At 71.3% G+C, this 225,337-nt stretch carries 215 protein-coding genes and 4 pseudogenes (2 of these 219 only partly in view); 106 read left to right on the forward strand and 113 right to left on the reverse strand.

Annotated features, from left to right (window positions below; genetic code table 11):
• The 3 genes in view from AB1046_RS02505 to AB1046_RS02515 are tightly spaced (each overlapping or abutting the next) and all read left to right on the forward strand, a layout consistent with a single transcriptional unit that may run on beyond the window.
• On the forward strand, positions 1-859 hold the 3' portion of the coding sequence (locus tag AB1046_RS02505) for an SIS domain-containing protein (protein ID WP_369372215.1). The gene continues 29 nt to the left of window position 1, outside the view; only the last 859 of its 888 coding nucleotides appear in the window; its start codon lies beyond the left edge, outside the window; the stop codon is at positions 857-859.
• Positions 856-1,914: a carbohydrate kinase family protein gene (locus AB1046_RS02510; protein ID WP_369372216.1), complete on the forward strand. Its 1,059-nt coding sequence runs from the start codon at positions 856-858 to the stop codon at positions 1,912-1,914. Before AB1046_RS02505 ends, AB1046_RS02510 begins: the two co-directional genes overlap by 4 nt.
• Positions 1,911-2,831: a 1-phosphofructokinase family hexose kinase gene (locus tag AB1046_RS02515; protein WP_369372217.1), complete on the forward strand. Its 921-nt coding sequence runs from the start codon at positions 1,911-1,913 to the stop codon at positions 2,829-2,831. Before AB1046_RS02510 ends, AB1046_RS02515 begins: the two co-directional genes overlap by 4 nt.
• On the opposite strand, the gene AB1046_RS02520 is transcribed toward AB1046_RS02515, so the two are convergent.
• Complete coding sequence (locus AB1046_RS02520; protein ID WP_369372218.1) at positions 2,828-3,634, reverse strand: DeoR/GlpR family DNA-binding transcription regulator; 807 nt, start codon at positions 3,632-3,634, stop codon at positions 2,828-2,830. The two genes, AB1046_RS02515 and AB1046_RS02520, sit on opposite strands and share 4 nt — an antisense overlap.
• 138 nt (positions 3,635-3,772) lie before the next feature.
• Between AB1046_RS02520 and AB1046_RS02525 the strand changes: the two genes are divergently transcribed.
• Complete coding sequence (locus tag AB1046_RS02525; RefSeq protein ID WP_369372219.1) at positions 3,773-4,624, forward strand: class II fructose-bisphosphate aldolase; 852 nt, start codon at positions 3,773-3,775, stop codon at positions 4,622-4,624.
• Positions 4,625-4,628: 4 nt separating this feature from the next.
• On the opposite strand, the gene AB1046_RS02530 is transcribed toward AB1046_RS02525, so the two are convergent.
• Positions 4,629-4,838, reverse strand: coding sequence for an EF-hand domain-containing protein (locus AB1046_RS02530; RefSeq protein WP_369372220.1), 210 nt, complete (start codon positions 4,836-4,838; stop codon positions 4,629-4,631).
• Between the two features lie 144 nt (positions 4,839-4,982).
• On the opposite strand from AB1046_RS02530, the gene AB1046_RS02535 reads away from it, so the two are divergent.
• Positions 4,983-5,576: a hypothetical protein gene (locus tag AB1046_RS02535; RefSeq protein WP_369372222.1), complete on the forward strand. Its 594-nt coding sequence runs from the start codon at positions 4,983-4,985 to the stop codon at positions 5,574-5,576.
• Positions 5,577-5,607: 31 nt separating this feature from the next.
• On the opposite strand, the gene AB1046_RS02540 is transcribed toward AB1046_RS02535, so the two are convergent.
• Together AB1046_RS02540 and AB1046_RS02545 are read right to left on the reverse strand one after the other, a co-directional pair.
• Entirely contained in the window at positions 5,608-6,255 is a 648-nt protein-coding gene (locus AB1046_RS02540) for a LysE family translocator (RefSeq protein ID WP_369372223.1), read from the reverse strand.
• A 35-nt stretch (positions 6,256-6,290) separates the two neighbouring features.
• Positions 6,291-6,683: a nuclear transport factor 2 family protein gene (locus AB1046_RS02545; RefSeq protein ID WP_369372225.1), complete on the reverse strand. Its 393-nt coding sequence runs from the start codon at positions 6,681-6,683 to the stop codon at positions 6,291-6,293.
• 109 nt (positions 6,684-6,792) lie between these two features.
• Between AB1046_RS02545 and AB1046_RS02550 the strand changes: the two genes are divergently transcribed.
• Positions 6,793-7,203 carry a winged helix-turn-helix transcriptional regulator gene (locus AB1046_RS02550; RefSeq protein WP_369372226.1) on the forward strand — a complete coding sequence of 137 codons (411 nt, stop codon included), beginning with the start codon at positions 6,793-6,795 and terminating at the stop codon, positions 7,201-7,203.
• 26 nt (positions 7,204-7,229) lie between these two features.
• Here the strand turns inward: AB1046_RS02550 and AB1046_RS02555 are convergent, their stop codons facing one another.
• Genes AB1046_RS02555 through AB1046_RS02570 form a run of 4 tightly spaced genes read right to left on the reverse strand, consistent with a single transcriptional unit; the run spans position 7,230 to position 13,772 of the window.
• Positions 7,230-8,894: a thiamine pyrophosphate-binding protein gene (locus AB1046_RS02555; RefSeq protein ID WP_369372228.1), complete on the reverse strand. Its 1,665-nt coding sequence runs from the start codon at positions 8,892-8,894 to the stop codon at positions 7,230-7,232.
• A gap of 39 nt (positions 8,895-8,933) precedes the next feature.
• A complete protein-coding gene (locus AB1046_RS02560) occupies positions 8,934-10,397 on the reverse strand; it encodes an NAD-dependent succinate-semialdehyde dehydrogenase (protein WP_369372230.1) in 1,464 nt (487 codons plus the stop codon).
• On the reverse strand, positions 10,394-12,346 hold the full coding sequence (locus AB1046_RS02565; protein ID WP_369372232.1) for an FAD-binding monooxygenase: 1,953 nt from the start codon (positions 12,344-12,346) through the stop codon (positions 10,394-10,396). Before AB1046_RS02565 ends, AB1046_RS02560 begins: the two co-directional genes overlap by 4 nt.
• 46 nt (positions 12,347-12,392) lie before the next feature.
• A complete protein-coding gene (locus tag AB1046_RS02570; protein WP_369372233.1) occupies positions 12,393-13,772 on the reverse strand; it encodes an MFS transporter in 1,380 nt (459 codons plus the stop codon).
• A 160-nt stretch (positions 13,773-13,932) separates the two neighbouring features.
• Here AB1046_RS02570 and AB1046_RS02575 point away from each other — a divergent pair, with 160 nt between their 5' ends.
• The 6 genes and pseudogenes from AB1046_RS02575 (at position 13,933) to AB1046_RS02600 (ending at position 20,505) form a co-directional block, all read left to right on the forward strand.
• On the forward strand, positions 13,933-15,444 hold the full coding sequence (locus tag AB1046_RS02575) for a fumarylacetoacetate hydrolase family protein (protein WP_369372234.1): 1,512 nt from the start codon (positions 13,933-13,935) through the stop codon (positions 15,442-15,444).
• Positions 15,444-16,220: a GntR family transcriptional regulator gene (locus AB1046_RS02580; RefSeq protein WP_369372235.1), complete on the forward strand. Its 777-nt coding sequence runs from the start codon at positions 15,444-15,446 to the stop codon at positions 16,218-16,220. The genes AB1046_RS02575 and AB1046_RS02580 overlap by 1 nt, the downstream gene beginning before the upstream one ends.
• A 47-nt stretch (positions 16,221-16,267) precedes the next feature.
• A pseudogene (gene hpaE, locus AB1046_RS02585) lies at positions 16,268-17,741 on the forward strand (5-carboxymethyl-2-hydroxymuconate semialdehyde dehydrogenase).
• A 3-nt stretch (positions 17,742-17,744) separates the two neighbouring features.
• Positions 17,745-18,890 carry a 3,4-dihydroxyphenylacetate 2,3-dioxygenase gene (hpaD, locus tag AB1046_RS02590; RefSeq protein WP_369372236.1) on the forward strand — a complete coding sequence of 382 codons (1,146 nt, stop codon included), beginning with the start codon at positions 17,745-17,747 and terminating at the stop codon, positions 18,888-18,890.
• Positions 18,891-18,925: 35 nt separating this feature from the next.
• On the forward strand, positions 18,926-19,711 hold the full coding sequence (hpaH, locus tag AB1046_RS02595; protein WP_369372237.1) for a 2-oxo-hept-4-ene-1,7-dioate hydratase: 786 nt from the start codon (positions 18,926-18,928) through the stop codon (positions 19,709-19,711).
• Positions 19,696-20,505: an aldolase/citrate lyase family protein gene (locus AB1046_RS02600; protein ID WP_369372238.1), complete on the forward strand. Its 810-nt coding sequence runs from the start codon at positions 19,696-19,698 to the stop codon at positions 20,503-20,505. Before hpaH ends, AB1046_RS02600 begins: the two co-directional genes overlap by 16 nt.
• A 10-nt stretch (positions 20,506-20,515) precedes the next feature.
• On the opposite strand, the gene AB1046_RS02605 is transcribed toward AB1046_RS02600, so the two are convergent.
• From AB1046_RS02605 to AB1046_RS02615, 3 genes are all read right to left on the reverse strand, one after another.
• Positions 20,516-21,061, reverse strand: coding sequence for a ferritin (locus AB1046_RS02605; RefSeq protein ID WP_369372239.1), 546 nt, complete (start codon positions 21,059-21,061; stop codon positions 20,516-20,518).
• A gap of 28 nt (positions 21,062-21,089) precedes the next feature.
• Complete coding sequence (locus tag AB1046_RS02610) at positions 21,090-22,262, reverse strand: MarP family serine protease (RefSeq protein ID WP_369372240.1); 1,173 nt, start codon at positions 22,260-22,262, stop codon at positions 21,090-21,092.
• A 178-nt stretch (positions 22,263-22,440) separates the two neighbouring features.
• Positions 22,441-23,136, reverse strand: a complete 696-nt coding sequence (locus tag AB1046_RS02615; RefSeq protein WP_369372241.1) for a GPP34 family phosphoprotein — start codon at positions 23,134-23,136, stop codon at positions 22,441-22,443.
• 173 nt (positions 23,137-23,309) lie between these two features.
• Between AB1046_RS02615 and AB1046_RS02620 the strand changes: the two genes are divergently transcribed.
• The 4 genes from AB1046_RS02620 (at position 23,310) to AB1046_RS02635 (ending at position 28,513) form a co-directional block, all read left to right on the forward strand.
• On the forward strand, positions 23,310-24,224 hold the full coding sequence (locus AB1046_RS02620; RefSeq protein ID WP_369372243.1) for a phosphatidylinositol-specific phospholipase C/glycerophosphodiester phosphodiesterase family protein: 915 nt from the start codon (positions 23,310-23,312) through the stop codon (positions 24,222-24,224).
• A 67-nt stretch (positions 24,225-24,291) separates the two neighbouring features.
• Positions 24,292-25,881, forward strand: a complete 1,590-nt coding sequence (locus AB1046_RS02625; RefSeq protein ID WP_369372244.1) for a beta-xylosidase — start codon at positions 24,292-24,294, stop codon at positions 25,879-25,881.
• Positions 25,878-27,068: an ROK family protein gene (locus AB1046_RS02630; protein WP_369372245.1), complete on the forward strand. Its 1,191-nt coding sequence runs from the start codon at positions 25,878-25,880 to the stop codon at positions 27,066-27,068. Before AB1046_RS02625 ends, AB1046_RS02630 begins: the two co-directional genes overlap by 4 nt.
• A 179-nt stretch (positions 27,069-27,247) precedes the next feature.
• Positions 27,248-28,513, forward strand: a complete 1,266-nt coding sequence (locus AB1046_RS02635) for a glycoside hydrolase family 71/99-like protein (protein ID WP_369372246.1) — start codon at positions 27,248-27,250, stop codon at positions 28,511-28,513.
• A gap of 109 nt (positions 28,514-28,622) precedes the next feature.
• Here AB1046_RS02635 and AB1046_RS02640 read toward each other — a convergent pair whose 3' ends face one another.
• Positions 28,623-29,309, reverse strand: coding sequence for an alpha/beta fold hydrolase (locus AB1046_RS02640; protein WP_369372247.1), 687 nt, complete (start codon positions 29,307-29,309; stop codon positions 28,623-28,625).
• A 165-nt stretch (positions 29,310-29,474) separates the two neighbouring features.
• On the opposite strand from AB1046_RS02640, the gene AB1046_RS02645 reads away from it, so the two are divergent.
• Positions 29,475-30,047, forward strand: a complete 573-nt coding sequence (locus tag AB1046_RS02645; protein WP_369372248.1) for a dihydrofolate reductase family protein — start codon at positions 29,475-29,477, stop codon at positions 30,045-30,047.
• 22 nt (positions 30,048-30,069) lie between these two features.
• A complete protein-coding gene (locus AB1046_RS02650; RefSeq protein WP_369372249.1) occupies positions 30,070-31,026 on the forward strand; it encodes a helix-turn-helix transcriptional regulator in 957 nt (318 codons plus the stop codon).
• Between the two features lie 22 nt (positions 31,027-31,048).
• Here AB1046_RS02650 and AB1046_RS02655 read toward each other — a convergent pair whose 3' ends face one another.
• Positions 31,049-31,834, reverse strand: coding sequence for a CHAD domain-containing protein (locus tag AB1046_RS02655; protein ID WP_369372250.1), 786 nt, complete (start codon positions 31,832-31,834; stop codon positions 31,049-31,051).
• A gap of 140 nt (positions 31,835-31,974) precedes the next feature.
• Here AB1046_RS02655 and AB1046_RS02660 point away from each other — a divergent pair, with 140 nt between their 5' ends.
• Both AB1046_RS02660 and AB1046_RS02665 read left to right on the forward strand, forming a co-directional pair.
• On the forward strand, positions 31,975-32,637 hold the full coding sequence (locus tag AB1046_RS02660) for a GntR family transcriptional regulator (protein WP_369372251.1): 663 nt from the start codon (positions 31,975-31,977) through the stop codon (positions 32,635-32,637).
• Positions 32,638-32,639: 2 nt separating this feature from the next.
• Positions 32,640-33,668, forward strand: a complete 1,029-nt coding sequence (locus AB1046_RS02665; protein WP_369372252.1) for a 1-aminocyclopropane-1-carboxylate deaminase — start codon at positions 32,640-32,642, stop codon at positions 33,666-33,668.
• Between the two features lie 4 nt (positions 33,669-33,672).
• On the opposite strand, the gene fdxA is transcribed toward AB1046_RS02665, so the two are convergent.
• The 6 genes from fdxA to AB1046_RS02695 form a co-directional block, all read right to left on the reverse strand.
• Positions 33,673-33,990: a ferredoxin gene (gene fdxA, locus AB1046_RS02670; protein ID WP_369372253.1), complete on the reverse strand. Its 318-nt coding sequence runs from the start codon at positions 33,988-33,990 to the stop codon at positions 33,673-33,675.
• A 40-nt stretch (positions 33,991-34,030) separates the two neighbouring features.
• The gene (locus AB1046_RS02675) at positions 34,031-34,825 is read right to left on the reverse strand and encodes an SDR family NAD(P)-dependent oxidoreductase (protein ID WP_369372254.1); all 795 of its coding nucleotides are present in this window, start codon (positions 34,823-34,825) and stop codon (positions 34,031-34,033) included.
• Between the two features lie 87 nt (positions 34,826-34,912).
• Complete coding sequence (locus AB1046_RS02680) at positions 34,913-36,904, reverse strand: zf-HC2 domain-containing protein (protein WP_369372255.1); 1,992 nt, start codon at positions 36,902-36,904, stop codon at positions 34,913-34,915.
• 178 nt (positions 36,905-37,082) lie between these two features.
• Positions 37,083-37,601 (reverse strand): DinB family protein, encoded by a 519-nt coding sequence (locus AB1046_RS02685; RefSeq protein ID WP_369372256.1) that lies wholly within the window; start codon positions 37,599-37,601, stop codon positions 37,083-37,085.
• Between the two features lie 63 nt (positions 37,602-37,664).
• Positions 37,665-38,333, reverse strand: a complete 669-nt coding sequence (locus tag AB1046_RS02690; RefSeq protein ID WP_369372257.1) for a response regulator — start codon at positions 38,331-38,333, stop codon at positions 37,665-37,667.
• Complete coding sequence (locus tag AB1046_RS02695; protein ID WP_369372258.1) at positions 38,330-39,547, reverse strand: sensor histidine kinase; 1,218 nt, start codon at positions 39,545-39,547, stop codon at positions 38,330-38,332. The genes AB1046_RS02690 and AB1046_RS02695 overlap by 4 nt, the downstream gene beginning before the upstream one ends.
• A 195-nt stretch (positions 39,548-39,742) precedes the next feature.
• On the opposite strand from AB1046_RS02695, the gene AB1046_RS02700 reads away from it, so the two are divergent.
• The 3 genes from AB1046_RS02700 (at position 39,743) to AB1046_RS02710 (ending at position 43,301) form a co-directional block, all read left to right on the forward strand.
• Positions 39,743-40,438: an ABC transporter ATP-binding protein gene (locus AB1046_RS02700; RefSeq protein WP_369372259.1), complete on the forward strand. Its 696-nt coding sequence runs from the start codon at positions 39,743-39,745 to the stop codon at positions 40,436-40,438.
• The gene (locus AB1046_RS02705; protein WP_369372260.1) at positions 40,435-41,718 is read left to right on the forward strand and encodes an ABC transporter permease; all 1,284 of its coding nucleotides are present in this window, start codon (positions 40,435-40,437) and stop codon (positions 41,716-41,718) included. The genes AB1046_RS02700 and AB1046_RS02705 overlap by 4 nt, the downstream gene beginning before the upstream one ends.
• 89 nt (positions 41,719-41,807) lie before the next feature.
• A complete protein-coding gene (locus AB1046_RS02710) occupies positions 41,808-43,301 on the forward strand; it encodes a BadF/BadG/BcrA/BcrD ATPase family protein (protein ID WP_369372261.1) in 1,494 nt (497 codons plus the stop codon).
• 59 nt (positions 43,302-43,360) lie between these two features.
• Here AB1046_RS02710 and AB1046_RS02715 read toward each other — a convergent pair whose 3' ends face one another.
• The gene (locus tag AB1046_RS02715) at positions 43,361-43,630 is read right to left on the reverse strand and encodes a LysR family transcriptional regulator (protein WP_369372262.1); all 270 of its coding nucleotides are present in this window, start codon (positions 43,628-43,630) and stop codon (positions 43,361-43,363) included.
• A 273-nt stretch (positions 43,631-43,903) separates the two neighbouring features.
• On the opposite strand from AB1046_RS02715, the gene AB1046_RS02720 reads away from it, so the two are divergent.
• Entirely contained in the window at positions 43,904-45,124 is a 1,221-nt protein-coding gene (locus AB1046_RS02720) for a hypothetical protein (RefSeq protein ID WP_369372263.1), read from the forward strand.
• Positions 45,124-45,708 (forward strand): hypothetical protein, encoded by a 585-nt coding sequence (locus tag AB1046_RS02725; protein ID WP_369372264.1) that lies wholly within the window; start codon positions 45,124-45,126, stop codon positions 45,706-45,708. Before AB1046_RS02720 ends, AB1046_RS02725 begins: the two co-directional genes overlap by 1 nt.
• A gap of 23 nt (positions 45,709-45,731) precedes the next feature.
• Here AB1046_RS02725 and AB1046_RS02730 read toward each other — a convergent pair whose 3' ends face one another.
• Complete coding sequence (locus AB1046_RS02730; protein WP_369372265.1) at positions 45,732-46,367, reverse strand: TetR/AcrR family transcriptional regulator; 636 nt, start codon at positions 46,365-46,367, stop codon at positions 45,732-45,734.
• A gap of 153 nt (positions 46,368-46,520) precedes the next feature.
• Between AB1046_RS02730 and AB1046_RS02735 the strand changes: the two genes are divergently transcribed.
• Positions 46,521-47,759: a cytochrome P450 gene (locus tag AB1046_RS02735; RefSeq protein ID WP_369372266.1), complete on the forward strand. Its 1,239-nt coding sequence runs from the start codon at positions 46,521-46,523 to the stop codon at positions 47,757-47,759.
• Between the two features lie 104 nt (positions 47,760-47,863).
• Positions 47,864-48,892 (forward strand): DUF4037 domain-containing protein, encoded by a 1,029-nt coding sequence (locus tag AB1046_RS02740; RefSeq protein ID WP_369372267.1) that lies wholly within the window; start codon positions 47,864-47,866, stop codon positions 48,890-48,892.
• A gap of 30 nt (positions 48,893-48,922) precedes the next feature.
• Here the strand turns inward: AB1046_RS02740 and vanX are convergent, their stop codons facing one another.
• From vanX to AB1046_RS02765, 5 genes are all read right to left on the reverse strand, one after another.
• Entirely contained in the window at positions 48,923-49,531 is a 609-nt protein-coding gene (gene vanX, locus AB1046_RS02745) for a D-Ala-D-Ala dipeptidase VanX (RefSeq protein WP_369372268.1), read from the reverse strand.
• Entirely contained in the window at positions 49,521-50,567 is a 1,047-nt protein-coding gene (vanA, locus tag AB1046_RS02750) for a D-alanine--(R)-lactate ligase (RefSeq protein ID WP_369372269.1), read from the reverse strand. The genes vanX and vanA overlap by 11 nt, the downstream gene beginning before the upstream one ends.
• A 4-nt stretch (positions 50,568-50,571) precedes the next feature.
• A complete protein-coding gene (locus tag AB1046_RS02755; RefSeq protein ID WP_369372270.1) occupies positions 50,572-51,525 on the reverse strand; it encodes a D-isomer specific 2-hydroxyacid dehydrogenase family protein in 954 nt (317 codons plus the stop codon).
• 178 nt (positions 51,526-51,703) lie between these two features.
• Positions 51,704-52,381 carry a M15 family metallopeptidase gene (locus tag AB1046_RS02760; RefSeq protein ID WP_369372271.1) on the reverse strand — a complete coding sequence of 226 codons (678 nt, stop codon included), beginning with the start codon at positions 52,379-52,381 and terminating at the stop codon, positions 51,704-51,706.
• 77 nt (positions 52,382-52,458) lie between these two features.
• On the reverse strand, positions 52,459-53,160 hold the full coding sequence (locus AB1046_RS02765; protein WP_369372272.1) for an SDR family oxidoreductase: 702 nt from the start codon (positions 53,158-53,160) through the stop codon (positions 52,459-52,461).
• Positions 53,161-53,288: 128 nt separating this feature from the next.
• Between AB1046_RS02765 and AB1046_RS02770 the strand changes: the two genes are divergently transcribed.
• Positions 53,289-53,759 carry a winged helix-turn-helix transcriptional regulator gene (locus AB1046_RS02770; RefSeq protein ID WP_369372273.1) on the forward strand — a complete coding sequence of 157 codons (471 nt, stop codon included), beginning with the start codon at positions 53,289-53,291 and terminating at the stop codon, positions 53,757-53,759.
• Between the two features lie 146 nt (positions 53,760-53,905).
• Here the strand turns inward: AB1046_RS02770 and AB1046_RS02775 are convergent, their stop codons facing one another.
• From AB1046_RS02775 to AB1046_RS02810, 8 genes are all read right to left on the reverse strand, one after another.
• Positions 53,906-54,451: a hypothetical protein gene (locus tag AB1046_RS02775; RefSeq protein WP_369372274.1), complete on the reverse strand. Its 546-nt coding sequence runs from the start codon at positions 54,449-54,451 to the stop codon at positions 53,906-53,908.
• Between the two features lie 241 nt (positions 54,452-54,692).
• Entirely contained in the window at positions 54,693-57,047 is a 2,355-nt protein-coding gene (locus AB1046_RS02780; protein WP_369372275.1) for a PQQ-dependent sugar dehydrogenase, read from the reverse strand.
• Between the two features lie 79 nt (positions 57,048-57,126).
• Complete coding sequence (locus AB1046_RS02785; RefSeq protein ID WP_369372276.1) at positions 57,127-58,152, reverse strand: ThuA domain-containing protein; 1,026 nt, start codon at positions 58,150-58,152, stop codon at positions 57,127-57,129.
• Between the two features lie 61 nt (positions 58,153-58,213).
• Positions 58,214-58,954 carry an ABC transporter ATP-binding protein gene (locus AB1046_RS02790; RefSeq protein WP_369372277.1) on the reverse strand — a complete coding sequence of 247 codons (741 nt, stop codon included), beginning with the start codon at positions 58,952-58,954 and terminating at the stop codon, positions 58,214-58,216.
• Positions 58,944-59,687 (reverse strand): ABC transporter ATP-binding protein, encoded by a 744-nt coding sequence (locus tag AB1046_RS02795; RefSeq protein ID WP_369372278.1) that lies wholly within the window; start codon positions 59,685-59,687, stop codon positions 58,944-58,946. The genes AB1046_RS02790 and AB1046_RS02795 overlap by 11 nt, the downstream gene beginning before the upstream one ends.
• Entirely contained in the window at positions 59,684-60,742 is a 1,059-nt protein-coding gene (locus tag AB1046_RS02800) for a branched-chain amino acid ABC transporter permease (RefSeq protein ID WP_369372279.1), read from the reverse strand. The genes AB1046_RS02795 and AB1046_RS02800 overlap by 4 nt, the downstream gene beginning before the upstream one ends.
• Positions 60,726-61,610, reverse strand: a complete 885-nt coding sequence (locus AB1046_RS02805) for a branched-chain amino acid ABC transporter permease (protein WP_369372280.1) — start codon at positions 61,608-61,610, stop codon at positions 60,726-60,728. The genes AB1046_RS02800 and AB1046_RS02805 overlap by 17 nt, the downstream gene beginning before the upstream one ends.
• Positions 61,611-61,614: 4 nt before the next feature.
• The gene (locus tag AB1046_RS02810) at positions 61,615-62,844 is read right to left on the reverse strand and encodes an amino acid ABC transporter substrate-binding protein (RefSeq protein WP_369372281.1); all 1,230 of its coding nucleotides are present in this window, start codon (positions 62,842-62,844) and stop codon (positions 61,615-61,617) included.
• A 108-nt stretch (positions 62,845-62,952) separates the two neighbouring features.
• On the opposite strand from AB1046_RS02810, the gene AB1046_RS02815 reads away from it, so the two are divergent.
• Positions 62,953-63,987 (forward strand): LacI family DNA-binding transcriptional regulator, encoded by a 1,035-nt coding sequence (locus AB1046_RS02815; RefSeq protein WP_369372282.1) that lies wholly within the window; start codon positions 62,953-62,955, stop codon positions 63,985-63,987.
• A gap of 238 nt (positions 63,988-64,225) precedes the next feature.
• Positions 64,226-65,497: an ATP-grasp domain-containing protein gene (locus AB1046_RS02820; RefSeq protein WP_369372283.1), complete on the forward strand. Its 1,272-nt coding sequence runs from the start codon at positions 64,226-64,228 to the stop codon at positions 65,495-65,497.
• A 131-nt stretch (positions 65,498-65,628) separates the two neighbouring features.
• Here AB1046_RS02820 and rpmF read toward each other — a convergent pair whose 3' ends face one another.
• From rpmF to rpmB, 6 genes are read right to left on the reverse strand one after another with little or no spacing between them, the layout of a single operon-like run.
• Positions 65,629-65,796: a 50S ribosomal protein L32 gene (gene rpmF / locus AB1046_RS02825; protein WP_369372284.1), complete on the reverse strand. Its 168-nt coding sequence runs from the start codon at positions 65,794-65,796 to the stop codon at positions 65,629-65,631.
• A gap of 56 nt (positions 65,797-65,852) precedes the next feature.
• Positions 65,853-66,020, reverse strand: a complete 168-nt coding sequence (gene rpmG / locus AB1046_RS02830) for a 50S ribosomal protein L33 (protein ID WP_369372285.1) — start codon at positions 66,018-66,020, stop codon at positions 65,853-65,855.
• The gene (locus AB1046_RS02835) at positions 66,020-66,322 is read right to left on the reverse strand and encodes a type B 50S ribosomal protein L31 (RefSeq protein ID WP_369372286.1); all 303 of its coding nucleotides are present in this window, start codon (positions 66,320-66,322) and stop codon (positions 66,020-66,022) included. Before AB1046_RS02835 ends, rpmG begins: the two co-directional genes overlap by 1 nt.
• Before the next feature lie 17 nt (positions 66,323-66,339).
• Positions 66,340-66,462, reverse strand: coding sequence for a type B 50S ribosomal protein L36 (ykgO, locus tag AB1046_RS02840; RefSeq protein WP_369372287.1), 123 nt, complete (start codon positions 66,460-66,462; stop codon positions 66,340-66,342).
• Between the two features lie 52 nt (positions 66,463-66,514).
• Positions 66,515-66,820, reverse strand: a complete 306-nt coding sequence (gene rpsN / locus AB1046_RS02845) for a 30S ribosomal protein S14 (RefSeq protein ID WP_369372288.1) — start codon at positions 66,818-66,820, stop codon at positions 66,515-66,517.
• Positions 66,820-67,056 carry a 50S ribosomal protein L28 gene (gene rpmB / locus AB1046_RS02850; protein WP_369372289.1) on the reverse strand — a complete coding sequence of 79 codons (237 nt, stop codon included), beginning with the start codon at positions 67,054-67,056 and terminating at the stop codon, positions 66,820-66,822. Before rpmB ends, rpsN begins: the two co-directional genes overlap by 1 nt.
• 125 nt (positions 67,057-67,181) lie before the next feature.
• Here rpmB and AB1046_RS02855 point away from each other — a divergent pair, with 125 nt between their 5' ends.
• Positions 67,182-68,351: a GTP-binding protein gene (locus AB1046_RS02855; RefSeq protein ID WP_369372290.1), complete on the forward strand. Its 1,170-nt coding sequence runs from the start codon at positions 67,182-67,184 to the stop codon at positions 68,349-68,351.
• Positions 68,352-68,364: 13 nt separating this feature from the next.
• On the opposite strand, the gene AB1046_RS02860 is transcribed toward AB1046_RS02855, so the two are convergent.
• Together AB1046_RS02860 and AB1046_RS02865 are read right to left on the reverse strand one after the other, a co-directional pair.
• Positions 68,365-68,880, reverse strand: a complete 516-nt coding sequence (locus AB1046_RS02860; protein WP_369372291.1) for a GNAT family N-acetyltransferase — start codon at positions 68,878-68,880, stop codon at positions 68,365-68,367.
• A 257-nt stretch (positions 68,881-69,137) separates the two neighbouring features.
• Complete coding sequence (locus tag AB1046_RS02865; protein WP_369372292.1) at positions 69,138-69,842, reverse strand: hypothetical protein; 705 nt, start codon at positions 69,840-69,842, stop codon at positions 69,138-69,140.
• 453 nt (positions 69,843-70,295) lie between these two features.
• Between AB1046_RS02865 and AB1046_RS02870 the strand changes: the two genes are divergently transcribed.
• Entirely contained in the window at positions 70,296-71,018 is a 723-nt protein-coding gene (locus tag AB1046_RS02870) for an ASCH domain-containing protein (RefSeq protein ID WP_369372293.1), read from the forward strand.
• A 110-nt stretch (positions 71,019-71,128) separates the two neighbouring features.
• Here the strand turns inward: AB1046_RS02870 and AB1046_RS02875 are convergent, their stop codons facing one another.
• Positions 71,129-71,734 (reverse strand): TetR family transcriptional regulator, encoded by a 606-nt coding sequence (locus AB1046_RS02875; RefSeq protein ID WP_369372294.1) that lies wholly within the window; start codon positions 71,732-71,734, stop codon positions 71,129-71,131.
• Positions 71,735-71,850: 116 nt separating this feature from the next.
• On the opposite strand from AB1046_RS02875, the gene AB1046_RS02880 reads away from it, so the two are divergent.
• Complete coding sequence (locus AB1046_RS02880) at positions 71,851-72,486, forward strand: NUDIX domain-containing protein (protein ID WP_369372295.1); 636 nt, start codon at positions 71,851-71,853, stop codon at positions 72,484-72,486.
• On the opposite strand, the gene AB1046_RS02885 is transcribed toward AB1046_RS02880, so the two are convergent.
• Together AB1046_RS02885 and AB1046_RS02890 are read right to left on the reverse strand one after the other, a co-directional pair.
• On the reverse strand, positions 72,465-75,248 hold the full coding sequence (locus tag AB1046_RS02885; RefSeq protein ID WP_369372296.1) for a tetratricopeptide repeat protein: 2,784 nt from the start codon (positions 75,246-75,248) through the stop codon (positions 72,465-72,467). The two genes, AB1046_RS02880 and AB1046_RS02885, sit on opposite strands and share 22 nt — an antisense overlap.
• Positions 75,249-75,477: 229 nt before the next feature.
• Positions 75,478-76,386, reverse strand: coding sequence for a ketopantoate reductase family protein (locus AB1046_RS02890; RefSeq protein WP_369372297.1), 909 nt, complete (start codon positions 76,384-76,386; stop codon positions 75,478-75,480).
• A gap of 330 nt (positions 76,387-76,716) precedes the next feature.
• On the opposite strand from AB1046_RS02890, the gene AB1046_RS02895 reads away from it, so the two are divergent.
• Both AB1046_RS02895 and AB1046_RS02900 read left to right on the forward strand, forming a co-directional pair.
• Positions 76,717-77,259 carry a hypothetical protein gene (locus AB1046_RS02895; protein WP_369372298.1) on the forward strand — a complete coding sequence of 181 codons (543 nt, stop codon included), beginning with the start codon at positions 76,717-76,719 and terminating at the stop codon, positions 77,257-77,259.
• A 53-nt stretch (positions 77,260-77,312) separates the two neighbouring features.
• Positions 77,313-77,810, forward strand: a complete 498-nt coding sequence (locus AB1046_RS02900; protein WP_369372299.1) for an N-acetyltransferase family protein — start codon at positions 77,313-77,315, stop codon at positions 77,808-77,810.
• A 33-nt stretch (positions 77,811-77,843) separates the two neighbouring features.
• Here the strand turns inward: AB1046_RS02900 and AB1046_RS02905 are convergent, their stop codons facing one another.
• Both AB1046_RS02905 and AB1046_RS02910 read right to left on the reverse strand, forming a co-directional pair.
• Complete coding sequence (locus AB1046_RS02905) at positions 77,844-78,113, reverse strand: hypothetical protein (protein ID WP_369372300.1); 270 nt, start codon at positions 78,111-78,113, stop codon at positions 77,844-77,846.
• Positions 78,114-78,311: 198 nt separating this feature from the next.
• Complete coding sequence (locus AB1046_RS02910) at positions 78,312-79,133, reverse strand: alpha/beta hydrolase (RefSeq protein WP_369372301.1); 822 nt, start codon at positions 79,131-79,133, stop codon at positions 78,312-78,314.
• Between the two features lie 172 nt (positions 79,134-79,305).
• On the opposite strand from AB1046_RS02910, the gene AB1046_RS02915 reads away from it, so the two are divergent.
• The 4 genes from AB1046_RS02915 (at position 79,306) to AB1046_RS02930 (ending at position 83,688) form a co-directional block, all read left to right on the forward strand.
• Entirely contained in the window at positions 79,306-79,644 is a 339-nt protein-coding gene (locus AB1046_RS02915; RefSeq protein ID WP_369372302.1) for a nucleotide pyrophosphohydrolase, read from the forward strand.
• Between the two features lie 69 nt (positions 79,645-79,713).
• Positions 79,714-81,531 (forward strand): DNA/RNA helicase domain-containing protein, encoded by a 1,818-nt coding sequence (locus AB1046_RS02920; protein WP_369372303.1) that lies wholly within the window; start codon positions 79,714-79,716, stop codon positions 81,529-81,531.
• A gap of 98 nt (positions 81,532-81,629) precedes the next feature.
• Positions 81,630-82,280: a DedA family protein gene (locus tag AB1046_RS02925; RefSeq protein WP_369372304.1), complete on the forward strand. Its 651-nt coding sequence runs from the start codon at positions 81,630-81,632 to the stop codon at positions 82,278-82,280.
• A gap of 22 nt (positions 82,281-82,302) precedes the next feature.
• On the forward strand, positions 82,303-83,688 hold the full coding sequence (locus AB1046_RS02930; RefSeq protein WP_369372305.1) for a serine hydrolase domain-containing protein: 1,386 nt from the start codon (positions 82,303-82,305) through the stop codon (positions 83,686-83,688).
• A 217-nt stretch (positions 83,689-83,905) separates the two neighbouring features.
• Here the strand turns inward: AB1046_RS02930 and AB1046_RS02935 are convergent, their stop codons facing one another.
• The 4 genes and pseudogenes from AB1046_RS02935 to AB1046_RS02950 all read right to left on the reverse strand — a co-directional run bounded on the left by AB1046_RS02935 (position 83,906) and on the right by AB1046_RS02950 (position 89,155).
• Positions 83,906-86,536: an ABC transporter permease gene (locus AB1046_RS02935; protein WP_369372306.1), complete on the reverse strand. Its 2,631-nt coding sequence runs from the start codon at positions 86,534-86,536 to the stop codon at positions 83,906-83,908.
• Positions 86,536-87,369: an ABC transporter ATP-binding protein gene (locus tag AB1046_RS02940; RefSeq protein WP_369372307.1), complete on the reverse strand. Its 834-nt coding sequence runs from the start codon at positions 87,367-87,369 to the stop codon at positions 86,536-86,538. The genes AB1046_RS02935 and AB1046_RS02940 overlap by 1 nt, the downstream gene beginning before the upstream one ends.
• 182 nt (positions 87,370-87,551) lie before the next feature.
• Positions 87,552-88,443, reverse strand: a pseudogene (locus AB1046_RS02945) (neutral zinc metallopeptidase).
• Positions 88,444-88,498: 55 nt separating this feature from the next.
• The gene (locus AB1046_RS02950; RefSeq protein WP_369372308.1) at positions 88,499-89,155 is read right to left on the reverse strand and encodes a hypothetical protein; all 657 of its coding nucleotides are present in this window, start codon (positions 89,153-89,155) and stop codon (positions 88,499-88,501) included.
• A gap of 165 nt (positions 89,156-89,320) precedes the next feature.
• On the opposite strand from AB1046_RS02950, the gene AB1046_RS02955 reads away from it, so the two are divergent.
• The gene (locus AB1046_RS02955; protein WP_369372309.1) at positions 89,321-90,919 is read left to right on the forward strand and encodes an ABC-F family ATP-binding cassette domain-containing protein; all 1,599 of its coding nucleotides are present in this window, start codon (positions 89,321-89,323) and stop codon (positions 90,917-90,919) included.
• A 170-nt stretch (positions 90,920-91,089) separates the two neighbouring features.
• Here the strand turns inward: AB1046_RS02955 and AB1046_RS02960 are convergent, their stop codons facing one another.
• Genes AB1046_RS02960 through AB1046_RS02970 form a run of 3 tightly spaced genes read right to left on the reverse strand, consistent with a single transcriptional unit; the run spans position 91,090 to position 92,671 of the window.
• The gene (locus tag AB1046_RS02960; RefSeq protein WP_369372310.1) at positions 91,090-92,016 is read right to left on the reverse strand and encodes an SURF1 family protein; all 927 of its coding nucleotides are present in this window, start codon (positions 92,014-92,016) and stop codon (positions 91,090-91,092) included.
• A complete protein-coding gene (locus AB1046_RS02965) occupies positions 92,013-92,264 on the reverse strand; it encodes a hypothetical protein (RefSeq protein ID WP_369372311.1) in 252 nt (83 codons plus the stop codon). The genes AB1046_RS02960 and AB1046_RS02965 overlap by 4 nt, the downstream gene beginning before the upstream one ends.
• An 11-nt stretch (positions 92,265-92,275) precedes the next feature.
• Positions 92,276-92,671 carry a DUF3099 domain-containing protein gene (locus AB1046_RS02970; RefSeq protein ID WP_369372312.1) on the reverse strand — a complete coding sequence of 132 codons (396 nt, stop codon included), beginning with the start codon at positions 92,669-92,671 and terminating at the stop codon, positions 92,276-92,278.
• A 262-nt stretch (positions 92,672-92,933) separates the two neighbouring features.
• Here AB1046_RS02970 and fabG (AB1046_RS02975) point away from each other — a divergent pair, with 262 nt between their 5' ends.
• From fabG (AB1046_RS02975) to AB1046_RS02985, 3 genes are all read left to right on the forward strand, one after another.
• Entirely contained in the window at positions 92,934-93,680 is a 747-nt protein-coding gene (fabG, locus tag AB1046_RS02975; RefSeq protein WP_369372313.1) for a 3-oxoacyl-ACP reductase FabG, read from the forward strand.
• A 160-nt stretch (positions 93,681-93,840) separates the two neighbouring features.
• Positions 93,841-94,611, forward strand: a complete 771-nt coding sequence (gene fabI, locus AB1046_RS02980; RefSeq protein WP_369372314.1) for an enoyl-ACP reductase FabI — start codon at positions 93,841-93,843, stop codon at positions 94,609-94,611.
• Positions 94,612-94,642: 31 nt separating this feature from the next.
• On the forward strand, positions 94,643-95,185 hold the full coding sequence (locus tag AB1046_RS02985; RefSeq protein ID WP_369372315.1) for a histidine phosphatase family protein: 543 nt from the start codon (positions 94,643-94,645) through the stop codon (positions 95,183-95,185).
• Positions 95,186-95,210: 25 nt separating this feature from the next.
• Here AB1046_RS02985 and serB read toward each other — a convergent pair whose 3' ends face one another.
• Positions 95,211-95,831, reverse strand: a complete 621-nt coding sequence (serB, locus tag AB1046_RS02990; protein ID WP_369372316.1) for a phosphoserine phosphatase SerB — start codon at positions 95,829-95,831, stop codon at positions 95,211-95,213.
• 106 nt (positions 95,832-95,937) lie between these two features.
• On the reverse strand, positions 95,938-97,179 hold the full coding sequence (gene glgC / locus AB1046_RS02995) for a glucose-1-phosphate adenylyltransferase (protein ID WP_369372317.1): 1,242 nt from the start codon (positions 97,177-97,179) through the stop codon (positions 95,938-95,940).
• A 151-nt stretch (positions 97,180-97,330) separates the two neighbouring features.
• On the opposite strand from glgC, the gene glgA reads away from it, so the two are divergent.
• The gene (glgA, locus tag AB1046_RS03000; RefSeq protein WP_369375554.1) at positions 97,331-98,536 is read left to right on the forward strand and encodes a glycogen synthase; all 1,206 of its coding nucleotides are present in this window, start codon (positions 97,331-97,333) and stop codon (positions 98,534-98,536) included.
• Here the strand turns inward: glgA and AB1046_RS03005 are convergent.
• The gene (locus AB1046_RS03005) at positions 98,533-99,048 is read right to left on the reverse strand and encodes a hypothetical protein (protein WP_369372318.1); all 516 of its coding nucleotides are present in this window, start codon (positions 99,046-99,048) and stop codon (positions 98,533-98,535) included. The genes glgA and AB1046_RS03005 overlap by 4 nt on opposite strands.
• A 30-nt stretch (positions 99,049-99,078) precedes the next feature.
• Positions 99,079-99,840 carry a hypothetical protein gene (locus tag AB1046_RS03010; protein WP_369372319.1) on the reverse strand — a complete coding sequence of 254 codons (762 nt, stop codon included), beginning with the start codon at positions 99,838-99,840 and terminating at the stop codon, positions 99,079-99,081.
• Positions 99,841-99,883: 43 nt separating this feature from the next.
• Between AB1046_RS03010 and AB1046_RS03015 the strand changes: the two genes are divergently transcribed.
• The 6 genes from AB1046_RS03015 to AB1046_RS03040 all read left to right on the forward strand — a co-directional run bounded on the left by AB1046_RS03015 (position 99,884) and on the right by AB1046_RS03040 (position 107,231).
• Complete coding sequence (locus AB1046_RS03015) at positions 99,884-100,669, forward strand: ABC transporter ATP-binding protein (RefSeq protein ID WP_369372320.1); 786 nt, start codon at positions 99,884-99,886, stop codon at positions 100,667-100,669.
• 192 nt (positions 100,670-100,861) lie between these two features.
• Positions 100,862-101,290 (forward strand): NfeD family protein, encoded by a 429-nt coding sequence (locus tag AB1046_RS03020; RefSeq protein ID WP_369372321.1) that lies wholly within the window; start codon positions 100,862-100,864, stop codon positions 101,288-101,290.
• Positions 101,291-101,374: 84 nt separating this feature from the next.
• Positions 101,375-102,547, forward strand: a complete 1,173-nt coding sequence (locus AB1046_RS03025; RefSeq protein WP_369372322.1) for an SPFH domain-containing protein — start codon at positions 101,375-101,377, stop codon at positions 102,545-102,547.
• A gap of 166 nt (positions 102,548-102,713) precedes the next feature.
• Complete coding sequence (locus AB1046_RS03030; RefSeq protein WP_369372323.1) at positions 102,714-103,370, forward strand: TetR/AcrR family transcriptional regulator; 657 nt, start codon at positions 102,714-102,716, stop codon at positions 103,368-103,370.
• Between the two features lie 67 nt (positions 103,371-103,437).
• Positions 103,438-105,195, forward strand: coding sequence for an ABC transporter ATP-binding protein (locus tag AB1046_RS03035; RefSeq protein ID WP_369372324.1), 1,758 nt, complete (start codon positions 103,438-103,440; stop codon positions 105,193-105,195).
• Positions 105,196-105,320: 125 nt separating this feature from the next.
• A complete protein-coding gene (locus AB1046_RS03040; RefSeq protein ID WP_369375556.1) occupies positions 105,321-107,231 on the forward strand; it encodes an ABC transporter ATP-binding protein in 1,911 nt (636 codons plus the stop codon).
• 145 nt (positions 107,232-107,376) lie between these two features.
• On the opposite strand, the gene AB1046_RS03045 is transcribed toward AB1046_RS03040, so the two are convergent.
• On the reverse strand, positions 107,377-108,150 hold the full coding sequence (locus tag AB1046_RS03045) for an SDR family oxidoreductase (RefSeq protein WP_369372325.1): 774 nt from the start codon (positions 108,148-108,150) through the stop codon (positions 107,377-107,379).
• Positions 108,151-108,251: 101 nt separating this feature from the next.
• Here AB1046_RS03045 and AB1046_RS03050 point away from each other — a divergent pair, with 101 nt between their 5' ends.
• Positions 108,252-109,085 carry a helix-turn-helix transcriptional regulator gene (locus tag AB1046_RS03050; protein WP_369372326.1) on the forward strand — a complete coding sequence of 278 codons (834 nt, stop codon included), beginning with the start codon at positions 108,252-108,254 and terminating at the stop codon, positions 109,083-109,085.
• 22 nt (positions 109,086-109,107) lie between these two features.
• Positions 109,108-109,512 carry a YchJ family protein gene (locus AB1046_RS03055; protein ID WP_369372327.1) on the forward strand — a complete coding sequence of 135 codons (405 nt, stop codon included), beginning with the start codon at positions 109,108-109,110 and terminating at the stop codon, positions 109,510-109,512.
• Positions 109,513-109,530: 18 nt separating this feature from the next.
• Here the strand turns inward: AB1046_RS03055 and AB1046_RS03060 are convergent, their stop codons facing one another.
• Both AB1046_RS03060 and AB1046_RS03065 read right to left on the reverse strand, forming a co-directional pair.
• On the reverse strand, positions 109,531-110,142 hold the full coding sequence (locus AB1046_RS03060) for a DNA-binding response regulator (RefSeq protein ID WP_369372328.1): 612 nt from the start codon (positions 110,140-110,142) through the stop codon (positions 109,531-109,533).
• The gene (locus tag AB1046_RS03065; protein ID WP_369372329.1) at positions 110,139-111,344 is read right to left on the reverse strand and encodes a sensor histidine kinase; all 1,206 of its coding nucleotides are present in this window, start codon (positions 111,342-111,344) and stop codon (positions 110,139-110,141) included. Before AB1046_RS03065 ends, AB1046_RS03060 begins: the two co-directional genes overlap by 4 nt.
• Positions 111,345-111,528: 184 nt before the next feature.
• Here AB1046_RS03065 and AB1046_RS03070 point away from each other — a divergent pair, with 184 nt between their 5' ends.
• Complete coding sequence (locus AB1046_RS03070; RefSeq protein ID WP_369372330.1) at positions 111,529-112,419, forward strand: hypothetical protein; 891 nt, start codon at positions 111,529-111,531, stop codon at positions 112,417-112,419.
• A 138-nt stretch (positions 112,420-112,557) separates the two neighbouring features.
• On the forward strand, positions 112,558-115,428 hold the full coding sequence (locus AB1046_RS03075) for a hypothetical protein (RefSeq protein WP_369372331.1): 2,871 nt from the start codon (positions 112,558-112,560) through the stop codon (positions 115,426-115,428).
• Positions 115,429-115,468: 40 nt separating this feature from the next.
• Here AB1046_RS03075 and AB1046_RS03080 read toward each other — a convergent pair whose 3' ends face one another.
• Positions 115,469-116,188 (reverse strand): sigma-70 family RNA polymerase sigma factor, encoded by a 720-nt coding sequence (locus AB1046_RS03080; RefSeq protein ID WP_369372332.1) that lies wholly within the window; start codon positions 116,186-116,188, stop codon positions 115,469-115,471.
• Between the two features lie 179 nt (positions 116,189-116,367).
• On the opposite strand from AB1046_RS03080, the gene AB1046_RS03085 reads away from it, so the two are divergent.
• Together AB1046_RS03085 and AB1046_RS03090 are read left to right on the forward strand one after the other, a co-directional pair.
• On the forward strand, positions 116,368-117,195 hold the full coding sequence (locus AB1046_RS03085) for a TrmH family RNA methyltransferase (protein WP_369372333.1): 828 nt from the start codon (positions 116,368-116,370) through the stop codon (positions 117,193-117,195).
• A 71-nt stretch (positions 117,196-117,266) separates the two neighbouring features.
• The gene (locus tag AB1046_RS03090; protein ID WP_369372334.1) at positions 117,267-117,794 is read left to right on the forward strand and encodes an NUDIX domain-containing protein; all 528 of its coding nucleotides are present in this window, start codon (positions 117,267-117,269) and stop codon (positions 117,792-117,794) included.
• Positions 117,795-117,887: 93 nt separating this feature from the next.
• Here the strand turns inward: AB1046_RS03090 and AB1046_RS03095 are convergent, their stop codons facing one another.
• The 6 genes from AB1046_RS03095 to AB1046_RS03120 form a co-directional block, all read right to left on the reverse strand.
• Positions 117,888-118,826, reverse strand: a complete 939-nt coding sequence (locus tag AB1046_RS03095; RefSeq protein ID WP_369372335.1) for a phosphotransferase — start codon at positions 118,824-118,826, stop codon at positions 117,888-117,890.
• Positions 118,827-118,856: 30 nt separating this feature from the next.
• Complete coding sequence (gene fxlM, locus AB1046_RS03100) at positions 118,857-120,059, reverse strand: methyltransferase, FxLD system (protein ID WP_369372336.1); 1,203 nt, start codon at positions 120,057-120,059, stop codon at positions 118,857-118,859.
• Positions 120,056-121,231: a lanthionine synthetase LanC family protein gene (locus AB1046_RS03105; protein ID WP_369372337.1), complete on the reverse strand. Its 1,176-nt coding sequence runs from the start codon at positions 121,229-121,231 to the stop codon at positions 120,056-120,058. The genes fxlM and AB1046_RS03105 overlap by 4 nt, the downstream gene beginning before the upstream one ends.
• On the reverse strand, positions 121,228-124,176 hold the full coding sequence (locus tag AB1046_RS03110; protein WP_369372338.1) for a lantibiotic dehydratase: 2,949 nt from the start codon (positions 124,174-124,176) through the stop codon (positions 121,228-121,230). The genes AB1046_RS03105 and AB1046_RS03110 overlap by 4 nt, the downstream gene beginning before the upstream one ends.
• Positions 124,177-124,267: 91 nt before the next feature.
• On the reverse strand, positions 124,268-124,423 hold the full coding sequence (gene fxlA, locus AB1046_RS03115) for an FxLD family lanthipeptide (RefSeq protein WP_369372339.1): 156 nt from the start codon (positions 124,421-124,423) through the stop codon (positions 124,268-124,270).
• An 80-nt stretch (positions 124,424-124,503) separates the two neighbouring features.
• Positions 124,504-125,316, reverse strand: coding sequence for an HAD family hydrolase (locus AB1046_RS03120; RefSeq protein WP_369372340.1), 813 nt, complete (start codon positions 125,314-125,316; stop codon positions 124,504-124,506).
• Between the two features lie 205 nt (positions 125,317-125,521).
• Here AB1046_RS03120 and AB1046_RS03125 point away from each other — a divergent pair, with 205 nt between their 5' ends.
• Together AB1046_RS03125 and AB1046_RS03130 are read left to right on the forward strand one after the other, a co-directional pair.
• Positions 125,522-126,949: a hypothetical protein gene (locus AB1046_RS03125; RefSeq protein ID WP_369372341.1), complete on the forward strand. Its 1,428-nt coding sequence runs from the start codon at positions 125,522-125,524 to the stop codon at positions 126,947-126,949.
• Positions 126,946-127,326: a hypothetical protein gene (locus AB1046_RS03130; RefSeq protein WP_369372342.1), complete on the forward strand. Its 381-nt coding sequence runs from the start codon at positions 126,946-126,948 to the stop codon at positions 127,324-127,326. The genes AB1046_RS03125 and AB1046_RS03130 overlap by 4 nt, the downstream gene beginning before the upstream one ends.
• Positions 127,327-127,343: 17 nt before the next feature.
• Here the strand turns inward: AB1046_RS03130 and AB1046_RS03135 are convergent, their stop codons facing one another.
• A complete protein-coding gene (locus tag AB1046_RS03135) occupies positions 127,344-128,162 on the reverse strand; it encodes an MHYT domain-containing protein (protein ID WP_369372343.1) in 819 nt (272 codons plus the stop codon).
• Between the two features lie 261 nt (positions 128,163-128,423).
• Between AB1046_RS03135 and AB1046_RS03140 the strand changes: the two genes are divergently transcribed.
• On the forward strand, positions 128,424-129,401 hold the full coding sequence (locus AB1046_RS03140; RefSeq protein ID WP_369372344.1) for a siderophore-interacting protein: 978 nt from the start codon (positions 128,424-128,426) through the stop codon (positions 129,399-129,401).
• A gap of 72 nt (positions 129,402-129,473) precedes the next feature.
• Here the strand turns inward: AB1046_RS03140 and AB1046_RS03145 are convergent, their stop codons facing one another.
• A complete protein-coding gene (locus AB1046_RS03145; protein WP_369372345.1) occupies positions 129,474-130,010 on the reverse strand; it encodes a YbhB/YbcL family Raf kinase inhibitor-like protein in 537 nt (178 codons plus the stop codon).
• Positions 130,011-130,059: 49 nt separating this feature from the next.
• Positions 130,060-130,689, reverse strand: coding sequence for a QsdR family transcriptional regulator (locus AB1046_RS03150; RefSeq protein ID WP_369372346.1), 630 nt, complete (start codon positions 130,687-130,689; stop codon positions 130,060-130,062).
• Between the two features lie 136 nt (positions 130,690-130,825).
• On the opposite strand from AB1046_RS03150, the pseudogene AB1046_RS03155 reads away from it, so the two are divergent.
• The 11 genes and pseudogenes from AB1046_RS03155 to AB1046_RS03205 form a co-directional block, all read left to right on the forward strand.
• Positions 130,826-131,626 (forward strand): annotated as a pseudogene (locus AB1046_RS03155) (SDR family oxidoreductase); the annotation flags it as partial.
• A 26-nt stretch (positions 131,627-131,652) separates the two neighbouring features.
• On the forward strand, positions 131,653-132,303 hold the full coding sequence (locus AB1046_RS03160) for a TetR/AcrR family transcriptional regulator (protein ID WP_369372347.1): 651 nt from the start codon (positions 131,653-131,655) through the stop codon (positions 132,301-132,303).
• A complete protein-coding gene (locus AB1046_RS03165; protein WP_369372348.1) occupies positions 132,300-133,355 on the forward strand; it encodes an NADPH:quinone oxidoreductase family protein in 1,056 nt (351 codons plus the stop codon). The genes AB1046_RS03160 and AB1046_RS03165 overlap by 4 nt, the downstream gene beginning before the upstream one ends.
• The gene (locus AB1046_RS03170) at positions 133,352-134,131 is read left to right on the forward strand and encodes a glucose 1-dehydrogenase (RefSeq protein ID WP_369372349.1); all 780 of its coding nucleotides are present in this window, start codon (positions 133,352-133,354) and stop codon (positions 134,129-134,131) included. The genes AB1046_RS03165 and AB1046_RS03170 overlap by 4 nt, the downstream gene beginning before the upstream one ends.
• A complete protein-coding gene (locus AB1046_RS03175) occupies positions 134,128-135,258 on the forward strand; it encodes a phosphotransferase family protein (RefSeq protein ID WP_369372350.1) in 1,131 nt (376 codons plus the stop codon). The genes AB1046_RS03170 and AB1046_RS03175 overlap by 4 nt, the downstream gene beginning before the upstream one ends.
• Entirely contained in the window at positions 135,258-136,574 is a 1,317-nt protein-coding gene (locus AB1046_RS03180) for an acyl-CoA dehydrogenase family protein (protein WP_369372351.1), read from the forward strand. Before AB1046_RS03175 ends, AB1046_RS03180 begins: the two co-directional genes overlap by 1 nt.
• Positions 136,571-137,767 carry an acyl-CoA dehydrogenase family protein gene (locus AB1046_RS03185; protein ID WP_369372352.1) on the forward strand — a complete coding sequence of 399 codons (1,197 nt, stop codon included), beginning with the start codon at positions 136,571-136,573 and terminating at the stop codon, positions 137,765-137,767. Before AB1046_RS03180 ends, AB1046_RS03185 begins: the two co-directional genes overlap by 4 nt.
• 62 nt (positions 137,768-137,829) lie before the next feature.
• Positions 137,830-138,579: a 3-oxoacyl-ACP reductase FabG gene (gene fabG, locus AB1046_RS03190; protein WP_369372353.1), complete on the forward strand. Its 750-nt coding sequence runs from the start codon at positions 137,830-137,832 to the stop codon at positions 138,577-138,579.
• Between the two features lie 250 nt (positions 138,580-138,829).
• Positions 138,830-139,792 carry a hypothetical protein gene (locus AB1046_RS03195; protein ID WP_369372354.1) on the forward strand — a complete coding sequence of 321 codons (963 nt, stop codon included), beginning with the start codon at positions 138,830-138,832 and terminating at the stop codon, positions 139,790-139,792.
• Entirely contained in the window at positions 139,789-141,462 is a 1,674-nt protein-coding gene (locus AB1046_RS03200) for a DNA polymerase Y family protein (RefSeq protein ID WP_369372355.1), read from the forward strand. Before AB1046_RS03195 ends, AB1046_RS03200 begins: the two co-directional genes overlap by 4 nt.
• Before the next feature lie 117 nt (positions 141,463-141,579).
• A complete protein-coding gene (locus tag AB1046_RS03205; protein ID WP_369372356.1) occupies positions 141,580-145,155 on the forward strand; it encodes an error-prone DNA polymerase in 3,576 nt (1,191 codons plus the stop codon).
• 9 nt (positions 145,156-145,164) lie between these two features.
• Here AB1046_RS03205 and AB1046_RS03210 read toward each other — a convergent pair whose 3' ends face one another.
• On the reverse strand, positions 145,165-147,411 hold the full coding sequence (locus AB1046_RS03210) for a protein kinase (RefSeq protein WP_369372357.1): 2,247 nt from the start codon (positions 147,409-147,411) through the stop codon (positions 145,165-145,167).
• 141 nt (positions 147,412-147,552) lie between these two features.
• Here AB1046_RS03210 and AB1046_RS03215 point away from each other — a divergent pair, with 141 nt between their 5' ends.
• Positions 147,553-147,756 carry a hypothetical protein gene (locus tag AB1046_RS03215; RefSeq protein WP_369372358.1) on the forward strand — a complete coding sequence of 68 codons (204 nt, stop codon included), beginning with the start codon at positions 147,553-147,555 and terminating at the stop codon, positions 147,754-147,756.
• Here AB1046_RS03215 and AB1046_RS03220 read toward each other — a convergent pair.
• Complete coding sequence (locus tag AB1046_RS03220; protein WP_369372359.1) at positions 147,743-148,264, reverse strand: hypothetical protein; 522 nt, start codon at positions 148,262-148,264, stop codon at positions 147,743-147,745. The genes AB1046_RS03215 and AB1046_RS03220 overlap by 14 nt on opposite strands.
• Before the next feature lie 219 nt (positions 148,265-148,483).
• Between AB1046_RS03220 and AB1046_RS03225 the strand changes: the two genes are divergently transcribed.
• Together AB1046_RS03225 and AB1046_RS03230 are read left to right on the forward strand one after the other, a co-directional pair.
• Positions 148,484-149,572 carry a C2 family cysteine protease gene (locus tag AB1046_RS03225; RefSeq protein ID WP_369372360.1) on the forward strand — a complete coding sequence of 363 codons (1,089 nt, stop codon included), beginning with the start codon at positions 148,484-148,486 and terminating at the stop codon, positions 149,570-149,572.
• A gap of 10 nt (positions 149,573-149,582) precedes the next feature.
• Entirely contained in the window at positions 149,583-149,849 is a 267-nt protein-coding gene (locus tag AB1046_RS03230) for a hypothetical protein (RefSeq protein WP_369372361.1), read from the forward strand.
• A gap of 4 nt (positions 149,850-149,853) precedes the next feature.
• On the opposite strand, the gene AB1046_RS03235 is transcribed toward AB1046_RS03230, so the two are convergent.
• Positions 149,854-150,318: an HtaA domain-containing protein gene (locus AB1046_RS03235; protein WP_369372362.1), complete on the reverse strand. Its 465-nt coding sequence runs from the start codon at positions 150,316-150,318 to the stop codon at positions 149,854-149,856.
• Positions 150,319-150,444: 126 nt separating this feature from the next.
• On the opposite strand from AB1046_RS03235, the gene AB1046_RS03240 reads away from it, so the two are divergent.
• Complete coding sequence (locus AB1046_RS03240; protein ID WP_369372363.1) at positions 150,445-151,557, forward strand: glycerophosphodiester phosphodiesterase family protein; 1,113 nt, start codon at positions 150,445-150,447, stop codon at positions 151,555-151,557.
• A 24-nt stretch (positions 151,558-151,581) separates the two neighbouring features.
• On the opposite strand, the gene AB1046_RS03245 is transcribed toward AB1046_RS03240, so the two are convergent.
• From AB1046_RS03245 to AB1046_RS03260, 4 genes are all read right to left on the reverse strand, one after another.
• Entirely contained in the window at positions 151,582-151,992 is a 411-nt protein-coding gene (locus AB1046_RS03245) for an ArsR/SmtB family transcription factor (RefSeq protein ID WP_369372364.1), read from the reverse strand.
• Positions 151,993-152,649, reverse strand: a complete 657-nt coding sequence (locus AB1046_RS03250; protein ID WP_369372365.1) for an SRPBCC family protein — start codon at positions 152,647-152,649, stop codon at positions 151,993-151,995.
• Positions 152,650-152,853: 204 nt separating this feature from the next.
• Positions 152,854-153,249, reverse strand: coding sequence for a hypothetical protein (locus tag AB1046_RS03255; protein WP_369372366.1), 396 nt, complete (start codon positions 153,247-153,249; stop codon positions 152,854-152,856).
• A gap of 81 nt (positions 153,250-153,330) precedes the next feature.
• Complete coding sequence (locus AB1046_RS03260; RefSeq protein WP_369372367.1) at positions 153,331-154,512, reverse strand: PLP-dependent aspartate aminotransferase family protein; 1,182 nt, start codon at positions 154,510-154,512, stop codon at positions 153,331-153,333.
• Between the two features lie 59 nt (positions 154,513-154,571).
• Here AB1046_RS03260 and AB1046_RS03265 point away from each other — a divergent pair, with 59 nt between their 5' ends.
• Complete coding sequence (locus AB1046_RS03265) at positions 154,572-155,042, forward strand: Lrp/AsnC family transcriptional regulator (RefSeq protein WP_369372368.1); 471 nt, start codon at positions 154,572-154,574, stop codon at positions 155,040-155,042.
• 115 nt (positions 155,043-155,157) lie between these two features.
• On the opposite strand, the gene AB1046_RS03270 is transcribed toward AB1046_RS03265, so the two are convergent.
• From AB1046_RS03270 to AB1046_RS03280, 3 genes are all read right to left on the reverse strand, one after another.
• The gene (locus tag AB1046_RS03270; RefSeq protein ID WP_369372369.1) at positions 155,158-156,258 is read right to left on the reverse strand and encodes a serine protein kinase RIO; all 1,101 of its coding nucleotides are present in this window, start codon (positions 156,256-156,258) and stop codon (positions 155,158-155,160) included.
• A gap of 273 nt (positions 156,259-156,531) precedes the next feature.
• The gene (locus AB1046_RS03275) at positions 156,532-158,826 is read right to left on the reverse strand and encodes a serine/threonine protein kinase (protein ID WP_369372370.1); all 2,295 of its coding nucleotides are present in this window, start codon (positions 158,824-158,826) and stop codon (positions 156,532-156,534) included.
• 102 nt (positions 158,827-158,928) lie between these two features.
• Positions 158,929-160,176, reverse strand: coding sequence for a hypothetical protein (locus tag AB1046_RS03280; RefSeq protein WP_369372371.1), 1,248 nt, complete (start codon positions 160,174-160,176; stop codon positions 158,929-158,931).
• 168 nt (positions 160,177-160,344) lie between these two features.
• On the opposite strand from AB1046_RS03280, the gene AB1046_RS03285 reads away from it, so the two are divergent.
• Positions 160,345-162,138: a hypothetical protein gene (locus AB1046_RS03285; RefSeq protein WP_369372372.1), complete on the forward strand. Its 1,794-nt coding sequence runs from the start codon at positions 160,345-160,347 to the stop codon at positions 162,136-162,138.
• A 70-nt stretch (positions 162,139-162,208) separates the two neighbouring features.
• On the opposite strand, the gene AB1046_RS03290 is transcribed toward AB1046_RS03285, so the two are convergent.
• Both AB1046_RS03290 and AB1046_RS03295 read right to left on the reverse strand, forming a co-directional pair.
• Entirely contained in the window at positions 162,209-163,027 is an 819-nt protein-coding gene (locus tag AB1046_RS03290; protein WP_369372373.1) for a metal-dependent hydrolase, read from the reverse strand.
• Between the two features lie 141 nt (positions 163,028-163,168).
• A complete protein-coding gene (locus AB1046_RS03295; RefSeq protein ID WP_369372374.1) occupies positions 163,169-163,654 on the reverse strand; it encodes an N-acetyltransferase family protein in 486 nt (161 codons plus the stop codon).
• 118 nt (positions 163,655-163,772) lie between these two features.
• Between AB1046_RS03295 and AB1046_RS03300 the strand changes: the two genes are divergently transcribed.
• The 4 genes from AB1046_RS03300 (at position 163,773) to AB1046_RS03315 (ending at position 167,374) form a co-directional block, all read left to right on the forward strand.
• Entirely contained in the window at positions 163,773-164,834 is a 1,062-nt protein-coding gene (locus AB1046_RS03300; RefSeq protein ID WP_369372375.1) for an LLM class flavin-dependent oxidoreductase, read from the forward strand.
• A gap of 99 nt (positions 164,835-164,933) precedes the next feature.
• Complete coding sequence (locus AB1046_RS03305) at positions 164,934-165,842, forward strand: SDR family oxidoreductase (RefSeq protein ID WP_369372376.1); 909 nt, start codon at positions 164,934-164,936, stop codon at positions 165,840-165,842.
• 27 nt (positions 165,843-165,869) lie between these two features.
• Positions 165,870-166,784: an oxidoreductase gene (locus AB1046_RS03310; protein WP_369372377.1), complete on the forward strand. Its 915-nt coding sequence runs from the start codon at positions 165,870-165,872 to the stop codon at positions 166,782-166,784.
• Entirely contained in the window at positions 166,781-167,374 is a 594-nt protein-coding gene (locus AB1046_RS03315; protein WP_369372378.1) for a TetR family transcriptional regulator, read from the forward strand. Before AB1046_RS03310 ends, AB1046_RS03315 begins: the two co-directional genes overlap by 4 nt.
• A gap of 74 nt (positions 167,375-167,448) precedes the next feature.
• Here AB1046_RS03315 and AB1046_RS03320 read toward each other — a convergent pair whose 3' ends face one another.
• The 6 genes from AB1046_RS03320 to AB1046_RS03345 all read right to left on the reverse strand — a co-directional run bounded on the left by AB1046_RS03320 (position 167,449) and on the right by AB1046_RS03345 (position 172,371).
• Positions 167,449-167,919, reverse strand: a complete 471-nt coding sequence (locus AB1046_RS03320; protein WP_369372379.1) for an HNH endonuclease — start codon at positions 167,917-167,919, stop codon at positions 167,449-167,451.
• Between the two features lie 492 nt (positions 167,920-168,411).
• Positions 168,412-169,689: an arginine deiminase gene (locus AB1046_RS03325; protein WP_369372380.1), complete on the reverse strand. Its 1,278-nt coding sequence runs from the start codon at positions 169,687-169,689 to the stop codon at positions 168,412-168,414.
• 46 nt (positions 169,690-169,735) lie between these two features.
• Positions 169,736-170,455 carry a DUF1684 domain-containing protein gene (locus tag AB1046_RS03330; protein ID WP_369372381.1) on the reverse strand — a complete coding sequence of 240 codons (720 nt, stop codon included), beginning with the start codon at positions 170,453-170,455 and terminating at the stop codon, positions 169,736-169,738.
• 17 nt (positions 170,456-170,472) lie between these two features.
• A complete protein-coding gene (locus AB1046_RS03335; RefSeq protein ID WP_369372382.1) occupies positions 170,473-171,363 on the reverse strand; it encodes an intradiol ring-cleavage dioxygenase in 891 nt (296 codons plus the stop codon).
• Between the two features lie 84 nt (positions 171,364-171,447).
• On the reverse strand, positions 171,448-171,900 hold the full coding sequence (locus tag AB1046_RS03340) for a nitroreductase/quinone reductase family protein (RefSeq protein ID WP_369372383.1): 453 nt from the start codon (positions 171,898-171,900) through the stop codon (positions 171,448-171,450).
• A gap of 15 nt (positions 171,901-171,915) precedes the next feature.
• Positions 171,916-172,371, reverse strand: a complete 456-nt coding sequence (locus AB1046_RS03345) for a nitroreductase family deazaflavin-dependent oxidoreductase (RefSeq protein ID WP_369372384.1) — start codon at positions 172,369-172,371, stop codon at positions 171,916-171,918.
• Between the two features lie 79 nt (positions 172,372-172,450).
• Here AB1046_RS03345 and AB1046_RS03350 point away from each other — a divergent pair, with 79 nt between their 5' ends.
• Together AB1046_RS03350 and AB1046_RS03355 are read left to right on the forward strand one after the other, a co-directional pair.
• Entirely contained in the window at positions 172,451-172,912 is a 462-nt protein-coding gene (locus tag AB1046_RS03350) for a MarR family winged helix-turn-helix transcriptional regulator (protein WP_369372385.1), read from the forward strand.
• 108 nt (positions 172,913-173,020) lie between these two features.
• Positions 173,021-173,416, forward strand: coding sequence for a VOC family protein (locus AB1046_RS03355; protein WP_369372386.1), 396 nt, complete (start codon positions 173,021-173,023; stop codon positions 173,414-173,416).
• Positions 173,417-173,477: 61 nt separating this feature from the next.
• Here the strand turns inward: AB1046_RS03355 and AB1046_RS03360 are convergent, their stop codons facing one another.
• Positions 173,478-174,404, reverse strand: a complete 927-nt coding sequence (locus AB1046_RS03360) for a M23 family metallopeptidase (protein ID WP_369372387.1) — start codon at positions 174,402-174,404, stop codon at positions 173,478-173,480.
• A gap of 197 nt (positions 174,405-174,601) precedes the next feature.
• Here AB1046_RS03360 and AB1046_RS03365 point away from each other — a divergent pair, with 197 nt between their 5' ends.
• Positions 174,602-175,249, forward strand: coding sequence for a transcriptional regulator (locus tag AB1046_RS03365; protein WP_369372388.1), 648 nt, complete (start codon positions 174,602-174,604; stop codon positions 175,247-175,249).
• A gap of 36 nt (positions 175,250-175,285) precedes the next feature.
• Positions 175,286-175,501, forward strand: a pseudogene (locus AB1046_RS03370) (histidine phosphatase family protein); the annotation flags it as partial.
• Positions 175,502-175,520: 19 nt separating this feature from the next.
• Here AB1046_RS03370 and AB1046_RS03375 read toward each other — a convergent pair.
• Complete coding sequence (locus AB1046_RS03375) at positions 175,521-176,219, reverse strand: TetR/AcrR family transcriptional regulator (RefSeq protein ID WP_369372389.1); 699 nt, start codon at positions 176,217-176,219, stop codon at positions 175,521-175,523.
• Between the two features lie 103 nt (positions 176,220-176,322).
• Here AB1046_RS03375 and AB1046_RS03380 point away from each other — a divergent pair, with 103 nt between their 5' ends.
• On the forward strand, positions 176,323-177,543 hold the full coding sequence (locus AB1046_RS03380; RefSeq protein ID WP_369372390.1) for an FAD-dependent monooxygenase: 1,221 nt from the start codon (positions 176,323-176,325) through the stop codon (positions 177,541-177,543).
• Positions 177,544-177,591: 48 nt separating this feature from the next.
• Here AB1046_RS03380 and AB1046_RS03385 read toward each other — a convergent pair whose 3' ends face one another.
• Positions 177,592-178,422, reverse strand: coding sequence for an ABC transporter permease (locus AB1046_RS03385; protein ID WP_369372391.1), 831 nt, complete (start codon positions 178,420-178,422; stop codon positions 177,592-177,594).
• Complete coding sequence (locus AB1046_RS03390) at positions 178,419-179,471, reverse strand: ATP-binding cassette domain-containing protein (RefSeq protein ID WP_369372392.1); 1,053 nt, start codon at positions 179,469-179,471, stop codon at positions 178,419-178,421. Before AB1046_RS03390 ends, AB1046_RS03385 begins: the two co-directional genes overlap by 4 nt.
• 101 nt (positions 179,472-179,572) lie before the next feature.
• Between AB1046_RS03390 and AB1046_RS03395 the strand changes: the two genes are divergently transcribed.
• On the forward strand, positions 179,573-180,568 hold the full coding sequence (locus AB1046_RS03395; RefSeq protein WP_369372393.1) for a helix-turn-helix transcriptional regulator: 996 nt from the start codon (positions 179,573-179,575) through the stop codon (positions 180,566-180,568).
• 74 nt (positions 180,569-180,642) lie between these two features.
• Positions 180,643-181,209, forward strand: a complete 567-nt coding sequence (locus AB1046_RS03400) for a hypothetical protein (protein WP_369372394.1) — start codon at positions 180,643-180,645, stop codon at positions 181,207-181,209.
• A gap of 28 nt (positions 181,210-181,237) precedes the next feature.
• On the opposite strand, the gene AB1046_RS03405 is transcribed toward AB1046_RS03400, so the two are convergent.
• Complete coding sequence (locus tag AB1046_RS03405; protein WP_369372395.1) at positions 181,238-181,933, reverse strand: response regulator; 696 nt, start codon at positions 181,931-181,933, stop codon at positions 181,238-181,240.
• Positions 181,930-183,639 (reverse strand): ATP-binding protein, encoded by a 1,710-nt coding sequence (locus AB1046_RS03410; protein WP_369372396.1) that lies wholly within the window; start codon positions 183,637-183,639, stop codon positions 181,930-181,932. The genes AB1046_RS03405 and AB1046_RS03410 overlap by 4 nt, the downstream gene beginning before the upstream one ends.
• Positions 183,640-183,770: 131 nt before the next feature.
• Here AB1046_RS03410 and AB1046_RS03415 point away from each other — a divergent pair, with 131 nt between their 5' ends.
• The 4 genes from AB1046_RS03415 (at position 183,771) to AB1046_RS03430 (ending at position 187,717) form a co-directional block, all read left to right on the forward strand.
• On the forward strand, positions 183,771-185,198 hold the full coding sequence (locus AB1046_RS03415) for a cation:dicarboxylase symporter family transporter (protein WP_369372397.1): 1,428 nt from the start codon (positions 183,771-183,773) through the stop codon (positions 185,196-185,198).
• A 143-nt stretch (positions 185,199-185,341) separates the two neighbouring features.
• Positions 185,342-186,085 (forward strand): SDR family oxidoreductase, encoded by a 744-nt coding sequence (locus AB1046_RS03420; RefSeq protein WP_369372398.1) that lies wholly within the window; start codon positions 185,342-185,344, stop codon positions 186,083-186,085.
• Positions 186,086-186,152: 67 nt separating this feature from the next.
• Positions 186,153-187,040, forward strand: coding sequence for an SDR family oxidoreductase (locus tag AB1046_RS03425; RefSeq protein ID WP_369372399.1), 888 nt, complete (start codon positions 186,153-186,155; stop codon positions 187,038-187,040).
• Between the two features lie 53 nt (positions 187,041-187,093).
• Positions 187,094-187,717, forward strand: coding sequence for a TetR-like C-terminal domain-containing protein (locus tag AB1046_RS03430; RefSeq protein ID WP_369372400.1), 624 nt, complete (start codon positions 187,094-187,096; stop codon positions 187,715-187,717).
• Positions 187,718-187,733: 16 nt separating this feature from the next.
• Here AB1046_RS03430 and AB1046_RS03435 read toward each other — a convergent pair whose 3' ends face one another.
• From AB1046_RS03435 to AB1046_RS03450, 4 genes are all read right to left on the reverse strand, one after another.
• Positions 187,734-189,062, reverse strand: a complete 1,329-nt coding sequence (locus tag AB1046_RS03435) for an enolase C-terminal domain-like protein (protein ID WP_369372401.1) — start codon at positions 189,060-189,062, stop codon at positions 187,734-187,736.
• Positions 189,059-190,642 (reverse strand): aldehyde dehydrogenase (NADP(+)), encoded by a 1,584-nt coding sequence (locus AB1046_RS03440; protein ID WP_369372402.1) that lies wholly within the window; start codon positions 190,640-190,642, stop codon positions 189,059-189,061. Before AB1046_RS03440 ends, AB1046_RS03435 begins: the two co-directional genes overlap by 4 nt.
• A 54-nt stretch (positions 190,643-190,696) precedes the next feature.
• Positions 190,697-191,617 (reverse strand): 5-dehydro-4-deoxyglucarate dehydratase, encoded by a 921-nt coding sequence (gene kdgD / locus AB1046_RS03445; protein ID WP_369372403.1) that lies wholly within the window; start codon positions 191,615-191,617, stop codon positions 190,697-190,699.
• A gap of 122 nt (positions 191,618-191,739) precedes the next feature.
• Positions 191,740-192,624 (reverse strand): LysR family transcriptional regulator, encoded by an 885-nt coding sequence (locus AB1046_RS03450; protein ID WP_369372404.1) that lies wholly within the window; start codon positions 192,622-192,624, stop codon positions 191,740-191,742.
• 156 nt (positions 192,625-192,780) lie between these two features.
• On the opposite strand from AB1046_RS03450, the gene AB1046_RS03455 reads away from it, so the two are divergent.
• The 4 genes from AB1046_RS03455 to AB1046_RS03470 are packed head-to-tail and all read left to right on the forward strand — an operon-like array spanning position 192,781 to position 196,245.
• Positions 192,781-193,800 (forward strand): Bug family tripartite tricarboxylate transporter substrate binding protein, encoded by a 1,020-nt coding sequence (locus AB1046_RS03455; RefSeq protein ID WP_369372405.1) that lies wholly within the window; start codon positions 192,781-192,783, stop codon positions 193,798-193,800.
• A 6-nt stretch (positions 193,801-193,806) separates the two neighbouring features.
• Positions 193,807-194,298 carry a tripartite tricarboxylate transporter TctB family protein gene (locus tag AB1046_RS03460; RefSeq protein ID WP_369372406.1) on the forward strand — a complete coding sequence of 164 codons (492 nt, stop codon included), beginning with the start codon at positions 193,807-193,809 and terminating at the stop codon, positions 194,296-194,298.
• A 31-nt stretch (positions 194,299-194,329) separates the two neighbouring features.
• Entirely contained in the window at positions 194,330-195,853 is a 1,524-nt protein-coding gene (locus AB1046_RS03465) for a tripartite tricarboxylate transporter permease (protein WP_369372407.1), read from the forward strand.
• A complete protein-coding gene (locus AB1046_RS03470; RefSeq protein ID WP_369372408.1) occupies positions 195,850-196,245 on the forward strand; it encodes a universal stress protein in 396 nt (131 codons plus the stop codon). The genes AB1046_RS03465 and AB1046_RS03470 overlap by 4 nt, the downstream gene beginning before the upstream one ends.
• 185 nt (positions 196,246-196,430) lie before the next feature.
• Here the strand turns inward: AB1046_RS03470 and AB1046_RS03475 are convergent, their stop codons facing one another.
• A complete protein-coding gene (locus AB1046_RS03475) occupies positions 196,431-197,147 on the reverse strand; it encodes a FadR/GntR family transcriptional regulator (protein ID WP_369372409.1) in 717 nt (238 codons plus the stop codon).
• A gap of 55 nt (positions 197,148-197,202) precedes the next feature.
• The gene (locus AB1046_RS03480; RefSeq protein ID WP_369372410.1) at positions 197,203-198,333 is read right to left on the reverse strand and encodes a mandelate racemase/muconate lactonizing enzyme family protein; all 1,131 of its coding nucleotides are present in this window, start codon (positions 198,331-198,333) and stop codon (positions 197,203-197,205) included.
• 124 nt (positions 198,334-198,457) lie between these two features.
• Between AB1046_RS03480 and AB1046_RS03485 the strand changes: the two genes are divergently transcribed.
• Genes AB1046_RS03485 through AB1046_RS03495 form a run of 3 tightly spaced genes read left to right on the forward strand, consistent with a single transcriptional unit; the run spans position 198,458 to position 200,759 of the window.
• Complete coding sequence (locus tag AB1046_RS03485) at positions 198,458-199,405, forward strand: NAD-dependent epimerase/dehydratase family protein (protein ID WP_369372411.1); 948 nt, start codon at positions 198,458-198,460, stop codon at positions 199,403-199,405.
• Between the two features lie 20 nt (positions 199,406-199,425).
• The gene (locus AB1046_RS03490) at positions 199,426-199,830 is read left to right on the forward strand and encodes an ArsR/SmtB family transcription factor (protein ID WP_369372412.1); all 405 of its coding nucleotides are present in this window, start codon (positions 199,426-199,428) and stop codon (positions 199,828-199,830) included.
• Positions 199,827-200,759, forward strand: a complete 933-nt coding sequence (locus AB1046_RS03495; protein ID WP_369372413.1) for a cation diffusion facilitator family transporter — start codon at positions 199,827-199,829, stop codon at positions 200,757-200,759. The genes AB1046_RS03490 and AB1046_RS03495 overlap by 4 nt, the downstream gene beginning before the upstream one ends.
• Positions 200,760-200,766: 7 nt before the next feature.
• On the opposite strand, the gene AB1046_RS03500 is transcribed toward AB1046_RS03495, so the two are convergent.
• Positions 200,767-201,417: a TetR/AcrR family transcriptional regulator gene (locus AB1046_RS03500; RefSeq protein WP_369372414.1), complete on the reverse strand. Its 651-nt coding sequence runs from the start codon at positions 201,415-201,417 to the stop codon at positions 200,767-200,769.
• An 85-nt stretch (positions 201,418-201,502) separates the two neighbouring features.
• Between AB1046_RS03500 and AB1046_RS03505 the strand changes: the two genes are divergently transcribed.
• On the forward strand, positions 201,503-201,934 hold the full coding sequence (locus AB1046_RS03505) for a nitroreductase/quinone reductase family protein (RefSeq protein ID WP_369372415.1): 432 nt from the start codon (positions 201,503-201,505) through the stop codon (positions 201,932-201,934).
• Positions 201,935-201,948: 14 nt separating this feature from the next.
• Here AB1046_RS03505 and AB1046_RS03510 read toward each other — a convergent pair whose 3' ends face one another.
• Together AB1046_RS03510 and AB1046_RS03515 are read right to left on the reverse strand one after the other, a co-directional pair.
• Positions 201,949-203,061 carry an epoxide hydrolase family protein gene (locus AB1046_RS03510; protein ID WP_369372416.1) on the reverse strand — a complete coding sequence of 371 codons (1,113 nt, stop codon included), beginning with the start codon at positions 203,059-203,061 and terminating at the stop codon, positions 201,949-201,951.
• A gap of 65 nt (positions 203,062-203,126) precedes the next feature.
• A complete protein-coding gene (locus tag AB1046_RS03515) occupies positions 203,127-205,064 on the reverse strand; it encodes an HNH endonuclease (RefSeq protein ID WP_369372417.1) in 1,938 nt (645 codons plus the stop codon).
• A gap of 293 nt (positions 205,065-205,357) precedes the next feature.
• Between AB1046_RS03515 and AB1046_RS03520 the strand changes: the two genes are divergently transcribed.
• From AB1046_RS03520 to AB1046_RS03530, 3 genes are all read left to right on the forward strand, one after another.
• Positions 205,358-206,038, forward strand: coding sequence for a GntR family transcriptional regulator (locus tag AB1046_RS03520; protein ID WP_369372418.1), 681 nt, complete (start codon positions 205,358-205,360; stop codon positions 206,036-206,038).
• A 137-nt stretch (positions 206,039-206,175) separates the two neighbouring features.
• Entirely contained in the window at positions 206,176-207,093 is a 918-nt protein-coding gene (locus tag AB1046_RS03525) for a dihydrodipicolinate synthase family protein (protein WP_369372419.1), read from the forward strand.
• 19 nt (positions 207,094-207,112) lie between these two features.
• On the forward strand, positions 207,113-208,114 hold the full coding sequence (locus tag AB1046_RS03530) for a proline racemase family protein (RefSeq protein WP_369372420.1): 1,002 nt from the start codon (positions 207,113-207,115) through the stop codon (positions 208,112-208,114).
• Positions 208,115-208,128: 14 nt separating this feature from the next.
• Here the strand turns inward: AB1046_RS03530 and AB1046_RS03535 are convergent, their stop codons facing one another.
• Positions 208,129-208,863, reverse strand: a complete 735-nt coding sequence (locus tag AB1046_RS03535) for a TetR/AcrR family transcriptional regulator (RefSeq protein WP_369372421.1) — start codon at positions 208,861-208,863, stop codon at positions 208,129-208,131.
• A gap of 78 nt (positions 208,864-208,941) precedes the next feature.
• Here AB1046_RS03535 and AB1046_RS03540 point away from each other — a divergent pair, with 78 nt between their 5' ends.
• Positions 208,942-210,159, forward strand: coding sequence for an FAD-dependent oxidoreductase (locus AB1046_RS03540; protein ID WP_369372422.1), 1,218 nt, complete (start codon positions 208,942-208,944; stop codon positions 210,157-210,159).
• Between the two features lie 19 nt (positions 210,160-210,178).
• Here AB1046_RS03540 and AB1046_RS03545 read toward each other — a convergent pair whose 3' ends face one another.
• From AB1046_RS03545 to AB1046_RS03570, 6 genes are all read right to left on the reverse strand, one after another.
• On the reverse strand, positions 210,179-211,339 hold the full coding sequence (locus AB1046_RS03545) for an epoxide hydrolase family protein (protein ID WP_369372423.1): 1,161 nt from the start codon (positions 211,337-211,339) through the stop codon (positions 210,179-210,181).
• Positions 211,340-211,468: 129 nt separating this feature from the next.
• Positions 211,469-211,960, reverse strand: coding sequence for a beta-class carbonic anhydrase (locus AB1046_RS03550; RefSeq protein WP_369372424.1), 492 nt, complete (start codon positions 211,958-211,960; stop codon positions 211,469-211,471).
• A gap of 113 nt (positions 211,961-212,073) precedes the next feature.
• A complete protein-coding gene (locus tag AB1046_RS03555; protein ID WP_369372425.1) occupies positions 212,074-212,883 on the reverse strand; it encodes a S1C family serine protease in 810 nt (269 codons plus the stop codon).
• Positions 212,884-213,221: 338 nt separating this feature from the next.
• Complete coding sequence (locus AB1046_RS03560) at positions 213,222-214,250, reverse strand: VWA domain-containing protein (protein WP_369372426.1); 1,029 nt, start codon at positions 214,248-214,250, stop codon at positions 213,222-213,224.
• Complete coding sequence (locus AB1046_RS03565) at positions 214,247-215,164, reverse strand: DUF58 domain-containing protein (RefSeq protein WP_369372427.1); 918 nt, start codon at positions 215,162-215,164, stop codon at positions 214,247-214,249. Before AB1046_RS03565 ends, AB1046_RS03560 begins: the two co-directional genes overlap by 4 nt.
• The gene (locus AB1046_RS03570) at positions 215,161-216,207 is read right to left on the reverse strand and encodes an AAA family ATPase (protein ID WP_369372428.1); all 1,047 of its coding nucleotides are present in this window, start codon (positions 216,205-216,207) and stop codon (positions 215,161-215,163) included. The genes AB1046_RS03565 and AB1046_RS03570 overlap by 4 nt, the downstream gene beginning before the upstream one ends.
• 114 nt (positions 216,208-216,321) lie before the next feature.
• Between AB1046_RS03570 and AB1046_RS03575 the strand changes: the two genes are divergently transcribed.
• Both AB1046_RS03575 and AB1046_RS03580 read left to right on the forward strand, forming a co-directional pair.
• Positions 216,322-217,038: a response regulator transcription factor gene (locus AB1046_RS03575; protein WP_369372429.1), complete on the forward strand. Its 717-nt coding sequence runs from the start codon at positions 216,322-216,324 to the stop codon at positions 217,036-217,038.
• Positions 217,035-218,318 carry a sensor histidine kinase gene (locus AB1046_RS03580; protein WP_369372430.1) on the forward strand — a complete coding sequence of 428 codons (1,284 nt, stop codon included), beginning with the start codon at positions 217,035-217,037 and terminating at the stop codon, positions 218,316-218,318. Before AB1046_RS03575 ends, AB1046_RS03580 begins: the two co-directional genes overlap by 4 nt.
• Positions 218,319-218,399: 81 nt before the next feature.
• On the opposite strand, the gene AB1046_RS03585 is transcribed toward AB1046_RS03580, so the two are convergent.
• Positions 218,400-218,849, reverse strand: a complete 450-nt coding sequence (locus AB1046_RS03585; RefSeq protein WP_369372431.1) for a MarR family winged helix-turn-helix transcriptional regulator — start codon at positions 218,847-218,849, stop codon at positions 218,400-218,402.
• Between the two features lie 139 nt (positions 218,850-218,988).
• Here AB1046_RS03585 and AB1046_RS03590 point away from each other — a divergent pair, with 139 nt between their 5' ends.
• A complete protein-coding gene (locus tag AB1046_RS03590) occupies positions 218,989-222,210 on the forward strand; it encodes an efflux RND transporter permease subunit (RefSeq protein ID WP_369372432.1) in 3,222 nt (1,073 codons plus the stop codon).
• Positions 222,211-222,285: 75 nt separating this feature from the next.
• Here the strand turns inward: AB1046_RS03590 and AB1046_RS03595 are convergent, their stop codons facing one another.
• Positions 222,286-225,337, reverse strand: the 3' portion of a protein-coding gene (locus tag AB1046_RS03595; RefSeq protein WP_369372433.1) for an Ig-like domain-containing protein. The gene runs 3,017 nt beyond the window's last position; only the last 3,052 of its 6,069 coding nucleotides appear in the window; its start codon lies beyond the right edge, outside the window — the gene reads right to left on this strand; the stop codon is at positions 222,286-222,288.

A 225,337-nucleotide genomic window follows, 5' to 3' on the forward strand; every position in this document is an offset into this window, starting at 1 on the left:
GATCCGCAGCCAGCCCGAGGTCTGGGCGCGCGCCGTCGCCGCGGCGGCCGAGGGCGCACCGGTGCTCGGCCGCCCGGGGGAGCGCGTCCTGCTGCTCGGCTGCGGCACCAGCGCCTTTGTCGCCGAGTCGATCGCCGTGCTCCGGGAGCGCGCCGGGCAGGGCGAGACCGACGCCACCTACGCGTCGGAGTGGACGCCCGGCCGCACCTACGACCGGGTGGTCGTGATCAGCCGCTCGGGGACCACGAGCGAGGTGCTCGAGGCGCTCGACCGGGTGCCCGCGGGCACGGTGAAGGCGGCCGTCGTCGGCGTAGCCGACTCGCCGGTGGCCGCGGCGGCTGACGAGACGCTCGTGCTGGACTTCGCCGACGAGATGTCGGTGGTCCAGACGCGGTTCCCCACCTCGGTGCTGGTGCTGGCGCGCACCGGGTTCGGCGAGGACCTCCAGCCGGTCCTGGACCGGGTGGCCGACGTGCTCGCCGCGCCGCTGCCCGTCGACCCGGCAAAGTTCGACCACTTCGTCTTCCTCGGCCGGTCCTGGACCTACGGCCTCGCGCAGGAGGCAGCGCTCAAGATCCGCGAGGCGGCGCAGGCATGGTCGGAGTCGTACCCGGCGCTCGACTACCGGCACGGCCCCGTCGCGGTGGCGGGGGAGTCGAGCCTGGTGATCCTCTTCGGCGACGCCGACCCGGCGCTCACCGCCGACGTCGTGCGCACGGGGGCGACAGCTGTGCACGAGGACCTCGACCCGCTCATCCAGCTGGTGCAGGCGCAGCGGCTCGCTGTCGAGCTCGCGGCGTCGCGCGGGCTGGACGCGGACGCGCCGCGGCACCTGACCCGCTCGGTAGTGCTCGGATGAGCCCAGGCGGCTCCGCGCCGCGCGTACCACGGCCCGTGGTGGTGGTCGGCGACGCGAACGTCGACCTCGTCCTGCGCGGCGACGTTGTGCCCCGCTTCGGCCAGGTCGAGCAGCTCGCCGACTCGGGCGACCTGGTGCTGGGCGGCTCGGCGAGCATCGCGGCGTCGGGCATCGCCCGCCTGGGCGTGCCGACGTCGCTCGTGGCGCGGGTGGGTGCGGACACGTTCGGCACCTTCACGCTGGAGGCCCTGCGCCGGCACGGCGTCGACGTCGAGTCCGTCGAGGTGGCGGACGCCGAGCCGACCGGGCTGTCCGTGATCCTCTCCACCCCCGCCGACCGGGCGATCCTCACCGTGCCCGGGACCATCCCCACCCTCACGGGCGAACGCGTCACCGAGGTGCTCGACGCACGGGCCGATCGCCCCGGACTCCTGCACGTCGCCTCGTACTTTCTCCAGCCCGGCTTGGCCCGGGCCCTACCCGGGGTGCTCGCGCGCGCCCGGGAGCAGGGCTGGACCACGAGCCTGGACACGAACTGGGACCCGGACGAGAAGTGGGCGGGGCTCGACGAGGTGCTGCCGCACCTGGACCTGCTCCTGCCCAACCGCAACGAGCTGCGCGCCATCGCGGGCGCGCTGGGCGAGGAGGTGGGTCCGGGCGACGGCGTCGACGACGGCGCTGCGGGCCACGGCCGAGACAGCGGTGTCGGCACGGGCCGCGCGGGCGACAGCCGCGCTGACGACGTCGCGCTCGCGATCCGGCTCGCCCGGCGCGGGCCGCGCGTGGTCGTCAAGGACGGGGCCGACGGCGGCTGGTCGGTGGGCGCCGCCGGCGTCGTCGTCCGTGCGCCGGGCATTGCGGTCGAGGTGGTCGACACGACGGGTGCGGGGGACAGCTTCGACGCCGGCTACCTGGCGGCTCTCGCGTACGGCTTCGACGACGAGCAGACGCGCGTGCGCTGGGCGACGACGGCTGGCTCTCTTTCCACGCTCGGCTCCGGCGGCACCGGACGGCAGGCGACGCTCGACGAGCTGGAGCGGGTGCTCGCGCGGTGATCTCGGCGATCGCGCTCAGCCCGTCGCTCGACGTCACGTACGTGGTCGACGAGCTGGCGGGGATCCAGCGCCCGCGCTCCGTGCACCGCGTGGGCGGCGGCAAAGCGCTGAACGCGGCGCGCGCGGCCGCGGCGCTCGGCGCCCGGGTCTCGGCTGTGGCCGTGCTCGGCGCCGGCGTCGGGCAGGACGTCGCCGACGGGGCCCGGGCCGACGGCGTCGACGTGCACGTGGTGCCCGGGTCGGAGCCGACCCGGGCTTGCGTCTCGATCTTCTCCCGCGCCACGGGGCAGCTCACGGAGATCTACGAGCGCGCCGTCCCGGTCTCCGCGGAGACGGCGGCGGCCGCGCTGGACGTCGCCGTTGAGCTCGCTTCGGCCCGGCCCGGGTGGTGGCTAGTCTCGGGCGGCGTGCCGACGTCGGCCCCTGCCGGCCTGCTCGCCGACGCGGTGCACCGCCTGCACGACGCCGGGGTGCGGGTCGCGATCGACAGCCACGGCGAGGCGCTGCGCAGCGCCGTGGACGCGCGTCCGGACCTGGTGAAGATCAACCGGGCCGAGGCCCTGGAACTGGTCGGCGGTGGAGCCGCAGAGCCGTCCGTGCCGGAACTGCTGGCCGCCGTGCACGGTCGCACCGGGGGGCTGGTCGTCATCACCGACGGCCCAGATGGCGCCTGGGCGACCGACGGCGACCGGGTGCTGCGGGCCCACCTGCCCGGGCACACGGGCGGCTTCCCGGTCGGCAGCGGCGACTCGTTCCTCGGCGGCCTGCTCGTCGCGCTAGACCGCGGCGACGACCTCCCCGCGGCACTGGCGCTGGCGACGGCCACCGGGACCGCCAACGCCCAGCTCCCGGGCGCGGCAATCCTGGACCCAACCCTGGCCCGCACCCTGACAAGTACCGTCCGAGTCACCCACTAGTCCGGGACTATCTGGACGTCCACGCCTGCTGCCGCTATCGCCACCAGGGCCTCCGGGTCGGCCGTCGAGTCCGTCACCAGGACGTCGATCTCCGCTAGGTCGGCCATCTTCGCGAGGGTCACCCGGCCCACCTTCGAGCCGTCCGCCACGACCACCACCTGCTCCGCGTGCGCGAGCATCGCGTGGTTGGTGCGGGCCTCGGTCTCGTCGTGGGTCGTCGCGCCGCCCCGGACGCTGATGCCGTCCGTGCCCAGGAACGCGGTGCCGACGTTGACGGCGTTGAACGTGTTCTCCGCCAGCGCCCCGACGGCCTCCAGCGAGCTGGATCGGACGACCCCACCGGTCATGATCACCTTGAGGTTGCTCCGGGAGGCGAGCTCGGTCGCCGTCGTGAGCGCGTTCGTGACGATCGCGAGGTCGGGCCGGCTGGCCAGCTCCCGGGCGACCGCGGCGGTGGTGCTGCCGCCGCTGATGGCCACGGAGTAGCGGCCGGCGGGCAGCAGACCGGCCGCGTGCTCGGCGATGCGGACCTTCGCGTCCCGGAACCGGTTGTCCCGCAGCAGCACGGGGACCTCGGTCGTGGGATCGAGCGCGCGGACGCCCCCGTGCGTGCGCACGAGCAGCCCCTGGTCCGCCATGGCGGCGAGGTCGCGGCGCATCGTGGCCGAGGACACGCCGAGCTCCCGGACGAGCTCGGTGAGCCGGGCCGCGCCGTGCTCGTTGACGTAGGTCAGGGTCCGCATCAAACGCTCGGTGCGCTTGTGGGAGATGGCGCGTGGTTCCGGGCTGGTGGTGGCCGTCATGCCGGATCCCCTCCCGAACCGCTCACTCAGACTGATTGATTCTCGCCAATTTTGATCGCATTCTTGCACGTCTCGCGCGGCCCCACGGATGATCGAGGCCATGGTCAGCTTCGGATTCATCGTCGCCGGGAGCGTGCTGTGACCCTTGCCGCGACGGGCGATCTTGTCGCCGACGCCGTGCGGGCACGTAGCGCCGTCCTCGCCTTCAACGTGATCACGCTCGAGCACGCCGAGGGCATCGCCGGAGGGCTGGAGGCGGCCGGTGTCCCCGGCATCCTGCAGGTGAGCGAGAACGCGGTGCGCTTCCACGGCGGGCGGATGGCGCCCCTGCTCGCCGCGTGCCGCGAGGTCGCCGCGGCGTCGGACATCCCGATCGCCGTGCACCTCGACCACGTGCAGGACCTCGCGCTCGCCCGTGCGGTTGTCGCCGACGCGGAGCGGCTCGGCATCTCGTCCCTCATGGTCGACGCCGCCCACCTGGACTACCCGGAGAACGTCGCGACGACGGCCGACCTCGTGGGGGCCGGGCACGACGCGTCCCTGTGGGTGGAGGCCGAGCTGGGCGCCATCGGCGGCAAGGACGGCGCGCACGCGCCGGGCGTGCGCACCGACCCGGACGAGGCGGCGTCGTTCGTGGCGCGGACCGGCGTCGACGGCCTCGCGGTAGCCGTGGGCAGCTCGCACGCGATGACAACGGCGACGGCGGAGCTCGACCTCGACCTGATCGCGCGCCTGGCGGCCCGCCTGCCGGTGCCGCTCGTGCTGCACGGGTCCTCGGGGGTGCCGCTCGGGACGCTCCGGGCCGCTGTCGCCGGCGGAGTTCGCAAGATCAACGTCGGTACCGCGCTCAACGTCGGGTACACGGCTCAGGTGCGGCAGTACCTGGCGGACGACGCGAGCGTGACCGACCCCCGCAAGTACCTGACCCCGGCCCGTACTGCGGTGCGCGAAGTCGTGGACCGCCTCAGTACCGAAGTCCTCCGGGGCTAGCCGGTCAGGCGTTCCAGGCTTCCGTGAACTCCGACAGGTTGATCTTGCCGTCCTCGTCGTGGTCCGCCTTGCCGAAGATCTGCTCGAGGTCCAGGTCGGTGGTCTCCTCGCCGCGGGTGGCCATGGCCTGGCGGAACTCGTCGGCGGTGATGTGGCCGTCGCTGTCGCCGTCGAACTCCGCGAAGGTCTGGCTGAGCTCTTCGTTGGCGGTCATGGGTCGTATCCTCCGTGGTGTTCGAACAGGTCGGCGTCTGGAACAAGTCGAAGAGTATGCAACCACATATCCGGCCTGTCGGGTGTGTCCTGTTAGTCCGTCCGCTACGGTCGCGAGCCAAACGTCGACTCGGAGGGCCAGACCATGAGGTTGTACGCGGCAGCACCGGCACGGTGCGTTCGGCAGGTACTCGGCGACCTGCTGCTGCTCGGCTGGATCGCGGGGTGGGCCTGGGCCGGGCGCGAGCTCTACGAGGCGACCCTGGAGCTGGGGCGGCCGGGCCGCGCGACGGCGTCGGCGGCCGATCAGATGGCGGGGCAGTTCCACGACGTCGAGAGCCGGATCGGCAGCATCCCGGGCGTCGGGGACGACCTGGCCGCACCCTTCAGCGGAGCGGCGGCCGCCGCCGAGAACCTGGCCGCCGCGGGCCGGTCGCAGGCCGAGACGGTCGCCGACATCGCGCTGCTGGCCGGCATCGCGGTGTTCCTGGTCCCGGTGCTGCTGGTGGCCGTGCTGTACGTGCCGCTGCGGGCCCGGTTCGTGCGCCGGGCGGGCGCCGCCCGCCGGTTCGCCGACGCCGATCCGGCGCTGCTGGCGCTGCGGGCCCTGACGAACCAGCCGCTGCGCGCCCTGACGAAGGTCTCCGACGACCCGGTCGGCGCGTGGCGGGACGGCGACCCAGCCGTCGTGCGCCGGCTGGCAGACCTGGAGCTACGGGATCTCGGCCTGCGGCGGTGACGACGGGCCGCGGCGGGGGAGCGGCGGCGGGTCAGCGTGTCGGGGGCTGCTCACCCCACAGCAGCAGGGACCCGCCCAGGCCGATCATCAGCCCGCCGCCGGTCGCTGACATCGCAGACAAACGCCGAGGGGATCGTCCGAACCAGTCGCGGGCCGCGCTCGAAGCGATCACCCATGCTGAGTCGGAGACGAGGCCGACGCACACGACGACTAGACCGAGCTGCAGGAGCTGCAGGGGAACGGACCCGGCCTGCGGGTCGACGAACTGCGGAAGCACCGCGACGAAGAAGGCCACCGTCTTCGGATTGGTGACCCCGACGACGAACCCTTCTCCGAGCAGCCGCCGGCCGGACCGGGCCGGAGAAGGGTCCGCCGCGTCGGGACCGCCGTCGGCGCGGTGCCGTATCGCCTGGACGCCGAGGTACACCAGGTAGAGCGCACCGACGATCTTCACCGCGGTGAAGATCACCACCGACTGCGCGATCACGGCGCCCACGCCCAGAGCCACCGCTATCGCGAGCGGGGTGGAGCCGGCGGCTATCCCCAGGATGCTCAGGAAACCCCCGGTACGACCGAGCGATATCGAGCGCCCGATCGTGAACATCACGCTGGGTCCGGGCACAGCAACCATGAGCAGCGCCACCGCCGCGAAGGCGAGGAGATTCTCGGTGGATACCATCGCGCGAGCCTACGGCGGGGGTGTCGCCGCTGAGACTACGCGGCGCCCCAGAAGTGGTCCTCGGCGGCCTGGTCCTCGCTGACGAGCCAGATCTCGGCGATCTGGTCGCCCTCGACCCGGAAGACGTCAACACCGTGCTGGTCGAGGTCCGGGTGCTCGGGCCGTGCGGCTGTGAAGTGCACGGTCGTGGCGACCAGCGCCCCGGCGTCGGCCACGGACTCCGTCTTCAGGACAAACGTGCCCCCGCTGAGCTCCATGAACCGCCCCAGGTGGGCGAGGATCGCCTCGGGGCCGACATGGTCACCCGAGAGCTGGTTGGCGCCGGGCTGGTGCCACACCGCGTTCTCGCTCAGGACCGCCGCCAAGGCGCCCATGTCACCCGTCGCCATCGCGGCGCCGTATCGCGCGACCACATCGCTTGCAGACATCATTGCTCCGATCCCTCGTGGATAACCTCAGTCCCAGAGTGCGGATGGAAGGGCGGTTACTTCAACGTGACCAGGTTCAACGTGACGAGGTTCAAATGACGAGGTTCAAATGACGGGGGAAGAGCCGATGGCGCGGGAATGGACCGTCTTCTCGCCGAGCTGCCCGTCGCGGGAGTCGCTAGCGCGCATCGCGAACAAGTGGACGGCGATGATCGTCGTCCTGCTGCACGGCGAGCCGATGCGGTTCTCGGCGCTGCACGAACAGGTCGGCGGGATCACCAAGAAGGTGCTGATCGACACGCTGCGGGCGCTGGAGCGGGACGGCATGGTCGAGCACGTCCGCGAGGCGGACGCGCCCGCGCGCTATCGGCTCACGGCCCTCGGCCGGACGCTCCACGAGCCGCTGCTGGCGCTGCAGGTGTGGGCCGAGGCCCACGTCGAGGAGGTGCAGGAGGCCCAGTCGAGGTACGACTCGGCGCTCGACGAGCAGGTGCTCGCGCGCGCCGAGCCGCGCCTCTGACAGCGGATCCGGGGTACAGCTCCGGGCTAGCGGATGCCGTTGACCCGCTGGATCTCCTCCTGGTACGGGGCGACGACCGCCCCTGAGATGCGGCAGTCGAGCATCAGGAATCGGCGGTCGGCCACGGGCTCGTCGGCCCACTGCGCCAAGCGGTCCAGGTCGGCCAGCGAGCGCACCACTATGCCCTCCGCGCCGAAGGCTGCCGCGAGCGCGGCAAAGTCCGCCTCCGGGATCCGCATCGGCCCCTCGGTGAGGCCCTGCAGCCCGTACAGGTGCATCTCGGCGCCGTAGGCGGCGTCGTTCCAGACGACGGCGATGCCCCGGCCTGCGGCGGTGCGCACGGCGGTCTCGAGGTCGGCCAGCGCCATGAGCGCGCCACCGTCGCCGGTGGTGAGCACCACGACGTCGTCCGGGCGTGCTGCGGCGGCGCCCGCGACGCTCGGGAGGCCGAGCCCGATGGACTGGTAGGCGGTGCCGACCATCATCATCCGGTCGGGGGAGGCAACGGGCCAGTACATGTTGGCCCAGCCGATGAAGTGCCCGCCGTCGGAGACGACCACCCGCTCGGCGGGCAGCAGCTCGGCCAGCCGGTGCGCGACACTGCGCGGGTCGAGCCGCCCGTCGGGCGCGATCCCGTCCGCGGGGCCGGTCTCGTAGGCGCGGCTCGCGGCGACGTCCACCGACTCGCGCCAGCCGGACGGCTTCGCGTTCAGGCCGTGCAGCTCGGCCAGGAGGGTGCGGGTCACGAGCGCGGCGTCGCCCCGCACAAAACCGCCGACGTGCCGGTGCGTCGCTGCGGGCGCGGTGTCCACCTGGACCACCCGCGTCCCCGGTGCGAACAGCTCGCCGAACCGCATGGTGAACTGGTTGAGCGAGGCGCCCAGCACGACGGCGACGTCGGCCTGGCGCACCAGCTCCATCGCCTCCTGCGCGCCGAAACCGCCGGCGACGCCGAGGTCGTACCGGCCGTCGGGAAAGACGCCGCGCCCGAGCGCCGTGGTCACGGTCAGCGCCCCCGTCGCCGCGGCGAGCTCCCCGAGTGCTTTGCCCGCGCCGGCGAGCCAGGCGCCGCGACCCGCGAGCAGCAGCGGCCGTTCGGCGTCGGCGAGGTGCTTTGCGAGGTCGGTGATGGCTGCCGCGTCGAACGGACCCGCCGGGGCCAGCGGCCCGGGCAGGTTGGGCTGCGGGGCGTCGGGGATCGGCCCGGCCTCCATGGCGGCGACGTCGTAGGGGATCGCAAGCACCACGGGCACCCGGTAGGTCAGCGAGTGCTCGATGGCGATGATGCTTGTGGCCGCGGCGTCCGCGTGGCCCACCGTATAGGTGCGGGCACCGACGGCGGCCGCGAGCGCGATCTGGTCGACACCCCACGGGCGTGGGCCCGACGTCGGCTCGTCGCCGGCGAGCAGCACGAGCGGCACGCGGGCCTGCGCGGCCTCGGCGAGCGCGGTGAGCGCGTTGGTGAAGCCCGCCCCATAGGTGGCGGTGGCTGCGGCGATGCGGCCCGACGCGCGGAAGTGGGCGTCGGCTGCGACGACTCCGCCGGCCTCGTGCCGGACGGCGGTGAAGCGCGCCGTCGTCGAGCGTTCGAGGGCGTCGAGGAACCAGGCGTTGCCGTTGCCCATGACACCGAAGACATGGTCGACGTGCTGGGCGACGGTACGGGCGACGTGAGCGGAAACGGTGGGCACGGGGGCCTCCAGGGAAGAACGGTGACGGATGAGTGGTGGTCAGGCCGGGGTGAGCGTGTACTTGGTCTGGAGGTACTCGTGGATGCCCTCGGCGCCGCCCTCGCGGCCGAGGCCGGACATCTTCCAGCCGCCGAACGGCGCGGCGGCATTGGAGACGACGCCGACGTTGAGCCCCATCATCCCGGTCTCCAGGCGGTCGATCATGCGCTGCCCCCGGGCGAGGCTCTCGGTGTAGACGTAGCTGACGAGCCCGTACTCGGTGTTGTTGGCCAGGGCGACCGCCTCCTCCTCGGTGTCGAAGGTGGTGATCGCGAGCACCGGGCCGAAGATCTCCTCGGTCAGGATGTTGCTGCCGGGCGCGACGCCGGTCAGGACGGTCGGCTCGAAGAAGGTTCCCGGCCCGTCGATGCGGGAGCCGCCGGTGGCCAGCTCGGCGCCCCGGGCGACCGCGTCCTTGACCAGCGCCTCGGCCTTGGCGACGGCCTTGTCGTCCACCAGCGGGCCGATGGTCACGTCCGGCTCGGTGCCGCGTCCGATGACGAAGCCGTTCACCGCCGCGGTGACTCGACGGGCGAACTCGTCGGCGACGGAGCTGTGCACGATGAACCGGTTAGCGGCCGTGCAGGCCTGCCCGATGTTGCGGAACTTCGCGGCGAGGGCGCCCGTGACGGCCTGGTCCAGGTCGGCGTCCTCGAAGACCACGAACGGAGCGTTGCCACCCAGCTCCATCGAGGTGCGCAGCACGCCGTGCGCCGCCTGCTCCAGCAGCTTCTGCCCCACCGGCGTCGACCCGGTGAAGGACAGCTTCCGCAGCCGCGGGTCGGCGATGATCGGCCCGGACACGGGGCCCGAGCTGGAGGTGGTGAGCACGTTGACCACGCCGTCGGGCAGGCCGGCCTCTTGGAGCAGCTTGGCGAGGTACATGGTGGTCAGCGGGGTCTGCGCCGCGGGCTTGACGACCACCGTGCAGCCCGCCGCCAGGGCGGGGGCGATCTTGCGGGTGGCCATGGCGAGGGGGAAGTTCCACGGGGTGATGAGGTAGCAGGGGCCCACCGGGTGCTGCGAGACGATCATGCGCCCGGTGCCCTCGGGGTTCAGCCCGTAGCGGCCGGTGATCCGTACGGCCTCCTCGGAGAACCAGCGCAGGAACTCGCCCCCGTAGGTCACCTCGCCGCGCGCCTCGGCGAGCGGTTTGCCCATCTCCAGCGTCATGAGCAGGGCGAAGTCCTCCCGGCGTTCCTGCAGGAGGTCGAACGCGCGGCGGAGGATCTCGCCGCGGGCCCGGGCGGGGGTCGCCGCCCAGGACGCGGCCGCGGCGACCGCGGCGTCGAGCGCGGCCGCACCGTCGCTGACGGTGGCGTCGGCGATGGTCTTGATGGTCGTGCCGGTGGCCGGGTCCTCGACGGTGAGCGTCGCTCCCGTCGCGGCTGGACGCCACTGGCCGCCGATGAGGAGTCCGTCGGGGACTGAGGCGAGCAGGGTGGCCTCGCGGGTGTCGGTCATGCGTCCTCCTTGGTGAGGATGGAGTCCTTGGTGAGACTGGAGCCCTTGGCGGGCGTGGTGTCCTGCGGGAGCAGCGCGCCGGCGAAGAACTTCGCGAGCTCGTCCGTCGCGCTCAGTGGCAGCACGGCGGCCACGTACTGGTCGGGGCGGACGACGACGACGGCGCCCCCGCGGTCGATCCCGCGTAGCTCGAAGATGTCGCTGGTGGGGTCGGTGGCGTACACCTTCTCGTGGTCCACCAGCGCGAAGGGCCCGACCCGGGGCTTGAAGACGTCGGGCACGTCGGCGTACTCCACGGCGAAGTGGTCCTGCTGGTAGACGACCTTGACGTCCAGCACGGAGTCCGGGTCGGTCCCGGCCGGGGTGTGCCGCAGCAGCGGGGAGTCGGCGGCGGTGCCCAGCCACTCGGCCCAGTCCCGCAGCGCCGAGGACTCGTGTGGCGCGGGGGCGTCGGCGAAGGCGTACACACGCCACCGCCCGTCGGCGCGGGCGTGGTGGCCCAGGTGGGCGGGATTGCCCTCGGCCACGCGCTCCACCGGAGCCGACTTGAACCGCTTGCCGACCGGGAAGCCCGGGGCGAGACCCTGGTCGGCGTGGTCGCTCACGATCATCGACGGCTGGTACTGCGTCATGAACCCGGCCGGGAACTCCGCCGTCTTGACGTAGAAATCTTCGAGGTAGGTCGCGTCGGGCAGGTCCTCGGGCGCGGTGGCCATCAGGCGCGACCACTCCCGGTCGAAGTCGATCAGGTTCTGGGCGACGACCTGCCGCTCGGCCGAATAGGTGGCCAGCAGGGACTCGGGAGCCCGGCCGGTCAGCACGTGCGCCAGCTTCCACGCGATGTTCCAGCCGTCCTGCATCGACACGTTCATTCCCTGCCCGGCCTTCGCGCTGTGGGTGTGGCACGCGTCGCCGGTCAGGAACACCCGAGGTGCGCGGGTGCCGGTGAGCTCGTCGGGGACGTCGTCGAACCCGTCGGTGACCCGGTGGCCCACCTCGTACACGCTGTGCCAGGGCACGTCCTTCACGTCCAGCGTGTAGGGGTGGATGATCCGGTTGGCCCGTGCGGCGATCTCCGTCAGCGGGGTCGCGCGGACGCTGCCGTCGTCGTCCGGCGGCACCTCGCCGAGGTCGACGTACCAGCGGGCCAGGTACCCGCCCTCGCGGGGGATGAGCAGGATGGAGCCGCCGTCGTGCGACTGGATGGCGCACTTGGTGCGCACGTCCGGGAAGTCGGTCACGGCGAGCACGTCCATCACGCCCCAGGCGTGGTTGGCCTTGTCGCCCACGGGCTTGCGGCCGATTGCCTCCCGTACGGCGCTGTGCGCCCCGTCGCAGCCGACGACGTAGCGGGCGCGCACCGTGCGGTTGGTGCCCTCGTGCGGCCCGGCCGTGTGCCGCAGCGTGACGGTGACGGGTTCGGCCGGGTCGTCGGCCACCTCAAGCCCGACGACCTCCAGGCCGTAGTCCGGGGTCACGCGGGCGGGTCCCTTGGCCGCCACCTCGGCGAAGTAGTCCAGCACCCGCGCCTGGTTGACGATCAGGTGCGGGAACTCGCTGACCTCGCCCGGGTCGTCCGGCGGTACGGCTGCCCGCACGATGTTCTCCGGGTGCTCAGGGTCGGGCTTCCAGAACGCCATCTCCGTGATCCAGTAGGCCTCGGCAGTGATCCGCTCCGCGAAGCCGAACGCCTGGAAGGTCTCGACGCTGCGTGCCTGGATGCCGTCGGCCTGGCCCATCTCGAGGCGTCCCGCCCTCCGCTCGACTATGTGCGTGCGGATACCGGGGAACTGCGCGAGCTGCGCGGCGGCGATCATGCCCGCCGGGCCGCTGCCGACGATGAGCACATCGACCTCGTCCGGCAGCTCGGCGGGCCGGGTGAGTCCGTAACCCTCGGCCGGCTGCAGGTGCGGGTCGCCCGACACGTAGCCGTGGTGGTGGAACTGCATTGTTCGTCCGTTCTGCTCGTGGTCCGGTTGCCCGGGGGGCGGCCCCTCAGGCCCTGGACAGACCGTAGATCGGGCTGACGGCCTGCTCCTCCTCGTGGTCCGGGCCCAGCGGGATGCCGGTGCGGTCCCGCAGCAGCAGTGTCGCTGCCAGCCCGATCACCGTCATGCCGGCGAGGTAGAAGGTCACGGATGTCGTCGCACCCGTGGCCTGCACCAGCGCCGTGGCGATGGTGGGCGCGAACGCGCCACCGAGGATCGACCCGGTCGCGTGGGAGGCCGCGGCGCCGGAGAACCGGATCGACGCCGGGTACAGCTCGGCGTTGAGCGCCGACTGCGGTCCGTAGCTGAGCCCCAGACCGATCGAGAGGATGGACAGGCCGAGGAGCAGCGAGCCAAACGTCCCCAGGTTGACCAGCGGGAACAGCGCGAGCACGCCGACGAGCTGCGCCACGAAGCCGACCGCGAGGGTGGTGCGGCGGCCGAGGTGGTCAGACAGGGCGGCCGCGGACCAGGTGGATACGAGCCAGACGACGGCGGAGATCGTCACGGCCCACAGGACCGGTCCGCGATCGAGCCCGACAGGACCCGCCGGATCGGACGCATAACGCTGGATGTATCCGCCGGCGGTCATGTAGCCGACAGCATTGTTGCCGGCGAAGATGAAGGCGGCGACGAAGACGAGCGGCGTGTGCTTCTTGAAGAGCCGCAGGAGCGGCTGGTGGGTGGTCTCCTTGCGATCGGCGATCTCGACGAACACCGGGCTCTCCTCGACGCTGCGGCGCACCCAGAACCCGACACCGATGAGCACGATGCTCAGTAGGAACGGGACCCGCCAGCCCCACGTGAGGAAGGCGTCGCCGGGCGCGACGGCGCTCATGATCGCCATCATCGCGGACGAGAGCAGCAGGCCGAGCGGGACTCCTACCTGGGGCGAGGCACCGAAGAGGCCGCGACGGTGCGCGGGGGCGTGCTCGGTGGACATCAGGACGGCCCCTCCCCACTCGCCGCCTGCCGAGATGCCCTGGAGGATCCGCAGCAGCACCAGCAGGACCGGTGCCGTGACGCCGATCTGCCCGTACGTCGGCAGCAGTCCGATGAGCGCCGTCGCCGTGCCCATGAGCAGCAGGGTGAAGACGAGCACCACGCGCCGTCCGTACCTGTCGCCGAGGTGCCCGGCGATGATCGCGCCAAGCGGGCGGAAGAGGAAGCTGACGCCCACCGAGCCGAAGGCCAGGAGGGTGGCGAGACCTGAGCCCGCAGGCTCGAAGAACAGCTGGCCGAATACCAGGCCGGCCGCTGCGGCATAGAGGAAGAAGTCGTACCACTCGACCGTCGTGCCGACCACGGTCGCGAGGACGACTCTGCGCTGTTCGCGGGGCGATGAGGCGCGGACCGGGGTCGGTCCGTCCTGGGTCGGACGTGACATCGCATGACTCCCTTGTCTGTATCCGGCCTGCTGCCATAGACAGGCCGTCGTGCTGGGCTCGGCCTGCGTGGCGTTGCCCTGTTGCCCAAGACCATATACGATCTGTGATACGAAATGCCAGAGGTCGTGAAGGACCAGCCGAACAAGGGCAAGGGAGCTCATGGGTATCGAACCGCAGGCGGTGCCGCTGGCGGTACGGCCGGGAAAGGTCGTCGCGGTCCACATCGCGTACGTCTCGCGCGCCGACCAGCGCGGACGGCGCCCCGCAGCGCCGTCGTACTTCCTGAAGCCGACCAGCTCGCTCGCTGCCACGGGCAGCGTGGTCGAGCGGCCGGCCGGCACGGAGCTGCTCGCCTTCGAGGGGGAGGTCGCGCTGGTCATCGGCGAACCTGCCCGGCACGTGCCGGTCGCGGAGGCCTGGGGTCACGTCGCCGCCGTCACCGCCGCGAACGACCTCGGCGTCTATGACCTGCGCTGGGCCGACAAGGGCTCCAACGTGCGCTCCAAGGGCCGCGACGGCTACACGCCGATCGGCCCCGCGCTCGTCGATGCCCGTGCGGTCGACCCGGCGGGGCTGCGGGTGCGCACCTGGGTCAACGGCGCGCTCGTGCAGGAGGACACCACCGGCACCGACGAGCTGCTGTTCCCGTTCGCGCAGATCGTGGCCGACCTGTCCCAGCACCTCACGCTGGAGACGGGCGACGTCATCCTCACGGGCACCCCCGCCGGGTCGAGCGTCGTGGTGCCGGGCGACGTGATCGAGGTCGAGGTGGACGCCCCAGCGGCGCCCGGCGCGCCGACGTCGGGCCGCCTGGTGACCACCGTGGTGCAGGGCGACGTGCCGTTCTCCGACGTCGGCGCGGGACCGAAGATCGACGACACCCAGCGGGCCGAGGCGTGGGGCAGCCGCGAGGCCGCGGGGCTCCCGCCGGAGGTCGCGTCCGACGTCGCGCCGGAGCCGTTCGTGCTCACCGACGAGCTCGCCGACAAGCTGCGGCGCGCACCGGTCGCCGGGCTCTCCGCGCAGCTCCGCAAGCGCGGTCTGGACAACGTGATCATCGAGGGCGTGCGGCCCAACACACCGGGCGCGACGCTCGTGGGCCGGGCGCGCACGCTGCGCTTCGTGCCGAACCGCGAGGACCTGTTCGTCAGCCACGGCGGCGGCTACAACGCGCAGAAGCGCACGTTCGACGCCGTCGGTGCGGGCGAGGTCATCGTCATCGAGGCGCGCGGCGAGAAGGGCTCGGCGACCCTCGGCGACGTCCTCGCGCTGCGCGCGACGGCCCGCGGGGCGGCCGGCGTCGTCACCGACGGCGGTGTGCGCGACTTCGACGCCGTGGCGGCCACGGGACTGGCCGTCTTCTCGGGCGGCCCCCACCCCGCGGTGCTCGGGCGCCGGCACGTGCCGTGGGACACCGACGTGGCCGTCGCCTGTGGGGGAGCGACCGTGCTGCCGGGGGACGTCATCGTCGGTGACGCAGACGGCGTCGTCGTCGTGCCGCCGCACTTGGCGCAGGAGGTGGCTGACGCGACCCTCGCCCAGGAGGAGCAGGACGCCTGGGTGGCGCAGCAGGTGGCCAACGGCCATCCGCTCGACGGCCTGTTCCCGCCGAACGCCGAGTGGCGGGCGCGCTATGAGGCGTGGCAGTCCCAGGTACAGGGGGAGTCGTGATGACGGCACCGGACGAATCGACGTCGGCGGTCGAGACCGCGTTCGCCGGCGCGCTCAGCAAGTCCCAGCTGGCCTACACGCACCTGCGCGACCGCATCGCGCTCCACGACCTCGGCCCGGGCTACCGCCTCGTGCTGCAGAGCATCGCCGACGAGCTCTCGATGAGCGTCGTGCCGGTGCGCGAGGCGATCCGGCGGCTGGAGGCCGAGGGCCTGGTGACCTATGAGCGCAACGTCGGGGCGCGGGTCGCGATGATCGACGAGCACGGGTACGTGGACGCCATGCAGGCCCTGGGCGTCGTCGAGGGGGCTGCGACCGGCCTCTCGGCGCAGGGCATCTCACCCGTGGACCTAGCACGCGCGGCGGAGGTGAACGAGCGCATGCGCGCCCTGCTCGATCACTTCGACCCGCACATGTTCACGGCGCTGAACCGGCAGTTCCACTCGGTGCTGTTCGAGTCGTGCCCCAACCCCTTGCTGCTCGACATGGTCCACCGCGGCTGGGCCCAGCTGTCCGGGCTGCGGGACTCCACGTTCGCCTTTGTGCCCGGCCGGGCACATGACTCCGTGGCGGAGCACGTCTACCTCCTCGACCTGATCGCCGGCGGCGCCGAACCGATCGAGATCGAGATCGCCGCGCGCGACCACCGCTGGGCGACCATGCAGGCCTTCCTGGACGCCCGCGCCGGCCGTGCCGGTGCTGACGCTGCCAGTGCTGACGCTGCCGTCGCCGCCGCAGCCAGGCCCCACCAGACACAACACCGGGAGACACCGTGACCGACCAGCCGACCGACCAGCCGACGACCCGCCACGTACCCGCCGATCTGCCCGGCCGCATCCAGCACTACATCGGCGGCAAGTTCGTCGACTCGGTCGACGGCGACACGTTCGACGTGCTCGATCCGGTCACGAACGAGGTCTACGTGCAGGCGGCTGCCGGAAAGGCGGCCGACGTCGAGCGCGCCGTCGCCGCGGCGCGCGACGCGTTCCTGAACGGTCCGTGGCCCAGGCTGGTGCCGCGCGAGCGCTCGCGGATCCTGCACCGGATCGCGGACATCGTCGAGTCGCGCGACGCCCGGCTCGCCGAGCTGGAGAGCTTCGACTCCGGCCTGCCGATCACGCAGGCGCTGGGCCAGGCACGCCGGGCGGCCGAGAACTTCCGGTTCTTCGCCGACCTGGTCGTGGCCCAGTCGGACGACACCTTCAAGGTGCCCGGCCGCCAGATCAACTACGTCAACCGCAAGCCGATCGGCGTTGCAGGCCTCATCACGCCGTGGAACACGCCGTTCATGCTCGAGTCCTGGAAGCTGGGCCCGGCGCTGGCCACCGGCAACACAGTGGTGCTCAAGCCCGCCGAGTTCACGCCGCTCTCGGCGTCGCTGTGGGCCGGCATCTTCGAGGAGGCCGGGCTGCCCGAGGGCGTGTTCAACCTGGTCAACGGCCTCGGCGAGGACGCGGGGGACGCGCTGGTCAAGCACCCGGACGTGCCGCTGATCTCGTTCACGGGGGAGAGCAGCACCGGGCAGCTCATCTTCGCCAACGCCGCCCCGCACCTCAAGGGCCTGTCGATGGAGCTGGGTGGCAAGTCCCCGGCCATCGTCTTCGCCGACGCCGACCTGGACGCAGCGATCGACGCCACGATCTTCGGCGTCTTCTCGCTCAACGGGGAGCGCTGCACCGCGGGCAGCCGCATCCTGGTGGAGCGCGCGGTCTACGACGAGTTCGTCGAGCGGTACGCCGCGCAGGCGAAGCGGGTAGTAGTCGGCGACCCGCAGGACCCGAGGACCGAGGTGGGCGCGCTCGTGCACCCCGAGCACTACGCGAAGGTCATGAGCTACATCAATATCGGCAAGTCCGAGGGCCGGCTCGTCAGCCGGCGGCGGGCGTCCGGAAGGCTTCGCGGAGGGCAACTACGTGGCGCCGACCGTCTTCGCGGACGTGCCGTCGTCGGCCCGGATCTTCCAGGAGGAGATCTTCGGCCCGGTCGTGGCGATCACGCCGTTCGACACCGACCAGGAGGCCCTCGACCTGGCCAACGGGGTCAAGTACGGGCTGGCCGCGTACGTCTGGACCAACGACCTGAAGCGCGCGCACAACTTCGCCCACGACATCGAGGCGGGGATGGTCTGGCTCAACTCGAACAACGTGCGCGACCTGCGCACGCCGTTCGGCGGGGTCAAGGCCTCCGGCCTCGGGCACGAGGGCGGCTACCGCTCGATCGACTTCTACACAGACCAGCAGGCCGTGCACATCACGCTCGGCAAGGTGCACAACCCGACGTTCGGCAAGGGAGCCTGAACCATGACCGACCAGATCCCCACGGCCCAGATCCCCACGGCCCAGATCCCCACGCCCCAGGCGCCGCCGCCGGACATCCTGCGCTGCGCGTACATGGAGCTGGTGGTCACCGACCTGGCGGCCTCCCGGAACTTCTACGTCGATGTCCTCGGCCTGGTGGTCACCGAGGAGGACGAGGACACCGTCTACCTGCGCAGCCTCGAGGAGTTCATCCACCACAACCTCGTGCTCCGCAAGGGTCCGACGGCGGCCGTCGCCGCGTTCTCCTACCGGGTGCGCAGCCCGGAGGAGCTCGACCGGGCCGTCGCGTTCTACTCGGAGCTCGGCTGCCGGGTGGAACGCCGCGCGGAGGGCTTCACCAAGGGGATCGGCGACTCGGTCCGGGTGACCGACCCGCTCGGCTTCCCCTACGAGTTCTTCTACGACGTCGAGCACGTCGAGCGGCTCGCGTGGCGCTACGACCTGCACACCCCCGGCGCCCTCGTGCGCCTGGACCACTTCAACCAGGTCACCCCGGACGTGCCGCGCGCCGTGAAGTTCATGGAGGACCTCGGCTTCCGGGTCACCGAGGACATCCAGGACGCCGAGGGCACCACCTACGCCGCGTGGATGCGCCGCAAGCCCACCGTGCACGACACGGCGATGACCGGCGGCGACGGCCCGCGGATGCACCACGTCGCTTTCGCCACGCACGAGAAGCACAACATCATCGCGATCTGCGACAAGCTCGGCGCGCTGCGCCTGAGCGACCGCATCGAGCGCGGCCCGGGCCGGCACGGCGTCTCGAACGCGTTCTACCTGTACCTGCGCGACCCGGACGGGCACCGCGTGGAGATCTACACGCAGGACTACTACACGGGCGACCCCGACAACCCCGTGGTGACCTGGGACGTGCACGACAACCAGCGCCGCGACTGGTGGGGCAACCCCGTGGTGCCGTCCTGGTACACGGAGGCGTCGCTCGTCCTGGACCTGGACGGCAACCCGCAGCCCGTCGTCGCCCGCACGGACACCTCGGAGATGGCGGTGACCATCGGCGCGGACGGCTTCTCCTACACCCGCCCGGAGGACTCCAAACAAGCCCAGGACGACGCCGAGGTGCTGCCGTCGTGGAAGCAGGGCGAGTACAAGCTGGGACACCAGCTGTGACCGATTCCCTGCCGCCTAGAACGGAAGGAGCGCGCATGCTCGACGACGCGACGATCACCGGCATCGCCGACGAGCTGGCCCGCGCCGAGGCCGAGCGCACCACGGTGCCGCTCCTGACCGCGCGCTATCCCGGCATGACCATCGACGACTCCTACGCCGTGCAGAACACGTGGCGCCGGCGCGGCATCGAGGCGGGCCGCCGCCCCGTGGGCCGCAAGATAGGGCTCACCTCGAAGGTCATGCAGGCAGCCACGGGCATCACCGAGCCGGACTACGGCGCGATCTTCGCCGACATGGTCTTCGAGAACGGCTCGGTCATCGAGCACCAGCGGTTCTCGAACGTCCGGATCGAGGTGGAGCTCGCCTTTGTGCTGCGCGAGGGCCTGAAGGGCCCGGACACCACGGTGTTCGACGTGCTGCGCGCCACCGAGTACGTGGTGCCGGCCCTGGAGATCCTGTCGTCGCGCATCGAGATGGCGGGCCGCACCATCGTCGACACGGTCAGCGACAACGCGGCGATGGGCGGCATGGTCTACGGCGGCAACCCCGTCCAGGTGGGGGAGACGGACCTGCGCTGGGTCTCGGCGCTGCTGTACCGCAACGAGACCATCGAGGAGTCCGGCGTCGCGGCCGCCGTCCTGAACCACCCCGCCAACGGCGTCGCCTGGCTGGCCAACAAGCTCGCCCAGCACGGCGACGCGCTGCAACCGGGGGAGATCGTCCTGGCCGGCTCCTTCACCCGGCCCATGTGGGTGGAGCCCGGCGACACAGTGCTCGCCGACTACCGAGAGCTGGGGACCGTCTCGTGCCGATTCGTCTGAACCTTCCGCCCACCTTCTCCGGCCGCATCGCCGGGTCCGACCGCCCGCAGATCGGCATGTGGGTCAGCTCCGGCAGCCCGCTGGTGGCCGAGATCTGCGCGGGTGCGGGCCTGGACTGGCTGCTGATCGACGGCGAGCACTCGCCGATCGGCCTGGAGACGACGGCGGCCCTGCTGCAGGCGGTGGCGCCGTACCCGGTCACCCCGGTGGTGCGGGCGGCGTCGGGCGACACCGTGCTGCTCAAGCAGCTGCTCGACCTGGGCGCGCAGAACGTGCTGGTGCCGATGGTCGACACGGCGGAGCAGGCCCGCGCCGTCGTGCAGGCCGTGCGCTATCCGCCGCGCGGCGTGCGCGGCGTGGGCAGCGCGCTGGCCCGCGGTGCCCGCTGGAACCGGGTGGCCGACTACATGCAGGACGCCGACCGGTACGTGTCGCTGTTCGTGCAGGTCGAGTCAACTACCGGCGTCGCGAACGCCGCCGCCATCGCGGCGGTCGACGGGGTCGACGGCGTGTTCGTGGGACCGTCCGACCTGGCGGCCTCCATGGGTGTGCTCGGGCAGCAGACGCACCCGGACGTGGTCGCCGCGGTGCGCACGACGTTCGAGGCCGTGCGCGCCGCGGGCAAACCTGTCGGCGTCAACGCGTTCGACCCCGCCGTGGCCCAGTCCTACCTGGACGCCGGGGCGTCCTTCGTGCTGGTCGGAGCCGACGTCGCGCTGCTGGCCCGCGGCTCGGAGGCGCTCGCCGACACCTGGATCCCGGCGGACGACGAACGGGCGGGGGAGCCGGAGTAGGAGGAGCCGCTCAGAGCGCCCCGCCGGCCGCCTTCGGTGCCGCGGCGGACTGGCCGGCGTCGCCGATCGTCTCGCGGGCGACGTAGTTCTCCAGGTCGAACAGGTTGTCGCCGGCGCGCGTCGCGACGGTGACCAGCGTGGTCGCGGCGGCGACCTCCTCGACCTGCTCCTCGAGGAACCACATCAGGAACTGCTCGCCCAGCGCGTCGCCCTCCTCGCGGGCCGCGCGGAAGATCGCCTCGATCTGCCGGGTGACCTGCTGCTCCTGGTCCAGCGCGAGCTGGAGCGGCTCCAGCACGTTTGCGAAGTCGTTCCGCACCTCGGGTGTGCCGGGGATCTTCACGGGCAGCGACCGGTCGAGGTGGTACTGGACGATCATCATGCCGTGGTTGCGCTCCTCGAGCGCCTGGCGGTAGAAGTGCGCGGCGAGCTGGGGCAGGTCATGGCTGTCGAACCAGACTGCGATCGCCACGTACTGCAGGTGCGCGGCCAGCTCGTGGCCCACCTGCTCGCCCAGCAGCTTGAGGTACTGCGAGTTCTCAGAGGTAGTCGTCATGTCCCTCACGCTACCCGGTGACGATGGGTCAGGAGGCGCACTGTCCCGTCGTCACAGCGGTGTCCAGATCGGGCGCCTGGGCTGCGACCGGGAGCAGCTCTGCGCTCGTCATGGCGTAGCCGATGTCAAGGTCGGACTCGTCCCGCGCGAAGATGACGCCGGCCACGTCCCCGTCCGTCGTCAGGAGCGGCCCACCCGAGTTGCCGGGCCGCACCACGGCGGCCAGCGAGTAGATCTCGCGTCCCTCGGTGCTTGTGCCGTACGAGTCCGGCACCTGGACGGTGCCGACGCTGAGCACGCCGGCGCTGCCCGAGGTGAACGGCCCCCCGTAGGGGTAACCCTGGACGACGGCCTCGTCGCCGACCGCCAGGGTCGGGGCGATGTCGATCGGGTCCGCGGCGAGGTTGTCGACGGCGATGACCGCGAGGTCGTCGATGGGGTCGTAGTACACGACGCGCCCCTCCCGGACCGCCCCGCCGGGGAGCTCGACGACCGGCCGGTCCACACCGGCCACGACGTGCGCGTTGGTGACGAGCCGGTCGTCGGCGACAACAAAGCCCGACCCCGTCGAGCTCGTCCCGCACGCGTACGCGATGCCCGAGATCCGGGCCACCGACTGCGCGGACTCCTCCAGCTGGGGGTTGTCCAGGTCGACGGCGGGCACCACCGGCGCCTGCGTCGGCACGACCAGCATGTTCAGCCGCGGCAGGCCGTCGTCGAGCACAAAGGCACGCATCTCGGCGAGGGGACGGCCGACGGCGGGCGGGGTGAGCTCGTCGATGGTGCGCAGGACGGCGGACGACGAGACCGCCGAGGCGACGCCGGGCGCGCCGGTCGCGCTGACCGCGTTGCCGACGAACGAGAGCGCCAGGGCCACGACGATCACGTTCGCGGCGCCGCCGAGGAGGCGTTCGAGGGGACGCAGCGCCGTGCGGTCGACGCCGCTGCGCAGGCTGCGGCCCAGCCCGGCGCCGACGGAAGCCCCGAACAGCGGCAGCAGGATGGCCACGGCCAGGGACACCGGTCCGCGCCACTGGGTGGTGGGCAGCAGGTCGTTGACCACCGGGACCGCCCAGAAGGCCGCGGCGCCGCCGACGACGAGGCCGATCAGACCACCGAGCGTGGCCAGGAGGCCCCGGCTCAGGCCGGCCGCGAGGGCGATGATCAGCACCACGAGGAGCACGAGGTCGACAAGGCTCACGGGGCCTCCTTCGAGAGGTGGCATCAGGGGCGGCACTCCGGGCGACGCCAAGGGCCGACCGCTGGGCGGACGAGATGACCGTACGGGCTGAACCCCCGTGCGGTGCGCTGCAACCCGCGTCCATCACGTGATCCGCTGATTTGCGGCCAGAAGTTCACAGCGGCTTTCCCTGTTTTTTTCAGCCGCCCTGGACGGACGAGATAGCGATGGCCGCGCTGGCGGTGGTGACCGCCAGCATGGTCCGGGTCACCGCCTCCGAGGCGGCCGCGGCACCCCAGTCGCCCTTCTCCAGCTCCTTGCCGCGGGTGTAGACGGCGCCCGACCACGGGATGTCCTTGTCCAGCACCGGCAGGCTCCCGCTCGCCGACAGCAGCGCCGCGAGCACCCCGGAGCGCGGGGTCGGCTCGGCGCCGTCGGCCAGCACGGGGCGCACCGCGTCCAGCAGCTCCGCGCGGCGGGACGTACCGCCGTCGACCAGGGCGGTCGTCTTGATGAAACCGAGGGCCTTGTGCTCCTCGCGGTGGATGTGGCCTCGTTCGGCGAGCCGGTCGAGCAGCACGCCGCGCAGCTGCGGGCCGACCTCGGCGATGAGCGACTGCGCACCCTGCCGCTTCGTGGTGAGCGGCTCCCACACGTCGTGCAGCAGTGGGTCGGCCGGCGGGTTGCTGGTCACCGCGGTCACCCGCGGGCCGGTCAGCGTCGGACGTTCGTCGACCGTGACGTGCTCCTCGACCACCAGCTCGGTCAGGACCGCGCCCGCCAGCGTGTAGAAGAGCGTGCCCTCGCCAGCGATGGTGCCGGACCGGGGGTCGAACAGCAGCAGGAGCAGGTCCTCGGCGATCAGTGGTGCGGCGGGGATGGTCGATACGGTCAACGTCTCATCCGTTCGTCGGGGTCGGTCGGAGGCGGGCGCCGTGAGTGTCGTCGGGCGCCAGGGTATCCGCCGGGTTCCGTTCGCCGTCGGGTACAGGTCGTCGCGAGTTCACCCTGCGGTCAGCACCCGACGCTTGCATAGGCTGACCAGCCCGTCTGCCCGAGGAGAAGACCATGCGCGGAAGAACCATCATCGGTGCGGCCCTGGCGGCCGCCACCCTGTTCGCGGGGCTGGCCGCGCCGTCGTCGGCTGCACCAGCGCCCGCACCAGTGCCCGGCGCGGCGACCGCCGCACGGGCCTCCTCGCCCGGCGTCACCCTCGGTGAACCGCACGACGCGGCCCACGCCCACAACGACGACTACGAGCACGAGCGTCCGCTCTACGACGCGCTGGCGCACGGCTTCACCAGCGTCGAGGCCGACGTGTGGCTGGTCGACGGCGAGCTGCTCGTCGCGCACGATCTCGCGGACGTGGACCCGGACCGCACCCTGGAGAGCCTGTACCTGGACCCGCTGCAGGACCTGGTGCGCGGACGGGGCCGGGGCGTGTATCCCGGCTGGGACGGCAGCCTCCAGCTCCTGATCGACATCAAGTCCGACGGCGAGTCCACCTACGCCGCTATCCACGAGGAGCTCGCCGAGCACAAGCGCATCCTGGAGCGTTCGGTGCGCGGCCACGTGCGGCCCGGCCCGGTGACCGCGGTGATCAGCGGCAACCGGCCGCTGGAGACCATGCGGGCGCAGAAGGTGCGGTACGCGTTCTACGACGGGCGGTCGGCCGACCTGGGCTCGGGACTTCCGGCGAGCCTCGTGCCGCTGGTCAGCGACAACTGGACCAACCTCTTCACCTGGCGGGGCGAGGGACCGATGCCCGCCGCCGAGCGCCAGCGCCTGCACACGTTCGTGGACCAGGCGCACGACGCCGGGTACCGGGTCCGGTTCTGGGCCACACCCGACCAGCCGGGCGCGGCTCGCGAGGCCGTGTGGACCGAGCTGGCCGACGCCGGGGTGGACCACATCAACACCGACGACCTGGCGGGCCTGGACGAGTTCCTGACCGAGCGCGAGGACGATAGTCCATCGGTTTGATTTACACTTCCGGGACGCGCTGAGCGCACGATGCCTCACCGAGGAGGCGCGGACGACCGGAGGACGAGTGGCTGAGCCGATCAACCTGCAGGCGACCGCGACCGCGCAGGGCCGACCGCTTGACCACTTCTGGAGCACCGTGGTCGGCGCGGGGCGCGCGAACGAGGGCCTCCGCGCCGACTGGCAGCGCCATCTCGCCACCGTGCGCGAGGAGTGCGGGTTCGAGTACGTCCGCTTCCACGGCCTGCTGCACGACGACATGTTTGTCTACACCGAACGCGACGACGGCACGCCGGTCCTGAACTTCCAGTACGTCGACACGCTGTTCGACGCCCTGCTGGAGGCCGGGGTGCGCCCGTTCGTCGAGCTCGGCTTCAGCCCGCGGCCGCTGGCCCGCGAGACGGAGACCGTGTTCTGGTGGGGCGCGCACGGCGCCCCGCCGACGGACCTCGACCGGTGGTCCTGGCTCGTGCGCTCGCTGGTGGAGCACTGGGTGGAGCGGTACGGCCCGGCCGAGGTCCGCCAGTGGTACTTCGAGGTCTGGAACGAGGCCAACCTGCGGGGCTTCTTCCGCGGCACCCGCAGCGAGTACTTCGCGCTCTACGCCGCCTCCGCGCGTGCCGTGAAGGCGGTGGACCCCGCCCTGCGCGTGGGCGGGCCCGCCACGTCCAACTTTGTGCCGGACGCTCGCTTCGACGGCGATACCGAGGACTTCCAGGTGCACGAGGCGACGCTCGGCGCCGACCTCGACGCCCTCGACTGGAAGCCCGTGTGGCTCGATGCGTTCCTCGAGTACTGCGTGCGGGAGGAGCTGCCCGTCGACTTCGTCTCGACCCACCCGTACCCGACCGACTGGGCGCTCGACGAGCACGGCCAGGGGCAGCGGCTCACGCGTGAGGTCGACGCGACCCCGAAGGACCTCGCGCTGCTGCGTCGTCTGATCGACGCGAGCGCGTTCCCCGACGCGGAGATCCATCTGACGGAGTGGAACTCGTCGTCCTCGCCGCGCGACTTCACGCACGACACCGTCCCGGCCGCCGTCTACGTGGTCCGCTCGGTCCTGCACTCGATCGGCACCGTCGACTCGCTGGCCTACTGGACCTTCACCGACGTGTTCGAGGAGGGCGGTGCGGGCGAGGAGATGTTCCATGGTGGGTTCGGCATGCTGACGCTCCAGGGGGTGCCCAAGCCGACGTTCCACGCCTACCGCATGCTCAACGCGTTGGGTGGGACGCTGCTCGCGACCGGCGACGACGGCGTCGTGACGCGCGACGACGCGACCGGCCGCATCTCCGCGCTGATCTACCACTATCCGCACCAGGTGACACGCTCCGTGCCCGCGTCGTTCGACGACCGCACCGTCGCCGACACGACCGAGGCGGCCGGGTCGGTGCGCGACACCGAGATCACCATCGACGGGCTGACGCCGGGCGCGGTGGTCGAGCTGGAGACGCTCGACCCGTCGAACGCCAACCCCGTCGCCGCATGGCGCGCGATGGGTGCGCCGTCGTCGCCGACGCGCGAGCAGACGGCGGCGCTCGCCGCCGCCGCGCGTGCGACGCGCCGCGAGTCGCTGGTGGTGGCCGCGGACGGCGTGCTGCGCATCGAGCGGTCGCTCGCGCCCTGGTCCCTGATGCTCGTCCGTCAGGTCGCATGAGCACGCCGGCGACCGCCCGGCGGGGCACCAACCTCCCGCGCATGGGCGACTTCAACGAGTCGGTCATCCTCGACGCGGTCCGGCGTGCGCGTGACGGGCTGAGCCGTGTTGAGCTCGCCGGCGCGACGGGCCTGTCGGCGCAGACCGTATCGAACATCTGCCGCCGCCTGCTCGACGCCGGGCTCCTGGCCGAGACGGGCAAGAAGGGCGGGCGTGCGGGGAAGCCACGTACGGTCCTGCAGGTCGTGCCGGGCGGCCGGTTCGCACTCGGCGTCCACCTGGACCCGGCGGTCATCACGTACGTCGTCCTCGACCTCGCGGGCCAGGTTGTGCACAGCGTGCACCGGCCGACGCCCGCCGTCGTCGACCAGGAGTCGACGATCGCCGACATGAGCGACACCATCGAGGCCGTCATCACGGAGTCGGGCGCTGAGCGGGACCGGATCCTCGGCCTGGGCATCGCCGTCCCCGGGCCGGTGGACTTCGCTACCGGGTCCGTGGTCGACCCGCCGCAGCTGGCGGGCTGGGGCCGGGTGCCGTTGCGCGACCGGCTCGTCGCGGCCACCGGGCTGCCCGTGCTCATGGACAAGGACGTCATCGCCGCCGCGGTGGCCGAGCGCTGGGCGGGCGCCGCAACGCACTCGGGCAACTTCCTGTTCTTCTACCTGGGTACGGGGTCCGGGATGGGTGTCGTCGCGGACGACGTCGTGCTGCGTGGTGCCTCCGGGAACGCCGGGGAGGTGGGCGGCCTCGATGCCAACTGCACAACGCGCGCGCTCGTCGACGAGGCCGTGTCGGCGGGCGTCCTTGACGCCGCCCCGGTGCCGGGTCCGCAGGCCGTGGCCGAGCAGCTCGGCAGGCTGGTGGATCTCGCGACGGCGGGGGAGCGGGGCGCCCAGGTGATCATCGACGGGTGGGCGCGCCGGGTGGGTACGGGGGTCGCAGCCGCGGCGACGCTGCTCGACTCGGAGCTCGTGGTGTTCGGCGGACCTATCTGGCCCATGCTGTCGGAGCGCTTCCTGGCAGTGGTCGAGCCGATCATCGCCAGCTCGCCGTTCGTCGAGAAGATGCACGAGACCCGCGTGGTGAACACGCAGCTCGGGGAGGACGTCGGCGCCGTCGGCGCGGCGTGCCTCGTGCTCGACCAGACCCTCTCCCCGCAGCCGCACTCGCTCCTGATCGGCTGAGCGGGCGGCCGTCGGGCACATTCGCCAACCGCGAGCCGACATCGGTCGTCGCCGCCCGTTGACGCCGTACATCGAATTGATTTAGGTTCTCATTTCACCCGTATCACCCTCGACACCCGCTCGGCCGTACCCGGGGCAGACGACGACGTCTGCCCCCTCCTCGACGAACGGAACACCTCATGGCCATCTCCCGACGCTCTTTCCTCAGCCTGTCCGCGGCGGCCGCCGCAGCGGCGGCCGTGCCCTCGGCCGCATCCGCCCTGCCCGTGGCCCCGGACGCATTCGGAACGGCCGCCGTCACCGCGAGCCCGCCCGGCGACGTCGTCGGAAAGATCACCGCCGGCTACCAGGGCTGGTTCGCCTGCCGGGGCGACGGCGCCCCGATCAACGCCTGGTGGCACTGGGCCCGCCAGGCGGACCAGCCGCCGTCGATCACGAACAACACGATCAAGTCGTGGCCCGACACCCGCGAGTACGCGCGGACGTTCGGGACGAACTTTCCCGCGCTCGGTGACGGGCGCCTTGCGCACCTCTTCTCGTCGTACGACCAGCAGAGCGTCGACGTCCACTTCCGCTGGATGCAGGAGAACGGGATCCTCACGGCGGCGCTGCAGCGGTTCAACCCGTTCGGCGGTGAGGGCCCGACGCGCGACATCATGGCCGACCGGGTGCGCTCTGCGGCGGAGCGGACCGGCCGGAAGTACTACATCATGTACGACGTGAGCGACTGGCTCTCGATGCGGACGCAGATCACGCAGGACTGGGCGTCGAAGATGTCGGCCCACACCAGCTCGCCCGCGTACGCACGGCAGAACGGTATGCCCGTGGTGGGGATCTGGGGCTTCGGGTTCAACGACCCGCAGCGTCCGTTCACCCCGCAGGAGTGCCAGGAGGTCATCAACTGGTTCAAGGGCCAGGGCGTCTACCTCATGGGTGGTGTGCCCACGTGGTGGCGCACCCTGGGTGAGGACTCCCGGCAGGGCTTCGCGGACGTCTACCGCTCGTTCCACATGATCTCGCCGTGGCTCGTCGGCCGGATCAGCAACGTGGGCGGCGCCGACAACTTCTACAACGTCGCGACCGTTCCCGACCTGGCGGAGTGCAACCGCCTGGGGATCGACTACCAGCCCTGTGTGCTGCCGGGCGACCTGCAGGAGCGGCACCGCGCGCACGGCGACTTCATGTGGCGGCAGTTCTACAACCACGCGCGGGCGGGCGTGGCGAGCGCCTACATCTCGATGTTCGACGAGTACAACGAGGGCAACCAGATCGCCAAGACCGCCGCGACGTCGCGCGACGTGCCGGCGGGCTCGGGCATCTGGGCGCTCGACGAGGACGGGACGGCCTGCTCGTCGGACTACTACCTGCGCCTCACGAACGACGGCGGTCGCCTGCTGCGGGGAGAGATCCCGCTCACCTCGGTGCGGCCTACGTCCCCGGTCTAGGTAGCCGCGGGCAGTCGAGATCTGGTGGTCGCGTCGAGATCTGGTCGCGCACCACCAGATCTCGACGCAACCACCAGATCTCGACGCACGCGGACCGTCGTGTGTGCCGTCACTCCGGCCGAGCCGCGTTCGCCAGGAGGCGCGCGAGCTCGGCGGGCTGCGTGAACATGGGCCAGTGCCCCGATTCGATATCGACGAGGTCGACGTGCTTGGCCTGGGCGAGCTCGGGCACGTCGCCGGCGTCGATCCACTCCCGGGCCTGGGCGGGTGTGAACTCGGGGCACACGACCACCACGGGGACCTCGAACCGGCGCTCGTCGGTCAGCCGCACCGTGCCGCGGGCGACCCCCTCGGGCACCGGGATCGCCGCGGCCGCGATGGCGGCCCTGGTCGGCTCGTCCAGGTCGGCCGAGTCCGGCCCCACGAACGGCGCCCAGCCGGGGAACTGCATCACGCCGTCCGCCATCTCGAACAGGTCGGCGTAGAGCTTGCCGTCGCCCCAGGGAAAACCACCGATGAGGGCGACCCCGGCCACCTGCTCGGGGCGCGCGTCGGCGGCGATCCAGGCCAGCGCGCAGGCGGCGGAGTGGCCCACGACCAGGGGCTTTCCGGACGCCGCGTCCACGGCGGCCAGCACCGCGGCGATCTGGTCGTCCAGCGTGGCCGACGTCGAGCCGTCGCCCTGGCCCGGGAGCGTGATCGGCACGGGGTGATGGCCAAGAGCCTCGAGCTCCGGTACGACGTCGTCCCAGGCCGAAGCATCGAGCCAGAGGCCGCCGATGAGCAGGATGTCCATGGTTCTCTTCTCCTGTGGTGAGTGCGGTGCGAAGCCGATACCCCCACGCTAGGACCAGTTCCGGACGTTCCGCTTCCGGATCAGAATCAGGAGCTTCGATGAGTTTTTCGGGCGCCCCTCGTCCGTACTGACAGCAGCCTGACAACCACAACAAGGAGAACCCGCATGCGCACCATCGTCGCCACGCACTTCGTCTCGCTCGACGGCAAGGTCGACCCGACCGGCGGCGACCCCGCGCTGCACGACACCGCGTGGACCTATCTGACGGTCGACGCCCTGCCGGAGATGTACGAGCTCAAGAGCCGGGAGCAGGAGGAGGCCGGCGCGCTCCTCCTCGGCCGCGCCAGCTACCAGATGTTCGCGCCCGTCTGGCCGAAGATGGACGAGTTCGTTCGGTACAACACCCTGCCCAAGTACGTCGTCTCCACCACGCTCACCGAGGCCGACCTCGCCGACAACTGGGGCGAGACCACCATCCTGCGCTCCCTGGACGACGTCGCGAAGCTCAAGGAGACCGACGGCGCCGAGATCCAGGTGCACGGCAGCGTGTCGCTGACCCGGGCGCTCGCCGACGCCGGACTCGTCGACGCCTACCACCTGCTCGTCTTCCCGGTCCTCCTGGGCCAGGGCAAGCCGCTGTTCAGTGACGCCGACAAGGCCGCCCAGAAGCTCCGGCTGACCGAGCACGCGGCGTACAAGAACGGCGTTCAGAAGCAGGTCTTCGAGGTCGTGCGCTGACCCGGGGCCATAACCTTCAGGTGTGCCGTCCGAGACCAGTCCAACCGCCCGCGCGCTGCGCACCCTGGAGATCCTGCAGACGCGCCCCGGCACGACGGCGGACGAGCTCGCGCGACGCCTCGGCGTCACGGAGCGCGCCGCCCGGCGGTACGTCGAGATCCTGCGCGAGGCCGGGATCCCCGTCTCCTCGACCCGCGGCCCGCACGGCGGCTACCGCCTGGGGCGCGGCACCCGGCTCCCACCGGTGACCTTCACGCAGACCGAGGCGCTGGGCCTGGTCATGGCGGTGCTCGACGGGCACCCGGCCGCCGAACGCGACGACCTCGTCAGCACCGCCCTCGGGAAGGTCATCCGGGCGCTCCCGGAAGACGTCGGCCGGCAGGCCGCCCAGTTGCGCGAGCACGCGTCCGCCGCCCCCGATCGGCACGCCGCCCGCCCCGACACGACGGTCACGAGCGAGCTCGTCGCGGCAGTCGCCGCCCGACGGCGCGTGCTGGTCACCTACCGCGGCGAGTCCGGCAGCGAGTGGACGGCCGAGGTGGACCCATGGGCCGTCGTCGTGCGCTACGGGCGCTGGTACCTGCTGTGCCACTCGCACCGGGCTTCAGCCGTGCGCACCTACCGCGTCGACCGGGTCCTCACGGTCGAGCACACCGACATCGGATTCGAACCGCCCGCCGACCTCGACCCCGTCGCAGCCCTCGAGGAGCACCTGGGCACGGGCTGGCAGTTCACCACGCGGGTCGTCTTCGACGCCGCGCTCGCCGACGTCGCCCCCTGGATCGGGGCCCAGATGGGACGACTCGAAGCGTCGGGCGAGGGGTGCGTGCTGGTGGGTACCACCCGGAACCCGGCGATGTACGCGGGGGAGTGGCTGGCGAGCGTGCCGTTCCCGTTCCGCGTCGAGGAGGGCCCCGAGCTGCGGGCGGCGGTGGTGGCGCTCGCGAAGCGGTTCGCGGCGGCGGTGACCGAGCCCTGACGCGCGAGCCCTGACGCGTGCCTCAGCGCGCGTTGGCTTCGAGTACGGCGAGTGCAGTCGGCAGATCAGACAGGGCGGTCAGTGCGCGCTCCTGGCAGAGGTCGATAACGGCGTCGTACGCCTCCGAACCGTTCGCGTGCTCGCGGACGTGGTCGGCCAGGAGGAGGGCGTCGCGGTGGTCGCCGAGCACGGACTGGATCGAGTGGCCGGCGGAGCCGAGGTCCTTGGTCCGGCGGCCGAGGAGCTCGACGGGCGGGCGGGTGATCGCGTCGCAGGTGTGCCGCAGCCGACGCGCCGCTTTTCGCAGCTCGTGGGCGGCCTCGGGATCGTCGAGCCGGCGGGCGGCGTCGAGCGTGCGGTCGGCCTGACGGCGCACCACCCGGCGGGCCGCCTTCTTCGCCGGACGGGATGCCCGTTCGGTGAGCGGGGGAGCTGCGGCCCACTCGGCCAGCAGTCGGTCCAGGTCACGGCTCCGGTCCGACCGGGTCCAGCGGGCGGCGTCGGCGTGGGCCTGGGCATGCGTAGCCCGCAGCGGGTCGAGCAGGGCGGCGCGGGACGCGGCGTCGAGGCCGATCGCCTCGGCCGCTTCCGCGGCCTGCTCCGCACGCACCTCCAGGTCGCGCGCCCGCCCCAGCACGTCGCCCCACTCCTTGAGTCGGGACCGGAGCTCCGCGGCCGGTTCCTTGTCGACGTACTTGCGGAACGCGGCGAGGACGTTGCGCAGGCGCCGCACCGAGGTGCGCAGGCCGTGCACGGCGTCGGGCTCGTCGGCCAGCGCTGCCGGGACGCCGTCCTGGATCTGGCGCACCAGGTCTCCGACCGCGAGGGTCAGCAGCTGGCCCGCGGTCTCGGGACGGGGCGTGGCGGTGGCGATCAGATCAGGCTATCGCGCACGAGGAGCGGCGCCGAGGCTTGCCCGGTGCGACCAATTGGTATGTAATATATTGCATGCCCATCCCCGAGAGTATGCCGGCGATCGATCGTCGTCTCCTGCGCGACGACGTCTACGGCCGCCTGCGTGACGCCATCGTCGACGGCAGTCTCGCGCCGGGGGAGCAGCTGCGCGACGGCGACCTCGCAGCCTGGCTAGGTGTCAGCCGTACGCCCGTCCGCGAGGCGCTGCTCCGCCTGGCCGAGGCCGGCCTGGTCGTGGCCCGGCCGGGCAGCTCGACGACGGTGAGCTCCCTGGACCTGCGCGACGTGCGCGGCGCGCGCGACGTGGTCGCGGCGATGCACCAGGTGGCCGTGCGGGAGGCGGTGCGGAGCCTCACCGAGGACGACCTCGAAGCCATGCGCGAGGCCGGCCGTCAGTTCCGTTCGGCGATCGAGCGGGGCGACGTCGAGGCGGCGTTGCGCGCCGACGACGCGCTGCACGGTGTGCCCGTGACCGTGGCGGCGAACCGGGCGCTCGCCGCGGTGCTCGACCAGTTCACCCCGGTGCTGCGCCGCGCCGAACGCCTGCGGTTCTCCTCCTTGGGCGGGCGCGCGTCGTTCACCCGGCACGACGACCTGATCCGGCTGTGCGCCGCCGGGGACGCGGACCAGGCGTCCGCGGTTGCCTTCGACACCTGGTACACCCTGCCCACCGACCAGCCCACCGACGAGGAGTAACGATGGCTCTGTCCGACTTCCCCCGCCACCAGCTGACGTTCGGGCCCAGCCCGGTCCACCCGCTGCCGCGGCTGAGCGCGCACCTCGGGCGCGCGTCGGTCTGGGCCAAGCGGGAGGACTGCAGCTCGGGCCTCGCCTACGGCGGCAACAAGACCCGCAAGCTGGAGTACATCGTCCCGGACGCCCTGGCGCAGGGCGCGGACACGCTCGTGTCGATCGGCGGGTACCAGTCCAACCACACGCGTCAGGTCGCCGCGGTGGCCGCGTCACTGGGTCTCAAGGCGGTGCTGGTGCAGGAGAACTGGGTCGACTGGCCCGACCCCCTCGCCGACCGCGTCGGCAACATCATGCTGAGCCGGATCATGGGTGCGGAGGTCCGGCTCGACCCGGCCGGCTTCGGGATCGGGTTCAAGGACTCCTGGTCCCGGGCGATCGACGACGTGAAAGAGCGCGGCGGAACGCCCTACCCGATCCCGGCGGGGGCCTCCGACCACCGGCTCGGCGGCCTCGGGTTCGCGCGCTGGGCATACGAGGTCCAGGAGCAGGAGCGCGAGCTGGGCGTCTTCTTCGACACCATCGTGGTCTGTGCCGTCACGGGCTCGACCCACGCGGGCATGATCGCCGGGTTCGCCGCGCTCGAAGAGGCCGGTGGTCGACGGCGCCGGGTGATCGGGATCGACGCCAGCGCGAAGCTGGCGGACACCCGCGACCAGGTCGCCCGGATCGCACGCGCCACGGCGGAGCTCATCGGCGTCGAACGGCCGCTGCGCGACGACGAGATCACCGTGCTACCCGGCTGGGCCGGGGACCGGTACGGGATCCCGGTCGAGTCCACCCTCGACGCGATCCGGCTCACCGGCGAGCTAGAGGGCGTCATCATCGACCCCGTCTACGAGGGCAAGTCGATGGCCGGGCTGATCAACCTCGTCACAAGCGGCGACATCCCCGCGGGCTCCACCGTCCTGTACGCCCACCTGGGCGGTCAGCCGGCCCTGAACGCCTACAGCGGCCTGTTCACGCACACCCGCTAGGAGGTTAGGCCTGGGGCGGGAGGGCGGCGATCATCGGGTCGTCCTTGTTGATGACGCCGATCTTCGCGGCGCCGCCCGGTGAGCCCAGGTCGTCGAAGAACTCCACGTTCGCACGGTAGTAGTCCTTCCACTCCTCCGGGACGTCGTCCTCGTAGTAGATGGCCTCCACCGGGCACACCGGCTCGCACGCACCACAGTCCACACACTCGTCCGGGTGGATGTAGAGGGAGCGGCTGCCCTCGTAGATGCAGTCCACGGGACACTCCTCGATGCATCCCCGGTCCTTGACGTCGACGCACGGCTCGGCGATCACATAGGTCATGGCTGGAGGCTACGACCTCAAGTCATGTTGAGATCAAGCCTCAGGGGACTATCGAGTCCACGTAGCCGCCGTCGACGCGCACGGCCGCTCCCGTTGTCGCCGAGGCGAGCGGCGAGCTGAGGTACGCGACCAGGTTCGCGATCTCCTCCGGCTCGATCAGCCGCTGGATCAGCGACTGCGGGCGGTGCAGCTTCATGAACTCGCGCTGTGCCTCGTCCCAGGGCAGCGCCGGGTCGACGAGCTCGTAGACGAACTTCTCGACACCGCCGGTGTGGGTCGGACCGGCGATGACGGAGTTGACCGTCACGCCGGTGCCCGCGGCCTCCTTCGCAAAACCGCGTGATACCCCGAGCAGCGCGGTCTTCGAGACGCCGTAGTGAATCATCTCGGCGGGGATCACGATGGCGGAGTCGCTCGCGATGTTGAGCACGCGGCCCCAGCCGCGCGCCGTCATACCCGGCAGGGTGGAGCGGATGAGGCGGACGGCGGTCAGTACGTTGACCTCGAAGTACCGCCGCCATTCGTCGTCGTCGATCTCGAGCGGCGGCACGGCGCCGAAGATGCCCAGGTTGTTGACCAGGATGTCGACGTCGCCGGTGGCGCCGAGCACCTCTTCGGTGCCCGCGGCGTTGGTGACGTCGCCGGCCGCTGCGACCAGCTCGCGGTCGGCGGACTCCGTGCGGAGCTCGTCGATCGTCGTCGCGACCCCTTCGGCGCGCCGCCCGTTGACGGCCACCCGGGCGCCCGCGTCGGCGAGCGTCGCGGCGATCGCTCGGCCGATGCCCTGGGTCGATCCGGTCACCAGCGCGGTCTTGCCGGTCAGGTCGATGCGCATAACGTCCCCCATTGCTGTCTCAGGTGTGGCTGTCTCGCACTCGCGAAAAGTGCACCGGCTCCACCGTAGGCGACGGTGCTGCCTGCCCTATTTCTCCTCGGTGCGGGTCCAACGCTCCCAGAGCCACAGGATGAAGACGATCAGTAGAAAAGCGGGAATCCCCGCGATGCCGAGCCTGGCGAGCCAGCTCGTCAGCTCGGCGCCGATGCCTGGCCTTGCGCCGTCGGCGGTCGCGGGCCCGTCGCTGCCGGCACTCTCGTCCCCACCTGAGCTGTCTCCGTTCCCGCTGGTTCCTTCCCCGTTCGGGCTGTCCCCGTCGGTGCCGTCGCCGGTGCTCTCGCCGTCTCCGCTGGTGTTGTCTCCGCTGGTGCCGGACTGGTTGTCTCCCTGGCCGGCGTCTGCGGGGTCGGTTCCAGATTGTGTGTCTGATCCGGTGCTCTCCTCGGAGGTGCTGTCCGGGAGATCGAGCCAGTCGAGCCAGGGCGCCACCGTATCGCCGAAGGCGGTGCCGGAGCCCGGCACGTCGGCGGTGCCCGAGTCCTCGCCGGTGCCGCCGTCTGCGCTCGCGCCGCCCGCGTTCTCGCTATCTCCGCTCGTGCCGGACTGGCTGTCTCCCTGACCGCCGTCTGCGGAGTCGGTTCCGGACGGTGTGTCTGATCCGGTGCCCTCCTCGGAGGTGCTGCCCGGGAGATCGAGCCAGTCGAGCCAGGGCGCCACCGCATCGCCGAAGTCGGAGCCCGGGTCGTCGGCCGTGCCGGACTCATCGCCGGTGCCGTCGTTGTTCCCGCCCTCGCCGGGTGTGCCGTCGCCTGGATCCCCGGCCCCGCTGCTCGCTCCGCCGTCGGCACCGCCGCCGTCCGTGTCGCCGCTTCCCGCGTCACCGGTCCCCGCGCCGCCAGTGCCGCCCGCACCTTCGCCGCCGTCCGCACTGCCGCCCTCACCTGCACCGCCGTCCGCACTGCCGCCCTCACCTGCACCGCCGTCGTCGCCCGCATCGGCACCGCCTCCACCAGCGCCGCCTCCGGCGGCGTCACCGCCCGCGCCAGCATCGTCCGCACCACCGCCTTCCGCGCCACCGCCCGCACCGGCACCGCCACCACCCGCACCACCACCACCCGCACCACCGCCACCACCGGCGCCTTCACCCGCACCCGGGTTCGCGCCGGACTCGGCGGCAGGGGGTTCGGCGGCCTGGTTCGCGACCAGCGCCGCTGCGCCGCCCCCGAGGGCGAGCGCGGCGACGACGCCCGCCGCGATGGCGGCCTCCTTCTTCCCGAAGGGCGGTTTCGGCGCACCCGCCGCGCCTGCACCCGCCGCGCCTGCGCCGGCCCCGGCGGCACCGGCCGCGATCCCAGCACCCAGTGCCCCCGTGGCGATGGCTCCGGCGATGAAGGTCTGGCCGTAATCGCGCAGCATCCACGACACCTCCCGCACGTCGAGGAACGCGCGAGTGCATTCGGCGCAGCCGTCCATGTGCGCCTCCACCTTGGCTCGGCGGCGGGGGAGGAGCCGGTCTTTGAGGTAGTCGTGCATGGCGGCGCGGGTGGTGCGGCATTCGGGTTCGTTGACTTCGCGGGCGTGGGCGGCGGCGAAGGCGCCGGCGAGGCGTTCTTCGGCGCGGCGTAGGCGCATGGTGACGGCGTGGGGGCGGACGCCGAGGTTGGTGGCGATGTCGGTGACGGCGCGGTCGTGGACGTGGCGGTCCAGGAGGATTTCGCGGTCTTCGGGGCCGAGGTCGGATAGTGCGGTGCGGAGCATGGCGACGTCGGCTTGGCGTTCGGCGTCGAGTTCTGCTCCGGCGACGGGGGGTGTGAGTCCGGCGAGGGTGTCGTCTTCGACGGGGTGGGCTCGGCCGGCTTCGCGGGTCATGCTGATGGCTTCGTTGAGGGCTGCGCGGCGCCAGTAGGGTGCGGGGTCGTCGATGGTGGTGCCGGTGGCGACCAGGCGGACCATTTTTTCCAGGGCGCGGCTGGTGGCTTCTTCGGCGTCGATGCCGGGTACGCGGGCTGCGACGGAGCGCATGACGTTGGCGCGGTGCACGACCCAGTCGTCGATCCGCAGGTCACCAGTCGCAGTCATGCCGGTTTGCCCCCTCCCGGTCGGCGATAATTCCACCGTGGTCCGAGGGCCGCGCGACGAAGCGCAGGATGTGCGCTGACGCACGATTGGTCGGCTATCGGCTATCGGCTATCGGCTATCGGCCGCCGCAGCGATCCCCGGCGGCAGCGCCGGGGCCGCGGTACTCAGCGGGCGTCGGTCAAGCTGACCGGCGTCGCAGCGCGAGGCCCCGGACGTACGCGGCCTGGCCGGCGTGCTGCATGTCGTCGTTGACGACGCTGATCAGCCGCACACCGAGTGTGACCGGCGGGTTCCACGACTCGTCGACGATGCCAGCGAGGTCGTCGTCGGACAGGCGGGCCAGGTACCGCACCGTCTGGTCGTGCACGGCGTCGTGGTACCCCGTGAGCAGGTCGGCGGACGCCACGCGGACGGCGGCGACGTCGTCTGCGTCATGCCCGTAGCCCGTGTCCTCCGCCGGGAAGGGCAGGCCGAACCTGCGGTCCCAGCCGTCGTCGGACCAGACCTGGCTGGTGCCCGCGGCGTCGGCGATGTGGTCGTCCTGGACCCGGGTCAGGTGCCAGAGGAGCCACGCGATCGAGTTCGCGCCGTCGTCGACCCGGAATTCGAGCTCGTCCACGGTCAACCCCGTGACCGAGCCGTGCACCGCCTTCTGGATCCGGCCGAACGCGTCCACCAGCAGATCCGTAGCACGCATGAGTCGTCCCTTCGAGGCTCGACGTCCCGTCTGGTTGCCACGATGCCACAAGCGGGAGACGGGCTAACGCTCCCGGGGCTGGACCAGGCCGTTCTCGTACGCCGCGATGACAAGCTGCGCCCGATCGTGGGCGTTCAGCTTGGTCATGATGCGGTTGACGTGGGTCTTGGCCGTGTGCGGCGAGATGGCCAGCAGCTCGGCGATGTCGCCGTTGGACCGGCCCGTGCCCACGAGCGCGAGCACCTCGGACTCCCGTTCGGTCAGGTCGTCCAGCTCGCGCGGCGGCTCGCTGGTGTACAGCCGGGACGAGTGCACGTACCGGTCGATCAGGGCGCGGGTCGCGGTGGGGGACAGGAGCGCGTCGCCCCGGTGGACCGCTCGGATCGCGGCGGCGATCTCCTCGCGCTCCGCTCCCTTGCCGATGAACCCGCTCGCGCCCGCGCGCAGGGCATTGACGATGTACTCGTCCTCCTCGAAGGTCGTCAGCACCAGGACCCGCACGGCGGACAGGTCCGCGTCCGCGCAGATCTCGTGGGTCGCGGCGATGCCGTCCATGCCGGGCATCCGGATGTCCATCAGGACGAGGTCGGGACGGCGTTCGCGCGCCAGCGCTACGGCCTGGTGCCCGTCGGCCGCCTCCCCGGCGATGGTGAGGTCGCCGCTGTGCGTGATGAGGTCGGAGATCGCCGAACGGATGAGCGCCTGGTCGTCCGCGATGAGGACCGAGATCATGAACGTTCTCCAGCAAAGGTCGGGCCGGGTGCGGGCGGGTCGACGTCGGGCTGCCGCGGGTCGGTCGGCAGGTCGACGGCGAGCTCCCAGGCGCTCAGCCCGGTCCGCCCGTGGCTGAGCGTGCCCCGCACCGACTCGACGCGCTCACGCGCCCCGACGAGGCCGTGCCCGGCTCCAGCCCCGGCGCCGTCCGCCGTCGGGCCGGGATGGGCGGGAGGCACGGGATTGCTCACCGTGATGTGCAGGCTGCCCGGCAGGTACTCGACGACGACGTGCGCACGGTGCTCGGTGCCGTGCTTGTGGGCGTTCGTGAGGGCCTCCTGGATGACACGCACCGCGACGACGTCGACGGCCGCGGGCAGCTCGCGGGCGTCGCCGATCCGGCGCACCGTCACGTCCAGGCCGTGCCCGCGGAACTCCCGCAGGATGTCGTCGAGCTGGGCCAGGCGGACCGGCCCGGTGCCCGACGAGCCCGGGTCACGCAGCGTGGCCAGCAGGTCCCCGATCTGCGCGAGCACGGTCCTGGAGGCGCCGCGGATGACGGCCAGCGAGTGCTCGGCGTCGTCCGGCCGGTCGCGCAGCGCGGAGGTCGCGACCCCGGCATGCAGGTTGATGACGGCGATCTGGTGCGCGACGGCGTCGTGCAGGTCGCGGGCGATCCCGAGCCGGTCCTCCGCGACCCGCTGGTGGGCGAGGGCCTCCCGGGTCGCCTCCGCGCGCTCGGCGCGTTCGGTGATGGCCAGGAACTGCTCACGCTGCACCCGGACCAGGTCGCCCAGCGCACCGAAGAGCAGGATGAGGAGCAGGAACTGGATGGCGCCGCGGCCGACGGCGACCAGCCCCGCGGCGCTCAGGAGGGTGGCGGCCGCCAGGACCACCCATACGGCCAGCCGGCGGGTCAGCAGGCGGCTCGCGGTGAACACGGCGATCGCGGCCGCCAGCACGATCCCGGGGTTGAACAGCCCGAGCGGAACGCTCAGCCAGACCACGCCGACCAGCGCCGCGAGCGTCGGGACCGGTAGCCGGCGGCGCAGCAGGAGCAGGGCGGCTGCGACAACCGCGATGGCGACGACGTCGCCTCGCCAATCTGGGGCCGTGTCCTCGGTGATCGGGACCGGGGCGGCGCTCACCACGAAGAACGACGCGATGACGTGGCCGACCCACGCGGGAGCCCGGCGCAGAGGGCCGAACCGCATCTCTTCGCGCTGTGGCATGAATTCCCCCTGTCCGTCGTTGGCGCTGCGCCAAGCATCTCGCACGCGCTACCCCCGCGCGTCCGGCACCGGCGGTATCCCGATGTACTACCAGCGCGGTACCCAAGAGTCATCGCTGGGACGACTCGCTCGGGCACCAAGTGGAAGAGGGTTGATCACGTCAACATCTTCGGCAACACGAGAGAGGCGGCCGACGTGGCTTCCCCATTGCTCTCCGTCAGCAACCTGCACAAGACCTACGGGTCCGGCTCGAGCGCCTTCGAGGCGCTCAAGGGCCTGGACCTGGACATCGCCGAGGGCGAGTCCATCGCGATCATCGGCAAGAGCGGCTCGGGCAAGTCGACCCTGATGCACCTGCTCGCCCTGCTCGACCGGCCGACGTCGGGGACCATCACCCTGGACGGGACCGACACGTCGCGCCTCTCGGCCAAGCAGCTCAACCACACGCGCAACAGCGCCTTCGGGTTCGTCTTCCAGCAGTTCTTCCTCAACGCGCAGGCCAGCGTCCTGGACAACGTGACGCTCCCGCTGAAGATCGCCGGGGTCTCGCGCCGCGAGCGCCACGCCCGCGGGATGGCGGCCCTCGCCCAGCTCGAGCTCGACGACAAGGCGGGCAACAAGGCCAACGACCTGTCCGGCGGGCAGAAGCAGCGTGTGGTCATCGCGCGGGCGCTGATCAACCAGCCGCGCGTGATCTTCGCCGACGAGCCGACCGGAAACCTGGACACGGCCACGGGGGCGGTCGTGGAGGACATCCTCTTCGACCTCAACCGGCGCCAGGGCATCAACCTGGTCGTCGTCACGCACGACGAGGACCTCGCGTCCCGGTGCGACCGCAGCATCTACATCCGCGACGGCCTGATCGCCGCGCCGGCGGGGGTGGCGGCATGAAGACCCTCGACATCGTCACCACCGCCTTCCGCAATGCCTTCCGGTCCAAGCTGCGCACCAGCCTGACCGTGCTGGCCATCTTCATCGGTGCCTTCACGCTGTCCCTGACCAACGGCCTGGGCACTGGCATCAACCAGTACATCGACGACACGGTCGCCACTGTCGGCGTCGACGACGTCATGACCGTGACCAAGACGAGCGAGACCGCGCCCACCGACGGCGGCCCCGCCGAGTACGACCCCAACCAGATCGAGGCCGACGGCCCGCCCGGGACGACGGCGACGGCCCTGACCGATGACGACATCGACACGATCGCGGGCATCGACGGCGTCGAGAGCATCGAGCCGGTCAAGAACATCACCACCGACTACGTCCAGTACGACGACGGGGACCGCTACCAGCTCACGATCTCCCAGTTCGTCCCCGGGATGCAGTCCGAGCTCGCCGCCGGCCAGCAGGTCGACCTCGACGCCGCTGACCCCGAGCTTGTGCTGCCCGAGAGCTATCTCGAACCGCTGGAGCTCGGCTCCGCAGCCGACGCCGTGGGGCAGACGGTAGTGCTGGCCGTCACCGACGCCACCGGAACACAGGTGACTACCGACGCGACCATCGTCGGTGTCGCCGAGCCCGGCGTGATCGGCATGGGCGGCGCGATCCCGAACGACACCCTCACCGAGACGCTCTACGACCTGCAGACCACGGGGGCACCCGAGGCGGAGTCCACGCGCTACGCGCAGGCGTCGGTGACGTTCGACGCCACAGCAGGCGAGGAGGCGACCCAGGCCCTGAGCGACCGGCTGGAGGACGCCGGCTTCACCGCCAGCACGCTGGAGGACCAGCTCGGTACCCTCACCGCGGTCATCGACGGCATCGTGCTGGTCCTGAACGGTTTCGCGGTGATCGCGCTGATCGCGGCCGGCATCGGGATAGTCAACACGCTCTTCATGGCAGTCCAGGAACGTACGCGTGAGGTCGGGCTCATGAAGGCGATGGGGCTGTCCAGCGGCCGCGTCTTCTCCCTGTTCAGCATCGAGGCGGTGGTCATCGGCCTGGTGGGCAGCGCCCTGGGCGTGCTTGGTGCGATCGGCGTCGGGCAGCTGGTCAGCGGGTTCGCCGGGGATCTTCTGGCGGACCTCCCGGGACTGACGCTCATCGCCTTCGACCCGGTCACGATCGCCACGGTAGTGCTGGGTGTCATGGCCATCGCCTTCCTCGCCGGCACGCTGCCCGCGCTACGTGCGGCCCGCCAAGACCCGATCTCGTCGCTCCGTTACGAGTGAAGCGAGGCGGATCACTCGTGCCCGGCCCGCGGGGAGCAAATATCACCCGTCGCGTCGCGGGTCCGGACCTCCCGGGGGACTATGTCCCGGTGGCGATAGCGACAGTTCAGCAGCGTGGGGCAAAGGCCCCGGAAGCGGACGCCGGGATAGCCGGGGTGGACATCGGTGGCACGGGTTCGCGCCTGCGGGTCACCATCGGGCTGGGCGGCAGGTCGTACGAGGTCGAGGGGCCGCCGGCCACCATCGTCGACGGTCGCTCGAACGTGCCCGACGTCGTGCGGGACCTCTGTCGAGGCTTCGCTGCCCAGTTCGGGGGCCGCCCCCGGGTGGCGGCAGCCGCCGTCGGGCTGCGCGGGTTCCGGTCGATGACGCACGCCGGGACGCTTGACGCGAACTGCGTGCACGACATCCTGTCGGAGGAGCTGCGCACCACCTCGACCGCCGTCTCCAGCGACGCCGTCACCGCTCACCTGGGCGCCCTCGGCCCGGGGCCGGGCGCCACGCTCGCCGTGGGTACCGGCGCGGTGGCGGTCGCGTGCGACGACGTCGGCAGGTGGCACCTCGCCGACGGCATGGGCCCGCACGTGGGCGACAACGGCGGCGGCGCCTGGATCGGGCGGCGCGGCCTGGATGCCGCGGCGCGGTCGATGGACGGGCGGCAGATGGGTGCTTCCCCAGGCCTGGTCCGGGCCGCCGAGCAGCACTTCGGCCGGCGGGAGCGGTGGACGGCGGTCGACGAGGTGTCGCTGTTCGCCGGGTTCGCGCCGAGGGTCATCGAGGCCGCGGGCTACGGCGACGTCGCGTGCCGCGAGATCCTCGAGGAGGCGGCCCGATCCCTGGCGGACGGGCTGTGCGCGGTGCTGAGCCACCCCGGCGTGGCGCCGGTGGCGGTCACCACGGGCAAGATCCTGCTGCACGCGCCGATGTTCCGGTCGATGGTGATCCGGCACGTCCTGGAGAAGCGCGACGACGTGCGGGTGCAGCCGAGCGCCGGGCTGCCGCTCGACGGCGCGCTGGCGCTGGCCAGGATGCTGGTCGCGTACCCGCACGTGGTCGAGGAGCACGTCCCCCTGCTGGCGGTGCGGGTCGGGGTGGCACCCCGGCCGGACGATTCCATCACCCTGCCGAGGGTGGTCTTCCCGGTGGTGCGGGCGATGGAGGCCAAGAGCGAGCCCAGGTCGTGGGCCATCGAGGTCCGGGCCGACCAGGAGTGGGGCGCCGAGCAGGTCCCGGAGGAGCGCCAGGCACCGGAGGCCACGGTCGACACGGTGGTGCCGCTGACGGGTGAGCGCCTGGTGGTCGGCCGGGGGTCGCGCAGCCGCGGGGTGGTGCCCGACATCGTCTGCGACGACACGGGCGTCTCGCGCCGGCACTGCGAGTTCGCCTGGGTGGAGGGCGGCTGGAGCGTCATCGACCTCGGGTCCGCCAACGGCACCTTTGTCGCCGCCCGCGGCGACGCCATGCCCACCACGCCCTTGCGCCCGGGGGAGCGCCGCTGGTTGTCCGACGGCGACCGGGTCTACGTGGGCGGTTGGACCTGCCTTACGGCGCGCGAGGTGACCGCTAGCGTGCGGCCGACCTAGGATCTTCCTGTTCCTAGGTCGGAGGCTGGCGTTCAGAAACGATCGACTGACGTGGGCAACTACCGGCTAGTCGCGGGAGCGAGTGCAGCGAGCAAAGCTCCATGAGCCTCGAGACACTGTCGTGCAAGGTCGGCGATCTCCTGACCGCGTTCGGTCGTAACGAACCGACGTTTGACCCGGGTAAAGAGCATGGCGGCCGCTTTGGACTCGATGGCTCCTACGTGCTTGCTCACAGTACTGTCCGCGACCAGCAGTTCCTTCGCGGCTTCGCGCATGGAACCGAGCCGGGCGACGGCGTCGAACGAACGAATCTCCTCGATGGTAGGCAACGCACTTCCCCTGATTCTCGGCGTCGATATTCAGCGACACCATCACTGATCGGGTGTAGACATACGTCAGATCAAGAGAGGGCGAGGTTTGCCGCTTGATACATCCTCGGCTGAGTTTCCACGATTCGTAGGACAAAGTGCAGGTCTGTAGACGGCCGTGACGGAGCCGCATAGCGTGATGTCGGCTCAGCAAGGCATGTTCTGGTCTCCAACGAAGGAGCAATCGTGCGCTTTGCAAGACGATCCCGCGCTATCGCGGGAGTGATCTCTCTCATGACGGTCGCCGCGGCGACTGCATCTACATCGGTGGCTGCGACGGGTTCGGTGGCGGCCACCGTAACGGTCACCGAGGACACGGCGATCTCCGGCTCGGTGACGCGTTCGGGCAAGCCGGTGGCCGGAGCCGACGTGCTCGTAGTCGCGTGGCCCGAGTCGAAGGTGCTCGAGGCGCTGCCTGACGACACCGAAGTACCGATGTACACCGTCGCGAACATCAAGACTGATATCGAAGGCAACTACGCGGTTCCGCTCGACGTATCAGCACTTCCTCCGGACCTAGTAAGCGACGGGGGGCAAGTCGACGTCGACGTCATGGTGGCTGACGCGACCTCCCAGATGCAACGGTCCGTGTCGTTGGCCTCGGCTTCCAGCCTGTCGGGGGGCCGCTGGATCGCGGCGATGGACACCGAAGCAGTCACTTCCGGCGATGACGTCGAGGGCGTGTCTATGACCTTCGACCTCGACACGGGAGCGGTGACGGACAGCACCATGCCGTGGACCGAGCAAGTGGACGATCAGGGTGTCGAGCTTACGGAAGCTGCCGCGGCTGAGGCTCTTCGTTCCGAGGTCACGGCCAGGGTGTCGATCGACACGTGGCTTGCTAACCGGGTGTCGGAAGCATCCGTCGTTCCGCTCGACGAGTGCGTCGCCGTTGGGACAGGGACGTACCAGAGCAACCGCAGGGAGAACTTCGTCATCGCGCGAGGTGTAACGAATGCCAAGGTGACTGTCGACCAGAACTCCAACTCGACGCACACGGTCGGGGTCGCGTATAAGACCAGCACTGTATGGAAGGCTGGCGGCACCCAGACCAAGACCTGGTCGAACTCCGCGCAGCAGAGTGGGATCGCTGGCACGAGAATGTACTACGACCACGTGAGGTATCGCTTCTACGACAACCCGTGCGGTGTGGGCTACACGGACTTCTGGCGACCGAACAACGGCCAGGAGCTGCTCGCTGGCTATGTGGTGGTCGATGCGCTGAACTACAACAACTGCAGGGCGCACGGCAATGGGTACTCGTACACGAAGGAAGAGGGCAAGAACACCACCTACTCGACGGGTATGGACCTGGAGCAGGTCAACGTTTCAGCACAGTCGGGTTGGGGTTCTGCGACCCAGTTACGGTGGAGCTGGACGGGGCAGGCGAAGCTCTGCTGGAGCAGCGCCGACGCTGGCCCTGAAGGGTCGGCACGTGTTATTACGAAGCCGTGATGGGACACGACCGAACTTGGCGGTGGGCAGCGCTGCTCGTGGCGCTGTCCGCCGCCGTGTCAGGATGTGCGGCCTTTGGACCGAGCGCGCAGGTGCGGCCAGGGGCTGAGGACGCGTCGAGAGTCCAGACGGGGGTCGTCGATGTAGCGCCCGGGGAGCACAACTCCATCGGCACGATGACGCTGTGCGTCGAAGGCGGCGAGATGGGGGAGATCACGGCAGTCACGACCCCGCCGGAATCCGGCGTCGAGATCGTGGCCTACGCCGTGGCCAACGAGCCCAGCGACATTGGAGGTTTCCGGGAGACGCTCGAAGACCTGGGCGCGGACACGACGATCCACACGGTCGAGCGGGAGTGTCGCAGGGAGGGAGAAACAGGCATCCACGTTGCCACCCTGCTGATCGAGGTGGTCGCCCAGGACGACAGGTCGGCGCGAGCCGACCACTTGACTGTCCACTGGGAAGCCGAGGGGAACAGCGGTGAGTTCGACGTCCAGTGGGCGATCATGCTCTGCGCCGCCGTCGACCAGGAGGAAACGGACTTCTGCCAGCAGGCTCTAGACGACAGGCGCGCTGCCGAATGACGCCGAATTCAGGTTGGTGCTTGTCAATGCTTCCCGCCGATCTCGTCGATGTCGAGGGGGCGGCCGGGCAGCGGCGTGTGCGCCGTGGCCCGCAGCCCGTCCAGGCCCAGGGCCAGCATCCGGGCGTGCGCGGCGTCGGGCAGCGCGCCGGAGGATGACCGCAGGCCGCTGATCACGAGGGTGATCAGCATGACCATGTCGGCGGTGCTGACGTCCGCGCGGAGCGTCCCCGCCTCCTGCCCGTCGCGGACCAGGTCGTCGAGCGTGGACACGAGCTGCTCGCCGGTGGCGACGCCCTGCGGGTCGTGCCGGATGACCACCGGGTCACCCTGCGACAGGATCGTCAGCCGCAGGGTGAACCACAGCTCCGGCAGGGTCTCCAGGACCTTGAGGAACGACTCCCACCCCTGCCCGCCCTCGGCGCGTGCCTTCTGCGCGTGCGCGACCAGGACGGCGAGGCTGTCGCGCGCGACCTCCTGGATCAGCGCCTCGCGGTCGGGAAAACGCCGGTAGAGGGTCCCGACGCCGACGCCGGCCTGGCGGGCGATCTCCTCCATGGGGGCGTCCGGCCCGCGCTCCGCGAACAGCACCTTGGCCGCCGCGACGATCTGGTCGCGGTTGCGGCGCGCGTCGGCCCGAAGCGTCTGCGGCTCGGCCATCGTTTCACGCACCTCTTTGTCGGGGACTTGCTTGTCGGGACTTGCGCCACTATCTCATTCGCGGAACAAGTGGACGGTTTTCTTCCGCATTTGTTATCGTCCAGGCAAGCGGAAGGAATCCTTCCGGATGTGCCGACCAGGGGAGCCTGACCCGTGACCGCAGAACCGCTCGCCGCACTTCCCACCGCCCGGACCTGCCCGTACGCCCCCCGCGAGGAGCACGTGCGGCTCCAGGAGCAGGATCCCGTCAGCAGGGCCACGCTCCCCTCCGGGAGTGACGCGTGGGTGGTGACCCGGCACGCGGACGTCCGCACTGTGCTCTCGGACCCGCGCTTCAGCTCCGACTCGTCCCGCCCGGGGTACCCCCGGCTCGGCGTCCGGGACGAGGCCGGCGACGAGACCGCCGGCGAGGCCGGCGGAGGGATCGAGCAGGTCTTTCCTCGGCTGATGATCTCCCTGGACGCGCCGGAGCACGGGATCGCCCGCCGCGCCGTCCTCAGCGAGTTCACGCACCGGAGGCTGGCCGGCCTCAAGCCCCGCATCCAGGAGATCGTGGACGAGCACATCGACGCGATGCTGGCCGGCCCGCGACCCGTCGACCTGGTGCAGGCGCTTGCCCTGCCGGTCCCGTCGCTGGTGATCTCCGAGCTGCTCGGGGTGCCGTACGCGGATCACGCCTTCTTCCAGGAGCGGTCCTCGCTGATCCTGAAGCGGGGCGCGCGTCCGGAGGAGACCCAGCAGGCCATGCTGGAGCTCGCTGGATATCTCGACTCCCTGCTGCAGGCCAAGGAGCAGGAGCCCACCGACGACCTGCTGGGCCGCCAGATCCTGCGCCAGCGCGAGGCGACCGGCACCGTCGATCGCGCGGACCTCGTCGGGCTGTCGTTCCTCCTGCTGACCGCCGGGCACGAGACCACGGCGAACATGATCACGCTGGGCACCCTCAAGCTGACCGAGGACCCGGCGGCACACGAGGCGATCCGGCAGGACCCGGACAAGACCCCGCCCGCCGTCGAGGAGATGCTGCGCTACTTCACCATCGCCGAGCAGGTGCTCGCCCGGGCCGCCACCGACGACGTCGAGCTCGGCGGCAAGCTCATCAAGGCGGGCGACGGCGTGCTGACCCTCTCCCACGTCGGCAACCGCGACCCGGAGGTGTTCGAGGACCCGGACGTGTTCGACGTCGAGCGCGGCGCCCGCAACCACCTCGCGTTCGGCTACGGCGCCCACCAGTGCCTCGGCCAGAACCTGGCCCGGCTGGAGCTCCAGGTCGTCTTCGACACGCTGCTGCGCCGTATCCCCGGCATCCGCCCGGCGGTGCCGGTCGAGGAGCTGCCGTTCAAGGAGGACTCGCTCGTCTACGGCATCCACGAGTTCCCGGTCACCTGGTAGGCGGCCTGTTCGACCGGTCCTGCCCGACGGCGAACAGTCCCGGCCGGCGGCCGGCCCCGCGTATTCACCTCGACCACCGTCGGCGCGGCACCTAGGTTGGCGCCATGTCCGGAGCTGAGATCGCGCACGCGTACTGGGACGACGTCGTCCGCCCGATCCTGGACCGCAAGCTGCCCGACCTGCCGCGCGCGGCAGGTCGGCTCGGCACCGGATCGGACGTGCTGGGCCTCGACGACGACACCTCACGCGACCACGACTGGGGGCTGCGACTGACGCTGCTCGTCCCGGCCGACCACGTGGACGAGGTCGACCAGCTCCTCGCCACGGCGCTCCCGGCGTCGTACCAGGGCTGGCCCACGGCGTTCGCCTTCTCGCAAGACCCGACCGTCCGGCACCGCGTCGAGGTCGCGGCGCCCGCCGACTTCGTGCGGTCGCGCACGGGGCTCGACGTCGGCGACACCATGACCGTGACCGACTGGCTCTCGCTGACCGGTCAGGCTGCCCTGGAGGTCACCGCCGGGCCCGTGTTCGAGGACACCTCCGGCGAGATCACCGCGCTGCGCGAACACCTCGCCTGGTATCCGCACGACGTCTGGCTGCACGTGCTGGCGGCCGACTGGACGCGCGTCGGGCAGGAGCTGCCGTTCGTGGGCCGCACCGGGCAGCTCGGCGACGACCTCGGCTCCCGGATGATCGCCGCCCGCCTGGCGACGGCCCTGGTCCGGCTGGGCTTCCTGCTGGAGCGGCGCTGGCCGGCGTACCCCAAGTGGGCCGGCACGCTGTTCGGGCGGCTGCCCGTGGCGCCGTCGGCCGGCCCGCACCTGGCCGCCGCGCTCGCGGCGGCGACCTGGCAGGAGCGCGACGCCGCCCTGCGCGCGGCGTGCGAGGCGCTGCACGACCGGCAGCGGGCCGTCGGGCTGCCCGTCCTGGACGGGCCGGCGTGCGAGGGCTTCTGGGACCGCCCGTTCACGGGCCTGCGCGACGGCGTGACCGGCACGCTGCGCGCGGCGATCACCGACCCGGAGGTGCTGGCGCTGCCGCACCGCGGGGGCGTCGAGCAGTGGGTGGACGACGTCGGCACGCTCACCGACCCGGGTGCGCGAGCCCGGCTCGCGCGGGCGTCCGGCGCCTGACTGCCCAGGCGCCGGACACCGGCGGCTCAGCTATGTGATCGGGAAATCAAAATAGGTGTCCGGGTACGGCTCGTCCTTCAGCGTGTAGTGCCACCACTCACGGTCGTACGAGCTGAAGCCGCTGGCCTCCATGATGTTGCAGAGGTGCTGACGGTTCTCCGCCTCGACCGGTGTGATGCCCTGCGCTCCGTGGTGCGAGACCACGTCCATCAGGTCGTGGTCACCCCCCATGGGGACGTGTTCGTCGGTGCCGAGCTGAAAGAGGCTCAGGTCGACGGTGCTGCCACGGCTGTGGCCCGACTTGACGGCCACATAGCCTTGTCCGAACATCTCGGCTCGCGCAATGTTCGGATAGTGCCGCTGCTTCTTCAGGCCGTCCTCCGGCTGCTCCGCCCAGCGCATAAAGGCATTTACAGCGCGTTGCGGGCGGTAACCGTCCCAGAGCAGCAGGCCGAAACCGAGAGGTGCGGCTTCTTTTTGCGCTTTTTCCAGAGCGGCGCACAAGGCCCTCGTGCCGATAATACGGTTCGCCACATAGCCGTCCACCGGCTTGCCGGTGAAGTTGTCCCAGGTGGCGTACTTGGCGTCCCAGCGTATTCCCGGCACGAACTCGTCTACCGGGACAAAATCATCCTGCATAAACGTCTTCCGCCAGCGCCAGCGACAGCACCCGGTCGAGCACCTCGGTCATCGGCAGCCCAGCGGCCGCCATCATCCTCGGGTAGCGGCTGTACGAGGTCATACCGGGGAAGGTGTTCACCTCGTTGAGCATGACGCTGCCGTCTTCCTTGAGGAACATGTCCACGCGCGCGATCCCGCCGCAGCCCAGGGCGCGATAGATGGCCTTCGCCGTCTCCTGGGCGAGCGTGCGTGCCTCGGCGGAGATGTCGGCGGGGACGACCACGGTGGCGTTGTCGGAGCCGCTCTCGGGCTCCTTCTCCTGGTGGATCCGGAAGAAGCCGTGGGTCAGGCCGATCTGGTCCACCTCGCCCGCGAACAGGTCCGGGTCGTTCCCCAGGATCGCGCAGCCGACCTCGCTGCCGACGATGGCCTGCTCGATCAGCACCTTCGAGTCGTACTGGCGGGCGACCTCGACCGCGCTCTGCAGCTCGTCCGCTCCGCGCACCTTGCTGACGCCGAAGGACGAACCGGAACGGGCCGGCTTCACGAAGATGGGATACGTGAACTGGTCCGGATCGATGGTCTCGTGCGACGCGAAGGTCCAGAAGTCCGGCGTCGCGATGCCCGCGCTTCGCGCGACGGTGAAGGCGAGGGACTTGTCCATGCACAGAGCAGAGCTCTGGATGTCGCAACCGACGTAGGGGATGCCGGAGAGCTCCAGCAGTCCCTGCATCGCGCCGTCCTCACCCTGCTTGCCGTGCAGCACGGGGAGCACGACGTCCAGGCTGATCGTCTCGTACTTGCCCTCGTCCAGGACGAGCAGCCCGTGGACGCTCCGGTCCGGGGACAGGACGGCCGGACGGAGCTCGCCGTTCTCCCAGTCTGCCGTAGGGCCGTCGACGAGCGACCACGCACCGTCCTTCGTGATCCCGATCCAGAACGGCTCGTACTTCTCTGTGTCAAGGCTCTTCGCGACTTCCTGCGCAGACTTGACGGAGATGGGATTTTCCTCGGAGCGGCCTCCGAACAGAATTCCGACCTTCAACCTATCCATGCTGCTACTCGCTTTCGAAGTTCAGGCAGTTGACAAGAGAGTTCTCGATGGTGTCGCTCAGTGCGTGGTCCGTGAAAAACGCGGTGTGCGGGCTGATGAGCACGTTCGGCATCTGCTGCAGCTTCAGCAACGACTTGTTCTCGATGGGGTTGTTCCTGCGGTCGGCGTAGAAGATGCCGTCCTCTCCTTCGAGGACGTCCAGCGCTGCGCCGCCCAGACTGTCGCTCTCCAGCGCCAGGATGAGTGCCTCGGTATCGATCAGTGAGCCGCGACCGGTATTGATGATGAACGCGCCGTGCTTCATCTGCTGGATACGCCGGCTGTCCAGGAGGTGGTACGTGTCCGCGTTGAGCGGTGCGTGGAGCGTGACGATGTCGCTCTGCTGCTGCAGCTGATCCAGGGCGACGTACTCGGCAGCGGCAGAGGTGCTGGAGCGACTGTCATGGGCCAGTATCCGGCTGCCGAAACCCTGCAGCCTGTCGATGACTGCCGCGCCGATGCGCCCTGTTCCGACGACCCCGACCGTCAGGTCGCGCAGTTCCTTGCCGCGTACGGCGTTCAGCCTGTAGTCATGGGTGTCTGTGCGGCGGATGGTGGACTTTGCGTGGCGCACCACCATCAGCATCAGCATCAGCGTGTAATCAGCCACGCTGTCGGGCGAATAGGCAACATTCCCGACCTGAATGCCAAGGCTCGCTGCGTACTCCACATCGAGATGGTTGTATCCGATGCTCCGCGTGGAGATGTACCGCACACCGTTCTGGCTGAGCGCAAGCAGGGTGGAATTCGTGATCTGGGTCTTGTGGCCGACGCTGATGCATCGACTTCCGGATGCCAGCTCGGCAGTAGCCTCAGATACCGCTTCCTTGGTGATGTTTGGTATCACGCCGAAGCGAGGCGCCATCTCTTGGAACAAGACGGCCTCATCCTGCTCGCATCCATAGATCGTAATATGCATTAAGCTGTAGTTCTCATTTTCGGGACGGCTGGAGAGACCGGGGACGGTAGCGACCGGGTGCGGCGGGCCGCTGTTCGTGCCGGTTCGCTGTGTGGCATGCGCCCTCGTGGAGGCGGCACGGCGTTGCGCGAACGTATCAGGTTTTCGATATCCGGCGCCACGAGCCGTAGGGATGCGCTCAGCCCGCCGAGGCGTCGGGGCGGAGCTCCGGGCAGGTGCCGCCGGGCTCCGTGAGCAGCTCGAAGTGCCAGATCTCGTTCGCGTACACCTGGCACAGCCCGTAGTCGGTCCCGTGCTCGATGAGCCAGTAGTCGGCCTCGGTCGGTCCGACGTCGACGGCGCTCCCGCCGACGTGTGCCGAGAGCTCGGGTGTGCTGACATGCTGCCGGGCCGCCTCGAGGCCGCCGTACTCCTGGACCGCGGCGTCGAGCAGCACCTGCTGAAAGGCGGGGCTGCGCCAGCCGCTCGTGATCCAGAAGTCGATGCCCTCGGCCGCCGCGTCGTCGGCAGCCTGCCGGACGGCGGCGGCGAGGTCCGGGTCGAGCCCGGTGATCGCCGGGATGTCGTCGTCGAGCATCGCCGCGCCGCCGGGTACGTCGCCCCCGTCCACGCCGGTCGCTGCGGCGGAGCCGGTAGTCCTTGCCGAGGTCGCGCCGGGGTCCAGGACGTCGTCGACGACCTGGACCACCGGGGAGCCGCGGTCCAGCAGAGGGTAGATGCCGAAGGCTGTGACCAGTGCGATGCCGAGGATCGCGAGGCCGGCCACCACGGGTCGTCGGCTCCTCCGACGGCGACCGTTGGGCCAGGCGCTGGGGCCGACGTGGGCGGGGGGACGAGTGAGTTCCTGTCGAGTCATGCCCCCAGCCCACCGGGAGCGACGTTGTCAGACCGTCTCGCTTTTTCCATACGCTCCCGATAGCTGCTGGGCGGGTGCTAGCCCTGCAGCTGCGGGTACAGGGCCGACAGCGGGGCCGAGAGCGCCTGCTTCACGTTGCGGCTCGTCTCGTCGGCGAGCACCTCGTGCTCGCCCGCCTCGAGGCCGTCGTAGATCGCCGCCACGATGTCGCGCGGGTCCTCCTTGGGCACGTCGAGGTCCGCGATGAGGGGTGTGTCCGTGTACCCGAGGTGCGCGCCGAGCAAGTGCGTCTTCTGGTCCAGCAGCTCCACCCGCAGCACGTTGCTGAGCGACCAGAAGGCCGCCTTGGTCGCCGAGTAGGGGCCGGTGCCGAGCCAGCTCAGCGCCGAGTGCACGTTGATGATGCCGCCGCCGTCGTTCCGGGCCAGCACCGGGGCGAAGGCCTGGACCATTCCGAGCTGTGCGAACACATTGGTCTCGAACACCGCGCGGACCGCCTCCAGCGGCGTGCTCAGCGTCGGGAGCCGGGAGTCGTTGATCCCGGCGTTGTTGATCAGCACCGTGGTGTCGGCGGCCTGCTCGGCCGCGGCGGCGACCGACTCGGGGGAGTTGATGTCCAGGGGGAGCGGCACAACCCGCGGGTCCGTCCACTCCCGCGACGTGCGGGCGCTGGCATAGACCTTTGCGGCGCCCCGCAGGAGGGCCTCGGCGACAAACGCGCGGCCCAGGCCGCCGTTCGCGCCGGTGACCAGGACCACGGCGTTCTTGAGGGTAGTCATCGGTAGGAGCTCGCTCTCGTGGGTGCTTCGCGGGGGCCGCGCGCCGTCGGGCAGGCGGCCTGAATTGGAAATGCCAACTTAGCAACCCTGACTACGGAAACACAACCCAGCCCGGCTAGGATGTGCACATGAGCGCAACACCCCGTGAGGTCAACGCCCGCTGCTCTGTCGCCCGGAGCCTGGAGGTGCTGGGGGAGAAGTGGGCGCTCCTGGTCGTCCGCGAAGCGTTCTTCGGCGTCACCCGGTTCGCCGACTTCCGCGCGCGGCTCGGCATCGCCCCCGACGTGCTCACGGCCCGGCTGGAAACCCTGGTCGAGGCCGGGGTGCTGGAGCGCCGGGCGTACCGCGACCAGGGCCAGCGGCAGCGCGACGAGTACGTGCTGACCGAGGCGGGAGCGGAGCTCAAGACCGTCCTCGCGGCGTTCGTCGCCTGGGGGGACGAGCACCGCCCGTCCGGGTTCGGACCGTCGATCGTCTACGTCGAGCAGGCCACGGAACGCCCGGTACGCCTGGCCTTCCTGACGGAAGACGGCCAGGAGCTCGCGCCGGACGCCGTCACGGTGGTACCCGGGCCGGGTGCGGTCGGCATCTCGGCCTGACCGGCCCGGCGGAGTGCGCCCTGACCGGCCCGGCGGAGTGCGCTCAGGCCGGGCCGGGGTGCGACCGGGCCGGGAGACCAGTGAGGTGGTACCGCCGTCGGGCGGAACCACCTCACTGGAGATGAGCGGGCACTACACGGGCAGGGTCAGTACGCCCGGAAGGTCTCGACAGTCCTGGCGGCGTAGTCGTACATCCACCACCGGTCCTGGTCGATCGTGCTGATATCGGCGTCGAGCTCCAGGTCCCGAACGGCCCACGTGCCGGACCCGCCGGCGTAGGCGTAGTCGTACCGGTTGACGTACACCCGCGTCGAGAACGTGGCGTTCTTGTCCGGGTCGCTGCCCGTGCGGATACGACGCACGTCGACACGGGTGTAGAGCGGGGTGCCGTCGTGGCTACCCAGGCTGAACGACACCGCGCCCCCTACCAGCAGCTTGTGGTTGCAGCGCACCTTGCCCTTGACCGTGACGTAGCCCGGCAGGTTCTTGGCGGCGATCGCGTACACGTCGACGCGGCAGCGCGCCTCGACGTAGCGGTCCTGCGTCGGCACGTAGTACGTGTCGCGCACGACAAGGTCGTCCTCCCAGGCAGCGGCGCTCGCGGGTGCCGCGAGGCCGACCGAGAGTGCGGTGCCGAGAGCGAGAGCGCCGGCCAGCAGAGCTGCGGCGCGCCGCCCGGTCCGGGTGGTCATTACCTTGTGGTTCTCTTTCATAGAGACTCCAGATGCTGAGGTGAGCCCGAGTCCGGGCTACACCTTGGAGTCTCCGGCATCCGGGAGTATCCGATGAGCCGAGACGAGCAAAACGCGCGGAGTTCACCCAAACCATCACCCGCCCCGTTGGACCGGGAAAGGTCCGCCACGATCAAGCGCTTGTGCATGCTTCTGGCCGCAAAGCCATGCACAACCGCTTGATCGTGGCGGACCTATCCGCCTACCTCGTCATCAGGCGGTATTGGGCCGCTACCTCCCTTGGGGTCGCCGCCTTGTCCAGGAGCTGGATCGTGTCCATGCTGCAGTTGCAGGGGTTCCGCTCCTGCGTGTCCTGCGGGAAGCTGCCGCCGATCTTGATCCCGCGCGGCGTCGTGTCCGACGAGCCCGAGCCGTCCACCTGCCACGGGTCGCCGGCGACCGTGTAGAAGCCCGGCACCCGCTCACCGTTCCGGTACAGGGCCATGCGACCGGTCGCGTAGTCGAACGTCGCGGCCAGGTGCACCCACTCGTCCTGCGGCAGCAGGGTGCGCCAGTCCTCGTGCGCGGCGAAGGTCTGCGACGCACCGCCGTCGATCCGTCGGCCGAGGGCGACCAGCCGCAGCTCGCCGTCCACCTCGATGATCTCCAGCAGCGCTCGGACGCCGTGCCCGTCGGAGTCGCCGCTGAGCACACCCGCCAGGCCCACGGCGTTGTAGAGGTCGTCCGGGTCGGCGGTGGTGGAGTTCGGGCTCGGGTTCTGGCCGGTCATCTTGACCCAGCCCATCACCGTGATCCCGTCCACGCCGGCCAGCCTGGACAGGGTGGGCACCCCGGCCGCGTTGAACACCCCTGCCTTCCAGTCGTCGTTGCCGGCCTCCAGGGGGTTCACCTGCCCGAGCTGGATGGAGTTGTTGCTGCCCGGGTAGGCGCCGTCGGCGACCCGCATGTCCTCCCCGCCGTTGATCAGGTTCAGGTAGGTGCGCGACGCGCCGCGGTCGATCTCGACGGACCCGTTCTGCTGGAACGGGTGCTCGAAGTCGTAGAAGCTCACCGAGCTGCCCTGCAGCGAGCGGGTGACGTCCTGCGGCACCGGAGCCTTGATCGTGTCTACGACCTTCCAGATCTTCCCGTTCGCCTTGGCGATCAGGTAGAGGTCGCCCGCGCTGTCGCGGCCCATCCGCAGGTCGGCCCGCTCGTCACCGGTGAAGTCGGGCATCCGCTTGCGGGTGCCGTCGGTGTCGTACAGCGCGAGCTCGTACATCTGGGCCTCGGCGCGGCCGCGCCGCATCTGCGACTCCTCGGCGTAGAAGACGCGCCCCTCGACCAGGTCGGTGAACAGGTACTTGCCCTTCAGAGCACGCAGGTCGCGGTCGTCGCCGCGGTAGACGAACCCGCCGCTGATGGCGTAGCCGCTGTCCGCGGTGCAGGACCAGCCGGGCGGCGGGTCGTGGTCGTAGGCGACGACGGGATACGTGAAGCCCAGCTCGGCGTCGTTCTCCGGGAGCGGGTAGAGGTTGCACCGGTCGGTCGAGTCGAAGACGTACTTGCCCTCCCGGACGCCCCAGCCGAAGTTGTCCCCGGCCTGCACGTCGTAGACCGCCTCGATCGCGTGCTCGCCGATGTGGCCCAGGAGCATGCGGGCGTCGTCGTGCCGGCTTTCCTGGTCCCAGCTGAACCGGTGCGGGTCACGCATGCCGATGGCGTAGATCTCGCCCAGCGTGCCCGGCGTGTCCACGAACGGGTTCGACGGCGGAATCCCGTACGTGCCGCCCGGCCCGTTGGTGCCCGCCGGGTCGATGCGCAGGATCTTGCCCGCCGGCGTCGCCCGGTCCTGCGGCACACCCGTGCCGACGCCGATGCCGCCGTCGCCTACCGCGAGGTAGAGCAGGCCGTAGTCCTCGTCGCCCGGCCGCGCCGTCGGGTTGAAGTCGATCTGCTGGATCGCGTGCACCTGGCCGGCGAAGCCCAGGCGCAGCACCTCCCGGCTCGTCCCGGTGAAGACGTCGGCGGACGGGTCGTCCGCCACCCACTCGGTCACCACGGAGTGCAGGAAGGTCGGGTTCTGCGGTGGGTAGGTGGTGGGGTCCGACGGCGGCCCTGCGTTGCCGGGGCGCTCGGAGTGCACCGTGTAGAAGGTGCCGTTGTCCTCGAAGTCCGGGTGGAACGCCGCGAACCCGAACCCGCTGCCCATACCGCGTCCCGAGAAGAACTCGGGGGCGAACCGGGCGGCTACGTCCAGGTAGACCTGTGGTTCGCCGCCGTCCTGAACGAAGTACAGCGGGCCGTTCAGGTCCGGCACGTAGGTGCGGCCCGAACCGTCGGGCAGCTCGCCGAGGGCGTTGATGCGGGCGTGCCGCATCAGCCGGCGGTCGATGGGCGCCGGGATGGGCTCCGTCTTCGGGAACTGGGCGTATTCCTGGAGCACGAGGCCCAGCGTGGACTGGATCTCCTCGGGCGCGGGGTCGGTGATCGGGCCGGTCTCGGCCGTCGCGGCCGGTGTCGCCGTCGCTAGCGTCGCCGTGGTCAGCCCGGCCAGCGCGGTGGCGGTGATCGCCACCGCGGCGACCGCCGACCGCCATCGTCTTCTGGTGCTCATGGTGCCTCCTGGGGATGTCGTCGTCATAGCGGAGTGCATGGCGGAGTGCATGGCTTGCGGAGCGGTTCGCGGGAGTGCGTCACCGGCAGAAGGGCTGCGCCCCGGCCGCGCTGAGGATGCCGCCAACCACGTGCGTCTCGAACGACCCGGCGCCCTCCAGCGTCGAGTCCTCGGTCCAGGCCGCCGGGTCGTGGCCGAGCGAGGTGATCCACGCGCGACCGCCGTCGTAGTACTGGCACCACGAGACCGGGTGGTCTCCCTCGTGCCCGGGATGGCCGTTGAACCCCGGCGCGTCGCCGATGGTGTCGGTGTTCACCTCGGCCAGGAACCGCACGCCCGTGGGGAAGGGCTCGAGGTTGTACCACTCGTCGCGGAAGTCCCACCGGCGCGGCAGGTCGCGTGTCGAGGCGTCGCGGCGGCTGATCGTCACCACCTCGCCGTCCCGGTGCGGGCCGTGGTCGTAGAAGTTGGCGCCGCCGAGCAGCCCCTGGAACCACGGCCAGTGGTACATCGCGCCCAGCGTGTTGTGGATCGCCACGAAGCCGCCGCCCGACCGGACGTACTGCAGCAGGGCGGTCTGGGACGCGTCGTCGAGCATGGTGCGCGAGTTGCTGAGGAACACCACGGCGTCGTACGGCGCGAGCTTGGCCGGGGCGTCGAGCTGGCGCACGTCCTCGGTCCAGTCCACCTCGAACCCGTACTCCTGCCCCCACCGGATCACGGCGTTCTGCGCGACGTGCGCCGAGGTGAGCGGCGGGTTCATCCCGGCGGGCAGCAGCGGCCCGAGGTGGGCGTGCCGGGAGACGCCGGTGGCGGTGAAGACGAGCACGCGCACCCGGCCGTCGTCGGTCCGGGGCAGGTCCCAGTCGTTGTAGCAGTCCGAGTCCGTGCCGCGGCAGACGCCGTAGTCGGCGACCTTGTCCTGGTACGTGTTCTGCGACGATCCGCCCTGGCCGGCTGCGGTGGCTTGGTCAGCGGACGACGGCGCGCCGCGCGTGGCCGGCGCGAGGTGCAGGCCGGCCAAGAGGGCGGCGAGGATCGCGAGGCCGAGCACGACCTGCCCCGCACCACCGATCGACTTTCCGAGCGTGTTCCTGAACGACATGACGGTTCTCCTTTGAACGGTCACCGGAGACAAGCTGTTGGTTGCCCACAACAGAGGGGGTTTACCGGGCCTCCTTTGGGCGGCCGCCCAGGTAGAGCTGGGCCAGGCGGGGATCCGCTAGGAGGTCCGGGGCTGGGCCCGTGATGTGGACGCGGCCCAGGTCTAGTACGCAGCCGATGTCTGCCGACTCCAGCGCTCGCCGCGCGTTCTGCTCCACGAGCAGCACCGCGGTGCCGGCGTCGCGCATGCGCTGCACCTGCTCGAACACGATGGCCGTCGCCTTGGGGTCGAGCCCCATGGAGGGCTCGTCCAGGAGCACCACCTTGGGCCGCACCATCAGCGAGCGGGCGAACTCGACCTGCTTCTGCTGCCCGCCCGACAGCGCGCCGGCCAGCGCCGACCAGCGCTCGCCGACCAGCGGGAACAGGCTGGTGACGAACTCGGTGCGCTCGGCGACCAGCGCCTTGTCGTGCACGGTGTAGGCGCCGAGCAGCACGTTCTCGGCGACCGTCATCTCGGGGAACACGCTGTGCCCCTGCGGCACGTGGGACAGCCCGGCGGCCAGGAGCTGCTGCGGCGTGCGCCCGGTCAGGTCCACGCCGTCGACCACCACCTGCCCGGCGCGCGGCTTGAGCAGACCGCTGGCCACCTTGAGCACCGTCGACTTGCCGGCGCCGTTCGGCCCCACGAGGCAGACCACGCTGGACGGCGCGACCGACACGGACAGCCCGCGCAGCACGAGGGCGGCGCGGCCGTAGCCGGCCTCGATGTCGGTCAGCCGGAGAAGGGGTTCAGACGCCAAGGTAAGCCTCCAGGACCAGAGGGTCGTCCTGCACGACGGCGGGAGTGCCCGCCGCTATCGGCCGGCCCCGGTCGAACACGACCACGTGGTCGCTCAGGCCCATCACGAGCTCCATGTTGTGCTCCACGATGATGAAGGTGCGGCCCTCGGCGTTGAGCTCGCGCACCAGGTCGGCGATGCGGTCCACGAGCGCGGGGTTCACGCCGCCGGCGGGCTCGTCGAGCATGATCGTGTGCGGGTCGCCCATGAGCACCCCCGCGAGCTCCAGCAGCTTCTGCTGGCCGTAGGAGATGTCGCGCGCCTCGGCGTGCTCCAGGTGGTCGATGCCGACGCGGGCCAGCAGCTCGCGGGCGCGGGCGACGTCGGCGGGGTTGCGCATACCCCGCAGGCGCTCAAGCAGGCCGTGGGGCTGCACCGCGACCAGCACGTTGTCCAGCACGGTGAGCCGGGGAAAGATGCGGCAGAGCTGGAAGCTGCGGCCGATCCCGGACCGGGCGATCCGGTGCGGCGCGAGTCCGGTCACGTCGCGGCCGGCGTAGGTCACGGTGCCGGCGTCGGGCTTGATCATGCCGGTGACGCAGTTGAAGAACGTCGTCTTGCCGGAGCCGTTGGGGCCGATGAGGGCGTTGATCTTGCCCTCGTGGAAGGTGACGGAGGCGCCGTCGATGGCGCGGACGCCGCCGAACGACTTGGTCAGGTCCGTCGTCGTGACGGAACCGGTCGGATCGGTCATGGTGTCGCCTCCTCGCGCTGCTTGGCCAGGTCCTCGGCGCTCACCTCGCGGATCGACGCCGCGTGACGGCGCCGGTTCACGAGCGAGGTCAGCGCCGGGATCACGCCGTCGGGCATGAACAGGACGACCAGGCCGAGCAGGATGCCGGTGGCGACCAGGTGGAACTGTGTGTCGCCGTACTGCGACTTGAACACCTCGACCGCGTAGCCGACGACGACGGCGCCCAGCAGCGGGCCGAAGAGGCTACGCACACCGCCGAGCAGCGACATGAGCACCATGTAGGTGCCGACCAGGATCGAGAACTGGAAGATCGGGTCGAGGTAGCCGAACCACAGCGCGTACAGGCCGCCGCCGAGCGCGGTGAAGAACGCGCTCACCACGAGCGCCGTCAGCTTGTAGGCAAAGGTGGGCACGCCGAGCGCCTGGGCCTTGTCCTCGTCCTCCCGGATGGCCTTGAGGCCCGCGCCGAGCCGGGACCGCTCGATCGCCCACCAGGTGAGCAGGGCCAGCGCGAGGAGCGCGGCGTGCAGGTAGAAGAACCGCTCGTGCTGCTCGGGCCGCAGCACCTCGGGGCCGAACGGTCGCGGCACGCGCAGCCCGCCCGAGCCGCCGGTGAACGTGGCCCAGCTCTGGAAGCTGAGCTGCAGGATGAGCACCAGGGCGATGGAGACGATGACGAACGACGCCCCGCGCACCCGCAGCGACGCGATGCCCACGGGGATCGCGATGAGCGCGACGATCAGGCCGCCCGCCACGAGCGCGAGCCACGGGTCGAGCCCGGTGCGGAGGATGAGCAGCGCCGTCGCGTACCCGCCGAGACCCGAGTAGGCGGCGTGGCCCAGCGAGATGTACCCGGTGAACCCGCCCACCAGGTTCCAGGAGGTCGCGAGCACGGCGTAGCTCAGGATCACCACGCCGACGGACAGGATGAACGGGTCGGGGGCCAGCGAGGGGAACAGCAGCACCACCGCGACGAGGGCGAGCAGGGCCGCGATCCGGGTCACGCGCGCCGTCGTCGGGCGCACTGCTGGGGTGGCGCTAGAAGCGTTGGGCAAGGCGACCTCCGAAGAATCCCTGCGGGCGGATCATGAGGGTCACGAACAGGGCGAGATAGAAGACGGTCTGCGCCCAGGTGGTGCCGAGCGGCACCTGCAGCAGGCTCGCGGCCACACCCAGCAGGAGGGCCGCGATCGCGGCCCCGGGAATGCTGCCCAGCCCGCCGACGACGATGATCGCCATCAGCGGACCGATCCAGTGCCAGTGCAGCGACGGATAGATCGTGTAGTCGAGCGCGAGCGCCGTGCCGCCGATCGCGGCGGTGGCCAGGCCCAGCCCGAAGCCGAGCCCGGCCACGCGGTCGGTGTCGATGCCGACCAGGCGTGCCGCCTCGGGGTGCTGGGTGGTGGCGCGCAGCGCCCGGCCGAACGAGGTCTTGCGCAGGATCAGGTACAGCGCCCCCAGCGAGATCGCCGCGAGGGCGAACGCGATCAGCTTGACGACGGCGATGCTGACTCCGCCCAGCTCGATGCTGGCGCTGGAGTAGTCGAGCTGGACCCGGCGCTGAGTGCCGGACCAGACGAACCCGAGCAGGCCCTCGATGGTCAGGGCGACGGCGAACGTCAGCAGCACCGACATCGTCGTGAGGCTGATCGGCCGCAGCCGGGAGACCAGGAACCGCTGCATGCCGTACCCGACCACAAAGAACAGCGGCACGGTGATGACCAGCGACAGCAGCGGGTCCAGGCCGGAGGTCTCGTGGAAGTACCAGGCAAGATAGGCGGCGAGGATCAGGAACGCGGAGTGCGCGATCATGACCACCCGCATCACGCCGAAGTACAGCGTCAGGCCCGCGGCCAGGAGGGCGTAGAGCCCGCCGAGCAAGATCCCCAGCACCAGGCTCTGCGCGAACAGGTCGCCGGTCATGCGATCACCATTCGGGCTTCGGGTGGATGAGCTCGGCTTCCGCGACGTCCTCCGGCAGCACGATCTTGATCTCGCCGTCGACGTACTGCTGGATGAGGTGGGCGCTCTGCGGCCGGCCCTCCGCGTCCCAGCTGAGTGCGCCGACCACCGTCTCCACCTCGTTGCTGTGCAGCCAGTCGATGAGCTGGGTCTGGCACTCCGGCGACGGGTCGGCGCAGCCGACGGCCTCCACCGCTGCCGCGACCACCTGGCCCGTGGTCCAGGCGTTTGCCTCGTCCTCGGCCGGGGGCGTGCCGTGCTCGGCCTCGTAGGCCTCCACGAACTCCTGGTTCGACGGGTAGGGCGCCGTCGGGGTGTAACCGGTGGGGGCGAGGATGCCCTCGGTCTTCTCGCCGATCGCGGCGGGGAACTCGGCGTTTGTCGGCGCCCCGGAGATCGCGGCCATCTCGGGCTGGTAGCCCTGCTGCTGCAGCGCGACGACGAGGTTCACCCCGTCCTGGTACTGCGACCCGACGATGAGCAGGTCCGCTTCTGAGTCCGCGATCTCGGCGGCGATGCCGCTGAAGTCCGTGGTGTTGGGCGGGTAGACCTCGTCGACCACCACCTCGATGCCCTCCGCCGCCAGCGCGTCGCGCAGGCCGTACGCGGTGCCCTGGGCGAACGGGTCGTCCATGGAGGCCACGGCGATCGTCTCGGGCCGCTCGCCGGTGGGCAGGGCGAGGATGTACTCGGCGAGGTGGGCGTAGTGGTCGTCGGCGATGGCCGGCGCGGCGTAGAACAGGTTGGTGAACCCCTGCTCGAACACCTCGGCGGCGGCGCCCGCGGGCTCCACGAACAGGAACCCGTAGTCCTGCGCCACCTGGGCCGCCGGCACCACGAGCCGGGTCGAGAACGGCCCGAAGACGAGGTCGACGCCGTCCTGGTTGATGAGCCGCTCGTAGTCGGAGGCGACGCGGTCCGCGTTGGACTGGTCGTCGACGATGACCAGCTCCACCTGCCGGCCCAGCAGGCCGCCGTTCTCGTTCACGTGCGCGGCCCACGCCTCGTAGCCGCGCTGCACACCCTTGCCCGGCTCGGCGAAGTCACCGGTCAGGGGCAGCGAGACACCGACGACGATCGGGTCGTCCGGGCCGGCTGTCTCGCCGCTCTGATCGGGGCTCGCCAGGCACGCCGACAGGGTCAGCGCAGTGGTCGCGCCAATAACCGCTACCGTCAGTCCTCTGGTTGCTCTCATGACTCCACTCCTTTGTGGCAAGCGCTTCCCGTAACCGCTTACGGCACTCTAGGAACATGGGGCACCTGGTGACAAGGGCCTGGGGATTATCTGTGGGGAGGAGATCTCATGCGGAAGCACACCGCGGGGTTGCGCCTGATCGACGTCGCCGAGCGGGCCGGCGTGTCCATCGCCACCGCGTCGCGCGCACTCTCCGGCGCGACCGGAGTGTCCGAGGCGCTGGCGGAGCGAGTGCGGGCGGTCGCCGCCGACCTCGGCTACGTGGCCAACGTGCACGCGCGGTCGCTCGCCAGCGGCGCCAGCCCGGGGATCGGGCTCGTGGTGCACGAGATCGGCGACCCGTACTTCGCCGAGATCGCCAGCGGCGTGCTGGAGGTCGCCGGCGGAGCCGGGCGCATGGTCCAGATCTGCCACACCGGCCGCGACCCGTACGCCGAGGTGGCGCAGCTACGGGCGCTCGCGGCCGCCGGGGTCGGGATCATCGTCGTGGCCGGGTCCGGTCATCTCGACCGGGGCGTCCAGGCGCAGATGAAGGCGCAGGTGCAGAGCTTCGAGGCCGCGGGCGGACGGGTCGCCGTGATCGGCCGGCACCCTCAGCTTGGCGTCGACGCGGTGGTGCCCGAGAACGTCGAGGGTGGGCAGGCGATCGCCGAGCACCTGCTGGAGCTGGGTCACCGGCGTATCGGCGTGGCGTCGGGCTCGCGCCAGCTCGCGACCATGGCCGACCGGCTCTCCGGTGTGGAGCAGGCGCTGGGCGAGTACGGCCTGGTGCTCGATGACCTGCCGGTGGTCGAGGCGGAGTTCACGCTGGAGGGCGGCAAGGAGGCCGCCCGGCGCATCCTCGACCAGCACCCGGACGTCACGGCGATCCTCGCCCTGAACGACGACATGGCCGTGGGCGTGCTGTCGGTGCTGGGGGAGCGGGGGATTGCTGTGCCGGGCGAGGTGTCCGTCACGGGGTTCGACGACGTCACGGTGGCCGGGCACCTGTCGCCCGCCCTGACGACCGTGCACCTGCCGATGAAGGAGATGGGGCGCCAGGCGCTGGAGCTAGCGCTGCTGCCGCGGGCTACGCGGCCGCGCCGCCGGACGGCGGAGCAGCGACTGATGGTGCGCGCGTCGACTGCCGGGGTGCGGGGCTGACGTTCTGGGCATGATCGGGACGTAGCGCTTCGGGGCGGGACCCGCGGGGAGACACTACGAATTCGAAGTGTGTTACTGGTTGTAGACAACGTCTACGCACAGCAACACACCTCGAATTCGTAGTGTTACCCCGAGTCGTTCAGACCGGGAGCAGCGCCGGCCCGCCCGATCCGTGGCAGGCTGTGCGCCATGTTGAGAACGACTCCCGTTAGCCCTCTCCGCGACGGAGGGTGCTGACGTGGCCGACCTGCTCATGATCGAGAGCTGGCTCCAGTCCACCGGCCTGATGCTTCCGCCCCTGCTGCGCGACGCCGGCCACCGGTACGTCCTGGTCACCCGCGACCCCGACCTGTACCGCCTGCCCGACGGCGCGCCTCACCCCGTCCTGGCGCTCGCCGACGAGGTGATCATCGCGGAGACGAATCACGACGCCGCGCTCGTCGCCGCCGCACGTGAGGTCGCGGCCCGACGTCGGATCGACGGCGTGCTGACCACCTGCGACTACTACCTGCCGGCGGTCGCGCTGGTTGCCGAGCACCTCGGCCTGCCCGGGGCGCCGGCCGAGGCGCTGCGCATCGCGACGCGCAAGCACCTGGTGCGCCAGGCGCTCGTGGCCGGGGGAGTGCCGGACGTGCCGCACGCGGTCGCGTCCACCTGGGAGCAGGCGCGCAAGGAAGCCGCGAGCCTCGGCTACCCGCTGGTGGTCAAGCCCGTGGACATGAACTCCGGGACAGCCGTGCGCAAGGTGGTGGACGAGGCCGGGCTCGCCGTGGCGTTCGCCGAGGCGACCGGTCCCGAGCGCAACACGCGGGACCAGCCGCTGGAGCGGCTCGCGCTCCTGGAACGGGTCGTCGAGGGCCCGGAGTACAGCGTCGAGTCCGTGACCCGCGACGGCGTGACGCGGGTGCTGGGCATCACCGCGAAGACGGTCGTGGAGCCGGACGTCGAGGGCGGTTCAGGATTCGTCGAGTCCGGGCACCTGTTCCCGGCCCCGTTGGCGCCGGACGCGCGCCGCGCGATCGAGGACCACATCGTGGCGGTGCTCGACGCCGTCGGGCTCACGCACGGGATCAGTCACACCGAGGTGCGGCTCACCGCCGTCGGGCCGCGGTTGATCGAGCTGAACCCTCGCCAGGGCGGGGGCTACATCTTCGAGCTGGTGCGGCTCGTGACGGGCTTCAACCCGCTGCAGGTGCTGGTGGACCTGGCGCTCGGCAGCGAGCCGGTGCCCGGCCCCGCGGTCGCGGCGAGTGCAGCGGTCACGTTCCTGCTGCCGCAGGCAGCCGGCGTCGTGCAGGAGGTGCGGGGCGCGCAGCGCCTGGCCGACGACGACCGCGTCCTGGCCCACGAGACGCCGTCGCCCGGCCGCGAGGTGCGGCCGGGCGACAACAACAATCGGATCGGACACGTGCTGGTCGGGGACCCGACGGGTTACCAGGCGAAGGCCTGGGCGGACGAGATCGCGGCCAGCCTGGACGTGGTGATCGACGCCGGAGCGCCCGCCCGCTGACCGGGCAGTTCTTGGTTGTGGGCGTGACCGTTGCGCCTAAACCGGACGCGTGGTCGCAACGATCGCGCCCACAACAACGCCCCGGCGCTTGTGCGCCGGGGCGTCGGTCGTTCCGTGTGGTGGAGGCCGCGTCAGTCCGGGACGAACAGGCCGCGGCGGACGGCGGGGATCAGGCGCGCCGGGATGCGTACCTGGCGGCCGTCCACGGTTACCGCGACGAGGTCGGGTACCAGGGCCTTCCACTGCGAGCGCCGGGATCGTGTGCGCGATCGGGACATCTTTCTCTTGGGGACCGCCATGACGGCCTCCTCTCTGTTGCTGGGCCGCTATCGGCGTCCCGCCAGGAGCGCTGAGGTCAGCGCTCCTCGCGGAACTCCACGTGCTTGCGGGCGACCGGGTCGAACTTGCGCAGGACCATGCGGTCTGGGTCGTTGCGCCGGTTCTTGCGGGTCACGTACGTGAAGCCGGTGCCCGCCGTCGAGCGCAGCTTGATGATTGGTCGCAGATCCACGCGCGAGGCCATCAGCTACCGTCCTTGCTGGAGTTGTTGTTGGTGCGGGTGCCGTAGCGCTGCCGGAACTTCTCGACGCGTCCGGCGGTGTCGACCACGCGGGCCGATCCGGTCCAGAACGGGTGGCTGGCGCTGCTGATGTCGATGTCGACGACGGGGTAGGTGCGGCCGTCGGTCCACTCGATGGTCGACGCCGGGCGGCCGGGGCCGGCGTCCGCGTCGCCCGCGAGCGTGGAGCGGGTCAGGAACGTGTAGCCCGCGCTCACGTCGCGGAACACCACGGGACCGTAGGTGGGGTGCAGGTTCTGCCTCATGTCTGTCTCCTTCTCGCTCAGCCCTGGCGCGCCTTCCAGCGCGGGTTGAGCTTGTTGATCACGAACGTCTTGCCGTGCCGGAGCACTACCTTCGCGCCGGGCTTGTTCTTCAGGGACCGCAGCGATGCGCGAACCTTCATGTGCCGCTCCTTCTTCTCGGGCGTCTTCTCGGGCGTCTGATTGGCGAGCCGGTCACCAGCTGGACTTGGTCACGCCGGGCAGCTCGCCCTGGTGCGCCATCTGGCGCAGCCGGATGCGGGACAGGCCGAACTTGCGCGAGTAGGCGCGGGGCCGGCCGTCGACGACGTCGCGGTTGCGCAGCCGGGTCGGGCTGGCGTCGCGCGGCTGCTTGGCCAGCGCGTCGGCGGCGGCCTGCCGCTCCTCGGGAGGCAGATCCAGCTTCCGGAGGGTGCGCCGCAGCTCCGCGCGTCGCTCGGCGTACCGGGCGACCACCTCGCGGCGTCGGGCATCGGCGGCGATCTTCGACTTCTTTGCCATCAGACTTTCTCCCCTCGGGCGCGGATCCGGGCGACGACGACGTCGATGCCCAAGCGATCGATGGTCTTGATGCCCTTGGCACTCACGCGGAGCGTGACGTTGCGGCCGAGCGACGGGACCCAGTAGCGCTTCTTCTGGATGTTCGGGTCGAACCGGCGCTTGGTTCGCACGTGGGAGTGCGAGACCGAGTGACCGAACCCCGGGACGGTGCCCAGCACCTGGCATCTGGCTGACACAAGACCTCCTGTGTGGCGGCGAGCCCGCCGTCGCGTTTGAGAACGATTCTCATCACGCGCTACAGTGAACCAGAACTGAGAACGGTTATCAATTATTCCGGGGTGCACCCGGGCGAGGAGGCGGCATGTATCAAACCGGCAAGAGTCGCGGAAACATCCCCGTGAGCGTCCTGGCGACCACCGACCCAGTGCTGCGCGACTCCGCGCTGTTCGGCCTGCTCATGGACGGCCCCGGACTGGTCGCGGTGCGGCACGACATCTACGCCGAACACCTCCGGCGCGTCGTGCTGGACGCCACCGGCGTCGTCGAGGACGTGCTCGTCCCGCTGGAGCACGCCTGCCTGTCCTGCGCCGTCCGCGAGGACGCCGTACCCACCATCGCGCGCCTCGCCCGGGACGGCCGCTGGACCCACGTGCTGCTCGCCCTGCCCGTCAGCGCCGAACCCCTGCCCGCCGCCCGCGCCCTCGCAGCCGAGGCCGCGCCCGGGGGAGCGCTCGCGCACACCCGCATCGCGACGTCGCTCGCCGCCGTCGACCTCGACTCGCTCCAGCACGACCTGTTTGGCGACGACACCCTTGTCGAACGCGGCCTGGAGCTCAGCGCCGACGACGAGCGCTCGGTGGGGGAGGCGCTCGCGGCCCAGATCGAGCAGGCGGATCTGGTAGTAACGAGCGGGAAGGCGGAGGCGACGACGTCGGGCCTGCTGGACCGGCTCCGTGGTGCCGGGACGCGGCGGGTGGATGGGCTGCACGCGCTGTCGGCGGCCGACCTCGCCGCCTGGACGCACTCGCCAGCTCGCGCCGAGCACCGGGCTCATCCCCTCGGGGCGGTTGTTTTCACCGGCTCGGGCGGGGTGCTGGACGACCACAGCTGGACGCTCGAGCTACGGTCGTCGCTGCCGTTCCACCCCGAGCGGCTGCTGGACCGCATCGAGACCCTAGGGGCCGGTGGCGTGCGCGCCCGCGGTGTGTTCCACGTGGCCGACCGGCCGGGTCTCGCCTGCCTGTGGGACGGCGCGGGCGGGCAGCTGGCCGTCGGGGACCTGGGTCCGTGGCGGGAGGTGTGTGCCGGGACCGTGCCGCACACCCGCATCGTGGTGGTGGGGGTGTCCGACGCCGGTGCGGCCGGCGCCGTCGAGGCCAAGGGCCGCGGCGTGGGGATCCGTGACGACCGGCAGCGCCTGCGCGAGGCGTTCCACGAGGCGCTCTGCACTCCCGAGGAGGTGGCCCAAGGCGTCGAGTGGCTGTGGCGTGAGGACCACCTCGCGCCCTGGCTGGGCGCCCGCTCGGTCTGACGTACTCGGTGGGTCAGCGGGGGCAGAGGTAGGCCGCTGCCTGCGGCCGGATGCCGTCCGGGCGGGTCCAGCTTGCCGGGCCTGTGGCCACCCGGACCCAGCCGAGGCGTTCGTACAGGCGGATCGCGGGGCCGTCGTCGTCCAGGACGTCGAGAGCGAGCCGGCGTCCGCGCCGGGCGGGGGTGTCCTCGACACGCTCCAGGAGGGCGACGCCCACACCGGTTCCGCGCGCCTTCGGGGTGACGAACAGGCGGCTCACACCGGCGATGCCGGTCACCGGGACTTTTGCGGCGTCGGCTAGCTGTGCGGCGTGCTCGACCTTGCTCCCGACGACGAGCATCACGTGGCCCACGACCTCGCCGTCGGACAGGGCGATCCACGAGTCGAGGAGGCCCGTGGGGGTGAGCCAGGCGATCGGGTCGTCCGGCCAGACCATCGGGTAGCCGTCGGACTCGTGGACCAGCCGCAACGCGTCCGCCACCCGGTCGAGGTGGGCGGGGTGGCGCTGGGCGATCATGAGGTCTGGCACGGGGCTCAAGGTATCCCCAAATTGCCAGGCCGACGGTCGCCGGGTCTCGCGGAATGCCGGCCGATAATGTGCGAGCCCGGCCTGGTTATGTCTATTGCGCCGATAAAGAACGCGCGGCGAGTAAGTCCTGGTGACGCAGTGAGGCCCTTTCCCGATTTCCCGGGAAAGGGCCTCACTATTGCCTGTTCACCACCAGGCTATCCGCTGCAGGGACGCTGGTGGAAAGGCCTCGCCGACCGAGATCGGCCAGGCAGCTATCAGGCTCCGCCCAGGCCGCCGAGCGCGCCGAGGACGGTGCTGAGCAGGCCGGTCACCGTGTCCAGAATGGTGCCGATCAGGTCACCGATCGGAAGGGGGAGCGGCAGCTCGGGAATCGGGAGCTCCGGGATCGGCAGCTCCGGGATCGGCAGGTCAACCGGAAGGTCAACCGGAGGTGCGTCGACCATGAGGCTGGTCACCGGCGCGTCGATCGGGAGACCCGGGACCGGGAGACCCGGAAGCTCGGGCGTCGGGAGCGGCAGGCCCGGGACCTCAGGTGCCGGGAGACCCGGAACCGGGGGAACGGGGACCGGCAGGCCCGGAACCTCAGGTGCCGGGAGACCCGGAACCGGGGGGACAGGGACCGGCAGGCCCGGAACCTCGGGGGCCGGGAGACCCGGGACCTCGGGGACCGGCGGCACCTCAGGCGCCGGAACCTCGGGGACCGGGGGAACCGGAGCCGGCGGGACCTCGGGAGCCGGCGGCACCTCAGGCGCCGGAACCTCGGGGACCGGGGGAACCGGAGCCGGCGGGACCTCGGGTGCCGGGGGCAGCGGTGCCGGCGGCACCTCAGGAGCCGGCGGAACTTCAGGGGCGGGGACCTCGGGAGCCGGGGGCACCTCGGGTGCGGGGGGAACCGGAGCCGGCGGCACCGGGTCGACCGCGCCGATCACGTGGGCCGTGGCGACGTGGCCCCCAGCCAACGGCAGTGCGCTCGCGCCAGTGGTGGCTGCGCAGACCAGGCCAGCCGAAATTGCTACGGCTGCTCCTGTACGGCTAATGGCACGCAATCCTCGGATCATTGGATTCCCCTCGAATAGCTCTGTCGAAACTGTGGTGGAGAGCGCATGTGCGATTCACCACGACGAGCATCATGTGGGGTTTTCACCCTGTCAATCGGAACGTGACGAAGTCCATAGAGACCGGAATTAGACATTCCAGGATGGAATTCATGAGATAGAGCGCCAGGAATGGCCGCAACTCAGACATCACAGCCGTGATATTCAATCCCCGAGCCTGGTGCGGATGTCCGGATTCGATCAAGAAACGGTCGAGGTCTTATCGGCAAGAGGGTCGGTTGCGGGGTCGGCGGCGTGCTCCGCGGGCGTGAAATAAAGATGCCCGAGCCTGTCTCGGGGCTGATTAGGGTTGCTCTCATGCTGAACGATCCCGAGCTGCGGCTCCTCGACGCTGCGCTCGAAACCGTGTCTCGTCTGCCCGCCGACGGCACCTACCTGAACACCGTGGCGTCCGCGGTGATGGACGTCCACGGCGACATCTACACCGGCGCGAACGTCTTCCACTACACGGGCGGGCCGTGCGCCGAGCTCGTGGCCCTCGGGGTGGCGGCCGGCGCGGGTGCGGGGCCGATCGCGACGATCGTCGCGGTGGGGGACGAGAACCGCGGCGTCCTGCCGCCGTGCGGGCGGTGCCGTCAGGTGCTGCTCGACCAGCAGCCCGACTGCTTTGTCGTAGTGCCCGACGGCGGCGACTCGATCACGGTCCGGGCCACCGACCTGCTGCCCTACTCGTACCAGCACCCCGACGCGGACCCGCCGCGCCTGCTGCGGTTCTCCCCGGTGCACTGGGGAGCCGTGACCGACGGCGTCAAGACCGCCACCACCCGCTTCGACGATCCCACGGAGCCGGGACCGGTCACGCTCCTGTTCGAGTTCGACGACCGCTACCGGGCACTGCCCGGCGTGGTCGAGTCCGTGGAGCAGGTGCGGTTCGCCGACATCACCGACGCCCAGGCGGCCCTGGAAGACTGCACGGCCGACGAGCTGCGCACCGGGCTGCGGACGCACTACTACCCCGGGATCGTGGCCGACGACGTGGTGGACTTCGTGCGGTTCCGGGTTGCCGAGGCGGAGCGGTAGGACTGGTGCCCGCGGCCGGACGGCTGAGCGGCCGGGCGGGCTGCCGGGCTGCCGGATGGCCGGGCAGGCGGGTGGTCCGTCCTACGGGCGGCGGGCGGTCAGCCCCGAGGTCAGCCTTGCGGCCGGAGCGTCGCGAAGCCGCGTTCCAGCAGCTCGGCGACGGTGGTGTCGTCGTCGGCGTTCGCCCATGCGGTGAGTGCGACGTCGAAGCAGGCGATGGCCGACTGGACGATGATCTCGGCCCGCAGCTCGACGTCGTCCCCGCCGAGTCGCTCCGCGACCAGCGGAGTGAGCATGCGCGCCCACAGCAGGTGCTTCTCGAGGCCGCGTGCCCGCAGGGAGGCGCTGTCGCCGAGCACGCGCATGGCGAGTCTGCCGCGCTCCGCCCCGACGCCCTGGGTCGAGCGGGACATCAGAGCCTCGAAGGAGGCACGGAGCGAGTCCCAGACGGGCTCGTCCAGCGGCCGGTCCGCGAGCGCGTCGCGCACGCGCTTGCCTCCGTGCGCCGGGTCGCCGATGACGACGTCCTCCTTGGCCGGGAAGTAGCGGTGGAACGTGCGCGCGGACATGCCCGCGGCGGCGGCGATCTGCTCGACGGTCACCTGGTCGAACCCGCGCTCTATGAACAGGTCGAGCGCGATCTCGGTGATCCGCCCGCGCACGGCGTCGCGGCCGATCTCGCGCAGGCTCGGCCCGCTGCTGGTCCCGTTCGACATGTTTGCAGAGTAGAGCCTCGGGCGCGCGGGGTGGTTGCCCGACGGCGGTGGGCCGGGCACTGGGCAGATCGCCGTTCCAGTTGCCCTGGCGGAGATCAAGCGGAGCATTGACCTCTGTGCAAGTAGTCGCCCGTGACGAGTACATCCAGGGGCTGCCGCGTAAGCGGATGGCGGCAGGTGTGCTCCTCCGCGATGCCAGTAACAAGATCGTCCTGGTCGAGCCAACCTATAAGGACACTTGGGAAATACCGGGCGGAGTGATTGAAGCGGATGAATCCCCCTGGTTGGCTGCCGAGCGCGAGCTGCACGAGGAGCTCGGTCTGGTCCGGCGAGATATGCCCGTTCTCGTCGTTGACTACGTTCCTCTCGCGCCAGACGGAATGCCTGAAGGGCTGCTCTGGATCTTTGACGGGGGAGTGCTCAGCGACGCTGAGTGCAAGGAGCTTCGAGGCGCTGACGATGAAGTCAAGTCGGTGAAGCTTCTGTCGATCGACGAGGCCCAAGTGCTGACGAAAGAGTCGTTGGCGTTGAGATTGAGGGTTGCGATCAAGACTGCACTGGAGGCGCAAGCGGCGAACGCGATGCAACCGATCGTCTGCTGCGACAGAGGAGTGCCGAGGTCGCAGGCTTGGCCGCCATCCGGACTGGCGGCCTCTGAGCCCAGAGACCCTGTGGCAGTGCCCTGGGATGTACTGAGTGCCCCGGCTTCCGCTGGTGCGAGCGGCACAGGTCAAAGGTCGGCGAGGAACTGATCGAGGGGCGCTGTCTCCTCCCGGAGCTCGTGTGCCAGGTCGTGCCGGCCAACTCGTGCCTGCACGACCGCGTAACCGTCGAGCGTGGACCGGAAAGCGGTCACAAACTGGACCGACAGCGTCCCCGACTGATACTGGCGTCGATACAGGTCGAGTGCCTCGGCGAATTGCTCCTGGGCAAGTTCGTCGAGCCCGGTCTTGGCGAGCGAGGCCGCGGAGCTGCCGAGGCTCCAAGCGAGGTTCTGCTCGCGCCGGTTCGGACGCGTGCGCGCGAGGCCTCGGTAGATGGCGATCGCCTCGTCGTAGGCTCGGGCGGACTCCTCCATACGGCCGAGGTCTGCGTGTGCGATTCCGAGGTTGGTCAAGGAGCGGGCGAGTCCAGGCTCGAAGCGGACCGGGTTCCGGGCGGAGAGACGAAGCCAAATCCGATGGGCCTCGTCGTGCAGGGCCAAGCCTGCCTCGGCAGTGCCCAGCAGCCCGAATGAGGTCCCGAGATCTCCGAGCGCGAGTGCGAGATCTGGCTCGTAGCGTGTCGGGGTGTGCGTGTCCAGATGCCGCCAGTGCTCCAGCGCCTCGATGTAGTCAGAGTGCGCCTGTTCGGTATCCCCGAGGTCGGCGTGGCAGCGCCCGATGGAGCTGAGCGACCGTGCAAGCGAAGCTCTGTGGCTGTCGTGCTGCTCGGCGAGGCGCCGACGGGCAGCGAGTGCTTCCAGGTGGGTCGTAAGAGCTTCGCGTGGAAGACCAAGGTCTCGATAGGAGATTCCGAGGTTGTGCAGCGACTTTGCCAGGTCAGGGAGGAGGCGTATGGCGTCGATCCGTGCGTGCTGACGCCATGTGCCCGCCGCTTCACGACGAGCCTCGAGCGCGTTCCTGTCGCGGCCGAGCGCGGCGTACGAGTCGCCGAGGTTGTCCAGCGACCGAGCAAGGCTTGACCAGTATTGGCTGGGACGTCGCCTCGCGAGCTTCCTGTACAAGCGTGTGGCTTCTTCTCGTGCTCTCAGGGAAGCCTCGTAGCGGCCAAGGACGAATGTCCAGTTCCCGAGGACGTGCTGTGCGTGAGCAGTCCTGTCTGTGGTTGCGAGAAGCCGATCCCTGTTGACCGTACGAACGAGGAGCTCGGCGACATGGTGTCCGACGTCGTGGAGGGCGCTCGGCGGGTCCGGCCAGGGAAGCTGCTCGTGGACTGCGCTGACCGTGGTCCATCGAACGTCGATGCCGCGGACCAGGTCCAGGGCCAGCTGCGCGACGTCGTCGCCCCGCCGAGGATCGAGCTGATCCTTGTCCGGTCTTTTTCCGGACCGGCGGTCGTGACCGTGCGATCGGCTTTGGTGCGAAGGCTCGTCGTCCTGACTACGCGAAGGATCTGCGACAGCGCGCGTCAGGACGATCATTGCCCGTACAGCCTGGCGTTCGCTCAGTCCGCTCAGCAGGACCGCTCGCCGCTCAGCGCTCACCAAGGTGCGTGTCGTGTCGCTGACGTCAACAGCCGTCAGCATCGACACGACGAGGTGCTCGGCGAGGCGGTCCGGATGGAGGCTCCCGATCCAGCCGGGATCTCCGACGAGAGCCAGGTCGTCGGAGCTGTCCGGGAAGCCGGCGCTCGGCGGGTACTGCTCACGCAACCAGCGCGCGGCCGATCTGGGGTCGAGCTGGGTGCCCGGCGGGCACAGCTGAGAGACGCGGCCAACCAGCGATTCGGCTTCGGGCTGACTCTCTGCACCGAGCAAGGACGCGGCCGCCACAAGAATCCGGAGTGTCTGGCCGTCAGTCGGGATTCCGGCCTCCTGGGCCGACCTCGTCCAGCTCCGTACCTCGTGCCGGAGCAGCTCGTCGAACACCGCGTGGGTCGATACGCCTGCTTGGGCTCGTCGCGGGGCGGTTCTGTGGTCGGGCGCAGGTCCCTCGCCTCGAAGCACCTGGACCAGGGCGATGGACAGCAGGTCGAGCATCCGCGCGCCGGGCACGACGTCGGGCAGGGTCAGCTGCGTCGGGCTCCTGCTGAGGAACGTGGCGAAGTCCTGGACTGCGACGTCGACGATTCTCTGTTGCTCGGCGAGATGCCCGGCGTCGACGTCGTGCGGCACGACCCGGGCAGATAGCTCGATCGGGTCATACCTGCCGACGACGGCTCCGACGTCGGACTCCTGACACAGGTCCGACCACCACAGACCGCCTCGCCGGGCAAGGAGCAGGACGCGTACGGCGCCGGGATCGCTGTTCGCCTGTCGGAGGAGCTCGGCGACGCCGTCACTCCGGTTCTCCGCGTAGTCGACCACGAACAGTACGGGTGCCTCCCGGTGGCCACGACGCAGCACCTGCATGGCTTCCGCCTCGACGCCGGCACGCAGGTTGCGGCACTCCCAGCCGTGCTCCGTGCGCATTGCCGCCTGCAGCTCGTGCGCCAAGCGTGTCTTGCCGACACCGCCGGATCCGGTGATCAGCTGTACCCGCAGAGATCGTTTGCCCGGGTTGTAGCCGTCGATGCACCAGTCGACGAGTTGCTGGAGAACGTCGTCCCTGCCGACGAACCGGACTATCTGCTCGTCACCGTCTCGAACGGGAGAGAGCAACCGGCCCGGCGCGTCTTCATCCCCTGGTGGGCGCACGCCGAGCTGCTGCGAGGCGAGGCGGTCGTGTGCCTCACGCTCGGCTGCCTCCTGGTGCCGGTCATGCAGGGTGAACCAGCGCTCGAGGAGGGCAGCGCCAAGGACGCCTCCGACTACGGCGCCTGCGACCATGGTCTGCCGCACCCAGGTCGGCACGGACTCCGGGAGTATCACGGCCGCAATTCCGACGACGACGGCGAGTGTGGAAGCAGTGCTGTATACCCACAGCCGCCGCCCGCTCCTACCTCTGAACCTCCCTGACCCCGCCTCCGTCACAGTCACGAGAGTACGAGGAAGCGGACAATTCGGAAAGGAATGTCCTCACGAGGACGGTTTGGGTAGGCCACGTGTCAGGCGTTCTGGGCGTTGACCGAACCCTGGTGAGTCACGACGTGTGATCGGCGTCGGAGAGCCCCGCGCGGATCTTCGCGATGACGGTGTCCAGCACCGGGGTGGCGATGCCGTGGGTCGCGGCCCGGCGGCCGACTGCTCCGCCGATGGCGTCGAGCTCGCCTGGCAGGCCGGCTTCGATGTCGGCCTGCAGGGACGAACGCATCGGGGCGGGGAAGCCAGCCAGGATGCCGTGCAGGTCCTCGGCGGTGGTGGGTACGTCCTCGGCGGTGGCGGTCGCCGCGATCTCGGTCAGGAGGCCGGTGGTCAGGGCGGGGTCGCGGGTCAGCGCGTCTCCGATACCGGAGCCCCAGGCGGTGGTCAGCAGCGCGAGCGGGGCGAGGAAGCGCAGCTTCTTCCACAGCACCTCGGCGTCGGTTCCGCCGGTGAGGACCTCGATGGGGGTGTCGCGGAGTGCGGTCACCAGGCTGAGGTGCGCGGCGTCGTCGGGCACGACTGTGCGGAGCAGGGTGCCGCGGTGGCGGATGCGAGCCGGGCCGAAGTCGCCCGCGCCGGTGCGCAGGGTCTCGCCCGCGATGGTGGCGCCGATGACCCGGACGCCGGGGAGCGCGGCCCGGAGGGTGACGAGGTGGTCCAGGCCGTTGAGCAGGGAGATCACCGCGGTGGGGGCGGTGCCGGTGAGGAGCCTGGCGGCGTCGTGCACGCCCTCGGACTTGACCGCCACGATCACGCTGGCGCCGTGGGGCACCGCCGTCGTCGCGGCGAGTGGGGCGTGCCAGGTGCCGAACTCGTCGGTCTGGACGTCTAGGCCGTGATCCGTGATCTGCTGGGCGGTCTTCTCGCGGGCGACGACTACGACGTCGTGTCCTGCCTGCTGGAGCATCGCGGCGACCAGGCCGCCGATGGCGCCGCCTCCGAGGACGACGATGGGGGTTTCAGCCATGGCGTCATGTTAGGCGGCGGCCGAATGCCGAGGTGACAGTGGCGGCGCGGCCGGATGATCAGAGCCGGAGCCTGGTGTCGCATCGCTTGGCCAGAACAACTGGACCAGCATCGCATGGTGATTTCAAGTGACGAAACTGACCTAGACCGGGGATAAACCAGATGGAACCATTGCCGTGGGGTGTTTGGGTCTGGTCGAGGGGGCGCTATGTGTCGAGCGAGCAGTGATCCGAGGGGCGGGTATCGGTGCGCCAAGAAGACCGCCCCGATCAGATTCCTAGGGCACAGGGCGGGGTACGTACGCGCGCAAGACGTTCCTGCTGTCTTGGAGATGATGCAAACCGTTACGGGGAACACGCTGGTAGTGGGGGCCGCGGAGCGGATCGACCTCACTAAGGCGGAGGGCATCGAGCAGCTGCGGCAGTTGGCGGCCAGCGAGGTTGAATCGGCGTGTGTTGATGAGCTGGTTCGACTTGGTCGTAAGGAGGACCGGGCACTCGCCCGGGAGGTCGGTGCGCCGGATGAAAGGCACATCAAGTGCGAGATTGCTGCAATGGTCGGTGAGGTCTGTACCTTGCCCGGGAAGTTCGTTGGTGACCTCGCCACGGCAGTGGGTGACAGGGTCGCCGGGCAGACTGGCTCAGCGATTGCCGGGAAGATGGCCGCCAAGGCGGCGGAGCGTCTCATCACGAATGTTCTGTTGCCGGCATCTGGGCTTAGTCATGTCGAACAGGTCGGGCTTCTTGCTGATGTCGCTGCGGTCGCTCTCTGTCCGTCCCAGCAAGGTCGGGGAACTAAACATCACGGCTCCGTCGAGGAGTGCGCAGCTCGGCTTGCCACAAGGACGCTGAAGGAGGCCGTGGGGGCGGCGTAGTTCCGCGCAAATCATGTCGCCACCATGAGCGGGTGAATGCCATGGTGAGGCCTGTGACTGAGCCACGTGTGCGGCGCGCGATCGTTGACGATGCTGGGGCGATCGCCGTCGTGCACCACGCCGCGTGGGTGAAGACGTACTCCGACTTGCTGCCCGCTGACCACTGGGAGAGCGACACAGTCGCGCACCGTACGGAGCGCTGGCACGACCGATTGTCCGGGGACGCTTCTGGGCGCCCACTTGTCGCCGTCGTCGACGGGCAGGTGGTGGGGTTCGCGAAGTCTGGAGCCACACGCGGGAAGGACGGTATTCCGGCGGTTCGTGGCTACGAGCTGTGGTCGCTGTACGTGCTTCCCGAGCACCACGGGGCGGGTGTTGGTGCGCTGCTGATCGACGCGGCGCTTCCTGCGCAGCGGTCGGCCGAGCTATGGGTAGCTGAGGCCAATCCGCGGGCGCGTCGGTTCTACGAGAAGCACGGGTTCGTCGTGGATGGTGCTCGCTTCACCGACGATCTTGAGATTGTGGAGATCCGGATGGTTCGAGGTCGGTGACGGCGTGAGCGTAGGGCCGACGGGTGTGGTGAGTCAGGTGAGCAGCGTCTCGACGAGCGGGCCTGGGTTGAACGACCGCCACAGATAGAACATCACCGCGCCCACCGCGCAGCCGGCGAGCCAGAACCAGTCCGACGGCGTCGCTCCCTGGGCGTGGTGGTCCTGGCAGCGCTTCATCGGGCCCTTTCGCCCGCGGATGCAACGCGTGCCGTCCTTGTTCTTCGCGCCGCACGGGTAGGTCGCGGCGAAGCCAGCGGCAACCGGACCTACGACCAGGAGCAGGAACAACGCGAGCGGAGACATGGTCAGGATCCTCACCACAACGCCGTTCGCCCGCCAATCACCGACGGTGATTCACTCGTGCATCGAGGACTCCATACCTTCACCTCGCGGTCGCTCCGGACGAAGCTCCCCGTGGGGGCGGCTATTCGAAATGACCTCGCTGGACCTCACTGCGGCGATGGAGCAGTGTCCCGGTCGTAGCGAACCTTGCGGCTGCCATCAGTTCTCGGCGGTGACCCAATCGGTGACCTGGCTGATGACGTGTGCCTGCCAGGCCTGGGACTGCGGGTCGGCATAGGTCGGGTCGTTGTCGACGGCGAAGCCGTGCTGGGCGCCCTCGATCTTCTCCAGCCGCGACCAGTTGTTGAGCACGTCCATCGCGGCGACTGAGGTGTCGATCGGGACCAGCGTGTCGGCGGTGCCGTGCACGATCAACGTCGGTGCGACGATCTCGTCCAGGACGGTGTGGGGCTGGAGCCAGAACACCTCGTTGTAGATGGCGCGTCCGTGCCGAAAGGTGGGGGAGTGCTGGATGTATCCCTGCTCGGTCAACACCCTGGCCTTCTCAGGTGACAGGTGGCCGCCGGCCCAGTAGACGCGCGAGTCGATCGTGCGCTTCTTGTAGTTGAACTGGGGGCACAGGAGCACGAGGCGTTCGACGTCGGCAGGCCGCTTGGCTGCGAAGTAGGCGCAGATTCCGCCGCCGAAGCTCTGACCAACCAGGGATGTACGGGTGACGCCGGTCCGTGTGCGGAGCTCTTCGAGAGCGACCTGGATGTCGTTCAGCACGCCCGCCAGGGTCAGGTCTTCCTGCTTGCCGCCCGACTCTCCGTGCCCCCGGAGGTCGAATCGAAGTGCTGCCACGCCTGCATCTGCGAGGCCGGCGGCCATGCGGTCGAAGAACCCTGCTTCGTGCCGGGTGACGCCACCGCCGTGGACCTGCACGACACCGAGGTCTGTCGGTGTGTCCGGGATAGTCAGGTCACCGACCAGGTCCAAGCCGTCGAGTGAGCGGAACGTGATCGTGGACTCCGACGGCATGCATCCTCCAGGTCGGTGGGCAACCTGGCCATCGTGGCAGACCTGGGTGCTGGCGTCAGCGGAGATCAGGACTGGGCATCAGAATCGGGATGGTGAATCAAGTCGCGACAGGATTGAGCCTGTGGAGCGGTCGCGGCGCGCGAGGTGGAGAAGCCCCGGCACAATCGACCCCATGAACGATGACGCCACGATCGAGTCCGTACGCGACAGGCTCCGCGACTTCGCGGTTGCCCGGGATTGGGGCCAGTTCCACACACCCAAGAACCTCGCGATGGCGCTGGGCGGCGAGGTGGGCGAGCTCCTCGCCGAGATGCAGTGGCTGACGGACGAACAAGTCCACGAGAGGTTGGCCGATGCGGAGACACGCGGTGCGATCGAGGAGGAGTTCGCTGACGTCTTCCTCTACCTGGTCCAGCTCGCCGACGTCTGCGGGGTCGACCTAGTACAGGCGGGCCACGCGAAGATCACGAGGAACGTCGGACGGTTCCCGCCGTCGGACACCGGTTCCTGAAATCCCCGGAGGCAAGCTGCGTGAGTGGCGTTCGCCGCGTCCCCTGACCTAGGCCGATACCCTCGCCGCATGGTTGATGACGGGGCTCAGGAGCTTGTCCTCAGTGGGGTAGTGGGCGAAGGAGACCGGATGTCGCCCGACGCTCCGGTGCACAGCACGACCGGCTTTGAGATCGAGGATCGGCCCTACAACACGAGGACCGGCGCGCACCTTCGGGAGCGGGGCGGCAGATACACGAACTGGCCCGTCGTCTACGTGCTCAGCAGGCGGCGCGAGGTCTATGTGGGCGAGACGGTCAACGTCGCGAAGCGCATGGACCAGCACCGGCGGTTGAAGGGTGACCTGAAGCAGCTGCGGATCGTTCTGGCCGACACGTTCCACAAGTCTGTGTGTCTCGATCTCGAGTCGCGTCTCATCACGTATCTCGCGGGCGACGGGTGCACGGTGCGTAACCGCAACGGTGGGATCACCGATGCCGACTACTACCGACGCAGTGAGTATCAAGAGACGTTCAGTGAGATCTTCGACGCGCTGCGCGAGCGGGGAGTGCTCAAGCGGAGCATTCGTGAGATCGAGAACTCTGACCTGTTCAAGTACTCGCCGTTCAAGGCGCTTACGCCGAACCAGGCAAGTGTTGTCGAGAGCGTCGCGGAAGGGCTCCTGGATGACATCGAGGCAGGCCGCAGCACCACCTCGGTGATCCAGGGCGAGCCTGGCACCGGGAAGACCATCGTCGGGGTGTTTCTACTCAAACTCCTCAAGGATATTGCTGACGCTGAACCGGAGCCGGTCGACGGGGACGCGATGTTCTCGGACCTGTTCACAGAGGGATACCCGGACCTGGTGCGGGGCAAGCGTCTCGGACTCGTGGTGCCGCAGCAGTCGCTGCGCGAGACGATCAAGCGAGTCTTCAGGACGACCGCGGGGCTGAACCCCTCGATGGTGCTCAGCCCGTTCGCAGTTGGCAACGCAACGAAGAAGTTCGACCTGCTCGTCGTGGACGAGGCGCATCGGCTCGGGCAAAGGGCCAGCCAGGCGAATGGCGCTATGAACAAACAATTCGCTGCGATCAACAAGCGGTTGTTCGGTGAGGACGACCTGCGCTATACCCAGCTCGACTGGATCCGCGCCCAGAGCGGGCACCAGGTGCTCATGCTCGACACCGAGCAGAGCGTGATGCCGGCAGACCTTCCGCAAACCAAGCAGAAAGCTGTTGTCGAGGAGGCGCGGCGCGTGAGGCGCCTCTACACACTCACATCGCAGATGCGGGTCCAGGCCGGTGCCGATTACGTGCAGTACGTGCGTGACGTGCTGGCGGACGCCGCGGATGAGCCGGGCGGAGCACCTTTCTTCCCCTACGACCTGCGGATGTTTGATGACTTTAGCGAGATGGTCACGGCGGTCCGCAGGAAGGATCGCGAACATGGGCTGGCGCGGTTGGTCGCGGGGTACGCCTGGCCCTGGCTGAGCAGGGACAAACCGACGGATGATGCGCCCTACGACATCGAGATCGATGGTAAGCGGCTGCGCTGGAACCGAAAGGCCACCGACTGGGTGGATTCATCGACGTCGCTCGATGAGGTCGGATCGATCCACACGATTCAGGGGTACGACCTGAACTATGCGGGCGTAATCATCGGTCCGGACCTGCGCCTTGACGAGCGCGGGCGGATCGCCATGGACCGCACCAACTACTTCGACAGGAAGGGGCAGGCTAACAACCACATGCTGGGGATCGACTACACCGACGACGACCTGCTCCGCTTCGTGCGAAACGTCTATGGGGTGCTGCTTACCCGCGGAATGCTCGGTACTTATGTCTATGTCTGCGATCCGGCGCTGCGGGAGAAGCTGCGACCATATTTTTCGACAGGGCGACAGGGGTGACGCGAGGTAGGCCGGAGCCGTCATGGCCGACGAAGCGCAGCACGAACGGACGGATCACCGCAGCGCGACCACCCAGCATTGCCGACTAGCGTTGAGGCATGACGACACAAAGCTTCGCCACTACCGTCGCCGACTGGGCCGTGGGGCTCATGGAGACGCTCGGCGCACCCGGTGCAGGCGTTGCGATCGCCCTCGAGAACCTCTTCCCGCCCCTGCCGAGCGAGGTGATCCTGCCGCTGGCCGGCTTCACCGCCGCGCAGGGCTCCCTCGTGCTCTGGCAGGTGCTGGTCTGGACGACGGCGGGCTCCGTGGTTGGCGCCGTCCTCCTGTACGGGCTGGGCGCGTGGCTGGGCCGCGACCGCCTGCGCGCCATCGTGGACAAGATGCCGCTCGTGAACCTGGAGGACGTCGACAAGGCCGAGGCATGGTTCACCCGGTATGGCACCTGGGCCGTGCTCATCGGCCGGGTCATCCCGATCGTGCGCAGCCTGATCTCCATCCCCGCCGGCGTGGAACGTATGCCGATCTGGCGGTTCCTCGCGTTCACCACGCTCGGCTCCGGCGTCTGGAACACTCTGCTGGTCGGCGCCGGATACCTGCTGGGGGACCAGTGGCACATCGTCGAGGAATACGTCGGGGTGTTCCAGAACGTAGTGATCGTGGCGGTCGTGCTCCTGCTGGTCTGGTGGCTGGTGCGGATGATCCAGCGACGCAGCGCGGACACCCCGCGGCACGTGCGGAAGCGCTGATCAAGCGGTGCATGATGCTGCTGTGACTGACGACCGCACCGCCCATACCCTCCGCTCGATCGCGCCCTACCTCGCCGACTGGGCCTCGTTCCACGCCGCGTACAACGGCATCCCCGGCCTCCAGCTGGCCGTCGGCCGCCGCGGCGAGGTCCTCGTGGACCTCGCCTGGGGCAAGGCGAACCTGGAGACGGGGGAGGACCTCACCAGCGACCACCTGTTCCGCGTCGCCTCCCACTCCAAGACGTTCACCGGCGTGCTCGTGCTGCAGCTCGTCGAGCGCGGCGAGCTGCGCCTGGACGACGCCGTTGGCGACCTCGTGCCCGAGCTCGACGGCTCGCTCGCCGCCGGCATCACCGTCCGCGAGCTGCTGGGCCACCAGGGCGGGATCATCCGCGACTCCTCCGACGGCGACTTCTGGCAGTACCGCCGCCCCTTCCTCGACCGCGCCGAGGTACTGGAGTGCGTACGCACCGAGGGCATCGTGTTCGAGCCCAATCAGCACCTCAAGTACTCGAACATCGGGTACAGCCTGCTCGGCATCATCATCGAGCAGGTCACGGGCAAGTCGTACGACGACGTGGCGCGCACCGCCGTCGTCGAACCACTGGGGCTGACCCGGACCGGGACCGAGCTCGACCCCGCCCGCGCAGGCGAGTACGCCGCCGGGCATACCGGCCGGATCACGCACGACGACGAGCGCCAGGTCATCCCGCACGTCGACACCCGCGCCATGGCAGCCGCCACCGGCTGGTACTCCACCGCGCTGGAGATGGTCCGCTACGGCAGCGCGCACGTGTTCGGCGACACCACGCTGGTCACCGACGCCAGCAAGCGCATCATGCAGCGCGAGGAGTCCCGCGTGGAGGTGCGCGGCAAGGAGCTCGGCCGGTACGGCGTCGGCATCGAGGTCGGCAAGGTCGGGGACCGCGCAGTCGTCGGGCACTCCGGCGGATACCCTGGGCACATCACCCGCACCTGGATCGACCCGGTGGACGGGATAGTGGTCTCGGCCCTGACCAACTCCGTCGACGGCATCGCCAACCAGATCGCGACCGGCATCTTCCAGCTGATCGACCTGGCGCTCGCAGCCGCGAGCGAGGGTCCGGCGTCACCGGTCCCCGCAGACGCGCCCGTCGGGCGGTTCGCCAACCTGTGGGGCGTGGTCGACGTCGTGGACCTCGGCGGGATCCTGCACGTGATCAACCCGCGCTCGCCGCAGCCGGTCGAGGTCACGCAACGGCTGGTTGTGTCCGGCGGTCGGCTGGTGCAGGAGCCAGTCGCCGGGTTCGGCACGGTCGGCGAGCCCGTCCAGGTCGAGCGGGACGTCGACGGCGCGATCACCTCGCTCCGGATCGGCGGCCTGACCTCATGGCCGATCGAGCAGTACCGGGCCCAGACCGGCAGGTAGGTCTCTGGAAACCCGGACCGGTCAACAGGTCGCGAGGAACCGGACTGCCGGTAGGCCCTGGAGCAACTAGTACCGCCCGGGGTGGGTTACGGAGAGTGAACAATCCGTAACCCACCCCGGGCGGTACGTCCTCCCCGGCGGCGGCAGGCCCCAAACCCGCCGCCGCCGTCAAGCCCCAGCCCCGGCGCCCCGGCGCCAACTCAGCGCCAGGCCACCGTCACTCCACCCCGAGCGCCGCCACCGGCGACGTGCGGGCCGCGGCCCGCGCCGGCACGACCGACGCGAGGAATCCGGCGACGAGGGCGACGCCCAGGACCACCACGATGTCCGTCCACGGGACGGCGTAGTGCACGTCGCCCATGATGGCCAGGGCGGTCGCCGCCCCGGACCAGCCGAACACCAGGCCGAGCACGATGCCGAGCACCGCGCCGACGCCGGCGATCAGGATGCCCTCGACGGCGAGCATGCCGCGCAGCTGCGCCGTGCTCAGGCCGATGGCACGCAGGGTCGCGGACTCGCGGGTCCGCTCGATGACCGACAGAGACAGCGTGTTGGTCACGCCGACCAGGGCGATCACCACGGCGACGGCGAGCAGCCCCACCACGATGCCGAGGATGACGTCCACGACCTGCCGGAACTGCGCGGCCTGGGCGGCCGGACCCATGACGAACGCGTCGCCGTCGACCTGCGCGGCCGCGTCCTGGACGTCCGTGAGCACATCCATGGGTTCGCCACCCGAGATGTGCGCCCAGACGTCGGTGTAGGTCTGGGTCTCGATGTCGGCGTCGGAGAACAGCCGGCCGAGATCCCCGGTCGTGATGGTGCGGTTGAGCGTGCCTCCGGCCGTGATGACGACGGTCAGGTCGGTCGAGCCGGCCGGGCCGGTGGCGGTCAGGCTGTCGCCGTCGCCGACGGACAGCGAGTCGGCCGCCTCCTGGGACAGGAGGATCGAGCCGTCCGTGAGGCGAGCCGCCTCGTCGGGCACGTTCACCACGGCTGCCAGCTCCGCGGGATCGGCCGCCGTGACCCCCATACCCTCGAGGCCACCGAGGTCGACCGTCGCGTTGGTGACGAGCGTGGTGGCGGTGATCCCGGGGGTGTCGGCGACGGCGTCGAGCATGCCGTCGAGGTATTCGGGCGACGTCGAGACGCTCACGTCGTACGGGAACGACTCGTCGAGCATGTTCTCCGCGGATACCCGGGCGCTGGCGGCGCCCGTGGACATCATGGTGACCAGCGTGACGCCGATGAGCAGCGCCGTGGAGGTGGCCGCCGTGCGGCGCGGGTTGCGCAGCGTGTTGGCGACCGCGAGGCGAGACGCCGGACCGGTCCGGGACACGAGGGAGCCCAGGCCCGCCGCGACTCGCGGCAGCCAGAGCACCGCGCTCAGCACGACGCCGAAGAAGGCGAGCGCGCCACCACCGACGGCCGCGATGAGGCCGAACTGCGGGTTGCCGCCCATCCCGAGTGCGACGCCGAGGCCGAGCGCCCCGAAACCGCCCACCAGGCACAGGAGCGAGATCACGAGGCGGGCGCGGCCGGAACGGGCGCGCAGCGTCGGGGCGTCGGACGGCCGCAGCGCGGCCAGCGGCGCGACGCGGGTAGCCGAGCGGGCGGGGGCGAGTGCGGCCAGGACCGTCACACCCGTGCCGACGGCCAGCGGCAGCACGATCGACTGCCAGGTCAGGGCGATGGCCGCCGGGAGCGGCACGCCGAGGTCGAAGCTGGGCGCCACCATCAGCGCCACCTGGGCGAGCACCACACCAGTCAGGATGCCCGCTGCCGAGGCGATCACACCGAGGATCGCGGCCTCCAGCAGCACGCTGCGGTAGAGCTGGCTGGTCCCCGCCCCGATGCAGCGCAGGAGGGCGAGGGTGCGGGTCCGCTGGGCCACGAGCACCTGGAACGTGTTGGTGATGACCATGGCGGCGATCAGCAGCGCGATGGCGGCGAACGTCATGACGAACACGAAGAAGACGAGGTCCTGGCCGCCGGTCTGCGCCGCGGTCTGCTCCGTGGCCACCGCCTCGGTGGTCTGGACAGAGACCTGCGCACCGGCCGCGGTGGCGTCGCCGGCGGCCTCCTGGACAGCGGCGCTCAGGGCTGCCGGGACGGTGTCGCCGGTCGGCGCGGTGTCGAGGGTGATGAGCAGATCGCTGACCGTGTTCGGAAACGGCTCGTCCGCGTTCCAGGCGTCGAGCGTGGCGGTAGTGACCGCGGCGGCGCCGCCGAAGACCGAGTAGGCGCCGTAGGGGTCCGCGGCAAGGCCGGTGACGGTCAGCGTCTCGGTGACCTCCTCCGGCTCGCCGAGCTCTTCAGCCGGGTCCATCGCCTCGCTCTCGGCCCAGCCCTCGGGGTACAGGGTCCGCGTGAGCGTCGCCGTGTCGCCCAGGCCGACCCCGAGCCGCTCGGCGACCTCCGGCGTGAGCGCCACCTCGTCGGAGGCGGTGGGCCAGGCGCCGTCGGTCAGCTCGAGCGGCGAGAGCCGCGGGTCCTCCGGAGCCGGGACGAAGTTCTGGTAGCCGCCCTGGCCGCCGTTGCGCAGCTCGCCCGACCAGCTCACGGCGGGCTGGACGGTCTCGACGCCGTCGACGGCACTGATCGCGTCGATGTCGGCGGTGGAGAACGAGATCTGCGACTGTGCGCCGGTGGACACGACGACGTCGGCGTCCGCGTACTGCGCCGCCACCATGTCGTGGGTGGTGCCCTGGATGACGCCGCCGGCCAGCAGCGTCACGGTGACGAATGCCGTGCTGATCAGGATCGCGACGCCGGCCGCGGTGAGGCGGCCGGTGCTGCGGCGCATCTGCCCCAGGGTGAGGCGTGCGGTGGGGAAGGAGGTGGCCATCAGATACCGGTCCCGGTGGTGCCGGTGGCGGGGCTGGTGGCGATGGCGGGTTCGAGGGTGCGTAGGGCGTCCAGGCCGGCCATCGCGGACTCGGGAGTCGGGTCGGAGATGTCGCCCGCGATCCGCCCGTCCGCGATCAATACCACCCGGTCCGCGTACGCGGCCGCCGACGGGTCATGCGTGACCATGATGATCGTGCGCCCCAGCTCCCGGACCGAACGCCGCAAAAAGCTGAGGACTTCGGCGCCGGAACGCGAATCGAGGTTGCCGGTCGGCTCGTCCGCGAACACCACGTCCGGCTGCGCGATCAACGCCCGAGCGATCGCGACGCGCTGCTGCTGCCCACCCGAGAGCTCCCCGGGACGGTGGGTCAACCGGCCACCCAGCCCGAGGGTCTCCACCAGGGTGTCAAACCACGCCCGGTCCACCGTGCCGCCGGCCAGCTCGACCGGCAACGTGATGTTCTGCTCCGCGGTAAACATCGGCAACAGGTTGAACTGCTGGAACACGAACCCCACCCGGTCGCGACGCAACCGCGTCAGCGCCTTGTCCCCCAGACCGGTGATCTCCGTCTCCCCGAGAAACGCCTGCCCACCCGTGGCCGTGTCCAACCCGGCCAGCAGGTGCATCAGCGTCGACTTACCCGACCCCGACGGCCCCATGATCGCGGTAAACCGACCCTGCTCGAAGTCAACATCCACCCCGTCCAACGCCCGCACCACCGCCTCACCCCCGCCATACGTCTTCGCCAGACCCCGAGCACGAACGGCGCGGGTGGCGGGGCCGGACGCAGGGGCCGGCTGGTCGGCCGGGAAGTACACGGTGGTATCCACGAAAATCTCCTCGATCACGCTGCTGGGTGCGAACGCCGCGTCAGGTATCAACGCTGCAGGTCGAACCTACGGAGCCGAGCCGGCCCAGGGCATCAGGCCTCGGCCTGATCCTGCCTGGGCCGCGTCATACCCCGGTCGTACGCCGCTGGCGTCGAACATGAGGGATCACCAGTAGAGGGACTTCAGAGGGTGGAGGCGTCCAGGGCGTTGCAGTCCGCGATGGTGCCGCCGTTGTAGCCGGTCGTGAACCAGCGCACGCGCTGCTCGCTGGAGCCGTGGGAGAACGCCTCGGGGTTCACGTCGCCGCCGGACCGGCGCTGGATGTTGTCGTCGCCCACGGCCGCTGCGGCCGACAGTGCCTGGTTCAGCTCGTCCTCGGTGATGGGCTCGAGGAACGGCACGCCCGTATCCGGGTCCTCGGTGGTCGCGGCGTTGCCCGCCCACATCCCGGCGAGACAGTCGGCCATGAGCTCGATCCGCACGGAGTCGGACTCGGGGCCCGTGCCCGACCGGTCGGCCTGCTCGAACAGCCCGAGCTGGTTCTCGATGTGGTGCCCGAACTCGTGCGCCGTCACGTACATCTCCGCCAGCGGCCCGCCCTCGGCGCCGAACTGGCTGGAGAGCTGGTCGTAGAAGGCGAGGTCCTCGTACACGGTCGTGTCGGCCGGGCAGTAGAACGGCCCGGTGTCCGACGTCGCCGAGCCGCAGCCGGTGTCGACGCCGCCCGTGAAGCTGACGACCTCGGGCAGCTCGTACTCGACCCCGCCCTGCTCGGGGAGCGTCGCTGCCCAGTACACGTCCAGGGAGTCGACGACACCGCTGAGCCTGGCACTCGGGATCGCTGTTCGCCTGCTCCGCCGTGCACTCGCCGACGAAGCCCTGCTCGCCGCCGGCCCCGGGGTCCGAGGTGGTGCCGCCGAGGATGTCCGCCGGGCTGTTGCCGGTCAGCACCGTGTACAGCAGCGCGATGACGATCACCGCGACGCCACCTCCGCCCGCGACGACGGCGCCGCGGCGTCCGCCACCCTTGCGAACCCGGCCGCCCTCGAACTGTCCGCCCTCGCTGAAAGTCACCTGGTAACGCTACCGCGACGGGGGCGCCGCCACACCCAGCCTGCTGAGGTGAACGTCAGCCGGCCCACGTCTGCCGGTCGCGGGCCGCCAGGTACACGACCTCCAGCTCGCGCTCGGTGAGCACGGTCCTCCGGCGCTTGAGCCACGGCACGAGCTCGCCCGTGGTCAGCACCTCGACACCGTCGCTCGAGCCTTCGACCTGCGGCTGGGCGGTGCGGACGAACACGATCACCGGCTGCACGGTGATGGGCACCCTCGTCGCCCGAACCAGGATCTCCTGGGTGCGGCGTGCCTCGTTCCAGGCGGCGTCGGCGGTGACGGGGTGCGTGGGCCGGAACACGCTGTGAATGACAAAGACGCCGCCCGGCCCGATCACGAGCTGGTCGAGCTCCAGGGCGCCGCCGTCGGACTGGACCGACTGCAGGACGCGCCAGGTGGGGCGCTGAGCCACGAGCGCCCAGAGCTCCCTGGCTGTGGCCCGTGCGCCGGTGATCCGGTGCCGCATCGCGCGGAGCTGCTCGTCGGGACGTCCGCGCAGCCGGCCACGGAGCACCGCGCCGGAATGCTGGCGAAAGTAGGTGCGCCGACGGTCGATCAGGTGCTTCGCCGGTTGGTTGCGGGTGAGGTCATCACCGCGACCAAGGCCGTCGATACGGAGACGAGGCAGTGCGTCGGCGATCTCCACGGGAACGCTGGGTAAGTCAGTGCCCATGGGCGGACGGTACGTCCGTGATGGTGCACGCGCGCGTTCTGGCAGTGAAGCGGGGCGTGAGGCAACGCACCGTAATCCCTGGCCTCGACCCCGTAGACTGGTCCGGCCCCCGCCGCCGTGGGCCGGACGACGAAACACCACCCCTAACTGTGAGGAATGACCTGCGTGATCACTGCCCATGGCGTCGAGCTGCGCGTCGGCGCGCGCGTGCTGCTGAGCGAGGCGACCTTCCGGGTCGCCTCGGGCGACCGGATCGGCCTGGTCGGCCGGAACGGTGCCGGCAAGACCACGCTGACCAAGACGCTGGCGGGGGAGACCCAGCCGACGGGCGGGCAGATCGTGCGCGGCACCGACATCGGCTACCTGCCGCAGGACCCGCGCACTGGTGACCTCGAGGTCCTGGCGATGGACCGCGTGCTGTCCGCGCGGGGCCTGGACAAGGTCATCGCGAAGATGCGCGCGGCCGAGGGCGAGATGGCGTCGGCGGACGTCGCCACCCAAGAGGCCGCGATGGAGCGCTACCCCAAGCTGGAGGCGCGGTTCCTGGCCGCCGGCGGGTACGCCGCCGAGTCCGAGGCGCAGATCATCACCGCGAACCTGGGCCTGGACGACCGGGTGCTGGCGCAGCCGCTCGGCACGCTCTCCGGTGGTCAGCGCCGCCGGATCGAGCTGGCCCGCATCCTGTTCAGCGGCGTCGAGACGCTGCTCCTGGACGAGCCCACGAACCACCTCGACGCGGACTCGATCATGTGGCTGCGCGACTACCTCAAGGCGTACAACGGCGGGTTCATCGTGATCAGCCACGACACCGACCTGCTGCGCGCCACCGTGAACAAGGTGTTCCACCTGGACGCCAACCGGGGTGAGCTCGACCAGTACAACCTGGGCTGGGACAGCTACCTGGAGCAGCGCGACACGGACGAGCGGCGTCGTCGGCGCGAGCGGGCCAACGCCGAGAAGAAGGCGGGCACGCTGCTCGCCCAGGCCGAGAAGATGCGCGCCAAGGCGACCAAGGCCACAGCCGCGCAGAACATGATCAAGCGCGCCGAGAAGATGATGTCCGGCCTGGAGGCCGAGCGCGTCTCCGACCGCGTGGCCAACCTGCGCTTCCCGACGCCGGCGCCCTGCGGGCGCACACCCCTGACCGCGAGCGGCCTGTCCAAGGCGTACGGGTCCCAGGAGGTGTTCGCCGGGGTGGACCTCGCGATCGACCGCGGGTCCCGCGTGGTCATCCTCGGCTTCAACGGAGCCGGCAAGACGACGCTGCTCCGTATCCTCGCGGGCGTCGAGGCGCCCGACACCGGCCAGGTGGAGCCCGGCCACGGGCTCAAGCTCGGCTACTACGCGCAGGAGCACGACACGCTCGACATGAACGTGACGGTCGTGGAGAACCTGCGGCACGCCGCGCCCGACCTCACGGACACGCAGGTGCGCTCGGTGCTCGGCTCGTTCCTGTTCAGCGGGGACGACGCCTACAAGCCGACCAACGTGCTGTCCGGCGGCGAGAAGACGCGCCTGGCGCTGGCGACGATCGTCGTGTCCGGCGCGAACGTGCTGCTGCTCGACGAGCCGACCAACAACCTCGACCCCGCGTCGCGCGCCGAGATCCTCGGCGCCCTGAAGACGTACGAGGGCGCGGTAGTGATGGTGACTCACGACGACGGCGCCGTGGAAGCCCTGGAGCCCGAGCGCGTCCTGCTCCTGCCCGACGGCGACGAGGACCTCTGGAACGACAGCTACCAGGAACTGGTCTCCCTGGCCTGAGCCAGAGGTGCGGAACCGCCGGCTCAGGCGAAATAGATAGAGCCTGACGCCCCCACCGGGCGAGCCCGGCCGGGGGAACCACTACACCTGCGGAGTGTGTTGCGCTGCGTAGACATTGTCTACGCAGCGCAACACACTCCGCAGACGTGTAGTCGCCCCGGCGACCACGGTCAGTGCAGTTGCGCCTCGATCAGCGCGTCTTCCTCGTCCTCGGGGGTCGGACGGCGGTCGCGCGGCTGCCTGCGCGCCCGCACACCAGCGGCGTCGTCCGCGTCGGCCGAGGCGAGCAGGAGGTCGCCCGCCGAGACCGTCTCGCCGCGGAGCGCCCCGCGCTCGCGGCGCCACAGCAGGATGTACCCGCCGATCGCGCCGAGCGCGAAGATGCACCACTGGAACGCGTACGACAGGTGCGACCCCGGGTCGGTGTCGGGCTTCGGCAGGGTGGCGAGCTCGACGTCGGGCGCCGGCTCCTCCGTGCGCAGCGCGCCGTACGCGCCGACGGTGCGGCCCGCGGCCCACGCGGCCCCTTCGGGCCCCGCCGCGAGCACCTGGGCCGTCGAGATGGCCTGGACCTGCCCGGGCGGCGTGCCGCGGTCTGACGCCGGTTCGTCCGCCCGCAGGGACGCCACGACGGTCACGGTGCCCGACGGCGGCGCGGGGACCGCGTCGGGACCCTGCGCGTCGCGCCCGAGCGGGACCGTGCCGCGGTTGATCACGATCACGACGTCCTGACCGTCGACCTGGGTCTCGAAGGGAACCAGCACGTGGTACCCGTTGCGCCCGGCGACGGGCCGGTTGCGCAGCAGCACCGTCGCGTCGGTGACGTAGTGCCCCTCCAGCTCGACCGGCCGCCAGACCTCGGAGGTGGGGAGCACCGCGCCGGGCCCGTCCAGCACCTCGCCCAGCGGCACGGCGGGTGCCGACCAGTTGGCCTCGATGAGGTTGATCTCGGCCTCGCGCGTCTCGTACCGGTTCCACTGCCAACGCCCCGCCACCAGGCACAGCGCGGCGAGCACGAGGGCGGCCACCGCGAGGATCACCCACTGCCGGGTGGTGCGGGGGCCGCGGGACTCGTCGGCAGTGCTGCTCTCGTTCACGACGACCGGTCCAGCTCCGCCACCGCCACCGTCTGCTTCCAGAACGACCGTGACGCCAGGAACTGCTCAAGGTGCTCGCGGTGCTCGTCGCACGCGAGCCACACCTTGCGTCGCTGCGGCGTGTGCAGCTTGGGGTTGTTCCACAGCAGCCCCCACGAGGCCTGAGCACGGCAGCCCTTCGCGCTGCAGATCAGCTCGCCGTCGGGCACGGGATCGGGGGAGGGGCCAAAGGCGCCGAGGAGATCCATCGGTGCTCCCCTCAGTCGTCCACGTGGTCGATGACGCGCCCGGCACCGGGCGCGGTCGGGACACCGGGGGAGTCCGGGCCATCGCCAGCGGCGCCCGGGGCGGGTGCGCCCGGGGCGGGCGCAGCGACGTCGGGCAGCTCCGTGAGCGCCGGGGCGGGCTGGGGCGTGACGGGGGAGGTGTCGTGCGTGACGTGGTCCCGCCCGGAGTTGGCGATGAGCACAGCCGAGTACGGGAGCACCACCGCGGCGGCGACCAGCGCCCACCGGAGCCAGCCGTCCACCACGACGGCGCCGATGATGCAGACCACCCGGATCGACATCTGGATGAGGTAGCTGCGGGTGCGGCGCGCCTGGTCCACCGCCAGCGGCTCGGGGGCCGAGGTGATGGAAGGGACCGGCTCGCTCATGCTTGCAGTCTACGTGCGCCGGGAACCCGCCCGGCACGTCTCGTCGGTGCTGTTCACTGGCCCATGACACGCACCCCGACGCGCCGGAGTCGCTGTAGGAAACCCACAAGGAACCGCAGATCCCTGTGGCACGCCGTGCGCGGCGTGCGCGCGACGCGCGGGGTAGCGTCGCAGCGGGCCTGGATCCACCCCAGGTGCCGGCCGCGGGCCCCAGCCTCGCGCGGCCTCCCGTGCAGCACGATCCAGCATCGAGGAGCAACAGGTGACCACCACGCCTGCCAGTGACAGCTTTGCCGCAGGCCCCTCGGGCCGCGTAGTAGTCGTGACGGGTGCCGCTCGCGGCATCGGCCGCGCCATCGCCGAGCGTTTTGTGGCCGACGGCGACCGTGTCGCCACGATCTACCGCGGTGGCGACCTGCCCAAGGGTGTCGAGGGCTATGTGGCCGACATCACGGACACCGCGGCCGTCGACGCCGCGTTCACCGCCATCGAGGCCGACCTGGGACCCGTCGAGGTGCTGGTCGCCAACGCCGGGGTGACCAAGGACCAGCTCCTCATGCGGATGAGCGACGAGGACTTCGAGTCGGTGGTCAACGTGAACCTCACGGGGACGTTCCGCTGCGTGCGCCGCGCGTCCAAGGGCATGATCCGGGCCCGCAAGGGGCGCATCGTGCTGGTCGGCTCGATCGTCGGCCTGTCCGGCGGCACCGGCCAGGTCAACTACTCGTCGTCCAAGGCGGCTCTGGTGGGCATGGCCCGCTCGATCAGCCGCGAGCTCGGCGCGCGCGGCATCACGGCCAACGTCGTCGCGCCGGGCTATGTCGAGACCGACATGACCGCCGCGCTCCCCGAGAACGTGCGCGAGGGCTATCTGAAGACCATCCCGGCCGCCCGGTTCGCTGCGACCGACGAGATCGCATCGGTGGTCTCGTTCGTCGCGTCCGAAGCCGCGGGCTACGTCACCGGCGCCGTCATCCCCGTCGATGGCGGGCTCGGGATGGGGCACTGACCCCCACGCCGGCGCCGCTACCTGCGGTTTCGCCCGTACATATCCAACATTCTTGCCACCAAACACGGCGCGGAGTTTCGTTCCACGCCGCAATCCGCATTACGCTCGCACCCAGCGCAGGGGTCGCCTCGGCACGCCTGCGCAGAAACGGAAGGACAACATGGGTCTCCTCGAAGGTAAGCAGCTGCTCATCACGGGCGTGCTGACGGACTCGTCGATCGCGTTCCACGCCGCCCGGCTCGCTCAGGAGGAGGGTGCACAGGTTGTGCTCTCGTCCTTCGGGCGACAGATGAAGCTCACCCAGGCCTTTGCCAAGCGCCTGCCCGTCGAGGCTCCGGTGGTCGAGCTGGACGCCACCAGCCAGGAGAACCTCGACGGCCTGGCCGACGCGGTGCGTGCGGCGGGCTTCGACCGGATCGATGGCCTGGTGCACTCGATCGGGTTCGCGCCGCAGTCCGTCATGGGCGGCAACTTCCTCACGGGCACCTGGGAGGACGTCGCCACCGCGCTGCACGTCTCCACGTTCTCGTACAAGTCGATCGCCGTGGCGGCCAAGCCGCTGATGACCGACGGCGGCTCCGTCGTCGGGCTGACGTTCGACGCGCAGTTCGCCTGGCCGGTCTACGACTGGATGGGTGTGGCCAAGGCCGGCCTGGAGTCCGCGAACCGCTACCTGGCGCGCGACCTCGGCCCCGAAGGCATCCGGTGCAACCTCATCTCGGCAGGACCGATCCGGACCACCGCCGCCAAGTCCATCCCGGGCTTCGCGACGATGGAGGACGCCTGGCCTACCCGAGCCCCGCTCGGCTGGGACCAGACCACCGCAGAGCCGGCCGCGCGCGGCGTGGTCGCGCTCCTGTCGGACTGGTTCCCGGCGACCACCGGTGAGATCGTGCACGTCGACGGCGGCGTGCACGCCATGGGTCAATGAGCATGGATCAATAGATGGGCTGGAGGCTTTGATGGGCAGAGCGTCGGGCACGGAGCCCACCACATCGCCGTCTCGGCGTCTGGTGTTGCTCCGGCACGCGAAGGCGGAGCCGCCGTCGGAACTCTCCGACGAGCAGCGGCCGCTCGCGCTGCGTGGCCGGGAACAGGCGGTGAAGGTCGGCGCGGCGCTGGTCGCGGCAGGCCTCGTGCCCGACGCCGTCCTCGTCTCCGGGGCGCTGCGCACGCGCCAGACGTGGGACCTCGCGCGCAAGCATCTCGGCGAACCGGCGGTGTCCTTCACCGACGACCTGCTGGGAGCGATGCCACGTGGTGTCCTCGCTCTGGTGCGCGAGCTGGACCCCGCAACCCGGACCGTCCTCGTGATCGGTCATGAGCCCGCCATGGCGGCCACCGCCGAGCTCCTGGCCGGTCCGGGTTCGGAGGACGGCGCCCTCGCGCAGGTGCGTGTCGGCGTCCCGACGGCGACGTACGCGGTGCTGGAGGCCGACGAGGACTGGTCGGCCTGGGACCGCAAGATGGCCCGCCTGACGGAGGTAACCCGCCCGAACGCCTGACCCTGTTGGTCGGCGGGGCCGGCCGTCAGAGGAGGTCGAGGACGGCGTCCAGGCGGCCTTCTATCGCGTGGGCGGCCTGCGCCCGGACGACGGGCTTGGCGTTGAACGCGACGCCCACGCCGGCCAGCGCGATCATGTCGAGGTCATTGGCGCCGTCGCCCACCGCGACCGTGTGCTCCAGAGGGATGTCTAGCTTCTCGGCCCACTCGCGCAGCGTCGCGGCCTTGGCGGCGCGGTCGATCACGGGTCCGACGGTCCGGCCGGTCAGGACGCCGCCTGTCACCTCGAGCCGGTTGGCGCGCACCAGCTCGATCCCGAGGTCGTGTGCGATCGGACCGGCGACCTCCTCGAACCCGCCCGAGACCAGCCCGAACGCCCAGCCGCGGGCCTGGCACTCGGCCACCAGCTCACGCGCCCCCGGCATCAGCTCGACGGCGGCACGCACCTTTTCCAGAGCCTCGACGGGCACGCCGGCCAGCGTCGCGACCCGCTCCCGCAGGGACGCCGCGAAGTCGAGCTCGCCGCGCATCGCGCGCTCGGTGATTGCCGCGACCTCGTCCTTGGTGCCGGCGTGCTCGGCGATCAGCTCGATCACCTCCTGGCGGAAGAACGTGGAGTCGGCGTCGGACACGATGAGTCGCTTCACGCGCCCCAGTCTGCCGGACCACCGGTCCGGGAGTCTTCGAGTCCTAGGTTTCTTCGCTTTGAGCCGGCTCAAAGCGAAGAAACCTAGGACTCAAAGGGGAGCTGGGTCAGTCGACGACCGTGCCCTTGGGGACCACCGTCAGGCCGCTCTTCGTGACCGTGAAGCCCCGTGCGCGGTCCTCCTCGTGGTCCACGCCGATGCGGGCCCGCTCGTTGACCACCACGTTCTTGTCGACGATCGCCCGGTGCACGTGCGCGTACCGGTGCACCTGGACGTCGTCCATCAGCACCGAGTTCGACACGTTCGACCAGGAGTGCAGGTGCACACCGGGGGACAGCACCGACCCCGCGGCCTGCGCGCCCGAGATGAGCACGCCCGGCGACACGATCGACTCCGCCGCGTGCCCCATGCGCCCCGGCCCGGCGTGCACGAACTTCGCCGGCGGCAGTCCCGTGTACCCCGTGTACAGGGGCCAGTCGTAGTTGTAGAGGTTGAAGATGGGGTGCACGGCGATGAGGTCCGTGTGCGCGTCGTAGTACGAGTCGATGGTCCCGACGTCGCGCCAGTAGCCGCGGTCGCGCTCGGTGGAGCCGGGCACGTCGTTGCGGATGAAGTCGTACACGCCGGCCTCGCCCTGGGCCACGAACGCCGGGATGATGTCGCCGCCCATGTCGTGCCGGGAGTCGGGGTTGGCGGCGTCCTTGGTGACGGCCTCGACCAGCGCATCGGCGTCGAACACGTAGTTGCCCATGGAGGCCAGCACCTCGCCCGGGGAGTCGGGCAGGCCCGTGGGGTTGGTCGGCTTCTCCAGGAACTCGCGGATCTTCGTCGGATCGGCGGGGTCGACGTCGATGACGCCGAACTGGTCGGCCATCCCGATCGGCTGCCGGATCGCGGCGACCGACGCCCGCGCCCCCGACTCGATGTGCGCGTCCACCATCTGCGAGAAGTCCATGCGGTACACGTGGTCGGCGCCGACCACAACAACGATGTCGGGGCGCTCGTCGTCGATGATGTTCAGGCACTGGTAGATCGCGTCGGCGCTGCCGAGGTACCAGTGCTTGCCGACCCGCTGCTGTGCGGGCACGGGGGCCACGAAGTTCCCCAGCAGCGGCGACATGCGCCACGTCTTGGAGATGTGGCGGTCCAGGGAGTGCGACTTGTACTGCGTCAGCACGACGACGTGCAGGTAACGCGAGTTGACGATGTTGGACAGGGCGAAGTCGACCAGTCGGTAGATACCGCCGAAGGGCACTGCGGGCTTGGCGCGGGCGGCGGTGAGCGGCATCAGCCGCTTTCCCTCGCCGCCGGCGAGGACGATCGCAAGGACGCGGGGGGCGGGAGCCATACGGGTGACATTAAGCCCTTTTGCGCCGGTCCGTCAGGTGGCGCGCTGAAATCTCGCGCACGCTAGGTTGAGCCTCGTGTCCGACGCCGCTGCCGCCCCCCGCCCTCCCCTCGACGACCAAGCCGCCCCGCACCCCGCGGACTCATTCCGCGTGGACCTGCTGACCCGCGAGTTCCCGCCGCACATCTATGGCGGCGGGGGCGTGCACGTCACCGAGCTCGCCGCGGTGCTGCGCCCGCACATCGACGTCCGGGTGCGCTGCTTCGACGGCCCGCGGGACGCCGCTGCCGAGGCGGCCGGCGTCACGGGCTACGACACGCCGTCGGCCCTGGCGGACGCGAACACCGCGCTGGCCACCCTGGGCACGGACCTCCTGATGGCGAACGATGTCGCGGGCGCCGACCTGCTGCACTCCCACACCTGGTACGCCAACATGGCCGGCCACCTGGGTGGGCTGCTGCACGGTGTGCCGCACGTCGTCACCGCCCACTCCCTGGAGCCCCTGCGGCCCTGGAAGGCGGAACAGCTCGGCGGCGGCTACGCGCTCTCGTCCTGGGCGGAACGCACCGCCTACCTGGGCGCTGCCGGCGTCATCGCGGTCTCGGCGGGCATGCGAGCCGACATCCTGCGCGTCTACCCGGAGCTCGACCCGGAGCGCGTGCACGTGGTGCACAACGGCATCGACCTGACGGGCTGGCGGCGCCCCGACATCGGCGACCCCGCAGCCGAGGCGACCGCGCGCCGCTACGGCATCGACCCGGACAGGCCTGCCGTCGTGTTCGTCGGCCGGATCACCCGGCAGAAGGGCCTGCCGTACCTGCTGCGGGCAGCCGCCCAGCTGCCGCCGGAGGTGCAGCTCGTGCTGTGCGCCGGGGCGCCCGACACTCCCGAGATCATGGCGGAGGTCCGGAGCCTCACCGAGGGCCTGCGCGAGTCCCGCACCGGCGTCGTCTGGATCGAGGAGATGCTGCCCCGGCCCGACCTGATCGCCGTCCTGGCCGCCTGCACCGTCTTTGTCTGCCCGAGCGTCTACGAGCCGCTCGGCATCGTGAACCTTGAGGCCATGGCCGTGGGCCTGCCGGTGGTCGGCACGGCCACGGGCGGCATCCCCGAGGTGGTCGACGACGGCGTCACTGGCCTCCTGGTCCCGATCGAACAGTCCGACGACGGCACGGGCACCCCGCTGGATCCCGACCGCTTCGTCGCCGACCTCGCCGAGGCGCTCACCCGCGTGGCGACCGACGCCGAGACCGCGACGCACATGGGGGCCGCCGGCCGCCGTCGGGCCGAGGACCACTTCGCCTGGTCGGCGATAGCCGACCGCACCATGGACGTCTACCGCAGGGTGCTCGCCTAGCGAGGCTCGCCCACGGCGGCCAGGAGCGCTTGCCGGTCTGCTCGGGTGCGCAGCCGGTGGTAGGCCAGGTGGGCGTAGGCCGGGTCGGACACCGCCGCCGAGTACTCGGCGCGCTTGCCCGCGTAGGTGGTCCAGGCCCAGCGGACCACGGAGTCCTTGCCGACCAGGCTGTCCAGGCGCTCGCGGTTGCCGTTCCACAGCTCCTCGCCGCTGGTCATCCGGCGGAGCGTCCTGGTCACGACTCGGCGCATGACGGTGGCGCGCGACGGATCGACGAAGACGAACGTGTCGGCGCGCTCGCGGAGCAGGCCCGCGGCGCCCGCGCCGGAGTAGTTGCCGTCGATCACCCAGGTGTCCTGGCCGGCGGCGGCCTCGACGTCGGCCAGGAATTCCTCGCGCGGCGTCCAGTCCCGGCCCCAGTAGAGCCCGTCGAGCTCCGTGTGCGGCACGCCGAGCCGCTCCGCCAGCTCCCGAGCCAGTGTCGTCTTACCGGATCCGGACGTGCCAACCACCCAGACCCGCTGCATAGGAACCAACGCCGGTCAGCTCACCGCGCCGTAGGTGGCCGCGCTCATGGCGTGGCGGGCCGTGCGGTCCACCTCGCGGAGCGCCGTCGAGCGCTGGTCGACCTGCCAGATGTTGACCGCGCCGCCGTCGTCCACCGTGCCCAGCGCGACGATCGCGCGCAGGCGCGCGGCGAGGTCGAGTACGCGGGCGCGCCGGCCTTCCAGGTGCGGCACGGGCCACGACGACGTCGTGGCGGACCGGATCCGCTCGATGGCGTCGGCCGCGTCGTCGCGCCAGCGGGCGACGTCGAGCTGGTCCAGGGCGTCCGTCGCGGTCATCAGGCTCGTGCGCAGCTCGCGCTCGGCGTCGGAGAGCGAGCCGATCGTGCCCAGCACGAGCGTCGTCCACGCGGGGATCTCCAGCACGTGCCACGTCACCATGTGGCCCGGCTCGATGTGGCTGCCGAACGCCCGGACCTTCGGCACCGCGGCCCAGCTCCCGTCGGGGGTCGTGACCACCACGCACTCCCCGGCCTCGGTGGCCTCGAGGTTGGCCACGGCGGGGACGCCCGCCGCGTCGCCGGGCGCGGGCAGCAGCGCGCAGACCTCACGCGGCCCCACCGTCCAGGCGGTGAAGAGGGTGTCGAGGTCGGTTCCGTCGGCAAAGCCGGGTAGCCCCTCCACGGTGTGCGGCTCGTCGTCGCCCACCACGGACTTCACGGCGTCCGAGGTGTCGCCTATGCCCTGCAGCCACAGGGCGAGCAGCACGCTCCGGGGGAGGTCCTGATCGGTGTCCACCGCAGAACTGTAAATGACTCCTCCTCGGGTAGTGTCGGTGCCCATGAGCTCGGTTCTCCAACTCGCGGGCGTCACCGTCCGTCGCGGCACCTCGACCATCCTCGATTCCGTGGACTGGCAGGTGAACGAAGGGGAACGGTGGATCGTGCTCGGCCCGAACGGTGCGGGCAAGACCACTCTCCTCCAGATCGTCGCGGCGCGCCTGCACCCGACGTCGGGCACGGCCAAGGTGCTCGACACGACACTGGGCCGGGTCGACGTGTTCGAGCTGCGCCCGCGCATCGGTATCTCGAGCGCGGCGCTCGCCGAGCGGCTCCCCACGGCGGAGACGGTGCGCGACGTCGTGCTGACCGCCGCCTACGGCGTGACCGGGCGCTGGCGCGAGAGCTACGACGAGCTCGACGAGCAGCGCGCCAAGGACCTGCTGACGGCGTTCGACGTCGACCACCTCGCCGACCGCACCTACGGCACCCTCTCGGAGGGCGAGCGCAAGCGGGTGCAGATCGCCCGCGCGCTCATGACCGACCCCGAGCTCCTGCTGCTCGACGAGCCGGGCGCCGGCCTCGACCTGGGCGGCCGCGAGGAGCTGGTGGCCGCGCTGTCCGAGCTCGCGAGCGACCCCGCCTCGCCCGTGCTGGTGCACGTGACGCACCACGTCGAGGAGATCCCGCCGGGGTTCACCCACCTGCTGCTCATGAAGAAGGCAGGCATCCAGGCCGCCGGGCCGATCGAGGAGGTCCTCACGGCGGACAACCTCTCGGCGGCGTTCGGGCTGCCGCTCATCGTGGCGCACGGCGGCGGGCGCTGGCTGGCCCGAGCGGCGCGCTGATTCTTGAAATAGTCAGCGCCGTCAAGAATTCAGGTTGAAACACCGCTTTTTGCTACCGCAGTGTCAGTGGACCTTGGTAAAGTCCGGGCAAAGGTCCGAGGTGGCGATAGATTCACCGTGAGGACCCGCTGTCGGAGTGGTTCCGATGGCGACCGGCCGCCAGCCGGAGTGGACGCTCGAAGGGAGCAACCCATGGCGTGGTTGTGGTGGGTAGGCGCGGGGCTGATATTCGCGCTGATCGAGCTCTTGTCGTTGGACTTTGTCTTCATCATGTTTGCGGGCGGCGCGCTGGCCGCAGCCGTCGCGAACGGGGTCGGTGCCGAGCTGTGGGTACAGGCGGTCGTCTTTGTGGTGGCCTCGGTGGTGCTGCTCGTGACGCTTCGGCCCACGCTGATCCGCCACCTGCGCAACAGCACGCCGAAGGCGCCCACCAACTCGGAGGCGAACATCGGCCGTACGGCGTCCGTGGTCCAGGAGGTCAACGCGGCGTCGGGGCTGATCAAGCTCAGCGGAGAGGTGTGGAGCGCGCGAGCGGTACCCGGCTCGCCTCTGCTGCCTGCCGGCACTAGCGTTCGTGTGGTCCAGATCGACGGCGCCACTGCGGTCGTCGAGCCGGAGTAGCTGCTCAAGTCCTAAGCGTGGCTAGTCAAGTCAGAAGCGTGACAATCGTCCGTGCGGGCCAAGGCGCCCGCGTAAGGAGACGTCGTGGAGTCATTCGGGCAAGTCCTGCTCTATCTGATCATTGCCCTGGTCGTGATCGTCGGCATCGTCGCGGTGATCCGCGCCGTGCGGATCGTCCCGCAGTCGGTAGCGCTCGTCGTCGAGCGCCTCGGTCGGTACTCGAAGACGCTCGACCCCGGCCTGCACGTGCTGGTGCCGTTCGTCGACCGGGTCCGCGCCGGCGTGGACCTGCGTGAGCAGGTCGTCTCGTTCCCGCCGCAGCCGGTGATCACCAGCGACAACCTGGTGGTCGAGATCGACACCGTCATCTACTTCCAGGTGACGGACGCCAAGTCCGCGGTCTACGAGATCGCGAACTACATCACGGCCATCGAGCAGCTCACGGTGACCACGCTCCGTAACGTCATCGGTGCGATGGACCTGGAGCAGACGCTCACCAGCCGTGACCAGATCAACGGTCAGCTGCGTGGGGTGCTCGACGAGGCGACCGGGCGCTGGGGTATCCGCGTCAACCGGGTCGAGCTCAAGTCGATCGAGCCGCCGCCCTCCATCCAGGGCGCGATGGAGCAGCAGATGCGCGCCGAGCGGGACCGCCGCGCCGCGATCCTCACCGCCGAGGGTGTCAAGCAGTCCGCGATCCTCACGGCCGAGGGTGAGAAGCAGTCGCAGATCCTCCGGGCCGAGGGTGACGCCCAGTCGCAGATCCTGCGGGCCGAGGGTGAGTCGCGCGCGATCGTCCAGGTCTTCGACGCCATCCACCGCGGTGACGCCGACCCGAAGCTGCTGGCCTACCAGTACCTGCAGATGCTTCCCCAGATCGCCAACGGGACGTCCAACACCACCTGGGTCATCCCCACGGAGTTCACGGCGGCGCTCGGCAACATCGCCAAGGGCTTCGGCGGTACGCCCGGCGAACCGGGCATCCCGACGCCTCCCGCGGGCGGCCCGTCCGGCGGACCGCGGCCGACCACGCCGGCGCCGGTCATCGGCCAGCCGGTGCTGCAGGACCCGGGCGAGGCCCTCGCCGAGGCGCAGCGTCAGGCTGAGGCCGCGACCGCCGACGCGACGAGCGCCGGCAGCCGGTCGGGGGAGCCCTTCGACCCGCGCCACGACCGTGGCCAGCAGCCCGGCGGCCCGACGCCGCCCCCGCCGGCACCCTCGGCGCCCCCGGCGCCACCGGCGCCACCGGTCGGCTGAGCACCGGCCGCCTGGCGCGGCAAAGAGCTGTGGCGGGCGAACCGTAGCGAGATAGAACTGGGGCCGGAGTGCGGATCAGCACTCCGGCCCCAGCTCTGTCTCGCGAGGATTCGCTCATGGAATAAGAAGTTGCGGAGTGAGTGCTCACTCATTTACCGTCGCAGGCATGGAGAAGACACGACGCCGGGCAGCCCCCATGGCGCCGGAGGACCGCAAGGCGGCGATCATCGACTCGGTGCTCCCGCTGGTCGCGGAGCGCAGCCTCGACGTCACGAGCCGAGAGCTCGCGCAGGCCGCCGGGGTCGCGGAGGGCACCCTGTTCCGGGCGTTCGGTGACAAGACCGCCCTGGTGGGGGCGGTCGCCGTCGTAGGCCTCGGCCGGGCCGCCAACCCCGAGACCATCCGGGCAGACCTGGCAGCGGTGGACCTGTCGCTTCCCCTGGAGCGCCGGGTCGAGCTGGTCATCGAGCAGGGCCGCGCACGCGCCGTCGAGGTGGTGCGCTGGATGACGATGCTGCGCCGTATGGCGCCGCTCACCGGCTCCGCCGAGGACCAGCACGAGCGCATGCTCCAGTACCGCGACGAGTTCATGGCCCAGCAGGCGAGGCAGCGCGCGGCTACCGTCGAGGGCATCACCGCGGTGCTCGCTCCCGACCTGCACCGCCTCCGCGTGCCCGTCGAGGTCGCGATCTCCCTGATCGAGTCGGCGGTCACGGGCGCCCACGCACGCTTCGACCATCTGCTCCCGGCGGTCCCCGCCAATGTCGTGGCCGACGCCCTGGTGAACGGGCTCGCCGGTCCTGCAGAGCCCTGCAGCACGTAGACCTGACCTTCCGTAGAACCCCCTGACCCCCCCAGAACTGAACCCAGCCCCGAAGGGAACTGTTTTTATGCTTGTCACGCTTGCCCGGAAGTACCTGGGCCCGTACCGCTGGGCGGTGGTCGCGGTGCTCGTCCTGCAGCTCTTGCAGACGCTCGCGGCGTTGTATCTGCCCAGCCTGAACGCGGACATCATCGACGGCGGTGTGGTGGTCGGCGACATCGGCCACATCTGGAGCATCGGCGGCTGGATGCTCGTCGTGTCGCTGGGCCAGGTCGTCGCCTCCGTGGTCGCCGTCTACTTCGGTGCCAAGGTAGCCACGGCCTTCGGCCGGGACCTGCGGCGCGACCTGTTCCACACCGTCCAGACGTACTCCGCGCGCGAGATGGCCCGCTTCGGCGCGCCGACGCTGATCACGCGCGGCACCAACGACGTGCAGCAGGTCCAGATGACCGTGCTCATGACGTTCACCATCATGGTGATGGCCCCGATCATGCTGGTCGGCGGCGTGATCCTGGCGCTGTCCGAGGACGTGTCGATGTCGGCGCTGCTGCTTGTGATCGTTCCGGTGCTGGCCGCCTCGGCGGGCGTCATCGTGTGGCGCATGGTGCCGCACTTCCGGCGCATGCAGAAGCGCATCGACGCCATCAACGGCGTGCTGCGCGAGCAGATCACCGGCCTGCGCGTGGTCCGCGCGTTCGTGCGCGAGCATCGGGAGAGGGAACGCTTCAGCACGGTGAACGAGGAGCTGTTCGACACCTCGCTGCGCGCCGGCCAGCTCATGGCGCTCACGTTCCCGGTGGTCATGCTCATCATGAACCTGGCGTCCGTGGCGGTGTTGTGGTTCGGTGCCCGTGAGATCGAGGCGGGGGGCATGCAGATCGGCTCGCTCACGGCGTTCCTGAGCTACATCATGTACATCCTCATGGCCGTGATGATGTCGACGATGATCTTCATGATGATCCCGCGCGCCGCGGTCGCGGCGGATCGGATCGGGGAGGTCCTGGACACCGAGCCGTCCGTCGTGGACCCGGAGTCGCCGGTCGCCCTTCCGGTCGCGGACGACGACGGCAGCGGCGGCCCGCGCGGCCGCATCACCTTCGAGGACGTCGAGTTCCGCTACCCGGGCGCGGAGGCGCCGGTGCTGCACGACCTGACGTTCGCCGCCGAGCCCGGCCAGATCACCGCGATCATCGGCTCGACAGGGTCCGGCAAGTCGACGCTGCTGAACCTGATACCGCGGCTGTTCGACGCCACCGGCGGCACCGTCCGCGTGGACGGCATCGACGTGCGCGACGTGCTGCAGCGGGACCTCGGCTCGCTCATGGGGCTGGTGCCGCAGAAGGCGTTCCTGTTCACCGGGACCGTCGCGGACAACCTCCGGTACGGCAAGCCCGACGCCACCGAGGAGGAGATGTGGGCGGCGCTCGAGGTGGCGCAGGCCAGGAGCTTCATCGAGGCGCTGCCCGACGGTCTCGACTCCGTGGTGGCGCAGGGCGGTTCGACGTTCTCCGGCGGGCAGCGGCAGCGGCTCGCGATCGCGCGAGCCGTGATCCGCAAGCCCCGCATCTACCTGTTCGACGACAGCTTCTCCGCCCTCGATTACGCCACCGACGCGCGGCTGCGGGCGGCCCTACGGCCACAGACCGCTGACGCGACGGTCATCGTCGTCGCGCAGCGGGTGGCGACCATCCGCGATGCCGAGCAGATCCTGGTGCTCGACCACGGCCGCATCGTCGGCCGCGGCACGCACGCGGAGCTGCTGGCCGACAACCCGACGTACCAGGAGATCGTGACGTCCCAGATGAGCCTGGAGGAGGCAGCGTGAGCGCGGAAGACAAGACCCCGGCCGAGAGCCAGGGCACGACGGCGGCGGCCGCACCAGCTCGCGGGCCCGGTGGTCCCGGCGGGGGCCGCGGGCCGGGTGGCGGCGGCCCGTTCGCCAACATGGGCATGCCCGTGCAGAAGCCGATGGACTTCAAGGGCTCGATGCTCCGGTTCGCCGGCATGCTGCGGCCCGAGCGCCTGAACATCGTGGTGCTCATGCTGTTCGGCATCGGCTCGGTGGCGCTCACCGTGCTCGGGCCCAAGCTGCTCGGCAACGCGACGAACGTGATCTTCGCGGGCTTCGTAGGCGCCGGGCTGCCGTCGGGTATCACCACGGAGCAGGCGATCGAGGGCCTGCGCGCGCAGGGCCAGGACCAGCAGGCCGACCTGCTCTCGGGTGTGCCGGGGGTGGTGCCCGGCCAGGGCATCGACTTCACGCTGCTGATGCAGACCCTCGGCTGGGTGGTGGCCGCCTACCTCGGGGCGTTCCTGTTCGGCTGGCTGCAGGCGCGCATCACCGCCGGCGTCGTGCAGCGGACCATGCGGGACCTGCGCGACCAGGTGGAGGCGAAGCTGCACCGCATACCGCTGTCCTACGTGGACAAGCAGCAGCGCGGCGAGATCCTGTCGCGCGTCACCAACGACATCGACAACGTGGCCCAGACCACCACGCAGACCCTCGCGCAGCTCGTGACCGCGGCCCTGACCGTGGTGGGTGTGCTGGGCATGATGTTCTGGATCTCGCCGGTCCTGGCGCTCGTGGCGCTGGTGACGGTGCCGCTGTCCGTGATCATGACCGCGCAGATCGCCAAGCGCAGCCAGCCGCAGTTCGTGGAGCAGTGGGCGGCCACGGGGCGTCTCAACGCGCAGATCGAGGAGTCGTTCACCGGCCACGCGCTCGTGAAGGTCTACGGGCACCAGGAGACCACCGCCGAGGCGTTCGCAGCAGAGAACAGCGCGCTGTACTCGTCGAGCTTCAAGGCGCAGTTCATCTCGGGCACCATCCAGCCGGCCATGGGGTTCCTCGCGAACCTGAACTACGTGGTCGTCGCAGTGGTCGGTGGCCTGCGGGTCGCTTCGGGCACGCTGTCGCTGGGTGACGTGCAGGCGTTCATCCAGTACTCGCGCCAGTTCACGCAGCCGCTCACGCAGGTCGCCTCGATGATGAACCTGCTGCAGTCTGGCGTCGCCTCCGCCGAGCGGGTGTTCGACCTCCTGGACGCGCCCGAGCAGTCGGCCGACCCCGAGGACTCCGAGAAGGTCGAGCCGGTGCGCGGCCGGGTCGCGTTCGAGGACGTCACGTTCTCCTACACGCCGGAGCAGCCGCTCATCAGCGGGCTGAACCTGGTCGCGGAGCCGGGGCAGACCATCGCCATCGTCGGCCCTACCGGCGCCGGCAAGACGACGCTGGTCAACCTCCTCATGCGGTTCTATGAGGTGGACGGCGGGCGCATCACGCTCGACGGCGTCGACACGCGCGACATGTCGCGCGACGACCTGCGCTCGTCGGTCGGGATGGTCCTGCAGGACACCTGGCTCTTCAAGGGCACCATCGAGGAGAACCTCCGCTACGGCGTGTCCGACGGCGCCAGCGTGGACGAGGAGACCTTCCTCGCCGCCACGCGGGCGACCCACGTGGACCCGTTCGTGCGGACCCTGCCCGACGGCTACGACACGGTGGTCGACGAAGAGGGCTCCAGCGTCAGCGCGGGGGAGAAGCAGCTGCTCACGCTCGCGCGGGCGTTCCTCGCCGACCCGGCGATCCTCGTGCTCGACGAGGCGACCTCGTCGGTGGACACCCGCACCGAGGTGCTGGTGCAGGAGGCCATGAACCGGCTGCGCAAGGACCGGACGTCGTTCGTCATCGCGCACCGGCTCTCCACGATCCGCGACGCCGACGTGATCCTGGTGATGGAGCACGGCGACATCGTGGAGCAGGGCTCGCACGAGGGCCTGCTCGCGGCGAACGGCGCGTACGCCCGCCTGTACGCGAGCCAGTTCGCGGCCCCGGTGGCGGAGGAGCCGGCTGCGACATAGCTGCCGGCGTGCGCCTCAGGGCGACCGTACGAATGCGGGGTGTGTTGCGCTGCGTAGACAAGATCTACGCAGCGCAACACACCCCGCATTCGTAGGTTCTTCCTGTGTTTTCCCTGCCTGGCGTGCTCCGGTCCGAGCCTGCCGACTAGCTCGCGGCGGCCGCCGCCGCGTGCCGGTCGGTCGCGTTCAGGATGCCGACCACCTGGTCGTAGTCGCCCCGCACCTCGGCGTAGCGGAAGAACTTGACCCGTTCGACCTGGATCTCGTGCGCGTCGGGCTCCGACTCCAGCAGCGCCATCACCTCGTCGGCGTACTCGTCGAGCGGCAGCGCGTGCGCGCTCTCGGCCTGCCCGGGCATCAGGTCGGTCTGCACCCCCGGCGGTACCAGCTCGACCACGGACACGCTCGTCCCGGCGAGCTGCAGCCGGATGCTCTCCGACAGCATGTGGATCGCGGCCTTGGTCGCGTTGTACGACGCCGTGACACCCAGCGGCACGTGCGCCAGCCCCGACGACACGGTGAGGATGGTCGCGTCCGGGCGGCTCTGCAGGTGCTCCGTGAACGCGGCGATCAGCCGGATCGGGCCGAGCAGGTTGGTCGTGACGACCGCCTCGGCGTCGGCCAGGAAACCCGGGGTGTTCCAGTTCTCGGCGCGCATGATCCCCGCCATCGGGACCAGCACGTTCACCTCGGGGAAGCGGTTGATCACCTCGGCGGAGGCCTTGACTATCGAGTCGGGATCGCTGGTGTCGATCACTACGGTGCCGAAGCCGTGCTCGGCGGCCAGTGCGTCCAGTGTGGCGGCGCTGCGGCCGCCCACGACCACGGTGTTGCCCTTCGCCTGGAGGCGGGTCGCGAGGGCGAGACCGATGCCGCGCGTCCCGCCCGGGATGAAGATGGTGTTACCGGAGATGTTCATGCCTTCACCGTGCGCCGCCCGGGCCGACGGCGGGAGAGACCCCGCGAACCGGGGACCGGCGATCCCTGGCTCCCGTCCGCGGCCCGGCGCACGATGGAGACATGAACCGTGCAGCCCTCGCCGACTTTCTCCGCCGACGCCGGGAGGCCCTGCGCCCGTCCGACGTCGGGCTGGTGCCGGGACCGCGCCGTCGGGCACCGGGACTGCGCCGCGAGGAGGTGGCCGCCCTGACCGGGATGTCCGTGGACTACTACGCCCGGCTGGAGCAGCAGCGCGGGCCGCAGCCGTCGGAGCAGATGCTCGCCGCGCTCACGCGGACGCTGCGCCTGACCGTCGAGGAACGCGACTACGTGTTCCGGCTCGCCGGGCACGGCGCGCCCCGGCGTATGCCGCTCGAGTCCCACGTGGCGCCGCCCCTGCTGCGTGTGCTGGACCGGCTTGAGGACACCCCGGCCGTGATCCTGACGGGTGCGGGCGAGACGCTCGTGCAGAACCGCCTCGCCGAGGCGATCTTCGGCGCACCGCCGGCCGCCGGTCTGGCCCGCAGCTCCGTGTACCGGTGGTTCACGGACCCGGGCGCCAGGAACGTGTACCCGCCCGACGACCACGAGCGCCAGGGCCGGAGCCAGGTCGCGACCCTGCGGGCCGCGCACGCCGCGGCCGGGCCCGGCTCGTCCGCCGACGAGGTGCTGCACGCCCTGCTGCGGGAGAGCCCCGAGTTCGTCCGGGTCTGGGAGCTGCACGAGGTGTCGCGCCGATATGAGGACCACAAGACGCTGGTGCACCCGGAGCTCGGCCGGATCGACGTGGACTGCCAGGCGCTGTTCACCGAGGACCAGTCGCAGGCGCTCCTGGTGCTCACCCCGGCGCCGAACAGCGAGGCGGAGGAGAAGATCCGCCTGCTGGCGGTCCTGGGCCACGAGACCTTCGCGTAGGCGTAGGTGGGAGGATTCTTCCGTGCTTGACGACGATCGCTGCCCCTGCCTCTCCGGTGACACCTACGGCGCCTGCTGCGGGCGGTTTCACTCCGGCGCCGCGACGGCCCCGACCGCCGAGGCGCTGATGCGCTCGCGGTACTCCGCGTTCACGGTCGGCGACGACGCCTACCTGCTGGCGACCTGGGCGGCGCAGACCCGGCCGGCCACCGCCGGGATCGGCGACGAGCAGTGGCGTCGCCTCGACATCCACCGCACCGAGCGCGGCGGCCCGTTCGACTCCACCGGCGTCGTCGAGTTCACCGCCCACTACCGCCGCCCGGCCACGGGTGTGCGGGGCAGCCTGCACGAGACCAGCCGCTTCGTCCGCGAGGACGGCCGCTGGTACTACGTAGACGGCGACTCCCGCCTGGGCGGCGCCGAGTAGGGCTGACCCCCGAAAGGTTCAGATCCAGCCTTCCTCCCAGGCGCGGTGGGCCGCGGCGTGGCGGGTGGTGACGCCGAGCTTCGCCATCGCGGACGACAGGTAGTTGCGCACCGTCCCCGGCGCGAGGTGCACGGCGCCCGCGATGTCGGAGACCTGGGCACCCGTGCGCGCCGCCCGCAGCACCTCCAGCTCCCGGTCCGTCAGCGGGCAGTCGTTCTCGGTGAGCGCGGAGGCGGCGATCTCCGGATCCACGTACCGGTGCCCGACGGCGACGTCGCGCACGATCTGCGCGAGGCGCGCCGCGGGCGTCGACTTGGGCACGAACCCGCTCACGCCTGCGGCGAGAGCCCGGCGCAGGACGGCGGGCCGGGCATGGCGGGTCACGATGATGACCCGGGGCGGCGTGCCGGCGGCGGCGGCCAGGATCTGCGCGGCCGCGTGCAGCCCGTCGGTGGGTGGCATCTCGAGGTCGAGCACGGCGACGTCGGGCCGGTGCTGCGCGGCGAGCCGCACGGCGTCGGTGGTGGTGGCGGCCTGGGCCACGACCTCCAGGTCGTCCTCCAGGCCGAGCAGGGCGGCAAGGGCGCCGCGCAGCAGCTCCTCGTCGTCGGCCAGCAGCAGGCGGATCATCCGGGCACCGTAGCGGTGACCGCGAACCGGTCGTCGTCGTTGGTCCAGGCCAGGCGCCCGCCGATCGCGTCGAGCCGCTCCGCGAGGGAAACGAGTCCGGTGCCGTCGCCGGTCCCGCCAGGTCCGTCGCCTGCCCCGGTCGACCCGGCACCTCCGCGGGCCGCTTGCGCGCCGTCGTTGCTGATCATGAGGCGGGCGCCGGCGTCGTCGGGCAGCAGGACGATCGTGGCGCGGGTGGCGCGGCTGTGCCGCAGCACGTTGGTGGTGGCCTCGCGCACCACGAGGCCGAGCAGGCTGCGTGGTGCGTCGGGGAGGGACGCCGCGAGGCCGGCGTCGACGTCGGCCTCGACCGCCACACCCGCGGCGGCCAGGACCTTGGACGCGTTGGCGATCTCCGCGTCCAGCGTGGTGCGCCGGTAGCCCTGCACCAGGGCGCGGGTCTCGCGCAGGGCATCCCCGGCGAGCTGCTGCACCTCGCGCATCTGCTCGGCCGCGCGCGCCGGGTCCGCCTCCGCGAGGCGCGCCGCGAGCTCGCTCTTCAGGGCGATGACCTGGAGGTGGTGCCCCTGGATGTCGTGCAGGTCGGCGGCGAACCGGAGGCGCTCGTCCGCCACGGCGAGCTGCCCGGCGACCCGCCGGGCGTCGTCGAGCCGGGCGGCGACCTGCCAGCCGTGGAGCATGCCGAGCATGGCCGGGCCGAACGCCACGACCATCAGCGCGGGCATCCACGCCGCATGCCCCACGTCGGGCTCGCCCGTGGCCAGGGCAGTGACCAGGCCGATCGTCGGCAGCACGACCAGCGCGGCGCCCAGGACCAGCCACGCCCGGCGGGTCGGCAGGAACATGACGAGCACCGCGATCGTGGCGGCTGGCGCGATCGACCAGAGCCCGAAGTTGCCGACGGAGAGCGGCACCGCGGCCGCGACCAGGCCCGCGCCGCAGGCGGTCACGAGCCAGAGCGTCGTCGGCCCCTGGTCCCGCATCCGCCGGCCCAGCAGGACGCTGCACGCCACGATCGTGGCCGCCGTCGACAGGCCGGTCAGCGCGCGCAGCCCGGCGTGGACGTCCGGGTCCAGCACCCAGTCGCCGACCGCGAAGCCCAGCACGCACGCCACCGTCCCCGCGAGACCCCACCAGACGTTGCGGCGGAAGCTCACGAGGCCGCTGCTGCCGTCGTCCGTGACGGCCCGTGCGGTGCTCATGACGTCATCCTGCCAGCGCCGTCGCCGGTCCGGGGCGGTCCGTGCGGCGCTGATGACATCTGTCATACGAGGTAGTGACATGTGCCCGCGCCCGGGTGCGGTCCGGCACTACTGGCCGCGGTCGCCGTCGGACAGCGTGGGAACCAGCGCGGCGAGGAACGCCGCACCGGACGGGGAGATCACGATGACGGACACGACGGAGACGACGGAGACGACGGGTCGGGTCGCGGCGGGGCACGCGCACCTGGCGCAGGGGACCGCCCCCGTGACGCGGGCCCGGAAGGTCGGCAGGTTCCTCGCGCACCTGGCCGAGATGGTCGTGGTCATGGTGCTCGGGATGCTGCTGCTGGCACCCGCGTGGGACTGGGTGGGCGCGGCCCTCGGGATCGAGGCGCTGCTGGGCCGGCCCGACGTCGGCGCGGTGGTGATGGTCCTGGACATGGTGGTCGCGATGACCGTGTGGATGCGGGTGCGGCGGCACGGCTGGTCGGCGATCTGGGAGATGAACGCGGCGATGGCGGCGCCGTTCGCGGTGCTGCTGGTGCTGTTCTGGACCGGCCTGGCCGGCGCGGGTGACCTGATGCTCTGGGGGCACGTGCTGATGGTTCCGGCGATGGCGGGCGCGATGCTGCTGCGTCCGGCCGAGTACACGGAGCATGTCCACGGTTTCGACCTCGCGTGGCTCGGGCGCCGGTGGCCCGTGCTGCTCGCGCTGGTGCTGCTCGCCGGCTCGATCTTCGGCGGCGCGGGCGACCTGCCGGCCTGGCTGATCCTGGCGATGGCCCTGGTGTACCCGGTGGTAGGGGTGCTGCGGAACCAGATCCGCGGGCGGTCGATGGTGCTGCTGCAGGCGGCGGGGCTCGCGGTGTTCGCGGGGATCAGCCTGCTGGTGGGCGCCCTCGCCGGTCAGGACACCGGGGCCTACGTGCTCGCGGCCGGGCTCGTGGGGCACGGGGTCTGGGACGCGTTCCACCACCGGGCGAACGCGGTGGTGTGGCGCTGGTACGCCGAGGCCTGCCTGGTCTACGACGTGCTGCTGGCCGCGGCGGTGGTCGCGACCACTGTCGGGTCCTGAGGCCAGCCCGGAAGCCAGTCCTGAAGTCGGGTCCCTAGGCCGGGCCCGAGGCCACATCTCGTGGAATCTCCGCGGGATGTGGCCGGGCTGCGCGTGGCGGCATGTGTACACCGCCCCTTCGCTCTACTTTGGGGCGCTATGGACAGCGCGCCGCCCGGCACCCCGACCAGCCCGCAGCGACCTGACCCGCAGCCCAGCATTCTTGAGCTGCGGATCCACGGCGTCGCGACCGCGCTGCCGTACAGCGCGCTCGGCCTGCCCCCCGAAGAGGTGACGCAGTCCGACGGCGACAGCCTGGGCAGCTTCTGGATCCCGAAGCCGGAGGCCGAGGCACGGGACAAGGCGCTCCCGCCGGGCGACGTGCACGCCATCCGCCCCGATGTGCGCCGCGAGGCCTACTCCTGGGGCGCGATGGCGCGGCTCGGCGGCCTCCCGTTCGGGGGCTTGCTCGGTGTTGTGGGAACCGTCGGCGTGCGGCTGCTGTGGGCGTCGATGGTCCCGTTCGGCCTGGCCAACGCCGCGTACTGGGCCCGGCGTATCCCGGCCCCCGAGCCGGGCGTCCACGAGGGTGCTGCCGGCGGCACGGCCAGTAGGAGCGCCGCCCGCCCGCCGTCGGGCAGCCTGGTTCCCGAGGCGACCGCCGCCCTGACCCGGGTGTTCGCCCTCGGGCTGACGCTCCTGTTCGTGTCCGCCGTGGCGACGGTGGCGCTGTCCGTGATCGGTACCCGCTGCATCGGCCTGGCGACGGCCGGCCCCGACTCCGTGGTCCCCGTGTGCGCGCGCATCCCCAGCGTCCTGTACGGCCTGGCCAGGATGGATGTCGGCGACCGCCTCGCGCTGCTCTCCCTCGTCCCGGTCCTGCTGGTCGTGGTGCTGGTGGCGGTGGCGCGCAGCGGTCAGGTGCGGTTCGAGTCGAAGTTCTCGGTGATCCGCGCGGGTGGCACGGTGTCGCCGTCGGGCCCACCGCTGCACCGGGCGGGCTTCTGGTCGCAGCGCGAAGGGTCTGGCCTGCTCTGGGCGCACCTGGGCGCCGCCCTCGGTCTGACGGGGCTGTTCCTCACCTGGACCCGGTACGCCGACGTGGGCCTGCCCATGCCGTTCCTGCCTGCGGCCGGCCTGGTGGTGATCCTGGGTGCGGGCGCGTTCGTCGCCCTGCGTACCGATGACGACGGCGTCCAGGTCGTCACCTCCCGCTGGAAGGGCCGCGCCGGACTGGTGGTGTTCGCGGCCGGGCTCCTCGTGTGGCTGCTGGCGTGCTTCGCCGGCCTTGCCGGGCCGCAGCCGGAGCGGATGCCCGCCCTGCCCGGCCTGGACCTCGTGCCCGCGCTGCTCGGTGTCGCCCTGAGTGGCATCGCCGCGACCGGCCTGGCCTGGCGCTCCACGCGCAGCGCCGGGGGTGTCGCCGCCTGGACGGCAGTGCCGGTGATCGCCACGATCTGCGTGGCAGTGGTGCTGGTGGCCGGGCCGAGTGCCCCGGTGCGTTACCTGCTGGTGGCGACGGCGGTGCTCGCGGTCCTGAGCCCGGTCGCGGTGGTGCTGGTGGCGGTCCTGCTGCGCCGTCGCCGCTACGAGGGCTGGAACGGCGCCGGGCCGGGCGTGTTCCTGCTGGTCTCCGCCGCGGCGGCGGCTGTGTACTCGAGCCTGCTCGTGCTCGGTGTGCAGTGGTTCCTGCGCTTCGGGGAGCAGACCGCGCCTAAGGCCCTCGGGCACGGCCTGGTCGCCATCGTCCGCGACGTGCCCGACGCCGAGCTCGTGCGCGTACCGCCCGTCTACACCGAGTTCGGCACCGCGTCCGTGGTGATCGTCCTCGTCTCCCTCGTGCTCATCCTGGTCGCGGTAGTAGGGCCGTACGTCCTCGACACGATCCGCTCCCGGCCGCTGTGGATCCCCGGCGCGCCGCGCACCGTCGGGCCGCCGTACGGCCCGGCGCTACCCGCGTGGCGCGCGGTCGCGGACGCCCCCGACCCCGACGGCGGGCCCAACCCCGTGCTGGAGCGGGTGCTGCGGGCCCGGCAGGTCGCCGCGACGTCGCACCGGGTGGAGCTGGCCGCCGGCGCCCTGGCGGCCGCCGCCTACGTCGCGGCCCTCGTGGCGCACATCCCGCTGATCGCCCAGCAGGCAGACGCCACTCTCGTCCAGGTGCCCTCGTGGCTGTCCGGGCTCGCGGTGCCCGCCCTCGGCACGCTCGCGGCGACCCTCGTGCTCAGCGCTCTTGCGGGTGGTGGCGCCGCGGGCGGCGTCGCGCGCCCGTGGGGCCTGCTGTGGGACCTCCTGTGCTTCATGCCGCGCAGCGCCCACCCGTTCGGCCCGCCGAGCTACGCCGAGCGCGCGGTGCCCGAGGTGCGCTCACGCGTGGACGCGTGGCTCACCGGCGCCGACATCGCCGACGACGCCGAGCGGGAACGTGTGGCCCCCACCCGCCGCGTGGTGCTGTCCGCGCACTCGATGGGCGGGGTGCTGGCCGCGGCGGTGGTGCTGATCCGTGCGGGCAACCCCGTGCCCGAGGCCGTGCTCGGCGCGCCCGGCGCCGCACCCGCCGTCGTGCCTGACACCGCCGACGGCCGCCTCGGCCTGCTCACCTACGGTTTGCAGCTGCGGCCGATCTTCGGCCGGTTCTTCCCGGACCTCCTGGGCCCGACGACGACCGGCACACCACCCAGCACCGGTCCGGCCTGGTCGGCGGACCCCTGGGTGGGCCAGGTGAGTCCCGGACCCGGGGCGGTTCCGGCGACGCCGTTGGCGCCGGAGCGCCCCGAGCCCGGCTCGGGGGAACAGGTCACGCTGATGTCACTGCTGACCTGCGGTGCGAAGCCCGCGTGGGTGAACCTGTGGCGGCGTACCGACTTCCTGGGCTTCCCGGTGGTGAGCTATGGGGAGAACGACGTGGACCGCGGGGCGGAGGAGATGGACCGTTCCGCCTATCTCTTCGCCGTGGCGGCGCATTCGGGGTATCCGGCGTCGTGGGCGTACCACGAGGCGCTGGACGAGGTGGTCGAGCGGCTGAGGTAGCGGCTGACGCCGGCTGGGCCGTCGGGTGCCCAGCCGGCGGTCACGCGGCGAGGGGAGCCGGGCTGACGACGTCGCGCAGCCGGGCCAGTGCCGTCTCGAGAATCTGAACCACGCGCTCCTTGGTGACACCAAGGCGGCGGCTGATCTCGTCGAGGGTGCGGCTGGTGCCGTCCAGGAGGCCGAAGCGCATCTCCAGCACCCGGGCCTCGACCGCGTCGAGGTGCCGCAGGGCCTGCCGGACGGTGCGGCGCAGCAGGGTCTGCTCGGGGGTGGGCCCGTTCTGGCTCGCGCTCTCGGCCTGCTCCGCTGCGGCGACCGCGCGGACGATGGAGCGGCGTACCCAGCGGTGGGCGTAGGCGGCGAACGTGCCGTGCGCGGCGTCGTACGAGTCCGCGGCGCGCACCAGGCCTACGTTGCCCTCCTGGACGAGGTCCATGAACGGCAGGCGGCCGGAATAGGAGCTTGCGATAGCCGGGACGAGGCGGAGGTGGGCGAGGACAAGACGCTCCTTCGCATATTGCCCGTCCTTGACCCGCGCTTCGAGCTGCACGCGGAGACTGGGGGAGACCGCTGTGGCGTTGAGGGTGCGTGCGGCGTCCGCTCCGGCGACTGCGCGCTCCAGGAGGGACTCGAGCTGGGCGTCGTCCAGCGACGGCGTGCGCTCGATCATCGCAGCGTAGGACTGGGGCAACGCCGGGTGCGGGGTGGGTTCCTTGCTGCGTCGCGCGCGGGACGATCGGGGATTTCGGGTAGTTCTCATCGCAACTCTCCTCATGAGCGGGACGAACTTTCCTTGCCCGGAGCATATGGAGTCTTGGCCCTCCAGGGAAGCGGGAGAGATTTCGCTGTGAGAGATAACGGGACGATAACGGCGTACCAACCCGGCCCGGCCCGGCAACCCGAGTTCCAGGGCGCGCCCGGGACGGGGAGAATGACTCGGTGACCACCCTCGACGTCGTCCGAGTGGACGACCCCGCCGACGAGCGCCTCGCCGACTACAACAGCCTCACGGACGTCGTCCTGCGCTCCAAGCACGAGCCGGCCAAGGGCCTGTACATCGCCGAGAGCGCGACGGTGATCCGGCGGGCGCTCGCGGCGGGCCACCGGCCGCGGTCGTTCCTCATGGCCCCCAAGTGGCTCGACTCCATGGCCGACCTGATCACGGGGACCGGCGCGCCCGTCTACGTCGCCGAGGAGCCGCTGCTGAAGGAGATCACGGGCTTCCACCTGCACCGCGGCGCCCTGGCGGCGATGCACCGGCCGCCGCTGCCGGGTGTGCACGAGCTGCTCGCGGGGGCGCGTGGCGGCGCGGGTGCCCGTCGCGTGGCGGTGCTGGAGGACGTCGTCGACCACACGAACGTCGGTGCTGCCTTCCGCAGCGCCGCCGCGCTCGGCGTGGACGCGGTGTTCGTCTCGCCGCGCTGCTCGGACCCGCTCTACCGGCGCTCGGTGCGCGTGTCGATGGGCACGGTGTTCCAGGTGCCGTGGACGCGGATCGAGCCGTGGCCCGACGGCCTGCAGGCCCTGCGGGCGGAGGGCTTCACGGTCGCGGCCTTGGCCCTGTCCGACGACTCGATCACGCTCGACGACCTCGTGGCGAACCCGCCGGAGAAGCTCGCTCTCGTGCTCGGCACGGAGGGCGACGGCCTGAGCGGGCGCGCCATCGAGGCCGCCGACCTGGTGGTGCGCATCCCCATGGCCGGGGACGTCGATTCCCTCAACGTCGCGGCGGCCTCGGCGGTCGCCTTCTGGGCGACCCGCGTCTGAGATGACAGGAGCGCGGCCGGCTGTGCCTGCCGAGCCAGCGCGGTGTCGACCACACGGCTAGGTTCGTCAGCGTGACGATCGCTCTTGAAGAGACTTCGGGCAAGGACATCGGTTCGGCGGAGCACACGCGCTCGATCCCGCAGAAGCGGTCGGCGGCGACGATGGTGTTCACCGATGCTGCGGGGCGGGTGTTGTTGTGCGAGCCGACGTACAAGCAGGTCTGGGAAGCCCCCGGCGGCGCCGTCGAGGGCAATGAGTCTCCCCGCGATGGCGCCGTGCGGGAGGTGCATGAGGAACTGGGCTTGGTGGTCGAGCCGGGTCGCCTGGTGGCGGTGGACTACGTCCCGCCGATCGAGGGTCGTACGGAGAGCCTGATCTTCGTGTACGACGGCGGGCACATGGCCGACGAGCAGGTCGCGGCGATCCATCTGGCCGACGAGGAGCTGCGGTCCTGGGCGTGGTGCACGGTCGATCAGGTGCACGAGCGGATGCGTCCCCTGGTCGCTCGCCGCATCGAGGCGGCGCTCGGCGCCATCCGCGATGGCGGCGTGGTGGAGCTGGAGAACGGCTACTCGGTCAGCACGAAGCTGACCGAGTAGCCGTCTTGGTCAGGCGGCGTGCAGCCGTGCCCGTCTGGTAGCCGTGCGAAGGGTGCTCGGATCCGCCGGAGCGATAGTGGCAGGACGTCCCGGTCATCGCCTCGGCGAGCCCGTCCCAGCGCGACAGAGGCGCTCATGGGCCTCACTCTCGCAGAGTGAGGTGATGGGCTGCCCGACCGCGTGCTGGTACCTGGCGTCGTAGGCCCTGGTCCAGACGCCGGCCGCCCATGACCGTTCGAGCTCGTCGGCGCTGAGCTCCCGGCCGTGCGCGTGGCGATACGCATCGAGGAACCGGTCGGTCTCCTCCACAGTTGCCAGGTCGTCCACGTTGACGGTCGAGTACAGCGCGGCAGCGAAGCCGACGAGGACGGCTTCGCTGTCAGCGGTCATGCTGTCCCAGTCGTGGACGACCAGCAACGTGTCTCCGTTCCAGCGCAGGTTGCCGGCAAGCCAGTCGCAGTGGCCGATCACTGCTTCGGACTCGCCGGCTCGCAGCCGGTCGCGAGCGCGGCGCCCGGCCTCGTCGATCCACGCCGGACCGGCCACCCTGTTGAGGTTGAGGTCAGGGTTTTCCTCCGAACGTGGCCATAGTCCGTCCCCGGTGTGGTTCCACGCCGCCCACGACGGTGGCGGGTCGAGCGTGGACATCTCATCCGGCCGGGGGGCCAGCTCGATCAGCCGCGCGAACGCCTCAGCGAAGGCTCTGGCCGCGTCGCCGCTAGGGAGCGGTGTGCCACCGGGGACGTAGGTTTCCGCGGTCGCGATGTCCTGGCCGAAGGCGGCGGTGGCGAGCGGCTGAGGGCATGGATAGCCCGCCTGGAACAAGCGGTGCTGCACCTCGACGCAGGCCGCGATCCGCGGTGAGTCCGGACGCACCTTGAGCACGACCTCCCTGCCGTCAGCCAGCCGCAGCCCGATGACCGCGGACAGGTTTCCGGACCTGAAGATCTCGTCCACTGGCGGGCTGCCTAGATGTTCCCTGCACCACTGGGCGATGCGGGCAGGATCGACGGCGTCGGCGCGGGACGACATCTGGGCATCCTGCCATGCGTCGGGGCGCTCTTACCGAGTCGTCATGTCGGGCAGATTGAGCACCATCTGGGTGTTCTCCTTGACGATGGCGTGCCCGGCGCCGTCGCGTGCAGGGCCCCTGGTGATCGTCAGGGTCGGGAGCTGGTCGCGACGGGTGCCCCAGGTATCGATGTGGTCGACCAGCCTGCTCGCGAGAGCGGTCGCGTGGTTGCCGTATCCGACGGCGCCGAGGCGTGCGTGCCCGGGCGCGACGTCGGTGCGGTCGAACACCATGTACGCCAGGGAGTCACCGTCGACCAGCGCGGGCGTGCGCACGGGTATGGCGGGTCGTTGGACGCCGGCATCCATGGCGTGCTGGGTGATCTCGATGCGGCAGACCCGATCATCCAGTGCGGTGGTGTGGAGCCACATGCCGTCGAAGGGTTCGGTGGTGGCGACCTGTGTGTCGGACCACACCACGACGGGAGCAATGTCGAAGGCGCCGTCGAGCGTGGCGGGCGCGACCGGCTGGTCCTGGTCGTGGTGGAGGCGGATCTGGTCGTCGAGCAGGCTGGTGGTGCGTTCGCCGTGCTGTCCGATGATGGGGACGAATCCGCACAGCTCGAGGCTGTCGGAGGCGAGGGTGTCGCCGTGGCGGTTCAGGGCGGCCGACTGGGTCTGTCCGCGCCAGCGCAGCGGCAGGACGACGCGGCCGCCGTCCTTGAGCTGGTCCCACCAGGCGGGCGGGATGTCCCATAGGCCGACGGCGGCGATGATGCGGTCGTAGGGGCCGTGCTCGGGGGCGCCGAGCAGGCCGTCGCGTTCGATGACGGTGACGTCGTTGTATCCGGTGCGGTTGAGAGCCTTGCGGGCATACAGCGCCACACCGGGGTCGATGTCGACGGTGGTGACGTGCCCTGCCGGGCCGACGAGCTCGGATAGGAGCGCGGCGTTGTATCCGGTGCCGGCGCCGATCTCCAGGATGTTGTCCCCGGGCTGGGCGTCGAGCTGGGTGAGCATCATCGCGACGACGGACGGCACCGACGCCAGGGACAGCGGCAGGGGGCCGTCAGGGTCGTCCTTGATGGAGATCGCGCGGTTGGAGTACGCGGTCTCCAGGTCGATGCCTGGCACGTGCTCGTGGCGGTGCACAGTGCGCAGGGCGGCCTCGATGCGGGCCGGGAGCGGGCGGGTCCGGGTGATGGAGTCGATGAGCTCGTTGCGTAGGTCGTCGGCTGCCGGTGCGGTGTTCACGGGGTGAGGCTCCTTGGTGTGTCGAGCAGGAGACAGGTCTGCCATCCTGCGGGGTCGGAGATGGTCGTGGCGGGCGTCGTTTCCGTGGCAAGGATGACGCCGTCGTGCCCGGTCAGCAGACCACGAGCGTAGGTCGCGGGCTCGTCGTGGACCGTCCGGTCGAACTGTTCCTCGACGTCCGACAGGAGGGCAGGCAGGTCGCTGTCCGGCAGTGCGTCGGCTGCGGCGTGCCGGGCGACGAGGATGACGCCGGCCCACCCGTGGCAGACAGTGGCGTCGGTGATCTGGTCGGGCTGGGCGTGGTCGCTCAGGCAGCCGGCCAGGATCATCTCCGCGTGCCGTTGCAGGTCCTGTTCGTCGGTGGCGCGGGCGGCGAGCTGGAGGGCTCGGGCGATACCAGGTGTGCCGTAGCACCAGGACGGGCGGGTGCGTCGTGCCGCCGGTGGTGGTCCAGCGGTCCACTGGTCCGGGGTGACGTGTGCTGGCCACGCGTGTCCGGCGCCGTCGGGTATGGGTCGTGCCCACCCGGTGAGTAGCGCGCCCGTGTGCCGCAGGGCTTCGAGCTGCCCGGGTACGACGTGTCCGGCGTGGGCAGCCAGTGCGAGCAACGCGACCGGGCCGGCGACGCCGTGCGCGAGCCCGAAGTTGCCGTGCCCACCCAGCATGGCGAGGTCGGGGACGCCGCGCGGGCTGTCGGTGGTCCACCAGCCCGGAACTTCCGCGTCGCCGGTGGACGTGGGCTCGGTCAGGAGACGGGTGAGGTAGGCGAGCCCGCGGTGCAGCAGATCAGGGCTGCTGCCTGTGTGCAGCAGCAGGGCCGTCAGGCCGGTGAGCCCGCTGATGAGGTCGTACTCCCGCATCCGTGGTGGGACACCATCGTCGAGGCGCCGCTCGGCGGCCGTCAGTCGCTGCTCGACGATGCGGGTCACAGCCTGGTCGAGGCGGTCGGCCTGGGCTCGGTAGGCGGGCCGGTCCGCGGTGTGCAGGACGTAGGCGGCGGCGGGCGCTCCGCGGTAGAGGCCGACCTGGTCAGGGTGCGAGGCGATCGGCTTGCGAGCCATCGCCCGCAGTGTGGCGTCGGCACGGTCCCACCGCCCTGTCCGCCGTGCAACGACGACCTCGCGCAAGAGGGTTCCGGCCAGCCCGTCACCGAGGGCGTGCAGCCCGGTCACTGCTCGGTCGTCCGGGCCAGGAGAGACCGGGCGGCCTGAGCGGCGGCGTGTAGGACGACGGTCTCGGAGTCTCGGTCGGGCCCGATGAACCGGTTGTGGTGCATGTGCAGCAGGGACTTCAGGATCCTGGGCGTGCGGGCATCGTCGACGTACAAGCGGTACGCGCGGAGGGCAGCGGTGCGCGCGTCCTCGGGCAGGGTGGCCGTGGCGGCGCGGGCGGTCTGACGGGTCACGTCGTGCTCGCCAGGACCACCGGCTGACGTCCCAGCCAGGGCCTGCAGTCCTTCGGTATCGCCGAGGAATCCCTGGGCGATGTTGATCATCCCGAGCGCGCAGGTCACGCGCCGGTCCCGGTGCGGCGGGTGGGTCAGGGCGTGGCGGACGGCGTCGCTGTCGGCCGCGAACACGGCCTCGGCGACGTCCACGACCGGCCCGGTCCCGTACCGGCCGGTCTCGGGTCGATACGCGTCGTAGACGAGCCGGGAGGCGAGCCCGGCACCACGCAGTTGCGCGAACCACGAGTCGATCGCGCGCCCGATCGTGGCCCGGTCTCCGGTGCCGGCCACCCGGATGCGTAGGTGGTCGTCCTCCTGGGCGTTGCGGTAGCGGACGAACCACATGGGCCGCCCGTCCAGGGCGGCGATGAGCGCGGGCAGGCGGTGCGCGATGACGTGGTTCAGCACGGCCGGGGTGGTGAAGACCTTCGCCTGCACCCACCGGCCGGTATGCGGGGTGGACGCGTCGGTGTTGCGCAGCACGGGAGCGTCCGTCAGGTCCGGATGCGGTTCGGGTGGTCGGGTCGTCACGAGCGGCAGGACCAGGCTATGGGCGTGCCCGATCCATGCGGTCGCCTCGTCCGAGGCAGCCTCAGTGAGGGTGACCTGTCGTTTGCGGCCGAGCTCAGCGTGCAGGAGGCGCACGTGTGCGGGTTCGGTCAGGTCCAGGCGCAGGGTCCGGTCCGCGTCGGACAGGTCCACCACCTGCGGGCACCGCCAGGTCCGCGCCCACGCGAGCAGTGCGTCGTGCCACGCCGGACCAAACCCGCCGGGAAGGTCGCTGGTCGTCAGGGTCCACCGGGCCGTAGACAGGATGGTGCGCCCGTAGCGGACCCGCGGCAGGTACGGCAGGCAGGAGGCGACGGGGCCCCAGTCGAACTCGGTCCACCAGGTGGAAGCGGACCGCCCGACCATCGCGATGAACCGGGCGATCGGCGGCGCCTGCTTCTCCAGCGCCAGGGCGTTCAGCACGACAGGTTCGACGACGCGGCGGCGCGACAGGGACACCAGCAGCAACCGCGATCCCGTGGACATCACGGCGAGGTCGTCCAGGTCGATGACCTCCGGACCGGGGCCGCGGTGCTCACCGACGCTGATCACGTGCGGCAGGTACTGCGGGATGCGGGCGACGTTCTGCGCGTGCGGATACACCGGCGTGAACGACAGTTGCGCCGACAATGCGCCCTCGGTCAGGGTCGGCAGATCCCGGTAGGACGCGGCGAGGTCGCCGTCTTCCAGTAGCTGCGTGAACCGGCCGGTCAGGACACCGGCCGACCATGAGGGCCGAACAGTGAGCGTGAAGTCGCCGGCGTCGACGGCAGAAGTGTCAGGTGCGTGCACACGCACGGAGATCGCCGCGTGCGGCGCGGGCACCTGGTCGGGCAGGGGCGTGCAGGCAAGGCGTTCGACGTCGTCGTCGGTGAGCAGCACCTCGGTGTCGCCGATCGTCGCGGCCTGCGCCAGCCTGGCGAGGTGCTCGTCTCGATCGAGGATCTTCATGGCGGGCTCCGGCCACGGCGAGGCCGGGAAGCCGTGCGGCAACCCGACCCCGGCGGCCAGGTCGACCGCATCCCGCAGGGGAACGAGGACCCCGGCGCCGTACCTGTCCCAGAACGTCGCCTGGTACGCCGCCCACGTCGGACGCCCCTGGGCGTGCCGGGATAGGCGCATCAGCGCGTGCGCGGCTCGTTCGGCCTCGCGCACGACCTTCTCGGACACCCTGATGGTCGCGTCGACTCGGGTGTTGATGCTCAGGCGGACCTTCCCGGAGTCGGCGACCTGGGTCATCTTCTTGTCCAGGATGCTGCGCAGGTGCCGAGCGTCGTCTGGGCTCGCGGTGTTGTGCTCGTCGATGAGCCGCAGCACCTCGCCCAGGTCAGCGACGATCCCGGCCGTCTCCACGTCCAGGTCGCCGACTACCGGACCGAGGGTACGCAGGAGATGGGAGAGCGGGTCCGTGACGGTCATAGCCGGGTGCAGGGACGTGACCAGCACGCCTGCGGCCAGCGCGTCGGCGAACAGGCGCGCCATGCGGTCCGGTGTGCCGCCCGCCCGGGTCAGCGCGTCTACGACGTCCGGGTAAGCGGCGGGGGTCTTGGTCAGGTCGAGCAGACGGTCCAGCGGCCCGGTGACGGGCACGACCCCTGTCTGCCCGCCGGGGCGCGGCACGATCAGGACGTCACCGTGCCGGGTGGCGGTGTCGACAGCCTGGAGGATCAGGTGTGGCAGGACGTCCGGGCGGGACTCGAGCATTGACCGGACGGTCGCGGTCCAGGTCGTGTCGGCGGATGCGTAGGGGCGGTGGTCCGTACCCACCTCGACGCGGGTGGGGCCGAGGGTCGCAGTGGCGACCCCGGCGAACAGGCCGAACGGGATGGCGCGCCCCGTGGCCCGCAGCGCGTACCGAACCACGGAGTCGGTGACCCGCCGCACCGTCCTCGGCTCGGCCTGCCCGGTCAGGACCGCGTCGATGGTGGCAGCCAGCCTGGGCGCGGCGGCACGCACCTGATCGGCGAACGTATCCATCGTCCACGCCTGCCGGAGCCAGGTCAGGGCGGAGGCCTGGTTGTAGGGGTCGGGCCACCAGTGCCCGAGCGCGCCGTGCGGTGTGGTGGCCAGGCGTAGCACGACCGGTCCGCTGTGTCGCATGAGCCTGTTGGGTCGGGACATCTGCCGGGGCCTTCCTCGTTGCGTGCGGTCTGGTGGTGCTGCGCGGGCAGACCCTGGGCCGGCCCGCGCAGCGATCAGTGGCGTGCCTGGGTCAGTCGCTCGTGCAGGACGACGCGCAGGTCGGATCGCAGCCGTCGCTCGTGTCGCAGGCGGTCGGTACGACGACGGGCGCGTCGACGATCTCGAACGACACGGACCAGTCGTCGAGCTCGGGGATGGGTGCGGTGGTGATCGTGGTAGTGGACAAGGTGGTTCTCCTTCCGGTTAGCGCCCAGGGCCGTCCCAGGCGCCCTGTACCGCCCTGGCGGGCGGTGCAGGTCTGTGGGGTCACCGGGTGTTCACGGCGACGGGCGTTGCGATCAGGGCGCGCAGCACGGGCACCAAGCCCTGTTCGTCGATGGAGCCGGTGACGTGGTCCGCAGCAGCGGTGACGACGTCGGAGGCGTGGCCCATGGCGACGGCGTATGCGGCCCACTCGAAGACGGGCAGATCGTTCAGCCCGTCGCCGACCCCGACGGTGAACCGGCGGTCGACGCCCAGGTCCTGCCGGACGAGCTCGAGCGCAGACGCCTTGGACACGCTGCCGGGGGTGACGTCGAGCCAGTCACCGGCGGCGGGAGTCGCGGTCACGCCGAGGCGGCGCAGGTCGCCGACCAGGTCCAAGATCGCGGGGGCACGCAGGATCATGCGTGGAGTGCGGGAGCGGGCGAGCTGGTCGGCCGTCGTGATGCGCTGGGCGCCGTTGACCTCGTCCGGTCCGAACAGGCGCGTCACCCAATAACCCCAACCGATCTCCTCGACGCCGATCTGCGCGCCGAGGAGACTCTTGCGGACCGTCGTGATCGCCGGGCCGACGGCGAACGTGTGCGACTTCGTGACCTCGTATCCGCCTGGCAGGGCCGGGTCGAGACGGGCGGTGACCGCACCGTTGGAACAGACGATGGTGCCGATGGACAGGCCGAGCGCTTGGGCGATCGGCACCGTGCCGACGAGTGACCGACCGGTGGAAAGCACGACGTGGTGCCCCGCGGCGATGACGTCGCGTACCGCTGCGGCGGTCTCGCCGCACACCTCGTGGCTGCCGTTGGGCACGATCGTGCCGTCGATGTCCAGCGCCACAAGGCGGGTCTCAGTGCTCATGCCGTCTCCCTGGGTCGGAGCTTGCTGACGTCGTTCAGACTGCTGGCTGGCGCCGCCGCCCGACCCCGGGGTTCGTGCATCCTTTGCTTGCAGCAGATGCAATTTCCTGTCGCCGACGGGGCGGAACCGGGGCGTTTCGCGCACGGTTGCGGACCCGCGCCGCTACCGTTGGCACGGGCGCAGACCACGCCGGGAGGGGGCCACGGTGGCACGCAGCGCGAAGGCCGAACGTGAACGGCTCCGCGAGACGTGGTTCGCGGCCGGCACATCGATGGCCGAGGTCGCCGGGCTCATGGGCCAGCACTTCGGGGTGCGTCCCCGGACGGCCTGGCGGTACGCGGCTGGATGGGACCAATGGAAGCTGGTACAGCAGTACCGAACGGTCAACCCGGACGCGCGGATCGACGAGAGCCGCATCTCACGCTGGGAATCGTGGCCGTTCGGCGGCTCCCGCCCGAGCCTGGAGGCCCTGGCCGGGCTCGCCCTCACTCTCGGGCACGGCTGCACCCTGGCCGACCTGGTCGACGACGCCGACCGGCAGCACCTGTCCGCCGCAGAGACAGCGGTGATCACCGCCACCAGCGCACCAGGTAGTGAAGGGATGATGGTTCTCGAGAGCCGGTCGACGACGACCGGCTCGGCACAGAAGGGAGAGGACGAGGTGCACCGCCGGGAGATGCTGCGACTGCTGACCGTGGTCGGTGCCGCGGTCCTCCTACCCGCTGGACCTCAGCCCGTTGCTGCCGGTGCACCGATCGGTGAGTTCTCCCGGTTCAACACCCACCTGTGGCAGGTATATGCGCTCGCGCCCGCCAAGGCCGACGTGCTGCCCCTGGTCCGCCGCCAGCTCGCGGTGCTGTCCGACGGGCTGAACCGTTCCCCCGGTCCAGCCGACCGGCAGCAGTTGTGCGCCCTGGCCGGGGACCTGTTCCAGCTCGCCGGCGAGATCTACTTCGACGCAGACGCCTACACCGACGCCGCGCACTGCTACCACCTAGCAGCCCAGGCCAGCCGCGAAGCAGGCGCCCACGACCAGTGGGCCTGCGCCCTGACCCGGCACGCCTACCTGTCGGTCTACGAGAAGAAGTTCACCGACGCCCTGCCCGTCCTGGAGCTAGCGGCCGCTATCGCCACCCGCGGAGACAGCGAGCTGTCCACGCGTCACTGGGTCTCCGCAGTCCAGGGCGAGGTCCACGCCGGCCTCGGTGACCTGGACGCCTGCCGCCGCGCCCTTGACCACGCCCAGGAAGTCGCCGGACTCACCGGCACGATCCACAACGGCGGCTGGCTGCGGTTCGACGGCTCCCGGCTCCCTGAGGAACGTGGTACCTGCTACGTGACTCTGGGCAGCCCAGACCTGGCCGAGGCTGCACTGACCGAAGCGCTCCAGCACGCTACCTCCACTCGGCGCCGCAGCAGCGTCCTGGCCGACCTCGCCATCGTCGGTGCACAACGCCGCGACCTCGACCAGGTCCTGGTCCACGCCGACGCTGCCCTGGCCAACTCCCAGGGCAGCGGCTCGGCGATGATCGCTCGAAAGCTCCTGACTCTGCGCCCCCACCTCGCACCGCTCATGTCGGATCCTCGCGCCCGCGAGCTCGGCGACCGACTTACCGCTCTGACCGCAGCATGACCACGAAGGGAACCCTCTTGGACCACGAGAACGGCCGCATCTTCCGCGAAGCCTGGATTGCTGGCGTCACCAAGCACTACCCCGGCGAACCCAAGTTCGGCTACATCACGCCCTGGGACGACACCCCGGAGTGGGAACGATCCGCCGCATCGGCCGTCCACGACCAGGTCCGAGCCTTCATCGACACCACCGACGGCGCTGCCGGGCGCCTCACTCGCGAGCAGAAGGGCCGGTTCGTCGCCCTGTGCTGGATCGGCCAGATCTACAACCACTTCCCCGACCCCAAGCCCTCCTACGTCGCCGACTGGAACGACATGCCCGCCTGGCAGCAGGAAACCGACGCGGACATCTTCGAGACGATCGAACGCACGCCGTAGGACCGCCAGCGGCCGGCTCAGCGCAGCGGGGACCGGCGGGCGCTGACGCGCTCGCGCTGGAGCTCGTCCTGCCGGCCCTGCCAGCCCTTGAACTTCTCCTGCGCCTCCATCTCGGCCGCGCTGGGCGCCAGACCGACCACCAGGAGCAGCAGGATCGTGCTGAGGGTGACACCGATGATCAGCGGGCCCAGGAGCGCTCCCACGGACACCCCGACGTCCGGCGTGGCGACGGCTCCGCGTACCACCTCCGCCTGCATGGCCGACATGCCCGTGTAGTGCATGCCGGACACCGCGATGCCCATGATGATCGCGGCGCCCGCGCCGGCGGCGATGTTGTGCACCCTCGCGGAGAGCCAGAGCCCGGCGGTCGCGGCGACGACCCCGACGGCCACCGACAGGACGACGGTGGCGGGCGCGTACGTGATCTCGACGCCCACGTGTACGGCGCGCATGCCGAGGTAGTGCATGGCCGAGATGCCGAGGCCGGTGACGATGCCACCCGCGAGCAGCGCGAAGGGGCCGACCCCGGCGGCGCGGACGATGAAGAGGCCGAGGCCCACGACGGCGATGGCGAGCACGCCGCTGGCGATCGTCAGGCCGACGTCGAACCGGGTCTCGGCGCCACGGACGTGGAAGCCGAGCATGGCGACGAAGTGCATGACCCAGATGCCGGTGCCGCCGATGGAGATCGCGCCGAGAGCCAGCCAACCGGTGCTGGCGCTGCCGCGGGCGACGCGGGCACGGGCGGTACAGGTCAGGCCGACGGCGCACCCGGCGCACGAGAGCAGGAACGAGAGCACGGGCGTGACCCAGCCCAGCGCAAAGTGGTCGATCATGGCGAGGCTTCTCCAGCGAGTGCGGGGGGAGTTCGGGGGGACGAGAACCTTTGGCCATTAAAGCGGGCAAATACGGCAACATGCACGGTTTGCACAGGGCGAATTATGCAAAACCAAGGGTGAACTTTTGACACTCTGGATAACCCTTTTTACGTCCGGTTCCCTCTCCGAGAGGTCCGGCACGGGCGGCGTGGCCGGGGTCACATCCACCGTCCGAGAGGCGCGACTCAGGGCCGACAAAGTTAGGTTAGGCTCACCGACGTGACCACCAAGACCGAGGGGCTCGACGTCAAGCCCTCGCGAATTTTCGATGTCGAGGTAGCGCGCGTTACGCGCCTGTGCCCGTCCTTCGTCCGCTTCACCTTCAAGGGTCCGGACCTGGACAAGTTCGCGGACAACGGCCGCGACCAGCGCATCAAGCTCTTCCTCCCGTCCCCCCGCGGCGGCTGGGACGCCCTGCAACGTGACGACCCCGACTGGTACGCCTCGTGGCGTGCGCTCCCGGACGAGCACCGCAACCCGATGCGCACCTACACGGTCCGCACCGTGCGCCAGAACCTGCGCGAGGTCGACGTCGACGTCGTCATGCACGGTGACACCGGGCCGGCCTCACGCTGGGCGCTGACCGCCGCCGCGGGCGACCCGATGGTGATCATGGGCCCCAATGCCGAGTACGACGGCATACACGGCGGCGTCGAGTTCGCCCCGCCGGCGTCCAGCCACGCGCTGCTGCTGGCCGGCGACGAGACCGCGGTGCCGGCCATCGCCGCGATCTGCGAGTCCCTGCCCGACGACGCCGTGGGCGAGGTCTTCCTCGAGGTACCTCACCCGGAGGACGGCTGGAACCTCGGCGCCCCCGAGGGTGTGCGGGTGCACTGGCTGGCGCGTGACGGGCGCGAGCACGGCGACGCGCTGGTCCCGGCCGTGCAGGCCGCGGCGGACCGGCTGCTCGCGATGGGTGTGCGGCCGTCCACGGACAGTGCGCCCGCCCTCACCGCGGCCGGCGTGGACCTGTCGGGCGAGGCGCACGACGTCGACGTCGATGCCGAGATCCTCTGGGAGGTGCCGGTCGACGAGGCGGGCAACCCCCTGGCGCAGGACACCGTGCTGTACGCGTGGCTCGCGGGCGAGGCCGGCGTCATCAAGACGCTGCGCCGCTACCTCGTGAACGAGTGCCAGGTCGACCGCAAGTCCGTGGCGTTCATGGGCTACTGGCGCAAGGGCCGCGCAGAGAACTGAGCTGGTTGTGGGCGTGATCGTTGCGCCAAGAACGGGCAGAGAGCGGCAACGATCGCGCCCACAACCATCAGCTCATCGGCTGTAGGTCGCCGTCAGCGTGGCGCGGCCCAGCAGGTGGAAGTACACGTTGAACGCCACCTGCGCGTTGGTGTTGTCCGGGCCCAGGCCCAGCTCGCCGGGCGCGACGTCCAGGGCGTGCACCGCGAAGATGTACCGGTGCGGGTGGTCACCGGGCGGCGGGCCGGCACCCTCGAACCCCGGGGTGTGGCCGTCGCTGTGGGTGTGGAACGCGCCCGCGGGCAGGCCCGCGCCGTCGGGTGCGCCCGCGCCGGTGTCGAGCGACGTCACGTCGGGCGGCAGGTCCACGACGGTCCAGTGGTGGTAGCCCATCGGCGTCGGCGCGTCGGGGTCGTAGCAGGTCACCACGAACGACCTGGTGCCCTCGGGGAATCCGCTCCACGCCAGGGCGGGGGAGATGTCCTGGTCGTGCGCGGCGTGCGCGTCCGGCATGCGCTCACCGTCGGTCAGGTCGGTGCTGGTCAGCGTGAAGGTAGCGGGCGCCGGGAGCAGCGTGTACGGGTCGGGCGGGTATGGCCGAGTGAAGTCCATGGTCCACACTCTGCCGAACCGCGGCCCCTGGCACCAGCGTGTGGTCGGGTCAGCCCACTCGGAGGAGGTGGCGGAACGCCGTCTGGGCCCGCGCCGGGCTCGGCTCGTCGCCCGTGATGAGGTCCGCGTACGTCAGCGACTCCGACACGCGCACCAGCAGGTAGGCGAGCTCCTCCGGCGTGATGGTGCCGCCGAACGGTGCGTCGCCCAGGTCGCGGACCACCAGCCACTCGACGGTGGCGACGAAACGCTGCTGGATGGGGCTGTCGGCGGTGGTGAGCAGGCGCAGGGAGCGGGCCGGCTCGCGGCGCAGGAACGTACGGAAGTAGTCGGCCACGATGAGGTCGTGCGCGACCGCGGTCAGCAGGTCTGCGAGCCGTTCGGCGCCGGTGAGGTGCTCGGTCGCGTGCTCGGCCTGCACCAGGGTCGGCACGGCGAGCGACCACAGCACCTCGGACAGCAGCGCGTCCCGGTTGCCGACCCAGCGGAACACCGACGTGCGGTCCACGCCGAGGCGCACGGCCAGGGGGCCCATGTCGATGCGGTAGCCCTCGATGAAGGCCTCGCGCGCGAGGTCGAGCACCCGCTGGGCCTCGGGGCGCGTGGCGAGCCGAGCGGAGAGGCGGCTCGGCGCGGCTTCCAGCCCGACGGTCGCGATGCTCGACGCCGGTGTCGTCATGCGGCCATCCAACCGTCACAGGGCGCCCGATGCAACAATATGCAGAACGATGCATAAAGGGACATCGTGCTCGGCATGACCCTACCCCGGTGGTGCCCGGCGTGCTACGGTGCAGTTCGCAAACCGACCGGCCGGTATGGAGGATTACGTGACCGACGACGTCGTCGCCGACAAGTCCGAAGCAGTCCGTGAAGCAAGGCCCGAGCGCAGGTTCGAGGGCAGAGTCGCCATCGTCACGGGTGCGAGCAGGGGCATCGGCCTCGCGATCGCCCACCGGATAGTGGCCGAGGGCGGGCGGGTGGTGATCACCGGACGCTCCGCGGACTCCCTGCGGGAGGCGGTCGCCGAGCTCGGCGAGGACCACGCCCTGGGCATCGCGGGCAAGGCGGACGACGCCGAGCACCGCGCCGCCGCCGTCGCGCGGACTTTTCAGCACTTCGGGCGCCTGGACCACCTGGTGAACAACGCCGGGATCAACCCCGCCTGGGGCCCGCTCGCCCAGCTCGACACGAGTGTGGCCCGCAAGATCCTCGAGGTGAACGTGATCGCCGCGCTGGAGTGGACGCGGGAGGCGGTAGCGGCGTCGGCCGGGACCGAGACCGGGACGCAGGGCCTGCGGTCGATCCTGAACATGGCGTCGATCGCGGGGACGGCGTCGGGCCCGAACATCGCGTTCTACGGGGTCTCCAAGGCCGCCCTGATCAACCTGACTGTGCAGCTCGCCGACGAGCTCGCCCCGGCCATCCGCGTCAACGCGCTCGCGCCGGCGGTCATCAAGACCCGCCTGGCGCGGGCCCTCTACGAGGGCCGCGAGGAGGCGGTCGCCGCCGCCTACCCGATGCGGCGGCTCGGGGTCCCGGACGACGTCGCCGGGCCCGCGGCCTTCCTCCTGTCCGACGACGCCGCCTGGATCACCGGCCAGACGCTCCTGGTCGACGGCGGGGCGAGCGTGCGGACCGCCCTGTGCGCCAGCCCGTCCAGGACCAGGTGCTGCGCGCGGCCCTCGACCTCTTCGCGACGCAGGGCTACGCGAACACGAGCGTCCAGCAGATCGTCGAGGCCGCGGGCGTCACCAAGGGCGCGATGTACCACTACTTCGCCTCCAAGGACGACCTGCTGTTCGCGATCTACGAGCGCATGCTGTCGCTGCAGAAGGCGCGGCTCGACGAGATCGTCGCTGCGGGCGACAAGCGGGGCGACGACGTCGAGGACGTGCTGCGCGCCGTCTGCGAGGACGTGGTGCACAGCTCCATCGAGCTCATGGCCGAGGGCACCGTGTTCACCCGCAGCCAGCACATGCTCACGCCGGAGCGCCAGCTCGAGGTCAAGCGGCGTCGCCGCGAGTATCACGACGACTTCGAGGCGCTGCTCCGCCGCGGGATCGCGGAGGGGAGGTTCCGCGACGACGTGCCCACCGCGGTGCTCATCGCGAACTTCTTCTCCGACGTCCACTACCTGCCGCAGTGGTACTCGCCCACGGGGCCCGAGACGGCGGCCGAGGTGGCGCAGCAGCTCACGGAGCTGTTCCTGCGCGGGATCCGGGCGGGTTCGGGCGGTCCGGGTTCGGGCGGCTCGGTAGCAGGCGGCTCGACGTCGGGAAGGGGAGACAAGTGAGCCTTCCCACGGTGATGAAGGCGTGGCGCGTGGTCGCCCAGGGGGAGCCCGAGCAGGTGATGGAGCTGCACGACGTGCCGGTGCCCGAGCCCGGGCCCGGCGAGGTGCTGGTCCGCGTACGGGCCGTCGCGGTGAACTTCCCGGACGTCCTGCTGGCCCGCGGCCAGTACCAGGAGCGGCCCGAGCTGCCGTTCGTGCCGGGGGTCGAGCTGTGCGGCGACGTCGTGGCGCTGGGTCCGGGCGTGACCGACGGCGAGCGGGTGCGGGTCGGCGACCGCGTCGTCGGCTCGAAGATCGGGGTGCTGGCGCAGTACGCGACGGTGCAGGTCCAGGCCGTGCACGCGGCGCCGTCGGCCCTTGACGACGCGCAGGCCGCGGCCCTGACCATCGCCTACCAGACCGCGTGGTTCGCGCTGCACCGGCGGGGCGGCCTGCAGGCCGGCCAGACGCTGCTGGTGCACGCCGCCGCGGGCGGCGTGGGCACGGCGGCGTGCCAGCTCGGCAAGGCGGCCGGCGCGCGGGTGGTCGGGGTGGTGGGCAGCGCGGCGAAGGTGGCCGCGGCTCGCGCTGCGGGCGCCGACGAGGTATTCCTGCGCGACGACGACTGGGTGGCCGAGCTGCGCAGGCCCGGCGTCGACGTGGTGTTCGACCCGGTGGGCGGGGACTCGTTCGAGCGCTCGACGCGCTGCATCGGGTTCGAGGGGCGGATCGTGGTGGTCGGGTTCGCGAGCGGGCAGCTGCCGGCCGTCCGCGCCGACCTGGCCATGGTGAAGAACTACGCGGTGCTGGGGCTGCACTGGGGGCTGTACCAGAAGCTCCGGCCCGACCTCGTGGACGCCGCGCACGCCGAGCTGGACAAGCTCGCCGCCTCCGGTGTGCTGCGGCCGGTCCTGGACAGCGTGGTCGGGTTCGACGAGGCGCCCGCCGCGGTGGCGCGGCTCGCCGGGGGCGCGACGACGGGACGGATCGTGGTCCGGGTGGCGGACGACGCAGTGGTTGAGGACGACGCAGTGGTCGAGACAGACGGAACCGACGGAGAGGTAGCGGGATGACGCTGGACGAAGGAACGAGCACGGGACCCACCGCGGCGCAGCTGCACGACCTCACCGGGCGCGTGGCGGTAGTGACCGGCGCGGCCCGCGGCATCGGCGCGGCGTACGTGCGGATCCTGCACGACGCCGGGGCGCAGGTCGTGATCACCGACGTCCTGGACGACGAGGGTCGCGCGCTGGCCGAGGAGCTGGGGGAGCGGGCCCGGTTCGCGCACCTGGACGTGACCGACGAGGACGCGTGGGCGCGGGTGGTCGGCCAGGTGATCGAGGAGCTCGGTGGCGTGGACGTGCTGGTCAACAACGCGGGCATCGCGAACGCCGCCCCGATCGAGCACTTCACGCTCGCCAAGTGGAACGCCGTCATGACGGTCAACGTGACCGGCGTGTTCCTGGGCTGCCGGGCCGTGGTGCCCACGATGAAGGCCGCCGGGCGCGGCTCGATCATCAACATCTCGTCGGTGGAAGGGCTGCGCGGGGGCCGGAGCCTGCACGGGTACACCGCCTCCAAGTTCGCGGTGCGCGGGCTGACCAAGTCGCTCGCCGTCGAGCTGGGCCAGGACGGCATCCGCGTGAACTCGGTACACCCCGGCATGATCCTCACCGAGATGACCACGCGGATCGACCCGGACTCCCTGATCATCCCGCTCGGCCGGCCGGGGGTGCCCGACGACCTCGCCGGGACCATCCTGTTCCTCGCCAGCGAGGCGTCGGCATGGATCACCGGCCAGGAGATCGTCGTCGACGGCGGGATGACGAGCGGGATCGCGCACCGATGAGCGCACAGCCGACCGGGCCGCGCGAGCTGCCCGGCCTCGACGTCGCGGGCCTGGCCACGTGGCTGGCCCGGGAGCACCCGGAGCTGGCCGGGTCCGGCGTCGGCCCGGACCTGACCGCGAGCCTCATCACCGGCGGGCACAGCAACCTCACCTACCGGGTGGACGGCGCCGCGAAGCCGCTGGTGCTGCGGCGCCCGCCGCTGGGGCACGTGCTGTCCACCGCCCACGACATGCGCCGCGAGCACCGCGTCATCACTGCCCTGGCGGGAACGATCCCGGTGCCACCGACGGTAGCGGTGGTGGACGACTCCGAGGCCGCCGAGGTCACGGGCACCGTCTTCTTCGTCATGGAGCACGTGGCGGGCACGGTCCTGGCCCGGCCCGAGCACAACGCGGCCTGGACCAGCGACGGCCTGGGCCGGCTCGCGATCGAGCTGGTCGAGGTCCTCGCCGACCTGCACACCACCGACCCCGCCGCGGTAGGGCTGGCCGACTTCGGCCGACCCGCCGGCTACCTGGCCCGCCAGGTCAAGACCTGGCGGCGCCAGTACGACGCCTCCCGGTCGCGGCCCCAGCCGCTCCTGGACACGCTCCAGGACCGGCTGGCGGTTGCGGTGCCCGACGACGGGGCGCGCACCGGGATCGTGCACGGCGACTACCGCCTCGACAACGTGCTGGTGGCCGGATCGCCCGACGCGCCGCACATCACGGCGGTACTGGACTGGGAGATGGCCACGCTCGGCGACCCGCTCATGGACCTGGGCATGCTCGGCATGTACTGGCACATCCGCGACCTGACCGAGGCCGCGGGCGTCGACGACGTCGCCGGGGCGATAGCGCCCGGCGCCGGCTACCCGGACTTCGCCGAGGTCACCGACGCCTACGCCGCCCGCGCGGGGATCGCCGTGCCGGACCTCTCCTGGTACCGGGCGTTCGCCTGCTACAAGCTCGCAGTCATCCTGGAGGGCATCCACTACCGGTTCACCGGCGGCCAGACCGTCGGCGCCGGGTTCGATCACATCGGGGCCATGGTGGCGCCCCTGGCAGACGAGGGGCTGGCCCGGCTCGCCGGGGCGTCGTCGGGCTCCGCACCGCACGGCCCTGGAACAACCGGAGGGGGAGCCTGATGGACTTCGCACCCGATACGACCACCCAGCGTGTCACCGAGCAGGTCCAGGACTTCCTGGTCAGCGAGGTGCTGCCCGCCGAGCCCGTGCTGGCCGCACAGCTCGCCGCGACCCCCGGCGTCTGGTCCTTCCGGCCGGTGGTGCACGAGCTGCAGGCCAAGGCCCGCGCACAGGGCCTGTGGAACCTGTTCCTGCCGCCGGGCGGCCCGGTGGGCGCTCGCGGCGGCGGGCTGAGCAACCTGCAGTACGCGCCGGTGGCCGAGCTGACCGGGTACAGCCCCAAGCTCGCGCCCGTCGCGCTGAACTGCGCGGCCCCCGACACCGGCAACATGGAGCTGCTCGCGCACTTCGCCACCCCGGAGCAGGCCGAGCGCTGGCTCGACCCGCTGCTGGACGGCGCGCAGCGGTCGGCGTTCTGCATGACCGAGCCTGCCGTCGCGTCGTCGGACGCCACGAACATCGCGACGAGGATCGTGCGCGACGGCGACGAGTACGTGATCACGGGCCGCAAGTGGTTCGCCACCGGCGCGATGAACCCGGACTGCGGGCTGCTGATCGTGATGGGCAAGACCGACCCCACCGCGCCCCGGCACCGCCAGCAGTCCATGGTGCTCGTGCCCCGCGACACCCCGGGCGTGCGGGTCCTGCGCGGCCTGACCGTCCTGGGTTACGACGACCGCGACCACGGCGGCCACGCCGAGATCGTGTTCGACGACGTCCGGGTGCCTGTCACCAACCTGCTGGGCGGCGAGGGCGAGGGCTTCGCCATGGCCCAGGCCCGTCTCGGGCCCGGGCGCATCCACCACTGCATGCGCGCGCTCGGCATGGCCGAGCGCGCCATGGACCTGGTGCGGGAGCGCGCCGGCGAGCGGGTCGCGTTCGGCAGGCCGCTCGCCGACCAGGGTGTGGTGCGCGAGTGGCTCGCCACCTCACGCATCGAGATCGAGTCGCTGCGCCTGCTTGTGCTCAAGACGGCCTGGCTCATGGACACCGTGGGCAACAAGGCGGCGATGACCGAGATCCAGGCCATCAAGATCGCGGTACCCCGCGCCGTCGGGCAGATCCTGGACCGCGCCGTGCAGGTGTTCGGTGCCGCCGGGGTCTCCGGCGATCACCCCCTGGCCGAGCTGCTCGCGGGGATCCGCACGCTGCGCCTGGCCGACGGCCCCGACGAGGTGCACCTGGCCTCGCTCGGCAAGGCCGAGCTCCGCAGCCGGGCGCCGTTCCTGCCGCGCCCTGCTGACCCGCGCCCTGCCGACCAGCCCGCTCTCGTACCCGCCTCGAATCTTGTACCAGCCTCGAAGGAGGACCGATGACGCTCTCCGAGCCGCCGGCCACGGACCTGCTGGACGCCGACTTCTACTCGTTCCAGGACCTGCTCACCCCGGCCGAGCAGAAGAAGGCCCTGGCCGTGCGCGAGTTCATGGAGCGCGAGGTGCGCCCCATCGCTGACGACTACTGGGAGCGCGCCGAGTGCCCGGTGCACCTGTTCAAGCCCTTCGCGCAGCTCGGCACCATCGGGTCGGGCTGGGCCGAGACGCAGGGTGAGGAGACCTCGGCCGTGTTCCGCGGCTGGATCGGCATGGAGACGGCGCGCGTCGACTCGTCCTTCTGCACCTTCATCGGGGTCTCCGGCGGCCTGGCGATGACCTCGATCGGGCTGGGCGGCACGGCCGAGCAGCGCGCGCAGTGGCTGCCGCCCATGGCGGCCGGCGACGTGATCGGCGCGTTCGGGCTCACCGAGCCACTGGCCGGCTCCGACACCGCCAAGGGCCTGCGCACCACCGCCACCCGCACGGGCGACACGTGGGTGCTGAACGGCGCCAAGCGCTGGATCGGTAACGCCACCTTCGCCGACGTCGTCGTCATCTGGGCCAAGGACACGGCCGACGACCAGGTCAAGGGCTTCCTGGTGCGCAAGGGCACACCCGGCTTCACCGCCACCAAGATCGAGCGCAAGCAGTCCCTGCGCATCGTGCAGAACGCCGATATCGTGCTCGACGGCGTGGAGGTGGCCGAGGCCGACCGCCTGCAGCACATCAACAGCTTCCGCGACCTGGCCGCGGTGCTGCGGATCACGCGCGACGGCGTGTCGTGGCAGGCGCTCGGCACCATGATCGGCGCGTACGAGGCCGCCGTGGCCTACACCAAGCAGCGCGAGCAGTTCGGCAACCCGATCGCCAGCTACCAGCTCATCCAGGACAAGCTCGCCACGGCGTACGCCAACGTGACCGCGAGCTTCGCCATGTGCGTGCGCGTGGCCCAGCTCCAGGACCAGGGCATCCAGAAGGACGCCCACGCCGCGATGGCCAAGGCGTTCGTCACGACCCGCATGCGCGAGACCGTCGCACTGTGCCGGGAGGCCTGCGGCGGCAACGGCATCACGCTCGACTACGGCGTGGCCCGCTTCTTCGCCGACGCCGAGGCCGTATACACGTTCGAGGGCACCAAGGACATGAACCAGCTCATCGTGGGTCGCGCGATCACCGGTCACGCGGCGTTCGTCTGACCCGTTCGTCTGATCTGCTTGTCCTGCCCGAAAGTCTCGTTCGCAACGAAGGGAACACCTCAATGACCCGCACCGCCATCGTCACCGGCGCGGCCCGCGGCATCGGCGCCGCCACGGCTCACCGCCTCGCGCAGGACGGCTACGCCGTCGCCGTCCTGGACCTCCTGGAGGACCAGGCCAAGGCCACTGTGGAGGCCATCGTGGCCGACGGCGGCCGCGCGCTCGCCGTAGGCGTCGACGTCGCCGACGAGGAGTCGGTCGCCGCCGCCGTCGCCCGGGTCACCGCCGAGCTGGGCGCGCCCACCGTGCTGGTCAACAACGCCGGCATCCTGCGCGACAACCTGCTGTTCAAGATGTCGGTGGGCGACTGGGACGCCGTGCTGAGCGTGCACCTGCGGGGCGCGTTCCTCATGACCCGGGCCGTGCAGGCGTCCATGGTGGAGGCCAAGTTCGGCCGCATCGTGAACCTCTCCTCGACCTCTGCTCTCGGCAACCGGGGTCAGGCCAACTACTCGGCCGCCAAGGCGGGCATGCAGGGCTTCACCAAGACCCTGGCGATCGAGCTCGGCAAGTTTGGTGTCACCGCGAACGCCGTGGCCCCCGGGGTGATCGAGACCGACATGATCCGGGAGACCGCCGAGCGCATCGGGATGCCGCTGGCCGACTACCTCGGCGTGGCCGCCAAGGACGTCCCCGTGGGCCGGGTGGGTCAGCCCGAGGACATCGCCAACGCCGTGTCGTTCTTCTGCTCGGAGCAGTCCGGGTTCGTGTCGGGGCAGGTGCTGTACGTGGCGGGCGGCCCCAAGGCCTGACCCCCGGTCTAGCCGCCGCCCTCGCGAAGGTCCGCTTCGAGAATGACCTGAGGCACCGAATCCAGCCCGGATCGGTGCCTCAGGTCGTTCCCGAAGCGGACCTTGGCCGCCCCGGCGAGGCACCGCAGTGTTGCAGGCGAATGGTTTGACAGGCGGGCCCCGCCAGAGGTGTACTGGGTCTATCGAACATATGTTCGATGAGGTGCTCGACCATCCGGTCTCCACCGGCAGACACCATCGCTGGAGGGCCATGACCGTTGTAACAGTCTCCCCGGAGACCAGCACCGCCGGCACTGGCACAGCCGACGCCGATGCAGCCGACGCCGCGGACACCCGGCACGCACGGGCGCTCGCCGCCCTGCGGTCCGCCGAGACGCGCACCGGAGTGCGCAAGCAGGCCACGGCCGCACGGGCGGTCCAGACGGTCATCGTGTCGCCGCCCGGTCCCCGGGCGCTGCGGGGCGGGCTCACCGTCGGGCAGTCGGGCGAGGGCTCGCGTGTCCTGCCCGTCCACCCGCACCTCGCGTCCCTCCTGCCCGACGGCGGCCTGCGCACCGGGACCACCGTCGCCGTCCGGGGCTCGACGTCGCTGCTGCTCACCCTGCTCGCCGAGGCGTCCCGCGACGGGGCATGGACCGTGCTGGTCGGGTATCCCGCGGCCGGGATGGCCGCGGCCGCCGACGCCGGGTGCGACCTGGCGCGCACCCTGGTGGTGCCGCTGCCGGCCGGGTCGGGCGTGGACGCGCCCGCCGTGCTCGCCGCGCTGATCGACGGTATGGACGTGGTGGTGGTCGGCCCTGAGGTGGCGCTCCTGGACCACGACCGGCGCCGGCTGACGGCGCGCGCCCGCGAGCGGGCAACCGTGCTGATCTCCGCCCTGCCCGCCCTGTCTGCCAGCACTCAGCGGGGAGCTGGGGACGGTGGCTGGGTCGGTGCGCACGTGGTGCTCGAGGCCGTCGGCGGGGGCTGGGCGGGGATCGATCACGGGACGGGCTGGCTGCGGCGTCGGACCCTGCGGGTGCGGCGCACCGGGCGGGGAGACGCTGCGCGGCCCCTGCACCTGGACGTGGAGGTGCCGGTGTGCCGGGCGGCCGTCGACGGCGCGGTGCTCGTCGGGGCAGAGGGCTCCGCAGTCAGTGCGGCGGCGCCGGACGGCGACACCAGCCTCCGGCGAGGCGCCGAGGGTCGTCCGCGGCTGGGGCTCGTCGGATGACCGGCCGCTCAGCCCGTCCCGGCAGCGCCGTCCCCGCCATCCTTGCCACCGGCGACCCGGTCACCCGCACCGCCTGCCTCTGGGTGCCCGACTGGCCGGTCGTCGCGGCCCTGGTCGTCGCCGGCCTGGGCCCCGAGGTGCCCGCGGCGGTCACGGGCGGCCCCGGCGGGCGGATCGTGGCGGTGTCCGCGCCCGCGCGCAGCGCCGGGGTGCGCCGCGGCATGCGCCGTCGCGAGGCGCAGGGGCGCTGCCCCGACCTGCAGCTCTGGACCGCCGACGACGCCCGCGACGCCCGCGAGTTCGAGCCCGTCGCCGTGGCCGCCGAGACCGTGGTCTCCGGGCTGGAGGTCGCGCGGCCCGGTCTGCTCCTGCTGCCGTCGGGCGGAGCGGCTCGGTACCACGGCTCCGAGCACGACCTGGCCCGCGAGCTGACCGAGCAGGTCGCTGTCCGCACCGGCCACGAGTGCCAGGTCGGGGTCGCCGACGGCTACCTGGCCGCGGTCCTGGCGGCTCGCGAGGACGCCGTCGTACCGCCGGGTGCCTCGCCGGACTACCTCGCGCCCCGCCCCGCGGCCGTGCTTGTGCACGCGCGCCCGGGGGACCGGGCCCTGACCGAGCTGGCCGACCTGTGGCGCCGCCTCGGCATCCGCACGCTGGCCGACCTGTCGGCCCTGCCCGACGCCGCCGTAGCCGCCCGCTTCGGCGACCTCGGCATCTGGGCGCAGCGCCTCGCCCGGGGGCAGGACGTGCGGCCGCCCGCCCGACGTCGGCTCGCCGAGGACCTGACCGTCACCGAGGAGCTGGACCCGCCGGCGCACCGGGTCGACGTCGCGACCTTCGCCGCCCGCCGCCTGGCCGAGCGCCTGCACGACGACCTGGACCGGCGCGGCCTGGCGTGCGGGCGGCTGCGGATCACGGCGCGCGCCGTCGACCCGGTCACGGGCGAGGCCCGCACCCTGGAACGGCTGTGGCGCACCGACGACACGCTCGGCGGGCTGTCGGCCGCCCGGATCACCGACCGGGTGCGCTGGCAGCTCGAGGGCTGGCTGACGGCGTCGTCCCTCGGGAAAGGCGTCGCCCCCGCCCCGATCGCTGGCCTGACCCTCGCCGCCGAGGAGATGGCCCCCGCCGGGGCCCTGCAGCCGCGCCTCTGGGGACCCGGCGCGGGCGAGGACCTGCGTGCCCGCCGCGCCGTCGAGCGGGTGCAGGCCCTGCTCGGCGGCGACGCCGTCCTCACCGTGCGGCTCCAGGGCGGGCGCGATCCCCGCGACCGCGTCCAGCTCGTCCCCTACGGCGAGCAGGTCCCGCCCGAGCGCGACCCCGACCGGCCCTGGCCCGGCGCCCTACCGCCTCCGGCCCCCTCGGTGGTGCTGCCCGAGCCCGCCCCCGCGCACGTGCTCGACGACGACGGGCGCCCCGTCGTCGTCGACGTGCGCCTGGCGGTCAGCGGCGACCCGGCCCGGGTGGTAGTGCCCGACGGCGGCCCGTGGGCCGGGCTCGACGCTGCCGTCGTCGACTGGGCCGGTCCCTGGCCGGTCGCCGAGCGGTGGTGGACGCCCCGGGGCAAGCGCCGTGTGTTCCTCCAGGTGATGACCGATCTCCCGGGTTACATGGGGTTGCTGCTGTCGTCGTCGGCCGGGCAGTGGACGCTGGAGGCCCTCTATGACTAGGCCGTCCCGCGCAGGTCGGCAGTTTGCGCCACAAGCTCGGCACTTTGCACTGAGGTCGGCTCAGCGCTGGACCGACCTCGATGCAGACTGCCGACCCGGTGGGAGAGTGCCGACCTCATGACTGGCTACGCCGAGCTGCATGCCCACTCCGCGTTCAGCTTTCTCGACGGCGCCTCCCACCCCGAGGAGCTCGCCGCAGAGGGCAAGCGGCTCGGGCTGAAGGCGCTCGCGATCACCGACCACGACGGGCTGTACGGGGTGGTGCGGTTCTCGGAGGCCGCGAAGAAGGTCGAGCTGCCCACCGTGTTCGGGGCGGAGCTGCACCTGCCGGTGGCCTCGACCGGCGGGAGCAGGTCGCCCGGCGTGCGCGGGTCAACCGGCCGGCGCGGCTCGGCCGGCGCGAAGGGCGCACCCGTGCTGGACCCGCCCACCGGTACCCCCGACCCGCGCGCCACGCACCTGCTTGTGCTCGCGCGTGGCGAGCACGGCTACCGCAACCTGTCGAGCGCGATCGGCACCGCGCACCTGGAAGCAGGAGTCAAGGGCGCGGCGAAGTACACGCTGGAGTCCCTGGGCGAGGCGAGCGCAGGCGAGTGGCTGGTCCTCACCGGCTGCCGCAAGGGCGCGGTCCGCCAGGCCCTGATGGCCGGGGGGAACCGTACCGACCGGCTCGGCGCCGCCCGGCGCGAGATCGAGCGGCTGGTCGATGCGTTCGGGCGGGACAACGTCGCCGTCGAGATCACCGCTACCGGCGACCCGCGCGACGCCGACCTGCACGCCGCGCTCGCCCTCCTCGCGCAGGAGGCGCACCTGCCGCTGGTCGCCACCACCGCCGCGCACTACGCGCGCCCGCGGGACGCCGACCTGGCCGGGGCGCTGGCCGCCGTCCGGGCCCGCTCATCCCTGGACGACCTGGACGGCTGGCTGCCCGGCGCCCCCACTGCCCACCTGCGCAGCGGTGACGAGATGGCACGCCTGCACCACCTGCACCCGCAGGCCGTGCCGACGGCGGCCGCGCTGGGGGCGGAGTGCGCCTTCGACCTGAAGCTCATCGCACCGAACCTGCCGCCCTACGACGTGCCACCCGGATACAACGAGGCGACCTGGCTGCGCGAGCTCGCCCATCGGGGCGCGACCAAGCACTACGGCCCGCGCGAGAGCAACAAGAAGGCGTGGGCGCAGATCGACCACGAGCTGCGGGTCATCACCGACCTGAACTTCCCCGGGTACTTCCTCGTGGTCTACGACCTGGTGGAGTTCTGCCGACGAGAAGGGATCCTCGCGCAGGGCCGGGGCAGTGCCGCGAACTCGGCAGTCTGCTTCGCCCTGGGCATCACCGCGGTGGACGCCGTGAAGCACAAGCTGCTGTTCGAACGGTTCCTCGCACCGGAGCGCGACGGTCCGCCGGACATCGACATCGACATCGAGTCGGTGCGCCGCGAGGAGGTGATCCAGTACGTCTACGACAAGTTCGGGCGCACGCACGCGGCGCAGGTCGCGAACGTCATCTCCTACCGGCCGCGGTCAGCGGTGCGCGACGCCGCCCGCGCGCTCGGCTACGACATCGGGCAGCAGGACGCGTGGTCCAAGTCGATCGAGCGCTGGGGGTCGCTGAAACCCACGCCGTCGGGCACACCGCTGAACAAGACCGCGGCCAAGGATGCCCGGACCACCGCGCTGTGGGGCCCGCGGGAACCGCGGCCGCACATCGGGCACACCGGCCCTGGGCGCACCCACGACGGTGGCCCCGGGATCTTCGTCGACGTGCTCGCCGAGGAGACGCGCACCCCCGGGGAGCCGCGGCCGGCCCGCGCCGACGACTCCCACGACGTGGTGCCGTTCCGCACACCGCCGTCGGCCGCGGAAGAGGGGGAGATCCCCGACGACGTGCTCGACCTCGCCGACCGGATGCTCCGCCTGCCCCGGCACCTGGGCATCCACTCGGGCGGCATGGTGATGTGCGACCGCCCGGTGATCGAGGTGGTCCCCGTGGAGTGGGCCCGCATGGAGGGCCGCACGGTGCTGCAGTGGGACAAGGAGGACTGCGCGGACGCGGGACTGGTCAAGTTCGACCTGCTCGGCCTGGGCATGCTGACCGCCATCCGGTACGCGTTCGAGTCCATCGAGGAGCACACCGGGAAGCGTTACGAGCTGCACGACCTGTCCGGCAACGACGACAAACTCGTGTACGACCTGCTGTGCGCCGCCGACACGGTAGGTGTGTTCCAGGTGGAGTCGCGCGCCCAGATGTCGACACTGCCGCGCCTGCAGCCGCGAGACTTCTACAGCATCGTCGTGGAGGTAGCGCTCATCCGGCCCGGCCCCATCCAGGGTGGGTCGGTGCACCCCTATATCGAGCGGGCTCGTGGGCGTCAGGAGGTGGACTACCCGCACGAGCTGCTGGAGCCCGTGCTGAAGCGGACCCTGGGCGTGCCGCTGTTCCAGGAGCAGCTCATGCAGATGGCGATCGAGGTCGCCGGGTTCTCGCCCAAGGAGTCCGACCAGCTGCGGCGCGCCATGGGCTCCAAGCGGTCGGTCGAACGCATGGAGGAGATGCGCGAACGGTTCTACGCGGGGATGACGGCCAACAAGGTCGAGCCCGACAAGCAGGACGAGATCTTCGAGAAGCTCAAGGCGTTCGCCGACTTCGGCTTCCCCGAGTCGCACGCCTACTCCTTCGCCCACCTCGTGTACGTGAGCTCATGGCTCAAGGTGCACCACCCCGCCGCGTTCTATGCGGGGCTGCTCGCGGCCCAGCCCATGGGGTTCTACTCGCCCCAGTCGCTGGTCGCCGACGCGCGCCGGCACGGCGTGCGCGTGCTGCGGCCCTCGGTTGCGGCCTCACGAGTGCTGGCAAGCGTGGAGCGGTTGCCTTCGGTGGATATGCCCGACGGCGGTGCGTCCGACGGCGACGACGTCGCCGACAGCGACCCGGGTACCGAGACTGCCCCTTCCGTGGCCCGGCTCGTCCGAGCAGACCCGGCGCTCGCGGTCCGCATGGGCCTGGAGTCCGTGCGCGGCATCGGCAAGGACAAGGCCGAGGAGATCGTCGCCGCGCGGGGCGCCGTCGGACCGGCGGGGTTCGCGTCGCTGCGGGACCTGGTCCAGCGGGTCGAGCTGTCGACGGCGCAGCTCGAGGCGCTCGCGACGGGCGGTGCGCTGGAGTCGCTCGGCGTCGAACGCCGGGAAGGGCTGTGGGCGGCGGGGGCGCTGGGCCAGGAGGGGCCGACGACGCTGCCCGGCGTCAGCGTCGGCGTCGAGGCCCCGATGCTGCCGGGGATGAGCGAGATCGAGCTGTCGCAGGCCGACGCGTGGGCGACCGGCGTCACGCCCGACTCGTACCCGACGCAGCACGTGCGGCCCGGGCTGGCGGCGGCGGGCGTGCTCACCGTGGCGCAGGCGATCGCGACGCAGGCGGGGCGCCGGATCGCCGTCGGCGGGGTGGTGACCCACCGGCAGCGGCCGGGGACGGCCGGAGGAGTGACCTTCCTGTCCCTGGAGGACGAGACGGGACTGCTCAACGTGATCTGCACAGTCGGGCTGTGGCAGCGGTTCCGGAAGGTGGCGCGGTCAGCGCCGGCCATGGTGGTGCGGGGGCGGATCGAGTCGGCCGACAACGCCGTGAACCTCCTGGCGGAGCATCTTGCGCCGCTGACGCTGGGGGTGCCGGGGCGCTCGCGGGACTTCCAGTGAGCTGTCGGGTCAGGCCATGTACAGCAGGCCCGTGCTCGTCGCCCACAGCACTACCGAACCCACGCCGACGAGCACCGTCGCGACCACGTAGAACCAGACCTTCATTGCCTGCCCGAGGACGCGCAGGAGAACCGCCAGCCCGAGAGCGGCGATCGCGAGCGCCGGCGCGACGAGGTACGGCTGACCTCCCGGGGGGTAGTCCTGGGCGATCAGCACGTACGCGGCCCACAGGAGCACCAGCCGGGGAATCCATCGCACGAGTGCGCTGAGCAGCCGCAGCGGCCACGGCTTCCTGCGCGGCACGACCGGAGCGGGTGGCCTCGGCTGCACGCCGGGTTGCCTGCCCGGCTGTACGCTCGGCTGCCTAGCCGCTTGCCTACCTGGCTGTTGGCCCGCCTGCCTGCCCGGCTGTGCGCCCGGCTGCCTGCTCGGCGGCCTGGCCGCGGGCTGCTGCTTCGGGGCGGAGGACGGCAGCACCGGCATCGGGCGGGTGGCGTGCACGGGCGGCTTCGTCCGGGGCTGCTGCGGGGCGGGGCCGAGGTGCTTGACCGGGCTCTTGCGCGGCTCGAACGACTGCGGCGGCGGGACCAAGTTCCGGACGACCTGGGTCGCCGCGGCTGCCGGGCGCACGGAGTCAGGGCTCCGGCCAGAGCTGCTGCTGGAGCCCCCGCTGGAGCGCTCGCTCACCGGGGCAGCCTCAGGGCTGCGGAAGGCGCGCCAGCCGCGGAGCGTGTCCGCGTGGCCGTCAGCGGGAGACGTGACCTGCCAGCGCATCGCCTGCCAGATCCAGTCCTTGATCTCGGCCGGGGTGGCGCCACCGGCGACGTGCACGCCGATCTCCGAGACGTGGTCGGCCACCACCTGCTCCGCGGCGCCGTCGAAACCGTCAGCGTGCACCTCGGCCAGGACGTTCATGAGCGCGCGGTCGTACACGAGCGCGTGCCAGGGTTCCGGGGTGCGGGCGGGCGTGGCCTCGTCCGACCGGTCGAGGCCCGGCTGGAACATCCGGGTGTGGCCCCGGCCGGCCAGCAGGTCCGTCACCGGGAGCGCGGCCACCTCGGCGGCCGTCACGCCGTCGCTGAGTACCTGGGAGGTGAGCAGCAGCGTCGGGTCGGGAGTTGTGCTCGCGAGCCGGGAGCGCAGCACCCCCGCGATGTTCTCCAGCGGCGGGCGGTGGTTCGGCTGGTACCGGGTCATGGCGAGGATCAGCGACTGCACGTGCCGGTCGATGCTCGGCGGCACGGGCAGGGGATCCTCGTCCGGGACGACGTCAGAGGGCTCCTCGTCCACGAGATCGGTGGCCACCAGGTCCCGGCCCAGGAAGTTCAGGTCCAGCGGCAGCGTGCCCGTGCTCGCGTACACGAGCAGCAGCCCCAGGCTGTACACGTCCGAGCGCGGGTGCACCCGGCGCCCGAACAGCTCCGGCGCCATGTACGAGAAGGTTCCGGCGGGCTGCGTGGATGTCGCGGCGTCGAAGACCTTGGCGATGCCCAGGTCGATGAGCACCACGCGGTCGCCGTCGACCATGATGTTCGCCGGCTTGAGGTCGCGGTGCAGGCAGCGCTCCTCCTGCAGCACGAGCAGCGCGTCGACGAGCTGCGCGGCCAGGCCCAGCGCCGCACGGCCGGACAGCGGCCCGTCCTCGCGCACCCGGTCCCGCAGCGTGGTGCCGGGCACGAGCTCCATCGCGAACCAGGGCTGGGTCGCGTCCAGGCCGGCCTCCACGAAGCGCGGGAAGCCCCGCCCGCCCACGCGTTCCAGGAGCTGCGCCTCTTGTGCGAAGCGTTCGCGGGCGTCGTCGTGCAGTCCGGTCAGGACCTTGAGGGCGACTTCCGTGCCGTCGTCGGCCTGCGCCCGGTACACGTGCGCGAAACCGCCGTGGCCGAGCGCCTCGTCCAGGGTGAACCGGCCCAGCCGTTCCCCGCTCGCGGGGATGCGCCGGACCGGGCGCACGGGGAGCGCCGCGGCGAGTGGGGCAGCGGGCGGGGCGACGGGCGGGGCGACGGGCGGGGCGGGCGGCGCGGGCACTGGTTCGGGCTCTGGTTCTGGGGTCGTCTCGGGCGCTGGTTCCGGGGCTGGTTCGGGCTCTGGAACCAGCCCGGAGGAGGCCCCGGGGGAGGCGATGGGCTCCGGGACCGCCGGTGGGGAGGCCGCGGCTGCGGGCTCGGCTGCAGGCTCGGGATCAGGCAACGGGACCGGACCGGGGCCGACGGCCGCTGGCGCGACCTCGCCGACGCCTGGCGCTGGTGACGTCATAACGGGCAACCTACCAGCGCGGGTGTGCCCGTCCGAGGAAAATCCCAGGTCCAGTCCGCAGGGTTGCCCGATCGTGCGCGATGTGTGCGGGCGTTGCGTGCCTCGTGGTGGAAGGATGACCCGCGGTGGAAGGATGAACAGATGCGACGGAACCTAGACGCTGTGATCGCCGATGTAGATGCCCTGGCCGATCAGCTCGAGTCCTACGAGCCCAACTCGGAGGAGTTCGACGTGCCGCTGCCGCCCCGGATGGCGGACAAGTTCGCCGCGTTCAAGCGCGAGGCGGCCGAGCGCAGCCAGGCCAAGCCGGCTGTTCGACGGGCCCCGGGAATCAAGACCCCGTAAGCGCGCTCGCGTCACACTCGTCGGTCTCGACCGGACCTGAGATCCCGACGAGCGGCGGGTAAGCGGTGACCTCGACCTCCCAGCCGGCCGGGTCGGTGGCCGTCACGTACACGTCGCCGCCGTTCTCGGGATAGACCACCTCGGACAGCGGGTCGAAGCCGTGCTCGTCCAGGACCGGGTCGAGCGCGGCCGCCAGGTCGGCGAGGCCGTCGCTGGACTCGTACAGGTCGCCCTCGCCCAGGCTCTCGGCGAGGAAGAGGTGGCACCGGCCGTCGGGCTGCTCGGTGACGGCCGGGAAGTCGCTCTTGGCGGTCCACTCCACCTCCGGGACGGACTGCTGAAGCGCCCCGACGACGTCGTCGTACGCGGCCGTGTAGCCCGTCACCGCCGAGTCGAGCGCGGGCGGAGGTTGGGCCGGCTCGTCGTCCGAACCCGTCGAGCAGGAGGTCAGCACACCGACGGCGAGCAGCGCCGCGCAGATCCGCCGCACCCGGGTTGCCTGGGACATGGACCGCATCTGTCTCCCTGGTCGTCTTGACCGGCTGCTTGACCGGCCGCGGGGCCGGGGCGCGGCCCGGCTCTCAGGTCCGGGACGCTACCAGGGCAGGCACTACGGTGCCCTGATTCATGCGGTGCGCACCACGGGGACTTCTCCCCGTAGTGAGTGTCGGACACCTCGGCTATCGTTCCGCTCACCTGGGCACGGGCACACGAGGGGGAGCGTGGCGTGAGCGACAACATGTACGGCGCGGACGTCGAGGCGCTGCGGTTGCTCGGACGGGCCTTCGACGAGGCCGCGGCCCAGCTCGGTGCGGCGCGCAGCCTCATCGCGTCCGGCGTCGACGCCTCCGACTGGTGGGGGCCGAACGGCGAGATGTTCCGCGGCGAGTGGGCCGATCGGCACGCCCCGGGCCTGAGCGCCGTGGAGACGGAGCTCGCTCGCGTTGGCGACGTCGTGCGCCGCAATGCGGACGATCAGGAGCGGACCAGCGAGAGCCTGGACGGCGCAGGCGGCGGCTTCGGCCTGCCGGGCGGTGGCCCCGGGGGCGGTGCTGGCGGAGGCGACTACTCCGGCGAGGACCGGCCGGGCAACCCCGATCTGGGGGACCATGGCCCCTACAAGCCGGCCACCAACATCCCCATGGACGACAACGCGATCGATCCCGACCAGCTCAACCAGCAGGGGCTCGGTGACTGCTGGCTGCTCGCCGCGATGGGCTCCATCGCCCAGAACGACCCCGAGTTCTTCCGCGAGCACATGGTCGAGAACCCGGACGGTACCTGGACCGTCACCATGTACAAGGACGGCGAGCCGGTCGAGATCACCGTCGAGCCCGAGGTTGCCAGCGGCGGTGTGATGGACCCGAAGGGCAACCCGAGCTGGGCGTCGATCTACGAGAAGGCGGCTGCCGAGTACTGGGGCGGGGAGTACGAGGACCTGGACGGCGGGTACTCGGACGAGGCGTTCGAGGCGATCACGGGCAAGGAGTCGAACAGCTCCGACGAGGGCAGTCTTGAGGACGTCCGGGAGGCGCTCAAGAACGGCCCGGTCGCAGGGGGCACCGAGGACGACGGCTCGTTCCTCTGGTGGGACGGCGAGATGGACGACAATCGGGTCGTGCCCAACCACGCCTACGTCGTCGACGAGGTGCGGGAGAACGCGAACGGTGAGCTGGAGGTCCACGTCATCAACCCGTGGGGTCCGGGCGACCACAACCAGAGCGACGGCTCCAACAAGGTGGGCGACATGTGGCTCACCCAGCAGCAGTGGGAGGAGAACTTCGACACCCTGTACACCACATCGTCCACCAAGTGAGGAGCGCGACATGAACCGCACGACCACGGCCTCGCAGGGGTCACAGCCGCACTTCGCCGACGTCAAGGTGGGCATCATGCGGGTGGGTGTCCGCGGTGCGGAGGCAAAGGTGCAGCTGATGGTCCGCTCGCCGCGCCAGGACGAGGTAGTCGTGGTGCCTCGCGGCGGCTCGCTCGACCTGACCGGCGCCGGGACGCTCCACGTCGATGCGATAGAGGGCAGCCCGGACACGGTCCAGGGCGAGGTGACGTTCACCTTCACCCCGGCGGAGGACTGACCGGTCAGGACAGGTCGATCGTCACCGGCTCGAACGGCGTGCCCGCCGAGTAGCTGCCGCCCCAGAGCTTCGCGCCGTCGTCGGTCAGCTCGACCTGGCGCCAGGTCAGGCGCAGGCCGTCGGCGGACCGCTCGGGGGAGCCGGTGAGGCGGAAGGCGACCGTGCGCACGTCCGACTCGCGGTCCCGGATGGACATGGTCCAGTCGGAGCCGCCGTCGGCCGGGGAGTCGACCTCGATGTCGGCGACCTCGCCGACGAACGAGCCGTAGTGCCCGATGAACACGACCGATCCCGTGAAGGCGAACCGGGACGAGTCCGCGGACGGTTCCGGGCTGCGCTCCGGGTCGAGCGGGAAGTGGAACGCCGCGCCGGTGCCGCCGACGGCGTCGTCCTGCACGATGCGGCCGCCCGGCGCCCCCATCACGTACATCAGCAGGCTTGCCTTGATCTCCCAGTCCAGATGAGCCACCCGAGAACCGTACTCGTCCTCCTGCCCCCGGGGGGCTCGCTCGGTCGCCGCGCGTTCACGGGGGCGTCGCCGGGCGGACGGCGGCGGGCCTTGCCCCGGCAACCGGACGCGTCCAGGCTCGGGCGCATGAGGACCACCCCACGCGCCAACGATGCCCGTACCGCAGCCCTCGCGATGGCCCTCGCAGGGGTGCTCGCCCTGGGCGTCGCGCCGGCGTCCGCCCTGCAGAACCCGGGCACGGCCAGCGCTGCCGACCAGGCCGGCCGCCACCGCACCTTCGACCTCCAGGCGCACCGCGGCGGGGTCGCCCTGACGGTCGAGAACACGCTCCCGGCCTTCGACAACGCCCTCGCGCTCGGGGTCAGCACGCTGGAGCTTGACGTGCAGATCACGCAGGACGGGTACGCCGTCGTGACCCATGACCGCGACCCGAGCCCGGCCAAGTGTGTAGACACGGTTCCCGCGTTCCCGGGCGACCCAGAGTTCCCGTACGTCCCCGGGACCCGGTACATCAAGGACCTCACGCTCGCGCAGGTCCGCACCCTCGACTGCGGCTCGCTGCGCCAGCCGCAGTTCCCGGAACAGGAGCTGCACCCGGGGGAGCGTATGCCGCTGCTGTCTGAGGTGCTGAGCCTGGTCAACCGCCACCGCGCGCACCAGGTCACGCTCAACATCGAGACCAAGGTCGAGGCCGGCGCGCCGGAGCAGACGGCGCCGCGCGAGCAGTTCGTGCAGGTCGTCGCCCGCGAGGTCCGCAAGGCCCGCCTGGTCGACCAGGTCACGATCCAGAGCTTCGACTGGGGCGCGCTGATGCGCATGAGCGAGGTCGAGCCGCGGCTCCCGCTGGTGGCGCTGACCAACGGCCAGCAGTTCCTGCAGGTCGGTGTGGAGGGTGCGTCGCCGTGGCTCGGCGGCCTGGACATCGACGACTTCCCGGGTTCGATCCAGCAGAAGTTCGTCGCGGCCAGCGCCTCCTTCGGGGCCGACGCCGTCTCGCCCGTGCACGGCGACCCGCAGGGCGGCGGCGTGAACGACCCCGGCTACGTACCCTTCACGACGCCGGAGCTCGTCCGCGCGGCGCATCGTGCGGGCCTGACCGTGATCCCGTGGACCGTCGACGACCGCGCCACGATCGAGTCCCTGATGGACATCGGCGTCGACGGCATCATCACCGACCGCCCCGACCTCCTGCGCGAGGTCATGGCGGACCGCCACCTGAAGCTCCCGAAGCGCTACTGACGTACTGCCGATCACAGCTCTGGGTCAGCCTGTGCTCTGGGCGGGGCGGTCGGGGTGGGCGGTTCCGGCGGCAGGGGGTGTTCGACGGCGGTCGCGGCGGCCGCGGGCCAGCTCTGTGGCCAGGGCGTCGAGCGGCTGGGCGAACGTGTCCTCGAAGCGGGCGAGCCAAGCCTGGGCGGCGGCCGTGCCGGCGTCGTCCACGGCGTAGAGCCGGCGCGTGCCCTCGGCGCGCACCTGGACCAGGCCGGCCTCGCGCAGCACCCTGAGGTGCTGCGAGACCGCTGGCTGGGTGATCCGCACGCGTGCCTGCAGGGCGGTGACCAGTGCCCCGGCGGGCTGCTCGCCGGGGATCAGCAGCTCCAGCAGCCGACGCCGGACCGGGTCGCCCAGCGCCTCGAACACCCCGTCCGGGGCCGAGTCGGCCGCCGCAGGCACTCAGGCCTCCGGCTCGGCGGTGGGGGGCACGGTGTAGAAGGCCAGGGTGCGTTCTCCCGCGGCGCGGGACTGGTCGGCGTCCTCCCCGGAGGCGGTCGCGGCGTCGGCCCAGCCGGTGCTCGCGAGGCGCACGAACTCGACGCCGACGGGGGAGAGGGTCCACTCCTCGAACTCCTTCGCGTCGTTGTCGGAGCCGGTGGCCAGGTGCAGGCCCAGGCCCACCAGGGCGAGGTCCCAGCCGACGCCGACGGCGCCCGGCCCGTACTGCGTCCAGAAGTCGGGGTCCACGGGGGCCTCGTGCACCAGCTCGAGCGTGGTGCCGTCGTCGGCGGGGCTGAGGGAGACCGTCACCCAGGAGACCTGGCCGCCGAACTCCCAGGTGATGTCGAAGCTCTTGGGGGCGTCGCACCGCTCGACCTGACCGCCGGCCTGGCCGACGAACTGGTAGCGGCCGCCCACCGAGAGCTCGCCGTCGATCGGGAGGAACCAGCGGGGCAGCCGCTCGGCGGAGGTGAGCGCGTCCCACAGGTCGTCGCGGTCGGACGCATACGTGCGGCGGGCGACGGCGATCTTGGTGGGGACGCCGTCCCGGCTGCCGTCGCGGACCTCGCGGGTCATGAGTCCGGCGGTGGCGACGGGGTCGATGGTGGTCGTCATGATGTCTCCTTCTATAAGCGAACACTTATGTATCTCACGAGGCTCCCACAGGGGCAAGTGCCGGCGCAAGCGCGGGGTGGCTGTTGGTGCAAATAAAAAGTGTGCCAAGCACCGCCAGGCGCGAGTGTCGGTGACGCGGAGTAGGTTCCGAACATGGCCCAGGACGACGCGGTCATGCACCGCGAGGTCACGCCGTCCTGAGCGTCACTCCTCTACCGGCACGACCACGCACAGCTCGAACGTGTCCCGGCCCCGGCGGAGCAGGTAGCGCACCCGCTCCGCCGTCGCCTCCGAGGCGTTCTCGTCCTTGTAGCTCCAGCGCACGTCGACCCACAGCAGCGCGTCGCCCACCTGCTCGACCGCGCGCAGCTCCGGCACGGCCGCGACCAGCCCCTGTTCCCGGTACGCGGTGAGCATGCTGCCGAGAGCGTCGCGCGCGGCCTCGGCGTCGGGCACCACGAGGGACCGCTCCGCCTGGACCACCACCGACGGGTAGCCGAGGCTGTCCGTCACGGCCTCCAGGTCACCCGACCCGAGCGCGACACCGTAGTCGACAAGAAACGCGACCAGATCGTCCTGGTCGTAGGGAGTGCTGGTCATCCCCACACGTTAGGCGGATACGCCGTCGAGTGCGGGCTGTTTGCGGGGTCAGTTCGGCCGGACCCAGCAAATAGCCCGCACTCAACGAAGGGCTTGGGTGAGGGCCCCGTCCAGGTCTGCCCAGAGGTCTTCTACGTCCTCCAGGCCTACCGAGAGGCGGACCAGGTCAGGGGAGATCCCCGCCTCCTTGCGCGAGACCTCGTCCATGATCCGGTGGGTCAGGGACGCGGGGTGCTGGATCAGGCTGTCCACGCTGCCCAGGCTCACGGCCGGGGTGATCAGCCGCACAGAGGAGATCAGGGCAACCGGGTCGGCGGAGGTCTCGAACGCGACCATCGCCCCGCCCAGGCGCGGGTAGTGCACCCGGTCCACCCGGGGATGGTCCGCCAGCCGCCGCGCCAGCTCGGCCGCGGTGGCCGACGCCGCGCGCACCCGCACCGGGAGCGTCGCCAGGCCGCGCAGCAGCTCGTAGCCCGCCATCGGGTGCAGCACCGCACCGGTGACGAACCGGACCTGCCGCAGCGACCGGGCGAGCTCCTCCGAGCAGGCGATGACGCCGCCCATCACATCGCCGTGGCCGCCCAGGAACTTCGTGGCGCTGTGCAGCACCAGTCCCGCCCCGAGCGTCAGCGGACGCTGCAGCACGGGCGTCGCGAACGTGTTGTCCACCAGCAGCGGCACCGGGCCGCAGGCCTCGGCGAGCGCGCGCAGGTCCGTCTCGCCCAGCGTGGGGTTCGCGGGGCTCTCCACGATCACCAGCCCGGTCTTGTCCGTGATGGCTGACGTCGCCTCCTCGGGCGACACCCACGTCACCGAGGTGCCGAGCAGGCCGGAGTCGAGCAGGTGATCAGTGGTGCCGTACAGCGGCCGCACGCCGACGACGTGCGGCTTTCCCGCCGCTACCTGCGCCAGCAGGCACGCCGACAGCGCGGCCATACCGCTGGCGAACGCGACCGCAGCCTCGGCCCCCTCGAGCTCGGCCAGGGCGTCCTCGAACCGGCGCACCGTCGGGTTGGCGACGCGGCCGTACACGGGCGGGCCGCCGTCGTCGTGCCCGGCGGCGAACTCGTCGAGGCGCGCGGCCTCGCCGAGCACGTCGTGCGACGGATAGGTCGTGGAGAGGTCGATCGGCGGGGTGTGCAGCCCGAGCGCGGCCAGGTCGTCCCGGCCGGCGTGGACGGCGCGCGTGGTCCAGGCGTGACTGGAGTGACTGGTCGAGGACGGGCTGGGCGAGGAGTGCGGCGTCAAGGCATCCGTTGTCATGGGGGACTATTGGCACCCGGCACGGTCGGTGCAGTCCGGACGTGCTAGAAATTCGGACCATGGCCCAGAACGTGATCCTCGATTCGGTCGACCGTGCGCTCATTGACGAGCTGCAGAAGGACGGCCGCCTCTCCAACAAGACGCTCGCGCAGCGGGTCGGCGTCGCGCCGTCGACCTGCCTGGCCCGTACCCAGCGGCTGCAGAACGCCGGGGTGATCCGCGGGTATCACGCCGAGATCGACCCCGGCGCGGTCGGACGCGGGCTGCAGGCCATGCTGATGGTGCGGCTCACCACCCACTCCCGCCCGCTGCTGGGGCCGTTCGTCGAGTGGGTGCGCAAGCTCCCGCAGACCCGGGCCGTGCACCACGTGTCGGGCCCGGACGACTTCCTGATCCACGTGGCCTGCATCAACACCGACGAGCTGCAGCGCCTGGTGCTCGACCTCACCGCCCGCGGCGAGGTGGGCCGGGTCCAGACGGACCTGGTCTTCTCCTCCTGGACCTGCGGTCCGGTAACCCCGGCGGCCTGACGGGACAGAGGGAGATCCTCTTCGAGTCCTAGGTTGCTTCGCTCTCGACCGTTTGAGAGCGAAGCAACCTAGGACTCGAAGAGGAGCAGCCGACGACGCCGGAGGATGGCCGCCGTCAGAAGGCCTGGGCCAGCAGGTCCGCGAAGAGGGCGTCCGGGTCGACGTCCAGCCCGCGGGCCGTGAACCAGGCGCACACCGTGCGGCAGTCACGCAGCAGCACCTCGCTCGAGAACGGGTTGGCCGCCAGGTCCACGACCTGCGGCAGGTCGATGATGACCAGCCGCTCGCCGTCGGCCAGGATGTTGTACGGCGACAGGTCGCCGTGCGCCAGACCGAGCCGGGCGAGCACCGACATGCCGTGCGTGAGCTGCTCCCAGTACGACTCCAGCAGGTCGTCCGACGGTCGCTCCCGCGTGAGCCGCGGCGCGGCGACGGCCTGGGTCCGACCCTCCTCGTCGACCTCCTCGGTGCCCACGAACTCCATGAGCACCTCGGTGCCGTCGATCTGCACCGGGTAGGGCACCGGGGCGCCCGCCGACCAGGCGTCACGTAGCGCGACGAACTCGGCGTCGGCCCACTGGGTGGCCGACACGGCGCGGCCCCAGGCGGACTTGCGGTCCTCCATGGCGCGCTGGTCGCGGGTGCGGCGCACCCGGCGGCCCTCGTTGTACTCGGTGCCGCGGTGGAACTGCCCGTGCTCAAGGCTGCGGTACCGCTTGGCGACCAGGAGGCAGCGCTCGGCCTGGCCGGGTTCGGTCTGATCAGGTTCGTCCTGGTCGGGTGCTGGACCGGCGCCCTGGGGGACGGCGCGCTCGATCAGGAAGGCGTCCGCCTCCTTGCCGGTCTTGAGGATGCCGAGCTCGGTGTCGAACGCGGCGTCCCGGGTGACCAGCCAGTCGGGCAGCGGCTCAGGCCCGCGCTGGCCCTTGGCGACCGACCGCCAGGTGGACCAGCGCTGCGCGGGCCCGGGCTGGGTGAGGTCGGGCTGGGTGAGGTCGGGCAGGGTGGGGTCGGCCTGCGGATGGCCGTGCTCGGTATGGCCGACGCCGACGCCGACGCCGATGCCGCCGTGCCGGTCGGTGCCCTCAAGGTCGTCGCGGCCGATCCGGGCGCGTTCGACGGCTCTGCGGTCGGCCGCGCTCGATCGGGACTGCTTGCCGTCCCGGTTCGCGGCGCGGATCAGGACGGACTTCGGTGCTTCGGGATAACGGGGCAAGACGGTGCTCCTAGGTGCGGGAGCACTGCCGGTCAGTCCCGGGTGCTCCTGGTGACAGTGGCGTCTGCTGCCACGAAGGCAGCCGCGCGAACGACGTCGTCCATGACCGCCTCCTTCCTGTCCGCACTCCTCGAGCGCATCCTGCGGGAGCTGATTCTCCCTGAGCTGGCCGGCCATCGAGCGCCGCCTGCTGGGCTGCCTCGCTGACCGTCCGCCGAGCATCCCACGCCCCTACGACGCTCGCTAGCCTTTTTCTCCGCTGGAGTCAGCCGGTCAGTTCCAGGGGAGGGCGTCTTCGATCGACTCCCAGACCGAGTCCCGGATGTCCTCGGTGGTGTCCTGGACACCCTGCTCCAGGTCCTCCTGGAGCTGTTCCTGCTGCTGCTCGATGGACTCGCGCGTGTTCTCGGCGACCTGCTGCACGTAGCCGACCACGCCCTGCACGGCGATCACGATCACCCACAGCACCAGCACCACCCAGAACGGCCAGGTGCGCCCGCCGCCGCTCTTGCGCACCGCCCGCACCAGGTTTACGACGGCGGAGGTCAGGATGCCGAGCAGCGGGATCGACAGCTCCGCCAGGCGGGGCGCCCAGACCGGGTCGAGGCCCAGCAAGGAGACCCCGATGTCGCCGAGCGCGGCGAACAGCGGCAGCTCGGCCGCGCTCGGCATCACGGCGAACCCCGGGATCAGCCGCACCAGCTGGTAGAGCGCGATGGCGAGCAGCACGCGGGGGATCCAGCCGGCGATGACCGCCAGCGCCCCGGGTCCCCGGTCTCGGTCCCGGTCGCGCTCCCGGGCCTCCCGCTCGTCGCGCCGCGACGGGGGCTTCGCCGCCGGAACCGGATCGGCCGGCGGTTGAGGCTGGGGGAAGGCGGGGACGTTCGGCTGCGTAGCACCCGGGGGAGCCGGCCACTGCTCGGAGGGCTGCGCCGGCGCCGGGCGCGTACCCGGCACCGGACCCGGGCGGAAAGCCGGCGCGACCTGCGTGATCTGCGTGCCCTGCTGGCTGCCGGCAGTCGCCGGATACTGGGCAGTTCCGCCAGTCTGGCGGGGTGCGGGGGAGGACGGCGTCCCGGGGAGCGGCAGGCCGTGGCGCCGCCGGTAGGCCACCCAGCCTTCGAACGTGTCCTGGTAGCCCTCGGGCGTGAAGGCGGGGGCCCAGCGCATGGCGGCCCACAGGTAGTCCTTGATCTCGACGGGCGCCCGCCCGCCGGCCCGCTGCGGCCCGACGGCGGCCAGGTACGTGGAGATGACCGCCTCCGCGGCGCCGTCGAACCCGTCGCCGTGCACCTGGTGCAGGCGGCCCATCAGCTGCTGGTCGTAGACCAGGTTGGTGATGGGCTCGCCCGGCTGGACCGGGTTGCTCGCGAGCACGCTGGTGGGTGCGACGACGGCCGGGGCGGCCCCGCTGCCGGTCAGCACGTCCGTGACCAGACCGCGCTCGGTGGAGGTGGCTCCCGCGGCGGCGAGCAGGGTGGGGTCGATGCCCGCGCTGCTCGTGGTGAGCTGAGCCACCGTGCGCGACAGGTTGTGCAGCGGTGGGCGGTTCTCGGGCTGGTGCCGGGTCATGGCCAGGACGAGCGGCAGCAGCTGCGGGTCGACCGGCCCGACGTCGGCAGCGGTCAGGTCACGGCCCGCGAAGTTCAGGTCGTTGGGCAGCTCACCCGTGGCGAGGAAGATCAGCAGGAGGCCCAGGCTGTAGACGTCGGAGCGGGCGTGCGGCTTGCGCACGAACAGCTCGGGCGCCATGTAGGAGATGGTGCCGGCGGCGTGCGTCGAGGTGCTGGTGCCGTGCCCCTTGGCGATGCCGAGGTCGATGAGCACGTACCGGTCGGGCGCGGCGATGATGTTGGCCGGCTTCACGTCCCGGTGCAGGAAGTGCTCCTCCTGGAGCACGGCGAGGGCGTCGAGCACGTCGTCGGCCACGCGCAGGACGTCGCGCAGCGGCATCGGCCCGTCCATGGCCACCCGCTGGGCCAGGGTCGGCCCCGGCACGAGCTCCATGGCGAACCACGGCGTGGGCGCCTGCAGGTCGGCCAGGACGAGCTGCGGGAACCCGCGCCCGGCCAGCCGGTGCAGCAGGCCCGCCTCGCCGACGAACCGGTCCAGCGCGCTGGGCTCGGAGTTGGTCAGCACCTTGAGCGCGACGTCGCCGCCCTGGCCCCTGGCCCGGTAGACGTGCGCGAACCCGCCGTGGCCGAGCGAGTCGACCAGCTGGAACGGCCCGAGGACCTCGCCCGTCGCGGGGATACGCGTCCCGGCCGTGCCCCGGGCGCCCGATTGCCCGGCACCCCCCGGATATTCACGGCTCGGGTACCCGCTGCCCGGGCGACCTGTCCCCGACGCCTGGACGATCCGCGTCGCCGCGGTGGACGGCGGCACGACGCCGGTGGGCGTCGGCGGCGCCACGTGCTGCGTGGTGCCCGGGGGCAGCACCTGCTCCGTGGGCGCTGCCGGCGGCACCAGCTGCGTGGTGGGCGCCGGCGGTACGGGCGCGGTCCGGTCGCCACCCTGGGCCGACCGGCCAGCAGGGCGTGCGGCCGTGTAGCGGGTCTCGTCGGACAAGCAAGGACTCCTCAGCAGGGCACCGGAGCTACCGGTCGGTCCGGAGAAAATCTATCAGCGTCCACCAGGGCCGCTCAGGAATGTCCCCGACCCGTGACCTGCTCAGCCGTTGCCGCCTGGCGCGGCGCTCTCGAGCTGCTCGGTGACGCTCTCCTCGAGGTTCTCGGTGGCGTTCTGCTGTGCGTCCTCGGCGCCCTGCTCGATCTCCTGCTCGATCGAGTTCAGGGCGTCCTCCCTGGCGTCCTCGATCTCCTGGTCCACGGTGTCCTGCACGTCCTGCTGCACGTTCTGCGTGGCCTCCTGCGCGTAGCCGATGATGCCGCCGACGGCGAACACCACGATCCACGCGACGACCGCCAGGGCGTAGGGCCAGATCGCCAGCGAGGTGTTCAGCGACTTGATCGTGTTGAACAGGCCGGCGAGCGCTATGCCGAGCACGGGGATCGTCATGTTCGCGGCCTGGTCGGACCACTCGGGGTTGAGGTTGAGCATGGCCAGCACACCGTCGCCGATCCCGCGGAACAGCGGGAACTGGGAGACGTCGGGCATGACGTCGAACCCGGGGATCAGCCGCACGAGCTGATAGACGCTCAGCGCGAGCAGGATCCGCGGGATCCACGCCAGGACGGCGCCCGCCGCCGAGCCGCCCCCGTTCGAGTCGTCGCGGTCCCGGTCGTGGCGCGACGACGGCGTCGTCGGCTGGGACCCCTGCGCGGGGTAGCCCCGGTCAAAGGGGCTGGGCTGACCCTGCTGCTGGCCGGCCTGGCCGTAACCCTGTTCGCCGTAGCCGGGCTGCCCGTAGCCCGGCTGTCCGTAACCTGGCTGAGCCGGCTGCCCGTAACCCTGCTGCCCGGGCTGGCCATAACCCGGCTGTCCGTAGCCCGGCTGAGCCGGCTGGCCGTACCCCTGCTGCCCATAGCCCGCCTGGACCGGTTGCCCGTAACCGGGCTGTCCGGGCTGGCCGTAACCGGCTGGTTGCCCGTAGCCCGGCTGGCCCTGCCCGTAGCCGGGCTCGCCCGGGAAGGCGGCGGGGGCCTGCACCTGCGTCGGCTGCTCGGTCTCGAACGGGCGGAACGGCCGCGCGGGCGGCGGTGTCGCGGCCCGGTAGTCGCGCTGCGCCTGGGCCGCACCCGACGGCGGCATCACCTGGGTCGACTCGTCGACGCCGGAGCCTGCCTGGTTGCCCTGAGCCCACTGGTCGGCGGCCTGGCCCGCCCGGATCGCATCCATCCGCTGCGTCGCGGCATACGATGACTGGGCACCGGGCTGAGCGCCCGGGCGAGTGGGCCGTCGCTGGATCTGCGTAGGGTCGGCCGCCGGGGGAATACGGCGGGTGGGCTCGTCGGACACGCGGAAGACTCCTCGGTTGTGGACCCGGTTTCGACACCTGTTTGCGCGAGAACCTACCAGGTGGGGTGATTGCCCCGTTGGGGTGGCCAGGCGGCCGAACATGTCCGACCCTTGCATCGGGGGCGAACCGACGCAACGCCGCTTACCCAGGAACTTCGGAGGAAACGCATGAGCTCTGGCACCGTGCCCCGCTGGCCCCGGATCGACGCGATAGTCCGGGAAGACGGCTCAGGTGAGGTGACGATCGACGGGGAGTTCCACCCCATCACCACGGGCAGCCTGGAAGAGGCACGCGTGGAGGTGTTGCGCCGGGTGACGGAGAACGCGGCGAAGGTCGGCCTGCCCGTCCGAGCCTCGGCGACCGGTCCCGAAGGGCTCTGGAACCTGATCGTGCACCCGGACGGCACGGTGGTCCCGGAGGAGGACGAGCTCGCACCGCCGTCGTCCTCGACACCGCAGGCCCCGCCGTCGTCTCCGACGCCGGTCGTGGCCCCCGGTCCGGAGCCCGTGCCGCCGACGGCGACCGGGCCGGTGTTCGAGGCCGCGCCGCCCGCGGACTTCTCTCCGGGCGCCCCCGCGGGCGGGGACCAGCTCGGCTCCTCCGGGATCGATCCCGAGGACACCGTGCGTCGTGCCCCGCGGGACCTGGACGCACCCGACGTCGCGGCCCCGAGCACGGGCTCGGTCGACCGGGTGGCGGCTCCGGCCGACGTCGACCCGGGACCCGGGGCGAGCGTGCCCTACGCGCCGGAGGGCCCAGGCCAGGGCGTGGACCAGGCCGGGCGTCCCGGTGTGGCCGACTGGGTGCGCGAGAACGCCGCGGACGGCGCGCCGGGCGGCGTGGCCGGGAGCGTGGCCGGCGGTATGCCCGCCCGCGCGGCGAACCCCATGGCCAACCCCATGGCCAACCCCATGGCCAACCCCGTGTCGGGACCCATCAGCGCGGTACCGACCGCGGGGAGCGGCGGATACGACAGCGTGTCCGCGCCGCCGTCGGACCCCGCATACGGGGGCGAGGGCGACGACGCCCCGCGCTCGCGCCGCGAGGCGCGGGCTTCCTTCCTCACGCACCAGCAGGACGAGGACCCCGCGACGCGCGGCTTCCGCGGGGCGCTGACGCGGATGGGCATCCGGGTCGGGCCGAACGAGGCGGAGCGCGCCGAGCGCGCCGACGAGCGCGCGGTCAGCCAGCACTGGCCCGGGCCGAGGACCATCTCCGTGGTGAACGGCAAGGGCGGGGCGGGCAAGACGCCGTCGACCGTGCTGCTCGCGGCGGTCTTCGCGCAGTTCGGCGGCGCGGGCGTGGTGACCTGGGACAACAACCAGACGCGCGGCACCCTGGGCTGGCGCACCGAGCAGGGGCCGCACGAGTCCACGTTGCTGGACCTGCTGCCGCAGACGGACCGGCTGCTCGGTCCGTCGGCGCAGGCCGCCGACCTCGCGCGGTACGTGCACCACCAGACGCGCGACCGGTTCGACGTGCTGCGGTCCAAGCCGATAGCGATGGCGAACGAGCAGCGGATCGAGCCGCAGGACGTGGACGCCATCCACTCCGTGCTCTCCAAGTACTACCGGATGATCCTCATCGACTCCGGCAACGACGAGTCCGACCCCATGTGGCAGCGGATGATCGACCTGACCGACCAGCTCGTGGTCGCCACCACCACGCGCGACGACCACGCGGAGGCCGGCGCCCTGCTGCTGGAGGCCCTTGCCACTCGGGACGGCCGGTCGGCCTACCTGGCGCAGCAGGCCGTGGTGGTGGTGAGCCAGGCCGACCAGAAGGAGCCCGCGAGCGAGCTGGAGAAGGTCGCAGACGGGTACCGGTCGCTGGCCCGCGAGGTGGTCACCATCCCGTTCGACCCGGCGATGGTGGACGGTCACCTGCGGTACGGCGCGCTGCGTCCGGACACGCGGCGGGCCTGGCTCGCGGGCGGCGCGGCGGTGGCCGGCGGGCTGTGACCGGCCCGGCTCGCACCGGTCCGGCTCAGACCCGCCCGGCTCAGACCCGCCCGGCTCAGACCCGCCCGGCTCAGAACGGGAGGGCCGCGACGATCTGGTACCAGATGGCCATGGTGTCGTAACCCATCTGGTCCAGCAGGGCCCACACGATGCCGGTCACCGCGTACAGCGACACGGGGATGAGGAAGATCCACTCGCGGACCGATCCGGCGTCGCCCAGGATCGGGAGCGAGAGGTTGCCGCCGGCGCGCCACATCCAGTCGAGCTCGAGCCCGCGCTTGTTGCGCATCCAGTAGGGGGAGCGGAACTTCAGCGGCCAGAGCAGCGGCACGCCGTTGGTGGTGATCAGGTCGCCCACGATGTGCACGGTGCAGCCGAGCGCCACGCTGAACGGCATCCAGTACCACTCCTCGGGCGCGAAGATCGCGATGAGCACCGCCAGCGTGACGGACATGGTCCACGGCAGGAGCTTGGTGTCGCGCGTGATCTTGAGCGCCTTGAGCGCGAACGCGACCAGGAGCACGCACATGATGCCCGGGCCGATCAGGATCGCCCCGAACAGCGCGTCACCGGTATCGATGCTCAGGAGGCTCAGCGCCCAGGCGATGGCCGTGAACACGGCGATGCCGAGGATCGAGTGCGTGCCCTTGCGGTGCCCGCCCGAGACGGCCTCGATGCCCTTCACGACGACGTTCGAGACCGGCCTCAGCGAGTTCGCGATGGTGCCGGAGTGATGATCGGCGTCGGGCAGCAGGGCCGCGCCCGCGCAGACGAGGGCCCCGGTGAACACGCTCGCGTCCGACACGGGGTACCAGCCGAAGGCGATCGGCGTCGACGCGGTGACCGCTATCCAGGCCGCGGCTCCAGTCGCGGCGTGGTTGCCTCCCATCATGGTGGTGTGCGCTCCAGTTCCCGGGGTGTCCCGATGAGATTTAACCTGTCTGACCAGGTATGTCACCGGGAAGTGAAGCAGAGAACACGGGGGAGCCAGGGGAGGGCACGCCGAGCAAGCAGTCAGCCGAGCAACCAGTCAGGCGCCCGTCACGAACGCGTAGTGGTGGAAGTGCTGGTCGCGCACAAAGCCCTCCGACTCGTACAGGCCCTGCGCCGCGACGTTGTCCCACGCCGTGGCCAGCGAGACCCGGATCGCGCCGGCCTCCTTGGCACGGCGGCACGTCTCCTGCACCAGCGCGCGGCCGGCGCCCGTCCCGCGGGCGGTGGGGGAGACGAACAGGTCGTTCAGCACCCACGACCGGCTCAGGCTCACGGACGACCAGGTGGGATAGCTCTGCGCAAAACCGACCAGCTCGTGGCCGTCGCCGGACGCCGCCTCGTCGCCGTCCGGCAGGAGCGCCGCGACCAGCAGCACGCTCTCGCCCGCATCGCGGCGGGCGGTCAGATAGGCGCGCGCCTCGGCGGCCGGCACCTCCTGGTCGTAGAACCTGAGGTACTGACGGAACAGGTCGACCACGGCATCGACGTCGTCGTCGGTCACGGGGCGCACATCAACAGACACGCTTGCGATCATGTCAGGCCGAAGGGGGTGGGCGCCATGACCTCCCGCGATACCGGGGTGATCCACCGGGGTGATACAGGCCGGAACACGTCAGCCTCCGCAGCGGTTGGAACGAACGATGAATACCCAGCCACGCTTGTCCGTCCTTGACCTTGTGCCCGTCCGTTCGGGCCAGACCAGCGCGCAGGCCCTCGCGGCCTCGCTCGACCTGGCAGCGCTCGCCGACCGCCTCGGCTTCGAGCGCTACTGGTTCGCGGAGCACCACAACATGGCGGCGGTGGCGGCGTCGTCGCCACCGGTCATGATCGCCGCGGCCGCCGCGCGGACCTCCCGCATCCGGGTGGGGTCGGGCGGTGTGATGCTCCCGAACCACGCGCCGCTCGTGGTGGCGGAGCAGTTCGCGGCGCTGGAGGCCATCGCCCCGGGCCGGATCGACCTCGGCATCGGCCGTGCCCCGGGCAGCGACCCGGTGGTCACCTCACTGCTACGGGCCACGGGTCCGACGGCGGACGTGGACCGGTTCCCGCAGCACGTCACCGACATCATGGCTCTGATGGAGCCCGACGGCGCCCGCCTGCGGCTGGTCTCCGGCGACATCTACGACGTGCGGGCCACACCCGCCGCCGGGAGCGTCCCGACCGTGTGGCTGCTCGGCTCCAGCGACTACTCGGCGCGCCTCGCCGCGGAGCTCGGCCTGCCGTACGTGTTCGCCAACCACTTCTCCGGCCAGGGCATGGACCAGATCCTCGCCCTGTACCGGGACGGCTACCGACCCTCGGCGGAGCACCCCGAGCCGCGCACGTTCCTTACGGTCAACGCGGTAGCGGCGCCGACGTCGGACGAGGCGAACGACCGCGCCCTGCCGCAGCTGCGGCAGATGGCCCGGCTGCGGTCCGGCCAGAAGCTCGGCCCGCTCGAGACGGTCGAGGAAGCGCTGCGCGCCGCGGCCGACGAGCCCGCTGACGGCCTGATGGCCCAGTCCATCGAGGCGATGCGGACACGCTGGGTGATCGGCGACGCCGAGCACGTGGCGGCCGAGGTGCGTGGGCTGGCCGAGCGGCACGGCGTCGAGGAGGTCATGCTCGTCCCCGTCGCCGGATCGCGCGACGACGAGCCGCTGGACGCGACGTTCGGCCGCGCCCAGACCCTGGAGCTGGTGGCGGGCGCCCTGACCGCCTGAGGGTTGCCTGGTCGGGGGATCGGGTGCATAGTGGGAGTGGCCAACCAACAAGTTGGTTGGCAGCCCGCAGAAGCATCCAGCAGCAATTCGAGGAGTCCCATGTACACCGTCCCTGACCAGACCGGTCGTACCGTCGTCGTCACCGGTGCCAACAGCGGCACGGGCCGCGAGGCCGCCAAGCGACTCACGGCCGCGGGTGCCCGCGTGATCCTTGCCGTCCGCAACCCCGAGAAGGGCGCCGACGCGCTCGCCGAGGTCCTCGCGACCCGGCCCGACGCGCAGGCGGAGGTGCGGATCCTCGACCTGGCAGACCTGGCGTCGGTGCGTGCGTTCGCCGACGACCTCCTGACCGACCTCGACCACCTCGACACCCTCGTGAACAACGCCGGAGTGATGGTCCCGCCGCAGCGGCACCAGACCGCCGACGGCCACGAGCTGCAGTGGGGCACCAACTTCCTGGGCCCGTTCGCGCTGACCAACCTGCTCCTGCCGCTGCTCCTGGCCGCGCCCGCGCCGCGGGTCGCCACGATGAGCTCGGGGGCGGCCAACGGTGGGCGGATCGACTTCGACGACCTCGACTGGGAGCGCCGCCCGTACCGCGCGTGGCCCGCCTACCAGCAGTCCAAGCTCGCCGACCTGCACCTCGCCCAGCACCTCGCGCAGCTGGCCCGGAGGCGCGACTGGGCGCTGGTCAGCACCGCGGCCCACCCTGGCTTCACCCGGACGAACCTCCAGGTCACAGGGCCGAACATGGGCCGGGAGCGGAGGGCCGGCTGGACCCCGCTCTCACTCATCCCGTCGATGGCGCCCCCGGAGGGCGCCGGCTCGATCCTGCTCGCCGCGGCCGACCCGGCCGTGGAGCCCGGCGCGTACTACGGGCCTCGGTTCGGTCTGGTCGGTAAGCCCGGCCCGGCCCGCCTCAACCGGCGTATGCGCGACGCCGCGGAGGCGGCCCGCCTCTGGTCGGTCGCCGAGGACATCACGTCGACCACCGTGCCGGCCCGCTGACCGGCGGACATGGTTAGGGTGAGGAGCATGTCGGCACCACGTCCCGACCCGGACCAGACCGGGCGCACCGTCGTCGTCACGGGCGCGAACAGCGGTACGGGCCGCGAGGCCGCCAAGTGGTTCGCGAGCGCCGGCGCCCGGGTGGTCCTCGCGGTCCGCAACCCCGAGAAGGGCGCCGACGCGCTGGCCGAGATCTGCGCGGCGTCGCCGGGCGCGCAGGCCGAGGTGCGGCTGCTCGACCTCGCCGACCTCGGATCGGTCCGCAGGTTCGCCGACGAGCTGTCGCGGGACCTCGACCGCCTCGACACGCTCGTCAACAACGCGGGCATCTCGATCCCGCCGCAGCGGTACGAGACGGCCGACGGCCACGAGCTGCAGTGGGGCACCAACTTCCTGGGGCCGTTCGCGCTGACCAACCTGTTGCTGCCGCTGCTCCTGTCGGCGCCGGCTCCGCGGGTCGCCACGATGGGCTCGTTCGCGGGGAACCAGGGGCGGATCGAGTTCGACGACCTCGACTGGGAGCGCCGCCCGTATCGGGCGCTGCCCGCCTACGCGCAGTCGAAGCTGGCCGACCTGCACCTCGCGCGGCACCTGGCGCGGCTGGCCGAGGGGCGCGGCTGGCCGCTGGTCAGCACGGCGGCCCACCCTGGCCTGACGCGGACGAACCTCCAGGTCACCGGGCCCAGCATGGGTCGGCAGCAGCCGGTCCGCTGGTCGGGCGGCGTGCTGCCGATGGCGACTCCCGAGGCCGGTGTCGGCTCGCTGCTGGTCGCCGCGGCCGGCGACGGGGTCGAGTCGGGTGCCTACTACGGGCCGCGGTACGGGCTGGCCGGGCCGCCGCGGCGCGCGCTGCTGAACCGCCGCATGCGCGACGCCGGGGCCGCGGCCCGCCTGTGGGCGGTCGCCGAGGACGTCACGTCTACGGCGGTGCCGGCCCGGTGAGCGCCGACGTCGGGCGCGCCCCGACACCCGAGCGCATCCTGGAGGCCGCGGCCGAGGAGTTCGCGCAGTACGGGCTCGCCGGTGCCCGCGTGGACCGGATCGCCGAGGGCGCGGCGGCCAACAAGCAGCGCATCTATGCGTACTTCGGTGGCAAGGAGTCGCTGTTCGACCAGGTGGTGGGCGCGCGGATCCTCGACCTGCTGGACGCCGTGCCGTTCGACGCCGACGACCTGCCCGGCTACGCCGTCCGCCTGTTCGACTTCACGATCGGCCACCCCGAGCTGATCCGGCTCCTGCTCTGGCACACGCTGGAGCGGCCGGGGATGCTCGGTGCCCTGGAGCGGTCGGCGACCTCCAGCGCGGCCAAGGTGGTCGCGCTGCGTGACGCCCAGGCGCGGCACCCGGAGCGGCTCGACGCCACGGTGCCGCCGGACCGGCTGCTGGGGCAGGTCCTGGCCACGGTGCACGGATCGATCCTCATGGTCGGCGGCATGCTGGCCGTCCCGGAGGGCACGGCGCTGGTGGACGACGTCCGCGCCGACGTCCACCGCGCCGTCACGCGGGTCATCGCCCCGGCGTCAGACGGGTGAACGACAAAGGTCAGGTGACCGACAACCTTGAGTTGTCGATCACCTGACCTTTTGCAGACCTCGCCGTGCCCGGGCTAGGCCGCGCGGGCCGCCCGGTGCCGGATGGCGCGCGCGTACTCCGCGCGGGGGACGTGTGGCGTCACGTGCAGCAGCATGCCGGCCTCGGCCGGCGTGCGGTCCGCCTTGTGCGAGTTGCACTGGTAGCAGGCGGCAACCAGGTTCATCCACGTCGAGGGTCCCCCGCGGGACCGGGGCAGGATGTGGTCCACCGTCTCGGCGGGACCGCCGCAGTACGCGCAGATGCCGTCGCGCCGCTTGACACCCATCTTGGTGCACGCGGGCGCTCCGTCCGACTTGTAGAGCCACCGCATCGTCACGTACCGGACCAGGCGCAGCACACGCGGTAAGGGGAACGGCCCGAAGGAGCGGCCATCGACCGCCTCCTCGACGACCGCGACCTCGCGCACGAGCATGTGGATGGCATGCCGGACCGATACCCGGTGCAGCGGCTCGTAGCCGGCATTGAGGACAAGGACGTCGGCCACGGGCCTGCTCCTTCCGGTGAGCTTGTCGTTCTCGGTACTTCTCGCTGTTCCTACGTGCTGGTGCAGCCCCGAGACGACAAGAGCCGCCCGGGAAAAGACATCCCGAGGCGGCTCACGTTCACTGGTCCGGCAGAACCGGATCAGCGGCGTATGGCGCCCCGTATGGCCTCACGGCCGTCCCAGAGGTGCTGCGCAGTGGTGGGGTAGGACGATTCGGTGGCAGCACTGATCTTGCTCAGGCGAACTGCCTGGAGCGCAACGCTGGTGCGGACCATCGTGGTTCTCGTCCTTCCCGTCTAGTCGGATAGGGCACGGATGTGCCTGGTTCAAGTGTTCGAGCAGGTGGTGCAGACACACAACCTGCCGCCACGGCGCAAAGTCCGTGTGTGAAGAAAGGTACAACGAGGACTTGGTACCGTCTATGGCTTTTCCAAAACTGCACCCCAAGGATGCCTCAAGTCCGTGGTGTGGCGCTGTCCTGCGGCGTGTCGCCTACCAGCTCACGGGCTCGCGGATGATGGGGCACGTCATGCAGTGCCCGCCGCCGCGGCCGCGGCCGAGCTCGCCGCCCGCGATCTCGATGACCTCGACGCCCGCCTTGCGCAGCAGGTCGTTGGTGGTGGTGTTGCGGTCGTAGGTGAACACGACACCCGGTTCGACGGCGACGGAGTTGTTGCCGCTGTCCCACTGCTGACGTTCGGACTCGTAGACGTCGCCCCCGGTCTCGATGACCCGCAGCTCGCCCAGCCCGGAGACCTGCCCGACGACGTCGAGGAAGGACGAGGCGCCGGCGTCGGTCACGGACACACCGATCGGGCCGGAGTCCGGGCGCAGCACGAACGGGTGCACGCGGTCCACGATCCGCGGGTACACGGTGACGGTGTCGACGTCGACGAACGTCATGATCGTGTCCAGGTGCATGGCCGCGCGCAGCCGGGGCATGCCGGCGACGACTATCTGCTCCGCCGCACCCTCCTGGAACAGGGATGCGGCGACCTGCGTGATCGCCTGGCGTGAGGTGCGCTCGCTCATGCCCATCAGGACCGTGCCGTTGCCGATCGGCATGATGTCGCCGCCCTCGAAGGTGGCCTCGCCGTGGCCGCTCTCCGGGTCGCCCCACCACACGCGGCTGCCCACGAAGTCCGGGTGGAACGAGTAGATCGCCTTCATGAGCAGGGTCTCTTCCCGGCGCGCCTGCCAGTACAGCGGGTTCAGGGTGAGGCCGCCGTAGATCCAGCAGGTGGTGTCGCGCGTGAAGAGGGTGTTCGGCAGGGGTGGCATGAGGTACTCGCGGGCGTCCGGGCTCACGTCGGCCAGGGCGCGGAAGCCCGGCGGCAGCTCGGGCACGTCCGCGACGGCGAGGCCGCCGACGAGGTACCGGGCCAGCTCGTGCTCCGGCAGGGACTCGAGGTACTCACGCGTCGCATCGACCAGGCCGTTGCCCACGATCTCCGGGACGATCTTGCGGTCCAGCAGCCAGTCGCGTGCGCCCGGGACCCGGAGCGTCTCGGCGAGCAGCGCGTGCAGCTCGACGACGTCGACGTCGCGGCCCCGCAGCTCGGCCACGAAGTCGGCGTGATCCTGCTGGGCGCGCTCCACCCACAGGACGTCGTCGAACAGGAGATCTGCCGAGTTGGACGGGGTAAGCCGCTGGTGCGCCAGGCCGGGGGCGCAGACCAGCACCTTGCGCAGGCGGCCCACCTCGGAGTGGACGCCGTATGCCGACGAGGGTGCGCCGGCCGGGGGAGTTGCGCTGTCGATGGTGTTCATCGGGCGCTAACGGTACTCACCCTGCAGCCGTCGCGCCGCGCAGGCACTAGGACCACGCCTTCGACGGGGTGTGCTCGCCGACCGGGACCGGGGTCTTCAGCGTGTTGCCCGCCTGGGCCAGCGGGCAGGTCCAGGCCGGGTCGTAGGCGCAGGACGGGTTGTAGGCGAAGTTGAGGTCGAGCACCAGGTCGCCGACGCCGTCGTCGTACTCGCCGTCGTACATCCCGCCGGTGCCCGTGTGCCCGAGCCAGGATCCCTTGATCGTGTCCAGGAGGTAGCGGCCGCCCCCGTACGTGCCGCCCGGGGTGCCCGCGAGCGTGTCCTTGATCGGCACGAACAGGCCGCCGCCGTAGGAGGCGAGGCGCCAGACGTCGAGCGTGCCGACCTCGCCGAGGGCGTCCGACTTGAGGGCGACCGTGCCGAGCAGCTCGAACGGTACGACGCCGTCGGTGGCGGTGGGGACGTCGAGGCGGCGCGGGGCGCCGTCGGGCCCCGGCTCGGCGGGCACGAGCGGCGCGGTCAGGCGCCAGGCCGGGTCGTACGGGGCGACGGACAGGCCGGTGAAGCCGGCCTGGTCCTCGGGCAGGATGGGCGAGGCCGGGTGGTTCGCGAACAGGTCGTCCCGGGCGGAGCGCCAGAAGTCGTGCGCGACGGCGGGATCCTGTGCCGCGCGGATGCGGACCTCGGCGTAGATAGCGAAGACCCGTCGCCGCCAGTCCGCGGTGCGCAGGGCGGTGGTGGCCGGGGACGTGGCGGCTTGCGTCATGCTCCTGACACTACCCACTACACGGGCACCCGCAGCGTCGCCGTGTAGCCCTCGCTCACGGAGCCGGACACCCGCGCCATCTGCAGCGCGTACCCGTCGGAGAACACGTTGTCGGAGTCCAGGGTGACGCCCTGCAGGTTGGTGACGCTCTGTTCGTAGCCCGTGGTCGCGTACACGGCTTCGCACACGTCCTGGGGGAGGGCCAGCTGGGAGGTGCGCATCCGGTTGGTGGCGCTGGTGGCGTCGTCGAGCGAGGGGTAGACCTCGAAGTGGATGTGCGGCCAGCGGCCCGCGTAGCAGGCGGGGAAGATCGACGTGAAGGTGACGGTGCCGTCGGCGTCGGCCTCCTGGACGCCGCGCAGGTAGTTCTGGTCCGCGAGGTCGTACATGGAGTACCTGCCCTCCCGGTCGCAGTGCCACGCGTAGACGGCGGCGCCCGCGACGGCGGTCCCGGCGTCGCCGTCGCCCGAGACGTCCACCACGGTCAGCGAGAAGGTGAGCGGGATGCCCTCGGCGGTGCCCGACGAGTCCCCGAAGCTGGTGGTGATGTCGCTGCGCACCACGCCCGTCGTCGTCAGGGCGTTGGGCCCGTTGGTCCCGTCGGCGGGGTAGGGGCCGCCGGTCTCCTCGGGGATCTCGCCGTCGCCGACGTCGGCCTGTGTGGCGTCGCCGGGCGCTCCGCCACCGGCACTGTCGGTGGGCGAGCCGGTAGACCCGGTGCTGCCGCTGCTTCCGGTACCGGAGGTGCAGGCGGCGAGGGCCGCCGCGAGACCGCCGGCGGTCAGCAGGCCGATGGCATGTCGCCGGTTCAGGAGGGTCGGCAGGTCGTGCGAGAGCCCGAGGTCGTGTGCCTCGGGCGTCTCGCTCTCCTCGTGGACGGCGTCGGGTCTGGGGCTGGGGGTTCTCATGCGCCAGAAAGTAGGCCGCGCCGCTGGGATGCGCCCGTCAGGTGCCTGGGAGAGCGCTGGGTCCGGCCGGGGGTGGCGGGCCGGTCAGCGGGGCGTGAGCCGGATGACGGGGATCTCCCGGTCGGTCGTCTCCTCGTACCGGCGGAACTGGTCCGCAGCGGCGGTGATCTGCTGCCAGGCCTGCGCGCGCTCGGCGCCGTTCAGCTGCTCGGCTGTGACGTCGACCTTGCGGCCACCCTGCTCGACGCTGACCTGGTCGGGGTTCGCGGCGAGGTTGAGGTACCAGGCGGGGTTGGCGGCTGAGCCCCCGGCCGATGCCACGACGAGCCAGCTGCCGTCCGGGCCGGGGAACCAGGCGAGCGGGTTCAGGCGGGTCTGCCCGCTCTTGCGGCCGATGGTGGTCAGCACCAGGAGGTTCATTCCCATGGTCGGGCCCTTCCCGTTGCGCGCGCGGCGCATGAGCAGTCGGTTCATCACGCGAAACACGCGCCCGGGCAGCTTGAAACCACGGGTGCCGGTGGGGTGGGTGAAGCTCATGACCGGGCCTTCCTGTCAGGACTTGGGGGTCAGGCGGATGACGGGGATCTCCCGGTCGGTCGCCGTCTCGTACTTGCGGAACCCCGCCGCCTCGGTGGTGATCTGCTGCCACGCCTGCTCGCGGTCGGCACCGTGCAGCTCTTCAGCTGTGACCTCGACCTTGCGGCCGGCCAGCTCGACGGTCGCCTCGTCCGGGTGGGCCGCGAGGTTGAGGTACCAGGCCGGGTTCGCCTTGGCCCCGGCGGCCGACGCCGCGATCAGCCAGGTGCCACCCGGACCGGTGAAGTAGCCGACGGGTGTTGAGCGCGGCTCACCGCTCTTGCGCCCGATCGTGGTCAGGACCAGCAGGTTCATTCCCATGGTCTTGCCGTCGGCCCGCCGGGCGCGACGTGCGACGAGCCGGTTGATCCAGTTGGACGACCGGCTCGGCTGCCGGGCGCCGCGCGTGCCGGTGGGATGGGTGAAGCTCATGACGTTGCCTTCCGATCGGAAACGTTCGTGGCATGAACTATACATGGCAATAACTATTGCTGCTGTGTACATTAGGGGGGTGAGGATCAACGAGACGACCGGGATTCTGGGCTGCGCCCCGCATGGCCTCGGCGGGCTGCCCGACCTCGCGGAGCTCGCCATCGTGATCACGGCCACCGTCGCGCGGGTCGCCGAGGACCACGACCTCACCCCGATGCAGAGCCGGCTGCTCTGCGGTCTTGGCGAGCCCCGGCGCATGGTCGATCTGGCTGAGTTCCTCGGGGTCGAGAAGCCGGCGCTCACCGGTCTCGTCGACCGGGCCGAGCGGCGCGGGCTGGTTGAGCGGGCGGCGGTCCCGGGCGATCGGCGTGCCATCCAGGTGACGGTGACGGGCGACGGTGCCCAGGCGATGCTCGCCTTCGAGGCCGGGGTCGAGAGCGCGCTCGACGAGCTGCTCGCGCCGCTCCCCACCAAGGACCGTGCGGAGTTCCGCCGGCTGACGTCCGCCATCGTCGAGGCGGCACGCACGCCCTCGCCCTGACTGCGGCAGCTCGCCTCGCCAGCTCGGCACTTTGCCTCGAGGTCGGCTCAGGCCTGGACCGACCTCGGTGCAGACTGCCGACCTCGCAGGAGGACCTACCATCAGCTGGTGCTGCGAATCTCCGATGTTGCCTACCTTGTCCGCGACTATGACGAGGCGATCGTCTTCTTTGTCCAGACCATTGGGTTCGCCCTGCGGGAGGACGAGACGAACGCGGCCGGCCGGCGCCGGGTCGTCGTCGGCCCCGCGGACGGCGGGACCGGGCTGGTGCTCGCGCTGGCGGACGACGCGGCCGACACGTCTCCGGTGGTCGGCAACCAGGCCGGCGGGAAGGTCGCGTTCTTCCTCGAGACGGACGACTTCACCGCACAGCACGCGCGCATGACGGCGGCAGGCGTGACGTTCCGCGAGGAGCCGCGCCACGAGGTCTACGGCACGGTCGCGGTCTTCGAGGACCTCTACGGAATGCCGTGGGACCTGATCCAGCCCGCCGCACAGAGCTGACGCTCAAGGCTGAAGGCCCCCGCGGCGGACCTCGGGAGCCTTCAGCCTTACCGCGGGAGCGTCAGTCGCAGTGTTCGAACGGGCTGGTGTAGGCGGTGCCGCCCACCGAGCCGCCCCACCTGACACAGGTCCCGGGAGCGGACCGCTTGACCGGCCCCGCGTAGTACGAGTAGCTGCCGGAGTCGGTGGTGCGGGACGCTCCCTCAGGCTCCAGGAAGGCCGAGACCGCACTCGGGGTTCCGAGGTTGGTGGACTTCAGGGTGGCCACGCAGTTGTTGCCGTTGCCGGAGTTGTACAGCAGGTAGGTCCGACCCACGCTGCCGAGCGCGGCCTGGTCGATCACCACGAAGCCGCTGCCGCAGACCTCCTCCGGCGTGTACGGGTTGGTCCCGCCACCGCAGGCGTTGGTGCTGGTGATCGCCTTCTTCTGCCCGAGCGAGACGGTCACGCCCTCGACGGTGGGGCTGGTGTCGACGACGCCGGACGAGTTGCGCTGCTCGTAGTGCAGGTGCGGCGCCGTCGTGCCGGTGGCTCCGACGGTCCCGATGACGGTGCCCTGGCTGACCGCCATGGTCTGTCCGGGGGTGCGCACCATCGTGGCGAGGTGGGCGTAACGCGTGCGGGTGCCGTCGCTGTGCACGATCTGCACCCACTGGCCGTAGCCGGGGCTGCCCGCGTTGGCGAAGGTGGCGGTGCCGCCGGCCGTGGCGCGGACCGTCTCGCCGCCCACGGCGTCGCCTTCGTAGCTCTGCCAGTCGATGGAACCGGCAGGGTTGTGGCTCGGGGTCCAGTTGTTGGCGTAGAACGTCTTGCTGCAGCTGAACGGCGACTTGTGGGCGATGGCCAGCGCGCCGACGTCGTCCGATGCGGTGGCTGAGGCCGCCGGGGTGGTGACGAGGGCGAGAGCGGCCATGGCCGCGAGCGCCCAGTGCTTGATGAGTGCCCGGTGCTTGGCGGATCTTCTGCGGAACGGGGAGATGACTGACATTAGTGCTCTCCATCCTGGGGTCCGGCTCTTGGTCTGACGCACGGTCTGACGCAGGAAGGCTGGCACGTGTCGCGGGCGGTGCCCATGGGTAGGGCTCCCCTGGACGGCGCTGGGCGGAGGGTCGCCTGATTTCTCCCTCGGCGTACCTCAGTGCGTTGACGTTGACACCGGCTACTTGACGATGCACCGTGCGAAACATGACCCACATCGAGGCGCCCGGCCGATCCTCGCCGCCAGAGCTGCTGGTGCTCCACTCGGTCCGGATACAGGGCATGGCCGACGACGACGCCGTCGCCGTGCGGTTCGGCCTCGACGAGGCGGAGACGCGCGAGATCCTGCTGGACGACGAGGCGTACGGCTGGATCAGGCAGGCGGCGTTCGGCGGCACGGCCGGCTGGTCGATGACGGAGCGGGGCCGCGCCGAGGACGACCGGCGGCTGGCCGAGGAGCTGGCGGATGCGGGTGCCCGGCCCGTCGTCGAGCGGGTGCACGAGGCGTTCGGGCCGCTGAACACCCGCCTGCTGGCGGCGTGCACGGACTGGCAGGTGCGGCCGGAGGGCGGCAACCGGCTGACCCCGAACCCGCACACCGACCCGGAGTGGGACGCCCGGGTCCTGGCGGAGCTTGATGCGCTGGACGACGGGCTGGCACCGCTGGTCACCGAGCTGGCCTCGGCGCTCGCCCGGTTCGAGGGCTACGACACGCGGTTCTCCGCGGCGCTCGCCCGGGCCCGAAGCGGGCGGGGCGAGTGGGTGACCGGTACCGGCATCGGGTCGTGCCACGTGGTCTGGATGGAGCTGCACGAGGACCTGGTCTCGACGCTCGGGGTCCAGCGGGGGGCATAGCGGTTCGCGCGGCCGGCCGAGACGGAGACGCACGAGGTCCTGGTGACGCACGCGTTCCAGGTGGCCTGGCTGCTGCGGCACGCGCTGGACGCGCCGCCGGCCCGGTGGCTGGGCCCGAACAGCGGCAACGCGGCCCTCACGGTGATCCAGTACCGCGACCGCCTGCCGCCGACGGTTGTGCTGTTCAACGACATGGGCCACCTGCCGGAGGACCTGCGCTGGACGGGTTTCCCGCCGTCGGCCCGCCCCTGACGCGGGCGGCGGGCCTGCGTCAGGTTCCGGCCATGGCCGGGCGGGGGCGGGGTCGGAGCACCGCCGTGGTGGCGCGGTCCGGTGCGGCCTCCTCGACGAGCTCGTCGACGACGTCCTCCAGCGCTTCGAGCACCTCCGGCATCGCAGCAGCGATGGCGGCAGGGGTGGCGTCGGGCCGGTCGTAGGTCGAGTCGAGCAGCCGCTCCGCGGCGTCCAGGACGGTCTCCATCCGCTCCGGCTCGGTGAGCCCGATGGCGAGCGAACCTGTCACCACGGTCTCGAAACCTGCGACGATCTCGTCCGTCGCCGTGTCCCGGACCAGTCCGTGCGCCTGCATGATCGAGACGATCCGATGCAGCCCACGTCCGGGAATCTCTCGGCCCTTCGACTGGCCGGGGATGTCCATGGCCTGCGGCGCCAAGTCTGGGTTCTCCAGCACGGCCGAGATCTCGCGCCGCACCACGCGTCCCACACTCAGGTGGGTCTTGCCGGTGCGGAGGTCGTCCGCAAGATCGGCCAGCAGCTTGGCCATCTCGAGCTGCAGGACGGCGTCCCGGAGCCTGGCCTTGGTCGGCCAGTACAGGAAAACCGTCCCCTTGCCGACACCGGCGCGCGCGGCGACGGCGTCGACGGTCGTGCGCTCCGCCCCGTCGAGACGGAACTGCGCTCGGGCCGCGGCCAGGATCGCCTCCGCGCGGTCTTGCACCGGACGTGCCATGACACCTTCCCTTCGACCTGCGCCATCGTAGTCGCCGGTTCTTGACTGGCGAAACATTCCCAGTCAATAATGGCGGTACAACATTCGCCAGAGAGGGATCAACATGAACAAGCCGCGCGCACTGATCGTCGGGATGGGTGTCGGGGGACTGGCCACCGCACTGCGTCTGCACGACATCGGCTGGGAGTCCGTGATCGTCGAGCGGACACCCGAACGCCGCGGTGCCGGGTACTTCGTCGGGATGTTCGGCACCGGGCGATCGGCCGCGGCCCGCCTTGGTGTGCTGGACGCCATCGGCAACCGGACCGACCCGACGTCGATCACCTACGACGTCGAACGGGACGGACGCCGCCGTCCGGGCATGGGCTACGGAGACCTGCCCGGCGGGCCGCAGCTCATCCTGCGCGGCGACATCGAGGGCGCCCTGTACGACGCCGCCGCGCCGCTGGCCGCCATGCGGTTCGGCACCACACCGGTTGCGATCGAGGAGCACGCCGCCGGCGTCGACGTCACGCTGCGCACCACGGTGGCTGGCGCCGCGGGCGAGCAGAGCACCAAGACCACCGAACGGTTCGACCTCGTCGTTGGGGCCGACGGCCTGCGGTCCACGGTGCGCCGCCTGGCATTCGGCCCGGACGTCGACTACCTACGGCCGTTCCACCACATCATCGGCGTCTCGCTCCTGCAGGAGCCGGTGCCTGGTTTCAGGCAGACGGACGGTCTGATCCTCGCCGAGCCCGGCCGGTCGGTGTGGGTCTTCCCGTTCATCAACCACCAGCCCACCGTCCTGTTCAACTACCGCACCGACGACGAGGACGGGCAGTTCCGCCGTCCGCCCATCGAGTCGCTGCGCCGCGCTTTCGGCCCCGAGCCCGCCGGGCCTGTGCTGGGCAACCTCCTGGACCAGTTCGAGGCGGCCGCCGAACCGCTGTTCGACTCCGTCCACCAGGTCAAGATGCCGAGCTGGCACACCGACCGCGTGGTGCTGCTCGGTGACGCGGCCTGGTGCCTCACGCTGTACTCCGGCATGGGCGCCTCCAGCGCGCTGGCCGGCGCTGACCTGCTCGGCACCGTGCTGCAGCGCAACCCCGGCAGCCCGGCGCGCGCGCTGCGCGAGTGGGAGATGCGGATGCGGCCCTTCATCGGGGCTCATCAGAACAACGGTCGCCGGGACCTGGTGCATTTCGTGCCGCAGACCCGCCGGGACAAGTCGACCCGGACACTGACCCAGACGCTCCTTGGCAACCCGACGGGCAAGCGCATCATGCAAAGGATCATCGCTCCCCATTTCCAGGAGAAGTCGATAGACGTAGCCGCGGCCTGACCCGCCCGTTGAGTGCTGGGTACACCCAGCACTCAACGGGTCGGGCGATCAGTCAGCCGAGCGGATCATGGCGCGGACGCCGACCACCAGACCGAGGGCGGCCGTGGCTATCGCCGCCACCCAGCCCCAGGCGACCGTCGCCGACAGGACGTCGCCCGCGAAGGCCGCACGGCCCGAGTCGACGACGTAGCGCAGCGGGTTGACCGTCGAGACGGCGCGCATCCACGCCGGCCCCGAGTCCAGGGGCAGGAGCATGCCCGACAGCAGCATGACCGGGAACAGCACGGTCTGCTGCACCACCCAGAACATCCACTCCTGCTTGCGCACCGCCAGGGCCAGCGCGTACGACAGGGAGCCGATGCCGATACCGAGCACCGCGAGCTGCAGCAGCGTGAGCACCGCCCCGACGGGGTCCGGGCGCAGGCCGAACCCCAGCATCACGACCAGGACGACGGCGGACTGCGCGATGATCGGCACCATCTCCTTCAGCGCGCGGCCCACAAGCTGAGCCGGGCGGGAGAGGGGGGTGACCAGCATCCGCTCGTGCACGCCGGAGGTGAGGTCGAGCTGCAGGTTGGAGCCCGTCACCGACGTACCGAAGAGGGTGGTCATCGCCAGCACGGCGGGCACGAACCACAGCCAGACGTCGGTGCCGAGCGCCGCGCCGGCCGACCCGACGAGCAGCGGGCCGAACAGCCCAAGGAACACGAGCGGCTGCACCAGGCCGAACAGGACCGAGAACGGGTCGCGCGCGACGGGCCGCAGCTCCCGGACCAGCACGATCCGGGTGTCCCGCAGGAAGCTGCGGCGGGGGAGCGGCCGGCGGCCGGCGCTCGTCGAGTAGGGGGTCAGGTCCGGGGAGACGGTCGCGGCGCTCATGCCAGGACCTCCTTCTTGGTCGGTTCGGTGGTGGCGGCGCTGGTCGTGCTGGCGGCCGGGGCGTGGACCGCGTTCTCGCGGAGGCTGCGGCCCGTCAGGCCGAGGAAGACGTCGTCGAGCGTGGGCCGCGCGACGTCCACACGGCTCACCTCGATGCCGAGCGCGTCCGCCGCCCGGAGCAGCACCGGGGTGGCACCCGGCCCGTCCGCGGTGCGGATCTCGACGGCGGCTGTCGCGGCGTCGGTACCTGCGCCGGCCTGGACCCGGACCGACCGGGTGCCGGGCGCGCGCTCTGCGACACCGGCCAGCGCCGCCGTGTGTTCCGTGGCGACCCGGAGGGTGACGAGGTCGCCCGCCAGGTCGGCCTTCAGGGCGTCAGCGGTGTTGTCGGCGATGACCTGCCCGTGGTCCACCACGATGACGCGCTCGGCGAACGTGTCGGCCTCGTCGAGGTAGTGCGTGGTGAGCACGATGGTCATGGGTGTGGACGCCGCGGTGCGCATCCGCAGGATGTGCTCCCAGAGGTTGGCGCGGTTGTGCGGGTCCAGGCCGGTCGACGGCTCGTCGAGGAACAGCAGCGACGGCTCGTGGACCAGGCCGACCGCCACGTCGAGGCGGCGCCGCTGCCCGCCCGACAGGCTGTCGACCTTGCGGTCGCCCTGCTCGGTCAGGTCGAGGGCCTCGAGCAGCTCGGCGGCGCGGGCCCGGGCCGTGCGCCGGTCGAGGCCGTAGATCTCGCCCTGGGTGACGAGCTCGTCGCGCACGTGCTGGGCCGCGCCGCCGGCGCCGCCCTGGCCCACGTAGCCGATCGCGGAACGCACCCGGTCGGGGTGGGTGACGACGTCGTACCCGGCGACCTCCGCGGTGCCCGACGTCGGCGGGATGAGCGTGGTCAGCATGCGCAGGGTTGTGGTCTTGCCGGCGCCGTTGGGGCCGAGCACGGCCACCAGCTCGCCCGGCTCGACGTCGAGCGAGATGCCACGCACGGCGTGGACGGTGTTGGTGCGGCTCACCACGAAGTCCTTGGTGAGTGCTCGGGTGCGGATCACGATGTCTCCTTGCGGTCGGTGCCTGCGGTCTTGATCACGTGCACCAGTTTTCCGGCAGTAGCGGTCAGTTCCTGTCCTCTACTGCGTGCGATCCTGAATTCATGCTCGAGACCTCCGGACGCCTCCTCGCCCTCCTCTCGCTGCTCCAGGCCCGCCGGGACTGGCCCGGCGGGCTCCTCGCCGACCGCCTCGGCGTCAGCCCGCGCACGGTGCGGCGCGACGTCGACCGGCTGCGTGAGCTCGGCTACCCCGTCAACGCCACCAAGGGGCCCGACGGCGGCTACCGCCTCGACGCCGGCGCCGAGCTGCCACCCCTGCTGTTCGACGACGAGCAGGCGGTCGCCGTGGCCGTCGCGCTGCGCACGGGCGCGATCCCCGGGGCCGAGGAGGGCGCCTTGCGCGCGCTGGCCACGATCCGACAGGTCATGCCCGCGCGGCTGCGGGCGCGGCTGGACGCGCTCGAGGTGACCACCGTGCGGCGTCGGGCAGGACGCGACGAGGCGGCCGTGGACCCGGATGCGCTCCTGGCGCTCGGCTCGGCCTGCCAGGCCCGCGAGGTCGTGCGGTTCGACTACGAGGGCGGGACCATGGCCGCCATCGGCGAGGGCGACCGGGCGTTCCGGCCGCCGCGCCGGGTCGAGCCCCACCACCTCGTGGTCTCCGACGGGCGCTGGTACCTCGTCTCGTTCGACCTCGACCGGGACGACTGGCGGCTCTTCCGGGTGGACCGCATGACATTGCGGTCCGGGACCGGCCCGCGGTTCACCCGCCGGGAGGTCCCCGGCGGGGACGTGGCGGGCTTTGTTGCCTCCCGATTCACCGGGCCGCCGTCGCCCGCGCAGGGCGCGGCGGTGTTCCACGCCCGGGCCGCCGACATCGTGCCGTGGGTCGGCGCCCAGGGCCTGTGCGAGCCGCTGCCCGACGTCGACGGCGCACCCCGGTGCCGGGTGGTGCTGGGCTCGTGGTCCTGGGGCGGCCTGGCCTGCCGGTTCGGCGCCTTCGACGTTCCGTTCGAGGTGACGGGCCCGCCCGAGCTCGTCGACGCGGTCCAGCAGCTGGCCGGCCGCTATGCGGCGGCGGCTCCGGGCGGGGCGTGAGCCGCGGGTGCGGACGCAGTAGGTTGTGCCCGTTCCCTGCCGAGCTGTTCGCCGATCGACAAGAGAGTGTGCGCATGACAAATCTGACCGACTTCAGCGAAGACGAGCTCGACCAGATCCTGGACGCGCCGGGAGCAGTGCTCAAGGGTGCGACCCTCGCCGACGGGCAACCGGGGGCGATCCGGTTCGTCCGGGAGGCCGCGTCCGGCGCCAAGGTGTTCCGGGAGGCGCAGCAGCACGAGAACGCCTTCATCCAGTCCGTGGCGATCGCGCTGCGCGACCGGCTCAAGGAGGACGAGCGGGCCCAGCTGGAGGAGCCGGAGGAGGCCGACGACGAGGCAGTCGCGCCCGCGGAGGTCGCCGCGTCGGCCGAGGCGCCCACGCGGAACGAGCGGGTGCGCCCCGACCCGGAGCGGGAGACGGCCAGGGCGGTCGAGCTGACCGAGGCCTCGATCGCGCTGCTGAAGGCGCGGGCCGACCAGCAGGACGTCGACGCGTACGCGGAATGGCTCGTCCGGATCGCCACGAAGGTCGTGGGGGCCACGTCGTCCAGGGAGGGCGGCTTCTTCAGCAAGCGGCTCGCGGTCTCTGCGAGCGAGCAGGCCTACATCGACCGCGTCACGGCCGCCGCCGCCCACTGACCCGCCCACTGACCCGCCCACTGACCGGTCACGCCGAGCGGTGGCGCGTGTACTCCAGCTCCGGGCGGCCGCGGGCGCCGTAGCGGGGCGCGCGGGTGGCGACCCCGGCGTCGGCGAGGAACTCCAGGTAGCGGCGCGCAGTGATGCGCGCCAGGTGGAGCTCGTCCGCCACCTCGCTCGCCGACAGCGCGCCCGGTCGGCGGGCGAGCAGGTCGGACACGGCGTCCAGCGTGTCCTGGGACAGCCCCTTGGGGAGGCCTGCGGCGTTGGAGGTGCGCAGCGCCGCGAACGCCGTGTCCACCTCGCGCTGGCTGAGCGTCGAGACGGGCGAGCGCATCTGCTCGAAGTACTTGCGGTACGCGCCGAGCTTCTCGGCGAACAGAGCGAACGTGAACGGCTTGATGAGGTATTGCACAACGCCGATGGCCACCGCCTCGCGCACCGTCTCCAGCTCGCGGGCCGCGGTCACCGCGATGACGTCGACCACCAGCCCGGCCGCGCGCAGCTGACGGCACAGGACCAGCCCGTGCAGGTCCGGCAGGTGCATGTCCAGCAGGAGCAGGTGCACCTCAGGGCCGCCGGCCTGGGCGTCGCGCAGCGCGCGGACGGTCTCGCTCGCGGTGTGCACCACCCCGGCGAGCTCGAAGCCCGCCACGCGGCGCACGTACTCGCCATGTGCCTCGGCGGTGCGGTGGTCGTCCTCGACGACCAGGACCCGGATCATTGCCGGCTCACCGACCCGCTCACCCGGGCGGACGACGCCGGTGGTCCCGGCGGCCCGACGGCGGGCGGCCGGGGGAGCGTGACCGTGAAGACGGCCCCGGCGCTCGTGCCGGACCCCTGGGACACCTCGATGTCGCCGCCGAAGCTCTCCACGACCTGGCGCACGAGCGCCAGACCGTAACCGCGGCCGCCCGCCGCGGCGTCCTTGGTGCTCCAGCCGCGGTCGAAGATGCGGTCCAGGTCGGCCTCGGCCACACCGGGCCCGCTGTCGGAGACCTGGAACACCAGGGAGCCGTCGTCGCCGTTGGCGAGGTACACCTCGACCCAGGCCTCGGTGGCCTGTTCGGCGGTGTCGTCCAGGGCGTGGGCCGCGGCGGCGTCGATAGCGTTGTCGATCAGGTTGCCCAGGATGGTCACCACATCCACGGGCTCCAGCCAGTGCGTGCCCGGCGCGATGTGCGTCTCGAAGTGCATCTCCACGGCACGTTCGCGGGCCTGCGCGGCCTTGCCGAGCACGAGCGCCGCGATCACCGGCTCGTCGATCGCCTTGACGACGCGGTCCGTGAGCCGCTGGCCCAGGTCGCGCTCCCCGGCGACGAAGCGCAGGGCCTCGTCGCTGCGGCCCAGCTCGATGAGCGTGGCGATGGTGTGCAGCCGGTTGCTGAAGTCGTGGGTCTGGGCGCGCAGCGCCTCCGAGATGGTGCGCACCGAGGACAGCTCGCCGGTGACCCGCTGCAGCTCCGTGCGGTCGCGCAGGGAGACGACCTCGCCGACGTTCCGGCCCGCCGCCGCGGCGGTGTCCCGGCCCACCAGCAGCACCCGGTCGCCGACCCGGACAGGCCCCTCCGGCACGTTGCCGACCAGGAGGTCGTGGACTTCCGCCGACAACCGCTCGTCGGTCACGGAGAACGGGGCAGCGAGCTCCGGGACCTCCAGCAGGCGCAGCGCCTCGTCGTTGGCGAGGACCACCGTGCCGTCCTCGACGAGCAGCAAACCCTCCTCGACCGAGTGCAGCACCGCCTCGTGCGCCGTGAACAGGTGGGCCAGCTCGTCCGGGCCCTTGCTCTCCGTGATCCGGTCCAGCCGGCGGGCGAGCAGGCTCGCGGCCACCGCGCCCACGCCGAACGCGAGGAGCGTCCCGATCCCGACGATGACCAGGCGCAAGCGGATGCTGTCCCACAGCCGGTCGAGCGTCACCCCGGCCGACACGAGCCCGACGATCTCGCCGTCTTCCGTCACGACGGGGACGACGGCGCGCACCGACGGCCCGAGCGTGCCGTCGTAGACCTCGGTGAACGTCTGGCCGGTCAGGGCCGGGGCGATGGTGCCGACAAAGGGCTGCCCGATCTGAACCGTGTTGGGGTGCGTGTAGCGGGTCCGGTCCGTGTCCATGACGGTCAGGTAGTCGATGTCGGTAGACGCCATGACGCGCTCGGCATACGGCTGGAGCAGGTCCGACGCCTCGGCGACCGAGTCGGCGCGGTCCTCCTGACCGGCCGCGTGCGCGTTCGCCACCGTGTCGATGACCAGCGACTCCGCTGCGACGGTGGCCGCGAGGTCTCTGCTCTCCTTGCCCGCGTACGTCTGCGCCGTCGACCTGGCGTCGAGCACCAGGAGCCCGAACACCACCACGGCACCGGCGAACAGCAGCGCCGTGTGCACCGCGAGGAACCACCTCGCGATGCTCGCACCCCGTCGCTGCGCCACGGACCCATTGTGGCCCGGGTTTCGCGGCGCGGATGACCCGCGCGAGAACACTATGTACGCAATGGTGAGGTTCGCCACGGTCGCCAGCACTCTTGACGCGGACATCCACAGCGTTGTGAGAGGAAAAGACCATGGCGGAAAACCAGACCGTCGGCCCGGGAACGACCCCGCGCCGCCGGCTCGACAAGAGCCACTACCTGTACATCGCGGTGATCATCGCCGTCGTCGCCGGCGTCATCGTGGGACTCGCGTCGCCCGAGACCGGGGTGGCGCTCAAGCCGCTCGGCACCGGGTTCGTCGCACTGATCAAGATGATGATCTCCCCGGTCATCTTCTGCACCATCGTGCTCGGCATCGGTTCCATCGCGAAGGCCGCGACCGTGGGTCGGGTGGGCGGCCTGGCGCTGCTCTACTTCATCGTCATGTCGACGTTCGCGCTCGTGATCGGCCTGGTCGTCGGCAACGTGCTGCACCCGGGCGAGGGGCTGTCCATCGCGGGCACCACCTACGAGGCCGAGGGCGAGGCGTCGACCCTCGTGGACTTCGTGCTCGGGATCATCCCCACCACGCTGGTCTCGCCGCTCACCGGCGACTCCGTGCTGCAGACCCTGTTCGTGGCCCTGCTCGTCGGCTTCGCCATCCAGCAGCTCGGCGCTCGCGGCAAGCCGGCGCTCGACGCGGTGCGGCTGATCCAGTCGATCGTGTTCCGCGTCCTGACCATGATCCTGTGGGTCGCGCCGGTCGGTGCGTTCGGCGCGATCGCCGGCGTCGTCGGCGAGACCGGGTGGGGCGCCGTCGTCGCGCTCGCCACGTTGATGATCGGGTTCTACGTGACCTGCATCCTGTTCATCGTGCTCGTGCTGGGCACCGTGCTGCGGCTCGTGTCGGGTGTGAACATCTTCCGGCTCATGAAGTACCTGGCGCGGGAGTACCTGCTGATCGTCAGCACGTCGTCGTCCGAGGCGGCCCTGCCGCGCCTCATCTCCAAGATGGAGCACCTGGGCGTCTCCAAGCCGGTCGTGGGCATCACCGTGCCGACGGGCTACTCGTTCAACCTGGACGGCACGGCGATCTACCTGACCATGGCGTCGCTGTTCATCGCCTCCGCCATGGGCACTCCGCTTTCGATCCCCGAGCAGATCGGCATGCTCGCCTTCATGATCATCGCCTCCAAGGGTGCCGCGGGCGTCACCGGCGCCGGCCTGGCGACCCTGGCCGGCGGCCTGCAGACCTACCGTCCCGACCTGGTCGACGGTGTGGGCCTCATCGTCGGCATCGACCGCTTCATGTCCGAGGCCCGGGCGCTGACCAACTTCACGGGCAACGCCGTGGCCACGGTGGTCATCGGCACCTGGACCAAGGAGATCGACCAGGAGCGCGTAGGTGCGGTCCTGTCCGGCTCGCTCCCGTTCGACGAGAACTCGGTGGACGACTCGCACGGCGGTTCGGACGACTCCGCGAACAGCGCGCCGGATGCCCAGGACGTCGCCACCAACAGCGCGCCCGCGGGCCAGAACGACGGCCCGCGCGCCAAGGCGACAGAGCCCACGGCGGTCTGACCGGCGGCAAGACCGACGGCGGTCGAGGCACTCTGGGGGTGCCTCGGCCGCCGTCTCTTTTCTTCTCTCCAGATATGGACGTGGCGTACACATCTGTGGTTATATGAACGCACGGTCCACATCAGAACCAACGGGAGCAAGCCATGAGCACCAACACCAGCAGCACTCGCGTCGCCCTCGTCACCGGCGGGTCCGGCGGTATCGGCCGCAGCGTCGTCGAGCGGCTCGCCGCCGACGGCTTCGCGGTGGCCGTCCACTACGCAGGCAACGAGGCCAGGGCGGACGAGGTCGTCGCCGCGGTCCAGGCCGCCGGCGGGCAGGCGATCGCCGTCGGCGGGGACGTCGCCGACGAGGTGGCGATGGCCGCCGCGTTCGACGCCACCGAGGCCGCGTTCGGCGGGATCGACGTCGTCGTGAACACCGCCGGGATCATGATTCTCGGCCCCGTCGCGAGCTTCGACCTGGCCGACCTCGACCGCATGCACCGCACCAACATCCGCGGCTCGTTCGTCGTCGCCCAGCTGGCGGCCGCCCGCGTCCGGTCGGGCGGCGCGATCATCGGCTTCTCCACGAGCCAGACCCGCCTGCAGCACCCGGGCTACGCCCCGTACGCCGCGTCGAAGGCCGCCGTCGAGGCGCTCACCCTGGTCCTGGCGCGCGAGCTGCGCGGCAAGGACATCACCGTCAACGCCGTAGCACCCGGGCCTACCGCCACGCCGCTGTTCCTGGACGGCAAGGACGAGCAGACCATCAACACCCTCGCCCGGCTCGCGCCCCTGGAGCGGCTCGGCACCCCCGCCGACGTCGCCGAGACCGTCGCCTTCCTGGCCGGACCCGGCCGCTGGGTCAACGGGCAGACCGTCTTCATCAACGGCGGCATCGCCTGACCGGCGGCCGTCAGCTCAGCACACACAAGCCTTCAGACACGAACCACCTGACACGAGGAGCAGAAAAATGAGCAACGTCATCGTCATCACCGGAGCCTCCTCCGGCTTCGGAGCCCTCACGGCCCGCGCCCTGGCGGCGGCGGGTGACACCGTCTACGCGGGCATGCGGCAGACCGAGGGGCGTAACGCCCCGCAGGTCGAGGCCGCGCAGGCCTGGTCGGCCGAGCACGGGGCCGACCTGCGCGCCATCGAGCTCGACGTGAACTCCCAGGAGTCGGTCGACCGCGCCGTCGCGCAGATCCAGGCCGAGCACGGCCGCATCGACGTGCTGATCCACAACGCCGGCCACATGGTCGTCGGGCCCACCGAGGCGTTCACCCCGGAGCAGCTCGCCGAGCTGTACGACGTCAACGTCCTCTCCACCCAGCGCGTGAACCGGGCGGTCCTGCCCGGCATGCGCGGCCGTGGTGAGGGGCTCGTGGTCTGGGTGTCCAGCACCAGCGTCAAGGGCGGCACCCCGCCTTACCTGGCGCCGTACTTCGCGGCCAAGGCGGGCATGGACTCGCTCGCCGTGTCGTACGCCGGGGAGCTGGCCCGCTGGGGCGTCGAGACGTCGATAGTGGTGCCCGGCTCGTTCACGAGCGGCACCAACCACTTTGCGCACGCCGGACGCCCGGCCGACGGCGACGTCGAGGCCGCCTACGAGACCCGGTACGCCGGGCTGATGGGCCAGGTCGCCGAGAAGCTCGCGGCGCTGGCCCCCGAGGGGGCGTCCGCCTCGCTCGTCTCGGACGAGATCGCCCGCATCGTGGCCCTGCCCGCCGGGCAGCGGCCGTACCGGGTGCACATCGACCCGGCGAACGACGGCTCGGAAGCGGTCTCGGAGCTGGCCGACCGGACCCGCCGGGAGTTCCTCGCCCGCGTCGGCCTGGACGACCTGCTCACGGTCCACTGACCACTGCCCATCTACACTGGCGGGCGCCGCCAAGCACCGTGGAGGAAACAACCGTGGAGAACCAGACGACGTCCACCGTCGACGAGCTGGGTGTGCGCAGCCGGGGCCGTGGGCGGCGTCCTGCGGACGAGGTGCGCGGCGACGTGCTGCGCGCCGTCGGCGAGGTGCTGCTGACCGAGGGCATCGCCGACCTCACGTTCGAACGGGCCGCCCGCCTCTCGGGGGTCAGCAAGACGACCCTCTACAAGTGGTGGCCCTCCAAGGGCGCGCTGGCGCTGGACGGCTACTTCCACGCGGTCGAGGGCACGCTCGCCTTCCCCGACACGGGCGACATCGACAACGACCTGCGAGAGCAGCTCCACGCGTTCGCCCGGCTGATGACCACCACCCCGGGGGGCCGGGTCCTCGCGGAGCTGATCGGCGAGTCGCAGACCGACAAGGACCTCGCGGTCGCGTACCGCACCCTGTACTCGTCCGAGCGGCGCCGCCTGGCGGGGGAGCGGCTCCGCCAGGCGCAGGAGCAGGGCCAGCTCCGGGACGACGTCGACGTGCAGGTGGTCGTCGACCAGCTCTGGGGCGCCGTCTACCACCGGCTCCTGATCCCGGACGAGCCGATCACCAGCGCTTTTGTCGACGCCCTGGTGGACAACCTGCTGGGCGGCATCGCCCGACGCTGAGTCCCGGGTCCGGGGCTCAGCGCACCAGGCACGGCCGCTTCGGGTCGAACTCCCACCCCTCGACCAGGTACTGCATGGCCATGGCGTCGTCCCGCGCCCCGAGCCCGTGCTTCAGGTACAGCTCGTGCGCGGCGGCCAGGCGCTCGTGGTCCAGCTCGACGCCGAGCCCCGGCGTCGTCGGCACCTGGATCTCGCCGCCGACGATCTGCGGCGGGGCCGTGGTCAGGCCCTGCCCGTCCTGCCAGATCCAGTGGGTGTCCAGCGCGGTGATCGTACCGGGGGCCGCCGCTCCGACGTGCGTGAACATGGCGAGCGAGACGTCGAAATGGTTGTTGGAGTGCGATCCCCAGGTCAGGCCGAAGTCGGCGCAGAGCTGGGCCACCCGCACGGAGCCGGCCATGGTCCAGAAGTGCGGGTCGGCCAGCGGGATGTCGACTGCGCCCGCCCGCACGGCGTGCGCCAGCTCGCGCCAGTCCGTGGCGATCATGTTCGTGGCGGTCGGCAGGCCGGTAGCGCGCCGGAACTCCGCCATGACCTCGCGGCCGGAGAACCGGCCCTCCGCGCCGCACGGGTCCTCGGCATAGGCGACAACCCCGCGCATGCGCAGCCCCAGGCGGATCGCCTCTTCCAGCGGCCAGGCGCCGTTCGGGTCGAGCGTGATCCGGGCCTCGGGGAAGCGTTCCTTGAGCGCGACGACGGCGTCGACCTCCAGGTCACCGGCCTGCACGCCGCCCTTGAGCTTGAAGTCGCTGAACCCGTAGCGCTCCTGGGCGGCCTCGGCCAGCCGCACGACGGCGTCGGGCGTCAGGGCCTGCTTGCGGCGCAGGCGGCCCCACGCGTCGGACTCGTCGTCGCCGCGCAGGTACGGCAGGTCGGTGGTGCCCGGGTCGCCCACGTAGAACAGGTAGCCGAGCATCGGCACGCTCTCGCGCTGGGCGCCCTCGCCGAGCAGCTCGGCCACGGGCAGGCCCAGGTCCTGGCCGTGCAGGTCCAGCAGGGCCGACTCCAGGGCCGTGACCGCGTGCACGGTGGTGCGCAGGTCGAAGGTCTGGGTGCCGCGCCCGCCCGCGTCGCGGTGTGCGAACGCGGCGGTGACCGAGCGCAGCAGGCTCCGGTACCGGGCCACCGGCTGCCCGACGACGAGCCGCCCCGCCTCCTCGATAGTGGCCCGGATCTTCTCCCCACCGGGCACCTCGCCCAGCCCGGTACGGCCGTCGGAGTCGGTGACTATCACGATGTTCCGCGTGAAGAACGGGGCGTGGGCGCCGGACAGGTTGAGCAGCATCGAGTCGTGGCCCGCCACGGGGACCACCTCGACGCGGGCGACGGTCGGGTGGCCGCTCACTGGAGCACCCCGTCCACCCGCCGCGTCAGGTGCCACGGGTTGTCGGAGCGGACCGGCTCGGGCAGCAGGTACTCCGGCAGGTTCTGGTAGGCCACGGGGCGCAGGAATCGCTCGATCGCGAGCGTCCCCACCGAGGTGGTGCGGCTGTCCGACGTCGCGGGGAACGGCCCGCCGTGGACCATCGCGTGCCCCACCTCGACGCCGGTGGGCCAGCCGTTCGCGAGGATGCGGCCGGCGGTGCGCTCCAGGACGGGCAGCAGCGCCGCGGCGGTCTCGCGGTCGGCCTCGGTCAGGTGCAGCGTCACGGTGAGCTGCCCTTCCAGCTGTTCGACGGCGGAGAGCAGCTCGTCGGCGTCCGCGTACCGGATCACGAGCGACGCGGCGCCGAAGATCTCGGCCCCCAGCACCGGATTGCTCAGCAGGTTCGGCACCGCGCTCGCGAACACCGCGGGCGCCGGGGCGTTCTGGGTGTCGCCGGGCTTGCCGGCCCCGACCAGCCGCACGCCGTCCTGGGCGGCCAGCTCGTCGACCCCCTGCTGCCAGGCCTGCGCGATACCCGCGGTGAGCATCGTCTGCCCGGCGGCGGCCGCCGCGGCGCGTCCGGCCGCCTCGACGAAGGCGTCCCCCCGCGCGCCGTCGGGCACAAGAACGAGGCCGGGCGCGGTGCAGAGCTGGCCCGACGAGCCGGTCACCGACGTCAGGTACGCGGTGGCCAGGGCGTCGACGTCGCCGGCCAGGGCGCCGTCGAGCAGGATCGTCGGGTTGATCGAGCTCATCTCCGCGTAGATGGGGATGGGCACGGGGCGGGCCGCGGCCGCGGCGACGAGCGCGAGGCCGCCGCCGCGGGAGCCGGTGAAGCCGACGGCCTGGATCGCGGGGTCGGTCACCAGGGCCTGGCCTACGGCGTTCCCCGGCCCGTAGACCAGGGAGAACACGCCCGGGTGCAGGCCGCACTGCGCGACGGCGTCGGCCACCGCGCGGCCCACGAGCTCGGCGGTGCCGGGGTGCGCGTTGTGCGCCTTGACCACCACGGGGCAGCCGGCCGCGAGCGCCGAGGCGGTGTCGCCGCCTGCGGTGGAGAAGGCGAGCGGGAAGTTGCTCGCGCCGAACACGGCAACAGGGCCGAGCGGCACCTTGCGCTGCCGGATGTCGGTGCGGGGCAGGGAAGTGCGGTCGGGCTGGGCGGGGTCGATCCGCACGCCGCGGTGGTCGCCCTGGCGGACCACCTGCGCGAACAGGCGGAGCTGGCCGGTGGTGCGGGCGACCTCACCCGTGAGGCGGGCCGCCGGGAGACCTGTCTCGCGCATGGCCCGCGCGACGACGTCGGGCCCCAGGGCGTCGATGTTTGCCGCTATCTGCTCCAGGAACTGGGCGTGGGGTTCGGGGGCGAGCGCGGAGAAGCTCGGGAATGCCTCGCGCGCGGCAGCCGTCGCCTGGGCGACCTGCGTGTCGTCGAGGAGGGAGTAGACGGGTTCGAGCGCCTGGGCGGTCGCGGGGTCCTGCCCGGCGACGGTGCCGGCGGTGCCCGCGAGGGGCTGGCCCTCGACGATCGAGTGGCCGGTGAGGTGCGTGGTGGTCATCAGGTCTCCCATGGTGCTTCGGCCGGTGCTTCGGCCGGTGCTTCGGCCGGTGCTTCAGCGGATGCCGGCGGCGTCGATCAGGGCGCTCAGGTCTTCTCGGTCACGGTCGGTGAGGTCTTGCAGGGGTGGGCGCACGCTGCCCATGTCGCGGCCCACCGCCTTCATGCCGCCCTTGACGATCGACACCCCGTATCCCTTGGTGCGGTCGCGGATGTCGAGGTACGGCAGCACGAACTGGCTGAGCTTCTCCGTGACGGCCGCGCGGTCGAGGGCACGTACGTCACGGTAGAACGCGAGGGCGAACTCGGGCGCGAAGTTGTACATGGCGGACGAGTAGGTGCTCAGGCCGAGCTGCAGGAGCGGCAGCGCGTAGGTCTCGGCGGTGGGCAGCCCGCCGAGGTAGAAGAGCCGGTCGCCGTTTGTGGCGTGGACACGCGTGAGCTGCTCGATGTCGCCGATGGCGTCCTTGAACCCGATGAAGCTGGGGTGCCGCTCGGCGAGCCGCGCGACCGTCTGCGCGGAGTACACGGCGTTGCCGCGGTTGTAGACGATGACGCCGAGGCTGGTGGCGGCGCACACGGCGGAGGCGTGCTCCAGGAGCCCGTCCTGGTCGCACTCGGTGAGGTACGGGGGCAGCAGCAGGAGGCCCTCGGCGCCCGCTGCCTCGGCGGCCTGCGCGTTCTGGATCGCCTGGGCAGTGTTGCCGCCCGCGCTGCCCAGCACGGGCGTGCGCCCGGCGGCGGTCTCGACGGCGAGCCGGACCACCCGGGCCGACTCCTCGGGGGTCAGGCTGAAGCCCTCGCCCGTGCCGCCCGCGGCGAACAGCCCGCCGATCGCGAAGCTGGACTGCCAGTCGATGTGGGCGCGGTAGAGCGCTTCGTCGATCTCGCCGTCCCCGGCGAACGGGGTGACGGGGAACGACAGCAGCCCGTCCTTGAGGGCGACGGCGAGCTCCTGGGGTGCGTACGTGGCCACGGTGGCCCCTCCTGTGACGACGGCGATGGTCCGGCCGCCAACCTAAGAACCTCCGACGATGCCTGTCCATGCCCGATGTTGCATCGGTTCATGCTCGGGAAGCATCAAGAGCCCCGCCCGGCTCAGTCGTGCACGGGGTGCAGGTAGCGCAGGAACTCGTGCAGCGCCGGGTTCTTGGAGGCGCGGTTCCAGATGGCGTGCAGCTCGACGACGCCGTGCGGCACGTCGCCCAGCTCCAGGAACGTCACGCCGGACAGGCCGAGCAGGCGGGCCGACTCGGGGACGAACGCGACGCCGCGCCCGGCGGCCACGAGCGAGCACATGGTCAGGATCTGGCTGACGACGTGCACGACCGCCGTGTGCTCGACGGCGACGTACCGCACCACCATGTCGTGGAAGTACCGGGCCTTGGTGGGGTGGTGCCCCACCACCGCCTGGTCGCGCAGGTCGGCGACGACGACCGGCCGGTCCAGCCGTGCCAGCGGGTGCCCGTCGGGCACGGCCAGCACGAGGTCCTCCGACAGCAGGAGCCGGGAGTCGAAGCTCTCCTGGTCGAACGGGGGCCGGCCCAGCGCCAGGTCGAGCTCGCCGCGGTGGATCGCCTCGATCTGCTCCATCGTGACGAGCTCCTGGAGGTCGAGGTCGACGTCGGGCATGAACTCGGCGATCTCCTGCACGAGCGTGCCCAGGAGGCTGAACCCGGAGGCGGCGGTGAAGCCGAGGCGCAGCACACCCGCCCGGCCTGCGGCGATCTTCCGGGCCAGCGCGGGCGCGGCGTCGGCGGCGGTCAGAAGGCGGCGGGCCTCCTCGAGGAACACCGCGCCCGCCGTCGTCAGCTCGACGTGGCGGTTGTCCCGTTCCAGCAGGGGCACGCCGACGGCGCGCTCCAGCTTCTGGACCTGGCGGCTGAGCGGTGGCTGGGTCATGTTGAGCCGTTCGGCGGCGCGTCCGAAGTGGAGCTCCTCCGCCACGGCCAGGAAGCAGCGGACCTGGTCGAGGGTGTACACGATGGCCTTTCCGGGAATTGATGCATTCCGAGAATCAAGCAATGCAGTATGAGGCTTAGACAGGCATCGTATGGCTTCCTAGGCTCAACGCAGTCCTGCTCCAAGATCTCGATCTGCGTCAGAATCTCTGCGTTTATCTCAATGAGGAGAGCCGTAATGACAACTCCCGCCCACCCATCCCCGCGCACCCGCGGGGCCGTCCTGGGTGCCACCGCTGCCTTCGCCGCCCTGACCCTTGCCGCGTGCGGCGGGAACGTGGGCGCCGGGGGAGACTCCGCCGGGGCCGACTTCCCGACCGGCCCCGTGACCATCACCGTGGGTCAGGACGCCGGTGGCTCCACCGACCTGATCGCCCGGGCCGTGGCCGAGGGCATGGCCGAGGACCTCGGGGTGGCCGTCCCGGTGGTCAACCGCGCCGGGGCCAACGGCGCGGTGGCCACGGAGGAGGTCGCGGGCCAGCCCGCCGACGGGTACGAGCTGGTGCTGCTCAACGCCTCCCTCATCACGATCACCCCGCTGGCCGTGTCCGACGACGAGGCAGTGGACCTGAGCAACCTCGACGTGCTCAAGGGCCTCTCGCAGGACGACTACGTGCTGATCGCCAGCGCGGAGTCCGGGTTCGAGAACCTGGCGGACCTCCAGGACGCGTCCGGCTCGATCAAGTACGGCACCACGGGCGTCGGCACGGGCTCCCAGCTCGCGCAGGCAGCGCTGTTCGCGCAGGCCGAGATCGACGGCACGGCGGTCCCGTTCGACTCCGGCTCGCCCGCGCTCACCGCCGTCGTCGGCGACCAGGTGCAGGTGGCAACCGTGCAGCTCGGCGAGGCAAAGCCGCAGATCGACGCCGGGGGCGTGGTGCCGCTGCTCGCGTTCTCCGCCGAGCGCAACCAGTACCTGCCGGACGTGCCGACCGCCGTCGAGGAGGGCTACGACGTGCCCGTCTCCCAGTACCGCGCGATCGCCGCCCCGCAGGGTCTGCCCGACGACGTCAAGGCGCGCCTCGTCGAGGCGATCGACGCGGCCATCGCCTCGGACACCTACACGGCGTTCAATCAGAACAACCTGCTCACGCCGCACGAGATCTCGGGCGAGGAGGTCACCACCCAATGGACCGACCTCGCCGAGCGGTACCGGGCACTTACCGAGGAGTACAACATCAGCCTCGCGGACGGCTGAGCGGGCGTGGAGAGCACAACGGTCGAGCCGGCCGACGAATGGACCGAAGACGTGCCGCCGCCCGCCGGCCCGGTCGCGAACCTCGCGGCCTGCCTGGTGACAGCGGCGGTCGGCGCGGCCGGCGCGGTGGTGGCGGTCTCCCTGGGCCTCGGCACGCCGACCCAACCGGGCGCCGGCCTGTGGCCGCTGGCGATCAGCGTCGCCGTGCTGGTGCTGTCGCTCGCGCAGGTGTTCCTCGGACGCCGGGGCGGGGACGGCGAGAAGTTCTCGCGCCACTCCTGGTTCTCCCTGGTCGGCCTCGTGACTCTCCTGGGGCTGGTGGCGCTGCTGCCCGTGATCGGCTTCGAGATCCCCGCGCTGCTGCTGAGCCTGATCTGGATGAAGTTCCTCGGCGGGGAGTCCTGGCGCTCGGCCGTCCTGTACTCGGTGCTCGTCGTCGGCGTGCTGTACGCGGTCTTCGTCGGGGCGCTCGGCACCAACGTCCCGCACCTCTTCTAAGGGCCCGCCCTCTTTCAAGCGAAAGGCGCACGTGGATTCACTGCAGAACGTCCTCGCCGGCTTCGCCGTCGTGCTGGAACCGACGAACCTCCTGTACTGCCTCATCGGGGTGGTCATCGGCATGCTGATCGGCGTGCTGCCGGGCCTGGGCCCGGCCGCGACCATCGCCATCCTGCTGCCGCTGACCTACGGCGTGGAGCCCGTCACGGCGATCATCATGCTCGCCGGGATCTTCTACGGCGCCCAGTACGGCGGCACCATCACCTCCGTGCTGCTCCGCCTGCCCGGCGAGGCCAGCTCAGTGGTCACTGTCCTGGACGGGCACGCGCTCGCCCGGCAGGGCCGAGCCGGGACGGCGCTCGGCGTCGCCGCGATCGGCTCCTTCATCGGTGGCACCGTCGCGATCATCGGGCTGACCTTCCTCGCGCCGCTCGTGGCGGGCTTCGCCCTGGACTTCGGGCCGCCCGAGTATGCCGCCCTCGCGCTGCTGGGCATCCTCCTGGTCTCGACCATCGCGTCCGGGGCCAAGGTAAAGGCGCTGATCGCCGCCGCCATCGGGCTGCTGCTGGCCACGGTCGGGCGGGACATCTTCACCGGCACCGAACGCTTCACGTTCGACAACCTGAGCCTGGCCGACGGCATCGACTTCGTCCCCGTCGCCATGGGCCTGTTCGGTCTCGGCGAGATCCTCTACAACCTCGAGGACCGGCACCGCGCGGTGCACGCCCCGGGCAAGGTCGCCAACGTCTGGCCGTCGCGCACGGACCTCCGGGAGTCGTCCGGCGCCGTCGCCCGCGGGTCCGTGCTCGGGTTCTTCCTCGGCATCCTGCCCGGCGGCGGCGCGACCATCGCCTCCATGGCCGCCTACGCCGCCGAGAAGAAGCGTGCCAAGGACCCGAGCCGGTTCGGCAAGGGCGCCATCGAGGGCGTCGCGGGCCCGGAGACGGCGAACAACGCCGCCGCCACCAGCTCGTTCATCCCGCTGCTCACCCTCGGCATCCCCGCCAACGCCACCATGGCGCTCATGTTCGGCGCGCTCCTCATCCAGGGCATCACCCCCGGCCCGCAGCTGGTGACCGAGCACCCCGAGCTGTTCTGGGGCGTCGTCAACTCGATGTACATCGGCAACGTGCTGCTGCTGATCATGTCCATCCCGCTGGTCGGCGTGTTCGTCCGCATCCTGCGGGTGCGGTCCGCGATCCTCGCGCCGGTCACCGCGCTGATCACGATGATCGGCGCCTACACCATCAACAACTCCGTGTTCGACGTGCTCCTGGTCGTCGTCTTCGGCGCCGTCGGCTACCTGATGAAGAAGTTCGGCTTCGAGCCGGGCCCGCTCGTCCTGGCGTTTGTGCTCGGCTCCCTGCTGGAGTCCAGCCTGCGGCGCTCGCTGCTGATGTTCGACGGGTCCGCCGCCGGGTTCTTCACGCGGCCCATCTCCGCGACGCTGCTGGTCGTGTTCGTGGTGGTCGCCGTGCTGCCCCTGGTCCGGTCCGTCCGCAACCGGCGGGCGGCCCAGGTGCCAGCCCAGAACCGAGAGGAAGAGTCAGTATGAGCATCGTCGTCGGCTACGTGCCCACGCCCGCGGGGGAGGCCGCCGTGCGGGCGGCGATCACCGAGGCCCGGCTCCGGGACGAGGACCTGCTCGTCGTGAACTCGGCGCGCGAGGGTTCGGTGGTGGAGACCACCGTCGCGACGACGGAGGACCTCTCCCGGGTCCTCACCCTGGCGGACGACGCCGGGGTGCGCGCCGAGGTGGTGCGCGGCACGCACCGGGACGACTTCACCGACGAGATCCTCGACCTGGCCGAGAAGCACGACGTGTCGCTCATCGTGATCGGCCTGCGCCGCCGCAGCACGGTCGGGAAGTTCATCATGGGCTCGGTGGCGCAGCGCATCCTGCTGCAGGCGGACCACCCGGTGCTGGCGGTCAAGCCGCCGCGCTAGCTGGGGCGCTGCGAGGCGGGCGGGCCCGGGGAGACACGTGTACTGCGGGATGTGTTGCTCTGAGTCGACAACGTCTACTCAGAGCAACACATCTGAGCCGGTCTAACGGGGACACGAGGAACCGTGTAAGCGGAAGTTCGTCGGTTCATGGGGGCGGACGATGCCGACCACAGCAGGTGCTGTGCTCAACGTGGTTCGGTGGAGAGTGCTGCGCCCGACTCCTCGACGAGGCGGCGGCGGGAGGCTGCCAGGTGGACCCGCATCGCCGCTGCTGCTGCCAGTGGGTCCTGCGACTCCAGCGCAGCGAGCACCGCCCGGTGCTCCTGCACGACGGCGGTGAAGCGGCCGCCGTCGTCGAGGTCAGCGCCGCGCCGGTCGAGCCGGCCGCGCGGCATGGCGATCATCTGCGGTCCCAGCCGGTCCAGGGCCTCCAGCAGGAACCGGTTGCCCGCGGCCTCGGCGACAAGCCGGTGGAAGGCGAAGTCGTGCTGCATCGCGGTCGCCGGGTGGCCTTCCGACGACGCGAGCGCGTCCAGACGGTCGGCCAGCGCCGCGAGCTGGGCCGGCGTGCGTCGGGTAGCGGCGAGCGCGGCGGCCTCGGCCTCCAGCGCCAGGCGGTACTCGACCAAGGCGAGACGGTCGGCCAGCGAGCGGGCGAGCGGTGGGGCGCCGTCGGCGTCGTCGGCCGGGGGAGTGAGCGCGTAGCTGCCGCTGCCCCGCCGCGTGTGGACCAGGCCCTCCAGGTTGAGGCGCGCTATCGCCTCGCGGACGACGGTGCGGCTCACCCCGTGCTCGGTCGCCAGCTGCGGCTCGCTGGGCAGCTTCTCGCCGGGTGCGATGTCGCCGTTGACGATGCGGGTCCGCAGCGTCTCGACCAGGGTGCTGCTCAACGTAGGAGCCATGTCGCAATGCTTCCATCCATGAGAGGTTGCCGGGGGTCGACGGCGGGGTACAGGGTCAGGCGCCGAAGAGGGCGGTGTCCGTGGTCCAGACGCGCGCCTGGTCGCTGAGCGTGACCCCGAGGCCCGGTCGGTCCGGGATCAGCATGCGGCCGTCCTTCGTCTCCAGGCGTTCGTTGAACAGCGGGTCGAGCCAGTCGAAGTGCTCCACCCAGGGCTCGCGCGGATAGGTCGCGGCCAGGTGGAGGTGGATCTCCATGGCGAAGTGCGGCGCGAGGTCCAGCCCGGCCTGGTCGGCGAGCGTGAGCAGGCGCAGGAACTGCGTGATGCCGCCGATGCGCGGGGCGTCCGGCTGGATGATGTCGCACGCGCGGGTGGTGATCAGGCGCTCGTGCTCGGCCACCGAGGCGAGCATCTCGCCCGTGGCGATCGGGGTGTCGAGGGCGGTGGCGAGGGCGGCGTGGCCCTCGGCGTCGTACGCGTCCAGGGGCTCCTCGATCCAGACCAGGTCGAACTCCTCCAGGCGCCGGCCCATCCGCAGTGCGGTGGTGCGGTCCCACTGCTGGTTGGCGTCGACCATGAGCGGCACACCCGCGCCGATGTGCTCGCGGACGGCGGCCACCCGGGCGAGGTCGCGCGCGCCGTCGGGCAGGCCGACCTTGATCTTGATGCCGCCGATGCCCTCGGCGATCGACCGGCTTGCGCGCTCCTTGACCTCCTCGATGCTGGCGTTCAGGAAGCCGCCGGAGGTGTTGTAGGTGCGCACGGAGTCGCGGTGCGCGCCGAGCAGCTTGGCGAGCGGCAGGCCCGCGCGCTTGGCCTTGAGGTCGTACAGGGCGATGTCGATGGCGGCCAGCGCCTGGGTCGCCACACCCGAGCGGCCCACCGAGGCGCCCGCCCACAACAGCTTGGTGTAGAGCTTGGCGATGTCGTTCGGGTCCTCGCCGACGGCGGCCTGCGCCACCTCCTTCGCGTGCGCGTACTGGGCGGGGCCGCCGGCGCGCTTGGAGTAGGAGAAGCCGAGGCCCTCGAAGCCCTGCTCGGTGGTGATCTCCGCGAACAGGAAGACGACCTCGGTCATCGGCTTCTGGCGGCCGGTGAAGACCTTGGCATCGGAGATGGCGGTGGCCAGGGGGAGCGTGACAGACGAGAGCCGCACGGTCCGGATGGCGTCGGGCAAGTAGGTCATGGCGCTCCTTTGCGGCGGGGTGTGCGTCACTCATCATACAAATACATAACCTGTATGACTAATCTGTCTCTCGGCGAACGGAGGGTGGTCTTGGGGCACTGCTCTCAGGTGGCACCCTGGGCCCATGACCACCCATCTCGTCGTCGGCGCAGGTCCCGTCGGCACCGCCCTCGCGTCCCGGCTGTCCCAGGCCGGCCGCACCGTCCGCGTGGTGACTCGCTCCGGCGGCGGGCCCGCCCTGGGCCGCGTCCAGCGGATCGCGCTCGACGCGCTCGACTCCGTGGCGCTCGCGAACGCCGCCCGCGGCGTCGGCGTGATCTACAACTGCGCGAACCCCGGGCCGTACCCGACCTGGGAGCGCGGGTGGCCGCCACTGGCGAAGTCGGTGCTGTACGCGGCCGAGTCGTCGGGCGCGGTGCTCGTCACCCTCGGAAACCTCTACGGCTATGGCCCGGTCGACGGTCCGATGACCCGCGACCGGCCGCTGGCGCCGTCGAGCGCCGTCGGTGCGGTCCGGGCGCGGATGTGGCAGGAGGCGCTCGACGCGCACCGTGCCGGCCGGGTGCGCGTAACCGAGGCGCGAGCCTCCGACTACATCGGGCCGACCGTGACCGACGCGCACGGAGTGCTGCCGATGTACGCGGCCGCGACGCTCGCAGGCAAGCCGGCGTCGGTCATGGCTGACCCGGACCAGCCGCACACCTGGACGGCGGTCGACGACGTGGTCTCGACCCTCATCGCGCTCGGCGCCGACGACCGGGCCTGGGGCTCGCCCTGGATCGTGCCGTCCAACCCGCCCGTGACCGTCCGCGAGGTGCTGCGCGAGCTGGGCGCCCGGGCCGGGACCGGTGAGCCGCGCCTGCGGCGGGTGCCTCGCGTCGCACTGCGCGCGGGAGGCCTCGCGTCGCCCCTGGTCCGGGAGGCGCTGAGCGTGCTGTACCAGTTTGACCGGCCGTTCGTCGCGGACGCGACCGAGACGAGCAACGTACTCGGCGTCCACCCGACGCCGTGGGCCGACGTGCTGGAGGTCACCGCGAAGGCCTGGCACGCCCGGGTCGTGCCCATGAGCTAGGTGGCTGGTAGCATCGCCGTATGGCGATGACAGAGTCAAAGCACGATCATGCCGAGGGCGCCGACGGGATGACCGTGGCGGCGTGCCTGTTCCACGGGTTCTCGGACCCGTCGCGGCTGGCGATCCTGCGGCACCTGGCCCTGGGCGAGCACCGGGTCGTGGACCTGACCGGGCACCTCGGCCTCGCGCAGTCGACGGTCTCCAAGCACCTCGCCTGCCTGCGCGACTGCGGGCTGGTCGAGTCCCGGCCGCAGGGCCGGGCGTCCGTGTTCTCGCTGACGCACATGGAGGCGACGCTCGCGGTCCTGGAGTCTGCCGAGCGCCTCCTCGCGCTCACCGGTGACGCCGTCGCGCTGTGCCCGGAGCACAGCGCCGACCACGCGGCCGCGTCGCTCGCCCCGGCGGCATCGAGGGGGGCGGCATGACCGGCCACCAGCACGACCACGGCGCCCACGGGGCGGATGGCGCGCAGGGCAACCGGCTCCGCCTCGCCGTCGCGTTCGGGATCACGGCGGTGGTCTTCGTGGCCCAGGCCGTCGGGGCCTTGGTCACGGGCAGCCTCGCGCTCCTGGTCGACACCGCGCACATGCTCACCGACGTCGCCGGGCTCGCCATCGCGCTGTTCGCGGCGTCGCTCGCGCTCCGGCCGCCGTCACCCCGCCGGACCTGGGGGTTCCGGCGCGCCGAGATCCTGGCCGCGCTTGCCCAGGCCGCCGTGCTGCTTGCCGTGGGCGTCTACGCCCTGGTCGAGGGCGTGAGCCGTCTGGTCGGCCCGGCCGAGGCGCCCGGCCCGGGCCTCCTGGTGTTCGGCATCGTGGGCCTGACTGGCAACGTGGTGGCGCTGTTGGTGCTGGCTGGCGGCCGGTCGGCGTCGCTCAACCTGCGGGCCGCGTTCCTGGAGGTGGCGAACGACGCGCTCGGGTCGGTGGCGGTGATCGTGGCCGCCGTCGTGATCGCGACCACCGGCTGGCAGCGCGCCGACGCCGTCGCCGGGCTGGTCATCGCCGTGCTGATCCTGCCGCGGGCACTCGCGCTGCTGCGCGACTCGGTGAACGTGCTGCTGGAGTCCACGCCGTCCGGGATCGACCTCGACGAGGTCCGGGCGCGGCTGCTGGAGGTCGAGCACGTCGAGGCGGTCCACGACCTGCACGCGTCCCTGGTCGCCACCGGCCTGCCGACGATCAGCGCGCACGTCGTGGTGCGGGACGTCTGCTTCCGCAACGGGCAGGCGCCCCCGGTCCTGGACGCGCTGCAGAAGTGCGTGGCCACCCAGTTCGACGTGTCCGTCGAGCACTCGACCTTCCAGCTCGAGCCCGCCGAGCACGCCCGCCACGAGGCGGCGACGCACGCCTGACGCCAGGTCAGCCGGCCGGCGGGGAGGCCGGGCCGCAGATGCGCTCGACCAGGTCGCGCCAGCCCGCCTCGTAGCGGGTCGTGGGCCCGGGCCCACCCGACGCCGGCCCGCCCAACGCCGGCCCGTCGGATTCCGGCGCAGCGAAGAGCCGCAGCAGGAGCGGGCCGTCCAGCGCTGAGGCGAGCTGTCCGGCCAGGACGTCGAGGTCGGCGCCGGGCAGGTCGAGCTCACGCAGCAGGACCCGGATATGGATCTCCGACAGCGGCCGGCGCTTGCCGGCCGGCTGGCGGCCGTCGAACGTGGCGCGGGCCACGGCATGGTGCTCCGCGAGGAAGCGGATACGGGCCTGTCCGTAGGCCACGAGGCGGTCGACCGGCGGCGCTCCCGGCCCGAGTGGCGGCGGACCTGAGAGCACTTCCTGCTGGAGGGTGCGCTCGCTGTCGTCGAGCAGGGCCTGGAAGATCCCCGCCCTGGTCCCGAACCGGCGGAACACGGTGCCCTTGCCGAGCCCGGAATGCTCGGCAAGGCGATCCATCGTGAGGCAGTCGGCCCCGACCTCGGCCAGGAGCTCGCGGGCGCTTGCGAGCAGCAGCTGACGGTTGCGCGCCGCATCGGCCCGCTCGGGCTGCGGTGTGCCCCACGTCATCGGCGTGCTCATGCCCGGATGCTATCGGGAATCGCGTAAGCGGGGTAAAGTCCGGTTAGGTCGGCCGGGTGGCCGACGTACGGACGAGGAGGACGAGATGGCAGACATGAACACCGAGATCATCGAGGCGTTCCGCGCGAACGCGGGGGTCGTGGACGCGCCGGTCGCGGGCGGGCACTTCGACGGCAAGCGCCTCCTGCTCCTGCACCACGTCGGGCGAGTCTCCGGCACGGAACGCGTGACGCCGCTCGTGGCCGCGACCGACGGCACCGCCTACCTCATCGTCGGCTCGATGGGCGGGGCTCCGAAGGACCCGACCTGGGTCGCGAACGTCGAGGATGGCCCCGATGAGCTGACCATCGAGGTCGGCGCGGAGACCCTGCAGGCGGCCGCCACCGTGGTGCGCCCGACGTCGCCCGAGTGGGCACGGCTCTACGGGATCTGGGCCGAGTACTGGCCGGACGCTCGGGAGTACGAGACGCACACCGACCGCAAGTTCCCCGTCATCCGGCTGGAGCCCGTGGCCTGAGCGCCGCCTCCGGCTCAGCCGAGCGAGCGGACGAACTCTCGCACGCGCGCCGCCATCTCGTCCGGCACCTCCGCGACGGTGAAGTGGCCACCCTCCTCGAGGCGGTCGAACACCCGCAGGTCGAGGTAGTGGCGGCGCGCGAGCGACTCGGGGTACGTCGCCGCGTGCCGCTGGATGAAGACGGCAGCCGGCACCGTCGTCGGCGGGATCGGGTCGGGCTGGTCAGCGCCCTCGTAGTACGGGCGGAACGACGACCCGATCGTCTGCGTCGCCCAGTAGATCGTCGCCTCGGTGAGGATGCGGTCGCGTGAGATGCGGCGCTCCACCCCTCGCGGGTCGCCGGGCGGGGTGTCGCTCCACTCGACGAGCTTCTCGGCCAGCCACGCGAGCAGGCCGGCGGGGGAGTCGTTGAGGGCGGTCGCGAGTGTGTCAGGTCTCGTGGCCTGGACGTGGCCGTAGGCGCCGTCGGTCTGGTGCTTCGCGGCTATGCCGGCGAAGAACTCCTTGACGGCCGGGTCGGTCAGCGCAGCGCGCTCCTTGGTGGTGGGGAAGTGCGCGTGGGTCGCGATGATCCCGGCCACGTGCTCGGGGTAGCGGGCGGCGATGAGGTCGCTGACGTTCGCCGTGACGTCCTCGCCGTAGGTGAAGTACCGCTCGTAGCCGAGCACGTCGGTCATCAGGGCGTGCATCGTTGCCGCGAGCCGCTTCTCCGACATCTCGCCGGTGGCGTACGGCGAGGAGAAGGCGAACCCAGGCAGGCTCGCGACGACCACGTGGAAGTCGGGCAGCAGGTCGGCGAAGTCGAGCTGCAGCGCGAACGTGTGCGGCCAGCCGTGCAGCACGAGGAGCACCGGCGCGTCCGCTGTGTTCGAGCGCAGGTGTGCGAAGTGCACCGCGGCGTCACCGATCTCGGCGATGAACTGCGGGTGCGTGTTCAGCCATGCCTCGCGCACCCGCCAGTCCCAGCCGATCCACTCGTCGACCAGCTCGCGCAGGTACTCGGCCGTCATGCCCGACGCCGGGCGCCGGGGCGAGGCGGCCGGGATCCGGCTGCGCGCAAGGCGGTCCCGCAGGTCGATGAGCACCTGGTCGGGGACGTGCACGGTGAAGGGTCGGGGCTGGCTCATGAACCTCACGCTATGTCGAGCCACTGACAGTGCTGATGTCCGGGTGGCATCGACCGAGGCGGCGTTCAGAACGGTGGGTCCGGGTCGGCTGGGCCGTTCGGGCCGGTCGGACCGTTCGGATCGGTCGTGGTGCCGGAGGTGCCCGGGTCGCCGGGGTCGCCGGGGTTGCCAGGGTCGCCGGGCACAGTTCTGGGTTCGGTGGACTGGTAGGCGCGGGGCAGTCGACGTCCGGTCAGGGCGCGAAGGGTCAGGTCGTAGCTGGATTCGGGGTCGACCTCGTCGATCTCGACGTGGGTGTCCAGCACGGTCGGTGGTCGGACGTGGTTCCGGCCGGCGGGGGTGGTCCACGTCGTGACCCCGGTCGCGGGGTCACGCACGACGCCCCAGCCCGCGTGCGTCTTGAGCAGGTGATGCCTGCGGCACAACGGGTGCAGGTTCTCGGCGCGCGTCTGTCCTCTAGTGCCGGGCCGGAGGGAACTGGGGTCGAGATCATGATCGAACGGCACGATGTGGTCCAGGTCGTCCCAGTCCGCGGGTCGTTCGCACTGAAGGAACATGCAAGTCTTGTCCCGGGCGACGACCGCCTGACGCAGCACCTTGCCCGGCCGGTACGTCGTGGTCGAGTAGTCGGTGAGGACCCCCGTGACCGGGTCGGTGACCAGGCGCTGCCAGGTCGCGTCGGTGGCGATCTGGGCGGCGAGGTCCGCGGTGACCGGCCCGAACCCCTCCAGCTCGCCCGGGGCATCGTCCAGGCCGAGGAGCGCGCTGACCGGGACCGTGACCCGCACCACGGGCCGGGTCGGTGTCACGCGCACCACCTGAACGATCTCTTGTACGACGGGTGGGCGGCCACCACATGTACACACCGGCCCGGCCACATCGCCGTCCGTACCTGCACCGTTCTGCGCGTCCTCGCCCGCAACGGCGGCCATGTCGCCCGACGAGCCCGGCTTCGTGCGACCGTGCGTGTCGGTCCGGTCATGGGCGTCGGTGTGGTCCTGGGGGTTGGTGCAGGTGCAGGTGTCGGTGAATCGGTCGGCCGGCAGGAGGCGGCCGGTGACGATGCCGGTCAGGGAGTCTGCTCGTAGCTGGACGAGGGTGCGTTCCTCGCCCGTGACGTGTCGGAGCTGGTGGGCCATGTCGTCCACGACGCCCCATACCGCTGCCGCGTCGGCGGCCGGCAGGTAGGCCGAGAGCCAGCCCATGTCGTTCTCCGCCCGGTCCAGGTGGACCGAGCGGTGTTGTGCTGCGGCCTGGGCGGCCTTCGCTGATCCGTGCCGGTCCTTGGCGAACGCGAGCATCTTGGTCTGCAGCCACCGCCACGTCCTGCGCGGTGCTTGGGGCAGATACTTCGCGATCGCCTCGGCCCGCTCGGCAAGCGTGAGCTGGGTCGCGGACCGCAACAACGTGTGGGCCTTCTTGATGTCGATCCGGCCGGTCTCCAGTGCGTGGATCACGGTGGGGTGGTCTGTCCCGGACTCGGCGCGGACCACGACCTCGCTCGCTTCCTCACCGGTCACCACCAGTTCAGTGGTGACCTGTGCGACCAGGGAGCTGTGGGCGAGCGGGTGGGTCTCACGGGCGGCGCGCTCGCCTACGACCCGCGCCTGCACCCCGGCAGCCCAGGACTGCAGCCGCCCGCAAGCGGTCACCAGATCACCCAACGCGTCATCGGGTAGCTCGGCCAGCAGGTCAGCCTGCGGGTCCATCGCCTCGGTGACCACACGCGCCAGCTCCGCGCCTGGCGCCCCGGCGAACGCTGCCCGCAACTGCGCCGCTGGCCAGAGGGCGACGGGCACACTGTCCGGAGGCCAGCCCGAATCCCACGACGACACCCAGCTCGGCACCGCATCCTCAGGCACGAGGCGGATCGGCATCCCGTCGCGCATGATCAGTTTCCCGGGGAGCTGATCGTCCGGGAGCGGGTCAGGCGGGAGCGCGATGTCCAACAGCGCGTCGTCCCAGACCATGTCGATCTCGTCGACGGTCGGCTTTTCAAACATCGCAGCACCTCCTTCTCTCGTTCTCAGGTGCCTCAAAGACAGTCAACGCACCTGTCAAAACCGGACATGTGTTCGACTATATCGAACCCGCGGCGCCCACTACCTGTTCTTCTGCCATCCGCGTAAGCGCTCCATTCCAGGATGCGTCGACGGTGCTGGCCCCGACAGAATCGCGCGGCCCGTCGATCGACCTCGCCGCCCGGCGCTTGCCCACTGGCCTTCCGCTCAACCTCGCCGCCGGTCGTGAAGGAGTAATATATTACTGAAGTTGCCCATCAGCCCGGGAGAGCACCATGAGCGCAGCAGTACCGACGCCGTCGGTCCGTCGTCCTCCACCGGTCGCGAGCCTGCGCGCGCGAGTGCACCGCGCCCTCGTAGCTGCGATCGTTGCCGGCGAGCTGGAGCCCGGCGAGCTCGTCTCCGTGCCGACCCTTGCCGCCCGGTTCGACGTGTCCGCGACCCCGGTGCGGGAGGCTGTGCTGGACCTGGAACGCCGAGGGTTCCTGGAGGCGGTCCGCAACAAGGGATTCCGTGTCACCCGCGTGAGCGACGAGACGCTGGGGCACGTCGCCGCCGTCCGGCTCGTGATCGAGCCCATCTGGATGGAGCGGCTGGCCAGGTCGTTCCCCATCGGGCAGCTCCCGGAGCTCAACGCGCTCGCCGACGAGATCGTCGAGGGCGCGCGCACCGGCGACCTGATCTCCTACCTGCAGGCGGACCAGTCGTTCCACTTGCGGCTGATGGGCCTGCTGGGCAACCCGGTAGCCGACGAGATCGTGTCCGACCTGCGGGACCGGGCGCGGCTGCTCGGGCTCTCCGCCATGGTCGCTAACGGCACGCTGGCCGACTCCGCCCAGGAGCACCACGAGCTGCTCGACCTCCTGGCGGCCGGCGACGGGCCCGGCGCCAAGGCGCTCATGGAGCGGCACATCGGGCACTCGCTGGGCACGTGGGCAGGCAACCCGGAGGGCTGAACCGCCCGCGCCGGCCACCGATGCGCCGCCGGACGCCCCCGGGAGCCGTCGACCTAACCCTCAACCTCACCTTTAACCCTGCCCTCGACCTTGCCTCGAACGTTGCCCTCAGCATCCCGACCAGCAGGAGACCCGACATGAACCAGCGCTTCGACCTCGGCGGCGTGATCGTCGCCACCACTCTCGCCTTCACGCCGGACGATTCCGCACCGGCCGGCCTCGCCGTCGACTACGAGCGGTTCGCCGCACACTGCGAGTTCCTGATCGACAACGGCTGCCGCGGCGTCGGCCCGAACGGCTCGCTCGGTGAGTACTCCTCGCTCACCGACGACGAGCGCCGCAAGGTGGTCCAGACCGCCGTGCGGGCGGTGGGGAGGCGCGGGCTGGTGGTCGCGGGGGTGCACGGCGTCGGCTGGCACCAGGCCAAGCACTGGGCCGAGCTCGCGGCCGAGGACGGGGCCGACGGCGTCCTGCTGCTGCCCCCGACCATCTACCGCGCGAGCCGCTCCGAGGTGATCGAGCACTACACGCGCGTCAACGAGGTCGGCATCCCGATCATGGTCTACAACAACCCGATCGACACGAAGGTCGACCTCACCCCGAGCATCCTGGCGGAGCTGGCCCAGCTGGAGAACGTCGTGGCCGTGAAGGAGTTCTCCGGCGACGTGCGGCGGGTGCTGGAGATCAAGGAGCTCGCCCCGGACCTGGACGTCATCGCGGGCGCCGACGACCTGCTCTTCGAGTCGCTCGTGGCCGGGGCGACCGGCTGGTTCGCGGGGTATCCCAACGCGTTCCCGCGCGAGGCCGTCGAGATCTACACCCTGGTCACCGACGGCCGGATCGCCGAGGCCCGCGAGCTGTACCGCCACCTGGTGCCGGCATTCCGATGGGACTCGCGCACCGAGTTCGTCCAGGCGATCAAGCTCTCGATCGACCTCGCCGGGCAGAGCTACGGTGGGCCGACCCGCCCGCCGCGCGGACCGCTCACGGCGGAGCACGAGGCCCAGGTCCGCAAGGACACCGAAGCGGCGCTGAGCTACATCGCCGCGCGCTGACCGAGCACCGGGAGGCAGGATGCGCACCAGCAGGACGATCACCGCCGTCGACTCGCACACGGAGGGCATGCCGACGCGGGTGATCACCGGCGGCGTCGGGCAGATACCGGGCGACACCATGAACGACCGGCGGCTCTACTTCATGGAGCACATGGACGACCTGCGCCTGTTCCTCATGAACGAGCCGCGGGGGCACGCGGCGATGAGCGGCGCCATCCTGCAGCCGCCCACGCGGCCCGACTGCGACTGGGGCGTGGTCTACATCGAGGTGTCCGGCTGCCTGCCCATGTGCGGGCACGGCACCATCGGCGTCGCCACGGTCCTGGTCGAGACGGGCATGGTCGACGTCGTCGAGCCCGTGACGGAGATCCGGCTGGACACGCCCGCCGGGCTCGTCGTCGCGCGGGTGGCGGTCAGCGACGGTCATGCCGACGCCGTGACCATCGCCAACGTGCCCAGCTTCGTGACGGCGCTCGATGAGACGGTCGAGGTGCCCGGCTACGGCACGGTGCCGTACTCGATGGCGTTCGGCGGGAACTTCTACGCCCTCGTCGACCTCGACGACCTGAAGCTGCCCTTCGACCGGGGCCGCCAGCAGGAGCTGCTGGCCGCCGGGCTCGCGATCATGGACGCGATCAACCAGACCGCCAAGCCGAAGCATCCACTGCTCGACGGCGTCGAGGGCTGCCACCACGTCGAGCTGATCGCCCCCGGCTCGGACGCGCGGCACTCCCGGCACGCGATGGCGATCTATCCCGGCTGGTTCGACCGGTCACCGTGCGGCACCGGCACCTCCGCCCGTATGGCCGAGCTCTGGGCGCGCGGCGAGCTCGCGCTGCACACCGACTTCGTCAACGAGTCGTTCATCGGGAGCCGGTTCGTCGGCCGCCTGGTCTCCGAGACGACGGTCGCGGGAGTGCCCGCCGTTGTACCCACCATCACCGGCCGCGCCTGGGTGACCGGCACGGCCAACTACCTGCTCGACCCGAGCGACCCGTTCCCCACGGGCTTCGTCTTCTGACCCTGGCGCCGCCGTCAGCGGGCGCGCTGCCTGATCAGTGCCTCCACCCCGTCCAGGATGCGATCGAGGCCGAACGTGTAGTCCAGCTGTTGCTCCTCTGCGGCGGTGTCGGCCGGGTAGTCGTAGGCGCCCGCGTCGACGGCGCGGCGCAGGGCGGGGAACCGCTCGGCGTCGACGAGCCGGCCGAGCAGCGCGCTGTAGGCGGCCACCGACTCCCCGGAGACGGACTCCCCGAGGCCCGCGGTCAGCCGCGCGCTGTTGTGCATGTAGGTGGCCACGAGCAGGACGACGCCCGCCTTCTCGCTCTCGGTGAGGCCGGTGCCGCCCAGCGCGCCCAGCGCGCGGTCCGTCCAGGTCAGCTGGTTGGGAGTGGTGGGCGGGCCGCCGATCGGCACGTCCACGATCCAGGCGTGCGCCCGCAGCATCGCCCACTGCGCGCGGCACCAGCCTTGCAGGCCGAGCCGCCAGTCGGCGCAGGGCTCGTCGAGCTCTGCCGGCACGGCCGCTACCGAGTCCAGCATGAGCAGGAGGATCTCGTCCTTGCTCTGCACGTGCCGGTAGAGCGACATCGTCGTGAAGCCGAGCCGCTCGGCGATCTTCGCCATCGACACGGCATCGAGGCCGCCCGCGTCGGCGAGCTCCACCGCCGCCCGGACTATGCGGGCGGCTGTCAGGCCCGGCCGGGACCCCGGCGCGGGCGTGCCGGGTCCCCAGAGCAGGTCGAGCCCGGTCGGGGCCTTGGCGTCCATCGTCGCTGTGCTCGCTTCCGTGCTGACGGTGTGTTCGGGGCTAGCCTAGTTCGGAGTGTATGCCATACGCTCCCGTGTATGACATACACAGCGATGGTGGTCGGCGGCGGCATCTCCGGGACGACGTGCGCGATCGCCCTGCACAGGGCGGGTATCGAGGCGGTCGTCTACGAGGCCTACGACCGGACGGCGGACCATGCGGGCGTCTACCTGACGCTCGCGGTGAACGCGCTCGACGCGCTGCGGGCGGTCGACGTCGACGTCCGTGGGCTCGGGTTCGACACCCCGAGCATCACGATCACGAGCGGCTCCGGCCGGACGCTCGGCGAGCTGCCCTACGGCACCGGGGCGGCGGAGGCCGGTGGCGGCATTACGAGCCGGACGGTGAAGCGCGCTGACCTGTACCGCAGGCTCCGCGACGAGGCGCTCCGGCACGGGGTGCGCTTCGAGCACGGCAAGCGCCTGGTCCAGGCGCAGGTGTCCGACGGCGGTGTGGTGGCGCAGTTCGCGGACGGCACCACCGCCGAGGGGGACCTGCTGATCGGCGCCGACGGGCTGCGGTCGCGCACCCGCGAGATCATCGCGCCGGACGCGCCCGGAGCGCGGTACAACGGCCTGCTGAACACGGGCGGATATGCCCGCGGCATCTCGGTCGACAGCGAGCCGGGAATGATGAACGCGATCTTCGGCAGGCGGTGCTTCTTCGCCTTCACGCCGCACCCGGACGGCGAGGTGTGGTGGGTGGCGAACCCGCCCAGCCCGGCCGAGCCGACCCAGGCGGAGCTGGCCGCGATCAGCCCGGCGGAGTGGCGCCGTCGGCTGGTCGAGCTGTTCCGGGACGACCGGGGGCCGGCAGCGGACATCATCGGTGCCACCGAGCAGATCTTCGCCGGCTGGAACACCTACGACCTTCCGTCGGTGCCGGTCTGGCACAACGACCGGATGATCATCATCGGGGACGCCGCGCACGCCACGGCGCCCTCGATCGGGCAGGGTGCGGGCATGGCGATCGAGGACGCCGTGGTGCTGGCCAAGTGCCTGCGTGACCGGCATGACGTCGGGTCCGCGTTCGCGACCTACGAGGCGCTGCGCCGGGACCGCGTCGATCGCGTCGTCGAGCAGGGCCGACGCACGGGTGGGTGGAAGGCGCTCCACCCGCTGGCGGCGGCGCCACGAGACCTCATCATGCGGTTCGGTATGAAGCACATGGCCCGCACGGGCAACGATCCGAGCGGGTGGATCTACGAGCACCACATCGACTGGAACGAGCGGATCGAGGGCGCGCTGGTCCGATGACGGGCGAGTCGCTTCTCGGCTACGGGCGCCGGTACGGGCGGAAGAACTCCCGCAGCTCCTGCGCGTACAGCTCGGGCTCCTCGAACGCGGCGAAGTGCCCGCCCCGTTCCGGCTCCGTCACGCGCACGGCGTTGGCGGTGCGTTCGAGCCAGGCCCGCGGCGGGCGGACGACGTCGCCGGCGAACAGCGAGAACCCCGACGGCACCTCGACCCGGCGCGTGAGCTGCCGGGCGGAGATCGCCGCGTTCGCGTGATACATCCGCATCGACGAGCCGATGGTCCCGGTGAACCAGTAGATCGACAGGAGGGTCAGGACCTCGTCCCTGGTGTAGCTGTCGATACCGCCGTCGCTCCAGGCATGCAGCTTCTCGACTATCCACGCGGCCAGCCCGGCGGGCGAGTCGTTGAGCCCGGCGGCGAGCGTCTGCGGCTTGGTGCGATGCAGTGCGCCGTAGGCGCCCTCGGTGGCGCTCCAGGTCGCGGTCTCGGCGAACCAGGCCCGCTCCCCGGCGGTCAGGGTGGCCGGGTCCCCGGCGAACACTGGCAGCCCGCCGTCCGTGCGGTGGACCGCCGCCACCCGGTCCGGGTGGTCGAGCGCGAGGTACCGGCTCACATGGCTGCCCAGGTCCCCGCCGGCGGCGCCGAACCGCTCGTAGCCGAGGATGCTCATCAGGGAGGCCCACAGCCCCGCGACGGCGACGGAGTTCAGTGGCGCGCCGGCCGGGGGATCGGAATACCCGAACCCCGGCATGTCGGGGACGACGACGTCGAACGCGTCGGCTGGGTCGGCGCCGTGCGCGCCCGGGTCCGTCAGGAGGGAGACGACCTTCGAGTACCGCCAGAACGAGTCCGGCCAGCCGTGGCAGAGGACCAGGGGGACCACCGGTTGGGACGGCAAAGAGACGGCGCGGGCGTGCACGAAGTGGATCCCGAGCCCGCCCACCCCTGCGCGGAACCGGGGGAGCCGGGCGAGGGCAGCCTCCTGGGCCGGCCAGTCGAACCCGTCGGCCCAGTACGCGACAAGTCCCCTGAGGTAGTCGATGTCGGTGCCCAGGGACCACCCGACGTCCTCGGGAGCGTCGGGCCAGCGGGTCGCCCGCAGCCGGGCGCGGAGATCCTCGATCGCCTCGGGGGCTGTCTGCGGGACGAACGGCTCGGGGATGAGAGGGGTGTCCGGCACGGGGCTCACCCTATGCGCGCCGGGCCCGGTCGTCGTGGGGTCGGTGTGGCATCGGTCGGGTTCGCCTGCGGGCGAACCCGACCGGGCCACGATCACCGTCGTCTACCGCCAGGTCGGCAGCCCACGGTCCTAGGCCGCGACCTCCTCGAGCGCACCTGTCGCGACATCGAACACGAACCCGCGCACGGAGTCCTTCTTGGGGATGAACGGGTTGTTCACGATGCGCTGGAGCGACTGCTTGACGTCGGCGTGCGCGTCCGGGAACGCCTCAGCCGCCCACGTGGGCCGCAGCCCGGTCTCGTCGAGGATCGACTGCTTGAACTGGTCGTCCGTGAACGTCACCATCCCGCAGTCGGTGTGGTGGATCAGGATGATCTCTTCCGTGCCCAGCAGGCGCTGGCTGATCGCCAGGGACCTGATCTCGTCCTCGGTGATGACGCCGCCCGCGTTGCGGATCACGTGCGACTCGCCCTCGTTGAGGCCGAGGATCCGGTAGACGTCGAGCCGTGCGTCCATGCACGCGACGACCGCCAGGTGCTTGCTCGGGGGGAGGGGGAGCGGCCCCGTGAACTGGGCCGCGTAGGCCTCGTTGTTCTTCAGTAGCTCGTCCGTGGTGCTCATTCTCGACTTCTCCGATCGGATGGAGCGGGAAATGGTGCGCGGACCATAAACCTCCATCGCGATCTGAAGCTGCAGTTGCCAGCGCTGTCTTGCCTGTTGAGATCGAACCGGCGTCAGCCGGCGATGATGCGCTCGGCGACCTCGGCCGCCCGGTCGATCGGCACCGCGAACCCGATGCCGATGCTGCCGGAGCCGCCGACGGTGGCGATGGCCGTGTTGATCCCGACCACCTGTCCGCGCAGATCGACCAGCGGCCCGCCGGAGTTGCCCTGGTTGATCGACGCGTCGGTCTGGATCATCGGCCCGGGATAGTTCTCGGAGGCGCGGTCGACGGCGCTGACCACGCCCGCCGTCACGCTGCCGGTCAGTCCGAGCGGCGACCCGACGGCGATCACCGGCTGGCCGATCTGCAGCGCCCCGCTGGTGTCCAGGGCCGCCGCCGGGGTCGTGCCGAGGTCGGCCTCGATGACCGCTATGTCGTTGCGCTCGTCCGCACCAAGCACCTGCCCGACCACGGAGCTCCCGTCACCCAGCAGGAGCTCGACACTCTCGGTGCCGACCACCACGTGCCCGTTGGTGACCACGTGGCTCCCGTCGATGATCACCCCCGACCCGCCACGGTTCCCGGCCCGGACCTGCACGACGCTGGGCAGCACCCGCTCGGCGGCGCTCGCCGTGGTCGCGCCGCCCAGGTCCGCGACCACTGGTGCCGGCGCGTCCTGCTGGGCGAGGCTCAGGCCCGTCACCACACCCGTCGTGGCCGAACCGACCAGCGCGCCGAGCGCCAGGGCGGTGGCCAGGGTCAGCAGGGGCCGCGCCCTGCGGGGCGCGGGGTCGGGCGGAGCCTCAGTGCCCGACGACGTCGGCCCGAACACCGGCGGCGGCGCGAACCTGCTGCGGGGGCCCACGAGCGCGGGGCCCACGAGCGTAGGACTGGCCGGCGCAGGGCCGCCCGAGGCCGGGGCTACTGGCGGGATCAGCCGGCTGCGGCCGGGCGCGGGGGGCGCCGGCGGCGGCGTGGCCGGCTCACCGAGGACAAACCGGCGCGGCCCGGCGGGCCGGCCCAGACCGGGACCGAGATCGGCGCCGGGACCAGCTCCAGGGCCAACTCCAGGGCCAGCTCCAGGGCCGGCTCCAGGACTGGCTCCAGGAACGTCGCCGATACCGTCTATCAGACCGTCCCCACGAGGGACGGGACCACTCGGCAGACCATTCGGACGCGGGGCGGGGTTCTGCAAGGCAAGGCTCCTTAGAACTCGGGTCAGACCAGCCGGGAGAACCAGCGCAGGGACAGCGCGGTGGCGACGATCGCGAGCGCCAGGCCCAGCAGGACCAGCGGCGTGGTGACGAGGGTGGTCTCGGTGCGCCAGCCGATCGAGGAGCCGATGTCCTCGTAGACCTGGTCCAGCTCGGCGCCGCTCTCGGCCCGGTAGAAGTGGCCGCCGGTGTCCTCGGCGAGCGTGCGCAGGGACTCGTCGTCGGCGGGTACCGACTGGGTGCTCACGCCGTTGCTGATGACGCCCCCGGGGGTGCCGTAGGCGATGGTGGAGACCGGCATCTCGGCCTCCAGCGCCGCCTGCGCGGACTCCGCGGGGCTGCGGCCCGCGGTGTTGAACCCGTCGGAGAGCAGGACCAGCCGGGCCGGGATCGACACGGCGTCCTCGGTGTCTTCAGTGCCCTCCGTCTCCGCCGGGTTCTGCGCGTCCGTCCCGCTGGGCGAACCGTCGTCCGACGCCGCCTCCTCGGCGGACGCCTGCCGGACCACCTCCTCCGCGGAGGCGAACACGGCCTCGCCGATGGCGGTGCCGCCGCGCGCCTGCAGGGCCTCGATGGAGCGGACGACGAGCTCGCGGTCGGCCGTCACGGGTGTGACCACGCTGGCGTCGCTGGCGAAGGCGACCGCCCCGACCTGGACGGTCTCCGGGAGCTCGCGGACGAACTGGACCGCTGCCAGCTTTGCGGCGGTGATCCGGTCGGGGGCCACGTCCTGGGCCTCCATCGAGCCCGAGACGTCGATGGCGATGATGACCGTCGCGCGTTCGTACGGGACCCGCAGGTCCATCTGCGGCCCGGCGGCCGCGGTGGCGAACACGGCGAGCGCGAGCAGGACCAGCCCTGTGGCCAGGTGGCGGCGCCAGCGGGGCCGGGTGGGGGCTACACGGTCGAGCATCGGCAGGGTCGCGAAGCGCACGGCGTAGCGGGTGCGGCGCCGCTGCAGCAGCACGTAGGCGACGGCGAGCGCGGCGACCGGGACGAGCGCGAGCAGGATCAGGGGGCTGGTGAAGGTCACTTTGTCCTCCGGGGACGTCGTACGGGGGCGCGGCGCCGGTCCCGGACGAACCGGGCGAGCACCGCCGCCCAGTCCTGGTCGGTGCTCACGCGCAGGTGCTCGGCGCGGCAGGCGCGTACGGCGGCGGCGGTCTCGTCGCGGTGGCGGGCGGCGACGACGGCGTAGGCGAGCCGCAGCTCGGGGTCGGACGTGGAGACCTCGCGCTGCCGCCCGGTCTCGGGGTCGACGAAGACCACCTCGCCGACGTCGGGCAGCTCCTGCTCGCGCGGGTCGTCCACCTCGACGACTATCACGTCGTGCCGGGCGGTCAGCCGGCGCAGAGGTTCCTCCCACTCGAAGGGGCGCTCGACGCCGCCGTCCGGACCGACGAGGTCGGTCACGACGACGCACAGGCCCCGGCGTCGGGCGCGCGCGCCGAGGCCGCGCAGGGCCGTTGAGAGCGGGACCTCCGGGCTGCCTTCGCGCCCGGCGGCGGCGAGCCGGGACAGCGTGACGGCGGCGGCGCGCCCTGGGCGGGGCGAGATCCAGCGCAGGCCGGCGTCGTCGAGCAGGCCGATGCCCACGCGGTTGCCGGGTGCGGCGGTGAGCAGGGCGACGGCGGCCGCCACCTGCTCGGCGACGTCCACCTTCTCGGTCTCCGCGGTGCCGAACGCCATGCTCGGGCTGCGGTCGATCAGGAGCCAGGTGTCCAGCTCGTGCTGGGCGCGCGTGCGCCACAGGTGCCCCTCGCCGGTGCGCGCCGTGACGTTCCAGTCGATGCGGCGCACGTCCTGGCCCGGCTGGTACAGCGTGAGCTCCTCGGGGTCCGTGCCGGGTCCGAGGGCGTGCCCGTCGCTGTCGCCCTGCAGCAGCCCGTCGACGCGGCGCCGGACCGTGAGCTCGAGGCGGCGGAACCGGCGCGCCGAGTCGTTCATCGCACCAGCACCTCCTCCTCCGCCGGGGCCACGCGCGGCTGGGGCACGGCGGTCAGGACGGCGTCGATGACGGTCCGGGGGTCGATGCCGTCGGCTGCCGCGTCGAACGAGAGGACGAGCCGGTGGGCCAGCACGTCACCGGCCAGGTCGACCAGGTCGGCCGGCAGCACGTAGTCCCGTCCGCGCATGAGGGCCAGCGCGCGTCCCGCTGAGATCAGGCCGAGGCTGCCGCGCGCACTGACGCCGTACTCAAGGACGCCGTCGAGGTTGTGCAGGCCGTACTGGTGCGGCCGGCGCGTGGCCATGACCAGGGCCACTGCGTACTGCGCGACGGCGTGGTGGACGAACACCTGGTCGGCCTCCTGCTGGAGCTGGCGGACCGTCGCCGGGTCGAGCAGCGGCTCGACGGTCGGGGGAGCGACGCTCATGCGCTGCACGATCGTCAGCTCCTCCAGCTCGTCGGCGTGGTCGACGTCCACCTTGAGCAGGAACCGGTCCCGCTGGGCCTCCGGCAGGGCGTAGACGCCGTCGTTCTCGATCGGGTTCTGGGTGGCCAGCACGAGGAACGGGTCGGGCAGCGCGTAGGTGCGCCCGCCGATGCTGATCTGCTGCTCGGCCATGGCCTCCAGCAGGGCGGACTGGACCTTGGCCGGGGCACGGTTGATCTCGTCGGCCAGGACGAGGTTGGCGAACACCGGGCCGAGCTCGACGTCGAACTCCTCGCGCGACGGCTTCCAGACCCGGGTGCCGACGATGTCGGACGGCATCAGGTCCGGGGTGAACTGGAGGCGGGTGAACGAGCCGCCGGCCACCGCGGCCAGGGTGCGCACGGCGAGGGTCTTGGCGACGCCCGGCACACCTTCGAGCAGCACGTGGCCGCGTGCGAGCAACCCGACCGTGATCCGTTCGACCATGTGGTCCTGCCCGACGATGACTCGCTTGACCTCGAACAGGGCTCGTTCGAGCAGCGCGGCGGGCGGCCGTAGAGGCGCGTGGGTGGCGACGGCGGGGATGTCCTGGGTGGCTGGCCTGTGGTCGTCCATGGCTGAGACTTCACCCGATGGTTAAGAAAATTGCAGGAAACCAGAGCGAAAGCCGAGCGAAAGGTGTGCGGCCAGGATCTGCAAGCCGGGGCCCGGGGCGGTTACGGTGCTGCTGTGCGGCTGCTGATAGTGGAGGACGAGGCTGGTCTGGTGAGTGCCCTGCAGGTGGCGTTGCGCCGCGAGGGCTACGCCGTCGACCAGGCAGGTACGTGTGCCCAGGCCCGGGAGAAGCTGAGCCTGAACCCGTACGACCTCGTGCTGCTGGACGTGACCCTCCCCGACGGGACGGGCTTCGACCTGACCCGGGAGATCCGTGCCGGGCAGGTCCCGCTGGCCGAGGGTGAGCCGCCGCGCATCCTCATGCTGACCGCGCGGGGCCGCCTGACCGACCGGGTGACGGGCCTGGACGTGGGGGCCGACGACTACCTGGTCAAGCCGTTCGCGATCATCGAGCTGACCGCCCGGATCCGGGCCCTGCTGCGCCGCGAGGCCCGCGAGGTGACCGCGGTGCTCGCCCACGGCCCGATCCGGCTCGACGCCGCGCGGCAGCTCGCCTGGCGCGGCACCCGGGAGCTCGCGCTGACCCGCAAGGAGTTCGCGGTGCTGCGCTACCTGATGAACCGGCCCGCCTACGTGGTGCCCGCCGAAGAGCTGCTCGAGCACGTGTGGGACGAGAACGCCGACCCGTTCACGCAGACCGTCCGGGTCACCGTCGGCACGCTGCGGCGCAAGCTGACCGTGGAGGGCGAGGAAGCCGCGCTGGAGACCGTCATCGGCCGCGGCTACCGGCTGCGCGAGCTGCCCGCGTCCGTCGAGGGCGTACCCGCATGACCCGTTGGTGGCCGACCCGATGGGCGGTCCCTGGCTGGGCGAGGACGGTACGGATCAGGCTGGCGCTGACCTACTCGGCGACGCTGTTCGGCATCACCGCACTGATCCTCGCGGGCGTCTACTTCGCCCTGTCGCGGACCATCGTGGCCAAGCCGCTGGACCCGGTCACGGTCAAGCGGATCGAGAAGGAACCCGACGGCAGCTTCGGCTACAAGCCGGGCGAGCAGTTCCAGGCCGCGGACTTCGACAGCGTGCAGCACGCCGTGAACTACGCGGCGCTGCACACCCTGCGTGACTACTCGGCGCTCGCGCTCGCCGTGATGTTCCTGCTCAGCATCGCCGTCGGCTGGTGGGTCTCCGGGCGGGCGCTGCGGCCCGTCGAGGCCATCACCCGCACCGCCCAGGAGATCGGGGCTACCGACCTGTCCCGCCGTATCGGGGCGACCGGCCCGCGCGACGAGCTGCGCACCCTGGCCGACACCATCGACGGGATGCTCGACCGCCTCGACCGGGCGTTCACCGCCGAGCGGCGCCTGATCGAGGACGTGTCCCACGAGCTGCGCAACCCGGTGATGGTGGTGCAGGCGAACGTGGAGGCGGTGCTCGGCAACGAGCAGGCGGACCGGGCGCAGCGCGCCGAGGCGACCGCCGCCGTGCTCGGCGCCACCAGCCGGATGTCCCGCCTGCTGGAGGACCTGCTGGCCACCGCACGGTTCCGGTCGGAGGCCTTCACCGACCGGGAGGTCGACCTCGCCGCCCTGGCCGAGGGTGCGGTCCGGGAGAACCGGGCGGTCGCCGAGCGGCGCGGTGTGCGCATCGTCGAGCGGATCCATCCCGGCCCGGTCGCCTACGGCGACATGAACGCGCTGGCCCGCGCCGTCGACAACCTGCTGTCCAACGCGGTGCGGCTGGCGCCCGCGGACAGCGTGATCACGGTGGGTGTGGGCAGCCGGCGGGGCTGGGCCTGGGTGGCCGTCGCCGACGAGGGTCCGGGTGTGCCACCCGACGCCAGGGACCGGATCTTCGACCGGTTCTACCGCGGCGAGAACGGGGACGGCCCGGGCCCGACGGCGGGGCCGGAGGGTCGCCCGGGTGGCTCCGGGCTGGGCCTGGCGATCGCCCGGCAGGTCGCCGAGGGCCACGACGGGCACCTGCTGCACACGGACCACGGGCCGGGGGGCAGCACCTTCACCATCTGGCTCCCGGACCGCACCCTGGACCGCGCGACCAGCCGGGGCGACCTCCCGCCGTCCGGCGACCCGCTGGTGTCCGGAGCCTGACGCCCTCGGCCCGGACGGCTACGTCGTCAGCCCGGACGGCTACGTCGTCAGCCCGGACGGCTACGTCGTCAGCCCCGACGCCTACGGCGTGAGCTTGCGCGCGGCCTCCAGCAGCGCGCGCATGCCGCGGGTGAGGGCGCTCAGGTCGTCGACGTCGAGCAGGGCGAGCAGGTCCGGCGGCAGCTCGTCGTCGTGGGCGACGAGGCGCCGGATCGCCTCGCTGCCCTTGTCGGTGCTGGTCACGCGCCGAACGCGGCCGTCAGCCGGGTCGGGGGTGCGCCGAGTCATGCCGGCGGCGTTGAGCCGGTCGAGGATCCCGGACACGGTGGCGGGGGAGACACCGAGCGCCTCGGCCAGCCGCTGCGGCGTCGACTCGCGGTCCACCTGTACGAGCGCCAGCGCCCGGAGCTGCTGAACCGTCAGGTCGGTCTCGAGCAGGGGGCGCAGGCGCGAGGCGAAGAACGCCTCGCCGAGCTGGTGGTGCACGTCTGCGAGCTCCGCCAGGAGCTGGTCGCGATTCTCGTCGGTCACGGGGAGACCTTAGTGGCCAGGTCACCGCTCGGTAACGCAGTTGCGGGGCCGGAACCGGGGGGAGATCCTTTGCGTTAGGCAAAATACTGCGCCGAAGGAGTCGTGGCACCCGGCGTAACCCCCAGAGCTGGAGGCAGTTGTGTCTCGTCTTGCCCGTATGTCGCTCGCGAACCGTGCGGTGGTCGCGCTCGCGACGATCGCCGTCTTCCTCGTCGGCATCTACAGCATGGGGCAGCTCCGCCAGGAGCTCATCCCGTCGCTGAACGTGCCCATGGTCGCGGTGACGGCCGCCGACCCGGGCACCGCACCCGAGATCGTCGCGGATCGGGTCACGGACCCGATCGAGACCGCGGTCCAGAGCATCGACGGCGTCACCAGCGTGACCTCGACGGTCTCCACGGGCATCTCGATGACCACCGTCGAGCTTGAGTACGGCACGGACGTCGACGAGGTCGAGCAGGAGGTGACCTCGGCGCTCGCGACCGTCCAGGACCTGCCGGAGGGTGTAGAGCCCCAGGTCATGGCCGGCTCCCTCGACGACCTGCCGGTGGTGCAGCTCGCGGTCTCCGGCGACGGCACCGAGCAGGAGCTTTCCGACGCCATCGACTCCGTCCTCGTGCCCGAGCTGTCGGGCATCGCGGAGGTCCGCGACGTCACCGTGACCGGGACCACCGAACGCCAGGTGGTGATCGAGCCCGACACGGAACAGCTCGCCGCGGCCGGCCTCACGGCCGCGGAGCTCTCGTCGCTGCTGCAGGACAACGGCACGGTCACGCCCGTGGGCGCCGTCACCGAGGACGGCGAGACGAGCAGCGTGCAGGTCGGCACGTCCGTCAGCACCGTCGAGGAGCTCGAGGCGCTGCCGATCGTCCCGTCGGCGGCTCCGTCCGGCGGCGCGGGCGCCGTCCCCGGGGCCCCGACGGCTCCGGACGCGGAGGCGGGGCCCGCCGCCGTCGTCCACCTGGGCGATGTCGCGGAGGTGAGCGTGCAGGACGTGCCGCCCACCTCCTTCTCCCGTCTGGACGGCGAGCCGTCGCTCGCCATCGCCCTGACCAAGACGCCGGACGGCAACACCGTCGACGTCTCGCACGCCGTGCAGGACGTGCTCGCCGACGTGCGCGAAGAGCTCGACGACGACGGCGTCAGCACCGCCGTCACGTTCGACCAGGCGCCGTTCATCGAGGAGTCCATCGAGGGCCTGACGACGGAGGGCGGGCTCGGCCTGCTGTTCGCGGTGCTCGTGATCCTGGTGTTCCTGGCCTCCATCCGAGCCACGCTGGTCTCCGCCATCTCGATCCCGCTGTCGCTGGCGGTGACGTTCGCGGTGATGAACCTGACCGGCTACACGCTGAACATCCTCACGCTCGCGGCCATGACCATCTCGATCGGGCGCATCGTCGACGACTCCATAGTCGTGATCGAGAACATCAAACGACACCTCTCGTACGGCGAGGACCGGGTGGACGCGATAGTCACTGCCGTGCGCGAGGTGGGCGCCGCCATCACGGCCTCGACGGTCTGCACCGTCGCGGTGTTCGCGCCCATCGCGCTCGTGGGCGGCATGGCCGGCGAGCTGTTCCAGCCCTTCGCCGTCACCGTCGCCATCGCCATGGGTGCGTCCCTGGTCGTGGCGCTGGTGGTCGTGCCGGTGCTGGCGTACTGGTTCATCAAGTCCCCGGTCTCGGCCGACGACGGCGCTGCCCTGCGGGAGGCCGCCGAGCTCAAGGAGCGCCGCGGCGTCTGGCAGCGCGCCTACGTGCCGTCGCTTTCCGCCTCGCTGCGCCACCCCGCGGTCACGCTGATCGTCGCGATCGCCCTGCTGGGCGGGACCCTGGCGCTCGTGCCGCGCATGGAGACCAACTTCATCGGGGCCTCGGGGCAGGACACGCTCTCGGTGACGCAGGAGTTCGAGCCGGGCACGTCGCTGGAGGCTCAGGACGAGGCGGCCGTCGAGGTCGAGGATGTCCTGGCCGGCGTCGACGGCGTCGTGACGGTGCAGACCACCGTCGGGTCCGGCGACGGGTTCGCCGCCGCGTTCGGCGGGGGCGGGGGCAGCAGCAGCGCGTCGTTCGCGCTGACGCTCGACGACGACGCCGACGGCGAGGCCGTGCAGGACGAGGTGAGCGAAGCGCTCGACGCCGCCGACCTGGCGGGCGAGGTGACCGTGGCCGCCGGTGACTCCGGGTTCGCCAGCTCCACCGTGGACCTCGTGGTCACCGCGCCCGACGCCGACGGTCTGGCCGCCGCTGCGAGCACCGTCGAGGAGGCCGTGGCCGACCTCGACACCGTCCAGGACGTGACGAACAACCTCGCCGCCGAGCAGTCCACGGTGCAGGTGACGGTTGACCGGGACGCCGCGGCCGAGGCCGGGCTCACGGAGGCCGCGGTCTCCGGGCTCCTGGCCGGCGCGATGAACGAGTCGAGCATCGGCACCGTGGACCTGGACGGCGCGCCGCTCGACGTGGTCGTCGCGGCTGACGTGCCGGCCACGACCGCCGAGATCGAGGACATCCAGGTGCCGACGGCGGCCGGCCTAGTCCCGCTGAGCGACCTCGTGACCGTCGAGTCCGTGTCGGCCCCGGCGTCGGTCACGCGGGTGGACGGCGAGCGGAGCGCCACGGTGGCGGTAACGCCCGCCGGGCAGGACCTGGGTTCGCTGACCGTGGCGCTGACCGACGAGATCGACTCGCTGGACCTGCCCAACGGCGCCGAGGTGACCATGGGCGGCGTGGCGTCCGACCAGGCCGACGCGTTCGCCGACCTGGGCCTGGCGCTGCTGGCGGCGATCCTGATCGTCTACCTGGTGATGGTGGCGACGTTCCGGAGCGTCGGGCAGCCGCTGATCCTGCTGGTCTCGGTGCCCTTCGCGGCGACGGGCGCGCTGCTCGCGCTGCTGCTGACCGGCACGCCGCTCGACGTCGCGGCCCTGATCGGCGTCCTGATGCTGGTGGGCATCGTGGTCTCCAACGCGATCGTGCTGATCGACCTGATCAACCAGTACCGGGCGGACGGCCGCCCGCTGGAGGAGGCAGTGCGGGAGGGGGCGCGCCAGCGACTGCGGCCCATCGTGATGACGGCGGCCGCGACCATCCTCGCGCTGACGCCGATGGCGTTCGGCCTGACCGGTGGCGGGGCGTTCATCTCCCAGCCGCTGGCGCTGGTCGTGATCGGCGGGCTCGTGTCCTCGACCCTGCTGACGCTGTACGTGGTGCCCGTGATCTACACGCTGTTCGAGCGGCGGTCGGAGGGGCGCACCCCGAAGCGCGCCGCCCGTGCCGCCCGCCGGGCCGAGAAGGCTCAGCTCAGGGCCGTCGAGGCGGCGCGGGTGGCTCAGCGGCTGGCGGCGGACAGCGCGACATAGCGTCCGGGACGCACATCGGGCCTGTCGAGACCGGAGTCTCGGCAGGCCCGACTGCGCCTCGGTGTCAGCAGTTCGTCAGCTGTTCCACGTCGTGACCCCGTACAGCTTGTGGCTGGCGTCGGTGCCGGCCATGAAGCCGACTTCCAACCCGTTGTATTGCGAGCCCATGTAGCAGGAGAGCTGTCGCCTACCGGCTGCACCGTTCATCGGGTACCTGTCGCTGCCTCCCCACGACTCGGCGTGCGGCTCGTGGATGTCGTGCCACTCCCTCGGGCCCCCTTCGCGCGAAGTGTCGCCCGCCCAGCAGGCCACCTCGTGGTTGCCCGTGTCGAAGCCCTCCCAGTTCACGACCCAGTACTTGCACCGGGCGCAGCTGGCATCGCCGCCTTCGGTCAGCCACACCCTCGGGTTCAGCGCCGAGGCGGTGACGCACTTCTCGCTCGTACCGCCCGCGGACGTCACCTTGATGCACGCGGTCTTGGACTCGCCCGGGTTGGCGGCATCCTGGTCGGTGCCGCTGACGGCCGCGCTCTCGACCGCGCCGTAGACGTCGATCGTGTTGGGCCTACCGTTCTCGGGGCCGGCGTTCCAGCTGAAGGTGACCTGGTTGTAACCCCCGGTAGCGGTGATGTCCGGCTCGTGCGGCCGGCCGTACGGTGTCACCGCATTGGAGAAATCGGTGTAATCCGAGCAGGCGCCGCTGTTGCAGGCGCGGACCTGGAAGGTGTACGCCGTCCCGTTGCTCAGACCGGTCATCGTCGTGAACAGGTCGCCGCCGGCGTTCTTGACGTCCCCGTTGCTCGCGAGGACCTCGTAGTAGCCGCCCGTCCCGCGGAAGTTCGCGGACTTGGCCCACCGGACGTCGGCCCGGCCGTCGGTGTTGCTGGAATTGAGCGACGCCGTGGGCTTGCCCGGGATAGCCGGCGTGCCGAACGGCTCCACCGCGTTGGAGAACGGGCTGCCGTCCCCGTGACCCGCCTTGTTCACCCCCCGGACCTTGAAGGTGTACGACGAACCCGGATCGAGATCCTCGACCCTCTTGGACGTCGTGGTGGTGTCGATGGCCCTGACGAGCTCACCGCCGGTGTAGACGCCCAGCCAGTACTTGTCGATCGAGTCGCCGTTGTTGGCCGGCTCGTTCCAGCTCACGTTGATCTGGCCGCCGTCGAAGTGGCTCACACGGGTCGCGGTGGGCGCGGCCGGTGCGGCCGGTGGGGCGGCCGGGGTCTCGGGGGCTGAGGGGTCGGACCAGTCCGAGGGGGTCTCCGCCTCGTTCTTGGCCTGGACCCGCACGGTGTAGGCGGTGCCGTTCTCCAGCCCGGTCCAGGTGATCGGGCTGCTGGTCTCGCACGCCTTCTGGATCGGGCCGGCGGTCGGGGCCGGGCTGATCTCCAGGTTGACGCACTCGATCGCGGACCGGTCGGTGTAGGTCTTGTTCTTCCACGACACGGTCAGCGTGCTGTCGCCGAACTTCAGCGTGGGTGGCGCGGGCTTGTCCGGCTTCTCGTCCGGGCGCGCCTCACGCGAGGCCGGTGAGGGCTCCGAGTCGTCCACCTCGTTGGTCGCGACCACGGTGAACGTGTAGGTCACGTTGTTCTGCAGACCGTCGAACGTGCAGGTGGTCGTGGCGCACTTGTGCTCTTGCCCCTTGTCCGTCCGCAGGGTGTAGCTGGTGATGTCGGCGCCGTTGTTGTTGGGCTGGTCCCAGGACAGCACCACGGTCCCGGAGCGCACCTCCTCGACACGCGGGGCACGAGGCGCGTCGGGCTTGCCCAGCACGGTCAGCTTCACGGTCCCGTCCACCTCGCGGTCGGGGTCCTTGGTCGCGTCCTGCACCCGGTAGCGCACCGTCATGACACCGGTGAAGTCGGGGTCCGGGGTGACTATGACGTTGGACTCGTCGAACGTCACCTGGCCCTGGCCGCTGTCGCGCTGCGCGTCGACCACCCGGAGCGGCGACCTCTCCGGGAAGGGGTTGGTGTCGTTGGCCAGCACGGGGATGGTGCTCGCCTCGCCCTGGTGCGCATCCGGGACGACGTCGGGCACGGTCTTGGCCATCGCGCGGGTGGACCTGACGACCTCGACGGTGAGCGTGGTCTCCACGGCGGGGTTCTTCCCGTCTGAGACCGTCATGGGAAGCGGCACGAAGGTGCCCTTGGGGATGGCTGGTTCGGCCTCGCCGGTGACCGTGGCCCCGGAGACCTGCGTCATGATGCCGTCCCCACCGGTGACCTCGATCGTCAGGGGATCCTTGTCGGGGTCCTTGATGTACCGGGACAGGTCCACCTCGGCCTGCTCCCCGGCAGCGACCTGCAGCACCGGGGTACCGGTGATCTTCGGCGGCAGGTTCTTGGAGGGGGTCACCTCGATCGGCAGGGTCAGGACCGAGGTCAGGGCCTCCGCGTCGTCGGCCCCGGTGCTGTCGGTCACCTCAAAGCTGACGGACGCCGCGCCTGCGTAGTCGTCCGCCGAGGTGTAGATGATCGTGCCGGCGTCGGGGACCTGCGCGCGGCCCTCCAACGCCTTGACCGTGTCCTCCGCCGTGATCTGCGGTTCCCGGCCCTCCCGGACCACCACGTACTTGGCGAGGTCGATCGTCAGGGGCTCGCCGCTGAACGCCTTGAGCGGGTCCAGGCCCGGCTTGATGTGCGGCCGGGACTCGTCACCCGGCGCCCGCACGAACGCCTTGGCCTCCTTGTTGTCCATGTCGGTCACGGTGTAGGTGATGACCCGCGCCTTCTCGGCGAGCTCCACCTTGATACCGCCCGACTCGGTGACCTCGACCCCCTCCAGGCCCTCGTCCACGCTGATCTGCAGGTCGGCGGCGACCCCGTCCGGGTCCACGTCGTTCTCCAGGACGCCCACCGTCACGCTCGTCGCGCCGCGGACATCGTCGGCGGTGACCACGTCGTCGTGCGCGATCGGGCGCAGCAGCGGCGCGTTCGCGTCGACGTTCACCGTGACCGCACCGGACGCGTCGGCCTTGTAGGTGTCCTGGATGCCGTAGTAGAAGGAGTACGCCTTCTCCTCGGTGGGCGCGGTGACGACCACGTTGTCCTCCACGGCCTTCGGGGTGATCTCCTCGGTGCCCTCGAAGCCCTTGGCGACCAGGCCGATCTGGTCCCCG

The organism is Promicromonospora sp. Populi, assembly GCF_041081105.1.
In the GTDB taxonomy this organism is placed as follows: domain Bacteria; phylum Actinomycetota; class Actinomycetes; order Actinomycetales; family Cellulomonadaceae; genus Promicromonospora.

Excerpts from the sequence above, each read along its gene's own strand:
- AB1046_RS02520 (WP_369372218.1), bottom strand. The coding sequence starts at position 3,634 with ATGACGGCCACCACCAGCCCGGAACCACGCGCCATCTCCCACAAGCGC.
- AB1046_RS03185 (WP_369372352.1), top strand. The coding sequence starts at position 136,571 with ATGACGCTCTCCGAGCCGCCGGCCACGGACCTGCTGGACGCCGACTTC.
- hpaD (WP_369372236.1), top strand. The coding sequence starts at position 17,745 with ATGACCGACCAGATCCCCACGGCCCAGATCCCCACGGCCCAGATCCCC.
- AB1046_RS02815 (WP_369372282.1), top strand. The coding sequence starts at position 62,953 with ATGCGGAAGCACACCGCGGGGTTGCGCCTGATCGACGTCGCCGAGCGG.
- AB1046_RS03580 (WP_369372430.1), top strand. The coding sequence starts at position 217,035 with ATGACCCGTTGGTGGCCGACCCGATGGGCGGTCCCTGGCTGGGCGAGG.
- AB1046_RS02905 (WP_369372300.1), bottom strand. The coding sequence starts at position 78,113 with ATGTCTCCGCTCGCGTTGTTCCTGCTCCTGGTCGTAGGTCCGGTTGCC.
- AB1046_RS03535 (WP_369372421.1), bottom strand. The coding sequence starts at position 208,863 with ATGGACGCCAAGGCCCCGACCGGGCTCGACCTGCTCTGGGGACCCGGC.
- AB1046_RS02810 (WP_369372281.1), bottom strand. The coding sequence starts at position 62,844 with ATGAGAGCAACCAGAGGACTGACGGTAGCGGTTATTGGCGCGACCACT.
- AB1046_RS03510 (WP_369372416.1), bottom strand. The coding sequence starts at position 203,061 with ATGAGCCAGCCCCGACCCTTCACCGTGCACGTCCCCGACCAGGTGCTC.
- AB1046_RS03325 (WP_369372380.1), bottom strand. The coding sequence starts at position 169,689 with ATGAACACCATCGACAGCGCAACTCCCCCGGCCGGCGCACCCTCGTCG.
- AB1046_RS03505 (WP_369372415.1), top strand. The coding sequence starts at position 201,503 with ATGGCAGACATGAACACCGAGATCATCGAGGCGTTCCGCGCGAACGCG.
- AB1046_RS02875 (WP_369372294.1), bottom strand. The coding sequence starts at position 71,734 with ATGTCGAACGGGACCAGCAGCGGGCCGAGCCTGCGCGAGATCGGCCGC.
- AB1046_RS02690 (WP_369372257.1), bottom strand. The coding sequence starts at position 38,333 with ATGATCTCGGTCCTCATCGCGGACGACCAGGCGCTCATCCGTTCGGCG.
- AB1046_RS03330 (WP_369372381.1), bottom strand. The coding sequence starts at position 170,455 with ATGACGCAAGCCGCCACGTCCCCGGCCACCACCGCCCTGCGCACCGCG.
- AB1046_RS03335 (WP_369372382.1), bottom strand. The coding sequence starts at position 171,363 with ATGAGAACCCCCAGCCCCAGACCCGACGCCGTCCACGAGGAGAGCGAG.
- AB1046_RS03490 (WP_369372412.1), top strand. The coding sequence starts at position 199,426 with ATGGCGATGACAGAGTCAAAGCACGATCATGCCGAGGGCGCCGACGGG.
- AB1046_RS02630 (WP_369372245.1), top strand. The coding sequence starts at position 25,878 with ATGAGCACGCCGGCGACCGCCCGGCGGGGCACCAACCTCCCGCGCATG.
- AB1046_RS03205 (WP_369372356.1), top strand. The coding sequence starts at position 141,580 with ATGACTGGCTACGCCGAGCTGCATGCCCACTCCGCGTTCAGCTTTCTC.
- AB1046_RS03340 (WP_369372383.1), bottom strand. The coding sequence starts at position 171,900 with ATGAGCTTCACCCACCCCACCGGCACCCGTGGTTTCAAGCTGCCCGGG.
- AB1046_RS03170 (WP_369372349.1), top strand. The coding sequence starts at position 133,352 with ATGACGCTGGACGAAGGAACGAGCACGGGACCCACCGCGGCGCAGCTG.
- AB1046_RS03215 (WP_369372358.1), top strand. The coding sequence starts at position 147,553 with ATGCGACGGAACCTAGACGCTGTGATCGCCGATGTAGATGCCCTGGCC.
- AB1046_RS03050 (WP_369372326.1), top strand. The coding sequence starts at position 108,252 with ATGAACCGTGCAGCCCTCGCCGACTTTCTCCGCCGACGCCGGGAGGCC.
- AB1046_RS02695 (WP_369372258.1), bottom strand. The coding sequence starts at position 39,547 with ATGCCACAGCGCGAAGAGATGCGGTTCGGCCCTCTGCGCCGGGCTCCC.
- AB1046_RS03175 (WP_369372350.1), top strand. The coding sequence starts at position 134,128 with ATGAGCGCACAGCCGACCGGGCCGCGCGAGCTGCCCGGCCTCGACGTC.
- AB1046_RS03480 (WP_369372410.1), bottom strand. The coding sequence starts at position 198,333 with ATGACCTACTTGCCCGACGCCATCCGGACCGTGCGGCTCTCGTCTGTC.
- AB1046_RS03425 (WP_369372399.1), top strand. The coding sequence starts at position 186,153 with ATGAGCAACGTCATCGTCATCACCGGAGCCTCCTCCGGCTTCGGAGCC.
- AB1046_RS02665 (WP_369372252.1), top strand. The coding sequence starts at position 32,640 with ATGGCTCTGTCCGACTTCCCCCGCCACCAGCTGACGTTCGGGCCCAGC.
- vanA (WP_369372269.1), bottom strand. The coding sequence starts at position 50,567 with ATGGATAGGTTGAAGGTCGGAATTCTGTTCGGAGGCCGCTCCGAGGAA.
- AB1046_RS03210 (WP_369372357.1), bottom strand. The coding sequence starts at position 147,411 with ATGACGTCACCAGCGCCAGGCGTCGGCGAGGTCGCGCCAGCGGCCGTC.
- rpmF (WP_369372284.1), bottom strand. The coding sequence starts at position 65,796 with ATGGCGGTCCCCAAGAGAAAGATGTCCCGATCGCGCACACGATCCCGG.
- AB1046_RS03180 (WP_369372351.1), top strand. The coding sequence starts at position 135,258 with ATGGACTTCGCACCCGATACGACCACCCAGCGTGTCACCGAGCAGGTC.
- AB1046_RS02570 (WP_369372233.1), bottom strand. The coding sequence starts at position 13,772 with ATGTCACGTCCGACCCAGGACGGACCGACCCCGGTCCGCGCCTCATCG.
- AB1046_RS02605 (WP_369372239.1), bottom strand. The coding sequence starts at position 21,061 with ATGACGACTACCTCTGAGAACTCGCAGTACCTCAAGCTGCTGGGCGAG.
- AB1046_RS02535 (WP_369372222.1), top strand. The coding sequence starts at position 4,983 with ATGAGGTTGTACGCGGCAGCACCGGCACGGTGCGTTCGGCAGGTACTC.
- AB1046_RS02925 (WP_369372304.1), top strand. The coding sequence starts at position 81,630 with ATGACGACACAAAGCTTCGCCACTACCGTCGCCGACTGGGCCGTGGGG.
- AB1046_RS02660 (WP_369372251.1), top strand. The coding sequence starts at position 31,975 with ATGCCCATCCCCGAGAGTATGCCGGCGATCGATCGTCGTCTCCTGCGC.
- AB1046_RS03520 (WP_369372418.1), top strand. The coding sequence starts at position 205,358 with ATGAGCGCAGCAGTACCGACGCCGTCGGTCCGTCGTCCTCCACCGGTC.
- AB1046_RS03375 (WP_369372389.1), bottom strand. The coding sequence starts at position 176,219 with ATGGCACGTCCGGTGCAAGACCGCGCGGAGGCGATCCTGGCCGCGGCC.
- AB1046_RS03265 (WP_369372368.1), top strand. The coding sequence starts at position 154,572 with ATGGCCCAGAACGTGATCCTCGATTCGGTCGACCGTGCGCTCATTGAC.
- AB1046_RS02740 (WP_369372267.1), top strand. The coding sequence starts at position 47,864 with ATGTCCGGAGCTGAGATCGCGCACGCGTACTGGGACGACGTCGTCCGC.
- AB1046_RS02970 (WP_369372312.1), bottom strand. The coding sequence starts at position 92,671 with ATGAGCGAGCCGGTCCCTTCCATCACCTCGGCCCCCGAGCCGCTGGCG.
- AB1046_RS03095 (WP_369372335.1), bottom strand. The coding sequence starts at position 118,826 with ATGTCGTCCCGCGCCGACGCCGTCGATCCTGCCCGCATCGCCCAGTGG.
- AB1046_RS02985 (WP_369372315.1), top strand. The coding sequence starts at position 94,643 with ATGGGCAGAGCGTCGGGCACGGAGCCCACCACATCGCCGTCTCGGCGT.
- glgC (WP_369372317.1), bottom strand. The coding sequence starts at position 97,179 with ATGGCTCCCGCCCCCCGCGTCCTTGCGATCGTCCTCGCCGGCGGCGAG.
- AB1046_RS03080 (WP_369372332.1), bottom strand. The coding sequence starts at position 116,188 with ATGAGAACTACCCGAAATCCCCGATCGTCCCGCGCGCGACGCAGCAAG.
- AB1046_RS02545 (WP_369372225.1), bottom strand. The coding sequence starts at position 6,683 with ATGTCTGCAAGCGATGTGGTCGCGCGATACGGCGCCGCGATGGCGACG.
- AB1046_RS03285 (WP_369372372.1), top strand. The coding sequence starts at position 160,345 with ATGAGCTCTGGCACCGTGCCCCGCTGGCCCCGGATCGACGCGATAGTC.
- AB1046_RS03475 (WP_369372409.1), bottom strand. The coding sequence starts at position 197,147 with ATGGCTCCTACGTTGAGCAGCACCCTGGTCGAGACGCTGCGGACCCGC.
- AB1046_RS03020 (WP_369372321.1), top strand. The coding sequence starts at position 100,862 with ATGGCGTGGTTGTGGTGGGTAGGCGCGGGGCTGATATTCGCGCTGATC.
- fabI (WP_369372314.1), top strand. The coding sequence starts at position 93,841 with ATGGGTCTCCTCGAAGGTAAGCAGCTGCTCATCACGGGCGTGCTGACG.
- AB1046_RS03570 (WP_369372428.1), bottom strand. The coding sequence starts at position 216,207 with ATGGACGACCACAGGCCAGCCACCCAGGACATCCCCGCCGTCGCCACC.
- AB1046_RS02580 (WP_369372235.1), top strand. The coding sequence starts at position 15,444 with ATGACGGCACCGGACGAATCGACGTCGGCGGTCGAGACCGCGTTCGCC.
- AB1046_RS02780 (WP_369372275.1), bottom strand. The coding sequence starts at position 57,047 with ATGAGCACCAGAAGACGATGGCGGTCGGCGGTCGCCGCGGTGGCGATC.
- AB1046_RS03075 (WP_369372331.1), top strand. The coding sequence starts at position 112,558 with ATGGACAGCGCGCCGCCCGGCACCCCGACCAGCCCGCAGCGACCTGAC.
- AB1046_RS03260 (WP_369372367.1), bottom strand. The coding sequence starts at position 154,512 with ATGACAACGGATGCCTTGACGCCGCACTCCTCGCCCAGCCCGTCCTCG.
- AB1046_RS02560 (WP_369372230.1), bottom strand. The coding sequence starts at position 10,397 with ATGACCGACACCCGCGAGGCCACCCTGCTCGCCTCAGTCCCCGACGGA.
- AB1046_RS03385 (WP_369372391.1), bottom strand. The coding sequence starts at position 178,422 with ATGAGCGCCGCGACCGTCTCCCCGGACCTGACCCCCTACTCGACGAGC.
- AB1046_RS03130 (WP_369372342.1), top strand. The coding sequence starts at position 126,946 with ATGACCACGAAGGGAACCCTCTTGGACCACGAGAACGGCCGCATCTTC.
- AB1046_RS03405 (WP_369372395.1), bottom strand. The coding sequence starts at position 181,933 with ATGATCCGGGTCCTGGTCGTCGAGGACGACCACCGCACCGCCGAGGCA.
- AB1046_RS03070 (WP_369372330.1), top strand. The coding sequence starts at position 111,529 with ATGACGGACACGACGGAGACGACGGAGACGACGGGTCGGGTCGCGGCG.
- fabG (WP_369372353.1), top strand. The coding sequence starts at position 137,830 with ATGACCCGCACCGCCATCGTCACCGGCGCGGCCCGCGGCATCGGCGCC.
- AB1046_RS02725 (WP_369372264.1), top strand. The coding sequence starts at position 45,124 with ATGGGACACGACCGAACTTGGCGGTGGGCAGCGCTGCTCGTGGCGCTG.
- AB1046_RS03240 (WP_369372363.1), top strand. The coding sequence starts at position 150,445 with ATGAGGACCACCCCACGCGCCAACGATGCCCGTACCGCAGCCCTCGCG.
- AB1046_RS03365 (WP_369372388.1), top strand. The coding sequence starts at position 174,602 with ATGACCCACATCGAGGCGCCCGGCCGATCCTCGCCGCCAGAGCTGCTG.
- AB1046_RS03400 (WP_369372394.1), top strand. The coding sequence starts at position 180,643 with ATGACAAATCTGACCGACTTCAGCGAAGACGAGCTCGACCAGATCCTG.
- AB1046_RS02675 (WP_369372254.1), bottom strand. The coding sequence starts at position 34,825 with ATGCGCATCGACCTGACCGGCAAGACCGCGCTGGTGACCGGATCGACC.
- AB1046_RS03455 (WP_369372405.1), top strand. The coding sequence starts at position 192,781 with ATGACAACTCCCGCCCACCCATCCCCGCGCACCCGCGGGGCCGTCCTG.
- hpaH (WP_369372237.1), top strand. The coding sequence starts at position 18,926 with ATGCTCGACGACGCGACGATCACCGGCATCGCCGACGAGCTGGCCCGC.
- AB1046_RS03065 (WP_369372329.1), bottom strand. The coding sequence starts at position 111,344 with ATGAGCACCGCACGGGCCGTCACGGACGACGGCAGCAGCGGCCTCGTG.
- AB1046_RS03220 (WP_369372359.1), bottom strand. The coding sequence starts at position 148,264 with ATGTCCCAGGCAACCCGGGTGCGGCGGATCTGCGCGGCGCTGCTCGCC.
- AB1046_RS03550 (WP_369372424.1), bottom strand. The coding sequence starts at position 211,960 with ATGAGCACCACGGACGAGCTACTGAAGAACAACGAGGCCTACGCGGCC.
- AB1046_RS03380 (WP_369372390.1), top strand. The coding sequence starts at position 176,323 with ATGAACAAGCCGCGCGCACTGATCGTCGGGATGGGTGTCGGGGGACTG.
- AB1046_RS02720 (WP_369372263.1), top strand. The coding sequence starts at position 43,904 with ATGACGGTCGCCGCGGCGACTGCATCTACATCGGTGGCTGCGACGGGT.
- rpmG (WP_369372285.1), bottom strand. The coding sequence starts at position 66,020 with ATGGCCTCGCGCGTGGATCTGCGACCAATCATCAAGCTGCGCTCGACG.
- AB1046_RS02635 (WP_369372246.1), top strand. The coding sequence starts at position 27,248 with ATGGCCATCTCCCGACGCTCTTTCCTCAGCCTGTCCGCGGCGGCCGCC.
- AB1046_RS03415 (WP_369372397.1), top strand. The coding sequence starts at position 183,771 with ATGGCGGAAAACCAGACCGTCGGCCCGGGAACGACCCCGCGCCGCCGG.
- rpsN (WP_369372288.1), bottom strand. The coding sequence starts at position 66,820 with ATGGCAAAGAAGTCGAAGATCGCCGCCGATGCCCGACGCCGCGAGGTG.
- AB1046_RS02645 (WP_369372248.1), top strand. The coding sequence starts at position 29,475 with ATGCGCACCATCGTCGCCACGCACTTCGTCTCGCTCGACGGCAAGGTC.
- AB1046_RS03195 (WP_369372354.1), top strand. The coding sequence starts at position 138,830 with ATGACCGTTGTAACAGTCTCCCCGGAGACCAGCACCGCCGGCACTGGC.
- AB1046_RS02705 (WP_369372260.1), top strand. The coding sequence starts at position 40,435 with ATGAAGACCCTCGACATCGTCACCACCGCCTTCCGCAATGCCTTCCGG.
- AB1046_RS03120 (WP_369372340.1), bottom strand. The coding sequence starts at position 125,316 with ATGAGCACTGAGACCCGCCTTGTGGCGCTGGACATCGACGGCACGATC.
- AB1046_RS02775 (WP_369372274.1), bottom strand. The coding sequence starts at position 54,451 with ATGACCACCCGGACCGGGCGGCGCGCCGCAGCTCTGCTGGCCGGCGCT.
- AB1046_RS03360 (WP_369372387.1), bottom strand. The coding sequence starts at position 174,404 with ATGTCAGTCATCTCCCCGTTCCGCAGAAGATCCGCCAAGCACCGGGCA.
- AB1046_RS03035 (WP_369372324.1), top strand. The coding sequence starts at position 103,438 with ATGCTTGTCACGCTTGCCCGGAAGTACCTGGGCCCGTACCGCTGGGCG.
- vanX (WP_369372268.1), bottom strand. The coding sequence starts at position 49,531 with ATGCAGGATGATTTTGTCCCGGTAGACGAGTTCGTGCCGGGAATACGC.
- AB1046_RS03345 (WP_369372384.1), bottom strand. The coding sequence starts at position 172,371 with ATGAGCTTCACCCATCCCACCGGCACGCGCGGCGCCCGGCAGCCGAGC.
- AB1046_RS03300 (WP_369372375.1), top strand. The coding sequence starts at position 163,773 with ATGAATACCCAGCCACGCTTGTCCGTCCTTGACCTTGTGCCCGTCCGT.
- AB1046_RS02870 (WP_369372293.1), top strand. The coding sequence starts at position 70,296 with ATGCTGAACGATCCCGAGCTGCGGCTCCTCGACGCTGCGCTCGAAACC.
- AB1046_RS02565 (WP_369372232.1), bottom strand. The coding sequence starts at position 12,346 with ATGCAGTTCCACCACCACGGCTACGTGTCGGGCGACCCGCACCTGCAG.
- AB1046_RS03110 (WP_369372338.1), bottom strand. The coding sequence starts at position 124,176 with ATGTCCCGACCCAACAGGCTCATGCGACACAGCGGACCGGTCGTGCTA.
- AB1046_RS02895 (WP_369372298.1), top strand. The coding sequence starts at position 76,717 with ATGATGCAAACCGTTACGGGGAACACGCTGGTAGTGGGGGCCGCGGAG.
- AB1046_RS02965 (WP_369372311.1), bottom strand. The coding sequence starts at position 92,264 with ATGGATCTCCTCGGCGCCTTTGGCCCCTCCCCCGATCCCGTGCCCGAC.
- AB1046_RS03230 (WP_369372361.1), top strand. The coding sequence starts at position 149,583 with ATGAACCGCACGACCACGGCCTCGCAGGGGTCACAGCCGCACTTCGCC.
- AB1046_RS03565 (WP_369372427.1), bottom strand. The coding sequence starts at position 215,164 with ATGAACGACTCGGCGCGCCGGTTCCGCCGCCTCGAGCTCACGGTCCGG.
- AB1046_RS03440 (WP_369372402.1), bottom strand. The coding sequence starts at position 190,642 with ATGACCACCACGCACCTCACCGGCCACTCGATCGTCGAGGGCCAGCCC.
- AB1046_RS02755 (WP_369372270.1), bottom strand. The coding sequence starts at position 51,525 with ATGCATATTACGATCTATGGATGCGAGCAGGATGAGGCCGTCTTGTTC.
- AB1046_RS03250 (WP_369372365.1), bottom strand. The coding sequence starts at position 152,649 with ATGACGACCACCATCGACCCCGTCGCCACCGCCGGACTCATGACCCGC.
- AB1046_RS02765 (WP_369372272.1), bottom strand. The coding sequence starts at position 53,160 with ATGACTACCCTCAAGAACGCCGTGGTCCTGGTCACCGGCGCGAACGGC.
- AB1046_RS02890 (WP_369372297.1), bottom strand. The coding sequence starts at position 76,386 with ATGGCTGAAACCCCCATCGTCGTCCTCGGAGGCGGCGCCATCGGCGGC.
- AB1046_RS02935 (WP_369372306.1), bottom strand. The coding sequence starts at position 86,536 with ATGGCCACCTCCTTCCCCACCGCACGCCTCACCCTGGGGCAGATGCGC.
- AB1046_RS03045 (WP_369372325.1), bottom strand. The coding sequence starts at position 108,150 with ATGAACATCTCCGGTAACACCATCTTCATCCCGGGCGGGACGCGCGGC.
- AB1046_RS02950 (WP_369372308.1), bottom strand. The coding sequence starts at position 89,155 with ATGGGCACTGACTTACCCAGCGTTCCCGTGGAGATCGCCGACGCACTG.
- AB1046_RS02920 (WP_369372303.1), top strand. The coding sequence starts at position 79,714 with ATGGTTGATGACGGGGCTCAGGAGCTTGTCCTCAGTGGGGTAGTGGGC.
- AB1046_RS02730 (WP_369372265.1), bottom strand. The coding sequence starts at position 46,367 with ATGGCCGAGCCGCAGACGCTTCGGGCCGACGCGCGCCGCAACCGCGAC.
- AB1046_RS03305 (WP_369372376.1), top strand. The coding sequence starts at position 164,934 with ATGTACACCGTCCCTGACCAGACCGGTCGTACCGTCGTCGTCACCGGT.
- AB1046_RS02640 (WP_369372247.1), bottom strand. The coding sequence starts at position 29,309 with ATGGACATCCTGCTCATCGGCGGCCTCTGGCTCGATGCTTCGGCCTGG.
- AB1046_RS03500 (WP_369372414.1), bottom strand. The coding sequence starts at position 201,417 with ATGAGCACGCCGATGACGTGGGGCACACCGCAGCCCGAGCGGGCCGAT.
- AB1046_RS02795 (WP_369372278.1), bottom strand. The coding sequence starts at position 59,687 with ATGACCGATCCGACCGGTTCCGTCACGACGACGGACCTGACCAAGTCG.
- AB1046_RS03485 (WP_369372411.1), top strand. The coding sequence starts at position 198,458 with ATGACCACCCATCTCGTCGTCGGCGCAGGTCCCGTCGGCACCGCCCTC.
- AB1046_RS02760 (WP_369372271.1), bottom strand. The coding sequence starts at position 52,381 with ATGACTCGACAGGAACTCACTCGTCCCCCCGCCCACGTCGGCCCCAGC.
- AB1046_RS03525 (WP_369372419.1), top strand. The coding sequence starts at position 206,176 with ATGAACCAGCGCTTCGACCTCGGCGGCGTGATCGTCGCCACCACTCTC.
- AB1046_RS03515 (WP_369372417.1), bottom strand. The coding sequence starts at position 205,064 with ATGTTTGAAAAGCCGACCGTCGACGAGATCGACATGGTCTGGGACGAC.
- AB1046_RS03040 (WP_369375556.1), top strand. The coding sequence starts at position 105,321 with ATGCCCGTGCAGAAGCCGATGGACTTCAAGGGCTCGATGCTCCGGTTC.
- AB1046_RS03420 (WP_369372398.1), top strand. The coding sequence starts at position 185,342 with ATGAGCACCAACACCAGCAGCACTCGCGTCGCCCTCGTCACCGGCGGG.
- AB1046_RS02915 (WP_369372302.1), top strand. The coding sequence starts at position 79,306 with ATGAACGATGACGCCACGATCGAGTCCGTACGCGACAGGCTCCGCGAC.
- AB1046_RS03145 (WP_369372345.1), bottom strand. The coding sequence starts at position 130,010 with ATGGACTTCACTCGGCCATACCCGCCCGACCCGTACACGCTGCTCCCG.
- AB1046_RS02510 (WP_369372216.1), top strand. The coding sequence starts at position 856 with ATGAGCCCAGGCGGCTCCGCGCCGCGCGTACCACGGCCCGTGGTGGTG.
- AB1046_RS02785 (WP_369372276.1), bottom strand. The coding sequence starts at position 58,152 with ATGTCGTTCAGGAACACGCTCGGAAAGTCGATCGGTGGTGCGGGGCAG.
- AB1046_RS02540 (WP_369372223.1), bottom strand. The coding sequence starts at position 6,255 with ATGGTATCCACCGAGAATCTCCTCGCCTTCGCGGCGGTGGCGCTGCTC.
- AB1046_RS03030 (WP_369372323.1), top strand. The coding sequence starts at position 102,714 with ATGGAGAAGACACGACGCCGGGCAGCCCCCATGGCGCCGGAGGACCGC.
- AB1046_RS02770 (WP_369372273.1), top strand. The coding sequence starts at position 53,289 with ATGAGCGCAACACCCCGTGAGGTCAACGCCCGCTGCTCTGTCGCCCGG.
- AB1046_RS02910 (WP_369372301.1), bottom strand. The coding sequence starts at position 79,133 with ATGCCGTCGGAGTCCACGATCACGTTCCGCTCACTCGACGGCTTGGAC.
- AB1046_RS03395 (WP_369372393.1), top strand. The coding sequence starts at position 179,573 with ATGCTCGAGACCTCCGGACGCCTCCTCGCCCTCCTCTCGCTGCTCCAG.
- AB1046_RS02855 (WP_369372290.1), top strand. The coding sequence starts at position 67,182 with ATGTATCAAACCGGCAAGAGTCGCGGAAACATCCCCGTGAGCGTCCTG.
- fdxA (WP_369372253.1), bottom strand. The coding sequence starts at position 33,990 with ATGACCTATGTGATCGCCGAGCCGTGCGTCGACGTCAAGGACCGGGGA.
- AB1046_RS03015 (WP_369372320.1), top strand. The coding sequence starts at position 99,884 with ATGAGCTCGGTTCTCCAACTCGCGGGCGTCACCGTCCGTCGCGGCACC.
- AB1046_RS03060 (WP_369372328.1), bottom strand. The coding sequence starts at position 110,142 with ATGATCCGCCTGCTGCTGGCCGACGACGAGGAGCTGCTGCGCGGCGCC.
- AB1046_RS03495 (WP_369372413.1), top strand. The coding sequence starts at position 199,827 with ATGACCGGCCACCAGCACGACCACGGCGCCCACGGGGCGGATGGCGCG.
- AB1046_RS03540 (WP_369372422.1), top strand. The coding sequence starts at position 208,942 with ATGACATACACAGCGATGGTGGTCGGCGGCGGCATCTCCGGGACGACG.
- AB1046_RS02835 (WP_369372286.1), bottom strand. The coding sequence starts at position 66,322 with ATGAGGCAGAACCTGCACCCCACCTACGGTCCCGTGGTGTTCCGCGAC.
- AB1046_RS02620 (WP_369372243.1), top strand. The coding sequence starts at position 23,310 with ATGCGCGGAAGAACCATCATCGGTGCGGCCCTGGCGGCCGCCACCCTG.
- AB1046_RS02680 (WP_369372255.1), bottom strand. The coding sequence starts at position 36,904 with ATGACTGCGACTGGTGACCTGCGGATCGACGACTGGGTCGTGCACCGC.
- AB1046_RS02575 (WP_369372234.1), top strand. The coding sequence starts at position 13,933 with ATGGGTATCGAACCGCAGGCGGTGCCGCTGGCGGTACGGCCGGGAAAG.
- AB1046_RS03150 (WP_369372346.1), bottom strand. The coding sequence starts at position 130,689 with ATGACGACACCGGCGTCGAGCATCGCGACCGTCGGGCTGGAAGCCGCG.
- AB1046_RS03255 (WP_369372366.1), bottom strand. The coding sequence starts at position 153,249 with ATGACCAGCACTCCCTACGACCAGGACGATCTGGTCGCGTTTCTTGTC.
- AB1046_RS03310 (WP_369372377.1), top strand. The coding sequence starts at position 165,870 with ATGTCGGCACCACGTCCCGACCCGGACCAGACCGGGCGCACCGTCGTC.
- AB1046_RS03200 (WP_369372355.1), top strand. The coding sequence starts at position 139,789 with ATGACCGGCCGCTCAGCCCGTCCCGGCAGCGCCGTCCCCGCCATCCTT.
- AB1046_RS02550 (WP_369372226.1), top strand. The coding sequence starts at position 6,793 with ATGACGGGGGAAGAGCCGATGGCGCGGGAATGGACCGTCTTCTCGCCG.
- AB1046_RS02530 (WP_369372220.1), bottom strand. The coding sequence starts at position 4,838 with ATGACCGCCAACGAAGAGCTCAGCCAGACCTTCGCGGAGTTCGACGGC.
- AB1046_RS03290 (WP_369372373.1), bottom strand. The coding sequence starts at position 163,027 with ATGGGAGGCAACCACGCCGCGACTGGAGCCGCGGCCTGGATAGCGGTC.
- AB1046_RS02685 (WP_369372256.1), bottom strand. The coding sequence starts at position 37,601 with ATGCGTGCTACGGATCTGCTGGTGGACGCGTTCGGCCGGATCCAGAAG.
- AB1046_RS02805 (WP_369372280.1), bottom strand. The coding sequence starts at position 61,610 with ATGACCGGCGACCTGTTCGCGCAGAGCCTGGTGCTGGGGATCTTGCTC.
- AB1046_RS03470 (WP_369372408.1), top strand. The coding sequence starts at position 195,850 with ATGAGCATCGTCGTCGGCTACGTGCCCACGCCCGCGGGGGAGGCCGCC.
- AB1046_RS03530 (WP_369372420.1), top strand. The coding sequence starts at position 207,113 with ATGCGCACCAGCAGGACGATCACCGCCGTCGACTCGCACACGGAGGGC.
- ykgO (WP_369372287.1), bottom strand. The coding sequence starts at position 66,462 with ATGAAGGTTCGCGCATCGCTGCGGTCCCTGAAGAACAAGCCCGGCGCG.
- AB1046_RS03135 (WP_369372343.1), bottom strand. The coding sequence starts at position 128,162 with ATGATCGACCACTTTGCGCTGGGCTGGGTCACGCCCGTGCTCTCGTTC.